Origin of the sequence: Streptomyces sp. NPDC002176, from assembly GCF_044903645.1 — a bacterium.
GTDB lineage: Bacteria > Actinomycetota > Actinomycetes > Streptomycetales > Streptomycetaceae > Streptomyces.
In genome coordinates, this window is the sequence record NZ_JBJDQW010000006.1 from 217,744 (window position 1) to 447,132 (window position 229,389).

Genomic DNA, 229,389 nt, shown 5'->3' on the forward strand with positions numbered 1-229,389 from the left:
CACGCGACCCCACGCGACGACGAGGAGATCGTCCTGGTCGACTCCCGTCCCGCCCGCTGGGCCGAGGTGCTGGACGGCGTGCCGCCCGGCGTCGGCACCGTGGTCTGCGGCCACACCCACATGCCGTACGCCCGGCTCGCGCACGGCAGGCTGATCGTCAACCCGGGAAGCGTCGGCATGCCGTACGGCCGCCCCGGCGCCCACTGGTGCCTGCTCGGTCCGGGGGTCGACCTGAGAGCGAGCGCGTACGACATACCGGCGGCCGTCGCACGGCTGAAAGCCGAGTGCGCCTATCCGGACATCGCCGCCTGGGCCGACTGCTACCTGCGCGCACGGGTGACGGACACGGAGGCGTCGGCGGTGTTCGGACCCGGGGACGGGAGGGTCGGACCATAGTGACCGGGTCTGCCAGCGCGAAGGAGTCCGCCGTATGACCCTCACCCTGCGCCCCCTCAGCCGGGACGAGCATCTGGCCTTCGTGGGCTCGCGGCCCTCGGTCAGTCATATGCAGGTGCCGTCGTGGGGGGAGGTGAAGCCCGACTGGAAGGCGGAGAGCCTGGGCTGGTTCGAGGAGGACGGACGGCTCGTGGGCGCGGGGCTGGTGCTGCTGCGGCCGCTGCCGAAGGTGAAGCGGTATCTGGCCTACCTGCCCGAGGGCCCGGTCATCGACTGGCACGCCGACGACCTGGCGCGCTGGCTCGACCCGCTGCTGGCCCACCTCAAGGCGCGCGGCGCGTTCTCGGTGAAGATGGGGCCGCCCGTGGCCGCCCGGCGCTGGAACCCCGAGGCGGTCAAGGCCGCCATCGCCGACCCCGCCGCGCACCGGCTGAGCGACGCCGAGCCGACCTGGCAGGACCCGCGCGCCCGGGCCCTCGCCGACCGGCTGCACGGCATGGGCTGGCGACGACGCGAACCGGACGCCGAGGAGGGCTTCGCGGCGGGGCAGCCCCGGTACGTGTGCCAGGTGCCGTTCGCCGGGCGGTCGCTGGAGGAGATCCACGGCGGTCTCAACCAGCAGTGGCGGCGCAACATCAAGAAGGCCGAGAAGGCGGGCGTGAAGGTGGTGCGCGGCGGGGCCGACGACCTGCCCGCGTTCTACGAGCTGTACACCGAGACCGCCGAGCGCGACCGCTTCCTCCCGCGCCCGCTGCCGTACTTCCAGCGGATGTGGACCGCGCTCACCGCCGAGGACCCCGACCGGATGCGGCTGTACCTCGCGCACCACGACGGGGAGGTGCTGGCGGCGGCGACGATGCTGACCGTCGGCGGTCACGTCTGGTACTCCTACGGCGCCTCCACCGCCCGCAAGCGCGAGGTCCAGCCCAACAACGCCATGCAGTGGCGGATGATGGCCGACGCCCACGAGCTGGGCGCGCACGTCTACGACTTCCGGGGCATCACCGACACCCTGGAGGAGTCCAACCACCTGCTCGGCCTGCTCCGCTTCAAGGTCGGCGCGGGCGGCGAGGCGGTGGAGTACGTCGGGGAGTGGGACTTCCCGCTGAACAAGATGCTGCACAAGGCGTTCGACCTGTACATGGCCCGCCGCTGAGGGCCCCGGCCCGCTGAGGCCCGGTCCCGGCATCGTTGATCTCAGCATCCAAGACACCGGCTGCGTACAGTGGCATAAGGGTTCACACACCTGACGGAGGTCCATTATCGTGGACCTGGAAGTACATCGGGATGTACACGGCGCTCGCGCCGCCACCGATGCGCAGGAAGCCCACTCCCGCCGGCCCCCAGGACAGCCCGTGACCACCGTCCGCAGCTCCACCTCCACCTCCACCTCGACCTCGGCTCCGACGAGCACCTCCACCACCCCGGACTCCCCTGGCCGCTTCGGCTCACTGGGGCCGGTCGGCCTGGTGCTGGCGGGCGGGATATCGGTCCAGTTCGGCGGGGCGCTCGCGGTGACGCTGATGCCCCGCGCGGGCGCGCTCGGCGTGGTGACGCTGCGCCTGGTCGCGGCGGCCCTGGTGCTGCTGGTGGTGTGCCGACCCCGGCTGCGCGGGCACTCCCGCGCCGACTGGGGCACGGTGATCGTCTTCGGCCTCACCATGGCCGGGATGAACGGCCTCTTCTACCAGTCGGTCGCCCGTATCCCGCTCGGCCTCGCGGTCACCCTCGAGGTCCTCGGCCCGCTGGCCCTCTCCGTCCTCGCCTCCCGCCGCGCCATCAACGCCGTGTGGGCGGCCGTCGCCCTGGCGGGCGTCTTCCTGCTCGGCGGCGGGGGCTTCAGCGACCTGGACCCGCTGGGCGTCGGCTTCGCGCTGTCGGCGGGCGTCATGTGGGCGGCGTACATCATCTTCAGCGCCCGTACGGGCCGCCGCTTCCCCCAGGCCGACGGGCTGGCCCTCGCCATGGGGGTGGCCGCGCTGGTCTTCCTCCCGCTGGGCGTCGTCGACGCGGGCGACCGTCTGCTGAACCCCACCACCATCGCCCTGGGTTCGGCGGTGGCCCTGCTCTCCTCGGTCCTGCCCTACACCCTGGAACTCCTCGCGCTGCGCCGCCTCCCCGCCCCCACCTTCGCCATCCTGATGAGCCTCGAACCGGCTGTCGCCGCCACCGCGGGCTTCTTCGTGCTGCACCAGTCCCTCTCCCTCACCGAGGCCGCCGCCATCGCCCTGGTCATCACGGCCAGCATCGGCGCGGTCCGCACCCAGACCCGGCGCGTACCGCCTCCCGCTCCGGAGGCGTAGACACGGCTCGGACCACCTACTCGGGCACCACCAGTCGCAGCGCCTCCCGTGTGTTGTGCTCCGCGATGCCCCGCATGGCGTCGCGGTGCGGGAAGTCGCCGTCCAGCAGGCGCAGGGGGCCCGCCACCAGGGAGAGGTGGAGGGCGAGGGTGTGGAGGGCCAGGCGGGCGGGGTCCAGCGACGGGCGGGCGAGCGGGGCGTAGTGGGGGCCGAAGCGGAGGCGCAGGAAGGCGTGTTCGTGTTCGGGGTCGAAGTGGGTGAGGCTCTCGATGTCGATCAGCACGGGGTGGGCGTCGGGGGTGAGGAGGACGTGGTCGGGGCCCAGTTCGCCGTGGACCAGGGAGTACGTCGTGCGGGGGGTCACCGCCGCGTGTAGGGCGTGCAGGCGGTCGGACAGGGCGGAGTGGGCCTCGCTGACGCGCGGGTCGCGGGCCGCGGCTTCGGTCAGGTCGCTCAGGGCTCGGGTCAGGGTCAGCGCCTCGCTGGTCGCCGAGGGGGTGCGGGCGGGGTGCGGGGCGGTGTGGGCCGCCATGCGGTCCAAGGTGAGGGACAGTTCCGTCAGGGCCTTCGCCGCTCGGGGCGGGTCGATGGTGAAGGTCCGCTCCAGGGTGTCGCCGGGGACGTCCTCCACCAGGGCCAGGTCGGCGGGCTCGGACACGTGGAGGAGGTGTGGGGTGCGGGCACCGGCCGCGTTCAGGGTGTGGTGCGCGGCCAGGAAGGGGGCCAGGCCGGACGCGGGGGTCAGGGGGTCTGTCGGCACACTCGGCCAGAAGTTCTCCTGTGGGGCCCAGCTATAGGCGATCACGGTCGGCGGGGCGCCCGTCCCGGTCAGGGCGAGCCGGTAGACCCCCTTCTTCGAGCCGCCGCGCAGGCGTTCCACGCCGGTGACCCGGCAGCCTGATCCCAGCCCCTCCCGCACCAGTCGCCGCAGTTCCGAGGGCTCCGTGAAGTCGCGCATCCGGCGAACCTAGCCGGAGGCGAAGGGCCGTCGGCAGTGAATTTCCGCCACCCCGCCCCGACAAATTAATGCAAGCACGCTTGATTGTTTCTTGCCTCGCTGTCATGCTCCTGCCCATGTCCGACCCGACGCCCGTCTTCGACGACCTGCGTGAGGAGAGCCGGGAACTCGACCTGCTCGTGGCCGAGTTGACCGAGCAGGAGTGGGCACGCGCGACGCCCGCTCCCCGCTGGAGCATCGCTCACCAGATCGCCCATCTGCACTGGACCGACCGCGCCGCCCTGCTCGCCATGAGCGACGAGGCGGCCTTCCGGAAGTTCGCCGAGCAGGCGCTCACCTCGCCCGACTCCTTCGTGGACGACGGTGCCGACGAAGGCGCCCGGCTCGCCCCCGCCGAACTGCTCACCCGCTGGCGGGACGGGCGGCAGCAGCTCGACCGCGCCCTGCGGGAGGCCGCCGCACGGCACACCCGGTTCCCGTGGTTCGGGCCACCCATGTCCGCCGCCTCCATGGCCACCGGCCGACTCATGGAGACCTGGGCCCACGGCCAGGATGTGGCCGACGCCCTGGGTGTGGTGCGCACACCTACCGACCGGCTCCGGCATGTGGTCCACATCGGTGTGCGGGCCCGGAACTTCGCCTTCGCGGTACGGGGACTGCCCGCGCCGGAGGAGGAGTTCCGCGTCGAGGTCCGGGCGCCCTGGGGCGAGCTGTGGACACACGGCCCGGAGGGCGCCCCGCAACGGGTCACCGGCCCCGCGGTCGACTTCTGCCTGCTCGTCACCCAGCGCGCCCACCGCGCCGACCTCGCGCTGACCGCCGAGGGCCCGGACGCCGACCGCTGGCTGGACATCGCCCAGGCGTTCGCGGGCCTGCCCGGCACCGGGCGCGAACCCAAGGCGGCCGCGCCCGAGGAGCCCGGACGGTGACCCCGCTGCGCGTCGGCAACTTCTCCGGCTTCTACGGCGACCGGGCGAGCGCCCTGCGCGAGATGCTCACCGGCGGCGAGGTCGACGTACTCACCGGGGACTATCTCGCCGAGCTGACCATGCTCATCCTCGGCCGCGACCGGCTGAAGGACCCCGGCGCCGGATACGCCCGCACCTTCGCGCGCCAGTTCGAGGACTGCCTCGGGCTCGCCCACGAGCGCGGGGTGCGGATCGTCACCAACGCGGGCGGGCTGAACCCGGCCGGACTCGCCGACAAAGTCCGGGAGTTGGCGGACCGGCTCGGCATACCCGTACGGGTCGCGCATGTCGAGGGCGACGACCTCACCGCCGCGTACCCCGGCACCCTGGCCGCCCACGCCTACCTCGGCGGCTTCGGCATCGCGGAGTGTCTGCGGGCCGGGGCGGACGTGGTGATCACCGGGCGGGTGACCGACGCCGCCCTCGTCACCGGGCCCGCCGCCGCGCACTTCGGGTGGGGGCCGGGGGACCACGACCAGCTCGCCGGGGCCGTCGTCGCCGGGCATCTGCTGGAGTGCGGGACCCAGGTCACTGGCGGCAACTACGCCTTCTTCCAGGACGGCGACGTACGCCGTCCCGGGTTTCCGCTCGCCGAGATCCATGCCGACGGCAGCAGTGTCGTCACCAAGCATCCTGGTACCGGCGGGTTCGTGGACACCGGTACCGTCACGGCCCAGTTGTTGTACGAGACCGGGGGTGCCCGGTACGCCGGGCCCGATGTCACCGCCCGGCTGGACACCGTACGGCTGCGCCAGGACGGGCCGGACCGGGTGCGGATCGACGGGGTGCGCGGTGAGGCGCCCCCGCCCACGCTCAAGGTCGGCCTCAACCGGCTCGGCGGCTTCCGCAACGAGGTCGCCTTCGTCCTCACCGGTCTCGACATCGAGGCCAAGGCGGGGCTGGTGCGGGAGCAGATGGACGCCGCGCTGGCCAAGGCGGCGCCGGAGGAGGTGCGGTGGGAGTTGGCCCGCACCGACCGGGCCGATGCGGACACGGAGGAGACGGCCAGTGCGTTGCTGCGGCTCGTCGTGCGGGACTCCGATCCCGAGGTGGTCGGGCGGGGGCTGAGCGGGGCCGCGATCGAGTTGGCGCTTGCCAGTTACCCCGGCTTCCATGTGCTGGCGCCACCGGGGAAGGGCGCGCCCTATGGGGTGTTCGACCATGTGGCCGTACCCCATGGTGCCGTCGACCATGTGGCCGTCCTCCACGATGGGCGTCGAATCGATGTGGGTGCGCCGCAGCAGACGCTCCCGCTCAGCGAGGTACCCGTACCCGAACTGCCCGAGCCCCTCCATGTGGGCCGCACCCGCCGCGCCCCCCTCGGTCATGTGGCCGGAGCCCGTAGCGGCGACAAGGGCGGCAACGCCAACGTCGGCGTCTGGGCCCGCTCCGCCGACGCCTGGCGCTGGCTCGCGCACGAGCTGACCGTCGAGCGGTTCCGGGAGCTGATCCCCGAGGCCCGCGACCTCCCGGTCACCCGGCACATCCTGCCCGACCTCCGCGCGCTGAACTTCGTCGTCACCGGCATCCTCGGCGCCGGTGTGGCCGCCCAGCACCGCTACGACCCCCAGGCCAAGGCCCTCGGCGAATGGCTCCGCTCCCGGCACGTGGACATCCCGGAGGAACTCCTGTGACCACCCCGCCCACACGGCCCTCCGGCACCCCCACCCCCCACCCCGGAGGCACCCCATGACCCTCCTCCCCACCACCCTCGACCCCACCGCACCCGACCACCTGGCCAACCGCGACACCATGCTCGCCAAGCTCGCCGACCTGGAGGCCGAGCACGCGAAAGCACTCGCGGGTGGCGGCGAGAAATATGTGGCCCGGCACCGTAAGCGGGGCAAGCTGCTCGCCCGTGAGCGGATCGAGTTGCTGGTCGACCCCGACACCCCGTTCCTCGAACTGTCCCCCCTCGCGGCCTGGGGCAGCGAGTACACCGTCGGCGCCTCCCTCGTCACCGGCATCGGGGTGGTCGAGGGAACCGAGTGCCTGATCACCGCCAATGACGCGACCGTGCGCGGCGGCGCGAGCAACCCGTGGAGCCTGAAGAAGGCGCTGCGGGCCAACGAGATCGCGCGGGCCAACCGGCTCCCCGTCATCAGCCTGGTCGAGTCCGGCGGAGCCGACCTCCCCTCGCAGAAGGAGATCTTCATCCCCGGCGGGGCGATCTTCCGGGACCTGACCCGGCTGTCGGCCGCGGGCATCCCGACCGTGGCCGTGGTGTTCGGCAACTCCACGGCGGGCGGCGCGTACGTCCCCGGCATGTCCGACCACGTGATCATGGTCAAGGAGCGCGCGAAGGTGTTCCTCGGCGGCCCGCCGCTGGTCAAGATGGCGACCGGTGAGGAGAGCGACGACGAGTCGCTGGGCGGCGCCGAGATGCACGCCCGTACCTCCGGCCTGGCCGACCACTTCGCGGTGGACGAGCGGGACGCGATCCGGCAGGCGCGCCGGGTGGTCGCGCGGCTCAACCACCGCAAGGCGTACGCCGATCCGGCCTTCGCCGAGCCGCCCAAGCACGACCCCGAGGAACTGCTCGGCATCGTCCCCGGCGACCTGCGCACCCCCTTCGACCCGCGCGAGGTCATCGCCCGCCTGGTCGACGGCTCCGACTTCGACGAGTTCAAGCCGCTGTACGGCACGAGCCTGGTCACCGGCTGGGCCGAGCTGCACGGCTATCCGGTCGGCATCCTGGCCAACGCGCGCGGGGTGCTGTTCAGCGAGGAGTCGCAGAAGGCGGCGCAGTTCATCCAGCTCGCCAACCAGCGCGACATCCCGCTGCTGTTCCTGCACAACACCACCGGCTACATGGTCGGCAAGGAGTACGAGCAGGGCGGCATCGTGAAGCACGGCTCGATGATGATCAACGCGGTCAGCAACTCCAAGGTGCCGCACCTCTCCGTCCTCATGGGCGCGTCCTACGGCGCCGGCCACTACGGCATGTGCGGCCGCGCCTACGACCCCCGCTTCCTCTTCGCCTGGCCCAGCGCCAAGTCGGCCGTCATGGGCCCGCAGCAGCTCGCGGGCGTGCTGTCGATCGTGGCCCGCCAGTCGGCCCTGGCCAAGGGACAGCCGTACGACGAGGAGGGCGACGCCGCCCTGCGCGCGATGGTCGAGGGGCAGATCGAGTCGGAGTCGCTGCCCATGTTCCTGTCCGGGCGGCTCTACGACGACGGCGTCATCGACCCCCGCGACACCCGAACCGTCCTCGGTATGTGCCTGTCCGCCATACACACCGCTCCCTACGAGGGCGCCCGTGGCGGCTTCGGCGTCTTCCGGATGTGAGGCCCATGATTTCCACCCTGCTCGTCGCCAACCGGGGCGAGATCGCCTGCCGTATCTTCCGCACCTGCGCCGACCTGGGCATACGTACCGTCGCCCTACACTCCGACGCGGATGAGGGTGCGCTGCACACACGTGTGGCCGACACAGCGGTCCGGCTGCCGGGTGCGGCGCCCGCCGAGACGTATCTGCGCGGCGACCTCATCGTGAAGGCCGCCCTCGCGGCCGGTGCGGACGCCGTGCACCCCGGCTACGGCTTCCTCTCCGAGAACGCCGACTTCGCCCGCGCCGTACGGGACGCCGGGCTCGTCTGGATCGGGCCGCCGCCCGAGGCGATCGAGGCGATGGCGTCCAAGACCCGCGCCAAGGAACTGATGGGCCTCGCCCCGCTGGACGCACAGAACGTCTCCGCGGCCGACCTGCCCGTCCTGGTCAAGGCGGCCGCGGGCGGCGGCGGACGCGGCATGCGCGTCGTACGCGACCTCGCCGCCCTGCCCGGCGCGCTGGAGGACGCTCGCGCGGAGGCGGCGAGCGCGTTCGGGGACGGCGAGGTGTTCGTGGAGCCGTACCTCGAGAACGGTCGCCACATCGAGGTGCAGGTCCTCGCCGACACCCACGGCACGGTGTGGATACTCGGCACCCGCGACTGCTCGCTCCAGCGCAGGCACCAGAAGGTGATCGAGGAGGCCCCGGCGCCCGGCCTGCCGCCCGCGCTCACCGAGCAGTTGTACGCGCTCGCCGAGCGGGCGACGCGTGCCGTGTCCTACGAGGGCGCGGGCACCGTGGAGTTCCTGGTGGCCGACGGCCGCGCCCACTTCCTGGAGATGAACACCCGGCTCCAGGTCGAACACCCCGTCACTGAGGCGGTGTTCGGCGTCGACCTGGTCGCCGAGCAGATCCGTGTCGCCGAGGGCCGCGCCCTCCCCACCGAGCAGCCGACCCCGCGCGGCCACGCCGTCGAGGCCCGGCTGTACGCGGAGGACCCGGCGCGCGGCTGGGCCCCGCAGACCGGCACCCTGCACCGCTTCACCGTGCCGGACGGCGTACGGCTGGACACCGGCTGCGCGGACGGCGACACCATCGGCGTGCACTACGACCCGATGCTCGCCAAGGTCATCGCGTACGCCCCCACCCGCACGGAAGCCGTCCGCAAGCTCTCCGGCGCCCTGGAACGCACCGCGCTGCACGGCCCGGTCACCAACCGCGACCTGCTGGTCCGCTCGCTCAGGCACCCCGAGTTCACCGAAGCCCGCATGGACACCGGCTTCTACGACCGCCACCTCACCCCCCTCACCGAGTCCGCCCTCGACCCCTACGCCCCGCTCGCCGCCGCCCTCGCCGATGCCCACGGCCGTTCCCGCTTCGGCGGCTGGCGCAACGTGCCCTCGGGCCCGCAGGTGAAGCGGTACGAGATGGCCGGGGAGGAGCACGAGGCCGCCTACCGCCACACCCGCACCGGCCTGGCGGCGGACGGCGTCCGCGTGGTCCACGCCGAACCACACCTCGTCGTCCTCGAAGTGGACGGCGTACGAAGGAAGTTCGACATCGCCCGCTACGGCGACCAGGTCCACGTGAACGCCACCACCCTCACCGCCCTGCCCCGCTTCCCCGACCCCACCACCGAACACGCCCCCGGCTCCCTCCTGGCCCCCATGCCCGGCACGGTCGTCCGCCTGGCGGAGGGCCTCACCGAGGGCACCGAGGTGCAGGCAGGCCAGCCCCTGATCTGGCTGGAGGCGATGAAGATGGAACACCGCATCACGGCCCCCACGGACGGCACCCTCACCGCCCTCCCGACGGCAGTGGGCCGCCAGGTGGAGATGGGCGCCCTCTTGGCAGTCGTCGAGTCGAAGTAACCCAGGGGCGCGGGGAACTGCGCGAGCAACCACCGATCAGCCGCACCCGAAGGAGCAAAAGATGACCACCCTCATCGAGTCCGAAGAACACCAGGCCCTCCGCAAAGCAGTCTCCGCCCTAGGCAAACGCTACGGCCGCGACTACATCACCCGAGTGATAGCCGAGAGCCGCTACCCCACCGAACTCTGGCAAGAAGCAGCCAAGTTGGGATACCTCGGCGTCAACCTCCCGGAGGAATACGGCGGCGGAGGCGGCGGCATAGCCGAACTCTCCATCGTCCTCGAAGAGCTGGGCGCATCCGGAGCCCCCCTCCTCATGCTCGTCGTCTCCCCGGCCATCTGCGGCACAGTGATCGCCCGCTTCGGCACCGAGGAGCAGAAGCGCACCTGGCTCCCCGGACTCGCCGACGGCACCAAGCTGATGGCGTTCGGCATCACCGAGCCCGACGCCGGTTCCAACTCGCACCGCATCACCACGACCGCCCGTCGGGACGGCGACGACTGGCTGCTCACCGGCCGGAAGGTCTTCATCTCCGGGGTGGACCACGCCGACGCCGTCCTGATCGTCGGCCGCACCGAGGACGCCCGTACCGGCAAGCTCAAGCCCTGCCTGTTCATCGTCCCGCGCGACGCCGAGGGCTTCTCCCGCAGCCCCGTCGACATGGAGTTCAGCGCCGCGGAGAAGCAGTGGGAGCTGGTGCTGGACGACGTACGGCTACCCGCCGAAGCCCTGGTGGGTGACGAGGACGCCGGGCTGCTCCAGCTGTTCGCCGGGCTGAACCCGGAGCGCGTCATGACGGCCGCGTTCGCCATCGGGATGGGCCGGTACGCCGTCGGCAAGGCGCTGGAGTACGCCCGTGAGCGCACCGTCTGGAAGACCCCGATCGGCGCCCACCAGGCCATCGCGCACCCCCTCGCGCAGGCCCACATCGACCTGGAACTGGCCAAGTTGATGATGCAGAAGGCGGCCCTCCTCTACGACGCCGGGGACGACATCGGCGCGGGCGAGGCGGCCAACATGGCGAAGTACGCGGCGGGGGAGGCGTGCGTACGGGCCGTCGACCAGGCCGTGCACACCCTCGGCGGCAACGGCCTGACCCGCGAGTTCGGGCTCGCCTCACTGATCATCGGCGCGCGGGTGGCCCGGATCGCCCCGGTGAGCCGGGAGATGATCCTCAACTACGTCTCCCACCAGACCCTCGGCCTGCCCAAGTCCTACTAGAGCGACCGCCGTTCGGAGGAACCATGTTCCACAGCCCGTACGCCGAGGTCCCACCGGTCGAAGAGCCCATCCACGACGCCGTCCTGGGCGGAGCCGCCGCCCACGGGGACCGACCCGCGCTGATCGACGGCGTGGACGGCACCACCGTCACCTACGCCCAACTCGACTTCCTCCACCGGAGACTGAGCGCCGCCCTCGCGGAGGCCGGGGTGCGCAAGGGTGACGTACTCGCCCTGCACAGCCCCAACACCATCGCGTTCCCGCTCGCCTTCTACGCGGCCACCCGTGCGGGCGCGACCGTCACCACCGCGCACCCGCTGCACACCCCGGAGGAGCTGGCCAAGCAGCTCGCGGACAGCTCGGCCCGCTGGCTGATCACCGTCTCCCCGCTGCTGCCGACGGCCCGAAGAGCCGCCGAACTCGCGGGCGGGGTACGGGAGATCTTCGTCTGCGACCAGGCGCCCGGCCACCGCTCGCTGACCGAGCTGCTCGCCACCACCGCCCCCGCGCCGGACGTCACGGTCGACCCCGCCGAGGACGTCGCCGTGCTGCCGTACTCCTCCGGGACCACCGGCACCCCCAAGGGCGTGATGCTCACCCACCGGCAGATCGCCACCAACCTCGCCCAACTGGAGCCCGCCATCACGGTGGAGCCCGGTGAGCGCATCCTCGCAATACTCCCGTTTTTCCACATTTACGGTTTGACGGCACTGATGAACGCGCCCCTGCGCAAGGGCGCCACCGTGGTCGTGCTGCCCCGCTTCGAGCTGGACACCTTCCTCGCGGCGATCGAGACCCACCGCATCACCGGCCTGTACGTCGCTCCGCCGATCGTGCTCGCCCTCGCCAAGCACCCCTCGGTCGCCCGGTACGACCTCTCCTCGCTGAAGTACGTACTCAGTGCCGCCGCCCCGCTGGACGCGACCCTCGCCGCGGCCTGCGCCGACCGGCTCGGGCTGCCGCCGCTGGGGCAGGCGTACGGCATGACGGAGCTGTCGCCCGGCACCCATGTCGTCCCGCTCGCCCAGCTGCGTGCGGCGCCACCCGGCACGGTCGGCAGGCTGATCGCCGGGACCGAGATGCGGATCGTCTCCCTGGACGACCCCGGCAAGGACCTCGGGCCCGGCGAGCGGGGCGAGATCCTCATCCGGGGTCCGCAGATCATGAAGGGCTACCTGGGCCGCCCCGACGCCACCACCGCGCTGATCGACGCAGACGGCTGGCTGCACACCGGAGACGTCGGCCAAGTGGACTACGACGGCTGGCTGTTCGTGGTGGACCGGGTGAAGGAACTCATCAAGTACAAGGGGTTCCAGGTGGCCCCCGCGGAACTGGAGGCCCTGCTGCTCACCCATCCCGGCATCGCGGACGCGGCCGTCATCGGCGTCGTCAACGACGAGGGCAACGAGGCCCCGCACGCCTTCGTCGTCCGCCAGCCCACCGCGCCCGAACTCAGCGCCAACGAAGTGATGCTGTACGTGGGCGAGCGCGTCGCACCGTACAAACGGGTGCGCGGCGTCACCTTCACGGACGGCGTCCCCCGTGCCGCGTCCGGCAAGATCCTGCGCCGGGAGCTGCGCCCATGACCCTCGTCGGACGCACCCGCGACCGTGCCGTGGAGACCCTCAGCCTGGACTCCCCGGACACCCGCAACGCCCTCTCCGCACCGCTGGTCGCCGAACTCGCCGAGGCTCTGGCCGACTGTGGCAAAGACCCCGGTGTCCGGGCGGTCGTGCTCACCCACACCGGCAACACCTTCTGCGCCGGGGCCGACCTGCGCGATCCGCCCCACCCGGACGCCCTGGTGGGCCTGTTGCGGCAGCTGGTGGAGCTGCCCAAGCCGGTGATCGCCCGGATCACCGGGCACGTCCGCGCGGGAGGGCTCGGGCTGGTCGGCGCCTGCGACATCGCGGCCTCCTCGGCCGAGGGCACGTTCGCCTTCACCGAGGTCCGCATCGGGGTCGCCCCGGCCGTGATCTCCCTGCCGCTGCTCCCGCGCGCCGACCCGCGCGAGCTGGCCCGCTACTACCTCACCGGCGAGCGGTTCGGCCCGGCCGAGGCGGTACGGCTCGGCCTGCTCACGCTCACCGGCGACGACGTGGACGAGGCCCTCGCCCCGGTCCTGGACGGCCTGCGCCGCTCCTCGCCCGAGGCCCTCGCCGCGACGAAGAACCTGCTCACGGCTAGGGTGCTGGAGACGTTCGACCGGGACGCGGCCCAGCTGACCGCGCTCTCGGCCCGGCTGTTCTCCGCCCCCGATGCCAGGGAGGGGATGACGGCCTTCCTGGAAAGACGGGATGCGGCATGGGTGGTGTGAGTACGGCGGAACGCGACCGCGTACCCAAGCAGGACCGCAGCCGGGCCACCCGGCTGCGGCTGCTGGAGGCCGCCGTGGCCTGCCTCGCCGAACACGGCTGGGCGGGCTCCACGGTCTCGGTCGTCGCCGAGCGCGCGGGCGTCTCGCGGGGCGCGGCCCAGCACCACTTCCCCACCCGCGAGGACCTGTTCACCGCCGCCGTCGAGTACGTCGCCGAACGCCGCTCCAGCGCCCTGCGCGACCTCTTCCCGGACGGCCCCGGCGACCGCCCCGCCGTGGTCTCCGCCCTGGTCGGCCTGTACACCGGCCCGCTCTTCCGGGCCGCGCTCCAGCTGTGGGTGGCCGCCGCCAACGAGGAGCAGCTGCGCGGCCGGGTAACCGAGCTGGAGGCCCGCGTCGGCCGCGAGAGCCACCGGATCGCCGTCGAGCTGCTCGGCGCCGACGAGTCCCGGCCCGGTGTGCGCGAGTGCGTGCAGGGGCTGCTCGACATGGCCCGCGGCCTCGGCCTCGCCACCCTGCTCACCGACGACACCGCCCGCCGCGAGCGGGTCGTGGCCCAGTGGGCGGCCTTGCTGGACGACGCCCTCGACTGAAGCCGGTGATCCAGGTCACACGCGAAATCGAAGGCCCGCAGTACTCTGGGCCCATGCTTCCGATGCTCGTCCGACGCCGCCACGTGGACTACGTGCGCGTCACGAGCATGGGCTGTCGGCGCTCCGCCTGATCCAGCCCCCTCTTTCTCGAGTCTCTCGAGTTCTCTCTCTTCGTCCGGCACCAGGGGGCCGCCACACCCCTCGCGGCTGCCCGTGCCCCGTACACCTCGCGGACGCACCATGACGACTCATGCGACGGACCCGTCGTACGCCCAGCTCCCGATCATCGACCTCTCGGCCGCCGACCGCGGCCCGGAGGAGCGGGCCCTCTTCCACGCCCGGCTGCACAGTGCCGCCCATGACGTGGGCTTCTTCCAGCTCACCGGGCACGGCGTGACCCAGGCCGAGACCGACGCCCTGACCTCCGCCATGCGGGCCTTCTTCGCGCTGCCCGAGGCCGACCGGCTCGCCCTGGACAACGTCAACTCCCCTCACTTCAGGGGCTACACCCGTACCGGCGACGAGCGCACCGGCGGCTCCCGCGACTGGCGCGACCAGCTCGACATCGGCGCCGAGCGCCCGGCCCGCGTGCCCGGCCCCGGCGAGCCGCCGTACTGGTGGCTGCAGGGCCCCAACCAGTGGCCCGCCGCCCTGCCCGAGCTGCGCACCGCCGCGCTCGCCTGGGTCGAGAAGCTCAGCGCGGTCGCCCAGCGCCTGCTGCGCGAACTGCTCACCGCCATCGGCGCCCCGGCCGGTTTCTACGACCCGGTCTTCGGCGCCCACGCCCACCCGCACCTCAAGCTGGTCCGCTACCCCGGCAGCGCGGGCGACGGCACCGACCAGGGCGTCGGCGCCCACAAGGACTACGGCTTCCTCACCCTGCTCCTCCAGGACACGGTCGGCGGCCTCCAGGTCCAGCGCGCCGACGGCAACTTCCACGAAGTCCCGCCCCTGGACGGCGCGTTCGTGGTCAACCTCGGCGAACTCCTGGAGGTCGCCACGAACGGCTACCTGGTGGCGACCAACCACCGCGTGGTGAGCCCACCCGCAGCCACGGAACGCTTCTCGGTCCCCTTCTTCTACAACCCGAGCCTGGACGCGAAAATAGCCCCGGTGCCTTTCCCGCACGCGGAGAAGGCCCGAGGCGTATCGACGGACCCGTCGAACCCACTTTTCGCGGAATACGGCTACAACGAGTTGAAAGGCAAGCTCCGCGCCCACCCGCTGGTAGCGGAAAGACACCACGCGAATCTACTGACGCCCGCGTAGAAGCCTTTTTGCTTTTAGGGGCGCGGGGAACTGCGCGACCAGCCCCAACGGCGGGTCAGCCGCCCCCGCGCCCCAACCACCCCACTCAATGGGCGATATTCTCAAACCCGGAAATATCAGAAGGCTTCCGAGTCCCAGGCCCCACATACTCCGCAGAAGGCCGCACCAAGCGACCGGTCCGCTTCTGCTCAAGAATATGCGCCGACCACCCAGCAGTACGCGCACACGTGAACATGGACGTGAACATGTGCGAGGGAACTTCAGCGAAGTCGAGCATAATTGCCGCCCAGAACTCCACGTTAGTGGCCAGCACACGATCCGGCCGCCGATTGTGCAATTCCTCCAGCGCCGCCTTCTCCAACGCCTCGGCGATCTCGAACCGCGGCGCCCCCAGCTCACGCGCCGTCCGCCGCAGCACCCGCGCCCGAGGGTCCTCGGCCCGGTACACCCGGTGCCCGAACCCCATCAGCCGCTCACCCCGGTCCAGCGCCTTCTTCACGTACCCGACGGCGTCACCCGTGCGCTCGATCTCCTCGATCATGCCGAGCACACGCGAGGGGGCGCCGCCGTGCAGCGGCCCGGACATCGCGCCCACCGCCCCCGACAGCGCGGCAGCGACATCCGCGCCGGTGGAGGCGATCACCCGCGCGGTGAAGGTGGAGGCGTTCATGCCGTGCTCGGCGGCGGAGGTCCAGTACGCGTCGACGGCCGCGACATGCTTCGGGTCGGGCTCCCCGCGCCAGCGGATCATGAACCGCTCGACGACCGTGCGGGCCTTGTCGATCTCCCGCTGCGGCACCATCGGCAGCCCCTGGCCGCGCGCGGACTGGGCGACGTAGGACAGGGCCATGACGGCGGCGCGGGCGAGGTCGTCGCGGGCCTGCTCGGCGTCGATGTCCAGCAGCGGCCTGAGGCCCCACACCGGTGCCAGCATGGCGAGCGCGGACTGCACGTCCACCCGGATGTCACCGGAGTGCACGGGGATCGGGAACGGCTCGGCGGCGGGCAGGCCCGGCGCGAAGGCGCCGTCCACCAGCAGCCCCCACACGTTCCCGAAGGAGACGTGCCCGACGAGGTCCTCGATGTCGACGCCCCGGTAGCGGAGCGACCCGCCCTCCTTGTCCGGTTCGGCGATCTCGGTCTCGAAAGCGACGACTCCCTCTAGTCCGGGTACGAACGCGGACATAAGGCGGCTCCTCGGTCTGGGTCGGTGGCGGTCATCACCGGTACTGCCCCACACGCCCGGGGGTCACCCGTGACGGGAGGCGGGAACAGCACGATAGCCCTGAGTGCCACTCTTGGGGAGCCCCTGCGGCACTCAGTGCCACGTTCGTGCGATGCGGCAGGATGACCGCGTGACCGATCGCGATCTCACCCCGAAGCCCGACCCGGCCGTGGACCCCGCGTTCATGCGCGAGCAGTACCGGGCGCACGGTCTCGACCGGGAGGCTCTCGCCGCGCACCCGATGGACCAGTTCGCCCACTGGTTCCAGGACGCCGCCCGCGCCGCCGTCTTGGGCACGCTCTACGAACCCAACGCCATGGTCGTCTCCACCGTCGACCCCACCGGCCGCCCCAGCTCCCGCACGGTCCTGATGAAGGGCTACGACGCCGACGGCTTCGTCTTCTACACCAACTACGGCTCCCGCAAGGCCCGCGACCTCGCCGGGGACCCGTACATCTCGCTGCTCTTCCCCTGGCACCCCATCGCCCGTCAGGTGATCGTCGGCGGGGTCGCCCGGCGCACCAGCCGCGAGGAGACCGCCGCCTACTTCCGCAGCCGCCCGCACGGCTCGCAGCTCGGCGCCTGGGCCAGCGCCCAGTCCACGGTGATCGGCTCGCGCGAGGTCCTGGACGACGCCTACGCGGAACTCGCCGCCCGCTACCCCGAGGGCGAGGAGGTGCCGGTGCCGGAGAACTGGGGCGGGTTCCGGGTCGCGCCGGAGACGGTGGAGTTCTGGCAGGGCCGGGAGAACAGGCTGCACGACCGGCTTCGGTACACCGCCACCCCGGACGGCTCCTGGACGACCGAACGGCTGAGCCCTTAAGAGGGCAACCGCCTTAAGACGGCGACAGCCCGTAAACACGGAACGACCCGCGAGTTCTGGTTCCTCCGCCGTGCGGCGGGGGAGCCGGCCGGACGGTACCGGCGAACTCGCGGGTCGGGTGACTGCTGGGATTGGGCCGGCCGCACGCTTGGATCACGCGCCGGTCCGGCACCGCACTCGGTGTGGTGACGGGCCGCTAGCCCGCAGCCACCTCACGCGTCCGGTTTCCATACATCTGCCGAACCACCTCCCTTCCGTGTACCGCCAGCCTAAAAAACGGGGCACCCGCGGTTCAAGTGATTTTCACCGGCGCAATCTGGCGGAACCGGGTGTGGGCTGGGTCACGGTCGAGTTGAATGACCATCGACGCCGTCAGCCGGACGGATCGTGCAAGGGGGACCAGGTGAGTGCTTCCCGGCGCAGTGGGACCACCGACGAGCTGGGACCGGAGGAACCGGGCGGCGCCGACCTGCTCAACGCCCTGCTGGACGGCATGGACGCCGCCCTGTGCGCCTTCGACGCCGACGGCACCGTCACCCACTGGAACCGTGAGGCGACCCGCATCCTGGGCTGGAGCGCCGCCGAGGCGGTCGGCCGCCCCGGCTTCGCGGGCTGGGCGGTGCGCAGCGCCGACGACGCGGAGGTGCGCGAGCGGCTGCGGTCCGCGATGCGCGCCCCCGGCCGTCAGGTCCACGAGTTCGCCCTCGTCACCAAGGACGGCCGCCGGGTCCTCGTCCGTACCCAAACGGCCGCCGTACGGGGGCCGGACGGCCGCCCTGCGGGCCTGTACTGCGCCTTCAGCGAGGTGCACACCCAGATCGACCTGGAGCGGTCCATCGCGCTGAGCGAGGCCCTGTTCGAGGACGCGTCCTGGGGCGTCGTCCTCATCGACGCCGACCTGCGCCCGGCCGTCGTCAACGCGCACGCCGCCCGCGCCCTGGGCGTCGGCCGCACCGGCGCGCTCGGGCGGCCGCTCGGCGAACTCCTCGCACAGGGCACGGAGGAACTGGAGAGCGCGCTCACCCATGTGCTGGCCGAGGGCGCCCCGCCCGGCCCGGTCGAGCTGTGGCTGACCGTGCGTACGGCGGAGGGGGAGCGGCGGCGCTGCTGGCGCAGCGGGTTCGTACGGCTGGCCTCGCCACTGGGCCAGGAGCCGGTGCCGCTCGGGGTGGGCTGGCTCTTCCAGGACGTCACCGAGGCCCGGCAGGGCGAGCGGGAGGCGTCCCTGCTGCGGTTCCGCGCCAACCAGCTGCACCGCGCGGCCCGCGCCGCCGCCGAGTGCGAGGACCCCGCTGAAGCGGCCGTCGTCCACCTGGAGTTCGCCCTCGCCGGGTTCGCCGACCACGCCCTGCTGGACCGGCTGACCGACACGCGCGGGGAGACCGTACGGCTGGAGCGGCTCGCCGCCACGCCCGCCGGGACACCGGGCGCCGACGCGCTCACCGGCCTGCCCGTGCGCTACGCCCCGGACCACCCGGCACCCCGGTGCGCCGAGCGCGGCGGCACCGTACGCGCCGACGTGGGGGGCGTGGCGCCCGGGCGGGCGAGGGAGTGGGCTCGCACCCGGCACTGGCCCGCCGACACCGCGCACGCGCTGTGCACCCCGCTGCGCAGCCGGGGCCGGACCCTGGGCGTGCTGACCTTCCTGCGCGGGCCGTCCCGCGACGGCTTCGACCGCTCGGACACGACGTACGGGGAAGAGGTGGCGGCCCGCATCGCCGCCGCGCTCGACCTGGCGGACGCGGTACGGGGGACCAAGCAGGTGTGAACCGCCGACGGCGACAGAAGAACGGGGGCCGGGCGGGTGTCCTCAGTGGTGGTAGAAGATCCGGTCGCCGTACTTCTCCATGATCCGGGCGTTCCACTCGTGCCCGCCGTCCACGTTCCCCGACCGCAGCAGCGGGGGCTCGACGCCCCGGTCGGCCAGGGTGGCGGCGGCCGTCGCCAGCACGGACTGCATCAGCGCCGAGGTGACCACCGTGGAGGCGGGCGCGAAGGGCGCCTGGACGGTGTCCAGGGTCAGCTCCGCGTCCCCGACCGCGATCTTGGAGTCCAGTACGACGTCGCAGTGGTCCTTCAGGAACGTGCCCGAGGAGTGCCGGGAAGCGGTCTCGGTGGCGTAGGCGACCGAGGTGACGCCGATGACCTTGATGCCGAGGGCGCGCGCGTGCTGGGCCATCTCCACCGGCAGGGCGTTGCGGCCGGACAGGGAAATGATCACCAGGGCGTCGCCGTCGCGCAGCGGCGAGCTGTCCAGCACGGCGGAGGCGAGGCCGTCGACGCGCTCCAGGGCGGAGCCGAGGACGGCCGGGGTGACGTCGACGCCGACCACGCCGGGCACGGCGAGCAGGTTCATCAGGGCGAGGCCGCCCGCGCGGTAGACGACGTCCTGGGCGGCGAGCGAGGAGTGCCCGGCGCCGAAGGCGAAGAGCCGTCCGCCCGACTCGACCGTGTCCGCGAGCAGGGTCCCGGCGGCGGCGATGGCCCCGCTCTCCTCCGCGCGCACCCGCCGCAGCAGGCCGATCGCGGCGTCGAGGAACAGGTCGGCCGGCGTGCCGTCACTCATGCGGTGCCCCTTCGCGCCTCGGTGTCGCGGATCACCGTGCGGTCTGGACCAGCGCGGTGTCAATACGGCCCGCGGTTCCCGGCCGAAGGCGGCTGGTTCCCGCTGTTTCCCCGGCGAGGCACGATTGTCGGTGGTATCCGGCAGAATTGATTCTGGGCCAGCGCACGCGCCGGGAGCGGTGAGCTTTTCGGCAGAGGTAATCGAGGGGCACGTATGTCCGGACTGATCGACACCACGGAGATGTATCTCCGCACCATCCTCGAACTGGAAGAGGAAGGCGTCGTCCCCATGCGCGCCCGCATCGCGGAACGGCTCGACCAGAGCGGGCCGACCGTCAGCCAGACGGTGGCGCGCATGGAGCGGGACGGACTGGTGTCCGTGGCCAGCGACCGTCACCTGGAGCTGACCGAGGAGGGCCGCAGGCTGGCCACGCGCGTGATGCGCAAGCACCGGCTCGCCGAGTGTCTGCTCGTGGACGTGATCGGGCTGGAGTGGGAGCAGGTGCACGCGGAGGCGTGCCGCTGGGAGCACGTCATGAGCGAGGCGGTGGAGCGCCGCGTGCTGGAACTGCTGCGCCACCCCACCGAATCGCCGTACGGCAACCCGATCCCGGGTCTGGAGGAGCTGGGCGAGAAGGACGGCGCCGATCCGTTCCTCGACGAGGGCATGGTCTCGCTCGCGGAGCTGGACCCGGGCTCGGACGGCAAGACGGTCGTGGTGCGCCGGATCGGGGAGCCGATCCAGACGGACGCCCAGCTGATGTACACGCTGCGGCGGGCGGGCGTGCAGCCCGGCTCGGTGGTGAGCGTGACCGAGTCGGCGGGTGGCGTGCTGGTGGGCAGCGGCGGCGAGGCGGCCGAGCTGGCCTCCGACGTCGCGTCCCACGTGTTCGTCGCCAAGCGCTGAACGGAGAAGGCCCTGACGCCGCCGCGGCGCCAGGGCCTCGCCTCCCCGGTACCGACCCGGAGCCCCGAGCTCCCAGGGTCGGTCCCCACGGACCGTTTTTCCCCGAGCGGTCCGCCCCCCACGCCAGAGAAGATCCCCTTGGCGGTGGCGATCATTCCTCTTCCGGTGTCACTCGAACGAGGGGTGTTGGCGGAGCGAACGCCCGTGTCGAATGAGTTTTCGATAATCTGCGACGGCAGCACCAGGGCGACAGCACGACAGCGACAGCGGCGGTACAACGGTACGAAGCAGGCGGAGCTGGGGGGTGCCAGGTCTATGGCACGGCGTATCGAGGTCACAGGGGCGGGCGGGGTGCGGCTGGCCGCGTGGGAGTTCGCGGAGCCGCCCAAGGAGGAGGCCGGGCCCGGCGTGCTCCTCCTCCACGGCCTGATGGGGCGCGCCGCGCACTGGGCGCCCACCGTCCGGGGTCTCGCCGGGCGGCACCGCGCGCTCGCGCTCGACCAGCGCGGGCACGGCCAGAGCACCCAGCCCCCGGAGGCGGCCTGCACCCGCGAGGCGTACGTCGAGGACGCCGAGGCCGCGCTGGAACAGCTCGCCCTCGCCCCCGCGGTCCTCGTCGGCCACGCGATGGGCGCGCTCACCGCCTGGCAGCTGGCCGCCCGCCGTCCGGACCTGGTGCGGGGCCTCGTCATCTGCGACATGCGGGCCTCCGCGCTGGGCGCCGCCTCGCAGGCCGAGTGGGCCGACTGGTTCCGCTCCTGGCCGCTGCCGTTCGCCACCCTCGCCGACGTCCGGCGCTGGTTCGCCGAGGACGACCCCCGCCTGGAGCGCCCCGACCCCGCGCGCGGTGCCTTCTACGCCGAGGTCATGCACGAGTCCGCCGACGGCTGGCGCCCCCTCTTCGACCCCGACCGCATGCTCCGCACCCGCGAGTCCTGGGTCCACGACGCCCACTGGGACGAACTCACCCAGGTCCGCTGCCCCACCCTCGTCGTCCGCGGCCTCGACGGCGAACTCGGCCGCGCCGAGGCCCAGGAAATGGTCCGCGTCCTCCCCGACGGCCACTACGCCGAGATCCCCGACGCGGGCCACGTCCCCCACTACGACCAGCCGGGCGCCTGGCAGGGGGTGCTGGACCAGTTCCTGGGCGAGCTGGGGACACCCTGAGGGGAACCGCTGGTCAGGAGCCCTGTCAGACTCCTCCGCATGGAGATATCCGATGTCCTGGCCCGGATGGTGAAGACGGGGCGGCTCGGCCCGGTGTTCGTCGGAGCCGACTGGCACGACGTGACTGAGGCCCTGGGCGAGCCGTGGCTCATGCTCACCGGACGCCGGAGGTGGAGGTGGCCGAGGCTCTATGGCCACGGGGACCTCGAAATGAGCGTCTGCCGCTGCCGCAAGGTCTCCCTCGTCTCCCTCCAGACCGGGCGGGAAGTCGTCCAACTCTCCCCGGCCCTCACCGGGGGGACCGGCACCTTCCCGGCAGGGCCCGGGTACGCGGACGTCGTGGCCGCCCTGGACCGGGCCGACTGCCCCTGGGAGCCGTACGCTTCGCTGGCCTTCGCCGACCAGTGCACACTCGTGGCGACCCCGTCCGGAGCGCACCTCACCTTCGAGATCCCCGAGGGTGAGGAACCAGTACTGAACTGCGTGGACCTGCTCGGCGACGGCCACGTCTGCCCACAGCCGGACGCCGGCCAAAGCGGCGCCGCCTAGCCCTTGCTCACCGCCGTGAGGATCTCCGGGAGTCGGGCCGCTGTCTTCGGGGCTGCCAGGTGGAGGCCGGTCAGGGCCAGGGTGGCTCCGTAGGCCAGGCCGATGGGGAGCAGGAGCCAGGACCAGCCCGGGGCCTGGTCGCTGACGTTCAGCCAGATCGTTGCCGCGATGACCGGGGAACAGAGCAGGGCGGCCGCGACCATGCCGCCGAAGATGGAGATCCAGGCGAGGCCCGCCTGACCGGGCGCCACGTTCTTGTGGCCCTCCTGCGGTATCGAGTACGGGGAGCGGGCCGAGGTCCAGGCGCCGGTGGCGAGCATGGCGCCCAGCAGCGCCAGGGAGAGGCCCAGTACCTCGGGGAGGCGGGACCAGTCGCCCAGCAGCGCGGTGGTGACCACGGTGACGAGGGTGGCGTACGGCAGCGTGATCAGCAGCAGGGCCAGCGCCCGGCCGCGCAGCTCGGCGTAGGCGTCGCGCGGGGAGGAGATGGTCATGGCCACCATCCAGAACGCGGAGCTGTCCTGCCCGAACTGGTTGTACATCTGGATGCCGAGCATCCCGGAGGCGAAGCACGCGAAGTACAGCGAACCGGTGCCCTGGATCGCGTTGAACACCGGCACGATCAGGCCGATCGCCAGCGAGGTCACCCACGCCGCCTTGGTCTTCGGATCGCGCCAGATGTAGCGCAGGGTCCGCTCCATCACCGCGCCCGTACGCCCGGTCGGCAGCAGCCGGGCCAGTCCGGCCGAGGCACGGTCGCGGCCGCGGTCGTCGGCCACCTGGAGCGTGGAGCCGTCCGGCGAAGTCATCAGCCGGGTCAGGTTCCGCGCCCACCCGCCGATCAGCAGCACCAGAAGCAGCACGCACAGCGCGAGTTGGGCCAGCGCCGTGCCGTACGCCCCCTCGCTCGCCGAGCGGACCGCGCCCAGCGCCGAGGCGGGCGGCACCCAGGCCAGCACGTCCGCGACCGGCCGCAGCTGACCGAGCCCGCCCGAACCGAGCTGCTGCGCGCCGAAGTTGACCAGCTGGGCGCCGATGGCGACGACCAGCCCGCTCAGCACCGCGAGGTCGCGGCCCTTGCGGCTGGTCAGCAGGCGGACGTTGGCCGCGGCGACCGCCCGCGCCAGCGCCACGCAGGTCAGCAGCGCCAGGGCGACTCCGACGACCGCGAAGGCCCAGCCCGCGCCGTGCGCCAGGGACAGCCCGCAGCCCGCCAGCACCAGCAGCGTGAACGCCGGTCCGATGCCGACCAGCGAGGCCACCAGCAGCCCGCGTACCAGCGGCTGGGGGCGCAGGGGCAGCATCACCAGCCGGGTCGGGTCCAGCGTCTCGTCGCCGCCGGGGAAGAACAGCGGCATCACCGCCCAGCCCAGCGCCAGCACCGCGACCCCGGGCACGGCGACGGACTCCGGGTGGGACTGGAAGCGCAGGGCGACGAAGCCGAGCAGTTGCAGCACCGCGAACAGCAGGGTGAGCAGCGCCGAGGCGACGAACGCGGCCCGTCGGCCGGTGGACTGCCGCAGCCCGTTGCGCAGCAGGGACAGCTTCAGCCGGACCAGTACCGAGGTCACCGAAGGGTGCGTCGCGGTCGTCATCGGACCGCCCCGCCGCCGAGCCAGTCCAGATCGGACCCGGCGTCCCGGCCGCTCGCGCCCACCAGCTCCAGGAACGCGGCCTGGAGGGTCGGATGCTCCCCGCGCACCTCGGCCAGCGTCCCGGTCGCCCGGATGCGCCCGGCGGCCAGCACCGCGACCCAGTCGCACAGCGACTCCACCAGCTCCATCACGTGCGAGGAGAACACCACGGTCGCGCCGGACGCGGTGTACCGCTCCAGCACGCCCCGGATGGTCTGCGCGGAGACCGGGTCGACGCCCTCGAACGGCTCGTCCAGGAACAGCACTTCGGGGTTGTGCAGCAGGGCGGCGGCGAGCCCGATCTTCTTGCGCATCCCGGTCGAGTAGTCGACGACGAGCTTGTGCTGCGACCCGGCGAGGTCCAGCACGTCCAGCAGCTGGGTCGCCCGCTTGTCCACCTCGGCGCCCGGCAGCCCGCGCAACCGGCCGCTGTAGGCCAGCAGTTCACGCCCGGACAGGCGCTCGAACAGCCGCAGCCCCTCCGGCAGCACCCCGATCCGGGACTTCACCGCCACCGGGTCCTGCCACACGTCGTGCCCGACGATCTCGACGGACCCCTGATCGGGCCGGAGCAGGCCGGTCACCATCGACAGGGTGGTCGTCTTGCCTGCCCCGTTCGGGCCCACCAGCCCGATGAACTTCCCGGCCGGCAGATCGAGATCGACACCACCGACCGCGACATGCTGTCCGAACTGCTTCCAGAGTCCCCGTACCCGCACCGCTGCCTCTGTCATGACGGAAACCCTACGGTGGCGGCCCTGTCCGGGGCACCCGTGCGGCGGAACCCCCGGCTCCGGGTGCGGCTCAGAAGTCCCGGCCGCAGGCGTACGCGAGCGGCGGGACCACTTCCTCCGCGTCCGGCAGCCACCGGTTGGCGGGCGTGGGACGGCACGCCCACTGCACCGCGCCCCGCGTGCCCACCCGGGTCGGCGGCGCGGCCACGTACCGCCCCGCGCCCAGCGGCACCAGGTCCTGGGCGAACGTCGTCCAGCCCAGCTGCCGCACCAGTTCCGGTGTCTTCGCCGCGCCGCCCGGCAGTACGAAGAACTGCATCCGGCGGTCCGGGGTGAGCGTCACCGGGCCGATGTTCAGCTCCATGCGCCGCATCCGGGCCAGCGCCAGGAACCCGGCGCTCTCGGGGACGGACAGCGCGTCGAAGGTGCGGCCCGTCGGCAGCAGGATCGACGCGCCGGGCTGCGCCTGCCACATCTGCCGGACGACCTCCGTGCTGCCGGTCGCGCGCGTCGCCCAGTCGGGGCGCGTGGGGTGTGCGCCCGGCGCGGGGCAGACGGTGTCGCCGCAGGAGCAGTACCGCACCCCGCCGAAGTCCTCCAGCCAGCTGCCCGCCAGCACGTCCCAGTGCCGCTCCTCGGCGTAGGCAACGGCGGCCTCCAGCAGCGGTTCCCCGCGCTGGGGCGGAATCCGGGCCGTCTCCGGGCCCGCGGTCGTCTCGTCCACGCTCCACTCAACTCCCGCACCCACCTGGAGTTACGGCCCGGCCGCGCGCCGGGGCGGCACACCGGTCCGGCGGCCGGGGCGCATGGGAGCACGGGCGGGGGCGCGTGGGGGGAACCCGTGGGCGGCGCGGGTAACCAGGAAGGGCACGGGGCGCGCGAGGAGACGGCTTTACCCCGGCAAACCGCACAAGTCGCGCATTGACGCTATGTCGACTGGGAAGTGATCTGCAGACCGGAACGACCAGTGATCTTCACGCTCCAGGGGTTCGCAGGGGGTAGCGCATGGCCGCGAGGCCGCTAGTGGCGAGGCAGCCGAATGAACGGCTGCAGGCACTCATCCAGGAAGCGGGGTGCTCGAACGCGGGGCTGGCCCGGCGCGTCAACATGTGCGGCGCCGAGCACGGACTCGATCTGCGCTACGACAAGACGTCCGTGGCCCGCTGGCTGCGCGGCCAGCAGCCGCGCGGGCGCGCCCCCGCCATCATCGCGGAGGCGCTCGGCCGCAAGCTCGGCCGTACGGTCACGATCGACGAGATCGGCATGGCCAACGGCAAGAACCTCGCCTCCGGCGTGGGCCTGCAGTTCTCGCCGACGGTGCTGGGCGCCATCGAGCAGGTCTGCGAGCTGTGGCGCAGCGACGTGGGGCGGCGGGACTTCCTGACCGGCTCCTCGGTCGCCGCCTCCGCGCTGGTCGAGCCCAGCCGGGACTGGCTGATCTCGGCGCCGGACGCCCAGGTGGCCCGGCAGGCGGGCCCGCGCGTGGGCCAGGCCGACGTGGCGGCGGTGCGCTCGATGACCCAGGCGCTGGTCGACCTCGACCACCAGTACGGCAGCGGGCATGTCCGCCCGGTCGTCGTGCACTACCTCAACAGCGTGGTCTCCGGGCTGCTCGCGGGCTCGTACCGGGAGGCGGTCGGCCGTGAACTCTTCGCCGCCGTCGCCCGGTTGACCGAGCTGGCCGGGTACATGGCGGTGGACACCGGCCAACCGGGCCTGGCCCAGCGGTACTACATCCAGTCGCTGCGCCTGGCGCAGGCGGCCGGGGACCGGGCCTACGGCGGCTATGTACTGGCCGCCTCCATGAGCCACCTGGCCGCCGAACTCGGAAACCCGCGCGAGATCGCCCAGTTGGCGCGCGCCGCGCAGGAGGGTGCCCGGGGCCGGGTCACCCCGCGCGCGGAGTCGATGTTCCACGCGGCCGAGGCGCGCGGGCACGCCGTACTGGGCGATGTGCGGGCCGCGCAGGCGTCGGCCGGGCGGGCCATCTCGGCGCTGGAGCGGGCCGACGCGGCCGACGGCGACGACCCGGTGTGGATCGCCCACTTCGACGAGGCGTATCTCGCCGACGAGTTGGCGCACTGCCACCGCGACCTGGGGCAGGCCGAGGCCGCCGCCAGATACGCCCGGCAGGCGCTGGAGCGGCACCCCGCCTCCCGTGCCCGGCGCCGGGCCATCGGCTATGTGCTCCTCGCCACGGCCCAGGTGCAGCAGCGGGAGATCGAGCAGGCGTGCGGCACCGGCATGAAGGCGGTGGAACTGCTGGAGACACTCCGCTCCGAGCGGGGCGCCGAGTATCTGGAGGACCTCCAGCAGCGGTTGCAGCCCTTCCGGGACGAGGCGGTGGTGCGGGAGTTCGGGGCGCGGCTCGACGTCCGGCAGGCGGCCTGAGGAGGGGCCCTGAGGAGGGCGTCGCGTCCGAGTGGCCTTGTGAGACTGGGCACTCGGGCGCGACGGCGCCCAAATACAGCGTGCGGGGCGGTGGTTCTGTTACCGCTGTCACAGGTGGGGCGTCTGGGCGCTGAGCTGCGTGGCACCGGGCTCGGCGGACCCGGTAGCGTGAGCCGACGATTCCGAACGTCCTTCAATCGTAGGAGTCCCGGTGACGCAGAGTGGACAGGGCGATGAGCCCTCGGCGCGACCCGCGCACGAAGGCATCGTGCTGCCCTCCGACGGAGGGGAGCCCCTGCTGCCGGGCATGACGGGAGCACCCGCGGTGCCGCCCGGCGGTCAGGCGTGGGGCGGCACCTGGGGCCCCGGCCAGGACCAGCAGCCGCAGCAGCAGCCCCAGCAGGGCCAGGGCTGGCCCCCGGCCGCCGCCCAGCAGTGGCAGACCCCGGAGCAGCCGGCCGGCCCCGGCCCGATGCCGCCCGAGGGCCCCGCGTACCCCGAGGCCCCGAGCTACGACGCGCAGGGCTACGGCGGCGCCCAGCCCTACCCGCAGCAGCAGCAGCACCAGGGCTACGGCAACGACGGCTATCCGCAGCAGGCCGCGCCGCTGCCGCCGATGGACGAGGCGGCCACGCAGTTCATGCCGCCGGTGGGCCCCGGCCCCGGCCACGGGCCCGAGGGCGCGACCCAGTACCTTCCGCCGGTCCCCTCGGGCGGCGCCGACCAGGCCGCTACCCAGTACATCCCGCCGGTCCCGTCGGGCGGTGCCGATCAGGCCGCCACCCAGTACATACCCCCGGTGGCGTCGGGCGCGCTGCCGCCCGAGGCCACCGGCGACCACGGCCGCCAGGGCTACCCGCAGCGGCCCATGGACGAGGCGGCCACCCAGTACATCCCGCCGTACCAGGCCGGTGCCGACGGCGCCGACCGGCAGCCGCCCGCCGAGTTCGACAACCTCTTCCGGGGCGCCCCGTACGGTGGGGACGCCGCGCAGGGCTCGACCCAGCAGATGCCGCGCGTCCCGGCGGGCGACCCGCGTACGGCGCCGGTCGTCTCGGGACAGCCCGCCTACCGGCCGCCGATGGACCACGACGACGACGGACGGCGCGGCGGCCGCACCGGTTCGCGCGTGCCGATGATCGCGGCCATCGGCGTCGGCATCGTCGTCCTCGGCATCGGCGCGGGCGCCCTGCTCAGCGGCGGCGGTGACGACAGCGACGACAGCAAGCCGATCGCCTCCTCCACCCCGGCCAGCGAGCAGCCCTCGCCGTCCGCGTCGGCCGCCGACGACCCGGCCCAGCCGCAGGCGGCGGAGCTGGACAAGCTGCTCGCCGACAGCGGCAGCAGCCGCAGCACCGTGATCCAGTCGGTGGAGCGCATCAAGGAGTGCCAGAACCTGGACCAGGCCGCCGCCGACCTGCGCGGCGCCGCCAAGCAGCGCACCGACCTGGTCGCCCGGCTCGGCAAGCTGTCCGTGGACAAGCTGCCGAACAACGGCGAGCTGAACGCCGCGCTGACCGCCGCCTGGCAGGCGTCGGCCGCCGCCGACAACCACTACGCGGTCTGGGCCCGGCAGGCCAAGAGCAAGAAGGTCTGCGTCAAGGGCCACGCCCGCTCGACCAACCACACCTCGGCGGGCAACGCGCAGAGCGGCACCGCCAGCGCCCAGAAGGCGAAGGCGGCGCAGCTCTGGAACGCCATCGCCGGAAAGTACGGGCTCACCACCCGCCAGCCGACCCAGCTCTGAGGTCCGGGCGCGGACGGGGGTCAGTCCACGTCCGCGCTCTCCAGCGTCCTGGTCATGTCGCCGTCCGCGGCGGCCCCCGTGCCGCCCGGCCGGACGGCGGTCAGCTTGCCCTCCCGGACCACCTGGAGGGTGACGTCGGCGTTGACCAGGCGCGGGAAGCCGACCGAGGCGAGCCGGGTCTCGTCCGGCCAGCGCAGGGTCGGGGTCAGTCCGCCGGTGGACACCTTCAGACCGCCGTCGAGGGTGTGGCGCACCGTGTCCGGGGTCACGTCGCCGTCGCCGATCCGCTCCAGCACGGCCCGCAGCACGGTGTAGGCGATCCAGGTGGTCTGCACCCCGGCGTCGGCCGGGTCGATGCTGTTGTCGCCGAACGCCTCCTCGTTGATCACCTGCTTCATCGGGTTCCACCGCGGATCGGACGCCACCGGGTACCAGCCGGTGATGTACGCCCCCTCGTACGGGCCCGACGCCCCGCCGGTCGCGTTGATCTCCGTCTGGTCGACGCTGCCCAGCACGGTCGCCGTGCGCACCGGGGCGTGCTCGGCGCGGGCGCGGCGGAAGGAGTCCATGAAGGTGTCGGTGCGGTCCCCGAGGGCGGGCACCACGCATCCCTTGCGCGCCGGGTCCGCGGTCGCGCTCCGCAGCGCCCGTTCGGCCTCCCTGCCGTACGCGGTGGCGTCGTCGGCGGCGAGCTGGTCGGTGGCCGCCGGATGGCCGCCCGCCTTCAGGCCCGAGTCGAGCAGCGCGGGCAGCTCGTCCCCGGCGATGCTGTCCGGCCGCACCAGCGCGACCGGGCCGCACCCGGCCGCCAGCGCCTGCCCGAGCCCCGCCAGCAGCGCGGGCTGGCCGCCGTTGACCGGGTAGGAGTACGGGCCGGTGAACTCGTCGCTGGTGACGCCGTAGCCGCCGATGTAGGGGATGCCGGTGCTCTCCAGCGGGGCGAGGAAGGAGTCGCCGAACTGGCTGTAGGAGCCGACGACCGCGACGACGCCCTCCGCCGCCGCGCGCCGGGCGCACTTGGCGGCGCCCACGCTGTCGTTGTGATCGTCGCAGGTCAGCACGGTGAGCGTGCGGCCGCCGATACCGCCGTGCTTGTTGATCCACTTCGCGTAGGCGCGGGCCATCGCGGGCATGCCGGGCTTGTTGGTGGCGCCCGTGTTCTGCGGCGCCCAGGTCATCACCCGGACCGTGCCGTCCGTGGCGCCGCCGCCCGTGCCGGGCACGGCCCCGCACCCGGCGGTCAGCACGGCACAGACGGCCAGCGCGCCCGCGTACCGGGCGGCCCGCGGCCGGGGGGAGGAAGGGGAGCTGTCGGGGGTGCGTCGCCTGCCGGTCATGGGCCGCCACGATTCCCGCACATCGCCAACCGGGGAGTGACAGCCGGTCGACCATGGGTGACACGAGGGTGAACACCGGGGGCGGATGTGGCTCATGTCGCGCGGAACGTACGATCGATGACCGTGCAAGGTTCGGAGAACTCTTCCCGTCGCGGCCGTCGCTCCTCCACCATGGGCGGCATGCCGCATAACGACATGCCGTGGTGGCGCTGGCGCAGCAACGTGCGCTCCGCGCTGCACATGCTTTCCGACCCGGCCTTCCAGCGCGACGTCTGGCTCGCGGGCGTGGAGGGGTACGGGGACGTCACCGACGCGGTGTACCGGCTGGTGGAGGACACCTGGCTGGACAACTGGTCCGCGGAGAAATACGTCGGCACCATCTTCCGGGACTCCCAGGAGGCGGCGCTCGTGGACACCGCCGTGCTGCGGGTGCTGCGGATCGTCCACCAGGTCGGCCCGGACGCCCCGGTCGCCGTCTACCTCCAGCACCCCCAGTGGCCGGAGGCGGTACGGGCCGCGCAGGACGCCCATCTGCGGCTGGCCGCCAGCGACGGCGACGACCCGGCGGCGGTCCCGCGCAGCCTGGAGGCGCTGCGCGTCCTGACGACGGCGGTCTGAGGTCCGTCCGGTCCGAGGTCCGCCCGCCGTCCGGCTGACGGACACGGGCCCCGGGCGGGCGGCCCGGCGTGAGATCGTGTAATGCATGAACGAGCAGCCCAGCCGAGCCGCCGCCGCTGTCGACACCCCGGCGGACCAGTACGTCCTCACCCTTTCCTGCCCGGACAAGAAGGGCATCGTGCACGCCGTGTCGAGCTACCTCTTCATGACCGGCTGCAACATCGAGGACAGTCAGCAGTTCGGCGACCACGACACGGGCCTGTTCTTCATGCGCGTCCACTTCTCGGCGGACGCCCCCGTCACGCTGGACAAGCTGCGGGCGAGCTTCGCCGCGATCGGTGACTCCTTCCACATGGACTGGCAGATCAGCCGGGGCGACCAGAAGATGCGGATCGTGCTGATGGTCAGCAAGTTCGGGCACTGCCTGAACGACCTGCTGTTCCGGGCCAGCATCGGGGCGCTGCCGGTGGAGATCGCCGCTGTGGTGTCCAACCACACGGACTTCGAAGAGCTGGTGGGGTCGTACAACATCCCCTTCCACCACATCCCGGTGACCAGGGACACCAAGGCCCAGGCCGAGGCGCGGGTGCTGGAGCTGGTGCGCGAGGAGCAGGTCGAGCTGGTCGTGCTCGCGCGGTACATGCAGGTGCTCTCGGACGACCTGTGCAAGGCGCTGAGCGGGCGGATCATCAACATCCACCACTCGTTCCTGCCGAGCTTCAAGGGCGCCAAGCCCTATCACCAGGCGCATGACCGGGGGGTCAAGCTGATCGGGGCCACGGCGCATTATGTGACCGCGGATCTTGATGAGGGGCCGATCATCGAGCAGGAGGTCGAGCGGGTGGGGCATGACCTTCGGCCGGATCAGCTGGTCGCCATCGGGCGGGACGTGGAGTGTCAGGCGTTGGCGCGGGCCGTGAAGTGGCATGCGGAGCGGAGGATTCTGCTCAATGGGCGCCGGACCGTGGTGTTCGCCTAGCCGAGTTGGCGGGTGCGGGTTCGTCGTGGCTTGTCGCGCAGTTCCCCGCGCCCCTGGGTTTCTTACATCCGACTCAGTGACGCTGTTGCCGTCAGTACGTCTCTGATCGCCTCCCTGTCGCCCCGCTGGCCCGCCGTCGTTTCCTCCGGGGTCAGGTGGCCTGCTGCCAGGCGGCAGAACTCGACGCCGTCCAGGGCGACATGGGCCACCTCGCGCTCGGGGACGGGGTCTGCCGGGGAGTCCAGGGGGATCAGCCACTGGCCGCCCGCGGCGCCCTCGATCTCCAGGCGCAGGCTGCGGCCGGGGGTGCCCGCCGGGGTTGCGCCGCGGTGTGCGGCGACCGCCAGCGGCAGCATCCGGGCCGCCAGCTCGATCATGCGGCTCAAGTGCCGTGGGGCGGGCGGGTCGTACGGGTAGTGCACCGCCTTGGCGATGTCGTCCGCGTGCACCCAGCACTCGAAGGCGCGGTCCACCATCGCGTCCCGCAGCGGCAGCGTGAAGTCGCCGTAGCCCACCGGGAAGCCGCCCGCGCCGCCGGTGAAGGACACCGTCCGCAGCAGCTGGTGGCTCTGGTCCCGCCAGCGTCCGCGCACCGCGCGGGTCTGCGGGAAGTGCGAGGCCCGCCAGAACGCCTCGGTCCGCCCGGCGGGCCCGGCCGCGCCTCGTACGTCCGGTCCGGCCTTGGCGACGGCGTCCGTCAGCGGGTCCTCCAGGCCGAGCGCGGTCGCCACCATGCCGTCGACCGACAGCAGGTGCGCGATCACTCCGGCCACCGTCGTCCGGCGGGTCGCGGGCACCCCCGCCTCGAACCAGCGCAGCCGCACCGGGGTGTGCCACTCCGCGTCCCCGAAGTCCCGCAGCAGCGCGTCGAGCCGGGCGGTCTCCGCGTCGTACGAGGCGGCCCACTCGGGGACCGGGATGCGCGGCGGGCGGCGGCGCAGGCAGTTCTCCAGGACCCGGTTGCGCAGGGTGGGGTCCACCTCCAGGCTCTCCGGGCGGTGCAGCAGCTCGACCGCCTCGCGCAGCCGCCGCGCCTCGTCCGCGCAGGCCCCGCACTCGCCGAGGTGCTCCTCCACCGCCTCGGTCTCCGCCGTCGAGCAGGCGGCCAGCGCCCAGGCGCCGAGCAGGGAGCGCAGCACCTCGTGCGGGAGTCCGGGCCGCTCGGGTCCGGCGGGGGAGCGGGGCAGGGGCACGCGGGCGGCCGTGTCGTCCAGCCGCCCGTCCGGCGCCCCGGAGTGGTCCGGGCCGTTCATCGGGCACCCCCGAGTTCCGGTGGCGCCCCGGCGTCGTGGGCGGTCGAGAGCAGTTGCAGGCCGAGGCGGAGCCGACGGCGGGCCTCGTCCTCGGTGACGCCGAGGTCGGCGGCGGCCTGGCGGTAGTCGCGGCGCTGGAAGTAGGCCAGTTCCAGCGCGGCCCGCAGCGGGTGCGGCATCGAGTGGACGATGTAGTCGGCGCGGGCGGCGACGGCGGCGTGCCGGACCCGGCCCTCCAGGGCCGCCAGCTCCTCCGGGGAGTCACCGCCGAGCGCGGCCTTCTCGGACGCGCGCAGCCGCTCGACGGCCAGCCGCTGGGTCGTCGTGGCGATCCAGGTGCGCAGCGGGCCCTGCCGGTGGTCGTAGGTGTCGGGGTGCTCCCAGACATGGGCGAAGACCTCGCGGGTCACGGCGTCGGCGGCCGACTCGTCGCCCAGTACGCGGTGCGCGAGGGCCTGCACCAGGGAGGCGAACCGGTCGTACAGCTCGCCCAGGGCGGCCGCCTCACCGCGCGCGAGCCGCTGCTGCATCGTGCGGTCCCAGCGGGGCGGTGCGTCCTTGGCCGCCATGCGGTTCCTCCCCTCGCCGTGTCCAGGGTGTCCCCGGCCACCCCTCGAATGTAGTCGGCACGCCTGACCGTGCACGCCCCTTTGTGTCAATGCGCGCCCCCGACGACACCGCAGGTGGTACAGGGTCCTTCACACCACCTTCACTTATCTCGAGCCCATCTCCGATCGAAGTACGATCGAACACGATCGACAGTGACCGAAACAAGCCCTATGTCGATCTCCCGCGGTTTGCGGTTCCGCGTTTCAGGGAAACGCCCGCTGGGCAGCCGCGCGGAAAGAACCGAAGGAACTGCTTCCATTTCCGGGTGGTTCCGCAAGATCCGCCGAGCGGAGAGGTGTGGCCGTGGCTTTCGAAGTGACCGGCACCGAACGGGGCGAGTGGGCGGTGCTCCTGGTGGCCGGCGAACTGGACCTGGTGACCTCGCCCGTGCTGCGGCAGCGGGTGCACGACGTGGTCGCCGAGGGGAACCACAGCCTGGTCCTCGATCTCTCCGAGGTCTTCTTCTGCGACTCCAGCGGCGTCGGCGTGCTCATCGCCGCCCGCCGCCTGATCCGCTCCTGCCAGGGCAGGCTGCGGCTGATCCTGCCCGACCGGGGCGCGGAGGACGGCTCGCACGTGAACCGGGTCCTCGGTGCGCTCGGGGTGCGCCGCCTCTTCGACGTGCGCCCGGACGTGGAGTCCGCCACCGCCGACGAGGCGGGATCGCTGTCGGCCTGAGCACCGTCATCCCCGAGGTGAGCGTCCTCGGTGCCACGATCCATGGCCTTGGATGTCGCGGATCGTGGCGGAAACAGGTCACGCAGCGTGGAGATGATTCCCGTACTCCGACGGTGACTCGTCACGGCCCGGAGTCGGACGACCCCTCGGGTACCTTGGGTGGGATGCGAGTGACCGCGACCGCGAGTGCCACCGGTGAGGCCCCGCGTCCCGCATGTTCGACTCCCCGGCAAGTGCGTCGCACAGTATGCCGCACGAGTACTCCTTCGCGCGGGAATATGCCCGAAGCGCTTGTTGGCGTGACTGTACGTCAACCATGCTGTCTCGTAAGGGAATCACGTTCCGTGACGCTTGCTCTGGCCGTTGTTCTGGCCATGCAGAAAATGGCTACGATCGTGGCCCTCGTCGTGCGGTTCGTCGCGGTTCGCGCCGCGGCGGCGGGTCGTCGTGCGGTCATGTGTCCGCCGGTTCGGATGGTGTGAGCGGTGCAGGTGCTTCAAGTGCAGCTGGAGATCCGGCCCGACCCCGAAGAAGTGGGGCGGGCGAGGAAGTGGGCCCGGTCACGGCTCGCCGGGCTGGGGATAGCGGCCGACGAGCCGCTGGCCGAGACGTTGATCCTGCTCGTCTCCGAGCTGGTGACCAACGCGGTGGTGCACACCGGCCGCCCGGCGCTGCTGCGGCTGTCGCTGCCCGGCGGCGCCCCGCCCCCGGTGCCCGCCGGTGCGGAGCCGGTGGCCTCGGTGACCGTGCGGCTGGAGGTGGCCGACGCCAGCTCCCGCGCGCCCGTGCCGCGCTGTGCCGGGCGCGATGCCACCGGCGGCCGGGGTCTCGCCCTCGTCGACTGTCTCGCCGACCGCTGGGGCTGGAGTCCCGAGGGGGCGGGCAAGAGCATCTGGTGCGAGCTGGACCGCTGTTCGCAGCCCCGTGAGGGCGCGGCCCCGGCGTACGAGGTCCAGCCCGCCGCCTACGAGGATCTCCTCTTCGAAGCCTTCTAGCCGTCCTTGGGGAGGCGTGCGCCGGGTGTGCTTCCGTGCGCGCCCGGCGTGAAGAGGGCATAGGGCATGAATCGCCGTACCGGTGTTGACGGTTGGTGCGCGCGTTGCGGAGGCTGGGGGACGGCGATTCCGCCGCGAGGGGACGGCGAGGGCATGCGGGGGTAGGTCCTTGTCGAGTGTGGGTCGCACCGGTCGGCGGTGGCGGGGGACACGAGGGGGGTGCGCCGTCGGCCGGTCCGCCACCCGCGCTCCACAGGGTGTGGACGCCCGCGCCCGATCTCACCCGACGGCGGCGCCCGCGCGGAAGGTGCGCCGGTAGGCCGTCGGCGTCACACCCAGCGCCTGCTGGAGATGCTGGCGCATCGACTGCGCCGTGCCGAACCCCGCGTCCCGCGCGACCTGGTCGACCGAGAGATCCGTCGCCTCCAGCAACTGCCGTGCCAGCTGGACCCGTTGCGCCGCGAGCCACTGGCCCGGACTCACCCCGACCTCCTCGCGGAAACGCCGGGTGAAGGTCCGTACCGACATCGCCTCCCGCTCGGCCAGGTCCCGCAGCTGGAGCGGTTCGTGCAGCCGGGCGAGCGCCCAGGCGCGGGCCGCGGTGGTGGTCGCCAACTGCGGGTCGGGCACCGGCCGGTGGATGTACTGCGCCTGACCGCCGTCGCGGTGCGGGGGTACGACCATGCGCCGGGCCACGTCGTTGGCGACCGCCGTGCCGTGGTCGCGGCGCACCATGTGCAGGCACAGGTCGATCCCGGCCGCGACCCCCGCCGAGGTCAGCACGTCCCCGTCGTCGATGAACAGCACGTCGGCGTCCACCCGGACCCGCGGGAACAGCTCCTGGAAGCGGTCGGCGTCGGCCCAGTGGGTGGTCGCCGGGCGGCCGTCGAGCAGACCCGCGGCGGCGAGGACGTACACGCCGACGCAGATCGAGGCGAAGCGGGTGCCGGGGCGGACGCGGGCCAGGGCGGCGGCCAGCTCGGGGGTGAGCCGTCCCTCCTCGAAGACCGGGCCGAGTTCGTAGGACGCCGGGACGATCACCGTGTCCGCCGTGGCCAGCGCCTCCGGGCCGTGCGGTACGTCCACCGCGAAGTCGGCACTGGTCTCGACCGGGCCCGGCGGCCGGACCGAGCAGGTCACCACCTCGTACAGCGGGCGGCCCTGGGCGTCGACAGGGCGGCCGAAGATGCGGTGGGGGATGCCGAGTTCGAAGGGTATGAGGCCGTCCAGGGCGAGGACGGCGACGCGGTGCGGGCGGAACTCGCCGTCCACCGGCGGGATCTCAGCGGTCATGGCCCGATCCTAGCGAACACTGTCTTCCGGGCCACTCGTTGCGCGCGGCCGGTGCCGGGACGCTGGAGCACGTGACTCAGACCCGTCCCGCTCCCGCCCCCGTCCAGGACGCACCGCGCCGTCGCGTGCACCGCGCCTGGTTCGTCGCCGCCGTCACCTTCGTCACGATCATCGGCGCGGCCGCCTTCCGGTCGCTGCCCGGCCTGCTGATCGAGCCGCTGCACGGGGAGTTCGGCTGGTCGCGCGGCACCATCAGCGCGGCCGTCTCCGTCAACCTCGCGCTCTACGGGCTCACCGCGCCGTTCGCCGCCGCGCTGATGGACCGCTTCGGCATCCGCCGGGTCGTCGCGGTCGCGCTGACCGTGATCGCGCTCGGCGCCGGGCTGACCGTGTGGATGACGGCGCCCTGGCAACTGATGCTCTGCTGGGGCCTGTTGGTCGGTATCGGCTCGGGCTCGATGGCCCTGGCGTTCGCCGCGACCGTCACCGGGCGCTGGTTCACCGACCGGCGCGGGCTGGTCAGCGGCATCCTGACCGCCGCGTCCGCCTCCGGCCAGCTGATCTTCCTGCCGCTGCTGGCCTGGATCGTGGAGCACCACCGCTGGCGCCCGGCCGCCGTCACGGTCGCGCTGGCCGCGCTCGCCGTCGTCCCGTTCGTCTGGCTGTTCCTGCGCGACCACCCGGCCGACGTGGGCCTGAAGCCGTACGGGGCGAAGGAGTTCGTGCCCAAGCCGCCCCCGGTGACCGGGGCCGCGCGGCGCGCGCTCACCGTGCTGGCCTCCGCCGTGCGCACGGGCCAGTTCTGGCTGCTCGCGGGCAGCTTCGCCATCTGCGGGGCGTCCACCAACGGGCTGATCCAGACCCACTTCGTGCCCGCCGCCCACGACCACGGGATGCCCGCACCGGCGGCGGCCTCGCTGCTCGCGGTGATCGGGGTGTTCGACGTGCTCGGCACCATCGCCTCCGGCTGGTTCACCGACCGCTTCGACTCCCGGCGGCTGCTGGCCGTCTACTACGCGCTGCGCGGCGTCTCGCTGCTCTTCCTGCCGATGCTGCTGGGCCCGGCCGTGCAGGTGCCGATGGTGTTCTTCATCGTCTTCTACGGCCTGGACTGGGTGGCCACCGTCCCGCCCACCCTGGCGCTGTGCCGGGAGCGGTTCGGGGACGACAGCGCCATCGTCTTCGGCTGGGTGCTGGCCGCGCACCAGATCGGCGCGGCCCTCGTCGCCTGGCTCGGCGGCTTCGCCCGCGACGTCTTCGGCAGCTACGACATGGTCTGGTACGCGTCCGGCTCGCTGTGCGCGGCGGCGGCGCTGATGTCGCTGGTGATCCGGCGCCGCCCGGCGGTGGTGGCCGTCGCCTAACGCAGGCGCCGGGCCACCGACTTGGCGATCTTCTCCGCGTCGATCGCCAGCTCGCGGAACATGCCGCTGATGGGGTTGGTGAAGCCGGTGAAGTACAGGCCGGGGGCGCCCTCGGGGGTGCGGGCGCCGTGGACCGTGGGCCGTCCCCGCTCGTCCAGCACGCCCAGGTGGCCCACCAGGGAGTCCAGCCCCCGGCTGTACCCGGTCGCCGCGATCACCGCGTCCGGTGCGATCCGGGTGCCGTCGGCCAGGGCCACCTTGCCGTCCTCGAACCCCTCGACGGCGGCCACGACCTCCACCTCGCCGGTGCGCAGGGCGTCGATCAGGCCGACGTCCTGCACGGGGATCGCGCCCTGCCGGACCCTGCTGTACAGCCCGGCCTCCGGTCGCGGCAGCCCGTGCTCGGCGAGGTCCGGGGTGCTGACGCGGGCCAGGGGCCGGGCGAGCCGGTCCACCAGCCGCACCGGCAGCCGCCGCACCACGATCCCGGTGTACTGGGCCGCCCAGCCTGCCGTGGAGCGGCGCACGATGTGCGGCGCCGTCCGCACCGCCAGCCGCACCCGCGAGGCCCCGCCCGTCACCAGGTCCACGGCGATCTCCGCACCGGTGTTGCCGACCCCGACCACCAGCACGTCCCGGCCCGCGTACGGCCCCGGGTTCCGGTAGGCGGAGGCGTGCAGCAGCTCGCCCTCGTACCCCTCCGTGCCGGACCACTCCGGCAGCCGCGGGGTGTGGTTGTGCCCGGTGGCGACCACCACGGCGGCGCCGGTCAGCTCGCGCCCGCCGGAGGCGTGCAGCAGCCAGCCCGCGCCGTCCCCGGCCTTCTCGACCCGGAACACCTCGACACCGGTGACGATCTCCAGCTCATGGTGCTCGGCGTACTTCTCCAGGTACCGGACCACGTCGTCCCGCGCCACCCACCGCCCGAACCGGCGCGGTATCGCCAGCCCCGGCAGCGCCGACAGCCGCCGCGTGGTGTGCAGCCGCAGCCGGTCGTAGTGCCGCCGCCAGGACGCCCCCACCCGGTCGCTCTTCTCCAGCACCACCGCCCGCACCCCGCGCGCCCGCAGCGCGTACGCGACCGCCAGCCCGCCCGGCCCCGCCCCGATGACGTAGACGGGACGGTCGGCGGGGGTCGCGGAGAGGTCCGTGAACGAGGGACGCGAGTCGGCCATAGCGCGAGCGTATGCACCCACCCGATTGATGGGTCTCGGTCAAGACCGGAATCGGTTGCGGATTGATCACGGCTCGGCGCACGGCCCGGACAGACCGCCCAGGAGCGCCAATTCCGCGCCCCCGCAAGGCTTTACGGCCACAGCAGCCGCCGCTCCCAGCCGAACTCCGTGCGCCGGTACTCCAGGCGGACGTGGCGGCGGTCGGGGTCGCCCTGGAAGAACTCCACCGAGCGGGGGTGGAGGCGGTACAGGGTCCAGGTGGGGGCCGGGGTCGAGGGGGTCTCGCGGGCCTGGGACCAGGCGGCCTCGGAGGCTTGGCGCAGTTCGTCCAGCGAGCCCAGGTCGTCGCTCTGGCGGCCGGTGAGGGCGGCGGCGAGGGCGCCGGTGGAGCGGGCCTGGAGGTCGGCCCGGGCCGCCTCGGCGGAGGCGGCCGTCACCGGGCCGCGCACCCGGACCTGGCGGCCCAGCAGTGGCCAGTAGAAGGCCAGGGCGGCGTACGGGTGGGCGGCCAGGTCGCGGCCCTTGCGGCTGGTGGCGTGGGTGCCGAAGGTCCAGGCGTCGGCGTCGGCGCCGTGCAGCAGCAGGACGCGTACGTCCGGGCGGCCCTCCTCGTCCACCGTCGCCAGCGACATGGCGTGCGGCTCCGGCTGGGCCGCCCGCGCCGCCTCGGCCAGCCAGGCGGTGAACAGGGGCAGCGGGGTCGGGGGAGCGGTGTCCGGGTCGAAGGGCCGCAGCTCGGTGGTGTCCGGGGACCAGACCTTCAGGGAGCGCAGCAGTCCGTCGAGTTCGCCGGGTGTTTCGGATGCCTCGTGTGCCATGGGCCGAGTATCCGTCCCCGGACACGGCGACAGGCGGTGGTCCACGCCGAGGTGGACCACCGCCTGCCAGACAGGACTTGGGGCCGGTGCGGGTGCCGGTCGCTACTTGGTGGGCTTCTTGCCGGTCACTCCCAGGTACATCAGCAGCGCCAGGTTCGGCTTGATCTCGGCCTGCTTCACGCCCCAGGCGGTGAAGCCCTTCTGGTGGGCCGCGACCGAGGCCAGCATGGTGACGAGGGACCCGGCGATCGCCGCCGGATTCACGTCCTTGTCCACCCGTCCCTTGGACTGCAGCTCGGCGATCGCCTCGGTGAGGGAACCGTTCACCGCGTTGAGGATCTTCATCCGCAGCTTGTTGAACCGCTTGTCGCCCTCGGCCGCCGCCAGGTCGACCACGCGGAGGATCGCGTCGTGGCGCCGGTAGAAGTCCAGGAAGCCGTCCACCAGGTCCTGCGCGGTCTGCCACCCCGCCTTCCCGGTCCAGCTGCGCCCCGCGAGCAGCTCGGTCAGGTCGGCGCTCTCGGCGGCCATCGAGTCGGCGATCTCCAGGACGGCACCCTCGACGTCCGGGAAGTACTGGTAGAAGGTCGCGGGCGAGGTGCCCGCCTTCCGCGCGACATCGATGACCTTGACATCTCGGTACGGGGAGGAGCTGAGCATCTCGCTGAGGCAGTCGAGCAGCTTCTGCCGGGTCGCCTGCCCACGCCTACCGGCCACCCGGCCGTCGACGGTACGCACTTGTCCTGTCATGCCGTCAGCTTACCGACGGGGGGCAGGAGCGCGATTCGGCCGACTGCAAATGGGGTGCGGACCCGGTGGAGGCAAGCTTTCGCTGGTCCTGCGGGGTGCGCGGGTCCCGGTTACTTTGACGATATGGCCGAAAACAGTGCACCGATCGAGGGGGGCTACGCGGAGGGCACCCCCTGCTGGGCGGACGCCCAGCTCCCCGACGTCGAGGCGGGCAAGCGGTTCTACGGCGAGCTGTTCGGGTGGACCTTCGACGGCGAGGACGCCCCCGGCGGCTCCGTCTGGGCCCGGCTGGACGGCGAACCGGTCGCCTCGCTCGCGCCCAAGACCGACGGCCGGATGCCCACGGTCTGGACGGTGTACTTCGCCACCCCCGACGCCCGCGCCCTGACGCGGAAGATCACCGACGCCGGGGGCCGCCTGATCTCGGGCCCCTTCGCGGTGGCCGACCTCGGCGCCGCCGCCCTGGTCACCGACCCCGAGGGCGCGGTGTTCGGGCTCTGGCAGTCCGACGGCCACCCCGGCTTCGGGCGCCGCCGCGAACCCGGCGCGTTCGTCTGGACCGAGCTGTACACCCCCGAACCCCGTGCCGCGAACACCTTCTACGGCGACCTCTTCCACGAGGCCCTCTTCGGCTCCGGCGCCGAGCCCGACTTCGGCCGCGCGCTCATCACCGACGTCTTCCCGGCCGAGATGCCCGCGCACTTCCTCGTGCACTTCCGCGTCGACGACCTCGACACCGCCGTCGCCACCGTGCGGCGGCTCGGCGGCCGGGTCCAGGTGCCGCCCTTCGACGCGTCGTACGGACGGGTGGCGGTCGTCACGGACAATCAAGGGGCGTCCTTCGCGCTGCTGACCCGGTGACGGGACGCCGCGGGGGCGGTGAAATGACGGGATAGGGCACGAGACACCCCGATTCGCCACCGGGTTCGCAACCGGCCGCCCGGCCAGGAAGAATCGGGGTGCGTGCCGCCAGGGCGGTGCGGTGGTGAGACGCTGCACTTCGGTCGCGTCCAAAGGCGGAAGACGCGGCTCGTACGGGGAGGTGGCAGGCAAGTGGTGGATCAGCTGACACAGCACGATCCGCGGCGGATCGGGCCGTTCGAGGTGCTGGGCCGGCTGGGGGCCGGCGGCATGGGGCTGGTCTATCTGGCGCGCTCGGCGTCGGGGCGGCGGGTGGCCATCAAGACGGTCCGCACGGAGCTGGCCGAGGACCAGCTCTTCCGGGTCCGCTTCACCCGCGAGGTGGAAGCGGCCCGCGCGGTCTCCGGCTTCTACACGGCCGCCGTGGTCGACGCCGACCCGCGCGCGGCGGTGCCCTGGCTGGCCACCGCGTACGTCCCCGCGCCCTCGCTCGAGGAGATAGTGAACGAGTGCGGGCCGCTCCCGGCCCAGGCGGTGCGCTGGCTCGCGGCGGGCGTGGCCGAGGCCCTGCAGTCCATCCACGGCGCCGGGCTCGTCCACCGCGACATGAAGCCGTCCAACGTGCTGGTGGTCGAGGACGGCCCCCGCGTCATCGACTTCGGCATCGCCTCCGGGGTGTCCAACACCCGGCTGACGATGACCAACGTCGCCGTGGGCACCCCCGCCTACATGTCGCCCGAGCAGGCCAAGGACTCCCGCAGCGTCACCGGCGCCAGCGACGTGTTCTCGCTCGGCTCCACCCTGGTCTTCGCCGCCACCGGCCACCCGCCCTTCCACGGCGCCAACCCGGTCGAGACGGTGTTCATGCTGCTGCGGGAGGGCCCGGACATCACCGGGCTGCCCGACGAGCTGCGCCCGCTGATCGACGCCTGCATGAAGATGGAGGCACCCGGCAGACCCTCCCCGGCCGACCTCCAGGCCCAGCTGGCCCCGCATCTGTTCGGCTCCGGCTCCGACGACTCCGGTACCGCCTCCGCCTGGCTGCCGGAGAAGGCCGTCGCCCTCATCGAGTCCCGCCGGGGCAGCCGTCCGCCCGCCAAGCCCGCCCCGCTGCCGCCGGGCCCGCGCAGCGCGGGCCGCCCGGCGCTGCCCCCGCCGCCGTCCTACGACCCGGTCGTCCCGGCCCCCGCGCCGTCCGGCGGCCCCGACACCGGGCCGGTCCGGCTGGCCGGGCTGAAGGTGCCCATCGGGCCCGGCCCGCGCGTCGCCGACGCCCGCGCGGCCGCCGTGAAGGCGCCGCCGCCGGAGGCCGGACTCGTCGCTAACTGGTCCCGGCCGCGCCCCGGCGTCAACGGCGCCGACCCGGCCGTACCCCCGCTGCCGCCGCAGCTGCCGGAGACGGCGGCGGGCTGGCGGCCCTGGCGGTTCCGGATGTCCAACGACGTGTGGGGCACCCCGTCCGTCGACGGGGACCTCGTCTACGTCACCTCCTTCGAGGTGCACGCCCTGGACGTGGCCACCGGCCGCCGCCGCTTCAAGACGCGGGACGTGGCCTGGTCCATGGCGGTCGCGGACGGCCGTATCCACGCCTCCGACGGGCCCACCCTGTTCGCGCTGGACGCCCGCGAGGGCACCGACCTGTGGCGGCTGTCCACGGACGCCTGGGTGTACTCGCTGCACGCCGACCACGGCACGGTCGTCACCGGCACGCGCGGCGGCGGGGTGCAGGCGTGGGAGGCGGCGGCCGGGCACAAGCTGTGGGAGATCTCCGGCTGCCAGACCGACTTCGAGTCGCCCGAGGCCGGGCCCGCCGTGCACGACGGCACCGTCTACGTCTGGCAGGACGCCCGGCTGCGCGCCCTGGAGGCCCGCACGGGCGACGAGCGCTGGTCGTACCCGATCGGCGACGCGGCCTCCTGCGGCGGGGTGCCGGTCCGGGTCACCCCGGCGCCGGACGGCCATGTGTACGTCAGCGCGGGCAGCCGGGTCCTCGCCATCGAGGTGTCGACCGGCCGGGTGCGCTGGCACTTCGAGGCCCCCGCGGTGTTCCTGTCCCCGCCCGCCTTCGTACCGGGCCCGGCGGTCACCGGCGGCGGGGTCTACCTCGCCGACTACCTCGGCACGGTGTACGCCCTGGACGCCGCCGACGGCCGCGACCGCTGGCGCATCGCCACCGAGGCCCGCTCCTCGGTGGAACCGGTGCTGGTCGCGGCCGGGCATGTGCACGTCGGCAGCGGCAAGGGCCTGTACACGCTGGACGCGGTCACCGGCACGCCCAAGTGGCGCTTCCAGGCGGGCGGCGACGTGGTGGGCGCCCCCTCGGTCGCCGAGGGACGCATCCACTTCGGCTCCACCGACCACCTGCTGTACACCCTCAAGGCCGACGACGGCCGACTGCGCTGGAAGCTCGCCACCGGCGGCGAGATCACCGGCTCACCGGTCGTCAAGGACGGCGTGGTGTACGCGTGCAGCAAGGACCGCTGCGTGTACGCGCTGGACGCGGAGAAGGGCACCGGGACGGCCCGGACCACCTGAGGGGCAGCAGGAGACCATCAGCAGACACGGAAACGGCCGGGTCCCCCGACCCGGCCGTTCCGTGTTCCCCCGCGAGAGCCGCGGCGGCTCCCCTCCACTCCGCCGCGACCCCGCGCCCCCCGTCTGTCCGGCTCCGCTAGCGCGGGTCGCCGACGGTGATGTGGCTCTCCAGCGTGGTGACGTCGTCCAGCTCGCCCTTGGCCTGCTTCTCGCCGGTGATGTGGCTCTCCTGCGGAGCGGCCACCGGGGCGGCCGCCGCCTTGGCGCCCTCGCCGGTGATGTGGCTCTCCTGCGTGGTGACTTCGTCGGACTTCTTGGCGTCGCTCATCGACGGACTCCGTTGCTCTGAGGTGTGCTTGTTGGCCGGGCCGCCCGGCCACTCCCCCGAGGGCTTCCGGACGGACCCGGTCACGGCCGGTCACCGCTTGGGCAGCCGACGGCACTACCGATCCGCCCGCCCCCGTGACGACGAATCGACTGCTTGAAGACTGCACCGGCACGATAAACGAACGATGAACGCCGGGGCCCGCGCTTTTCCGCGGGCCCCGCTCACCCGGTCGCCGCGGGTGACAGCAGTTCCCGCAGGGAGGCCGCCTCCGCCGAGCCCAGCCGGTCGTAGACGCCCAGCGCGTCCGCCCAGCAGGCGCGGGCCCGGTCCGACTCGCCCAGCGCGTCCAGGGACTTGCCCAGCACGGTGAGGACACCCGCCCGGCGCCAGTCGCCGCCCACGTGCAGCAGGACCGACAGCGACTGCTCGGCCAAGGCCGCAGCCGCTGCCGGGCGTTCGCCGAGCCGGAGTTCGGCGAGCCGGAACAGGGTCATGCCCTCCCAGAGCCGCTGCCTGCTGTCCCGGAAGAGGGTCAGCGCCTCGGAGAGCCGCGCCTCCGCCTCCTCCGTGCGCCCCGACTCGGCCAGCGCGAGACCGAGCGCGTAACTCCCGTTCGCCACCCGGACGGTGAGGCCGAAGTGCCGGAAGATGGTGACGCCCTCCCCGGCCAGCTCCACCGCGCTGTCCACCCGGCCCATCGACAGGTGCACCCGCGACAGATTGCACAGCGCGCTCGCCTCGCCCGGCAGGTTGCCGTCGGCGCGGTAGGCGGTCAGGGTGCGCTGGAGGTAGGTCTCGGCCTCGGCGTGCCGACCGCGGTACGCGGCCACGATGCCGCGCTCGCTGGGCGCGTTGCAGTCGATCCACGGGTCCCCGGCCGCCCCGGCCAGCTCCACGGCCCGCTCGGCCTCCGCCTCCGCCTCGTCGAACCGGCCCGCGTTGAGGTGCACCTGGGCCAGCGTGGTCCGGGCCCGGCCCTCCACCAGCGCGTCCCCGGCCTCCGCAGCCGCGTCCCGGACGACGGTGGCCGCCGCCCCGAACTGGTGGGCGTTGGCGCCCGATTCGGCGAGGTCCTTGGCGACGAGCAGCAGATCCACCGCCCGCCGCAGACTGCCCTGCGCCACCGACTGCCGTACGCAGGCCAGCAGGCAGTCGGCCTCCGCGTACAGCCAGTCCAGCGCGTCCTGGTGCCCGGCGAAGGACAGCCCCTCGTGGTCGTGGGGGTGCAGGTGCTCCACGGTCCGGTCGCCGGGGCGCTCGATGGCGTACACCCGCGCGGCCGTGGCCAGGTAGAAGTCCAGCAGCCGGGAGAGCGCGGCGGCCCGCTCACCGGGCTCGCGCTCGTCCCGCTCGGCACACGCACGCGCGTAGAGCCGTACGAGGTCGTGGAAGCGGTAGCGGCCCGGCGCGGCCGACTCCAGCAGCGAGGTGTCGACCAGCGACTCCAGCAGGTCCTCGGTGTCCTCCGGGCCGAGGTCCAGCAGCGCGGCGGCGGCCGCCAGCGACAGGTCGGGGCCGTAGGCGAGGCCCAGCAGCCGGAACGCCCGCGCCTGGGCCGGTTCGAGCTGGCCGTAGCCCAGTTCGAAGGTGGCCTTCACCGCGAGGTCACCGGCCTGCAGCTCGTCCAGGCGGCGCCGCTCGTCCGCCAGCTTGGCCGCGAGGACCGACGTGGTCCAGGTGCGGCGGGCGGCGAGCCGGGAGGCGGCGATCCTGATGGCCAGCGGCAGGAACCCGCACGCGGCCACCACGTCCAGCGCGGCCTTCTTCTCGGCCGCGACCCGCTCCTCGCCCACGATCTTGGTGAACAGTGACAGCGCCTCCTCGGGCGACATCACGTCCAGGTCCACCAGATGCGCTCCGGCCAGCCCCACCATCCGCACCCGCGAGGTCACCAGCGCCGCGCACCCCTCGGTGCCGGGCAGCAGGGGTCTGACCTGCGCCGCGTCCTTGGCGTTGTCCAGCAGCACCAGCACCCGGCGCCCGTCCAGCACCGACCGGTACAGCGCGGCCCGCTCCTCCAGCGACTCCGGCACCGCCGAGTCCGCCGTGCCGAGCGCCCGCAGGAACGAGCCGAGCACGGTCTGCGGCTCCGCCGGGCGGGGGCCCGCCCCCTGGAGGTCGACGTACAGCTGGCCGTCGGGGAAGGCGGCCCTGGCCCGGTGGGCGACGTGCACCGCGAGGGTGGTCTTGCCGACGCCGCCGATCCCGGCCAGCGCGGACACCGCCATCACCCGGCCCTCCGCCTCCGAGGCCGACGCCAGCACGTCGCTCAGCTCGGTCACGAACGCCGACCGACCGGTGAAGTCCGGCACGGAAGCGGGCAGTTGGGCGGGGCGTACGAGGACCACGGCGGGTTCGGCGGCCGGTGCCGAGGGCTCCGCGAGCGCCGGGTCGGCCCGCAGGATGCGCTGCTGGAGGTCGCTGAGCCCCGCACGCGGGTCCACGCCCAGCTCCTCGGCGAGCAGCCGCCGGGTGTCCGCGTACACCGCCAGCGCCTCCGCCTGACGGCCGCTGCGGTACAGCGCCAGCATCAGCAGTTCGCGGAAGCTCTCGCGCAGCGGGTGCTCGGCGGTCAGCGCGGTCAGCTCCGAGACGGCCTCGGCGTGACTGCCCTGCTCCAGGTCCATGTCCAGCCGGGATTCGAGGAGTTGGAGCCGCCATTCCTCCAGCCGGACCCGCTGGGCCTCCGCGTACGGTCCGGGTACGCCCGCCAGGGGCTCGCCGTCCCAGAGCGCCAGCGCCCGGTTCAGCGTCTCCCGCGCCTCACCCAACTCCCCGCCGCCGCGCGCCTTCTCGGCCTGTGCGGCGAGTTCCTGGGCGACGACGAGGTCCAGCGGGGCGAGCGTCCGGATGGCATAGCCGCTGGACTCGCTGACCAGGACGCCGGGTTCGAGCACCTTGCGCAGCCGGGACGCGTAGGTCCGGACGGCCGCGAGCGCCCTGGGGGGCGGTTCGGACCCCCAGAGCGCGTCGATCAGTTCGGCCGCCGTGGCGGTACGGCCCTCGCGCAGCAACAGGGCCGCGAGCAGGGCCCGTTGCTGCGGAGAGCCGGTGGGGACCGGCGCTTCACCGCGCCAGGCCCGCACCGGCCCGAGTACCCCGAACCGCAGCATGGCGGAACCGGAGACCCGCTGCTCAGGCACCCGCGGCCCACCGTCCATGCGTTCGCCCCCAGGGGGTGTCTTAGGCATTCCGACTTCCGTAGCCAGTTTGCCTTCTTCACGGCACTTGCGTCAGCCGTGCGAGACGCCGATCACAAGGCGGCGCGGGGGACTTCACGGAGTTTTCACACGCGCGGGCTCAGCGCTTGGTCGTGCTGTTGAACAGCGAGCGGGACCAGAGGTGGCCGACCAGGGCGATCCCCGCGCACCAGGCGAGCGAGATCCAGCCGTCGTTCCCGATGGCGGAGCCGGTGAGCAGACCGCGCAGGGTCTCGATCATCGGGGTGAACGGCTGGTGCTCGGCGAACCAGCGCAGCCCCGGCGACATCGACCCGGCCGGGACGAACGCGGAGCCCAGGAAGGGCAGGAGCTGGATCAGCAGCGGCTTGTTGCTCGCCGACTCCACGGTCTTGGAGATCAGCCCGAGCGCCACCGACAGCCAGGTCACCGCGAACGCGATGGCCGCGAGGAACCCGGCCGCCGCCAGCCACTCCAGCGGTGTCGCGTCCGGCCGGAACCCGAGCGCGAGTGCCACCGCGAACACCAGGACCAGGCTCACCATCGTCTGGAGGACGCTGCCGATGACATGCCCCGTCATGAACGAGGAGCGGGTGATGTTCATGGTGCGGAAGCGGTTGATGATGCCCTCGGTCATGTCCGAACACACCGCGATCGAGGTCGACATGGCCCCAGCCGCCACCCCCATGATGACGACACCGGGGACCAGGTACTCCAGGTAGGCGTCCCGGCCGCCGCCCATCCCGCCGCCGATCGCGCCCCCGAAGGCGTACACGAACAGCAGCAGCATCAGGATCGGCATCATCGAGCTGCCGAGCGAGACGGCCGGATAGCGGACGGCGTGCTTGACGTTGCGCCGCAGCATCGTCATCGAGTCGTGCACGGCGTAGCTGAGGGTGCTCATCGCTGGGTCTCCTTGGCGTGGCTGTCGGCGGTGACGTGGAGCGGGGTGCCGGTGGTGCCCTGGCCGGTCAGGGCGAGGAACACGTCGTCCAGGTCGGGGGTGTGCACGGAGAACCCGGCCGCCTGGACCCCGGCCGCGTCGAGCCGGTCCAGCAGGGCGCGCAGCGCGTCCAGGCCGCCGTCGCCCGCCACCCGGAGGGCGAGGTTCTCGTCGTCCCGCGCGGCGCCGGGGAAGGCCGCCGCCGCGCGCTCGTACTCCTCGGGGCCGGTGAACCGCAGCCGGACATGGGCGCCGGGGATGCGGGCCTTCAGCTCGTCGGCGGTGCCCTCGGCGACGATCCGGCCGCCGTCGAGCACGGCGATCCGGTCGGCCAACTGGTCGGCCTCCTCCAGGTATTGGGTGGTGAGGAAGACCGTGGTGCCGCCCGCGACCAGCGTGCGCACGGTGTCCCACATGGTGCGGCGGCTGCGCGGGTCGAGCCCGGTCGTCGGCTCGTCCAGGAAGATCACCTGGGGGTCGCCGACCAGGGTCATGGCGAGGTCGAGCCTGCGCCGCATGCCGCCGGAGAAGGTCGCGGCCCGCTTGCCCGCCACGTCCGCGATGTCGAACCGCTCCAGCAACTCCCGCGTACGGGAACGCCCTTCGCGCTTGCCGAGGCGGAGCAGGTCGGCCATGAGGAGGAGGTTCTCCTCGGCGGTGAGCAGGTCGTCCAGCGCGGCGAACTGGCCGGTGACACCGATCGCGCCGCGCACCCCGTCCGGTGCGGCGGCGATGTCGTGGCCCGCGATCCGGGCCTCGCCGCCGTCGGCCGCGATGAGGGTGGAGAGGATCTGGACGGTGGTGGTCTTCCCGGCGCCGTTCGGCCCGAGCAGGGCGAAGACGGTCCCGGCGGGGATGTGCAGGTCGATGCCGTCCAGCACGGTCTTGTCGCCGTACGACTTGCGCAGGCCGGTGACGGAGACGGCGGGCGTCTCGTCGAGTGCTGTTCTAGGCGTGGGCATGACAGATGAAGGCATGGGGCCCTCCTGAGGGCTGAAGTGGGAGGAGAGAGGGTGCTCAGGCGCGGGCGCGGAGGATGTCGATGTTGCCCCAGTTGGTGCGGGCGTGGATCTTCACGGTGTCCTCGGTGTGCTCCGGCGCCCCGGCGGAGGCGAGCGCGTTGCGCACCTGGCCGTGACTGGAGCTGACGTCGAGCCAGGCGGCGGTGCCCTCGCGGACGCCGATCTCGATGGAGCCGATGGAGGACTCCAACTGGACCTCGCCGCGCGCCACTTCGGCGACCCGCAGCGGACCGTTGGCCGTGGTGCCGGTGACGGACCCCTCGGCGCTCCCGATGTCGATGCCGCCGTTGGCGCCGCTCACGCGCAGGTCGCCGGTGACGGCGGCGAGGACCGTGGTGCCGTTGGAATTCTTCAGGACGGCCGGGCCGTCGATGGTGCCGACGCGGATGCTGCCGCTGCTGCTGGTGATCTCGGCGGCGCCGTCGACCCGGTCCACGGTGACCGAGCCGTGCGACACGGTCAGCTTCAGCGGGCCGGTGGCGTCGAGGCGGACGTCACCCATGGACGTCTTCACCCGGACCTCGCCCAGGCGCCCCTCCCCGAGCACCTGGGTCAGGGAACCGGTGACCTCGGCGGAGGAGCCCGCGGGCAGGTACACCGTCACGTCGACCAGGCCGGAGGGGCCGATCAGCAGGCGCTCCCGCGTCCGGACGGTCAGGGCACCGGAGGCGAAGCCGACGTCGGTCTGCTCGGCGGCCCGTACGTCCTTGTCGCGCTTCGGGTCGCGGGGCGCGACCTCGACCACGGTGTCCGTGCGGTCGCCCGCGGCGAACCGGACGGAACCGGCGCCGATGTGCGCGGTGACCGCGATGGGCTCAGGGGTGTCGAAAGTAGGCATGGCTGTCCCGTCCTCTTGGCTCGTCAGGTCGTCCCCGCAGGTCGGGGGCGTGAAAGGGGTGAGAAGTGGAGCGGTGGCGCGGGTGCGGCCAGCGGTGTGGCCAGCGGTGTGGCTAGCGCACCCAGCCCGTGAAGCTCTGGCCGATCGTGCGGGTCTTCTCCGCCGGGCGCGGCCGGGTGCCGCCGTCGACCGCGGCCGAGACGGCGCGCACCAGCCAGGCATTGACCGACAGGCCCTCGCGGCCCGCGGCCTCCTCGGCGCGCGCCTTGAGGTGCGCCGGGAGCCGGAGGTTCACGCGGGCGGTGCCGCCCTCGTCGGCCTCGGGGACCGGCTGGGGTGCGACCGGCTCGGCCGCTTCCGCCGGGGCGGGCTCGGCCGGTGGCGTGGTGACGACGAACTCGGGGTCCAGACCGCGCAGTCGTACGTCGACCGAGCCGGGGGCCAGCTCGCGGGTGATCTCGTCCATCGCGGCGGAGAGCACGTGGAGCATGGTCAGGCGGGTCGCCGACTCCAGCGGTGCGGTCAGCCGCTCGGCCAGCTCGCGCGCCTCCTCGCCACCGGCCTCGGCGGCCACCGCGAGTTCCCGGCGGAGGGTGTCGACATACGGGGTGAGGTCCATGGCATTAGCTTGGCACCATTGTGGCGCCATGGCAACCCCTATTGGCACCACATGGCACCGAGTGGCGTCATGTGGCGCCAAGCGCGATGCCGCGAGGGTGCCGCCGGGATGCCGTCGGGCCGTCGCGGGGCCCGCCCGAAAAGCACCCGTAGCTGTGGATCACGCCGAACGTATGCTCTGGGAATGACGACTTCCGCGACCCCCGGAACCGGCCCCACCGAGAACTCCATGCGTCGCGCCCTCAAACGTGCCCGTGACGGTGTCGCGCTCGACGTCTCCGAGGCGGCGGTGCTGCTCCAGGCCCGCGGCGAGGCCCTCGCGGACCTCACCTCCTCCGCGGCACGGGTACGGGACGCGGGGCTCGACGCGGCGGGGCGGCCCGGAGTCATCACGTACTCGAAAAGCGTCTTCATCCCGCTGACCCGGCTGTGCCGCGACAAGTGCCACTACTGCACCTTCGTCACCGTCCCCGGCAAGCTGCGCCGCGCGGGACACGGGATGTTCATGTCGCCGGACGAGGTGCTGGACATCGCCCGCAAGGGTGCCGCGCTCGGCTGCAAGGAAGCCCTCATCACCCTCGGCGACAAGCCCGAGGACCGCTGGCCCGAGGCGCGCGAGTGGCTGGACGCGCACGGCTACGACGACACGATCGCCTACGTACGCGCCATCTCCATCCGCATCCTGGAGGAGACCGGCCTGCTGCCCCACCTCAACCCCGGCGTCATGAGCTGGACCGACTTCCAGCGGCTCAAGCCGGTCGCGCCGAGCATGGGCATGATGCTGGAGACCACCGCCGAGCGCCTCTGGTCCGAGCCCGGCGGCCCGCACTACGGCTCCCCGGACAAGGAACCGGCCGTACGGCTGCGGGTGTTGGAGGACGCCGGGCGTTCCTCCGTCCCCTTCACCTCCGGACTCCTCATCGGCATCGGGGAGACCTACGAGGAGCGCGCGGAGTCCCTGTTCGCTCTCCGGAAGGTCTCCCGCGCCTACCACGGCGTCCAGGAGCTGATCATCCAGAACTTCCGCGCCAAGCCGGACACCGCGATGCGCGGCATGCCGGACGCCGAACTGGACGAGCTGATCGCCACCGTCGCCGTAGCCCGGCACATCATGGGTCCGTCCGCCTGCCTCCAGGCCCCGCCCAACCTCGTCGACAGCGAGTACGAGCGGCTGATCGGCGCGGGCATCGACGACTGGGGCGGGGTCTCGCCGCTCACCATCGACCACGTCAACCCCGAGCGCCCCTGGCCGCAGATCGAGGAGCTGACCGAGCGGTCGCGTACGGCGGGCTTCGAGCTGCGTGAACGGCTTTGCGTGTACCCGGAGTTCGTCCGTAGGGGAGAACCCTGGCTCGACCCCCGGCTGCGCCCGCACGTCGCCGCCCTGGCCGACCCGGAGACCGGCCTCGCCCGGCCCGGCGTACTCCCGAAGGGCCTGCCCTGGCAGGAGCCGGAGGAGGTCTTCACCGCCACCGGCCGCACCGACCTGCACGCCTCCATCGACACCGAGGGCCGCACCTCCGACCGGCGCGACGACTTCGACGAGGTGTACGGCGACTGGGCCGAACTCCGCGAGGCCGCCGCCCCCGGCATGGTCCCCGAGCGCATCGACACCGACGTCCGCGAAGCCCTGCGCACGGCGGCCGACGACCCGACGAAGCTCACGGACGCCGAGGCTCTGGCGCTGTTCCACGCGGACGGCCGCGCACTGGACGCGCTGTGCCAAGTGGCCGACGACGTACGCAAGTCGGTGGTCGGCGACGACGTGACGTACATCGTCACGCGCAACATCAACTTCACCAACGTCTGCTACACCGGCTGCCGTTTCTGCGCCTTCGCCCAGCGGCGCACCGACGCCGACGCCTACACCCTCTCCCTGGACCAGGTCGCGGACCGGGCCCAGCAGGCCTGGGACGTGGGCGCGGTGGAGGTCTGCATGCAGGGCGGCATCCACCCGGACCTGCCCGGCACGGCGTACTTCGACATCGCGAAGGCGGTCAAGGAACGCGTCCCCGGCATGCATGTGCACGCCTTCTCCCCGATGGAGGTCGTCAACGGGGCTACCCGTACCGGCATGTCCATCCGGGAGTGGCTGACGGCGGCCAAGGAGGCGGGCCTCGACTCCATCCCCGGCACGGCGGCGGAGATCCTGGACGACGAGGTCCGCTGGGTGCTGACCAAGGGCAAGCTGCCGACGGCGACGTGGACCGAGGTGATCACCACGGCGCACGAGCTGGGCATCCGCTCGTCCTCCACGATGATGTACGGCCATGTGGACCAGCCCCGGCACTGGCTCGGCCACCTGCGCACGCTGGCCGGAATCCAGGAACGGACGGGCGGCTTCACGGAGTTCGTGACCCTCCCCTTCATCCACACCAACGCCCCGGTGTACTTGGCGGGTATCGCGCGCCCGGGTCCTTCCATGCGGGACAACCGAGCGGTGACGGCGATGGCGAGGCTCCTGCTCCACGGCCTGATCCCCAACATCCAGACCAGCTGGGTCAAGCTCGGCACCGAGGGCGCGGCCGAGATGCTGCGCTCCGGCGCGAACGACGTCGGCGGCACGCTGATGGAGGAGACGATCTCCCGGATGGCGGGCTCGTCGTACGGCTCGTACAAGTCGGTGCGCGACCTGGAGGCGGTCGCGGAGGCGGCGGGACGGCCCGCGAAACCGCGCACCACCCTCTACGGCGAGGTGCCCGAGGAGCGGGTCTCGGCGGCCCACGCCTCGGACGGGCACCTGCCGGAGCTGCTGCCCCTCGTGGACTGAGTACGATGATCCGACCCCGGATCTGAGAAGGGGCCCCACAGCGGAGGAGATGCGTACCCGTGGCTGCCCTACTGCCCTCGTGGGCCTGGGTCTCCGGACTGACGGTCGCGGCGACCGCCGCAGTCGTCGCCCTCGCCGTCCAGGCCGACCACGGCCCGCGCCCCGCGGCCCAGGCGGCCCACGCCCGCCCCACGGCCTCGGCCTCCCCGACCCCGTCCACCGCCCCGACCCCCTCCGGCCCACCCGCCCTGCCGGAGGCGTCGGGCGTGGGCCGGAGGATCGTCTACTCGGTCGGGACGCACCGGGTGTGGCTGGTGGACGCGACGGGGCAGTCGTCCCGGACGTTCCTGGTGTGGCCGGGGACGCTGGACCCGCAGCCGGGCCGCTACTCGATCATCAAGCGGAGGGAAGCCACGACCGGCTCGGACGGCGTGCAGGTGGAGCACATCGTGTACTTCACGGCCGTCTCCGGCGTGAACATAGGCTTCTCCAACGCCCTCGACGGCTCCTCCCCACCCCCCGCGAACGGCGCCCAAACCGGCGGCATCCGCCTCCACAAGGAGGACGGAGCGGCAGTGTGGTCCTTCGGGGACCTGGGGACCAAGGTGTCGGTGGTCGAGTAGCGGGGCATGGAACCCTGCCTGGGCGGAGCCGAGATCGTCTTCTGACCTGAGGAACTCCTGATCCCGCCCACCCCGCATGGTGCCCGTGCTCAGGGAGGCATGTGATGTCGCAGACCGACTCGGCGTTCACTGACCTGCTCGCCGACACACACCACTCGGCTGTCCATCTGGAGATGCGCGACTCCTACGGGATCGGGGAGGAGGCGGCCGAGTTCGAGAGGTGGCGGTCAGGGTGGCGGCCCGACCCGGACCGGGCCACCTGGTGGAACGACTTCCACACCTGGGTCCGCGACGCCACGGGACGGGGCGTCGTGTTCCGCCGGGCCCGCATCGTGTCCGAGCCGGTGAGCCCGTACATCCACTACGAACACGGCTGCACCTTCCAGAACGTGGCGGCCGGAGAGCTGATCCGGTGGCTCCCGCGCCGCCGGGCATCGGACATCGCACTTCCCGGGAACGACTTCTGGCTCTTCGACGGCACTCTGGTCATGTGGAACCACTTCACCGGCGAGGGGGGTTCCGCCGGGCCGGAGCTGGACGCACGCCCCGAGGTGGCCGAGCTGTGCGGGGCCGCGTTCGAAGCCGTTTGGGAGCGGGCGACACCGCACGAGGACTACGAGATCCAGTAAGCCTGTCTGCCCACGCCCCGCGTCCTCGTCCTCAAGCGACGAACAGGCTCCGTTCGGGCAATCAGTGGCTGCTAGGTGGTGTACTCCAACTCGCTTCTTGCCGCCTCGCGCAGGGCGGGGGCGAGGTCGTCCAGGTTGAGCTTGTCGAGGTGTTGGTGCAGGGCTTGGCGGGCCTCGGACAGCTGGTCGGTCAGGGTGGGCCCGGTGATGTCGCCGGGCAGGATGACGCGCCGGAACGCGGGGTTCTTGATGGCCTCCGCGACCAGCTTCTCCGCCAGCCACAGGAGCGTGCGCTCGCGGATCGCGAACGTCAAATGGACGCTGTTCCCGGTCTCGTCGGGGACGTGCGGGTTGTGCACCCACCCCCTCGGCAGAAGGAGGGACTGTCCGGCCCGGAGGTCGATCACCACTTCCGGCCCGGCGGCCTCCCAGGCGGGGACGTACTGCGGCTGCCAGACACGCCACGATTCGCCGTACTCCCGCATGGGCGCCTCGACCGCAGGACGCCAGAGCGGCCACCGCTTCGTGCCGGCGATCTGCACGATCACGGCCAGCTGCTGATCCCAGTGATGACGCAGACCCTGCTCGCCCGCAGGCGTGAGGAAGGCGTGTACGTAGTTCGAGAATCCGGTCTCCTGCTGGATTCCCTGCGACAGAGCGGCCATGTACGGGATGACGCGTTGGAGGTTCCCGAGCCGGATCGTGTGGCCGGTGCCGTACAGCTCGCGCAGCCTGGCGGCATCCACTCGGCCGTCGGTCAGGTACGAGTTCTGGTTCAGCGAGGGGCCGGGCGCCTTCATGACCGCGATCTCCGGGGCGGGCACGCAACCCGCGAAGGCGTAGTCCCCGAGGAAGGCTTCGGTGACCGTCTCGTCGAACACCGTCTGATCGCGGTCGTAGACGCGCGGCTCGTCCGGCTAGTCGCGCAGGAGGTCGGTCACGCCGTCGTCGGGCAGTAGGAGACGCAGCGACACGGTGGGTGTCCTCTCGTACTACGTGGGCGGGAGGGGGCAGGGAATTTCGGGGTGGAAGTGGTTCGGGCAGCACACCACGGACAGCGAGAAGACGGCCCCGGCGGGCGTGTAGTACACCCAGGACACGTCGACACCACGAGGCAGTACGTCGGCGGCGTACTCCAGCTTGAAGTCGAGGCCCCCGTAGGCCCGACTGCCGTCAGGGTGGGTGAAGGGCGGGTCCGCCGCGTAGTGCTTGGTCATCCAGGCCAGGACGATGCCGACGTCGGTCCATGTGCGGTCGGCCACGGTCTGGTCCCGCTTCAGGAACCAGTGACCGGACATCAGAGGCGGCACGCTGCCACCGGCGAACTCGGCGGCGGCCTCACGGTACCGGTCGAGAGCCGCCTGCTCCTTCTTGTCCTCCGGATTCGCGATCAGGGGCGGGCCGTTGGGGTGGGCCGGTCTCCGGCCGCCTTCCTTCGCGTACACAGCCGGAGATCCGATCCAGGGGCCGTACCCGTGCCAATGCCCTGACCAGCTCATGTGCGCCCTTCTGGAGGGTGGGCCGCCCCGCGGCGCGGGACGGCCCGCCTTGTACGTGGTGGGGAGAGCGGGGACGGATCAGAGCGTGAGTCCGCGCCGGGCGGCGTAGCCGAGGACGAACGCGTCCAGCTCCGCCCCGGTGAAGCGGACCTCCTTGCCCGCGCCCTCCGGCTTGGAGTCCGCCAGCACGAACGCCGACTCCTCACCGGGGAGCTGCGCGAGCTCGACGCACGTCTCGTTCTCGCCGCCGAGGTTGCCGCCGCAGAACTTCTGGAACTCGGCGCCCTCGGTGGGGAGGGCGTAGAGGTTACGGTCCATGGGAGTGGTCCTCCTCGTGCGACTGCTGTGCGGGGATTCGGTCTCCGCGCCGTGACGCACCTCGGTCGCATTCCGTGGTGGTCCGATGACGCTACGGACAGGAGGAGTTCGAGGGCCACGATGTTGCACGCTTTTGCAGATTCTCACCCGGAGTGAGGACGGGCGGAGAGGATGAGCCGCCGGGCCCCAGGGCCGTAGACGGCCATTCCGGCGAGCCGTTCGAACGCGCGAAGGTAGGTGCTGATCTCGCTCGGCCGCGAGATGGCGAGGTCCGCGGAGAGCGTCTCGACCTGCACTTCCTCGGCCCCGAAAATCAGGAACCCTTCGAGGGTCCACATCGTGCGGGGTGTGCCGCGCGGGATGATCCCGATCGACACGTTCGGCAGGGACATCGCGGCCAGGATGGCGTCGAGCTGGCCGGTCATGACCTCCGCCCCGCCCCAGGGGTGGTGCAGCACGTCTTCCTCGAAGAGGAAGGCGAAGCGTCGGCTCCCGTCGTAGAGAACGCGAGACCGCTCGACGCGGGCTGCGGCGGCCTCTGAGGCGTCGTTGCACACGTCCTCGAAGTCCGCGATGGCCGACATGAGGGCCTCGGCGTACGGCTGCGTCTGGAGCAGGCCGGGGACGACGTTCGAGACGTAGACGCGCGTGTGCCGGGTCCGCTGGTAGAGCGGTACGTCATCCCTCTGTCGGCGCTTGAGGCCGTCGCGGTGAACGCGCCTCCACTCCCGGTACATCGAGTCCGCGGTGCGCGAGGCAGCGATCAGGTCGGCGACCTCGGTCTGTGCGTCGCATGCCCGGCACCAGGCATGAATGTCGGTGTCGGACGGGCGGGTCAGATTCCGCTCGATCCGGGACGCCTTCGACGTGCTCCAGCCGCAGAGCTGCGCCAGGGCTGTGGCCGTCAGTCCGGCGTCCCGGCGGAGTTCTCCAAGTCGGTCGGCTATGGCTTTGCGGGCAGCCTGCTCGCTGGACAGCTGGGGCCGGGGCATCGTTCTACGTCCACTGAGGCGCTCGGTCAGACCTTGAACTCGTGGTGTTCGAGTCCTCGCCTCCACACGTCATCGAAGGCTGAGGCACACAGGTGCGCGATGGCAGGATCGTCGCTCATCTCCGGCTCGACCGCGTCGCCGTCGCCCGCGAAGTGGTTGAAGCGCACGACGCGGCCGTCGATCAGCCAGAAGTCATTCGCTGGCACCGCGATACCGAGGGCCTGGCGGCGCGGGAGCCAGCGAACGCCTTCCCCTGCTTCGAGGTTCAGGGGAGTGAGCGCGTGCTCGTACCGGATGTACTCGGTGACGGGCTCGGACACGATGCGGGCGCGACGCACGATCACGCCCCGCGCCACGGTGCGTCGGACGAGGTCGAGCCAGTCGGCGAGGGTGCGGCGGCCGTCCTCCAGGTCCCACGCTCCGGAGCGCCAGAGGGCCACGTCTTCAGCCTCCTCGGCCACGGCGTACGTGTCCCGCATCTCCAGGTGAAGAGCTGACGAGGCGGCGGAGTCGAGCAGTTCCTCGAAGCTAGGAAGCTTCGGCGTCATCGAGTGCCCTCCTGATGATCTCGGCCATGCGGTACGGGAGGCGGACGATACCCTCCGTGTCCGGCCGGGGGCTGTCCTGGGCGCAGCGCTCCGCCGTCACCTCGTCCGGGAGCCACCCTTGGACGAGGATTTCCTGCTTCTCGTCATCGACCCACACGGCCGGGCAGTTGCCGCCACCCGTGTTGGGGTCGATACCGACGAACCGTAGGGCCATGAGCGTGGCTCCTTCGAGACGCTTGCACGGTTTGCGCGGAAACGCGCAGGGAGAGCTTCCCATCACGGCCAACGCCCCTCAACCGATTCACGGAAGAAGGGCGTTGGCTGAGCCGCATCGGCCGACGCGGGTTACCGCGTCCACGCCGTTCCACAAGCGCCGGGTCATCCAGGCCAGGGTGACGCCGACACCGGTCCATGTCCGGTCAGCCGCAGCCGGGTTATTCGGCCAGACGGAATTGAGTGTGAGACGTCGCCCGCTGCCACACCGCCTCGAAGGCCGCCCCGCAAAGCTTTGCCAGCTCGGGTTCCTCGATGGCCTCCATGTCCATGGTCTCGCCCTCGCCGTCGAAGTGATTGACGACGACGAGACGGGAGTCGAACAGCCAGAAGTCGTTGCCGGGAAGGCTGATGTCCGTCGCCATGCGCCGTGAAAGCCAGCGCACTTCCTCCCCGGCCGCGATGTTCAGGCCATCCGTGACGGCGTGCTCGAAGCGGACGTACTCGCTCACCGGCGTGGACACGATCCGAGCCCGGCGCACCCTGACGCCGCGCTCGGTCGCGCTCGTGACGATGGCGTGCCAGTCGGCCCAACGCTCAGCCGGGTCGAGATCCACGCCCGCCTGCCAGTCGGTGAAGGCAGGGTCAGCCTTCATGTAGGCGTCACGCATCTCCAGGTGGACGGCAGTCCGCCGACAGTCGCGGAACAGCTCCTTGAACGTCGGGCACTCCGGCACGCTTCTCCACCTCCAAGAAGTCGGTTCTTACCGCTCGTTGCGGTCCGGCAAGTGGTTGATGATCAGGGCGATTCCGCTGAGCAGGAAGACGCGGGTTGCCGCGTCCACGCCGTTCCAGGTCTTCGACTGCCACATGGCGAACCACTCGCCGCCTATGGCGATGAACCCGGCCCCGAAGAGCAGGATCAGCATCAGCAGGCCGTACGTGGAGAAGCGGCGGGCGCGGGCGTTGTCGCGGCGGGTCCACAGCCAGGTGCCCCAGACTAGTACGGCGGCTGCCACCGTCTCCCACGCGATGATCGCCACGTACGCGGTGTCCTGGAGCGTGGTGCTGGTGATCGCCCGCCACATCAGGTGGTCGTCCTTGAACGTGGTGTCCATCGCCAGCACATGCCTCACGTACTGCTGGTTCGTCCCGAAGTCGGTGATGTTGCCTACGGCGACGAGGGCGATGTACAGCGCGAGCACGCCGGTGAGCACGGTGGCGGCAAGCGCCAGCCCCGAGCGGGCGGCACGGGTGGAGTCGGCGGGGGCCGCAGATTCGGTCATGGTCATGACCCAAATACTTCCCGACCCACGCCGAGGAGGAACGCCTTTCAGACGCGGGGCACCGCGTGGCTCAGGAAGGAGGTCCACGTGTCGGTGGAGACGGTCAGTTGGACGCCGTCGGTGGTTTTGGAGTCCCGGATGTGGATGTGGTCGGGGGTGAGGGCGACTTCGACGCAGTCCGGTCCGTCGTTGCTGCTGTAGCTGCTCTTGAACCAGCTCAGGGAGACCTCGACGCAGTCGGGCTCGTTCGACCCGCTGTAGCTGCTCTTGAACCACACCAAGCCAGTCATGTCACGCTCCGTGGAGTGAGTGGATGAACTCCGTCCAGGTGGTGGCCGGGACGGCGAGCTGAGGGCCGTTCTGGGTCTTGGAGTCACGGATGTGGATCTCAGTGGGGGTCAGGGCGACTTCGACGCAAGAGGGCCCGTCGTTGCTGCTGTAGCTGCTCTTGAACCACGTCAGCGCGGAAGTCATGTTTGGTCTCCCAGTAGTTTTTCGATGCGGGCTCGCGACTCCATGGGTGGGAGGGCCTGCGCCCGGATCATGCCATAGCGCATCTCCAAGATGTGCACCTCTTTCGGGTCGCTGATCAGACGGCTGAGCAGCTGGACCTCAAGGTGGCCGAGCGTTTTGCCGTCCCTGAGCTTCAACAGGCGGAACTGCCCAGCCATGCCCGCGTGTTCCTGCTTGTCGGTAGGCATCATCTGGATCGTGACGTGCCGCAGCTTGCTCATCTCCAGGAGGTGTTCCAACTGTCGGCGTAGCACCGCCCCTCCGCCGATCGGTCGCTCCAGCGCGGCCTGCTCCAGCACGAAGGTGATCTCCGGATGGGGCATCCGCTCGAATACCGACTTCCTCGCCATGCGGGCCGCGACCAGCCGTTCGATCTCCTCCTCCGTGTAGGTGGGCCGCCGCATGGCGTACAGCGCGTGGGCGTACTCCGGCGTCTGCAAGAGGCCGTCGATGTACAGGGCGGTGTAGGACCCCAACTCCGTGGACTCGTCCTCGATCTTCTTCAGGTCTCGTACGTTCTTCGGGTACCGAGCCCGCTCCACGTCCGCCTTCATCGCGGACACCTTGCCGCCCGCCCCCACGACCTCGTCCGTGCGGTCCAGGAAGTCCGGCTTGGGGACGCGGCGGCCGCGTTCGACCGAGGACACCATCTCCTCCCCGTAGCCGATGGCCGCGCCCAACTCCACTTGGCGTAGACCCGCCGCTTCCCGCCACGCCTTGATCTGCCGACCGACCGCCCTGAGTACGGCCTCGGCCTCCTCGTCCTCCACCCGTGCCCCTCTCCGCCTCGTACCAGCCGTACCGCTGCTTCGGCCACCCGTACAGTCACCCTGCGTACCGTGGCTGTAACTGTTCAGGGTAGGGACAGGCGGCCACGCTGGGTGACATGAATCCGAAATCACAGTTGCGGGTGCAGCTGTCCGCGACCAGGCGGGGTGCCCGGCTCGCCCGGCTGCTCACCGAGCGCCAACTGGACGAGTGGGGCCTGCCCTTCGAGGCGGTGACGCAGGTCGTGGCGGAGCTGGCGGCCAATGCCGTGCTGCACGGCAGGGTCCCCGGGCGGGACTTCCGGCTGGAGTTGCGGCGGGAGGACGATGGCACGCTCCGTGTCGAGGTGACGGACGCGCGGGGGGAGCGGCGCCCCCGGATGCCGGAAGCGTCCACCGAACTGACCGAACAGGGGCGGGGGTTGTGCATCGTCTCCGCCTACGCCCACCGCTGGGGCGTGGTCGACGCGCCCGCCGGAGCCAAGACCGTGTGGGCGGAGTTCGTGACCGGAATTGGTCCGGAGGAGATCGTTCGGCGCGCCGATCAGACCGTTCCGGGTCCATTACAGTGCTGACCGTCGTGCGGGCGGGCGGGTGGTGCGAGGAGGGCTGGATGGGTGCGGCGAGCGGCGCCGTCTGGGGTCGTGCCGAGCAGCAGGACTTCCGCGGCCGGGTGCGCGGGACCCTGCTGGGCGCCGCGATCGGGGACGCCCTCGGCGCACCGGTCGACTCGCTGGACCTGGACGCGATCCGTACCGCGCACGGCCCCGAGGGCCTCACCGACCTCGCGCCCGGCCAGGGCAGACGCGGCACCGTCTCCCACCACACCCAGCTCACCCTCTTCACCGTGGACGGCCTGATCCGCGCCCAGGTCCGCCGCGACACCGGCGCCTGGCACCCGCCGACCGATCTGCACCGGGCGTACCTGCGCTGGGCGGCCACCCAGCGGGACTGGGGCCCGGACGAGCGCCGCGCGGAGGACGGCTGGCTCGCCCGCGAGGAGTGGCTGTACGCCCGCCGGAGCCCCACCCGGGCCCTGCTGCTGGGGCTCGGCAACGACGTGATGGGCACGCTGGAACGCCCCAAGAACCCCGGCGAGGCGGGCCCGGAGGCCGTCGCCCGCTCGGCACCCTTCGGCCTGCTGGTCGGCTGGGAGCCCCAACTCGTCGTCCAACTGGCGCTGGAGTGCGCCGCCCAGACCCACGGCCACCCGGTGGCGGTCCTCTCGGCGGGGGCGTACGCCGTCATCGTGCACGCCCTCGCGCGCGGCGAGAGCCTGGACGGCGCCGTACAGACCACCCTCGCCCTGCTGGCCGCCCGCCCCGGCCACGAACCCGTCACCGGAGCCCTCCAGCGCGCGCTGGGCGCCGTACGACAGGGGCTGCCGAGCCCGGCGCGGGTCGCGGAACTGGTGGGCGAGGGCACGGCGGACGGGCTGCTCTCCGCCGCCGTGTACTGCGCGCTGGTCGGCGAGGACGTACGCCACGGCCTCTGCCTCGCCGTCAACCAGCCCGGCCCCTCCGCCGCCGCGGGCGCCCTCACCGGCGGCCTCCTCGGCGCCCTGCACGGCGAGACGTCCCTGCCCCCGGCCTGGCTCCCGGAGCTGGAGGGCCGCCCCACCATCCTCGAACTCGCCGACGACTTCGCCATGGAGATGACCCAGGGCCCGTCCCTCCACAGCCCGGCCGGCTCCGCACCCGGCTGGCTGGCCCGCTACCCGCGCGCCTGAGGACCGGGCCGCCCCACCACGTCGTCCCCCGCGGGCCCCGGCGCCGGTACCACCCCCACACCCCCGCCGTCCGAGTTGACCCGGTCGATGACCGCCAGCCGCTCCGGGGTGTCCTCCGGCTTGATCCAGCCGACGGCGATGTACAGCACCAGGGACACCGCGAGCGGGACCGACACCTGGTACTGGAGGGGGACCCCTCCGGACACCTGCCAGTTCAGCGGGTAGTTGACCAGCCAGAAGGACAGTAGGCCCGCCGCCCACGCGGTCAGCGCCGCCGTCGGGCCCGAGCGGCGGAACGGGCGGAGCAGGCCCAGCATCATCGGGATGGCGATCGGGCCCATCAGCCCGGCCACCCACTTGATGACCACCGTGATGATGTCCTTGAACGCGGGGGAGTCCACCTGGGTCGCCACCGCCATCGACAGGCCGAGGAAGACCACCGTCGTCACCCGCGCCGCCAGCAGCCCGGCCCGCTCGCCCCACCCCCGCGCCCGCCGCGACAGCACCGGCGCCACGTCCCGCGTGAACACCGCCGCGATGGCGTTCGCGTCGGACGAGCACATCGCCATGGTGTGGGAGAAGAAGCCGACGACGACCAGGCCCAACAGGCCGTGGGGGAGGAGCTGTTCGGTCATCAGGGCGTACGCGTCCGAGCCGTCCGGCTTCTGCGCGTGGACCAGCAGCGGGGCCATCCACATCGGGAAGAACAGCACCACCGGCCACACCAGCCACAGCAGCGCCGAGAGCCGGGCCGACCGCTCGGCCTCGCGGGGCGAACGAGTCGCCATGTACCGCTGCGCCTGGTTGAGCATCCCGCCGTTGTACTCGAACAGCTTGATGAACAGGAACGCCAGCAGGAACACCGTCCCGTACGGCCCCGCCAGCGGCTCCCCATGACCGCGCAGCGCGGGCTCGTCGAAGGCGCCGAACACCCCGATGTGCCGGTCACCCAGCTTCAGCACCACTGCGACGAACATCGCCACCCCGGCCAGCAACTGGATGACGAACTGCCCGAGTTCGGTCAGCGCGTCCGCCCACAGCCCGCCGATCGTGCAGTACACGGCGGTCACCGCGCCGGTGATCAGGATGCCCTGGTTCAGCGAGGCCCCGGTGAAGACCGACAGCAGCGTGGCGATCGCCGCCCACTTCGCGCCCACGTCCACGATCTTCAGCAGCATCCCGGACCAGGCCAGCGCCTGCTGGGTGGTGAGGTCGTACCGGTTCTTCAGGTACTCCAGCGGCGAGGAGACCCCCAGCCGCGACCGCAGCCGGTTGATGCGCGGCGCGAACAGCCTGGAGCCGATGGCGATGCCCAGCGCGATCGGGAACGACCAGGTCACGTACGAGGTGACCCCGTAGGTGTAGGCGATGCCCGCGTACCCGGTGAACATCACCGCGCTGTAGCCCGACATGTGGTGCGAGATGCCGGACAGCCACCACGGCATCCGGCCCCCGGCGGTGAAGAAGTCCCCCACGTCGTCCACGCGCCGGTGCGACCAGAAGCCGATCGCCACCATCACGCCGAAGTAGCCGATCAGCACCGCCCAGTCGAGACCGTTCATGTCTGCCCTCCCAGGGTCCGGCCACCGGCGTCAGCCAGTCAGGCATGTGAACTCTGGGTTTGAACATGGACGCGCGGCAAGGAACCGTCGAGTCAAGGGGAGGTAAAATCGTTCGGTTCTCTGACTCTGGTTCAGATACGTGAACGGATGCGACGACTACTTCAGCTCGTCCGGGCAGGGCGTCCCGCGCGGCAGCTGGTAGGGCGCCGCCAGGTGGTACGTGCCCGCCTTCGGCGCCAGCAGCACCGTCCAGCGGTCGCCCGCCGCGTCCACCGGGGTCTCCCGCAGACAGCCGTTGACGTTGACGAACGACTTCGGGGAACCCTCCGGGCGCTGCTTCGACTCGTCGGTCTCCTGCGGCGCCGACAGGCTCTTGCCTCGCTCGTCCACCACGCTCAGCCACGGCGAGTACGGCACCCGGACCAGAATCCGCCCCGGCTCCCGCACGTCCAGCGTCATCTCGCCCTGCTCCGCCCGCCGGACGACCGCGTTCGGCTCGGCCAGCGGCGCCGGGTCCGTCACCCGGTACAGCTGCCAGTTGGAGTCGCTCCAGATCCGGTCCAGGTACGGCATCCCGCGCAGCACCAGCTCCCGCTCGCGCACCCCGCCGTCGCCGTCCGGGTCGTCCACCCTCGGCAGCACCACGTACCGGATGGCCCACCGCTGGAGCCACTCGTGATAGTTCGCCGAGTTGAGCGTGTCGTCGTAGAAGAGCGGGTTGCGCTCCATGTCGGCCTGGCGGTTCCAGCCGCGCGCCAGGTTCACGTACGGCGCCAGCGCGGACGCCTCCCGGTGGGAGCGGACCGGGATGACCTCCACCCGGCCCTTCTCCGCGTCCGCCCGCTGCAACTGGTGCACCAGCGGCGCCAGCTCACGCGCCCAGGACGCGGCCGGGGTCGTGTGCACCACGTCGTCCACCGACTTGAAGCCGATCCAGCCCACGAACCCGGCCAGCGCCAGCACCGTCACGTACCAGCGGCGCGAACGAGGGGCCGTGAACGGCAGCGCGGCCACCAGGGCCACCCCCGCGAACAGCATCGGCAACCGCGAGATGTTCGAGCCGATCTGTGAACTGATCAGCCACACCAGGACCACGCTCAGGCTGTACACACCCGCCGTGAGCCGGACCGTGACCCACTCCTTGGGCACCAGGAACAGGCACAGCAGCCCGTACAGCAGCGGCATGATCACCGAGCCGAACGTCATCGGCTGCGTGCCGGAGAACGGGAACAGCCACGCCGACGCGGCCACCACCACCGCGGGCGCCAGCCCCAGCGCGTACGCGCCCGGCCGCCGCTTCTGCAGGAACAGCGCGACCGCGACCAGCCCCACGAAGAGCCCCGCCACCGGCGACCCCATCGTGGCCAGCGCGGCCAGCGGCGCCGCCGTCAGCGCCTTCGCCCAGCGCTTGTACCGCCCCCGGTACGGCCAGCGGAACCCCACCGCCACCGCGCCCGCCGCGAACAGCCCCGCGAGCGCGTACGCCACCCACCCGACGGCCCCGCCGAGCAGCGCGAAGATCCCGGCGAGCGCGGCCAGGGGCGCGGCGGCCACCGGCGTCGCCCAGCGCGCGTACCGGCCCTCGTAGGGCCAGCAGAACACCGTCGCCACCGCGCACAGCGCGAACAGCATGCCGAGCCCGAACGTCACCCGGCCCGACACCGCGTTGCCGAACAGCGCGAACACCCCGGCCAGCGCCGCCATCAGCGGATTGCGCACCACCCGGCTGCGCACCAGGATCAGGGTCAGCAGGGCCGCCGAGCCGGTACCGGCGATCATCATCGTGGTCCGCACCCCGAGCACGGACATCAGATACGGCGAGACCACGCTGTACGACACCGGGTGCATGCCGCCGTACCAGGCCAGGTTGTACGCCGAGTCCGGGTGCCGTCCGACGAACTCCGCCCACGCGTCCTGCGCCGCGAGGTCGCCGCCGCTGTTGGCGAACGTGAAGAACCAGATGATGTGCAGGACGCCCGCGAGCAGGGTCACCGAGAGCACGGGGTGCTCGCGCACGCGGGCGCGCAGGGTGCTCAGGCCGCTCTCGTGGGGCGGGCCGGGTATCCGGGGGTCGGACGCCGGGTCCGGCTCGGCGTTCTCGGCGCGCTTCGGCTCGGTTGTCGCCACGTCAGGCACTCCCCGTGTCCCGTCTTCCGTTCTCGGCCCCCTGCGCGGCCGGGGTGCGGTCACCGGTGACCTGCCCCGTTTCGTGACGCTAGCACGCACCCCGCCGCCCGGCTCCCGTGGTGGGAGCGCGGACGGCGGGGTGCGGATACGGCGGGTGGGGCCGGGGTCGGTACGGGGGTCAGCCGAGGCGGGTCAGCTTGGCTCCGAGGCCCGGCTCGGCCAGGTCCGCGCGGAGCGCTACCGGCACCTTCACGGCACCGGCCGAGGAGCCGTCACCCACGGTCAGCGAGCCGACCTCGGTACCGGCCTTCGCGGTGTGCGGGATCGTGCCCGAGGTGAAGGACAGCTTGACCTTCAGGCCCGCCCAGCCGGCCGCCTTCACGTCCTCGGTGACCTCGACCGGGGTCTCGCCGCCCAGGCCGTCGTCCACGTACCCGACGACCGTGCCCTTCTTCAGCACCGTCTCCTGCTTCAGCGCGCCCTGCCCGGCCCGGATCAGCGCGTCGCTGCTGTCCATGGCGGCACTGAGGATGCTGTTGTCCCGCTTGCTCGGCGGCTGCCGCAGCACCGCGCCGATGATCATCCGGGTCTCGCCGCCGACGTCCTGCTTCGCGGCGAAGACCAGGTTGCCGAGCGCGGAGGTGGTGGTGCCGGTCTTGATGCCGACGACGTTGTTGTGCCCGACGAGCTGGTTCCAGTTGGAGTGGTACGTGCCCTTGTAGTCGGTGTACGACATCATCGCCGCGACCTCACGGAACGCGGGCTGCGTCATCGCCGCCTTGGCCAGCTTCACCTGGTCCACGGCCGTGCTCACGGTGGAGTTCGTCAGACCCGAGGGGTCGGTGTACGTCGTCCCGCTCATGCCGAGGCCCTTGGCGGCGGCGTTCATCTTCGCCACGAACGCCTTCTCCGACCCTGCGTCCCAGCGGGCGAGCAGGCGCGCCACGTTGTTCGCGGACGCGATCAGCACACCCTCCAGCGCCTCCCGCTGGGTGATCTTGTCACCCTCGGTCACGTCGACGGTCGACTCCTGGCCCGCCTTCGACTGGGCCTGCGCGGCCTTGTCGATCTTGATCTCCGGGCCCTCGGCGCCGCTCTTCAGCGGGTGGTCGCGCAGGATCAGGTACGCGGTCATCACCTTCGCCACACTGGCGATCGGCACGGGCTTGCCCGAGCCCGACGAGCCGAACGAGCCGATGCCCTGCACGTCCATCGCGCCCTGGCCGTCGGCCGGCCACGGGATGTCCGGCTTGCCGCCCTCGAAGGTGTAGCTGTCCTTCGCGGTCAGGGCCAGCGTGGGCTGCGGCAGCGTGCGCAGCGCCTGGACCACGCCCAGGATCACCACCAGCAGGAGCACCAGCGGCGTCCAGATCTTCACCCGGCGCACCAGCGTGCGTACGTGCGTCTCCGGCGGCGGAGGCGTGTTCGTCAGCTCCGCCAGCAGGTCCAGCGGGGGCCGCGGCGGCAGCGGCTGCTGCGTCGTCCGCTCCGGCCCGACCTGCGGCACCGCCCGCGTCTCCTCGACGCGTGCCTGCGACGCCTTGAGGTCGGGCTTCAACGCCACGAACTTGCTGGTCCGCTCCGCCTCTTGCTCGGCGGGAGCGGGCTTGGCCTTGCCGCCGACCTTGAGCATCGTCGTCGGCTGGTCCACCTCCGGCTTCTTGGCGGTGGGCGCCTTGAGAGCGGTGGTGGGGGTGTCCACGGGCTTCTTGGCGTCGGCCTCGGGGGCCTTGGCGTCGGGCGCGGGGGCGTCGTCGGGCTTGGCGTCGGCCTTGGGGGCGGTGTCCTCGTCGGCGTCCTCGGTGTTGTCCTCGGCGTCCGGGAGGGGGGTGGCCTTGGGTGCGGCCTTGTCCTCGTCCTCGTCCTCGGGCGCGGGCTCGGAGTCGTCCTCGGCGGCGGGCGCGGGTGCGTCCGTCTCGGCGTCCTCGGTCTCGTCCGCCGCATCCGGGAGGGCGGTGGCCTTGGGAGCGGCCTCGTCCTCGTCCTCGGGCGCGGACTTGGAGTCGTCCTCGTCCTCAGCCTCGGCGTCGTCCTCCCCGGCGCCCGTAGCGGGCTCGGAGGCGCCCTCAGGGGCGTCCTCGTCGTCCTCGGCCGGGTCGGCCTCCTCCGGGGCCTCGGACGCGCCGTCAGCGGCGTCCGTGGCGTCGTCCTCGCGCGAGTCCTTGAACGTGTCGTCAGGTACGTCGGCGGCGCTCTTGGCGTCCTCCGCGTCCTCGGAGCCGTCCTCGGAGCCGTCCTCGGTGTCGTCCTCGGCGGTGCCGGAACCTTCCTCCGCCGCGTCCTCCGCGTCCTCCGCGTCCGAACCCTCCGACGACTCCCCGGCCTTGGCCGTATCGGCCCCCTTGCCGGAACCCGCAGAGCCGTCCTTCGCCGGGTCGCCGGAGGTGCGGACCCACGCCGAGACGGCCTCGCGGAGTTCCTCGTCCTCCACGGGACCCGTCGGGTCAGCGGCAGAGGTCACCCCGGCTGAACCCACGGACTCGGATTCTCGGGCGGCCGGCACCGAACTCCCGCTCCCCGACGTCGGTTCCACTGACGCCTCGTGCTGCTTCGACCTGTCGGGGGACTCGCCCGCCACCGATGCCTCCTCCATGCGCCGCACGCGCACTCGCGCGCCCTGTCCGAACCATGTACCAGTGTCCTGTGTGGGAGTTCGCCCTTAGTGGCAGACGAGAACGACATACCTGCCGGTTCCCCCATGAACCGGGCACGCGCTCTCGACAGATGAATGTGAGAGGCGTCACCCTGTCATTCATCCACGCGGGGAGGCATGGATGGCCAGGAGCCGCAGAACACTTCCGGAAGAGCTTCTGATGCTCGCACTGGACCCGGCCACGGGTACCACTGCGCAGCCGCAGTCGCTCGACCTCGGTCTGGCCGGTGCGCAGCTAGTGGAGCTGGCGCTGGCCGGACGGATAGCCCCAGACGGGGATCGTATCGCCGTGGTGGTGCCACGGCCGACAGGAGATCCAACTCTGGACTGCGCGTTGGAGCTGCTGCGAAGGCGCGGCGCTCCGGTACGGGCCGTCCATTGGATAGGCGGGCCCCGGCTGGGCCTGCGCCAGACCTATCTGTCGCACCTGGAGAGGTGCGGCATGGTGGCCGCCGTACCGGGCCAGATGTGCGGCGTACTGCCGACCACGCGGTACCAGGCGACGGACACCAGCATCAGCCGGGAGATCCGCGGGAGGCTCGACTCCGCGATCCGCACCGGCGTACCACCGGACCCACGGACCGCCGCGCTCGCCGCGCTGGCCCACGCGGTCGGCCTGGGCAAGCACCTGTACCCGGGGAACGAGGGACGCTCGTCCCGCTCCCGGCTCAGGGACCTGATCCGGCACGACCCGATGGGCGGCCTGGTCGCGCACGCCGTGATGGACGTGCAGAACGGTGTGGGCGCCCAGTCGCGGCGCGGTCAGGCCCCCGCCGGGCGGCAGCCCGGACCGGGCGCCGGGGAACCCGCGCGCGGGGTCCCGATGCAGCCGCATCACGGCTCGATGGCCCGCGCGGCGGCACACTGAGCGGCCCGGCCGGGGGCGATCCCCCTGAGCCGCGGAGGAGTTGACGGGCGGGACGGGCGGACCACGAGGTCCCCCGCCCCGCTCCGCCGCTTGTGCCTATACCAGGCCGCCGACCGGTCCGTACCCCGAACTACCGGGTAGGCGCCGCATATCCGACGTTTCCCAGCGGTAGAAACCCCCTTGGTGGCAGTCTGCTCAACAGCAGATACACAAAGTGTCAGATACAGGCAGCCAGCCGGAGGTGCGCGTCCCGTGGCGTCCAATGTCAATCCCACCGTCAGGCGGCGCCGACTGGGCCAGGAGCTGCGCAAGCTCCGTGAGCTCAAGGGCATGACGGCCGAAGAGGTCGCCGACCGCCTGCTGGTGTCGCAGTCGAAGATCAGCAGGCTCGAGAACGGCCGCCGCAGCATCAGCCAGCGCGACGTCCGCGATCTGTGCGGGGTGTACGAGGTCGAGGATCAGAGGGTGGTCGACTCACTGATGGAGATGGCCCGCGACTCCCGCCAGCAGGGCTGGTGGCACACGTTCGGCGACATCCCGTACAGCGTCTACATCGGCCTGGAGTCGGCCGCGCAGTCGCTGCGCGTGTACGAACCCCAGTTGGTGACCGGCCTGTTGCAGACCCACGCGTACGCGGAGGCGCTGGTGCGGGGCGCGCTGCCGGAGACCTCGACCGCCGAGATCGACAAGCGCGTCAAGGTCCGGATGCGCAGGCAGGACCGGGTCACCGACGAGAGCAACCCGCTGCGCCTGTGGGTGGTCCTGGACGAGGCCGCGCTGCACCGGGTCGTCGGCAGCAAGCTCATCATGCGCGAGCAGCTGGAGCATCTGATCGAGCTGTCCCAGCTCCCGCACGTCACCGTGCAGGTGCTCCCCTTCGAGGTCGGCGCGCATCCGGGGCTCAACGGCCAGTACGCCATCCTGGAGTTCGCCGACGCGGCCGACTCCAGCGTGGTCTACCTGGAAGGCGTCACCAGCGACCTCTACCTGGAAAAGGGGCCGGACGTGCAGCAGTACGCCGTGATGTACGAGCACCTGCGGGCCCAGGCGCTCCCGGTGGAGCAGTCCCAGCGGTTCATCCAGGACGCGGCCAAGAAGTTCGCCCAGTAGGGCCCCGACAGGTGGGGCGAGGGATCGTACACCGTCGCCCCACCCCCGTGACGGCTCGCTTGGAATATGCCACCCGCTTGAGTGAACGGCCCCTGCGAGCAGAGCGGTTGGGCGCTAGCGTCGATCACGCCAATCGCTCGCATGGGTTGGCGCGAACCGCACCACCGCAACTCGCAACAGGAGTGGACATGGCACTGATTCAGGGCGCTACGGAGACGTGGATGAAGTCCTCCTATTCCGCGGGCAACGGCGCCTGCGTCGAGGTCAAGTCGCCGACCGTCGCCGAACTCGCCGTACGCGACTCCAAGGACCTCGAGGGTCCCGTCCTGGCCTTCCCCGCCACGGCGTGGACCGCCTTCGTGACCTCGGTCAAGGCGTAGGGCTCCGGCCCCGGTCCCACCGCGTAGAAGCACGTGACCGCTGCTTCGACGATCACAACAGCACACGCATCACCCGTGAAGCCCCCTCGACCGGTCGCCGTCCTTGCCGAGGGGGCTTCATCCATGCCGGTCGGGTGGCGTCAGCCGAGCTGCGCCTCGATGGCCGTCACGACCTCCGCCGACTCCGGCTCGGTCTGCGGGGCGAAGCGGGCGACCACCTGGCCGTCGCGGCCGATCAGGAACTTCTCGAAGTTCCAGCGGATGTCGCCGGTGTGGCCCTCGGCGTCGGCGAAGCCGGTGAGGCGCTCGTAGAGGGGGTGGCGGGCGTCGCCGTTCACGTCGACCTTCTCGGTGAGCGGGAAGGTCACGCCGTACGTCGCCGAGCAGAACTCCGCGATCTCGTCGGCGGAGCCGGGCTCCTGGCCCATGAACTGGTTGCACGGCACGCCGAGCACGGTGAAGCCCTGCCCGCCGAACCGCTCCTGGAGCCGCTCCAGGCCGGTGTACTGCGGGGTCAGCCCGCACTTGGAGGCCACGTTCACGACGAGCACGGCCTGCCCGGCGTACCGGGCCAGCTCGGCGGAACCACCCTGGAGGGCGCCGATCTCGGTGTCGAGGGGAGAAGAGGTGTTGTCGCTGGTCGTCATGCGGGCAGCCTAGGCCCCGGCCGCCCGGCCTCCACCAGGACCTCCCCGGCCGCTGTGCGCGAGTACAGCACCGAGCGGCCCGCGCGGCGGCGGGTGATCAGGCCGGACTCGCGCAGCACCTTCAGATGGCGGCCGACCGAGCCGAGCGTCTGGCCGGTCAGCGCGGTGAGCTGGGTGGTGCTCAAGGGGGACTCCAGCAGGGTGAGCACGCTCGCGCGGGCCGGGCCCAGCAGCGCGCCCAGACTCGCGGACACCGGACGCTCGGGCTGCCCGGCGAGGGCCCCGGCGCACGGGTAGACCAGCGCGTACCGCTCCCGCTCCTCCCACGCCACCCAGCCCTGCCGCTGCGGGGTCACCGGGACGAGGACGAGTTCGGCGCCGGAGATCTCGCGGGGCGGGTAGGTCTGCCGGTTGACCTGGAACCGGCTCTCCCCGAGCCACCGCGTCCCCGGCCGCAGCGAGTCCAGCACCCCGGCCCAGCCGCCGCGCCCCATCCGCGCGGTCCGCGCCAGCACGTCCGCCTCCAGCACCCGTCTCCGCCGCTCCCAGTACGGCCGTACCGTCTCCTCCCACACCCACTCCAGCAGCACGGCCGCCCGCTCGGGCAGGTCGTCCCGCTCCAGCACGGGGGGCAGCGGGCCCGTGAGGGAGAGCAGCAGGTGGGCGCGGGCGTCGGCGGGGCGGGCGGCCCGGACCCGGCCCACCTCCTCGGCGAAGGTCTCGCCGTCACGCGGGGCGGGGGTGAGGAAGTCGGCGATCCAGTCCCGGCCGAGCCCGGCGCGGATCAGGCGCGCGGTGACCGGGTCCTCCGCCAACCGGGCCTGATAGGCGGGGAGATGGGCGCGCAGCCACTCCCGCTCGCCGGGGTGCGTGGGTGTGGCGGCGTGCAGCAGCTTGAGGCCGGCGAAGGTCTCGGCGAGCGGGGAGATCACGAACCGGCTGCGGGCCAGCGTGTCCGCGTCGAGCAGCCACCACCCCATGCCCCACCCCACCTTTCGCCGCCCGGCGAAACAATAACGAGCACCTGGCTGCGCGGCCGAGACTCCCCGCATGCCCAGCTATCGATCCCTGTTCCGCACACCGGAGTTCACCCCTCTCTTCCTCGCCTCCTCCGCGCAGACCGCCGCCCAGACGATGGGCGGACTCGCGCTCGGCACCCTCGTCTACCGGGCCACCGGCTCCCCGCTGCTCTCCGCGCTCAGCATGTTCGGCCCCGCCCTGGCCCAGGTCGTCGGCGCGACCCTCCTGCTCTCCGGCTCCGACCGGCTGCCCCCGCGTACGGCGCTGTCCGCCATCGCGGCGGCCTTCGCGGCGGGCACGGCCTTCCAGGCGGTACCGGGCCTGCCGCCCGGCGTACTCCTCGCCGTGGTCCTCCTGTTGGGCCTGGTGGCCGCGCTGGGCGGCGGCGTCCGCTGGGGTCTGCTGAACGAGATCCTCACCAAGGACGGCTATCTGCCCGGGCGTTCCCTCTTCAACATCATGAACGGCCTGACGCAGACGGCCGGTTACGCCACCGGTGGGCTGCTCCTGACGGTGATTTCCCCACGCGTGTGCCTGCTGCTCGCGGCCGCCCTGTACCTGACCGCCGCCCTGACCCTCCGCCTCGGCCTCACCGCCCGCCCGCCCCGCAGTACCGGCCGCCCCGCCGTGGCGGCGACCTGGCACACCAACGCCGTCCTGTGGTCCGCCCGCCCCCGCCGCCTCACCTACCTGGGCCTGTGGGTGCCCAACGGCCTGGTCGTCGGCTGCGAGTCGCTGTTCGTGTCATACGCCCCCGGCTCGGCGGGCACGCTGTTCGCCTGCGCGGCGGTGGGGATGCTGGTGGGAGACGTGACGGTGGGCCGCCTCCTGCCCCCGGCGGTCCGGGCCCACCTGGCGACACCGCTGCTGCTGGTCCTCGCGGTGCCCTACCTCGCCTTCGCGGCGCACCCTCCGCTGCCGGTGGCCGTCGTGTGCGTGACGGTGGCCTCCGTGGGGTTCGGGGCGAGTCTGGTGCAGCAGGAGCGGCTGATGTCCCTGACCCCGGACGCGCTGTCCGGGCACGCCCTGGGGCTGCACTCGGCGGGCATGCTGACCCTGCAGGGGGTGAGTGCGGGGGTGGCCGGTTCGCTGGCCCAGGTCACCTCTCCGGCGACGGGGATGACGGTGATGGCGGGGGCGTCGGTGGCGGTGACCTGGGGACTGGCGCTGGCGGGGCGGGTACCGGCCCGGAATACGGTCGCCCCGGTGGACGCTGAAGCATGAATGACCGATTCGCCAGAGAATGCCCCGAAGGCGACCGAGATCCGGGCCCGCCTGCAGGCGGAGCGCGCGGCGACCGAGACCCAGATCGATGCCCTGAACAGGGATTTCACCGCGATCGTGGAGGCCAACGCGCTGGTCGCCGTCGATGACGAACACGACCCGGACGGCTCCAGCACCGCATTCGAACGAGCCCACGTCGCCTCCCTCCTCACCCGGGCCCGCACCCACCTGGAGCACCTGGACGACGCCCTGACCCGCCTGGCGGACGGCGGCTACGGCATCTGCGAGATCTGCGGCGCGACGATCCCGGCGGAACGGCTGGAGGTGCGCCCGGCGACGACACGGTGTGTGGGGTGTGCGGGGGCGGCGGGGCCGCGATAGGTGGGGCCTACACGGAAGGGCGCGGGTCTGACACGATCGGCGGGCGTGCGGCTTGCGTGCGCGAGGACAGGGTGGCGGCGGACGCGGGAGCGGTAAGTGCAGGACTCAGAGAGCCGGGTCGTTCCGGCCGAGGTGACAACTGACGTGACCGGTACGGCGGATGCCGACCGTACGGCGAAGCGGGCCGTGACCGTCTTCCCCCTGCTGGTGCTGGCCGCGGGCGCCCTCGGGATGCTGCTGCCGTCGACGTTCGCCGAGGGCAAGGCGGCGGTGCCGTACCTGCTCGGTGTCGTGATGTTCTGCATGGGCCTGACGATGACGTCGGAGGACTTCCAGGGCGTGGTCAAGCGTCCCTGGGCCGTCGCGCTCGGTCTGGTGGCCCATTACGTGATCATGCCGGGCCTCGGCTGGGCGATCGCCGAGCTGCTGGACCTGCCCCCGGCGCTGGCCGTGGGCGTCATCCTGGTCGGCTGCACGCCGAGCGGTACGGCGTCCAACGTGGTGACGTTCCTGGCCAGGGGTGACGTGGCCCTGTCCATGTCGGTGGCGACGGTCTCCACGCTGCTCGCCCCGCTGGTCACCCCGTACCTGGTGCTGCTGCTCGCGGGGCACATGCTGGACGTCGAGGCGGGCCCGATGGTCGTCGACATCCTGAAGACGGTCCTGGTCCCGGTGGTGGCCGGACTCCTGGTCCGGCGCCTGGCCGCGCCCGTGGTCCGCCGCTGCCTCCCCGCCCTGCCCTGGCTGTCGGCCGGGACGGTGGCCGTGATCGTGCTGATCGTGGTGGCCGCGAGCGCCTCCGCCCTGCGGGACGCGGCAGCGATCGTCCTCCTGGCGGTGATCCTCCACAACGCCTTCGGCCTGGCTCTCGGCTATGGAGCCGCCCGCGCCGCCCGGCTGGACCGCCCCGCGAGCCGCGCCATGGCCTTTGAGGTCGGCATGCAGAACTCGGGTCTGGCGGCGTCGCTGGCGGCCTCGTACTTCACGCCGCTGACGGCTCTCCCGGCGGCGGTCTTCTCCGTCTGGCACAACCTGTCGGGCGCGGTGGTGGCGGCCTGGATGAACCGCCGTGCCGGGCTGGACGGTTGACCACCGCCCAGCCCACGGGGGGCTACTTCTTCACCGGGTCCAGGCAGAGCACGAACTTCTCGGCGTCCCACTCCTGCGCGAGAGCGGCCTCGCCGACGGTGCAGGCGTTGACGTCGAAGGTGTCCTTGACGACCTTGAGCACCTTGTAGTTGGCGTCCTTGTCGGTGCAGTCCGTGGTGTCGACCTCGGGGTTGTTCTCGGAGCCGGTGACCCGGACGCAGTCACCCGCCTCCGCGTGCACGGGGGAGTTGAAGACGTACGCGATGCCGAACTTCACGGCCACCGCGGCTATGAGCATGACCACGATGCCGAGGAACTTCTTCAACTTGCCCTGCTTGGCGGGCGCGGCGGGCACAGGCGCGGGCGCCTCCCCGTATGCGGGCTGCTCCTGCGGGAACTGGGGGTCCTTCGGGGCAGCGGGGGGCGTCGGAGCGCTCATCGGCGTTCTTTCTAGGAAAAGTTGAACGAAAGATCGAACGCGCGCACGTTACACGAAAGATAAGAGTCAGATAAGTCTCAGCGGTTGAGCCAGCGGGTCAGCCTGCCCGAGCGGTTGGCCTCCTCCAGCATGAGCGCGTGCTCGTCCATACCGTCCTCGCGCAGGATCTCCGCCGTGGCCGCGACCTCCCAGGCCCGGGAGCGACGGACCGCCGCGCGCACCAGTTGACGGGCGAGATCATCGAGCCGGTATCCGCCCAACACCGTCAGTACGGCGGGCAGCCAGTCCTCCAAGGGCTCGCGCTCGACCGCTGCCGTGATGACCCAGGTCAGCTCCTCCTGCTTGCCTCTTTCACGCAACCCGGTCAGCAGATCGGCCAGGTCCCGGGGCTTCAGGGTCTTGGCCGCGCGGTGCAGGGCAGCCGCGCCACTATTGACCAAGCCGGCTCTGGTCCACTCGAACTCACCGGCCAAGCCTTCCTCCAGAGCCATTTCGACCTCCGCACTCGGCGAACGTCGCCGGGGAGTGGCCGCCTGCATCCGCATCGCGTCCCCCGGCCGAAGGCCCGCGTGTTGGAGCGAGGGGAGCATGGAGGGCAGGTCGTCGCGTGCACTGAGGCCCGCCAGGACGAGCGGGTGGGACGCATGGCCTTTCTCGGACAGCAGCCGGTAGACGGCCAACGCGTGCTCGGACCGCCCGGTTCTCATGAGCGTGCGCAGTTCCGCCCAGAGGAGTTCGCCGCTCCCCTCGGCGTCCAGCAGCGCGGCGAGCAGCGACGACGCGTCCCCGCGCCGACTCAGCGTCACGCCCAGCATCCAGACCGCGGGGGGTTTCGACACGTGCCGGTCCGATGCCATCAGCCGCACCGCGGCCAGCCACTCGAGCAGCTCGGGCAGGGGAACACCGGTCAGGCTGTCGGAGACGATGGCGTCCAGACCCGTCCGGTCCGGCTCGAAGGCGGCGTGGGCGACCGCCCGGCTCCGGACGACATCGCCCGTACGCGGGAGCGCCTCGGTGAGAGGCGCGGCGGTATCCCGGCGCGAGCCGGGCCACTCCAGTGACGCGGGGTTGTATCTCCGTGACGACCCTTCCGTGAGCGCGGTCAGGGTCTCCTCCAGGAGGGGCGACGGACGCTCCGCGATCAGATCCAGCAGCCGGACCACGTCATCGCCGCGCCCCAGTGACCAGTAGGCGCGCACCGCTGCCGCCGTATCGTCACCCCGGGCTTCCGGTGCCAGGTGGTCGTACAGCGTCTCGACATCGACTTCACCGGCCAACAGGGCCAGCGCGGGGAGAAGTTCACTCAGGGGACTTTCCAGAATCCCGGCGAGCACGTGAGCGGCATCCCGCTTCGCGCCGTGCGCGCGCAGTGCGGCGACCAGCATCGTCCGGGTCCGCACCGGACCGGTGTCGGCCCGCGCCAGCAGCCGGGTGGCCTCTTCCCGCCCTTCCGCACGCAGCGCCGCGACGAGCGCGGCGGCCTGCTCGGGCCCACTGTCCACGCGTTCGGTGAGCAGCCGTAGGGCGTCCAGCGGAAGGCCGAACTGGCGCAGCGCGGCCGCGAAGCGCACCACGTCGTTCGCATCCCGGTGCTCGGCACTCGCCCAGCGGGCGACCGTGAGCAGATCGGCGGGACGGCTGCGGCGGATCGCCGACATGACCCGCAGGACGTCATCGGCGCCCGCGGAACCGAGCAGCTTCCCGGCGCTCTCGTCGGCCCAGTCGAGCCCCGCGGCTCTCAACGTGAGGGCCCACCGGACCCGTTCGCCGGCTCGGGTCGCGCGGAGCAGCGATTTCAGCAGCCGTCTCGCCTGGTCGCCCGCTCCGGACTCCGCCATCGTGCGGAGCAGTGCGGCCGCGGCCTCCGGTGAGCGGGACGCGGCGAACTCCTTCGGGAGAGCGAGGTACAGCGCGTAGGCCGTCGCCGCGAAGCCGCCCTCCAGCAGTGCGTCCGCGACCGGTACGTAAGCGGGATCGGGATTCTCCGTGACCAGCGCGCGCAGCACGGGCAGCGCTTCGTCGTCCAGTCCGCGTTCGTGCAGGGCCCGCAGCAGAGCCACGGTGTGTTCCGGTCCGCGGTCGGCGAGACAGGAGTGCATCAGCCGGACCGCGATCGGCGCGCGCCCCTGATCGCACAGGTGCCGGGCAGCGCCTGCCGCCACGGCGGGAGGAGCCGTCGCGCATGCGGTGAGCAGGAGATCCACGACCGGCCGGACGTCCAGCTCCTCCAGGATGCTCAGGCACGCCGCCACTTCCGCGGCGGACCGTCGGGCTACGGCCCCGCAGCCGAGGGCCGCCTCGCGGACCAGCCCTGCTTCGTGGAGTTCGCTGAGCAGCGCGGCCGCCTGCTGGTCGGGCCAGCGCGCGGCGACGGCGGTGAGTACGGAGTCGGCTTCCCCGCCGCGGCCCTTCCGGACCATCCCGGCCAGTTCCTCCAACAGGTCCGGCACGGTCTTGTGCAGCAGATGCTCCTGCCCCTTCGGCAGGGCTGCCGACGCCACCGTGGCCGCGGACTTGGTGGCCTGGGAACGGGCGCGGTTGCGGATGAAGGCGATGCTCGAGCCACCGTTGCGGGCCCGCTGCTGGGGCAGCGGGCCGCCACCGGCCAGCAGGGCCCGGTACACGGCCCGGTAGATGGTCTCCATGTCCAGCAGAGCGTCCGCGCCGGAGTCGCCCTGGTCCAGGACCTTCAGCAGTTCACCGGTGAAGAGGGTGAACTCCTTGTCGTCGGGGGCCAGTGACCGCTTGTTCTCCGCCGAGGACGTCATCAGGAAGGTGCCGTCCACCTCCGCGAAGTCCGCGACACTCACGTCCGCGCTCATGGTTCCCTTGAGCGCGCGCCCACTGAAACAGGTGTCCAGGATGACTACTTTGTGCTGTGCGTCGCAGTAGTCGAGGATCATGTTGCGCACGCGGTCGAACGACGCCGCCCGGAAGAACTCGCCGTTCCCGGTGCGGGGCAGCGCCAGATGCAGTCCGTCGCGGTGCTCGGCGAGCCCGTGCCCGGCGTAGTACAGCAGGAAGGTCCCGGTCGCCTGTGACGCGGCCTCGTGCACGGCCTCCAGGATCTCGCCCTCCGTCGCCGGATCGAGGAGGACCCGGCAGTGTTCCTCCGGCAGTCCCCACAGTTCGGGGTCGCACAGCAACTCGGCCATGCGCCTTACGTTGTTGGCGACCGTCGGGAGGGCGGGCAGGGCGGTGTAGGCGCCCACGCCGATGATGACGGCCCGTGCGGTGGCGGGATCAGCGTGCGCCATCGCCGTCACCGTCTTCGGGCCGGGCGGCGGCTCCGGAGGCGTCGGCCCGGCCCGGCAGGCGGGGTTGGCCGGTGCCGCCGGGCTCCTGGGTACCGGGCTCGTGGCGCAGCACCTCCAGAATCCGTGCCAGCGCTTCCGGGCTGTCGTCCGTCACGGTGACCGTGCCTCCCGGGAGCGTGACGACGATGCCGGGCGGGCGGGGGCGGGTGGACCTCCATGTCGCGTACGCGATGGCCAGGTTGAGCGCCGCGATGCCCTGGCCGACCACCACCTCGACGACGTCGGTGACGCCCATCGTTCCGGTCGTGCCACGGCTGATCCGCGAGATCCGTGCCGTACGGCGCAGATCGGCGTCCCCCATCAGCCATTCATGCAGCTCGTCCACGACGAACTGCGCATCGTCCATCTGCTCCGGCGCAGCGAAAACGGCCCGCACGCGTCCCCCTTGGGCTCCCCCAGATGTGGTTGCGTGGAGTCTAGGGTCGCCAGCGCGCCGAAAACCGCTGTTCGGCCACATTCCGGGCGCGGGATCGGATGGTGGGCGGTCACGCCGGTCCGAGGCCGGACAGAAGCCTTCCCTGAGATGAAAACCCCAGGTCAGGCCGGTAATAATCTGTGCCCCCGGCAGGATTCGAACCTGCGACACCCGCTTTAGGAGAGCGGTGCTCTATCCCCTGAGCTACGAAGGCGGGGTGTGGCGGCCACCCGGTGGCTGCCCCTGACAGGGTAGCGGATCAGGGGTGGGGCGGGGGTCAGCCGTGAGTGGGGCGGACCGGGCCCGCCGCTGCCGTCGTGCCCTTGGCCGCGTGGGTGCGGGTGACCCGGACCCGGTACTTGCCGTCCAGGCCCGCGCTGGCGACGTGGATCGTGATGCCCGCCTTCGGGTCCTTGAAGGTTTCTCCGGGGGAGAAAGGGGCGTCGGAGAGTTCGGCGTGGACGTTGGGGCTGCGGGTGCAGCCGCCGCTGTCGCGGTGGGCGTCGTAGACGGTGATGGGGCCGCGGCCGGTGTCGACGGAGGCGTCGACCTTGTAGACGAGGATGCCGGGCTTGCAGATCGCCTCGTCGTTGCCGCCCTCCGTGCGCAGTTCGAGGGCGTATGCGGTGCGGTTGTCCAGCGGGACCATGACCAGCTTGCCGCCGGACTTCTGGGAGAGCGGGGAGAGGGTGTAGTCCGCGCTGCCCGCGGCCGTCGCGCAGCTGACCTGGGACGCGGGCAGCCAGCCCAGCTTCCACTTGTGCCAGCCCAGAAGGTCGTTGTTGGCCCCCCAGTCCTCGCTCATGATGTCCCAGTGCCCGACCGCGCTGCCCCCCTCCTGCGTGTACAGGTCCGGCAGCCCGAAGGTGTGCCCGTTCTCGTGCGGCAGTACCCGGTACCCCGTGTCCGCGTACGCGCCGGAGCCGTCGTCCTGGCGGGAGTAGACGAAGGAGGCGTTGGCGACCGGGGTGCCGTCGGCGATCGGGGCCTCGCCGTTGCCCGCGAAGGTCACGGAGAGGACCGTGTCCAGGGCGGAGGGGCCCGCGTTGGGGGTGACCAGCACGTTCAGCAGGTCGTACGAGCGGAAGTCCACGTCCGGGTCGGCGGCGGAGACGATGTCGCGGACCAGGTCCCGGTAGCCGGGGTCGAAGGGGGCGCCGCGCTCTATGCCGTAGTCCTTGAACGGCTTCGGCATCCGCAGCCAGGAGGTGATCGGGGTCTCGGGGCGGTAGTCGAGCCTGCCGTACGACGCCTTGGCGAACCATTCCTGGGTCTTCGGGAAGAACTCATGGAAGCGGTCCATCGCCTTGCCCTCGCCGGGGGTGTCCGGGAAGTCGACCATCAGGGTCAGGGCGTGGACGGTGCCGGTGGAGCGGGAGTAGCCGGTGGAGGTGGGGAAGCCCTCGGTCATCTGGACCTCGGACGCTCCCTGGATCATGCAGGGGGCCAGGGCGGCCGTGCGTATCAGGCCGATCGGCCCTGCGGCGGTGTGCGCCGTGAGCTGTCCGGACCCGGCCGAGGTGCTGACCGCGAAGGTCAGCGCGGTCACCGAGGCGAGGGCGGCAGCGCGGCGCGGGCGTATCCGGCGGCGTATGCGGCGGCGGGGCGACTGCGGCTGCATGCATGGACCTCCCGCTCCACGGCAGCCCCCGTGACCCGGCTGCGCCCTTGGGCTCACCCTGTGTCGCCGGGGCCGGGCTCGCGCGCTGGGGGAGACCGATCGTGGGATTTCGGCAGGAGTGGGTGTGAATCGCTTACCGTTGAGGTGATTCGCCGGGCCGGGGGCGGAAGAGCGCCGCGCCGGACCATGTGTGACCCAGGTCACAGGCAATTCTTCCGGGGCGGGAAATAAGCGGGGAGGGTCTCCCCGTTTAGACCTGTGTCCGCGTGAAACGGGGAGCATCTCCCCGGATCGCCGGACGCGAACAGTCCACTCGTCCCGACCCGTACAGATGGGGAGCCCGCCGTGTCCGCCGTGCGCACCGCACCCTCCGCCCGCAGGGCGTCGCCCCGGCCCCGTGCCGACGCGCTCCGCAACCGGGAGCGGATCATCACCGCCGCACGGGAGATGTTCGTCGAGCACGGCCCCCAGGTGCCGCTGGACGAGATCGCCCGCCGCGCGGGCGTCGGCAACGCCACCCTGTACCGCAACTTTCCCGACCGGGACGCCCTGGTCCGGGAGGTCCTGTGCTCCGTCATGGACCGCACGGCCGAGGCCGCGAAGTGCGCCCTGGCCGAGACCGGCGACGCCTTCGCCGCACTGGAGCGCTTCGCGCACGCCGCCGCCGAGGAGCGGATCAGCGCGCTGTGTCCGATGGTCTCCAGCACCTTCGACCGCAACCACCCCGACCTGGAGGCGGCGCGGGAGCGGGTGGAGGGGCTGATCGCCGAGGTCATGGACCGCGCCAAGGCGGCCGGACAGCTCCGTACCGACGTCGGTGTCGGTGACCTGATGGTCGCCGCCGCCCAGCTCAGCCGGCCCCCGGCCGGTACCGCCTGCTTCGACGCCGACCGGTTCGTCCACCGCCACCTGCAACTCTTCCTCGACGGGCTGCGGGCCCCGGCCCGCTCCGTCCTGCCCGGTACGGCCGTGACCATGGAGGATCTCCGCCAGTCCTGACCTGACCGACCGAACCCCACTCACGAGTCCGCCGGGCCCGCGCCCCGGAATCACCTGAAAGCCACCCGGCCGCCGACGAGGGCGAGCCGGTGGGGCCTCGCACGCCCTGTGCGCGTACGCGACGCCGTACGACCGTGCCCCGCATGTCCGACACGTCCGACCGAAGTCCCGAACGGGGTACCCCCATGTCCGAAACAGTCACCAGGCCGCCCGCGGCCGCCGCGCCCGGCGGCGACGCCAACCGCTGGAAGGCGCTCGTCTTCATCGCGCTGGCCCAGCTGATGGTCGTCCTCGACGCCACCATCGTGAACATCGCGCTGCCCTCCGCCCAGCAGGACCTGGGCATATCCGACGGCAACCGGCAGTGGGTCGTCACCGCCTACGCCCTCGCCTTCGGCGGTCTGCTGCTCTTCGGCGGCCGCATCGCCGACCTGTGGGGCCGCAAGCGCGCCTTCCTGCTCGGCCTGGCCGGTTTCGCCGCCGCCTCCGCGCTCGGCGGCGCCGCGACCACCGGTGTGATGATGTTCGGCGCCCGCGCCCTCCAGGGTGTCTTCGGCGCCCTGCTCGCCCCGGCCGCGCTCTCCCTGCTGGCCGTGATGTTCACCGACGCCAAGGAGCGCGCCAAGGCGTTCGGCATCTACGGCGCCATCGCGGGCGGCGGCGGTGCCGTCGGCCTGATCCTCGGCGGCTTCCTCACCGAGTACCTCGACTGGCGCTGGACCTTCTTCGTCAACGTGCCGTTCGCCATCGTCGCCGCGGCCGGTGCCTGGTTCGTGATCCGGGAGCCCGAGGGCGGCCGCAACCGCTCCCCGCTCGACATCCCCGGCGTGTTCCTGTCCACGCTCGGCCTGGTCGCCCTGGTGTACGGCTTCACCCGCGCCGAGTCCGACGGCTGGAGCGACGCGGTCACCATCTCGATGTTCGTCGCCTCCGTGGTGCTGCTGCTGGCGTTCGTGCTGGTCGAGCAGCGGGTCAAGGCTCCGCTGCTGCCGCTGCGCGTGGTCGCCGACCGCAGCCGGGGCGGTATCTACCTCTCCCTGGGCCTCGCCATCATCGGCATGTTCGGCCTGTTCCTCTTCCTGACCTACTACCTCCAGATCGTGAAGGGCTACTCCCCGGTCAAGACCGGCTTCGCGTTCCTGCCGATGGTCGCGGGCATGATCACCGGCTCCACCCAGATCGGCGCCCGCCTGATGATCCGGGTCCCGGCCCGGCTGCTGATGGGCCCCGGCTTCGCACTCGCCGCGCTCGGCATGCTGCTCCTGACCCAGCTGGAGGTCGGCTCCTCCTACGCGGCGCTGCTGCTGCCCGCGATGGTGCTGCTCGGCCTCGGCATGGGTACGGCCTTCATGCCCGCGATGTCGCTGGCGACCCAGGGCGTCGAGCCCCGGGACGCGGGTGTCGCCTCCGCGATGGTCAACACCTCGCAGCAGGTCGGCGGCGCGATCGGCACGGCCCTGCTGAACACCATCGCCGCGTCCGCGACCACCTCGTACGTCAAGGACCACATCGCGTCCGCGACCGCGGTGCCCCAGCAGCAGCTGGTCAAGCTGCAGGCCATGGTGCACGGGTACAGCACGGCCATCTGGTTCGCCGTCGGCATCCTGGCGGTCGCCTCGCTGATCGCGTTCACCATGGTCAACGCCGGTAAGCCGGGCGCCGTGAAGATGGCCTCCGGTGACGGCGCCGAGGACGAGATCCCGGTGCCGGTGGTGGCCCACTGACCCCCTAGGGGTTCAGCGGAGCCAGGGCAGGTCCGCACCCGCCTCACTCGGCTGAAGGCCCTCGGCGACGATCTCCATGATCTCGCCGAGGGCCTTCTGCTGTGCGGGGCTCAGCCGGTCGAACAGCGCCTGCCGTACGGCGGTGACATGGCCCGGCGCGGTACGGCGCAGCACCTCGGCGCCCTCCTCGGTGAGCACCGCGAACTGGCCGCGCTTGTCCGAGGGGCAGTCCTCGCGGCGCACCCAGCCGCTCTTCTCCAGCCGGGCGATCGCGTGCGAGAGCCGGGAGCGGGTGATCTTCGACTTCCGGGCCAGCTCGGTCATCCGCAGTCTGCGGCGCGGTGCCTCGGCGAGGCCGACGAGCAGGCCGTAGTAGATGTGCGGCATGCCCGCGTCGCGCTGGAGCTGCCGGTCGAGATGGTCCTCCAGCAGCGTGGTCGCGTGCAGGTACGCCCGCCAGACCCGCTGCTCCTCGTCGGTGAGCCAGCGGTGTCCGGGTTCCGGCGCCGTTGCCGGGGTGGATGCCGAGTTCATGTCTCCCACTGTACGAGCCACCTTCTTGAAACTTGAACTAGTCGGGCGTAATCTGACCGAGTAATGCTTGAGAGTTAAAGCAAAGCTGCGTACCCCGTCGTGGAAGGAGCCGTCATGACCGACACCGCCGAGCACTCCGCTCCCGACCGCATGCCCGCCCTCTATCTCAGTCATGGCGCCCCGCCGCTCGCCGACGACCCCGTCTGGCCCGGCCAGCTCGCCGCCTGGTCCGCCGAACTGCCCCGCCCGAAGGCGATCCTGATGGTCTCCGCCCACTGGGAAGAGGCCCCCCTCGCGCTCGGCGCCACCCACACCGCCCCCCTGGTCTACGACTTCTGGGGCTTCCCCGAGCACTACTACCGGGTACGGTACGACGCCCCCGGCGCCCCCGGACTGGCCGAATCCGTACGCAAGCTGCTGCGCGCCCCCGGCACCCCGGTCCAGGACATCCCGGACCGAGGGCTCGACCACGGCGCCTACGTCCCGCTCGTCGAGATGTTCCCCGAGGCCGACATCCCGGTCCTCCAGATCTCCCTGCCCACCCTGGACCCGACGCGCCTGCTGGACCTCGGCCGCAGGCTCGCGCCGCTGCGTGACGAGGGTGTGCTGATCGTCGGCTCCGGCTTCTTCACCCACAACCTGGCCGCGCTCCGGCACCGCGAGGGCGTGCCGGGCTGGTCCGCCGAGTTCGACGACTGGGGCCGGGCCGCGCTGGACGCAGGTGACTGGGACGCGCTGCTGGACTTCGAGACCAAGGCCCCGGCCGGGAAGCTCGCCCACCCGCGCACCGAACATTTCGCGCCACTGTTCGTCACGCTCGGCGCGGCCGGTGCGGACGCGCACCGGTCGGTCATCGACGGCTTCTGGATGGGGCTGGCCAAGCGGTCGGTCCAGTTCGGCTGAAACCGGCCCCGCGGCTCAGTCGACCGTGAGGTCCTTCTGGTACCAGGCCACGTCCCAGTACCGGCCGAACTTGCGGCCGACCTCGCCGAACGTGCCCAGGTGCCGGAAGCCGAACCGCTCGTGCAGCCGGGTCGACGCCTCGTTGGGCTGGGTGATGCCCGCGTAGGCGCGGTGCACGTCCTCCTCGGCCAGCGCGGCGAAGAGGGCCTCGTAGAGCAGGCTGCCCACGCCCCGGCCGGTCGCGTCCGGGGCCAGGTAGACCGAGGTCTCCACCGAGGTGGCGTACGCGGCCTTCGGCCGGTGCGGGCCGGAGGTGGCGTACCCCAGGATCTCCGCCGTCCCGGCGTCCGTGGCAACCAACAGGCGGTGCGGGCCGTCTTCCGGGTGGGAGAGCAGCCATGGGCGGCGCTCCATCGGGGTGAGAACCGCCGTGTCGAATGTGATGGCCGTCTCACGGACGTAGTGGTTGTACAGCGTCGTGAGGGCGTCCAGATCGGCCTCGGAACCCGGCCTGACCTGCACCTCTGTACGGCTGGACGGCATCGCACCTCCCTGCGTGGCCCGACAGGGTACTGCATGATCAGAAAAATCGGGGGGTGGGTTGGGAATTCTGTCCGGATTCCAGTCGTTGTTTCCCACGGATGCAGGGCACCCGAGGAGAGTCCCGAGGGAGGGTCCGGAGTGCCGAGCGTTCGCCAGGACCACCTGCCAGCCACCACCGCAAGGGAGCACGCATGGCAACCCGCGCCGTCGCCCGTCGTAAGTCCGCCAATGGGGGCACCTCCCAGGCTCCGGGCTCTGGGGGACAGACGGCCGACTCGACAAGCAGCGTCCGCGTGCGCGGCGGCGAGATCGCCGACCGCGACCTGGTCGGCATGTACCTCGAAGAGATCGCGCGTACGCCCCTGCTCGACGCCGCCAAGGAGGTCGAGCTGTCCCAGACGATCGAGGCGGGCGTGTTCGCGCGCCAGGTCCTCGACGGCCAGGAGGAGACCGCCGCCGAGGCTTCCCGCGAGGAGCTTCAGGTGCTGTTCGACGAGAGCGAGCGGGCCAAGGACGTCTTCATCCGCTCCAACCTCCGTCTGGTCGTGGCCGTGGCCCGGCGCTACCCGCGCAGCGGCCTGCCCCTGCTCGACCTCATCCAGGAGGGGAACGCGGGCCTGGTGCGCGCGGTCGAGAAGTTCGACTACCGCAAGGGCTTCAAGTTCTCCACGTACGCGACCTGGTGGATTCGCCAGGCCATCACCCGCTCCATAGCCGACCAGTCCCGCACCATCCGGCTCCCCGTCCACCTGGTGGAGGAGCTGGGCCGTATCCGCCGTGTCCAGCGCGAGTTCAACCGGGAGCACGGCCGGGACCCGGAGCCCACGGAGATCGCCGCCGAGCTGGCCTCCACCCCGGAGCGGGTGACGGACGTGCTCGACTGGTCCCGTGACCCGGTCTCGCTGAACATGCCGGTGGACGACGAGGGCGAGACCCAGTTCGGCGACCTGCTGGAGGACACCTCCGCGGTCTCCCCCGAGCAGTCGGTGCTGAGCCTGCTGCGCCGCGAGGAGCTGGACGACCTGATCGGCCGCCTGGACGAGCGCACCGCCTCGATCATCAAGATGCGGTACGGCATCGAGGACGGCCGCGAGCGGACCCTCACCGAGGTCGGCAAGGAGCACGGGCTGACCCGCGAGCGCATCCGGCAGATAGAGAAGCACGCGCTGCTGGAGCTGAAGAAGCTCGCCCGCGACACGGGGTTCGACGCGGCGGCGTAGGACCCCGGGGGGTGGGGCACGCGCGGTGGCGGAATGCGGTGCCAACATGGCGCGGTCCCGTCGCTTCAACGCCTCCGGGCGCGGGAACAACCCTTGCGGGCACCGGAGTCAAGGCTCCGGGGGCCGCACTCCCACCGAATGCCGCGCGGCGTCCCCACCGCCACGTGCGGCCCGCCCCTCCTCAGGGGCGGGCCAACGGACCAGTTCCGACGTCATCCCCCCCGGCGTCGGGACTTCCCGCCGGGCTCCGGCGCCACCCCCCCGGCGCCGGAGCCCGGCTTTTTCATGTCTGCGCGAGCAGGGTCCGGGCATGGCACAGCGGGCCACCCCGCACCTGAACCGCGGGGTGACCCGCCGAATGGCAGATTCTGCCACAGGGGCATAGCCTGCCGAGGTGAGCACCCCCCGTACCACCCGTAACACCGGCAACACCGGCACCACCGCCCGAAGGCGTTCGTACCCGGCCTCTCCGGCGGCCTCCCTGACCGAACGCCGCAAGGCCGAGACCCGCATGGAGATCGCCCGCGCCGCCGCGACCCTCTTCGTCCGGCAGGGCCTGCGGGCCACCCGCGCCGAGGACATCGCCCACGCGGCGGGCATCGCACCGCGCACCTTCTACCGCTACTTCGCCTCCAAGGAGGAGGCGGTGGCCCCGCTGTACGCGACCGGCGCGCAGCTCTGGACCGAGGCCGTGCGCGCGGCCCCGGCCCACCTCACCCTCCCCGAGGCCCTCCGACACGCCGTCGACCGCACCCTCGCCCCCGGTGTCGGCGTCTCCGCGTCCGCCTGGGAATGGGCCCGCACCCTCATCCGCATGGCCCACACCAGCCCGGCCCTGCGCAAGGTCTGGGCGGAGGTCTGCCAGGCGTCGGAGACGGAACTCGCGGAGGCCCTGGCGGCGCGGCTGACGCCCGCGGAGGACGACGCCGACAACGTTGCCGAGGCGGCCACCCCCCACCTGCGCTTCGCCGCCGCGGTCGCGGGCGCGGCCGTACGCGTCGCCGTGGAGACCTGGGCGCTCACCGAGGCGCCGCCCACCGGCCCGGCGGGCCCCGCCGCACTGGCCGTCGGCAACCTGGTGGCCCTGGGCGACTTCGCCTGGGAGGCCCCTCAGGGCTGAGGGACCGCCCGGAGCAGCCGCGCCCCCAACTCCCTTACGGTCTCGGCCAGTACATCGGGACCCCGCACCATGAACTCGTGCCCCGTCATCGCCAGCCGGACCGCCAGCCACTCCACCGGGTCGCCGGTGGAGCCGTGCAGCAGGCAGTGGCCGGGGCCGTCCGGTGCGGGGGTGCCGAACCAGTGGGGGAGGCGGGCGGCGACCTGGTCGGCCGGGGCCGCGAAGCGGACGGTGAACTCCCAGGTCTCGCTGCGCCGTTGGATCGAGCGGCGCAGGTATTCCGCCGCGTCGCCGGAGGGCAGTTCGCGCGGGGTGAAGCGGGCGCCGGTGGCGAAGGGCTCGCCGACCCGGTCCACCCGGAAGGTGCGCCAGTCCTCGCGGTCGAGGTCGTACGCGACGAGGTACCAGCGCCGCCCGGTGGACACCAGCCGGTACGGCTCGGTCAGGCGGCGCGACTCGCTGCCGTCCCCGGCCCGGTAGGCGAACCGGAGCCGCTCCTGACCGGCGATGGTGGACGCCATCACGGTCAGCGTCTCCGGTGCGATGGTCGGGCCGTCGCCGCTGGTCAGCGGGGTGGTCGCGGCCTGGAGGGTGGCCACCTGGCGGCGCAGCCGGGCCGGGAGCACCTGCTCCAGCTTGGCCAGCGCCCGCACCGACGCCTCGTCCACCCCCTCCACCGCGTGCCCGGCGCCCGCGCGCAGGCCGACCGCGATGGCGACGGCCTCCTCGTCGTCCAGCACCAGCGGCGGCATCGCCTTGCCCGCGACCAGCCGGTACCCGCCCTCCGCGCCCTTGCTGGCCTGCACCGGGTAGCCCAGCTCGCGCAGCCGGTCGATGTCGCGCCGGACCGTACGGCGGGAGACCCCGAGCCGGCCGGCCAGTTCGCCGCCGGGCCATTCGCGCGGGGTCTGGAGGAGGGACAGGAGCGTCAGCAGCCGAGCCGGGGTGTCCGTCGTCATGGGGCCGAGCATGGCGCACATCTAGGACACGTTCTGTCCTACTGGGTCACTAGCGTGGAGTACATGACCTCAACGGAACAGACCTCCGGCGCGGACCGGCGCCGCTGGATCGCGCTCGCCATCGTGATGACCGCGGCCTTCATGGACCTCGTCGACGTGACGATCGTGAACATAGCCATCCCCTCCATCCAGCGGGACGAGGGCGCCTCGTTCGGCCAGATCCAGTGGATCACCGCGGGGTACGCGCTGGCGTTCGCGGCCGGTCTGATCACCGGCGGGCGGCTCGGCGACATCCACGGCCGCAGGCGGCTGTTCCTGCTCGGCGTCGGCGGCTTCACCCTCGCGTCGGCGCTGTGCGGCTTCGCGGTCGACCCGGCGATGCTGGTCGCGGCCCGCGTCCTTCAGGGCGGCATGGCCGCGATGATGGTCCCGCAGGTGCTTTCCATCGTGCACGCCACCTTCCCGGCCCATGAACGCGGCAAGGTCTTCGGGCTGTTCGGCGGGGTCGTCGGCCTTGGCGCGGTCTCCGGCCCGCTGCTCGGCGCCCTGCTCACCGAGTGGAACCTGTTCGGCCTGGAGTGGCGGCCCATCTTCCTGATCAACCTGCCCGTCGGCATCGCCGCCGTGCTGCTCGGCCGCCGCTTCATCACCGAGTCCCGCGCACCCCGCGCCCTCAAGCTGGACCTCGTCGGCGTCGCCCTGGTCACCCTGGGCCTGTTGATGCTGCTCTACCCGCTCACCCGGGGCCGCGAGCTGGGCTGGCCGCTGTGGGGTCACCTGATGATGGCGGGCTCGCTCCCGGTCTTCGCCGCGCTGGTCTGGTACGAGCGGCGCAAGGCGGCCCGCGACGGCTCACCGCTGGTCGAGCTGTCCCTGTTCCGGGTGCGCAGCTTCGCCGCCGGGATCGCCGTACAGACCGTGTTCGGGGTCGCGCTCGGTGTCTTCTTCCTGGTCTGGACGCTGTACATGCAGATCGGCCTCGGCTGGAGCGTGCTGCGCGCCGGGCTGACCGGGGTGCCCTTCTCGCTCGCGGTGTCGACGGCCGCCGCGCTGTCGGTGCAGTTCCTGGTGCCGCGCTTCGGCCGCAAGGTGCTCCAGGCCGGGGCCCTGACGATGGGGCTCGGCGTGCTGCTCTACATCTGGGAGTCGGACCGGTACGGCCTGGCCATCGCCTCCTGGCAGATGGCGCTCCCGCTGGTCGTGATGGGCCTCGGCATGGGCCTGATCGTGGCCCCGCTGACCGACGCGATCCTGTCCGAGGTGCCGCGCGAGCACGCCGGATCGGCCTCCGGTCTGCTCAACACCGTGCAGCAGATGGGCAACGCGCTCGGGCTCGGGCTGGTTTCCGTCGTCTTCTTCGGGCAGATCGCGGACCGGCTGACCCCGATGCAGGTCGGCCCGGCCTTCGTCGGCGCCTTCCAGCACGCGCTGTGGTGGGTGGCCGGGGTCATGGGCGTGATCTTCCTGCTGATGGCGGCGCTGCCGAAGCGGCCCGCACAGCATGTGGAGGGCGGGGGCGAGCCGGTGGAGGAGCGGGAGCTGCTGCCCGTCTGAGGGTGTTGAGGGTGCCGGTGTCGGTGCCGCCTGCTGAAGGTCCGTTCATGTCCGAATGAAGCCCGAACCCGTTTACTTTCCGGAAACTCGGGCGTAGCCTCGCAGTGAAACCACACGTTCGGGCATGAGCCGGGGCGGTGGACGAAGGCTGCGGAGGCAGGCGGACATGTACGGACCGGAGCGCCAGCAGGAGATCCTCCGGCTCGCCCGTGACGGCGGCCGGGTGGACGTGCTGTCGCTGGCCGAGGTGTTCCAGGTGACGGCGGAGACCATCCGCCGCGACCTGAAGGCCCTCGACCGCGCGGGCCTGCTCCGCCGGGTGCACGGCGGCGCCATCCCGGCCGGCCGCCTCGACTTCGAACCCGACCTCAGCGAGCGCGAGTCCACCGCCGCCGACGAGAAGGACCGCATCGCCAAGGCGGCCCTCGCGGAACTCCCCGTCGACGGCACGGTCATCCTCGACGCGGGCACCACCGTGGCCCGGCTGGCCGCCGCGATCCCGCTGGAGGCGACGCTCACCGCCGTCACCCACAGCCTGCCGATCGCCGCCCGCCTCGCCGACCACCCCGGCCTCCAGCTCCACCTGGTCGGCGGCCGCGTCCGCACCCGCACCCGCGCCGCCGTCGACGCCTGGGCCCTGCGCGCCTACGGCGAGATCCGCGCCGACGTCGCCTTCGTCGCCGCCAACGGCTTCTCCGTCGAGCACGGCCTGACCACCCCCGACCTGGCCGAGGCCGCCGTCAAGCGCGCGGCCGTCGCCGCCGCCCGCCGGGTCGTCCTGCTCGCCGACTCCGCCAAGCACGGCCAGGAGCACTTCGCCCGCTTCGGCGACCTCGGCGACGTGGACGTGCTGATCACCGACAGCGGGCTCAGCCCCGAAGACGCGGCCGCCATCGAGCGCGGCGGCACGGAAGTAGTACGCGCATGATCCTCACCGTCACCCCCAACCCGTCCCTGGACCGCACCTACGAGGTCCCCGCCCTGGAGCGCGGCGAGGTCATCCGCGCCTCCGGCGAGCGCATGGACCCCGGTGGCAAGGGCGTCAACGTCTCCCGCGCGGTCGCCGCGGCGGGCCGACGGACTCTGGCGGTCCTGCCGCTGGGCGGCGCGCCCGGCGCCCTCATCGCCGAACTGCTCGACGCGCAGGGCATCGAGGTCGCCCCCGTCCCCGTGGCCGGGGCCACCCGCTCCAACATCGCGCTCGCGGAGGCGGACGGCGTCCTGACGAAGATCAACGCGCCGGGGCCAGAACTGACCGCCGCCGAGGAGGAGTCGCTCCTCGACACGGTGCGCACCCACTCGGCCGACGCCGACTGGATCGCCTGCTGCGGCAGCCTCCCGCTGGGCCTCGCCCCGTCCTGGTACGCCGACGTCGTCGCCCGCGCCCACTCCGGCGGCGCCCGGATCGCCCTGGACACCTCGGGACCGGCCCTGCTCCAGGCGCTGCGCGCCCGGCCCGACGTGGTCAAGCCCAACGCCGAGGAACTGTCCGCCGCCGTCGGCCGCCCGCTGTCCACCGTGGGCGACGCGGTGAAGGCCGCCGAGGAACTGCGGGCGATGGGCGCCCGCGCGGTGCTGGCCAGCCTGGGCGCCGACGGGCAGCTGCTGGTGGAGGACGACGGCGCCTGGTTCGGCACCGCCCGCGTGGCCGCCGTCCGCAGCAACGTCGGCGCGGGGGACTCCTCCCTCGCCGGGTTCCTGATCGCCGGGGGCAGCGGGCCCGAGGCCCTCGCCTCCGCCCTGGCACACGGTGCCGCGGCGGTGCAGTTGCCGGGCAGCGTGATGCCGACGCCCGCCGATCTGGACCCCGCCTCCGTCACGGTCACCTCCGACGTGCCGGTCGACCGGGTGCTGACGGAGCCGGTGTCATGAACGGCCCGTACCGGTGGCCGGCTCTTGTTTCCCACCCCCACGTCCCCAACACCCCTATTCATGGTGCGCCCACCCCACACAGCAGGGCGATACGCGAGCAAAGGAGCCCGCGATGAGCGAGATGATCACCGCGGACCTGGTCGACCTCGACCTGTCCGCCGAGAGCAAGGAAGCGGCGGCGCGTGCCCTCGCCGAGCGCATGGTCGCCCAGGGGCGGGTGACCGACCTGGACGGCTTCCTCGCCGACGTGGCCGCCCGTGAGGCCCAGATGCCGACCGGTCTCGACGGCGGCATCGGCATCCCGCACTGCCGCAGCGAGCACGTCACCGAGCCGACGCTCGCCTTCGGGCGCAGCGCGGCCGGGATCGACTTCGGCGCGCCGGACGGCCCGGCCGACCTGATATTCCTGATCGCCGCCCCGGCCGGGGCGGACGACGCCCACCTGACGATCCTCTCCTCGCTGGCCCGGCAGCTGATGAACACCGAGTTCACCGACGCGCTGCGGGCGGTCTCCGACGCCGACACGGCAGCGGCGCTGGTCCGGGGGGACGTGACCCCGGCGGAGGCCGCCGAGGGCGCGACGGCCGGGGAGACCACGGACACCGCCACGGCGCCTGCGGCGGCCTCCGCAGGCGCCGCGGCGGGCAGTACGACTCCGGAGGCACCTGAGGCCGAGGCCCCTGCGGAGCGACCGTTCCGCATCGTCGCCGTCACCTCCTGCCCCACCGGCATCGCCCACACGTACATGGCCGCCGAGTCACTGGAGAAGGCGGGCCGGGAGGCGGGCGTCGAGGTGACCGTCGAGACGCAGGGCTCGGCGGGCTTCACCCGGCTCGACCCGGCGGTGATCGAGGCGGCGGACGGCGTGGTCTTCGCGCACGACGTGCCGGTGCGCGAGAAGGACCGCTTCGCGGGCAAGCCCACCGTGGACGTCGGCGTGAAGGCGGGCATCAACCGCCCCGCCGCACTCATCTCCGAGGTCCGCGCCAAGGCGGAACGCGGCGAGAGCACCGCCCCGGCGGGCGCGGCCGCCACCCCCGTGGACCGCGCGGGCGACTCCACCGAGGGCTACGGCACCAAGCTCCGCAAGTGGCTGATGTCCGGCGTCAGTTACATGGTGCCGTTCGTCGCCGCAGGCGGTCTGCTCATCGCGGTGGGCTTCGCCATCGGCGGCTGGACGGTGAACAAGGCGCCCTCCGTCATGGACCACTTCGTGTGGACCCAGGCGGACAGCTGGGGCGCGCTGCTGTTCCAGATCGGCGGCATGGCGTTCAACTTCCTCGTCCCGGTGCTCGCCGGGTACATCGCCTACGGCATGGCCGACCGGCCCGGCCTCGTGCCCGGCTTCGTCGGCGGCGCGATCTCGCTCAGCATCAACGCGGGCTTCCTCGGCGGCCTCGCGGCCGGTCTGATCGCCGGTGGTGTGGTGCTGGCGATCCAGCGGGTGAACATACCGGCGGCGATGCGCGGCATCATGCCGGTGGTGGTGATCCCGCTGATCTCCTCGGCGGTCGTCGGCTTCCTGATGTTCGTGGTGATCGGCAAGCCCATCGCCGCCGCGCAGAAGGGCATGACCGACTGGCTGAACGGCCTCACCGGCACCAACGCCGTCCTGCTCGGCGCGCTCCTCGGCCTGATGATGTGCTTCGACCTGGGCGGCCCGGTCAACAAGGTCGCGTACACCTTCGCCACCGCCGGTATCGCCGTCGCCAGCCCCAGTGACTCCGCGATGAAGATCATGGCCGCGGTGATGGCCGCCGGTATGGTCCCGCCGCTGGCGATGGCCCTGGCCACGACCGTGCGCGGCAAGCTCTTCACCCCGGCCGAGCGGGAGAACGGCAAGGCCGCCTGGGTGCTGGGCGCCTCCTTCATCTCCGAGGGCGCCATCCCGTTCGCCGCGGCCGACCCGCTGCGGGTCATCCCGTCCGCGATGGTCGGCGGCGCGGTCACCGGTTCGCTGTCGATGATGTTCGACGCCACCCTGCGCGCCCCGCACGGCGGCATCTTCGTGGTGCCGCTGATCGGCAACCCGTTCCTCTACCTCGTCGCCATCGCCGCGGGCGTCTGCGTCAGCACCGCCCTGGTGGTCGTCCTCAAGGGCATGCGCAAGCCCGCCCAGGGCACCCCGGCCGCCGACTCGGCGGAGAGCGCGGCGGGGGAGAAGGGGAGCAAGCAGCCGGTCGCCGCCTGACCCGCACGGGACCGATTTAGGTGTCCCCCCGGCGAACCCCGCCGGGGGGACGCGGTGTGTCAGGGGCCGTCAGCCGTGCCGGGCCGCGCGGTGCTCCATGGCGTCGCGGGCCGCGTCCGCGGTGGTGTACACCTCGCACATGTGGCGGCCGTCGGGGGTGGCGGTGTGCTCGACCTCCCACAGGGAGATCTCCCGGCCGTCCCGCAGCAGGAACGCGTGCTCGTACAGCGCGAAGCTCACCCCGGCCCGCGCGGTCCGGCCGGGGCGGCCGAACGCCTGGGTGATCTCGTGCCCCGCCGCCGTCGCCAGCAGGGCCGCCAGCTCCGCGCCGGGGCCGTCCGGGTTCTCCGCCCGGCGCAGCAACCTGCGGGCATGGTCGGGGGAGTTGTCCTCCACGTACGCGTGCCGGGGCTCGGGCACCGCCCCCAGCTCGGTCAGCACCGGCAGCTCGAAGTCCGAGGTGTCGTACGGCAGCGCCAGCCGGGTCGAGGCGGTGTGCAGCTCCTCCTCGTCGAGGTACACCTCGTGCTGCGCCTCCGCGCCCGGCGCGGTGTTGTGCGCCAGCTCCCACAGGGTGACCGCCGAGCCGTCCGCGAGCAGCCAGGTGTGCCGGTACGTCTCCCGGTGCAGGCCCGCGCTGTGGTGCGCGGAGTGCAGCGAACTGTCGTGCGCCAGCGCGCAGTCCAGCTCTCTGAGCACCTCGTCGGGCAGCTCGAACGAGTTCAGGGCACGGCCGAGGAGTCGCGCGAGGTGCTCCTCCGGAGACTCGGGCGACTCGGCGGACTCGTACTCCGCCGTCTCGTACGGAACGCTCAAGGTGTCTCCCGGCGTCGCTGCATGTCACCTGGTGGGTGCATACCGTAGCCCCTCGGTCGGACATCGTGTCCGGGAACCGAGAAACGTACTGGAGTAAACGCGGGGCGTGGCCGGAGAGTTCCCGATCGGCGGCCGAAATACCCTGGCAGTCAAGGCTTTTCCACCCCCGTACGCCTCTTCTTCCCCTACCTCCCCTCTTTCCTCGCCCCGTACAACTCCTCGTAGGACGGCCACGCCCCGCCGCCCGGCATCGACACCGGGTGGGCGGCGCGTACGGCGCGGGTGACGGCGCGGGTCACCAGGTCCGCGCCGACGGCCAGGATCTCGTTCAGCGCGGTCGGCGCGGGGTCCAGCGGGCGGGCCCCGGTGGCCAGGGCGAACACCGTGTCGCCGTCGTGCAGCAGGTGCACGGGGCGGACGGCGCGCGCGATGCCGTCGTGCGAGGTGCCGGCCAGCTTCTGCGCCTGCGCCTTGGAGAGGTCCGCGTCGGTGGCCACCACCGCGAGCGTGGTGTTCAGCGGGGGCGGCGCGTTCCGCGCGGCGACCTCGTCCAGCCGACGCCGGGCGGCCTCCCGCACCTCCGGCGCCGGATACGTCACCGGCCCGTCGAACAACTCCCCGTACAGCACGCCCGTTTCGGCGTCCAGCACGGACCCGGCGGAGTTCACGACCACGAGCGCGCCCACGGTGACCCCCGAGTCGAGCACCGCGCTCGCCGTACCCACCCCGCCCTTGAGGCACCCCGCGACCGCCCCGGTCCCGGCCCCCACGGACCCCTCACCGACCGGCGCCCCCGGTGCGCTCGCGGCGGCCGCCTCCACCGCGGCTCGCCCCATCTCCGCGCCGGGACGGGCCCGGAAGTCGCCACCCCGCCCCAGATCGAAGAGACAGGCCGCCGGAACGACCGGCACCACATGCCCCGCCTCGGGCCCCACCCGCACCCCTCGTCCCCGTTCCTCCAGCCACGCCATCACCCCGGACGCCGCGTCCAGCCCGTACGCGCTGCCCCCGGCGAGCACGACCGCGTCCACCCTCCGCACCACATTGCGCGGGTCCAGCGCGTCGGTCTCCTTGGTACCGGGGCCCCCGCCCCGCACATCCACGGCGGCCACGGCCCCGCCCTCCGGCGCGAGCACCACGCTCACCCCGCTGAGCCACCCGTCGCCCCACCGCCCCGCATGCCCGACCCGAACTCCACCGACATCCGTCAACGCCCCAGCCGTCGTCATACGTGCAGTCTCACCCACCGCGCCGGTCACCCGACGGCGGCCGTGCGCGGTGTCTCCGTCCGGTAGGAGCTGCCCAGTTCCGGGCCCAGGCCGAAGTAGTGGCGGAAGTTGTAGATCAACGGACTCCAGGCGGTGGGGTCTATGTGGTGGGTGCCGGGGATCACCAGGTCGGAGGCGGCGTGGATCTTCAGGACCGTCGTCTCGACGATGACGCAGTCGCCGGAGAGGTCGGGGCGGACGCGTTCGGCGCGGGCCTCCAGCTGGAGGGGGCACTCGGTGACGCGGGGTGGGCGGACCAGGTGGGAGGGGGTCCGGTGCAGGTCCGCCGCGGCGAACTTGTCCGGTTCGAAGCGGCAGCCCTCCGCCTTGGTCGGCGGGACCGGGTCGCGGCCGGTCAGGGGGGCCAGGCGTTCCACCGCGGGCCACTGGTGCGGGGCGGGGAGGTTGATGACCAGGTCGGGGCGGGCCCGGAGGTTGCGCGCGGTCTGGCCCTCGCGGCCCAGGCCGAGGACGACCGTGCGGCCCAGTGCCCACGCCGACGACATCGGGGCGAGGTTGAAGGTGCCGTCCTCGTTCTCCGTGGACAGCAGCACCACCGGGGTGCCGAAGTAGAGGATGCTGGGCTCGATCGTCGTGTGGCTGCTCATGGGGGCGAGCCTAGGAACGGGTCCGTTCGGCGGGCGCCGAACTGTGCTCGTCGGCGGACCGTACCCTGGAGGCATGAGTGACGCCCCCGCATCCGAGCCGCGCGAGCCCAAGGCCGCGCTCGTCTTCGACGATCCGCTGAACCAGCAGTCCTCGGACGACACCGACCGGGGGTGGGGCGAGCGTCCGGCCGGGGACAGCGCGGCGGACCTCAGGCGCTTCCTCGACGAGAAGCCGCCCCACCACCTCTGAACGGTACGTAGGGCGCCTAGCGCAGGTCCGGCCCGGCCGGGCGCTGCTGCTTGACCACACCGTCCACGGTGCCCGTGCGCTGGGCGACCAGCAGGTCGCGGATGTCCTGGAGGACCTCCAGCTCGGTGACCGGGATCGGCTCCGGCTCGGTCTTGCCCGTGCGGGCCTGCTTGCGGGCCTCCTGACGGGCCAGGTACTTCGACATCGGCATCACCATGAGGAAGTACACGACGGCGGCGGTGATTACGAAGTTCAATGCGGCACCGGCCACCGAGCCCCAGAGAATCTCGACGCCGTCCGCCCCCGGCTTGCAGGAACCCTTCACACAGACGCTGTAGTGATCCAGGTTCTTCGTGCCGATACCGCCGACCAGCGGGTTGATGACACCCTTCACCACCGCGGTCACGATGCTGGTGAAGGCGGCACCGATGACCACGGCGACCGCCAAGTCGATGACGTTGCCACGCATCAGGAAGGCTTTGAAGCCGTCCAGGATGCTCGCCGCTTCCTTCTTCGCGTTCACCTCGGTGAGTCTCCTCGTCATGTACACAGGCTGGGGAACAGAGCGCTCCGCAACCTACGTCAAGGTGCGGCCATCGTGTCCAATCCCGTCGCTCGATCGAGCGACTTGACCGCATGTCTCCGGACATCCGGCCGATAGCGCTCACCACAGCGTCACCGCCAGCCTGGCCATGGGATTCGCGCCCACCAGCCGCGCCGCCGTGGCCCGCGGTACCGCCAGGACGACCAGTGCCCCGTCAGTGACGCTTCCCTCACCCGCGCCCGCCGCCGAACCGTCCCCCCGGGCCCGCTCCAGCGGCTCCGGCAGCCGGACCACCCGCGCCCCGCGCGCCAGCACCCGAGCCGCGCCGCCGCCCGCCGACCGTTCCTCGGCCGCGACCACGTCCACCCGGTCGCCGGGGCGCAGCAGCCGCACCGCGGCCGCGTCGGCGATACGGACCGGGGCCCGGACCAGCTCACCCGGCCCGTGCCTCCGTACCGGATCGGCGGCCGGGTGCCCTCGGGGCCGCTCGGCGGGCGGGGTGTCGCCGGACAGGGAGCGGGGACCGGCCGCGACCAGCGCCGCCGCCGTCACCGCCAGCCCCGCCGCGACCGCCCGGCCCCGGTGCCGCGCCAGTCGCCCCGCCTGACGGCCGCCGCCCCGCACCCGCACGGGTGGGAAGGAGGGGACCTCACGGGTCGCCGGGGCATCGGTCCCCAGCGGACGTGGCACACGGAAAGCGGGGACGGTGTTCGGGTTCACGGACATGTGGATCACCACCTGCGACGAGGGGAACGGCTTGCGGTCCCCACGATGAACCGTCCCGCCCGACCCCGCCTGAGCCCGTGGACCACCGGCCGATTGTGGAAAACTCCGTCACCCGAACGAGGAAATCCACATCACGGGCCCTGGCTACACCTGCCCCACCCGCCGCACCCGCCACACCCGCCTCACGGCAGCGCGATCCCCGGCTCCATCCCCCCGAGCGCGTCCACGCACAGACAGTCCCGCTCTCCCGTCGCGGGCAGCGCCGCCACCGCGTCGAACAGCACCCCCCGCAGCCGGTCCACGTTGGCCGCGAAGACCCGCAGCACCTCGTCGTGGGACACGCCCTCGCCGGTCTCCGCGCCCGCGTCGAGGTCGGTGACCAGGGTCAGCGAGGTGTAGCAGAGCTCCAGCTCACGGGCGAGCGCCGCCTCGGGATGCCCGGTCATGCCCACCACCGACCAGCCCTGCGCCTGATGCCACAGCGACTCGGCGCGGGTGGAGAAGCGCGGCCCCTCCACCACGACCAGCGTGCCGCCGTCGACCGGGGTCCAGTCCCCCGCACGGGCCGCCTTCAGCGCGATGCTCCGCCCGGTCGGGCAGTACGGGTCGGCCAGCGACACATGCACCACGTTGGGCATCGTGCCGTCCGGCAGCGGGAGTCCGTCGAAGAAGGTCTGCTGGCGTGTCTTGGTGCGGTCGACCAGCTGGTCCGGCACCAGCAGCGTGCCCGGCCCGTACTCCGGCCGCAGCCCGCCCACCGCGCACGGCCCGAGAACCTGGCGGACGCCCAGCGAACGCAGCGCCCACAGGTTGGCCCGGTAGTTGATGCGGTGCGGCGGAAGGTGGTGACCGCGCCCGTGCCGGGGCAGGAAAGCCACCCGGCGGCCCGCGACCTCGCCCACGAAGACGGAGTCGGAGGGCGCTCCGTAAGGGGTGTCCACCCGGACCTCGGTCACGTCGTCCAGGAACGAGTAGAAGCCCGAGCCGCCGATTACGCCGATCTCTGCGTTCGCCATGCCCAGCACCCTAACGGCCCACCGGAACCGGTCACCAGGAACGCCCGCACCCACCCATGCCGAAGACCCCGCCGTCACATGACGGCAGGGTCCGGGAAAGCAGGGGTCTCAGGCGGCGGAGCCGGCCGAGGACGACGGCGTCGAGGAGGACGACGAAGACGAGGAAGCCGACGATGACGTCGAGGACGACTTCGAGTCCGAGGACGACGAGCCGGACGACTTCGCGGCCGGGCTGCTGCTCGACGACGCACCGCGCGAATCGTTGCGGTAGAAGCCGGAGCCCTTGAAGACAATGCCGACCGCGGAGAACACCTTCTTCAAGGGGCCACCGCAGCTGGGGCACTCGGTCAGGGCGTCGTCGGTGAACTTCTGCACCGCCTCGAGGCCCTCGCCGCAGTCCTTGCACTGGTACTGGTAGGTCGGCACTGTCTTCCTCCTGGCACTCTCACTCAGTGAGTGCTAACGATGCTCCATAGTGACGCATTCCCGTGGATCAGTCCACCGTGACCGGCTCGCGGTGACCGACGCCACGCGCCACGGTGCGGTTCCGGCCCCGCGCCACCAGCAGGGAACGCAGGGCGACGATCGTCGCCAGCGCGGGCACGGTCCCGGCCATCGGGACCAGGAACCCGGCGCCGTCCCACAGCCGGTCCTCCCATTGTCCCGCGACCGTGACGGCGGCCGCCTGCCCCAGCGCGACCGCGCCGGTCAGCCAGGTGAACGCCTCCGTCCGGGCGCCCGCCGGAACCAGGTCCTCGACCAGGGTGTACCCGGTGATCAGCGCGGGCGCGACACACATGCCGACCAGCAGGCCCAGTCCGGCCAGCAGCGGCAGCGAGTGCACCGTCCACAGCGCGGACGTGGTCAGCGCGAGCGCCGCGTAGCCCACCACGAGCCTGCGCCGGGGCGACGACTTCCAGGCGACCGCGCCGCAGACCACCCCGGAGAGCATGTTTCCGGCGGCGAAGACGCCATAGAGGACGCCGTTCAGACCGGGCTCGCCGATCGACTCGGTGAACGCGGCCAGCGAGACCTGCATCCCGCCGAAGACCGCGCCGATGCCGAGGAACGTCACGATCAGCACCCGTACGCCGGGCACCCGGAGGGCGGACACGCGCGCGTGCGCCTCCTCGCCGGGCTCCGCGGCATGCCCGACGGTCGGCTGCGAACCCCGCTGGGCGGCGAACAGCAGACCGCCGACCAGGGTCAGCGCGGCCTCCGTGACCAGTCCGGCCCAGGGGGTGACGGCGGTGCACAGGGCGGTCGCCAGCAGGGGGCCGACGACGAAGGTCAGCTCGTCCGTGACCGACTCGAAGGCCGCCGCCGTGCTCATCAGCGGTGACCCCTTCAGCCGCGCGCCCCAGCGGGCCCGCACCATCGGCCCGACCTGCGGGACCGAGGCGCCGGTCGGCACGGCCGCCGCGAACAGCGCCCACAGGGGCGCGTGCGCCAGCGCGAGAGCGGTCAGGGTGAGCCCCGCCGCCGCGTGCACGACGACACCGGGAACCAGCACGGTCCGCTGGCCGTAGCGGTCCGCGAGACGGCCGCTGTAGGGCGCGAACAGGGCCATGGAGACCCCGGTGACGGCCGCGGCGGCACCGGCGGCGCCGTACGAGCCGGTGGTGTGCCGCACCAGCAGCACTATGGAGATGGTGAGCATGGCGAACGGCTGGCGTGCCGCGAAGCCGGGGACCAGGAAGGTCCACGCGCCCTTGGTGCGCAGCAGTTGCCCGTAACCCGGGCGGGACGGCGCCGACTGCTCGGTGGTGACCGTGGATGCCACGGCCCGTGCCTCTCTTCCGCCTGGTAGCGCGCCCGTGCGGGGGGCACCGAGAGCCGTCCTCTTGCGCGCGGAACTGCGGTAGATACCGGTGGAAGTGCTTGAGGTCCGGCCGCCATACGGTCGCGCCAGCTCTGCGTCAGACGAATCGGACAGAGTTGGTTCGATCAGATGCCTTGATCGTACAGGCGGCCCCCGCCGCCGGACCTGTGAGAACCAGCACCCTCAGTGCCGGTGCTCCTTACCGCCCGTTCCCAGCCAGTCGGCCAGCTTGCCGCCCTGGGTGATGGCGCGCAGGCGGCGTTCGGCCTGGTCGCGGACCGGGTCGGTGGCGACCACCAGCAGTTCGTCCCCGTGCCGCAGCACGGTCGTGGGGGAGGGGACGAAGGACTTGCCGTCCCGTACGACGAGGGTGACGGCGGCGCCCGGCGGCAGCCGCAGCTCGCCCACCTCCACACCGTGCATCCGGGAGTCGTCCGGGATGGTGAGCGAGAGCAGATGGCCGCGCAGCCGCTCCAGCGGCGCCGACTCGATGCCGAGGTCGGACGCCGCGCCCTCCTCGCCGAGCCGCAGCTTGCGGGCCAGCCAGGGCAGGGTCGGGCCCTGGACCAGGGTGTAGACGACGACCAGGACGAAGACGATGTTGAAGATGCGGCGGCTGCCATCGATGCCGCTCACCATCGGAATGGTCGCCAGGATGATGGGGACCGCGCCGCGCAGCCCGGCCCAGGACATCAGTGCCTGCTCCTGCCAGGGCACCCGGAACGGGGTCAGGCTCAGTACCACGCTCAGCGGACGGGCCGCCATGGTCAGCACCAGTCCGATGATCAGCGCGGGCACCACGTCGTCGCCCAGTTCGTGCGGGGTCACCAGCAGGCCGAGCAGGACGAACATGCCGATCTGCGCGATCCAGCCCAGCCCCTCCGCGAACCCGCGGGTGGCCGGCCAGTGCGGCAGCTTGGCGTTGCCCAGCACCATCGACGCCAGATAGACGGCGAGGAAGCCGCTGCCGTGGGCCAGGGCGCCCGCCGCGTACGCGGTGACGGCGATGGCCATGACGGCGATGGGGTAGAGACCGGAGGCCGGAAGGGCGACGTGCCGGAGCCCCCAGGAGCCGATGAAGCCCACCGCGAGACCCAGGGCGGCACCGATGGCCAGCTCCAGCACGATCTCGGCCAGCAGGATGTACCAGTGCTCCACCGGACCGGCCTGGCAGAAGGCGACGACCAGGATGACCACCGGGGCGTCGTTGAAGCCGGACTCCGCCTCCAGCGTGCCCGTCACCCGCGAGGGGAGCGGAATCCTGCGCAGCACGGAGAACACGGCCGCCGCGTCGGTCGAGGAGACCACCGCGCCGACGATGAACGCCTGCCGCCACTCCAGCCCGACCAGATAGTGCGCGCCCGCGGCCGTCGCGCCGACGCTGACCGCGACGCCCACCGTCGCCAGCACGGAGGCGGACGGCAACGCGGGCCGTACCTCCTTCCACTTCGTGCCGAGACCGCCCTCGGCGAGGATCACGACCAGGGCCGCGTACCCGATGACCTGCGTCATCTCGGCGTTGTCGAAGTGGATGTTCCCGATGCCGTCGGAGCCCATGAGGACGCCGATCCCCAGGTAGACGAGCAGGCTGGGGAGCCCGCTGCGCGAGGAGATCCGCACGGCCGCGACCGCGACCAGGAGGACCAGCGAGCAGGCGAACAGGAGCTGGTTGAGGTGGTGGACAGTCAGCGGCGCATCCCTTCATTGGCCCGCGCGGGGCGCACGTGGGCTCGCGTACACAAGACACCGAGGGGGCGGCGGACCGCACCCGACTACTTCGTTACCTTACCTAACTCTTGACGTTTCCTTGACGCTCGGGTTGGCAAGATCGAACGCCCGTCCGCGCTGGTTCCCGACTCCGCGTCAAGTGGTTCGGGGGCCTGCGCCTATGGTTGCTCCAGCGCTCATTCAAAGTCACAGCCCCGCCTGCCGCTCGCGTGAGGACAGCAAGGACAGCGATGCCCCCCAACACCACCGCCACATCGGGCGACAAGCCCGGCACGTCCGGCAGGAAGAAGGGGCGCAAAGCCCGCCTTGTCGTGATTCTGCTGGTCCTGGCCCTCATCGGAGGCATAGCCTTCGGGGCGTTCTGGTCCATCAGCACCGTGCGGGCCTCCTTCCCGCAGACCAAGGGATCGGTCTCGCTCGCGGGCCTCTCCGGCCCGGTCGACGTCAAGCGCGACGGCTACGGCATCCCGCAGATCTACGCCTCCTCCGACGCCGACCTGTTCATGGCCCAGGGCTACGTCCAGGCGCAGGACCGGTTCTACGAGATGGACGTGCGCCGCCATCTCACCTCCGGGCGCCTGTCGGAGATGTTCGGCAAGAGCCAGGTCAAGAACGACGCCTTCCTGCGCACCCTGGGCTGGGACCGGGTGGCGAAGCAGGAGTACGACACCAAGCTGTCGCCGTCGGCGAAGAAGTACCTCCAGGCGTACGCCAAGGGTGTCAACGCCTACCTCAAGGGCAAGGACGGCAAGGACCTCTCCCTGGAGTACGCGGCCCTGGGGCTCACCAACGACTACAAGCCCGCCGAGTGGACCCCGGTCGACTCCGTCGCGTGGCTCAAGGCGATGGCGTGGGACCTGCGCGGCAACATGCGCGACGAGACCGACCGCGCCCTGATGACCAGCCGCCTCACCCCGCAGCAGATCCGCGAGCTGTACCCGGACTACCCCTACGACCGGAACAAGCCGATCGTGCGCGAGGGCCAGTACAGCGCGCTGAGCAAGACCTTCCAGCAGGACGGCGCCCCCTCGGGCACTGGCACCGGCACCGGCACGCAGGGCACGGCGGGCGGCACGGGCACGGGCACCGGCGCGACCGGCACCGCGGGCGGCACCGGCACCGGCCTCACCGGCCAGCTCACCGGCCTCACCAAGGTCCTCGACGACCTCCCCACCGCCGTCGGCGTCAACGGCCAGGGCATCGGCTCCAACTCCTGGGTCGTCTCCGGCGCGCACACCATCACCGGCAAGCCGCTCCTCGCCAACGACCCGCACCTCTCGGCGTCGCTGCCCTCGGTCTGGTACCAGATGGGCCTGCACTGCCGGAACGTCTCCAGCAAGTGCCAGTTCGACGTCGCGGGCTACACCTTCGCGGGCATGCCCGGCGTGGTCATCGGCCACAACGGCAGCATCGCCTGGGGCATGACCAACTCTGGCGTCGACGTCAGCGACCTCTACCTGGAGAAGCTGTCCGGCGACGGCTACCTCTACGACGGCAAGGTCCGCCCCTTCCGCACCCGCGAGGAGACCATCAAGGTCGCCGGGGGCGCCTCCAAGAAGATCGTCGTACGGCAGACCGCCGACGGCATGCCGCTGCTCTCCGACCGCGACGACGAGCTGGTGGAGGTCGGCCGCAAGGCCGACGTCGACACCGCAGCCCCCGACCGCGGCGACGGCTACGGCATCGCGCTGCGCTGGACCGCGCTCGACCCCGGCACCTCCATGGACGCCGTGTTCGCGATGGACAAGGCGTCCGACTGGACCGGCTTCCGCAAGGCCGCCGCGCTGTTCGACGTGCCGTCGCAGAACCTGATCTACGCCGACTCCCGGCACATCGGCTACACCCTGCCCGGCAAGATCCCGACCCGCTCCGCGGGCGACGACGGCTCCGTACCGGCGCCGGGCTGGGACTCCAAGTACCGCTGGACCGGCTTCCTGGACCAGGACGAGCTGCCCTACGAGTACGACCCGGAGCGTGGCTACATCGTCACCGCCAACCAGGCCGTGGTCGACAAGGACAAGTACCCCTACACGCTGACCACCGACTGGGGCTACGGCACCCGCAGCCAGCGCATCGCCGACCTGATCGAGTCCAAGATCAGGGACGGCGGCAAGATCTCCACCGACGACATGCGCCAGATGCAGGTGGACAACAGCAGCGAGATCGCCAAGCTGCTGGTGCCCAAGCTGCTGAAGCTGGACCTGAAGGACCCCGAGGTACGCCAGGCGCAGAAGCTGCTGGAGGGCTGGGACTACACCCAGGACGCCGACTCGGCCGCCACCGCCTACTTCAACGCCGTGTGGCGCAACATCCTCAAGCTCGGCTTCGGCGACAAGCTCCCCCAGGAGCTGCGCGCCAAGGGCCAGTGCCTGTGGGTGGAGAAGGCCGGCAGCACCGGTCCGCTGGACGACCGGAGCAAGGTCCGCGAGTGCGGCGACCGCGACGCCGACCAGGCGCAGCCGGACGGCGGCGACCGCTGGTTCGAGGTCGTGCGCACGCTCATGGACAAGCCGGACAGCCCGTGGTGGCAGGCGCCCAAGTCGGGCAACCGCCCGGCCGCGCACAACCGCGACGAGCTGTTCACCCGCGCCATGATCGACGCCCGCTGGGAGCTGACCGCCAAGCTCGGCAAGGACATCGACACCTGGAGCTGGGGCCGCCTGCACCGGCTGTTCCTGAAGAACCAGACCCTCGGCGTCGAGGGCCCGGAGCTGCTCCAGTACGCGCTCAACCGCGGCCCCTGGAAGCTCAGCGGCGGCGAGGCCACCGTCAACGCGACCGGCTGGAACGCGGCCGGGGGCTACGGCGTGGTGTGGGTGCCGTCCATGCGGATGGTGATCAACATGGCGGACCTCGACAAGTCCCGCTGGATCAACCTCAGCGGCGCCTCCGGGCACGCCTTCAGCGCCCACTACACCGACCAGACCGACAAGTGGGCCGACGGCGATCTGCTGCCCTGGTCCTTCTCCGCCAAGTCGGTCGACGGCAGCACGAAGGACACGCTGAACCTGCGGCCGTGATCCGCTGACGGCGTCACCCGTACGAAGGCCCTCGCGCGCACGCGTGAGGACCTTCACCCGTTCTCGGGCTCCTCAGGGGCGCGCGAACCGGCGTACACCGGTCGGGGTCACCACGGCGTGCACCGGGTGGTCGTGCGCCTCGGCGGGCACCCGTGCCACCACCTCGGTGTCGTACAGCAGCACGACGAGCGCCGGTCGCGCGCCCGCGCGCTCCAGGCGCGCGAGCACCCGGTCGTACGACCCCCCGCCCCGGCCCAGCCGCGTCCCGCGCCCGTCCACCGCGAGGCCGGGCAGCAGCACCACGTCCGCCGAGGCCACCGCGTCGGGGCCGAGGCGCGTGCCGGTGGGCTCGGCCAGCTCCATCCGCCCGCCGTGCCGGACCGCCGCCAGCGAACCGGGGCCGGTGTACGCGCCCCAGTCGAGATCGTCGTCGGGCAGCAGCACCGGGAGCAGGACGCGGGTGCCCCGGCGGCGGAGTGCCTCCAGCAGCTCGGTGGTGCCGGGTTCGGTGCCCATCGAGACGTACGCGGCGACCGTGCGCGCGGTGGCGAGTTCGGGCAGCCGGAGGGCGTGCACGGCCAGCGCGGCGCCCGCCTCCGTGCGTTCCTCCGGCGTCAACGCCCTTCTGTTCGCGAGGAGTTCACGGCGCAGATTCCGCTTTTCGAGGTCGGCCGGGTGTTCGTCGTATTTCACAAACCGTCTCGGTTTTCTCTCGATCCGCCTCTATCACGTCCACCTAAGCGGAGCAGCGGATTCTCTGCAAAGGACACCGGTTAGAGTGGCGCGCATGACTCAGTCGCACCCCAGGATCAGCAAGGCTGTCATCCCGGCAGCCGGGCTCGGCACCCGCTTTCTGCCCGCCACCAAGGCCACTCCCAAGGAGATGCTGCCGGTCGTGGACAAGCCGGCGATCCAGTACGTGGTCGAGGAAGCCGTCTCGGCCGGCCTCGAGGACGTCCTCATGGTCACCGGCCGCAACAAGCGGCCGCTGGAGGACCACTTCGACCGCAATTACGAGCTGGAGTCGGCCCTGCAGAAGAAGGGCGACGCCGACCGGCTTTCCAGGGTGCAGGAGTCCAGCGACCTGGCCACGATGCACTACGTCCGCCAGGGCGACCCCCGGGGCCTCGGCCACGCCGTGCTGTGCGCCGCCCCGCACGTCGGCCACGAGCCCTTCGCGGTCCTCCTCGGCGACGACCTGATCGACCCCCGCGACCCCCTGCTGCAGCGCATGGTCGAGGTGCAGGAGCAGCACGGCGGCAGCGTGATCGCCCTCATGGAGGTCGCCCCCGAGCAGATCCACCTCTACGGCTGCGCGGCCGTCGAGGCCACCGAGGACGGCGACGTCGTCAAGGTGACCGGCCTGGTCGAGAAGCCGGACCCGGCGGACGCCCCGTCGAACTACGCGATCATCGGCCGCTACGTCCTCGACCCGCACATCTTCGACATACTGCGCAAGACCGAGCCCGGCCGGGGCGGCGAGATCCAGCTCACCGACGCCCTCCAGCAGCTCGCGGAGGACGAGAAGGTCGGCGGCCCGGTGCACGGCGTCGTCTTCAAGGGCCGCCGCTATGACACCGGCGACCGCGCCGACTACCTGCGTGCCATTGTCCGTCTCGCGTGCGAACGTGAGGACCTGGGCCCGGACTTCAGGACCTGGCTGCGCAGTTTCGTCGCCGAGGAGATGCAGGAACGTTGAGCACCGCCGCGAACCGTCCCGTCGGACCGGACCACGTGTGGTCGGTGGACGAGCACCTGGAGGACATTCTCAGCACCGTCCGCCCGCTCGACCCCATCGAGCTCCAGCTCCCCGACGCGCAGGGCTGTGCGCTGGTCGACGACGTCATGGTGCCGGTGTCCCTGCCGCCCTTCGACAACAGCTCCATGGACGGTTACGCGGTACGGGTCGCGGACGTGACCGGGGCCTCCGAGGAATTCCCGGCGGTCCTGGACGTCGTCGGTGACGTCGCGGCGGGCGACGCCGCCCCGGTCCAGGTCGGCCCCGGCCAGGCGGCGCGCATCATGACCGGCGCGCCGCTGCCGCCCGGCGCCGAGGCCGTCGTCCCCGTCGAGTGGACGGACGCCGGGCTCGGCGGCGGCCCCGCGAGCGGCATGCGGGCCCGCGCCCAGGCGCCCGAGGGCGCCGAGGGCCAGGTCCGGATCTTCCGGCCCGCCGAGACCGGGGCGCACGTCCGGCCCAGCGGCAGCGACGTGCGCGCCGGTGACCGGGCGCTCGCCGCGGGCACGGTCCTCGGGCCGTCCCAGATCGCCCTGCTGGCCGCGATCGGCCGGGGCACCGTACGGGTGCGCCCGCGCCCGCGCGTCGTCGTGATGTCGACGGGCAGTGAACTCGTCCAGCCGGGCGAGCCGTTGGCGCACGGCCAGATCTTCGACTCCAACAGCTTCGCCCTCGCCGCCGCCGCCCGGGACGCGGGCGCCATCGCCTACCGGGTCGGCGCCGTCGCGGACGACGCGGACGTGCTGCGCTCCACCATCGAGGACCAGCTGGTCCGCGCCGACCTGTTGGTCACCACCGGCGGGGTCAGCGTCGGCGCGTACGACGTGGTCAAGGAGGCGCTCACCGAGGTCGGCGAGGAGGAGGGCGGCGGGGTCGACTTCCGCAAGCTCGCCATGCAGCCCGGCAAGCCCCAGGGCTTCGGCGCGGTGGGCCCCGACCACACCCCGCTGCTGGCGCTGCCCGGCAACCCGGTGTCGTCGTACGTCTCCTTCGAGCTGTTCGTCCGGCCCGCCATCCGCACCCTGATGGGCCTGCCGGACATCCAGCGGCCGCGCACGCGGGCCACCCTCAAGGTGGACGAGCCGCTGCGCTCGCCGGAGGGCCGCCGCCAGTTCCTGCGCGGCAACCACGAGGACGGCGAGGTCACCCCGGTGGGTGGCAGCGGCTCCCATCTGATCGCCGCGCTGGCCCACGCCAACGCGCTGATCGTGCTCCCCGAGGACATGTCGACGGCCGAGCCCGGCACCGAGGTCGAGGTCGTCCTGCTCGGCTGACCGGACGGCACCCGCGCGGGTCCCCGACGGGTCCGCGCGGGGTCCCGGCCCGGTGTCCGAGCCGACTTGGCGGTACCGTGGCGCGCACAAGAGCCCGCACACAGCAGGCGCCGGCGGGCCGCGAACGGGAAGCACCGCACACGATGAGTACGCACGACCGACTGACGCACATCGACGAGGCGGGCGCGGCCCGCATGGTCGACGTATCCGGGAAGGAAGTGACCGCGCGCACCGCCCGTGCCAGCGGCCGGGTGCTCGTGTCACCGCGCGTGGTCGAGCTGCTGCGCGGCGAGGGGGTACCGAAGGGCGACGCCCTGGCCACCGCCCGGATCGCGGGCATCATGGGGGCCAAGCGCACCCCGGACCTGATCCCGCTGTGCCACCCGCTGTCGGTGTCCGGTGTGACGCTGGACCTCGCGGTCACGGACGAGGGCGTGGAGATCCTGGCCACGGTGAAGACCACCGACCGCACCGGTGTGGAGATGGAGGCGCTCACGGCGGTCTCCGTCGCCGCGCTGACCGTGGTCGACATGGTCAAGGCGGTCGACAAGGGCGCCGTCATCACCGACGTGCGGGTGGAGGAGAAGACCGGCGGCAAGTCCGGCCACTGGAGCCGGGCGTGAGCGGCACCTCCTACCGCGCGCTGGTCGTCACCGCCTCCAACCGCGCCGCCGCCGGTGTCTACGCCGACAAGGGCGGACCCGCGGTGGCCGAGGGGCTCACCCGCCTCGGCTTCACCGTGGACGGCCCGACGGTGGTCCCGGACGGCGACCCGGTCGAGGCCGCCCTGCGCGCGGCCGTGGCGGCCGGGTACGACGCGGTCGTCACCACCGGCGGCACCGGCATCTCGCCCACCGACCGCACCCCCGAGGCCACCCGCGCGGTCCTGGACTACGAGGTGCCGGGCATCGCCGAGGCGATCCGGGCGTACGGGCGCGAGAAGGTGCCCACCGCCGCCCTCTCCCGGGGCCTGGCCGGGGTCGCGGGCACCACGGTGATCGTGAACCTGCCGGGTTCGAGCGGGGGAGTGCGGGACGGGCTCGCCGTGCTGGAGCCGCTGCTGACGCACGCCGTCGACCAGATCCGCGGCGGCGACCACCCCCGGCCCGACGCACCGGGCCACACGGGCGCCGGGGGTGCGAGCTGACCGGCAGATCCTGGCCCGTGGTGCTGGTCGACGGGGATGTCGTACTGCGGCCGATAAGGGTGCGCGACCAGCGCGCCTGGCGCGAGGTGAACCGGCGCAACCGGGACTGGCTGCGCCCCTGGGAGGCGACCATCCCGCCGCCCACCCCGAGCGGGCCGGTCACCCACCGGCCCACCTACCGCCAGATGATCCGGCATCTGCGCTCGGAGGCGACGGCGGGCCGGATGCTGCCGTTCGTCATCGAGTACCAGGGCCGCCTGGTCGGGCAGCTGACGGTCGCCGGGATCACCTGGGGCTCGATGTGCTCCGGGCACATCGGCTACTGGGTGGACGAGTCCGTCGCCGGGCGCGGGGTGATGCCGACCGCGGTCGCGCTCGTGTCCGACCACTGCTTCCGCGCGGTGGGATTGCACCGGCTGGAGGTCTGCATCCGCCCGGAGAACCGGCCCAGCCGCCGGGTGGTGGAGAAGCTCGGCTTCCGCGAGGAGGGGCTGCGGCCGCGCTATCTGCACATCGACGGCGCCTGGCGCGACCATCTGGTCTACGCGCTGACGGCGGAGGAGATCCCCGACGGCCTGGTCGACCGCTGGCGGCGTACGCGTGCCGGACGGCCGGGACAGCCCGGGAATGCGAACAGCACCGGAAATTGAATATCTGTTCGAATTAATGCGCGGAGCGACCGTCTTGGACGGGTCTCCGGGCATTCAATTCCCCCCTTCGACGGTCCGCTGATCGCATCGGTCGCAAAAAAAGCTGGAAATATCAGCCAGATCGTGCGACACACCGGCTCAATTGGCGGATGGCCTCAGGGAAACCCCTCTACCGTGTGAGTCGTGAGCAGCAGCGGCCTCATCTACGCAGTCATCGTCGGGGCCTGGGCCGCCTACTTGGTGCCGATGTGGCTCCGTAGGCAGGACGAGCTGAACGAGGCCCGTCCGACGGAACGCTTCAGCACCGCCATCCGGCTGCTGTCCGGAAGGGCGGGAATGGAGCGCCGGTACGCCAAGGACCTGCGGGCGCGCTCCACCCAGGAGGGGGAGCCGGACGCCGGTGACCCGGACGTCACCACCGACTCGGTGGACGTCCGGGCCTTCGCCATGCCTCCGACGCGCCGTCAGGTCCGGGCGGACGTCGAGCCGGAGTGGCAGGCGCGGGCGGAAGCCCCGCGCGACCAGGTGGCCGTACCGGCCCCCAAGTCCCCTTCCGCGCAGGCGCATCCGTCCCGTTCCGCCCAGGCACCCGAACCCGGACACGACCCCGCGCCCGCCCGGCGCGCGCCCTCGGCGCAGACCGCGGCGGCGCGCGCCCAGCGCACGAAGGCGCTCGCCCGCAGGCGGCGCACCACCGTGCTCCTCTTCCTCGCCTTCACCATCGGCGCGATCGCCGCCGCGGTGGGGGGCCTGGCCCTCCTCTGGGTGCCCGCGGTCCCGGCCGTGCTGCTCAGCGCGTACATCGGCTATCTGCGTCAGCAGGAACGGCGCCGGTTCGCCTTCCAGATGGACCGCAGGAGCGCCGAGGACGCGGCGGCGCGGCTGCGCGAGCGCGCCCGCCAGCCGCGCCGCCGCGCGGCCGCCGAGGCGGCCGTCGTCGCCGAAGAGCCGGAGGAGGGGACGGGGCCGCACACCGACCCCGCCCTGTCCGCCGCCCTCGCCGCCGACCGGCGCGCGCTGGTCGAGCAGACCGACCACGCCGAGTGGGTCGACCAGCAGCGTGAGCGGCAGCGCCGTCCGGGCCACGGCGACAGCTGGGACCCGGTCCCGGTGCCGCTGCCCACGTACGTGACCGCGCCGGTCGCCCCGCGTGCCACCGCCGACGTCGATCTGGGCGCCCCCGGCACCTGGAGCTCGGCCCGCTCCAGCGCCGTCACCCCGGACCAGCGCCCCGAGGCCCCGGCGGCCGATCCGGCACCGGCCGAGGAGCGCCCGGAGGACGGCCGGGGCGACGCCCGGCGCAGCGCCTCCGCCCGCCGGTCCCGGGAGCGCGGCCGCACCCCGCTGTTCGACCAGTACGAGGACGGCGACCGCCCCCGCGCCGCCAACGAGTGACCCGCGCGCTGACCAGACAGGGAGCGGATTTCCGAGCACCCCGATCGGGATGCTAGAGTTTCACTCGTTGCAAGGGCCTGTGGCGCAGTCTGGTAGCGCACCTCGTTCGCATCGAGGGGGTCTGGGGTTCAAATCCCCACAGGTCCACACAACATGAAGCCCCAGTCGGCGTAAGTCGACTGGGGCTTCGCCGTGTTCAGAGCGGCTTCGCGTAGCAGAGGCTGTTCTCGTGGTGGCGGTAGTAGCCGAACTTGGTGCACGGGGTGTAGCCGCTGGAGGTGTACAGGGCGATGGCCTCGGGCTGTTCGGTGCCGGTCTCCAGGACCATGCGGGTGCGGCCGGCCGCGCGGGCGTCCGCCTCCAGTTCCGCGAGGATGCGGCGGGCCAGGCCGTGGCCGCGCATCTGCTCGATGACGAACATGCGCTTCAGCTCGGCGTCGCCGTCCTGGTTACCCTCTCCGTTCAGGTCCTGGCTGCGCCAGCCGCCGGTGGCGACCGGGCGGTCCCGCTCGTCGTAGGCGATCAGGTAGGCGCCTCGGGGCGGGTCGAAGTGGGCCGGGTCGAGCGAGGTGGCGTCGCCGCCGTCGCCGTAGCGGACGTGGTACTCGGCCTGGACCTCGTCGTTGAGCTTCACGGCATCGGGGTGGTCGAAGCGAACGCGGCGTATAATCATGCTGGGCATCGTACTTCTATGCGGTGAGTGGGCGTCGGACTCCACCAGTGTGCCGGTATCGTGCCGGGGTGCTGACTGTGACCTCGGTGAATGTGAACGGACTGCGGGCCGCCGCCAAGAAGGGCTTCGTGGAGTGGCTGGACCAGACTGAAGCGGACGTGGTCTGCCTGCAGGAGGTGCGCGCGGAGCCGCAGCAGCTCCCTGAGCAGGTGCGGCAGCCCGAGGGCTGGCACGTGGTGCACGCGCCCGCCGCCGCCAAGGGCCGTGCGGGGGTCTCCCTCTATACGCGCCGTGAGCCCGACCGTGTCCGCGTCGGCTTCGGCTCGGCGGAGTTCGACGGCTCGGGGCGCTATGTCGAGGCCGATCTCCCCGGTGTGACGATCGCCTCGCTGTATCTGCCCTCGGGCGAGGTCGGCACCGAGCGGCAGGACGAGAAGGTCCGCTTCATGGGCGAGTTCCTGGGGCACCTGAAGGGGCTGCGCGAGCGGGCCGCCGCCGACGGGCGCGAGGTGCTGGTCTGCGGCGACTGGAACATCGCCCACCAGCAGGCCGACCTCAAGAACTGGCGCGGCAACACCAAGAACTCCGGGTTCCTGCCCGAGGAGCGGGAGTGGCTGAGCCAGGTGCTCGCCCCGGAGGACGGCGGGTACGTGGACGTCGTCCGCGCCCTGCATCCCGGCGTCGAGGGCCCGTACAGCTGGTGGTCCTACCGGGGGCGCGCCTTCGACAACGACTCCGGCTGGCGCATCGACTACCACCTGGCCACCCCGGGCCTCGCCGCGAAGGCGGTCAAGGGGTACGTCGAGCGCGCGGCCACCCACACCGAGCGCTGGTCCGACCACGCGCCGGTCACCGTGGTGTACGAGCGCTAGTCCTGCTTGCTCAGTCGCCGGTCCAGGGCCAGCGAGAGTTCCGCCTCCACCACGCTGCGGGCCAGCGGGCGCAGGCGTTGCAGGGAGTCCTCGGGGGCGTGGCGGCCGATCACGTCGGCGAAGAGGGCCGCGAGGGCGTCCGCGTGCTCACGGACCCGGGCCGCGGCCGTCAGGACCTCCGCCAGCGGGATGCCCTCGCGGACCAGCGCCGAGGAGACGTCCAGCAGGCGGCGGCTGATGTGCACGATCTCGTCGCCGTCGGTGCCGACGTAGCCGAGGGTCATCGCGGCCGCCAGGTTCTCCGGGGTGACGTCGCCCTCGAAGCGGGCCGCCAGCTCCTCCGGGGTCAGCCGGACCGGCTCCTCCTCGGTGGGCGGGGCGACGCCCAGCAGGTCGGCCACGTCCCGGCCGTGGTCCAGCGCCTCCGCCAGCTCCGCTATGCCGTTCAGGGTGTGCCCGCGCTCCAGCAGCGCCGCGATGGTGCGCAGTCGGGCCAGGTGATGGTCGTCGTACCAGGCGATACGGCCCTCGCGGCGGGGCGGCGGGATCAGTCTGCGCTCGCGGTAGAAGCGCAGGGTGCGCACGGTGATCCCGGCGATGTGCGCCAGCTCCTCCATGCGGTACTCGCGCCCGCCGGGCTGCCCGTCGCTGTGTCCGCCGTCTTCTGCCACGCCCGCAGCCTATGGCGTACCGCCGGTAACTTTCCTTCCCGCGCCCCCTACCGCTCAGTACGGAGCTGCTCTACAGTCCCATTGCGCCAGTGTTCACTGGCAGAGTCCGAGGATGCGTGGAGGCGTCGGGATGGCCGAGCACGAGCATGTACGGGTGGCGGTGATCGGGTCCGGGTTCGGCGGACTGGGGGCCGCCGTGCGGCTGCGGCAGGAGGGGATCACCGACTTCGTCGTCCTGGAGCGGGCCGGGAGCGTCGGCGGGACCTGGCGGGACAACAGCTATCCCGGCTGCGCCTGCGACGTGCCGTCGCACCTGTACTCCTTCTCCTTCGCCCCCAACCCCGACTGGCCGCGCACCTTCTCCGGGCAGGAGCACATCCGCGCCTACCTGGAGCGCGTCGCCGACGACTTCGGTCTCCGCCCGCACCTGCGCTTCGACTCCGAGGTCAAGCTGATGACCTGGGACGAGGGCGAGCTGCGCTGGCACATCGAGACCGCGAGCGGCTCCCTCACCGCCGACGTGGTCGTCTCCGCCACCGGCCCGCTGTCCGACCCGAAGATCCCCGCGATCCCGGGGCTGGACTCGTTCCCCGGCCGGGTGTTCCACTCCGCCCGCTGGGACCACGACTACGACCTGCGCGGCAAGCGCGTCGCCATGGTCGGCACCGGCGCCTCCGCGATCCAGATCGTCCCCTCGATCCAGCCCGAGGTCGCCCAGCTCACCGTCTTCCAGCGCACCCCGCCCTGGGTGATGCCCCGCATGGACCGGGCCATCGGCACCGCCGAGCGCAGGCTGCACCAGGCGCTCCCCTTCACCGCACGGCTGCGGCGCGGGCTGCTCTGGGGCATCCGGGAACTCCAGGTGCAGGCGTTCACCAAGCGCCCCGACGAACTCGGCCTGGTCGAGCAGATCGCCAAGCGCAACATGGCCCGCGCCATCAAGGACCCGGCCCTGCGCGCCAAGCTCACCCCGGACTACCGCATCGGCTGCAAGCGCATCCTGCTGTCCAGCGCGTACTACCCGGCGCTCGCCCAGCCGAATGTGGACGTGGTGGCCAGCGGGGTCACCGAGGTCCGGGGCTCCACCGTGGTCGCCGCCGACGGCACCGAGACCGAGGTCGACGCGATCGTCTTCGGCACCGGCTTCCATGTCACCGACATGCCCATCGCCGAGCGCGTGGTCGGCGTCGGGGGCGTCACGCTCGCCGAGGCGTGGAAGGGCGGGATGGAGGCGCTGCGCGGTGGTTCGGCGGCCGGGTTCCCGAACTGGCTGAGCGTGATCGGGCCCAACACCGGCCTGGGCAACTCCTCGATGATCCTGATGATCGAGTCCCAGCTGAACTACCTGGCGGACTACCTGTGCCAGCTCGACACCCTCGGTGGCCGCACCGCGCTCGACGCCCGCCCCGCCGCCGTCGACCGCTGGAACCGCCGGGTGCAGGAGCGGATGAAGCGTACCGTCTGGAACACCGGCGGCTGCACCAGCTGGTACCTGGACGCCAGCGGGCGCAACACCACCGTCTGGCCCGGCACCACCACCGAGTTCCGCCAGGCCACCCGCCGCGTCGACCTCACCGAGTACGAGGTGCTGCGCAAGCCCGCCACACCCGAGCCGACCGCCGTCCCGAGCGAGGCCACCGCATGAGCCGCATCCTGGAGGTCGCCTCCACCAACGGCGCCCGCCTGCACGTGGAGGTGCACGGCCCCGAGGACGCGCCCCCGGTCGTCCTCTCCCACGGCTGGACCTGCTCGACCGCCTTCTGGGCCGCGCAGATCGAGGAGCTGGCCCGCGACCACCGGGTCATCGCCTACGACCAGCGCGGCCACGGCCTGAGCCCGTACAGCCCGGTCTGCTCCACCGACGCGCTCGCCGACGACCTCGAAGCGGTGCTCGCGGCCACCCTGGCGCCCGGCGAACGGGCCCTGATCGTCGGCCACTCCATGGGCGGCATGACGATCATGTCCGCCTCGGGCCGCCCCCGCTTCCAGGAGCACGCGGCCGCCGCGCTGCTGTGCAGCACCGGCAGCGGACGGCTCACCGCCGAGGCACGCGTGGTGCCGCTGCGCGCCGGACGCGTCCGCACCTGGCTCACCGGCCGCATCCTCGGCTCGTCCCTGCCGCTCGGACCGGTCACGCCGCTGGCGAAGAAGATCCTCAAGTACGCGACCATGGGCCCCGGTTCGGCCCCGCACCTGGTCGACGCCTGCGCCCGGATCGTGCACGCCTGCCCCCGCGCCGCCCGGCACGCCTGGGGCGGGGTGCTGGACCGGCTCGATCTCGACCACGGCGTACGGCAGTTGACCGTGCCCACCGAAGTGCTGCACGGCACCGCCGACCGGCTCACCCCCTCGTCGCACGCTCGCATGCTCGTGGCCGAGCTGCCCAACTGCGCCGGTTTCACCGAGCTGTTCGGCGTCGGACACATGACCCCGGTGGAGGCGCCGGAAGCGGTGACCGGCCGGATACGGGAACTCGTCACCACGTACGTCACGGGGAGCATCCCCGTCCGCCTGGAGGAGGGCGCATGAGCAAGGTCGGTCTCGAAGGACAGGTGGCCGTCGTCACCGGTGCGGCACGCGGTGTCGGCGAGCTGCTCGCCCGCAAACTCTCCGCGCGCGGCGCCAAGGTGGCCCTGGTCGGGCTGGAGGAGGACGAGCTGAAGGCCGTCTCCGAGCGGCTGTACGGCGAGAGCGCGTACTGGTACGCCGATGTCACCGACCATGAGGCGATGGGCCGGGTCGCCGCCGAGGTGAAGGAGCGGTTCGGCAAGGTCGACATCGTGGTGGCCAACGCCGGTGTGGCGAGCGGTGGTCCGTTCGCCGACTCCGACCCGGTGGCCTGGCGGCGGGTGATCGAGGTCAACCTCATCGGCTCGGCCGTCACCGCTCGCGCCTTCCTCCCGGTGCTCACCGAGAGCCGCGGCTATCTGCTCCAGATCGCCTCCCTCGCCGCGATCACCCCGGCGCCGATGATGACGGCGTACTGCGCCTCCAAGTCCGGCGTGGAGGCGTACGCGCACAGCCTGCGCGGCGAAGTCGGCTACCTGGGCGTGCGGGTGGGCGTCGCCTACCTGTCCTGGACCGACACCGACATGGTGCGTGGCGCCGACCAGGACGACGTCATGCGGGAGTTGAGGCAGCGGCTGCCCTGGCCGTCGAACAAGACGTACCCGCTGGGCCCGGCCGTCGACCGGCTGGTGGACGGCATCGAGCGCCGGTCGCCGCACGTGTACGGGCAGTGGTGGCTGCGCGGCATGCAGGGCGTGCGCGGCTACCTCCCGGCCCTCATCGGCACCGTCGGACAGCGCGAGATGCGCCGGTACGCGGACCGGCTGACCGGCATGCGCTCGGGGCTGGTCGGCGCGGGCGGCGCGGCCGACGAACAGGCCCGCGCTACGCAGCGTAACTGATCGACATGCGGAGGGTGTTCGCCCGTGTGAATCTGGTCGAGGCCCCACCGGGGCCGCAACCGTTCTCACCAGGGATGTGAACCCACATGGGTATGAAGGACCAGTTCCAGGAGAAGTCCCGCAAGATGCAGGACCAGGCCAGGGAGAAGGCCGGCCAGGCCCGCGAGAAGGCCGGTCAGCGCGGCCCGCAGGGGCGCGACCACCAGGAGCGCGCCCACCAGCCCCAGCGCGACCGCGCCGAGGGCGGCATGCGTGACACGGAGGACCGCTTCGACCCGGACCACACCGCCTGACGCGGCAGGTCCGGCTGAAGCAGCCACGCGGCGGGGCACCCGGCACGTCCGGGTGCCCCGCCCCGGCGCACGGTCAGGCGCCCAGCACCACGAGCCGCTGGGTGGCGCGGGTCATCGCCACATAGCGGTCCACCGCGCCCTCGATGCCCTCGCCGAAGGCGCCCGGGTCCACCAGCACGACCAGGTCGAACTCCAGCCCCTTCGCCAGCTCCGGGGTCAGCGACCGGACGCGGGGGCGCTCATCGAACGCGGGCGCGCCGATGACGCAGGCGGTGCCCTCGGCGTTCTCGGCCAGCCAGTCGTCGAGGACCGGTTCCAGGTCCGCCACCGGGCCGTAGGTGACCGGGATGCCGTTCGCGCGGACCGAGACCGGCACGTTGGCGTCCGGGAGGGCGGCGAGGATCACCGGCTCCGCCTCCGCCATCACCTCTTCCGGCGTGCGGTAGTTGATGCTCAGCGAGGCCACCTCCACCCGGCCGAGGCCGACCCGCGCGAGCCGCTCCCGCCACGACTCGGTGAAGCCGTGCCGGGCTTGCGCGCGGTCGCCCACGATGGTGAAGCTCCGGGACGGGCAGCGCAGCAGCAGCATCTGCCACTCGGCGTCGGTCAGCTCCTGCGCCTCGTCCACCACGATGTGCGCGAACGGCCCGGCGAGCGCGTCCGCCTCGATGGCGGCCAGCGCGCCCTCGTCGACCAGGCTGTCCCTGAGGTCCTGCCCGTGCAGCATGGTCACCGCGCCCTCGCCGTCGGGGTCGGCCGCGATCACGCTGTCGATGACGGCGGACATCCGCTCCCGCTCGACGGCCACCGTGACGGCCTGGCGGCGCTTCTTCCGGGACGTCTCGGGGTCACCGAGCCGCTGCCGGGCCGCGTCCAGCAGGGGCAGGTCGGACACCGTCCACGCCTGCGGGTCGGCGCGGCGCAGCAGGCGCACCTCGTCGGGGGTGAGCCAGGGGGCGCACATCCGCAGATAGGCCGGGACCGTCCACAGGTCGCCCACCACGTCGGCGGCCTCCAGCAGCGGCCAGGCGCGCCGGAGGGTGCCGGTCAGCTCGCTGTCGGAGGCGAGCGCCCGGCGGAACAGCCTGGGCGGGACCTCTTCCTTCAGCTGGTCCTGGAGGATCGTGACGAGCGCCTCCCAGATCAGGTCGCGGGCGTCGTTGTGCGGTACGCCCGTCTCCGCGGCCTCGAACGCCTCGGCCCAGTCGGCGGCGGTCAGGTGCAGGTCGCCCCAGGGGGTGGTGATGATCAGGGGCTCGGTGGGCGGGGTCTCGTAGAAGCGGACCGCCTTCTCGATGCCCTTCACCAGCTTCGCCGACGTCTTCAGCCGGGCCACCTCCGGGTCGGCCTCGACGCCCGCCGTGGCGCCCTCGGTGACCAGGTCCCGCACGGTGCAGGTGCGGACCCCCTCCTCGCCGAGGCTCGGCAGCACGTCGGCGACGTAGTTCAGGTACGGCTGGTGCGGGCCGACGAACAGCACGCCGCCCCGGCGGTGCCCGAGGCGCGGGTCGGAGTGGAGCAGGTAGGCGGAGCGGTGCAGGGCGACGACGGTCTTGCCGGTGCCGGGGCCGCCGTCCACCACGAGGGCGCCGCGCGAGGAGGCCCGGATGATGGCGTCCTGGTCGGACTGGATGGTGGCCAGCACGTCCCGCATCCGCTCCGAACGGGTGCCGCCCAGGGTGGCGATGAACGCGGACTGGTCGTCCAGCGCCGCGTGGTTCTCCAGCCCGTCGGCGGTGAACACCTCGTCCCAGTAGTCGCTGATCCGGCCGCGCGTCCAGCGGTAGCGGCGGCGACTGGCCAGGCCCATCGGGTGGGCGTGGGTCGCGGCGAAGAAGGGTTCGGCGGCGGGGGAGCGCCAGTCGATCAGCAGCCTGCGGCCGGTGTCGTCGGTGAGGCCGAGGCGGCCGATGTAGACCGGCTCGGGATCGCCCTCGTGCACGATGTGGCCGAGACACAGGTCGATCCCGAAGCGCCGCAGGGCGCGCAGCCGGGCGGTGAGCCGGTGGATCTCCAGGTCGCGTTCCAGCACCTCGCGGCCCACGCCTCCGGGTGTCCGGCGGAGTTCGTCCAGGGTCGCGGACAGCTCGGCGACGGTCCGCTCCAGGCTCTCGGCGATGTCCGCGAAGTGCCGCTCGTCGGCGGCGATCAGTGCCGGGTCGGCCTTCGCGGCGAGCCGGTCGGGCAGCTCGAACGCGCGGGACTCGGGTGTGGACTCACGCTCGGACAGCAGCGCACACATGTAGTGGATCACTCATTTCCGCAGGTTCTGGGCTCGGCGAGCGATTCTGCGGCATGAGGGGGGCCTTGCCGCAAGGCCCCCCTTGCGCTATACGTTGTGAGTGGCGGGACGTCCCGCCCTCTTTTTTTGCGCTCCTTTTCTGCCCGCGCTCACCCCGCTTCGCGCGGCGGCAGCTTGGGCCGCGAGCGGTCCGGTACGTCGCTGTAGTCGGGCGGCACCGCGGCCGGGGCCGTCCCCAGCATCTCCAGCGCGAGCCGCACCGCGTCGTCGAGCTGGGCGTAGCGGCCCTCGGCCCAGTCCAGCGGGGTGCGCAGGGCCTCCAGGTCGGGGGTGACGCCCTGGTTCTCCACCGACCAGCCGTACGCGTCGAACCAGGCCGCGTTCATCGGCACCGTGATCACCGTGTTGTCCCCCAGCCGGTGCCGCCCGGTCATGCCGACGACCCCGCCCCAGGTGCGCTGCCCGACCACCGGGCCGAGACCGAGCAGCTTGAACGCGGCGGTGATCATGTCGCCGTCGGAGGACGTCGCCTCGTCCGCGAGCGCCACGACCGGCCCGCGCGGCGCGTTGGAGGCGTACGACACCGGCTGCTCGTTCCGGGTGAGGTCCCAGCCGAGGATGGTCCGGGTCAGCTTCTCTATCACCAGCTCGCTGATGTGGCCGCCCGCGTTGCCCCGCACGTCCACGATCAGCGCGGGCCGGGACACCTCGAGCCGCAGGTCGCGGTTGAACTGCGCCCACCCGGAGCCGCCCAGATCGGGGATGTGCAGATAGCCGCACTGGCCGCCGCTCAACTCCCGTACCACCTCGCGCCGTTTGGCCACCCAGTCCTGGTAGCGCAGCGGCCGCTCGTCGATCAGCGGGACCACGGCGACCCGGCGGGGGGCGCCCGGCTCGCCCGGCGGCGGGGCGAAGGTGAGGTCGACGGTGGTGCCGCCGGAGCCCGCGAGCAGCGGGTACGGCCCGGTCACCGGGTCCACCGGACGCCCATTCACATGGGTCAGTACACAGCCCTCGCGGATGCCCATGCCGGCCAGCGGGGAGCGGGCGCGGGAGTCGGAGGAGTCGCCGTCCAGGATGCGGGCGACCATCCAGGAACCGTCCCGGCACACGAAGTTGGCGCCCAGCAGGCCCTGGCGGCGCTGGTAGTGCGGCGGGCCCTCGTTGCGCCGGGCCGGGGTGACGTAGGCGTGCGACGTGCCCAGCTCGCCGAGGACTTCGCGCAGCAGGTCGGCGAACTCGTCGGGGGAGGTGACCCGTTCGACCAGCGGGCGGTACTGCTCCAGGATCGCGGTCCAGTCGATGCCGCACATGCCGGGGTCCCAGAAGTAGTCCCGGATGATCCGCCCGGCCTCGGCGTAGGCACCCCGCCACTCGGCGGCCGGGTCGACCTCGTGCAGGATGCGGCGCAGGTCTATCCAGACCGTGCTGTCGCTGTCGCCGGGCTCGGTGGCGGGCACCGCGCGCAGGTCGCCCTCGTCCACCACGACCAGCCGGGTGCCGTCGCCGCTCACCTCGAACCAGTCGAGGTGGCCGACCAGTTCGGACTTCTTCGCCTTGCTGATGTTGAAGTGCTCCAGGGTGGGCCTGCCGCTGATGTCGGCCGGGTTGACGAAGGTCTCGCCGAGCGCGCCGGAGATCGGCCAGCGCAGCCAGACCAGCCCGCCGCCCGCGACCGGGCGCAGCGCCGAGTACTTGGAGGACATCACCGGGAACGGCGTGACCCGGTTCTCCAGCCCCTCCACCTCCACGGTCACCGTGCTCCCCTCGCCGGACCCCGCCTCCAGCGGATCGAGCCCGCCCGCCGCCGGACGGCCCTCGGGGTTGAGCGCGAACGGGGAGGGCGTGGCCGAGTTCAGCGGGACCAGGTAGGGGCGGCAGCCGAGCGGGAAGGACAGGTCGCCGGTGTGCACGTCGTACACCGGGTCGAAGCCGCGCCAGGACAGGAAGGCGAGGTAGCGGCCGTCGCTGGTGAAGACGGGGTTCTCGTCCTCGAAGCGGCCGTTGGTGACGTCGACGATCATGCGGTCCTTGATCCGGGCCAGCTTGATCTGGCGCAGGGAGCGGCCGATGCCGGGGTGGGACCAGGTGAGCCAGGCGCCGTCGGGGGAGAAGGCGAGGTCGCGGACGGGGCCGTTGTCGGAGCGGATCAGCTCGGTGACGGTGCCGGGCGCGCGGCCCTCCGTACCTTCTTCGTCCTCCGCCACGTCGATCAGCAGCAGGCGGCCGTCGTTCGAGGCGACCGCCAGCCGTTCGCCCTCCGCGTCGGAGACCAGCTCCAGCACCCGGCCGAGCCTGCCCTCGCCGAGCAGCCGGGGCTCGCGGCCGCCGGTGGCGCGGGGGAGCTGGGCGATGGCCACCGCGTCGTCGCCCTCGGCGTCGGTGACGTAGGCGAGCTGGCCGGTCGAGCCCAGCATCTCCGGCAGGCGGACCCGGACGCCGGGGGTGTCGGCGATGGTGCGGGCGGGGCCGTCGCGGTGGGTGAGCCAGTACAGGCTGCCCCGGACGGTGACCGCGCTGGCCCGGCCGGTCTCGTCCACGGAGAGGCCGTCCACGTTGTGCGCGGCGGGCACCTGGTAGGGACGGCGGCCGGGGGCCGAGCCGCCCAGGTCGATGTCGAGCCTGCGCGGGGTGCCGGTGGGGGAGAGGTCGTCCACGATCCAGATGTCACCGGCGCACTGATAGACCACCCGCTCGCCGTCGGTCGCGGCGTGCCGGGCGTAGAAGGCGTCGTGGTCGGTGTGGCGGCGCAGGTCGGTGCCGTCGGGGGCGACGGAGTAGAGGTTGCCGATGCCCTCGTGGTCGGAGAGGAAGGCGATGCGTCCGGCGACGAACATCGGGGAGGAGAGCTGGCCGTCGATGTGCTCCAGCAGCCGCCGTCCCTGGAGCCACAGCCGCCCCATGGCGCCGCCCCGGTACCGCTTCCAGGACGCCGGTTCGTGCGGGGGCGTGCCGGTGAGCAGCAGGGTCTGGTGCTCACCGGCCGTGTCCGCGACCTGGATGTCACCGACCGGGCCCCAGGGCAGCCGCCCGCCGGGGCCGCCGTCGGTGCCGATCTTGTGGGCCCAGGTGAAGTAGGAGAAGGGCTGCCCGTGCGAGGCGACGGCCAGGATGTCGCTGTTCCCGTGCTGGTCCGGGGGCGTCCAGCCGCACACCTGGGTGTCGGCGCTGCCCCAGTGGGTCAGCTGCCGCGCGGGCCCGCCTGCCACGTCCACGAGGTGGATCTCGGGCACCAGGCTGCGCCAGCTCGTGAAGGCGATCTGCTTGCCGTCGGGCGAGAAACGGGGGTGTCCGGCCTTGGTGCGGTCCGCGGTGAGCCGCCAGGGACGGCCCGGTTCGTCGAGCGGCGCCAGCCAGAGGTCGTCCTCGGCCACGAAGCACAGCAGATCGTCACTGATGTGGGGAAGCCGCAGATAGCTCACTCATCCATGCTTTTCCGGCACGGGAGGCACAGCAACTCGTGCGGCCCGGCACCCCGTGACGCAGGACACGCCCCGACCCCGTACGAAACGGTTTCGTTTCGTAGGTGGGCGGGGTACCTTCATCCCGTACGGAAGCCGTGTCAGTCGAAGTCAGTCGAAGTCAGTCGAAGCGGGAGAGGTGAGGCGGATGACCGATGCCGCCACCGCGCGTCGCAGCAGGATCACGCCCGAGCGCGCGGCCGAGCTGTACGAAGCGGTCCTCGACCTGCTCCGCGAGGTCGGCTACGACGCCCTCACCATGGACGCCGTCGCCGCCCGCACCCGCTCCAGCAAGGCCACGCTCTACCGCCAGTGGGGCGGCAAGGCCGAACTGGTCGCCCGCGCCATCCGGCACGGCAAACCGGGCCACATCTCCGACGTGGACACCGGCACGCTGCGCGGTGACTTCCTCGCGGTCGTGCACCGCGAGGACGACTGCGCCATGGAGCAGAACAGCGCCCTGATGCGGGGCCTGGCCATGGCCGTCCACAACAACCCCGACCTGCTCGCGGCCTTCCGGGAGCAGCTCATCGAGCCCGAGATGGCCGCGCTGCGCGCGATGGTCGCACGGGCCGTGGACCGGGGCGAGGTCGCTCCGGACAACCCGGCGCTGCCCTTCGTGGTGCACATGATGATCGGCGCGTTCGCCACCCGGGCGCTCATCGACGAGCAGCCTCCCACGCAGGAATTCCTGCGCTCCTACATCGACGCCGTGGTCCTCCCCGCCCTCGGCGTCCCCACCACCTGACCGACCCCCTCCCCAGCAAGCCCACCTCCTGACGTCTCCGCTCACGTCGCCGGGCTGACCACCCCTGCCCAGATGCCTGTCACGACCTGACCGGGAGTACGCCCTCGTGGCCACCTACCTGTACAAACTAGGCCGATTCGCCTTCCGGCGACGGCACTTCGTCGCCCTGCTGTGGGTCGCGCTGCTCACCCTCGCCGGGGTGGGCGCCGCGTCCGCGCCGCCCGCCGGGAACTCGTCCTTCTCCATCCCCGGCACCGAGGCACAGCGCGCCTTCGACCTGCTGGAACAGCGCTTCCCCGGCATGAGCGCCGACGGCGCCACCGCCCGCGTCGTCTTCCAGGCCCCCGAGGGCCAGAAGATGACCGACCCCGGCAACAAGGCGGCCGTGGAGAAGACCGTCAAGGAGCTGGGTTCCGGCTCCGAGGTCGCCTCCGTCGCCGACCCGTACACCGGCAAGGCGGTCAGCCGGGACGGGACCATCGCCTACGCCTCGGTGAAGTACAAGGTCTCCGGGATGGAGCTGGAGGACGCCTCCCGTGACGCCCTCAAGGAGAGCGCCGGGCACGCGCGGGACGCCGGGCTGACCGTCGAGATCGGCGGCGACGCGCTCACCACCGCGCCCGAGACCGGGTCCAGCGAGGTCATCGGCATCGCCATCGCGGCCGTCGTCCTCGTCATCACCTTCGGCTCGCTCATCGCGGCCGGGCTGCCGCTGCTCACCGCGATCATCGGCGTCGGCATCGGCGTCTCCACGATCGCCGCGCTCGCCAACCCGCTCGACCTGGGCTCCACCACCTCCACCCTGGCCACGATGATCGGCCTCGCGGTCGGCATCGACTACGCCCTCTTCATCGTCTCCCGCTACCGCGCCGAACTGGCCGAGGGCCGCGACCGCGAGGAGGCGGCGGGCCGGGCCGTGGGTACGGCGGGCTCGGCGGTGGTGTTCGCGGGCCTCACCGTCGTCATCGCGCTGGTCGGGCTCTCCGTCGTCAACATCCCGATGCTGACCAAGATGGGCGTGGCCGCCGCGGGCACGGTCGCCATCGCCGTGCTGATCGCGCTCACCCTGATCCCGGCGCTGCTCGGCTACGCGGGCCGTACGGTCAAGCCCGCGGGCGAGAAGAGCAGGCTGCTCGGCGGGGGACGCGCGGCGAAGAAGTCCGGGCGCCCCAACATGGGCACCCGCTGGGCGAGTTTCGTGGTCCGGCGCCCGGTCGCCGTGCTGCTGCTCGGTGTGGTCGGCCTCGGCGCCGCCGCCGTCCCGGCCGCCTCGCTCGAACTGGGCCTGCCCGACGACGGCTCCCAGCCCGTCTCCACCACCCAGCGCCGCGCCTACGACCTGCTCTCCGACGGCTTCGGCCCCGGCTTCAACGGCCCGCTGATGGTCGTGGTCGACGCCAAGGGCAGCGCCGACAAGAAGGCCGCGTTCGCCGAGGTCGGCGACGAGATCAAGGGCCTGAAGGACATCGTCACGGTCACCCCGCCCGCGCCGAACAAGGCGGGCGACACCGCGATCATCACCGTCGTACCGAAGTCCCAGCCGTCCTCGGCCACCACCGAGGACCTGGTGCACGCGATCCGGGACAAGAGCGCCTCGATCGCCTCCGCGACGGACGCGACGCTGCTGGTCACGGGCGCCACGGCGATGAACATCGACGTCTCCCAGAAGCTGAACGACGCGCTGCTGCCGTACCTCGCGCTGGTCGTCGGCCTCGCCTTCCTCCTCCTGATCGTCGTCTTCCGCTCGATCCTGGTCCCGCTGAAGGCGGCCCTCGGCTTCCTGCTCAGCGTGCTGGCCGCCCTCGGCGCGGTCGTCGCGGTCTTCCAGTGGGGCTGGCTGTCCGGCCTGATGAACGTCGAGCAGACTGGCCCGGTCATGTCGATGATGCCGATCTTCATGGTCGGCGTGGTCTTCGGACTCGCCATGGACTACGAGGTGTTCCTCGTGACCCGGATGCGTGAGGCGTACGTCCACGGGGAGAACCCGGGCCAGGCGGTCGTCACCGGCTTCCGCTACAGCGCCCGCGTCGTCACCGCCGCCGCCGTCATCATGATCGCCGTCTTCTCCGGCTTCATCGGCTCCAGCGAGTCGATGATCAAGATGATCGGCTTCGGCCTGGCCATCGCCGTCTTCTTCGACGCCTTCATCGTCCGCATGGCCATCGTCCCGGCCGTCCTGGCCCTGCTCGGCCGCCGCGCCTGGTGGCTCCCGGCGTGGCTGGACCGCGCGCTGCCGAACGTGGACGTCGAGGGCGAGGGCCTTCGTACGGAGTCGGACACGGACGGGGAGCGGGAGCTGGTCCGCGCTTGAGGGTTTGTGTCGACGGACGGCCGGTGGGGCAGGAGATGCCTCACCGGCCGTCCGCCGTCACGCCGTCTTCTCGAGCGCCTCGAAGATGTCCGCGACCGTCTCCCGGTGCCAGAGAGGCAGGTCGGGCCATTCGGCGAGCTCGGCGGGGTCGGGTTCGTCGAGCTGGTCGCTCACCTCGGTGGCCCAGCAGATGGCGACGAAGCGGCCCTTCTGCTCGCGGGAGAGCCGGGCGGCGTTGCCCTCACTGAGTTCCATCAGGCCCGTGATGCGCGACGCGACGATCCCGGAGACCTCCCGCTGCCACTCGGGTACGTCCTCCCACGGGGTGACGAATCCGGGCTCGGGCTCACCGGGGAAGTGGCGGCGGACCCCGGCGATCCAGGCTTCCCGGAACAGTCGAGCGCCCTCGGTCCCATTCATGCTCCGCAGCCTAGGGGTGTTCCCCGCCTCGGGTCAGTGACTCCGTGCAACTGGCCGGGTTTGTTCGGGTGATGACGGCCGCGTGACCCCGGTCAAACCCCGTGTACAGGCCACACAGTGATCGGTTAGCGTGCCGGGTATGACGACGACTGGTCCTGACCGGTGACGCCGCTCGTCACCGCCGCTGTCCTGCTGGCCGCCTTCACCCACGCCGGGTGGAACGCCATCGCGCATCAGATCACCGACAAGCTGACGGGGTTCACGCTCATCGCCGGGGGCGGGCTGATCGTCGGGCTGGTGATGGCACTGTTCGCGCCCTGGCCGGCCGGGCCCGCGTGGCCATATCTGCTCACCTCCGCCGGGGTGCATGTGGCGTACTACGCGCTGCTCATGACCTCCTTCCGGCTAGGGGACTTCGGGCAGGCGTACCCGATCGCACGCGGTACCGCGCCGCTGGTGGTCACCGTCCTGGCGGCCCTGTTCGCGCACGAGGTGCCCGGCGGGTGGGCGGCGGCCGGGGTCGCCGTGTCCTGCGTCGGACTGACCGGGGTGAGCCTGTGGGGGCTGCGGGGGCGCAGGCCCGACTGGAAGGCCATCGGCGCCGCCGTCGCGACCGGCCTCACCATCGCCGTGTACACCGTCCTCGACGGCATCGGCGTACGGCACGCGGACACCCCGCTCGGCTACATCGCCTGGCTGATGGCCGCCCAGGGGATCTTCATCCCCGCGTACATGTACTACCGGGTGCGCGGCGACATGGTCCGCAAGCTCAAGCCCTACGCCACCCTCGGCCTCCTCGGCGCGGTCCTCTCCGTCGCCGCGTACGCCCTCGTCCTCTGGGCCCAGACCCGCGCCCCCCTCGCCCCCGTCGCCGCCCTCCGCGAATCCTCGATCATCGTCGGCGCGGCCATCGGCGCCCTCTTCTTCAAGGAACGCTTCGGCGCTCCGCGCATCGCGGCGGCGGGGCTGTTGGTGGTGGGGATCGGGTTGATGCTGCACGCGGGGTGAGCCGAGGGGGCGCGGCCCCTGGTCAGCCCGCCGACTTCTCGACCGCCTCGAAGATGTCCGCGTCCGTCTCCTGCTGCCAGGTCGGGAGCTGCGGCCAGTCGGCCACGTAGGCGGGCTTGGGGTCGGTGAAGTGCTTGTACATCTGGGCGGTCCAGCAGAGGGCGACGAACCGTCCCTTCTGCTCGCGGGTCAGGCGCGCGGGGGCACCGTCACTGAGGCTCACGAACTGCCGCACCTGAGCGGCCACCGCCCCCGCCGCCTCCCGCTCCCACTGCGGGGTCTCGTCCCACGGGGCCACGTAACCGGGCTTGGGCTCACCGGGGAAGTGCCGGTGCACACCGGCGATCCATGCTTCCCGGAAAAGTCGTGCGCCCTCGGTGTCCGACATGGTTACCCCTCTCGTGACGGCGTGCCCAACGCGACGATCTCTGCCCCAAGCTCCGCCACGCGATGCGGCGCTGTCGGCCCGCTGTCGGGGCTGTCGGGGCGGTGTCGGTCGGGTGTCGGGGTGGGTTGGGAGGTTGGGGGCGTCGTCGGGTGGGTGCTCGGCGCGAGGTCTTCAGCGAGGAGAAACCATGTCCACTCACGTCACGATCATCGGTGCCGGGCTCGGTGGGCTGACGTTGGCTCGGGTGTTGCAGGTGCGCGGGATGGCGTCGACCGTGTACGAGGCGGAGGCTTCGGCGGCCGCGCGTATGCAGGGCGGAATGCTTGACATCCATGACTACAACGGGCAGCTGGCCGTCAAGGCGGCTGATCTGATGGACGAGTTCGAGGGCATCATCCTGGAGGGGCGCCAGGCGATGCGGTTCTTCCACCGGGACGGGACGCTGCTGTTCGACAAGGCCGACGACGGTACCGGCGGCCGTCCCGAGGTGCAGCGGGGGGAGCTGCGGCAGGTGCTGCTGGACGCGCTGCCCGAGGGGACCGTGCGCTGGGGGCACAAGGTCAGCGGTGCCCGGACCCTGGCCGACGGGCGCCACGAGGTGACCTTCGCCGACGGCGGCTCCGTCACCGCCGACCTCCTCGTCGGCGCGGACGGCGCCTGGTCGCGGGTGCGGCCGCTGCTGTCCGACGCGGTGCCGGAGTACGCGGGGGAGGCGTTCGTCGAGACGTACCTCTTCGACGTCGAGACCCGGCACCCGGCCGTCGCGAAGATGGTCGGCGGCGGGATGTTCGGCGCGGTCGACCCGGACGGGGACGGGCGGTGGATCGGGGCGCACCGGGAGAAGGGGGAGACCGTCCACGCCTACGTCACGCTCGCCCGGCCCCTGGAGTGGTTCGCGGACATCGACTTCACCGACCTCGCCGCGTCGACCGCCCGGATCGCGGCCGAGTTCGCGGACTGGGCCCCGGAGTTCGCCCCCCTCATCACCGCGTCCGACACCGCCCCGCTGCTGCGCCCCCACTACACACTGCCCATCGGCCACCGCTGGGATCGCGTACCCGGCGTGACCCTGCTCGGCGACGCCGCCCACATCTCCGTCCCCAACGGCGAGGGCGCCAACCTCGCCATGCTGGACGCCGCCGAACTCGGCGAGGCGCTCGCCGCGCACCCCGGCGACACCGAGGCCGCGCTCGCCGCGTACGAGCGAGCCCTGTTCCCGCGCAGCGCCGACGCCGCCGCCGACGCCCACCACAAGCCCACGTCCCAGGAACTGATCGATTTCTTCACGCAGGACGAGCAGGCCCGCTGAGCCACGGCGGGACGGGACGGGTTTGCGGGCAGGATGGGGGCGCGGGGCATGATCGACGACGCCTCGACGAGGACGACATCCCGATGAGAAGGAGCGCCACCGTATGACCCCCACCGACCGGCCGACCGTCGCCGTTCTGGGCACCGGCATCATGGGCGCCGCGATGGCCCGCAACCTCGCCGCCGCCGGGCTGCCCGTACGCGCCTGGAACCGCACCCGCGCCAAGGCCGAGCCGCTCGCCGAGGACGGCGTCCGGGTCACCGGCACGCCCGCCGAGGCGGTCGAGGGCGCGGACGTGGTGCTGACCATGCTGTACGACGGCGACACCGTGCTGGACGTGATGCGCGAGGCCGCGCCCGCGCTGCGCCCCGGCACGCTGTGGGTGCAGAGCACCACCGCCGGTACCGAACTCACCGGCCGCCTCGCCGCGTTCGCCCGCGAACACGGGCTGGAGTTCTACGACGCGCCCGTGCTCGGCACCCGCAAGCCCGCCGAGGACGGCCAGCTCACCGTGCTGGCCGCCGGACCCGAGGCGGGCCGGAGCACCCTCGCGCCGGTCCTCGACGCGGTCGGCTCCCGCACCGTGTGGACCGGCGAGGACGGCGCGGAGGGCAGCGCCAGCAGGCTCAAGCTGGTCGCCAACAACTGGGTGCTCGCGATCACCGCGGCCACCGGGGAGGTGCTGGCGCTCGCCCAGGCCCTTGGCGTCGACCCGCGCTCGTTCTTCGACCTGATCGAGGGCGGCCCGCTGGACATGGGCTACCTCCGCGCCAAGTCCGCCCTAGTGATGGAGGGCAAGCTCACCCCGGCCTCCTTCGCCGTGGCCACCGCCGAGAAGGACGCCCGGCTGATCGTGGCCGCCGCCGAGCGGGGCGGCGTCCGCCTCGACCTGGCCGAGGCGACTGCCGACCGCTTCGCCCGCGCGGCCGCCCAGGGGCACGGGGGCGAGGACATGGCGGCGGCCTACTTCGCGAGCTTCGAGGAGAAGACGGCGGACTGACGTCACCGGTCCGATGTGAACTTCGCCGGAGGCGAGCGCACCCTGGAAGCAGGGAAACGGTGGTTTTCGGAGGTGGTCGGGATGATGCACAACTCCGTGGGTTGGCACATCGAGCTGGAGTTCGAGGAGGACGACCAGCACACACGCGCGGTGGCACTGGTGCGGCTGCCGGACGGCAGTGAGGTACGGGCGCACGGGCACGCCACCCGGCACCGGGTCGACGCCAACCAGCCGAGGGTCGGCGAGGAGATCGCGGGCGCCCGCGCCCTGAACGAACTGGCCCTGAACCTGCTGACCAAGGCGCACGAGGAGATCGACGAGGACTCGGGGCGCATCTCGCACGCCATCCACGTGTGAGCGGGGTCAGCCCAGCGCACTCCGTACCGCCCGCACCAGCGCCTGTGCCCTCGGGTCCGCCGTCACTCCACCGCGGAAGCCGTTGGTGACGTAACCGAATGCGATGCCGGAGTCGGGGTCGGCGAAGGCCAGGGCGCCGCCGCGGCCGGGGTGGCCGAAGGAGCCCGGGGTGAGCAGCGGGGACGCCGGGCCGTGGAGCATGTAGCCGAGGCCGAACCGGGTGCCGACCACGAGCACCCGGTCCGGCCCCGCCGACGCCTCGGCCCGGGCCAGATCCCGCGTCTCCGGGGTGAACAGCCGCGTACCGCCGTCCACTTCACCGATCAGCGACGCGTACACGCGGGCCAGGCCGTCCGCCGTGGCGATGCCGTTGGAGGCGGGGAGGGCGGCCGAGCGGTAGGCGGGCGCGTTCTCGTCCGGCAGCGGGGTGATCGCGGCGAAGGCGCGGCGGGTCAGGGAGGCGGGGTCGGCGTAAGCGTCCGCTACGGACCGCTTGGGCCGTACCTTCAGCGCACCGGCCGTCTCGGGCTCCGCCAGCGGGCCCACCCGGCCCGCGCGTGCCTGCTCCGAGGAGGGCAGCCCCAGCCACACCTCCGCCCCGGCCGGGGCGGCGATCTCGGACGCGATGAACTCGCCGACCGGGCGCCCGGTGACCCGGCGGACCAGCTCTCCGGTGAGCCAGCTGTACGTCTGTGCGTGGTAGCCGTGGTCCGTGCCCGGCTCCCACACCGGCGCCTGCGCGGCGACGGCCGCCGCGCCGAGGTCCGGGTCGGCCGCCTCCGAGGGGGTCAGCGGCCGGTCCAGCACCGGCACGCCCGCCCGGTGGGCGAGCAGGTCGCGTACGAGGACGCGCTCCTTGCCCGCCGCCTTGAACTCGGGCCAGTACGCGCCCACCGGGGCGTCCAGGTCCAGCAGGCCCCGCTGGTGCAGCAGCAGGAGCGCGGCGGCGGCGACGCCCTTGGTGGCGGAGCGCACGATCTGCGCGGTGCCCCGCTCCCAGGAGGCGGAACCATCGACGTCCCGGGTGCCCGCCCACAGGTCGACCACCCGGTGCCCGTCCTGGTACACGGCCACGGCCGCGCCCCGCTCCCCGAGCCGGGCGAAGTTCGCCGCGAACGCCTCCGCCACCGGCTCGAAGCCCTCGGCCACCGTGCCGTTCACCCGCACATCCACGCCCGCATCCCTTTCCTCGCCCACGCTCACGAGTGAAACACGGCCGTACGCCCTTGGATTCCTCGGTACCGAGTCTCTACGCGTCCAGCGCCACCGTGCGCGGGTCGAACCCGAACGGCAGCTCCAGCCGGTGCGCCCGCATCAGCGCCTCGTCGGAGAGCAGCTTGCCCGTGGGACCGTCGGCGGCGATCACCCCGTCGCTGAGGATCAGCGCGCGCGGGCACAGTTCGAGGGCGTAGGGAAGATCGTGCGTGACCATGAGGACCGTGACGTCCAACGAGCGCAGGATGTCGGCCAGTTCGCGCCGCGAGGCCGGGTCCAGGTTGGAGGACGGCTCGTCCAGGACGAGGATCTCCGGCCGCATCGCCAGGACCGTCGCCACCGCGACCCGGCGCCGCTGCCCGAAGGAGAGATGGTGCGGGGGCCGGTCGGCGAACTCGGCCATGCCGACCTGCTCCAGCGCGGTCCGTACCCGCTCCGCCAGTTCGGCCCCCTTCAGCCCGGCCGCCGCCGGTCCGAACGCCACGTCCTCGCGCACGGTCGGCATGAAGAGCTGGTCGTCGGGGTCCTGGAAGACGATGCCGACCTTCTGCCGGATCTCGGCCATGTGCCGCTTGCCGACCGGGAGTCCGGCCACGGTGACCGTGCCGGTGCCGCCGGACAGGATGCCGTTCAGATGCAGCACGAGCGTGGTCTTGCCCGCGCCGTTCGGCCCGAGCAGCGCGACCCGTTCACCGCGCGGGACGGTGAAGTCGACGCCGAACAGGGCCTGGTGGCCGTCGGGGTAGGCGAAGGCGAGGCCGGAGACCTCCAGCGACAGCGGCAGCGATGCGGTACTCACAGGAACCATCCCAGCAGACAGACGACGAGGGCGGAGCAGGGCAGGGCCAGGGCGCGCAGCCACTGGTCACGGGTGGCGGTGACCTCGTCGATGACCGGCATCGACCCGGCGTAGCCCCGGCTCACCATGGCCAGATGGACCCGCTCGCCCCGTTCGTAGGAGCGGATGAACAGCGCGCCCGCCGACTTGGCGAGCACCCCCCACTGCCGTACCCCCCGCGCCTCGAAGCCGCGCGACTCGCGGGCGATCCGCATGCGGCGCATCTCGTCGGTGATGACGTCGCCGTAGCGGATCATGAAGGAGGCGATCTGCACCAGCAGCGGCGGCAGCTTCAGCCGCTGGAGTCCGAGCAGCAGCTCGCGCAGGTCGGTGGTGGCGGCGAGCAGCACCGAGGCGGCGACGCCCAGGGTGCCCTTGGCCAGCACGTTCCAGGCGCCCCACAGGCCGTTGACGCTCAGCGAGAGGCCGAGGACGTGCACCCGCTCGCCCTCCGCGACGAACGGCATGAGCACCGCGAACGCGACGAACGGCACCTCGATCAGCAGCCGCTTCAGCAGGAACCCGGCGGGCACCCGCGCCCGGTACGCGACACCGGCCAGCAGCAGCGCGTACACCCCGAACGCCCACATCGCCTCGCGCGGGGTGGAGACCACCACCACGACGAAGGCGAAGACGGCCGCCAGCTTGGTGTGCGGGGGCAGCCGGTGCACGGAGGAGTGCCCGTGCCGGTAGAGCTTGTGCGCGTGCCCGGCTCCCATGTCAGACGCTCGTGTTCGCGGGAGAGGTGTCGTGCTGGTGGCGCCTGCGCACCGCCCAGAACACCGTGGTGCCCGCCACGACGGTGACGCCGACGCCGATCACGCCCGCGAGGCCGCCGGAGAGCCGGGCGTTCGCCACGTCCTTGACGCCGTAGTCGGCCAGCGGGGAGTCCGAGGAGTGGTGCGGCTCGGTCTTCTTGTCGATGCCCTTGTCGTGGGCGACCTTCTCCAGGCCGTCCGGGTTGGCGGAGGCGTAGAAGCTGACGAACCCGGCGAGGACCAGGGAGGTGACCAGGCCGGTGATCCACAGGGTGCGCCGGGAGGTGCGGGCGGCGGCCGGGGCCGGGGTGGCGTCGGGGGCGTCGACCAGTTCGCCGTTCACCCGGAGCTGGAGCTTCTGCCGCAGTCCGCGGGCGCCGTACACCAGGTCGGGGCGGACCGCGACGACCGCGGCCACGGTGAGCGCGGTGATCACCGCCTCGCCGATGCCGATCAGGACATGGACGCCGATCATCGCGGTGGCCACCTTGGCGATGGACACGTCGGTGGTGCCGCCGATCGCGTAGATCAGCGTGAAGACGACGGCCGCGGCCGGTACGGAGAGCAGCGCGGCGACGAAGGAGGCGGCGGTGATCGAGCGCCGGGAGCGGGGCAGCACCGCGAGCAGGCCCTTGAAGACGGCGTACGCGACCACGGTCGTGACGATCGCCATGTCGGTGATGTTCACACCGAGCGCGGTCAGCCCGCCGTCCGCGAACAGCACGCCCTGCATGAGCAGCACGACCGACACGCACAGCACGGCCGTATAGGGGCCGACGAGTATCGCCGCCAGCGCTCCGCCCAGCAGGTGGCCGCTTGTTCCGGCCGCCACGGGGAAGTTGAGCATCTGTACGGCGAAGATGAACGCGGCGACCAGACCGGCCAGGGGTGCCGTGCGCTCGTCCAGTTCACGGCGGGCGCCGCGCAGGCTCACCGCGAGGGCGCCTGCGGCGACCACCCCGGTGACAGCGGAGGTGGGGGCGTCTATGAATCCGTCAGGTACATGCACCCTTCGATTTTAGGCGCTTGTTGCGAATGCCTTGCAAGAGCGAGACAGCCTCGCTCAGCTCCGCTCCTGAGGCGCAAACAGGAAAATATGCGACATTAGAGACGAAGCGGCTCTGCGGCCTCCCTGGAGGTCACCGAACGTGAGAGGGCGATCCAATGTCCGTAGTCGAGCAGTACACGCGCGCCCATATCGTCACGGACGCCGAGGACGACCCCGACGCGGTACGCGTGGTGCTGCGCTACGACCCCGACGCCGATCCCCTCTCCGTCCAGGTGGCCCTGCCCGGCCCCGCCGAGTGGACCTTCTCGCGCACCCTGCTGGAGGACGGCCTGCGGGCCCCCGCCGAGAGCGGGGACGTACGGGTCTGGCCGTGCGGGCGCGTCCAGGCGGTCCTGGAGCTCCACTCCCCGGAGGGCGTGGACGTGGTCCAGTTCGACATGAAGTCGCTGACCCGGTTCCTGCTGCGCACCTACACGGCCGAACCCGTCCGGAGCTGACCCGTACCGAGCCGACCCGTATGGGGCTGATCAGCCGCCGAGCTTCAGCAGGGTCGCGACGATCGGACCGGCCGTGTCGCCGCCGTGGCCGCCCGCCTGCACCACGCCCGCCGAGGCGAGGTCGCCGCGGTAGGCGGTGAACCAGCCGTTGGGCTTGTCCTGGTTGTCGACCTCCGCCGAACCGGTCTTGGCGCCGTAGTCCGGCCCGAGACCGGACATCGCCTCGGCCGCCGTGCCGTAGGCGGCGGTGAAGTTCATCAGCTCGCGGAGCTGCCCCAGCGTCTTCGGGGACAGCGTGCGGGACGCCGTCGCCAGCCGACGGTGGTCCACGGACGGGGCGACCAGGTACGGCTGGTGGAAGGTGCCGGTCTTCACCGTCGCCGCCACCGACGCCATGTTCAGCGGGTTCATCCGCACCCCGCCCTGCCCGATCAGCGAGGCCGCCATCTGCGCCGCCGATTGCACCGGCACCGAGCCGTCCAGCGTGGGCACGCCGATCGACCAGTTGTTCATGGAGAGCCCGAAGACCTGCTGGGCCTGCTTGGTCAGGTCGTCGTTCTTCAGCTTCTTCGCCTGGCTGATGAAAGCCGTGTTGCAGGAGCGGGCGAAGCTCGCCTTGAAGGTGCCGTCCTTGATCTCGAAGTCGTCGTCGTTGTGGAACTTCCAGCCGCCGAAGTCGAACGTCTTTGGGCAGGGGTGCTTCTTGTCCGCCTCCGCCAGGCCCTTGTCGATCAGCAGCGAGGAGGTGATCACCTTCATGGTGGAGCCGGGGGCCAGCGAGCCCTGGAAGCCGATGTTGAAGCCGTGCGCGCTGTTGGCGACGGCGAGGATCTCACCGGTCGAGGCGCGCAGCGCCACCACCGACGCCTGCTTCCGCTTCGTCACCTGCTGCTCGGCCGCCGCCTGGAACTTCGGGTCCAGCGTGGTCCTCACCGTGCCCGGCGTGCCCTCGCTCAGCTCCACCAGCGTCTTGTCCGACAGCCCGGCCTTCTCCGACGCCTTGCCGCGCACCACGCGCAGCTCCACGCCCGCCTTGCCGCCCGCCGTCTTGCCGTACTTCTCCCGCAGCCCGTCCAGCACCGAGCCGAGCGAGGGGTACGTGGCCACCGTCAGCTCGGCGCCGGTGCGGTCCAGCGCCTTGACCGGCGGGGTCCCGGACTCGCCGGTGACCAGGGTGTCGCCGTCCTTCAGCTCCGGGTGCACGACACCGGGCTGCCAGCCGATCAGAGCCACGCCGTCGCTCGCCCGCCGGACGACCGTGAGGGAACTGGTGTACGCCAGCGGCTTGCTGACGGCCTGGTAGGAGACCGTCGCCTTGACGGCGAACGGCACCTTGGCGCCTGCCGCCGTGCCCGGGGTGAGGGTGACGTCCTTCAGGCGGGCGTCCTTGGCGTAGCCGGTGAGCAGGGCGGTGGCGGCCGGGGCGTCGTCGGTGGCGGCGGCCGCCTCCGCGATCCGGCCCTGCTGCCAGGCGGTCAGGAAGCGGGCGGTGACCGTCTTCACCTCCAGCGCGCTGGGCGGCCCGGTCTTCACGCTCTTGTGGTCCGACAGGGTGGACGCCTCGTCGGCGGACGCCCCGCCGTAGAGCGCGTAGAGGCCGAACCCGGCGCCGCCGACGACGAGGGCGATCACACCGCCGAGTACGGCGGGTTTCGTCTTCGGCCGTCCGGTGGCACGCCTTCTCTTGCCCACAGTCCCAAGTCCTCCGCGCTCTCCCCAGGGTCCCCGCAGCCCTCACACGTCCCCAACGACCCCAACAGCCTAGAGTCCCCGCGGACTCGGCTGATCTCAGCCCTCACTCCGTAGCACTCTTGCGACAATCGGACCGGCCGCGTCGATGCCGTGGCCGCCGTCCTCGGTCATCGCGGCCGCGGCCATGTCGTTCCGGTAGCCGGTGAACCAGCTGTTGGACCGCGACTGCCCGTCGACCTCCGCCGAACCGGTCTTCGCGCCGACGTTCCCGCTCAGACCGGCCATCACGCCCGCCGCGGTGCCGCTGCGCGCGGTGCGGTTCATCATCGCCCGCAGCTGCTGGGACGTACCCGGCGCCAGGCCCCGCGCGGTGGCGGCCGCGCGGCCGTCCAGGCCCAGCGGCACGATCACCGGCTGCCGGAAGGCGCCGGTCTTCGCGGTCGCCGTCACCGACGCCATGTTCAGCGGGCTCATCTGCACCTGGCCCTGCCCGATCAGTCCGGCCGCCCGGTCGGGGCCGTCCGGGGAGGGCACCCGGCCGTCGAAGGAGGGCACGCCCACCTTCCAGTCGTTGCGCCCGATCCCGAACCGCTGCGCGGCCTCCGTGGCCAGCGAGTCCGCCTTCACCTCGTCGGCGAACTTCACGAACGCGGTGTTGCAGGAGCGGGCGAAGCTCTCGGAGAGGGTGGCGTTCTCGTTGGGCTGCAGGCCGGTGAGGTTGGTGAAGGTCTGGCTCTGCCACACGGCCGACGGCGGGCAGGGTGCCGGGCCGCTCGCCGAGGTGATGCCGGAGTCGATGAGGGTCGCGGCGCTGATGATCTTCATGGTGGAGCCGGGGGCCAGCTCCCCGAGGAAGGCCGCGTTGAAGCCGTCGTCGCGGTGGTTGGCGAACGCCAGGATCTCGCCCGTGCTGGGCTGGACGGCCGCCACGGAGGAGTTGGTGTAGTCGGTCACCGCCGCCTCGGCCGCCGCCTGGGCGCTCGCGCTGAGGGTGGTGCGCAGCTTGCCCGGCTTGCCCTTGACCAGGGTCATCAACGTGGTGTCCGCCGCGTCGCCCTCGTGCCGGATCACCAGCTCGACGCCCGCCTGCCCGCCGGACTTGGCGCCGTAGCGCTTGCGCAGCTCGTCCAGGACCGGGCCGAGGGAGGGGTACTTCTCCTGGGTGAGCACCTGGCCGTTCCGGTCCACGGCGTCGATCTGCGGGGTCGCGGACTCCTCGACGGTCAGCGAGTCGCCCTTGGCCAGCCTCGGGTGCACCAGCGCGGGGTTCCAGTCGACCAGCGGGCGGTGCGAGGTGACCCCGCGCACCACGGTCAGCTTGCTCGCGTAGTCCAGCGGCCGGGTCTGCTCCCCGTACAGCACCGTCGCCCGCACCCGGAACGGCACCGTCGCGCCGGTCGCCTTGCCGGGGGTGATGTGCACGCCGGTGATGTGCGCGGCCGAGCCGTACGCCGCGAGCACCGGCTCGGCGTCCTGGGGGAAGTTGGTGAGGCGGGCCGCCCGGTCCGGCTCGTTCTTCTCCCAGGCGGCGAAGAAGTCCGCGGTGGTCTCCTGGACCTCCTCGCGGCTGGGCGGCCCGGTCGGTACGGCCTTGGTGCCGGACGCGGTGGTGTTCAGCGCGGAGGCGATGTTGTACATGCCGTACCCGGCCCCGCCCAGCACCGTCACGCACACGCCGCTGATGACCGCGACTCTGACTCCCTTGCCCATAAGGCGATTCCTCCCCGTGAAGTCCCCGTTGCGCACCAGGTTCCTGAACGTGTTCAAAAGCTGGTGCGCACGGAACTGTATGTGCTCCACAGGCAGTTGGGGCGGCCGTTTCCGATACTTGTCCGAACGGAGACGTTGAACGGCGCACGCGCGAGGGGCGGGCCCGGACGACGTGCGTACGCCCGGACCCGCCCCGTCCCCGCCTGTCCACCCGGCTCCGGGGTGCGTGACCGGAGCCGGGCCCCACACGTACGGGGACCGTGAGGGAGGCTCTCCCCCTGGGGCCTCCGGGAACGAGAAAACCCCAAGTGGCCCCGCTCGCTCAAGCGGCCCGCACCCGGCCCCGGATGGGGGTTCGTCCGGATTTGCCGGTGGCGGGCGCGGTGGTGTTCGCCTGGCGTGTTCGGATGGCGAATCCCGAACCCCCAGGCAGCGCCCTCACGGGGGTGGCGAAACCTAGCGTGTCCCAACCCCCGGCCCGAACTACACCCAGGTGTCCAGCCACATCCGGCCCCGCCAGGAGGCGATCGGGATGGGCTGGCCGGTGTACAGGGGCCAGAAGTAGATGAAGTTCCAGGCGATCAGGAGGACCAGGACGCCCGCGGCGGTCGCGCCGACCACGCGGCGGGTGTCGGTGGAGTTCGGGGGGCCGATGATCGCGCCGACCAGCATCGCCACCGCCAGACACAGGAACGGCAGGAAGACGACCGCGTAGAACAGGAAGATCGTTCGCTCCTGGTACATGAACCAGGGGAGGTATCCGGCCGCGACGCCGCAGGCGATGGCACCGGCCCGCCAGTCGCGGCGGAAGGCCCAGCGCCACAGGACGTAGAGGATCGCCGCGCAGCCCGCCCACCACAGCATGGGGGTGCCGAGGGCGAGGACCTCGCGGGCGCACTTGTCGGTGGTGCCGATGGGGCAGCCCGCGGAGCCGGGGCCGGGGGACTCGTAGAAGAACGAGACCGGGCGGCCCAGCACGATCCAGCTCCACGGGTTGGACTGGTAGGTGTGCGGGGACGACAGGTGGACGTGGAAGTTGTAGACCTCGTGCTCGTAGTGCCACAGGCTGCGCAGCCAGTCCGGCAGGAAGGTCCAGGAACCGCCCCGGCCGTCGGTCGCGGCCCAGTTGCGGAAGTAGCCGCCGGTGCCGTCGGTGGGGGAGAGAATCCAGCCGATCCAGGAGGCGACGTACACCGCGATCGCCACCGGGACGGTCGCCAGGAACGCGAACCCGGTGTCGTACTTCAGCACCGCCTCGTACGGGTGCCGGGCACCGGCGACCTTGCGGGCGCCCACGTCCCAGAGCACGGCCATCAGGCAGAACGCGGCCAGGATGTACAGGCCGTTCCACTTGGTGGCGAAGGCCAGGCCCAGCATCACGCCCGCGCCCCAGCGCCAGGGCCGCCAGCCGAAGCGGAAGGTGTCGCCGACGCGGGCGTCCGGACGGGCGATGCCGTCCGGGCCGACCGGGAGCGCGGCGGCGAGCTTCTCCCGCGCCCGGTCCCGGTCCACCACCAGACAGCCGAAGGCGGCGACCACGAAGAACATCAGCACGCCGTCCAGCAGCGCGGTCCGGCTCATCACGAAGTGCAGGCCGTCCACCGCCATCAGCCCGCCCGCCAGGCAGCCGAGGAACGTCGAGCGGAACATCCGGCGCCCGATCCGGCACAGCAGCAGCACACTCAGCGTGCCGAGCAGCGCGGTCATGAACCGCCAGCCGAACGGGTCGAACCCGAAGACCAGCTCACCGAGGCCGATCACGAACTTGCCGACCGGCGGATGCACCACGTACGCCGCGTCCGTGGGGATGGCGAGATGGCCGTGGGAGGCGAGAACGGCGTCGTTGGCGTTCTTGTCCCAGTTGACCTCGAAGCCCCGGTGGACCAGCGCCCAGGCGTCCTTGGCGTAGTACGTCTCGTCGAATATCACCGCGCGCGGGCTGCCCAGGTGCCAGAACCGCAGCAGGCCCGCGAACAGCGTCACCAGCAGCGGCCCGCCCCAGCCCGACCACCGGGTGATCCGGTCCGCCAGGTGCGGCGGGCAGCCCAGCAGCTGCCACACCCGCGGTGCGGGCTGCGCGTAGGGCGGCACGAGCCGGTCCCGTACATCGGCCGCGGGAGCGCCCGCGGGAGGTACGTAGCCGAATCGGCGCAGCCGCCGCTGCCAGGACGGCCGCTCGTCGTCGGGCGGCGCCTGGCCCTGCCGGAGGTCCGTGGAGGACGCGGTACTGGTCACCGCGCCATGGTAGGGAAACGTGCCGTGTGAGTCCCGTGCAAGCGCGGTACCGATTGGGACGCGATCGGTTTCCGCCCCGCCCGGCACCCCTGGGAGGATGGTCCCCGTGACTGGAACCCTTGTCCTCGCAGGTACCCCCATCGGCGACGTCGCGGACGCCCCGCCCCGGCTGTCGAAGGAGCTGGCGGAGGCCGACGTCATCGCCGCCGAGGACACCCGGCGGCTGCGCCGCCTCACCCAGGCCCTCGGGGTGACGCCGGGCGGCCGCGTGGTGTCGTACTTCGAGGGCAACGAGTCCGCGCGCACCCCCGAGCTGGTCGAGGCGCTGCGCGGCGGCGACCGTGTGCTCCTCGTCACGGACGCCGGGATGCCGTCGGTCTCCGACCCCGGCTACCGGCTGGTCGCGGCCGCCGTCGAGCACGACATCAAGGTCACCGCCGTACCCGGCCCGTCCGCCGTGCTCACCGCGCTCGCGCTGTCCGGGCTGCCGGTGGACCGGTTCTGCTTCGAGGGCTTCCTGCCCCGCAAGGGCGGCGAGCGGCTGTCCCGGCTGCGCGAGGTCGCCGAGGAGCGGCGCACCCTCGTCTACTTCGAGGCCCCGCACCGGCTGGACGACACCCTCGCCGCGATGGCCGAGGTCTTCGGCGCCGACCGCCGCGCCGCCGTCTGCCGCGAGCTGACCAAGACGTACGAGGAGGTCAAGCGCGGCCCCCTCGCCGACCTGGCCGCCTGGGCCGCCGAGGGCGTACGCGGCGAGATCACCGTCGTCGTGGAGGGAGCCCCCGAGTCCGGCCCCGAGGAACTGGACGCCGAGGAACTCGTCCGCCGCGTCCGCATCCGCGAGGAGGCCGGTGAACGCCGCAAGGAGGCCATCGCGGCCGTCGCGGTGGAGGCGGGGCTGCCCAAGCGGGTGGTGTTCGACGCGGTGGTGGCGTCGAAGCGCACGGCGGGCTGAGGGGACCCCTCCAGCCGGATCAGCCGGATCAGCCGGAGCCCCGCGCCGCCCGCGCGCCGCGTATGCGGGGGTGCGCCCCATGGGTGGGCAAACGGGGGGTCGGCCGGGCAAAGGGATCGGCCCCCTGGGCGGAGCGGTTCGGCAAGGAACGTCCAAGGCGCGTCCAACAGTCGACAGGTCGCGTGCGTTCGCGGCGGCGCGGGCGTCCACTGGTCGAAGGGGCGGAACCGTCCCCGCCCTCCGTACCGGGGGGCACCTGTGGACCGCAGGAGCTGGCATGAGTGAGGTCGCCGGGCAGATCGCCGCCGTTCACGAGTCGTACGCGTTCGCCTGCATGCGCTGCGGGCACGGCTGGGAGCAGTCGTACGCGATAGAGCACCACACCGACACCGAGGGCCATGAGCGTGTGCGGTACGTCACCGAGGGCCGCGTGGTGCCGTCCCCGCTGAGCCGACCGGTGTGCCAGAACTGCGACGGGCACGTCGTGCGGATCATGCGCGCCGGACAGGTGTCCTCCGTGCGCGGCCCGGTGCCGGTCCCGGAGCCGGAGGCGGAGGCCCACCACTGGCACCTCTCCGACCTGCTGCATCCCTTCCAGCGCCGGGCGGGCTAGCGGAGCCCTTCCGTAGGATCGGGGCATGCCTTCGAACGCCGGCGACAAGAACGCGCCGCCCCCGCCCCCCGCGCCCCTGGGTGTCGAGGTCGCCGACTCCCACACCCACCTCGACATGCAGTCCGGCACCGTCGAGGAGGGGCTCGCGAAGGCCGCCTCGGTCGGCGTGACCACGGTCGTGCAGGTCGGCTGCGACCTCGCGGGCTCCCGCTGGGCCGCCGAGACGGCCGCCGCGTACGACAGCGTCCACGCGACGGTCGCCCTGCACCCGAACGAGGCACCGCGCATCGTGCACGGCGACCCCGACGGCTGGTCCCGGCAGGGCGCTCGGCAGCCGGGCGGGGACGCCGCGCTGGACGAGGCGCTCGCCGAGATCGACCGGCTCGCCGCGCTCCCGCAGGTCAAGGGCGTCGGCGAGACCGGCCTCGACTTCTTCCGCACCGGCCCCGAGGGCAAGGAGGCGCAGGAGCGGTCCTTCCGCGCCCACATCGAGATCGCCAAGCGGCACGGCAAGACCCTGGTCATCCACGACCGCGACGCCCACGCCGACGTGCTGCGCGTGCTGAAGGAGGAGGGCGCCCCCGAGCGCACCGTCTTCCACTGCTACTCCGGCGACGCCGACATGGCCGAGATCTGCGCCCGCGAGGGCTACTACATGTCCTTCGCCGGGAACGTCACCTTCAAGAACGCCCAGAACCTCCGGGACGCCCTGGTGGTGGCCCCGCTGGAGCTGGTCCTCGTGGAGACCGACGCGCCCTTCCTCACCCCGGCGCCCTACCGCGGCCGCCCCAACGCCCCGTACCTGATCCCGGTCACCGTCCGCGCCATGGCCGCCGTACGCGGCACCGACGAGGACACCCTCGCCGCCGCCCTCGGCACCAACACCGCGCACGCCTTCGGGTACTGAGCCGCCAGTTCGAGGCGTGACCCTGCGTGGCCGCGCCGCTTTGGAGAGTGACGGCCGCTCCGCTAGGTTCTGGGGGCCCGATCGGCCGACGCCCCTGGAGCGTGTCGCGGTGAGCAAGCAGTACGAGCGGTACGGCCCCCACGGCACCCTCGGCGACGAACCGGCGGTGCCGTCGGTGCACAGCGCGCTGACCCTGCCGTACGGCGTGCCCGGCGACACCTACCGGCCCGCCTACGAGGCCGTACCCCCACCCCGCAAGGCGCCGGAGGCGCCGAGACCGGCGGGACGCGGACGGCGGGCCGCCGCCCGGCCCGAGTCACCGGTGCGGCTGCTGCTGCCCCAGGCGCTGGTCGTCGCCTTCCTCGCCGGGGGCACCGCCGCCTTCGTCGCCGAGGACAAGGCGGTCGAGCTGACCGTCGACGGCCACCCCCGCACCCTGCACACCTTCGCCGACGACGTCACCGGACTCCTCGCCGACGAGGGCGTCCGGACCGGCCCGCACGACGTGATCGCGCCCGCCCCCGGCACCCCGCTCACCGACGGCGACGAGATCACCGTCCGCCACGGCCGCCCCGTCCGGCTCACCATCGACGGCGAACGCCGCGTGGTGTGGACCACCGCCGACACCGTCGACGGCGCCCTGCGCCAGCTCGGGGTGCGCGCGGAGGGCGCCTACCTGTCCGCCTCGCGCTCGCTGCCCATCGGCCGCGCCGGACTCGCCCTCGACGTCCGCACCGAGCGCAGCGTCACGATCATGGCCGACGGCCGCACCCGCACCGTCCGCACCAACGCCGCCACCGTCACCGAGGCCCTCGACGAGGCCGGGATCACCCTGCACGGCCAGGACACCACCTCCGTGCCCGGCACCAGCTTCCCGCGCGACGGCCAGACCGTCACCGTGCTGCGGATCACCGGCACCCACGAGACGCACGACGAGGAGATCCCGTACGCCGTGCGCCGCACCGAGGACCCCACCCTGCTGGAAGGCACCGAGGTCGTCGACCAGGCCGGGCGGCCGGGACTGCGCCGCACCACCTACCTGCTGCGCACCGTCAACGGCGTCCGGCAGCGCCCCCGCCGGACCCACACCGAGGTGGTCCGGGAGCCGCGCCGCCAGACCGTCCGCGTCGGCACCAAGCCCCGCCCCGCCACCGCGTCCGGCGGCGACCACCTGAACTGGCACGCCCTGGCCGTCTGCGAGTCCGGCGGCCGCCCCGACGCCGTCGACCCCTCCGGCACCTACGGCGGGCTCTACCAGTTCGACACCGCCACCTGGCACGCCCTCGGCGGCAGCGGACGCCCCCAGGACGCGCCGCCCGGGGAGCAGACCCAGCGGGCCAAGACCCTGTACCTGCGGCACGGCACCTCCCCCTGGCCGCACTGCGGGTCCCGGCTGCGCGGCTGAGCCGGGGCACCGGGGCCCTCCCCGCCCCGTACCCTTGTCCCGTGAGCAGCCCCACCCCCGACGCCCTCCTCGGTCCCGCCGACATCCGCGAACTGGCGGCCGTGCTCGGCGTACGGCCGACCAAGCAGCGCGGCCAGAACTTCGTGATCGACGCCAACACGGTCCGCCGCATCGTGCGCACCGCCGGGGTGCGCCCCGACGACGTGGTGGTGGAGGTCGGGCCGGGACTCGGCTCCCTCACCCTGGCCCTGCTGGAGGCCGCCGACCGGGTCACCGCCGTCGAGATCGACGACGTACTGGCCGCGGCCCTCCCCGCGACCGTCGCCGCCCGGATGCCCGACCGCGCCGACCGGTTCGCGCTGGTGCACTCCGACGCGATGCTCGTCGGTGAACTGCCCGGCCCGCCGCCGACCGCGCTCGTCGCCAACCTGCCCTACAACGTCGCCGTCCCCGTGCTGCTGCACATGCTCGCCACCTTCCCGAGCATCGAACGCACCCTGGTGATGGTCCAGTCCGAGGTCGCCGACCGGCTCGCCGCCGCGCCCGGCTCCAAGGTGTACGGCGTGCCCTCGGTCAAGGCCAACTGGTACGCCGAGGTCAAGCGCGCCGGGGCGATCGGGCGGAACGTGTTCTGGCCCGCGCCCAACGTCGACAGCGGCCTGGTCTCGCTGGTCCGGCGCACCGAGCCGGTCAAGACGTCGGCCACCCGCGCGGAGGTCTTCGCCGTGGTCGACGCCGCCTTCGCCCAGCGCCGCAAGACCCTGCGCGCCGCGCTCTCCGGCTGGGCCGGGTCGGCCGCCGCCGCCGAGGCCGCGCTGGTCGCCGCCGGGGTCTCCCCGCAGGCACGCGGCGAGGCGCTCACGGTCGAGGAGTTCGCGCGGATCGCCGAGCACAAGGGAGCGGGCGTTTGAGCGTCACGGTACGGGTCCCCGCCAAGGTCAACGTCCAGCTCGGCGTGGCCGCCGCCCGCCCCGACGGCTTCCACGACCTGGCCAACGTCTTCCTCGCGGTCGGGCTGTACGACGAGGTCACCGTGACCCCGGCCGACGAACTCCGGGTCACCTGCTCCGCGCCGGACGCCGCGCAGGTCCCCCTGGACCGCACCAACCTGGCCGCCCGCGCCGCGCTCGCCCTCGCCGGACGCCGGGGCATCGAGCCCGCCGTCCACCTCCACATCGCCAAGGACATCCCGGTCGCGGGCGGAATGGCGGGCGGCAGCGCCGACTGTGCGGGCGCGCTGGTGGCCTGCGACGCGCTGTGGGGTACGGGCGCCACGCGCGCCGAGCTGCTCGACATCTGCGCCGAGCTGGGCAGCGACGTCCCCTTCAGCCTGGTCGGCGGCGCGGCACTCGGCACCGGACGCGGCGAGAAGCTGACCCCGCTGGAGGTCGGCGGCATGTTTCACTGGGTGTTCGCGATGGCGGAGCGGGGCCTGTCGACCCCGGCGGTGTTCCGCGAGTTCGACCGGCTGACGGAGGGCCACGCGATCCCGGCCCCGGAGGCCGACCCGGCCCTCCTGACGGCCCTGGCGAAGGGCGACGCGGAAGCCCTGGCGGCAGCCCTCACCAACGACCTTCAGCAGGCCGCCCTCTCCCTCTACCCGGAGCTGGCAGCCACTCTGAAGACCGGCGAACAGGCAGGCGCCCTGGCCACCCTGGTCTCCGGCTCGGGCCCGACGACCGCCTTCCTGGTCCCCGACGCAGCCACCGCCACGAAGGTGGCGGCGGCCCTCCACGCCTCCGGCACCTGCCGCACCACCCGCACGGCGGCGGGCCCGGTGCCGGGGGCGACGGTTCTCTGAGCCTCAGAGACGGTCGATCTCGGTCAGGTCGATGTCGATCCCGTAGGGCGCGGTCAGCTTGACCTGTGCGTGGTGGATGCCGGTCAGGGCGTAGGTCCCGGTCGCCTCGCCGCGCTCGTACACCTGCACCACGGGGTGGTCGTCCTCGCCCGCCATCTCCACCAGCCAGAAGTGGGGGATGCCCGCCGCGGCGTACTTGTGCGGCTTGGTGTCACGGTCCCTGGCCTCGGAGTCCGGGGAGACCACCTCCACGGCGAGCAGGACGTCGGCCGCCTCGAAGCGCGTCTGGCGGCGATCGACGACGGACTCGGCGCGAACGACGCAGAGGTCGGGCTCGGGGCCGTTGCGCCGGTCGAGGACCACGGTCATTTCCCTGTGCACCCGGAGCTCGGGCGGCACGGTACTCCTGAGGCCGGCGGCGAGCAGATCGATGACAACACTGTGAAAATTCTGCTGGGGACTTACAAAAACCAGGCTCCCGTCGATCAGCTCTGTGTGCGGCGGGAGATCCGGCAGTGTGAACAGGTCGTCCACGGTGTAGCCGTCCTTGGGTGGCACCGGCCAGTGCGGACGGTGCTCGATGGACTCGGCGGTCATAGTGCCTCCCATGGACGGAGATCCTGCTGCCTGCGGTCAACGGTAGCCGCCGAACGTCGATCACGTCATCACAAAGAGTGACCGCACCCGCGCGCCCCGCCCCCCGCCCCGCAGGGCCTACGCTTGAAGGCTGATCGATCCCCCTGCACAGGAGTGAAATGGCCGTCAATCTGGTCAATGTCGAGAACGTCAGCAAGGTCTACGGCACGCGGGCCCTGCTGGACGGCGTCTCGCTCGGTGTGTCGGAAGGGGACCGGATCGGGGTCGTCGGGCGCAACGGCGACGGGAAGACCACGCTGATCCGGATGCTCGCCAAGGTGGAGGACGCCGACAGCGGGCGGGTCACGCACTCCGGGGGGCTGCGGCTCGGGGTGCTGACGCAGCACGACTCGCTCGACCCCGAGGCCACCGTCCGGCACGAGGTCATCGGTGACCTGGCCGACCACGAGTGGGCGGGCAACGCCAAGGTCAGGGACGTACTGACCGGCCTGTTCGGCGGGCTCGACCTGGCCGGTTTCCCCAAGGGGCTCGACACCGTCATCGGCCCGCTTTCCGGCGGCGAGCGGCGGCGGATCGCGCTCGCCAAGCTGCTCATCGAGGAGCAGGACCTGCTCGTCCTGGACGAGCCCACCAACCACCTCGACGTCGAGGGCATCGCCTGGCTCGCCCGGCACCTGCGCGAGCGCCGCTCGGCACTCGTCTGCGTCACCCACGACCGCTGGTTCCTGGACCAGATCTGCACCCGCATGTGGGACGTCCAGCGCGGTGACGTCTACGAGTACGAGGGCGGCTACTCCGACTACGTCTTCGCCCGTGCCGAGCGCGAGCGCATCGCCGCCACCGAGGAGACCAAGCGGCAGAACCTCGTCCGCAAGGAGCTGGCCTGGCTGCGCCGGGGCGCCCCCGCCCGCACCTCCAAGCCCCGCTTCCGCGTCGAGGCCGCCAACGAGCTGATCAAGGACGTGCCGCCGCCCCGCGACAGCAGCGAGCTGATGAAGTTCGCCTCCTCCCGGCTCGGCAAGACCGTCTTCGACCTGGAGAACGTCAGCGTCACCGCCGGACCCAAGGAGCTGCTCAAGCACGTCACCTGGCAGCTCGGCCCCGGCGACCGCGTCGGCCTGGTCGGCGTCAACGGCGCGGGCAAGACCTCCCTGCTGCGGGCCATGGCGGAAGCGGCGCGCACCGAGGGCGAGACGCAGCCCGCGGGCGGCCGGGTCGCCGTCGGCAAGACCGTCAAGCTCGCCTACCTCTCCCAGGAGGTCGCCGAACTCGACCCGGCCACCCGGGTGCTGGAGGCCGTGCAGCAGGTCCGCGAGCGCGTCGACCTCGGCAAGGGCCGCGAGATGACGGCGGGCCAGCTGTGCGAGACCTTCGGCTTCACCAAGGAGAAGCAGTGGACGCCCGTCGGCGACCTCTCCGGCGGTGAGCGCCGCAGGCTCCAGCTGCTGCGCCTCCTCATGGACGAGCCCAACGTCCTCTTCCTCGACGAGCCCACCAACGACCTGGACATCGAGACCCTGACCCAGCTGGAGGACGTCCTCGACGGCTGGCCCGGCTCGATGGTCGTCATCTCCCACGACCGCTTCTTCGTCGAGCGCACCACCGACAAGGTGTTCGCCCTCCTCGGCGACGGCGCCCTGCGCATGCTGCCGCGCGGCATCGACGAGTACCTGGAGCGCCGCCTGCGCATGGAGGAGGCCGTCGCCCAGCGGTCGGCCGCCGCCGCGCCCGCCCCCGCCGTCGCGGAGAAGAGCGCCGCCGACCAGCGGGCCGCGAAGAAGGAACTCCAGAAGATCGAGCGCCAGTTGGACAAGATCTCCGACAAGGAGTCCACGCTGCACACCCGGATCGCGGACAACGCCACCGACTTCGCCAAGGTCGCCGAACTCGACGCCGAACTGCGCGAACTCGTCGGCGAGCGTGAGGAACTGGAGCTGCGCTGGCTGGAGCTGGCCGAGGACGCGTAGCGCGTACAGCGGAATCCGGCCATACCGGCGGGTGCGTAACGGGCGCATCACGGGGTGGTTCGTCCTTGGGCACAGGGGCTCGCACGGGCCCCTGTGCTGTCGGTGGTGGGTGATAGAAAGGCTGTCCGAGGGCTAAGAATCAGTGAACGAGGGGGAGCGCGCTGATGAGCCAGCCGCCCGGTCAGCCGCCGCAGGGCGGGTTCGGCCCACCGCAGAACCAGCCACCGCGGGATCAGCCGCCGCAGGGTGGCTTCGGCGCGCCTCAACAGCCCCCGGTCCAGGGCGGCTTCGGTGCCCCGCAGGGCCCGCCGCAGCCTGGTTACGGCTACCCCCAGCAGCCCCCCGGCCCGTACGGGCAGCCCGGCCCCTACGGGCCCCCGCCCGGCCCCCCGTACGGGACGTATCCGCAGCCCCCCGGCGCCCCCGGCAAGCCGCCCGGCCGGAAGCGCACCGCGCTGATCGCCGGTGCCGTCGTGGCCGCGCTGCTGCTCGTCGGCGGCACCGTGTACGCGGTCACCGGCGGCGGCGGGCATGACGACAAGCCCGTCGCCCACCCGACCGGCGACACCAAGAACTCGGCCACCGCGTCCCCCTCCGTCGACGAGGGCGACGGCAAGGGCGACGGCCGTACGGACACCGGGGACCTCAACGCGGGCCGCAAGCCCGGCGATTCGAAGGTGCTCTGGTACCGGTCCGCCCCCGACGCTCCGGCCAACGGCGCGGACGCGCCCGGCCTCTGGGTCACCGGGAAGACCGCGGTGAAGGCCGCGTACAAGGAGCTCATCGGCCTCCGCGTCGCCGACGGCAAGCCCGCCTGGGCGCCGATCACCCTGCCGCACGAGGTCTGCGCGGTCACCCGCGACGCCGACGCCGACGGCAGGATCGTCATCGCGTACATGAACGGCGTCAGCGACCGCGCCGACTGCAACCAGCTCCAGCAGCTCGACCTCGACACCGGCAAGAAGGGCTGGCACGCCCAAGTCGCGGACGGCACCGGCCTGTTCGACAGCACCCGCAGTATCGAGCTGACCCTCAGCGGCAAGACCCTGATGGTGACCCGCTCGAGCTCCGGCACCGCGTACGACGCGGCGACCGGCCGCAAGCTGTACGACACGAAGAAGTACGACGACTGCTACCCCGCCGCGTACGCCGGTGACAGCAAGCGGCTGATCGAGGTGACCTCCTGCGGCGCGGGCGGCGCCAAGGAGCGCGAGGAGATCCGCGAACTCGACCCGGCCACCGGCAAGGCCAAGTGGACCCGGCCCGGCACCAAGGGCTGGAAGGTCGAGCGCGTCTTCTCCGTGAACCCGCTCGTGGTCTACCTGACCAACCGCGACAAGAAGGCGTGGAACATCTCCGTCCTCGGCAGCGGCGGCCGCATCAGCTCCGAGGTCAAGGTCGACAAGAAGTTCGCCCCCGACTGCGGCTGGTCCTCGCTGATGCGCGGCCTGCAGAACTGCCGGGGTGTCGCCGTCGACGCCAAGAACCTCTACCTGCCCACCGAGACCACCGACGCGGCGAACGAGATCTACGCCATCGGCCTCGCCGACGGCAAGGAGAAGTGGCGGGTCACGTCACCGGTCGCCCGCCCGATGGTCCCCGTCGGACTCCAGGGCGGCAACCTCGTCGCGTACGCCGACGCTTCCTACGGCCAGGGCGGCCGGGTGCTGTCCATCCCGACCGGCTCCGGCGCGCACCGGCCCGCCACGCTGCTGCGGAACCCCGACAGCGTGGCGCAGATCGAGAGCGGCTTCCTCGACAGCGTCATGGTCTGGTCCGGCGGGCGCTTCGTCATCTCCTCCGGTCGGCTGAGCGGCGAGGACGGGGCCGCGGAGAAGCTGATGATGGCCTTCGGCAAGTAACCGCCCTCCCCGCGCCCGCCGTTCCCACCAGCCCGCTTCGAGGTACCCCACCATGACCGACCAGCCGCCGCAGGACCAGCAGCCCCCCACGCCACCCGTGCCACCGCACAGCCCGCCGCCCGGCTACGGGTACCCGCAGGCACCCCCGCCCCCGCCGCAGCCCGGCTACGGCTACCCGGCCCAGCCGGGGTACGGGTATCCCGCCCAGCCGCCCACGGTGGTGGCGGGCGACGACACCCGTGCCCGACAGAACCGCACCATCGCCCTGATCATCCTCGCGGCCGTCGTCGCCATCGGCCTCATCATCGGCTCCGGCGTCTGGTACGCCCGCTCCTCCGGAGAAGGGGACGGCGGCAAGCCCACCGGCAGCGGCAAGAACGGCACCGCCACCGTGACCCCCGGCAAGGAGAAGGCGCCGGACGACCCCGTCGCCCACCTCCTGTTCAAGGTCCCGCAGCCCGCCGTCGGGGACGACGTCGTCACCACCGACGGCGCCTGGCTGACCGACACGGTCTACGCCAACACCGGCGTCTCCGAGGTCGTCGGTTACGACCCGGACGACGGCACGAAGCGCTGGACGATCAAGCTCCCGGGCCCGGTCTGCGCGGGCAGCGAGCATGTCACCGCCGACGGCCGCACCGCGATCGTCTTCCGGCCCGCCATGCCGAGCAGGACCAAGCTCGCCCGCTGCAGCCAGATCGCCGCGCTCGACCTGGTCAAGGGCACCCGGCTGTGGACCAGGGCGATCGGCGCGGGCGATTTCGCCACGACGTACGACAACATCACGGTCGCCGGGAACACCGTCGCGGCAGGCGGCACCGGGGGCGGCGTCGCCTACGACATGGCGACCGGCAAGGTCCTGTGGCAGCCCAAGCCCGGCGACTCCTGCGCGGACAGGGGATACGGCGGCGGCACCAGGCTCGTCGCGGTGCGCAAGTGCGGCGAGTTCGACAACGAGACCCTCAGCATCCAGACTCTCGAACCCACTTCGGGGAAGGTGCTCTCCGAGTACAAGTTGGGCGCAGGCATCACGTACGCGGGCATCGTCTCCACCGACCCGCTGGTGATCGGCGCCGAGGCCGGTGGCAGCGCGAGCGGCGGCAGCGGCGTCTCGGACTACTTCTCCATCGACGGCCGGACCGGCAAGCTGCTGGCCCGCATCCCGGTGCCGGGCGACACCTACGACGGCAAGTGCGACACCATCCAACACGTGGAGGACTGCCGGGGAGTCGTGGCAGGCGAGGGCAGGCTGTACCTGGCGACCAAGGAACACGAGGACACGGGCAAGCTCGGCGACACCAACGAGATCGTCGCCTTCGACCTCACCACCGGCAAGCAGACCGGCCGGCGCGCCCCGGCAGGCAAGGGCCGCTCGATCTACCCGCTCCGCATGGACGGCGGCAACCTGCTCGCCTGGAAGGAGGCGGAGTACGGCCAGAACGGCCAGCTCGTCAGCATCGACGGCGCCGACTTCAAGGCCACGACGCTGCTGGAGATCCCCGGTGACAAGGCCAGTCACGACCTGTCGGTCGGCATGGGGGTGGAGTACGTCAAGTACCGCTTCGGGCGCGGCAAGCTCTTCATGTCGCAGGCGAGCGTGGCCAAGCCCCTCGGTATCGGCCCCGCGGAACCCCTGATCGTCGCCTTCGGCACCCGCGACTGACCGAAGCCCGCACGGCAGGCGCCCCGAGCGTGTAACTTCCGGGACATCACAGGGGGACTGGGGGGTTTGCTCTATGGGAGTGCGGCTCATGGTCGTCGACGACCACCGCCTGCTGGCGGAGGCGTTGGCGTCGGCGCTGAAGCTGCGCGGGCACCGGGTGCTCGCGGCGGCGGCGCCGGCCGCGGGCGCGGCCGAGCTGGTGATATCGCGCGCCCCCGAGGTGTGCCTGCTGGGCACGGCGGCACCCGCCGAGCCGGGCGCGTTCGACCCGGTGGCCCGCATCAAGCGGGAGCGCCCGCAGGTGGCCGTACTGGTCCTCGGCCCGGTGCCCTCCCCGCGCGGTATCGCGGCCGCCTTCGCGGCGGGCGCCGCCGGGTACGTACGGCATGACGAGCGCATCGAGGGTGTCGAGCGGGCCATCATGAAGGCCAGGGCCGGTGAGGCGGCCATAGCCCCCCAGCTGCTCCAGGGCGCCTTCGCGGAACTGCTGAACCCGGCCGTCCAGCCCGACGACGAGGGCCAGCGGCTGCTGAGGCTGCTCACCCCGCGCGAGGTGGAGGTGCTGGTCCGGGTCGCCGACGGCGAGGACACCCGGCTGATCGCGGCGGGCATGGGGATCGCGCCGAGCACCGCCCGGACCCATGTGCAGCGGGTGCTGATGAAGCTGGGCGTCGGCTCCCGGCTGGAGGCGGCCGCCCTCGCGGCCCGCACCGGTCTGCTGGACCGCGCCGGTGCCGCCCCGCACACGACGGAGCCGGAGCTGTAGGACACAGCTCCGGCTCCGGCTCGGTCCCGCGCGGCTAGTGCACGGGCTCCTCGTCGTCCGCGCCCTCGGCGGGCAGCGGCGGCGGGGTCGGCCGCAGCTTCAGCCAGGCCAGGAAGAACACCCCGAGGATCAGCATGCCGATGCCGGTCCACAGGTTGATGTTGACGCCCTCGGCCTTGTCGATCGCGGCCTGGGAGTCGGTGATGCCGGTGATGGTGACGATGACGCCGTACAGCACGAACAGGCCGCCGATGATGCGCCGCAGGTCGAAGATGCGGGCCGCGGTGGCGGACTTGCCCTCCAGCTCGGTGACCTCGCGGTTCACGTCGTGCTCGGTGGCGCCGCGCTCGGGGCGGGGGGATTCGTCGGTCATGGTTTCCTCATCCTCCCGCGATCAGAACGAGAACGGGATGTAGCAGGCGGCGGCCAGGACGACCGCGCCCCAGCCGAGCAGGGCGGGCTTGCGGTACCAGGCGTCGTCGCCCTCGGCCGGTGCCTCGGACATGCCCGGCGACGAGGTGCCGTAGACCAGGCCCTGGAGTTCCTCGGCCGGCTTGGGCTTGGTGAACAGCGACACCGCGACCATCACGACCGCGCCCGCGACGAAGCCCGCGATGGCGGAGACGAAGTTGGCGCCCTGGTCGGAGGGGATCGAGATGATGCCCTCCTTGTAGAACACGAAGTAGTTGACCATCGCGGTGGCGGTACCGGCGAGCAGGCCCCAGAAGCCGGACTTGGCCGAGGCGCGCTTCCAGAACATGCCGACGATGAAGACCACGAACATCGGGACGTTGAAGAAGGAGAACAGCGTCTGGAGGTAGCTCATGATGTTCGAGAACGACGACGCCAGGAACGCCGTGCCGACCGACGCGGCGACACCGATCACGGTGATCCAGCGGCCGAAGCGGACGTAGTAGGCGTCCTCCTGGTCCGGCTTCACGTAGCGGGCCCAGATGTCGGTGGTGAACACCGTGTTGAAGGACGACACGTTGGCCGCCATGCCCGCCATGAAGGCGGCGAGCAGACCGGTGACCGCGATGCCGAGCACACCGTTGGGCAGCAGCTCCTGCATCAGGTACGGGATCGCGTCGTTGTACTGGAGCCCGGAGCCGGGCTGGCCGATCTTCGGGACCAGGGCGGCGGCGACCAGGCCGGGGATCATCACCAGGAAGACGATGAAGATCTTCGGGTAGGCCGCGATCAGCGGGGTGCGCTTGGAGGCGGAGAGGTTCTTCGCGGACAGCGCGCGCTGCACCTCGGCGAAGTTGGTCGTCCAGTAGCCGAAGGACAGCACGAAGCCGAGACCGAGCACGATGGTCAGCCAGTTGGCGCCCAGCGGGTTGGCGCTGCCGATGCCGGTGCCGCCCCACGCGGTGGTGAAGTTGGCGCCGTGGGCCGCGTCCAGCTTGTGGGTGAGGCCGTCCCAGCCGCCGGCCTTCTTCAGGCCGAGGATGGTGATCGGGATGAGGGCGGCCAGGATCACGAAGAACTGGAGCACCTCGTTGTAGATCGCCGAGGACAGGCCGCCCAGCGTGATGTAGCCGAGCACGAAGGCGCCCGCCACCACGATGGCCACCCACTGCGGCCAGCCGAGCAGGGCCTCCACCACGATCGCCAGCGCGTACAGGTTCACGCCCGCGATGAGGATGGCGGCGAAGGCGAACAGGATCGAACTGAGCAGGTGGGCTGCCTTGTCGAAGCGCAGCAGCAGGAACTCGGGGACCGAGCGGACCTTGCTGCCGTAGTAGAAGGGCATCATCACCAGGCCCAGGAAGACCATGGCCGGGATGGCGCCGATCCAGTACCAGTGCACGGTGTACGCGCCGTACTGGGCGCTGTTGGCCGCCATGCCCAGGATCTCGGTGGCCGCCAGGTTCGCCGAGATGAAGGCGAGGCCGGTGATCCAGGCGGGCAGCGAGCGTCCGGAGAGGAAGAAGTCCAGGCTGGTCTTCACCGAGCGGCGGGCCGCGAAGCCGATGCCGAGAACCACGACGAAGTAGATGGCCAGGATCGTGTAGTCGAGCCAGTTGGTGGGGAGCCGTAGCTCCGCCGCCAGATAGCTGGGGCCCGCCGCCAGGGGCGCGGGTCCGGTCGGGGGGGTCTGCATGAGAACTCGCTTCGTTGCGCGAACTGATCCAGAGCGGAACCTACGCCGCGGCGTTCATTATTTGAACAGTTCTGTTGGTGTTCTTTGTTCGATTGTGATCGTACGACCTGTTGTCGAGTTGTGGTTTGTTATGTTTGATTGTGTTGAGTGAGAGCGAGGAGTCCGGCGTGAAGAAGACCCCGACCCGGCTGGCCGACGGGCGTGAGCTGGTCTACTACGACCTGGCGGACGACACCGTCCGCGACGCCGTGGACCGGCGGCCGCTGGACCCCACGGTCACCGCCTCCGAGATCCGCCGGGACCCGCTGCTCGGCGACTCGGTGGCCATCGCCTCCCACCGCCAGGGCCGCACCTACCACCCCCCGGCCGACGAGTGCCCGCTCTGCCCCAGCCGGGACGGGCGGCTCAGCGAGATCCCGGACGCGACCTACGACGTGGTCGTCTTCGAGAACCGCTTCCCCTCCCTCGCCGGTGACTCCGGCCGCTGCGAGGTCGTCTGCTTCACCTCCGACCACGACGCGTCCTTCGCCTCCCTCACCGACGAGCAGGCCCGGCTGGTGCTGGAGGCGTGGACCGACCGCACCGCCGAGCTGTCGCATCTGCCCTCCGTCAAGCAGGTCTTCTGTTTCGAGAACCGGGGCGCCGAGATCGGGGTGACGCTGGGTCATCCCCACGGCCAGATCTACGCCTACCCGTTCATCACCCCGCGCACCGCGCTGATGCTCCGCTCGCTCGCCGACCACCGGGCCGAGACCGGCGGGGAGAACCTCTTCGACGCCGTCCTGGAGCGGGAACTCGCCGGTGACCGGGTCGTCCTGGAGGGTGAACACTGGGTGGCCTTCGTCCCGTTCGCCGCGCACTGGCCCTACGAGGTCCACCTCTACCCCAAGCGCCGGGTGCCCGACCTGCTCGCCCTGGACGAGGCCGCGCGCACAGAGTTTCCCCAGGTCTATCTGGAACTCTTGAGGCGCTTCGACCGGATCTTCGGGCGGCCGGAGGGTGAGGGGAGTGACGAGGCCGAGGCGCCGACGCCGTACATCGCGGCCTGGCACCAGGCGCCGTTCGGCGACCTCCCCGGCTTCGACGGGGTGACGCGGGACGACTTCGCACTCCACCTGGAGCTTTTCACCATCCGCCGCACTTCCGGCAAGCTGAAGTTCCTCGCGGGCTCCGAATCCGGCATGAACGTCTTCATCAACGACGTGCCACCGGAGCGCGCGGCCGAGCGACTGCGAGAGGTAGCGAGTACATGAAGTACCTGGTGACGGGTGGCGCGGGCTATGTGGGCAGTGTCGTCGCCCAGCATCTGCTGGAGGCGGGGCACGAGGTCACCGTCCTCGACAATCTCTCCACCGGCTTCCGCGCGGGCGTGCCCGCCGGTGCCGCCTTCGTCGAGGGCGACATCCGCGACGCCGCGAAGTGGCTCGACCCGTCCTACGACGGGGTGCTGCACTTCGCGGCCTTCTCGCAGGTCGGCGAGTCGGTGGTGAAGCCCGAGAAGTACTGGGAGAACAACGTCGGCGGCACCATGGCCCTGCTGGCCGCCATGCGCGAGGCGGGCGTGCACCGGCTGGTCTTCTCCTCCACCGCCGCGACCTACGGCGAGCCCGAGGAGGTCCCGATCCCGGAGTCCGCCCCGACCCGGCCCACCAACCCCTACGGCGCCTCCAAGCTGGCCGTCGACCACATGATCACCAGCGAGGCGCACGCCCACGGCCTGGCCGCCGTCTCCCTGCGCTACTTCAACGTGGCCGGTGCCTACGGCCCCTACGGCGAGCGCCACGACCCCGAGTCCCACCTCATCCCGCTCGTCCTCCAGGTCGCCCAGGGCCGCCGCGACGCCATCTCCGTCTACGGCGACGACTACCCGACCCCCGACGGCACCTGCGTCCGCGACTACATCCACGTCGCCGACCTCGCCGACGCCCACCTGCTCGCCCTCGGCGCCGCCCGCTCCGGCGAGCACCTGATCTGCAACCTCGGCAACGGCAACGGCTTCTCCGTCCGCGAGGTCGTGGAGACCGCCCGCGAGGTCACCGGCCACCCCATCCCCGAGGTCACCGCCCCGCGCCGGGCCGGTGATCCGGCGGTCCTGGTGGCGTCGGCCGACACCGCACGCGCCACACTGGGGTGGAACCCGTCCCGCGCGGACCTCGCCGGGATCATCGCGGACGCCTGGGAGTTCGCGCGCGACACGCAGAGGGAGCACTAGTGGGGGCACAGCAGGTCCGGGAACGCTTCACCGAGCTGTACGGGGCCGCACCGGAGGGGGTGTGGGCGGCGCCGGGCCGGGTCAACCTGATCGGCGAACACACCGACTACAACGACGGCTTCGTCATGCCGTTCGCCCTGCCGCACCAGGTCACCGCGGCCGTCTCCCGCCGCACCGACGGGGTACTGCGGCTGCACTCGGCCGACATCGAGGGCGAGGTCGTCGAACTCGCCCTGGACGGACTTGCGCCGGGCACCGACGACGACTGGACCGCGTACCCGGCGGGCGTCGTCTGGGCGCTGCGCGAGGCCGGGCACCCGGTCACCGGCGCCGACGTCCACCTCGCCTCCACCGTGCCGACCGGCGCCGGACTGTCGTCCTCGGCCGCGCTGGAGGTCGTCATCGCGCTCGCGCTGGACGACCTGTTCGGCCTGGAGCTGCCGCGCTGGAAGCTGGCCCGGCTGTGCCAGCGCGCGGAGAACGTCTACGTCGGCGCGCCCACCGGCATCATGGACCAGACCGCGTCAGCCTGCTGCGAGGAGGGCCACGCGCTCTTCCTCGACACCCGTGACCTGTCCCAGCGGCAGATCCCGTTCGACCTGGCCGCCGAGGGCCTGCGCCTGCTGGTGGTCGACACCCAGGTCAAGCACGCCCACAGCGGCGGCGAGTACGGCAAGCGCCGGGCGGGCTGCGAGAAGGGCGCCGCCCTGCTCGGCGTCGACGCGCTGCGCGACGTGGCGTACGACGGGCTGGACGCGGCGCTGGAGCAGCTCGGTGACGAGGATGAGGTGCGCCGTCTGGTGCGGCACATCGTCACCGAGAACCGGCGTGTCGAGCGGGTGGTGGAGCTGCTGACCTCCGGTGACGTCCGGGCCATCGGGCCGGTCCTCACCGACGGGCACGCCTCGCTGCGCGACGACTTCCGCATCTCCTGCCCGGAGCTGGACCTCGTGGTCGACACCGCGCTCACGGCGGGCGCGCTGGGCGCCCGGATGACCGGCGGCGGCTTCGGCGGCTCCGCGATCGCGCTGGTCGAGGTGGCCGCGGTGGACACCCTCACCAAGGCGGTCGAGGAGGCGTTCGCGGCGGCCGGGTACACCGCCCCGCGCGTGTTCGAGGCGGTGCCCTCGCCCGGCGCCCGCCGTCTCGGCTGAGCCCTGGGGCTCCGTCAGCCGAGCGGCTTGGTCAGGGTGAACTCCGTGATCCCCGGCGGATAGTCGGGGATCACGGACACCACGTCGTAGCCCTGGGCCCGGTAGAAGTGCGGGGCCTGGAAGTCCCAGGTCTCCACCCGGGCCCGCGCGCAGCCGCGGTCGGCGTGCGCGATCCGCTCGGCCTCGTTCAGCAGCCGGGACCCCATCCCGGCACCCCGGTGGCGGTCGTCCACCCACAGATAGGTGACGTGCAGCCAGCCCGCCCAGGTGTGCCCGACCAGCCCCCCGGCGAGAGAGCCCGCCGCGTCCAGCGCCCACACATGCAGCGGCGTCTGCCGTTCACCCGGCGTACCGCGCAGCGCGGCCAGCACCGGGGAGGCCGCCGTGTTGGTCTCCCGCAGCCTGGCGCGCAGCTGATCCCGTCGGCCCTTGTCCACTTCCGTCTCGATCCGAAACATGCGGCACACCATAAACGCGACGGCCGGTCAGTTCCGTCAATCGGCTCCCCCCGGCCAGGGCCGCCCGTACGCTGAAGAGCGGTACCGGTGGGGGCCGGTGACCGATCAGGGGGCGGGACGGGCGGGTACGGCGACCGCGCCGGGGGTAGCACTTTCCGCGACGACGGCCGCCGCGTCGTCGCCGGGCCTGGGGTGACCCCTGCTCCGTGCGGAGCCTGGGGATAGGGGGTTTCGTGGTTCGCATCCGAGTGCTGGTCGTGGACGACCACCGCATCTTCGCCGAGTCGCTGGCGGCGGCGCTCGCCGCCGAGCCCGATGTGGAGGTGTCCGCCGCGGGCAGCGGCCCGGCCGCGCTGCGCTGCCTGGAGCGCGCCGCCGCGGAGGGCCGCCGTTACGACGTCCTGCTCGTCGACGCCGACCTCGGCCACGTACTGCCCGGCGGCCGGGCGGCCGTACCGGTGCAGGCGGGCGACGCGGAGGGCCTGGTCGACGGGATCTCGCTGGTCGCCGGGGTGCGCTCGGCGCAGGCCGGGGTGCGCACGGTGGTCCTCGCGGAGAAGGACGACCCCCGCCGGGCCGCCCTCGCGCTCCAGGCCGGGGCCAGCGGCTGGGTCGCCAAGGACTGCTCGCTGTCCCGGCTGCTGACCGTGATCCGGGGCGTGCTGCGGGACGAGACGCATCTGCCTGCCGCGCTGCTCACCGGCGTGCTCAAGGAGCTGACGGCGGCGCGCAGGCACCGCAGCGAGAGCGAGCGGCTGGTGCAGTCGCTGACCCCGCGCGAGCGGGAGGTGCTGCGCTGCATGGTCGCGGGGCTCGGCCGGAAGGCGGTCGCTGAGCGGCTGTTCCTCTCCCCGCACACCGTGCGCACCCATATGCAGAACGTGCTGGGCAAGCTCGGTGTGCACTCCACGCTGGCCGCCGTGGCGCTGGCCCGGCGGGCCGGGGTGGGCCCGGTCGACCTAACCGGGGACGTTGTCGAACGGGGCGGTCAACTGGCGTAGCAGCCCGGCGAGTTCGCCGCGCTGGGCGCGGGACAGCTCGCCGAGGATGGCCCGCTCCTGGGCCAGCAGGCCCGCCAGTGCCTCGTCCGCGCGGTCCCGGCCGGTGTCGGTCAGTCGCACCAGCACACCGCGCCGGTCGCTGGGGTCGGGCAGCCGCTCGACGAGGCCCTTCTTGGCGAGCCGGTCGATCCGGTTGGTCATCGTGCCCGAGGTGACCAGCGTCTGGGTCAGCAGCTGTCCGGGGGAGAGCTGGTACGGGGTCCCGGCGCGGCGCAGCGCGGTCAGCACGTCGAACTCCCAGGGCTCCAGCTGGTGCTCGGAGAAGGCGAGCCGACGGGCGCGGTCCAGGTGCCGGGCCAGCCTGCTCACCCGGCTCAGCACTTCCAGTGGTTCCACGTCGAGGTCCGGGCGCTCCCGGCGCCATGCTGCGACCAGCCGATCGACCTCGTCCTCCATGGAGATCAGTGTAGTGGTTGTGTCGACGTGAAGTCTCTTGAGGCTGAGTATCTTGACATCGAGATACTTGGTCGGGAAGGTGGGGCCCATGACGACGACACCCTCCTGGGACCCCGCCCAGTACCTCCGTCACTCCGGCCACCGGCTGCGCCCGTTCATGGACCTCCTGGCCCGCGTCCCCGGCCTGCCGTCCGAACGGCCCCGGATCGCCGACCTCGGCTGCGGCCCCGGCAACGCCACCGCCCTGCTCGCCGAGCGCTGGTCCGGCGCGAGCGTCACCGGCTACGACAACTCGCCCGAGATGCTGGAGCGCGCCCGCGCCGAGCACACGGGGCTGGACTTCGCCTTCGCCGACGCCCGCACCTGGACGCCCGAGGGCCCGCACGACCTGCTCTTCTCCAACGCCACCCTGCAGTGGGTGCCGGGCCACCTCGACCGGTTCGCGGAGTGGACCGACGCGCTGAAGCCGGGCGGGGTGTTCGCCTTCCAGGTGCCGGACAACACCGACGCCCCGCTGCACGCCCTGATGCGCGAACTGGCCGCCACGCCCCGCTGGGCACCCCGCCTGGCCGACATCCTGCGCGCCCCCGACTCCGTCCACGCCCCCGGCGTCTACCTGGACCGCCTGGCCCGCCTCGGCTGCGCCACCGACGTCTGGCAGACCACGTACCAGCACGTCCTCCCCGGCGAGGACCCGGTCCTGGACTGGGTCAAGGGCACCGGCCTCCGCCCCGCCCTGACCACCCTCGCGGACGACCCGGAGGCCCGGGACGCCTTCGTGACCGAGTACCGCGACCTGCTCCGCGAGGCATACCCGACCGCCCCCTACGGCACGGTCCTCCCCTTCCGCCGCCTGTTCGCGGTCGCGGTGAAGGGGGTCTAGCTCTTGCGGTGCCCTATCAATCGGGGCTTCTGCTCCAGGCCGTCCAGGCCGTGCCAGGCGAGGTTGACCAGGTGGGCGGCCACCTCGGCCTTCTTGGGGCGGCGGACGTCCAGCCACCACTGGCCGGTCAGGGCGACCATGCCGACCAGGGCCTGGGCGTAGAGCGGGGCGAGCTTGGAGTCGAAGCCGCGGCTCTTGAACTCGCGGCCCAGGATGTCCTCCACCTGGGTGGCGATGTCCGAGATCAGCGAGGCGAAGGAACCCGTGGACTGCGGGATGGGGGAGTCGCGGACGAGGATGCGGAAACCGTCCGTGTACTCCTCGATGTAGTCCAGCAGCGCGAACGCGGCCTGCTCGCACAGCTCACGGGGGTGACCGGCGGTGAGCGAGCCGGTGACCATGTCGAGCAGGCACCGCATCTCCCGGTCCACCACGACCGCGTACAGCCCCTCCTTGCCGCCGAAGTGCTCGTACACCACCGGCTTGGAGACCCCGGCCTTGGCCGCGATCTCCTCCACCGACGTGCCTTCGAAGCCCTTCGCCGCGAACAGGGTCCGGCCGATCTCCAGCAGCTGCTGGCGGCGCTCCGCACCGGTCATACGGGTCCGGCGGGTCCGCCGCGTCTTGTCGTTGCTCGAGGTGCTGCTGGAGTCGGTGGCCACGGCGTCAATCATGCCGCCTTCGCGGCGGCCTTCCCGCGCCGGGCGGAACCGTCGCCGTCGGTACGGCGCGCGTCGATGCGCGAGCGGGACGGCCAGCGCACGTCATACGCCCAGCCGAGCTTCTCGAACCAGCGGATGATCCGGGCCGAGGAATCGATCTGCCCGCGCTCCACACCGTGCCGCGCCGAGGTCGGGTCGGCGTGGTGCAGGTTGTGCCAGGACTCGCCGCAGGACAGCACCGCCAGCCACCACACGTTGCCCGAGCGGTCGCGCGACTTGAACGGGCGCTTGCCCACCGCGTGGCAGATCGAGTTGATCGACCAGGTCACATGGTGCAGCAGCGCCACCCGGACGAGCGAGCCCCAGAAGAACCCGGTGAAGGCGCCCCACCAGGACATCGTCGCCAGCCCGCCGATCAGCGGGGGCAGCAACAGCGACACGAGGGTCCACAGCGCGAACTGGCGGGAGATCGCCCGCATGTCCGGGTCCTTGACCAGGTCCGGCGCGTACTTCTCCTGCGGGGTCTGCTCCTCGTCGAACATCCAGGCGATGTGGGCCCACCACAGGCCCTTCATCAGCGCGGGGAGCGTCTCCCCGAACCGCCACGGCGAGTGGGGGTCGCCCTCGGCGTCGGAGAACTTGTGGTGCCTGCGGTGGTCGGCCACCCAGCGCACCAGCGGACCCTCCACCGCCATCGACCCCATGATCGCCAGCGCGATCCTGAGCGGCCGCTTGGCCTTGAAGGAGCCGTGGGTGAAGTAGCGGTGGAAGCCGATCGTGATGCCGTGGCAGCCGAGGAAGTAGAAGAACACCAGCAGGCCCAGATCGAGCCAGCTCACCCCCCAGCCCCACACCAGCGGCACCGCCGCCAGCAGGGCCAGGAACGGCACGACGATGAACACGAGCAGCGCGATCTGCTCGATCGAACGCTTCTGTTCGCCGCCCAGCGTGGCGGAGGCGCCCTCGCTGGGGGCTTCGTCGATCACATCGGAACTTCGGGTGGTCATGCGCGTCCCCTGTGGGGTCGAGGGCGGGGGGTCGAGACGAGTGCCGGACGGGTTCGGACAGGTTCGGACAGGTGGAGAACGGACGGGACGTCCCTACGGTTCCGTAACCTACGGCGTCGTAAGTATGTCAGCGGTCAGGTCGGCGGCAAGAGCCCGAGATCCTGCGCGTCCGCCGGGACACCTATCCTGGGAAGCGGTCGGACAGCGCGGTCCGCTCTGTTTACTTCCCGGACGTTCCGGCCGGTATGCGGCGATTTGCCGTGTGATGGATGGGTGTCCGGGTTCCCTCCCGGATGAGCTTCAACACCGCAAGGAGCCGCACCTGTGAGCAGTGTCGACGACCAGACCCCCACCAACGGCCAAGCGCTGCGCGCCGACATCCGGCGCCTCGGCGACCTACTGGGCGAGACCCTCGTCCGCCAGGAGGGCCCCGAGCTGCTGGAGCTGGTCGAGAAGGTCCGCCGTCTCACCCGCGAGGACGGCGAGGCCGCGGCCGAGCTGCTGCGCGGCACCGAGCTGGAGACCGCCGCCAAGCTGGTGCGCGCCTTCTCCACCTACTTCCACCTCGCCAACGTCACCGAACAGGTGCACCGCGGCCGCGAGCTGCGCGCCCGCCGGGCCGCCGAGGGCGGCCTGCTCTCCCGCACCGCCGACCGGCTCAAGGACGCCGACCCCGAGCACCTGCGCGAGACGGTGCGCAACCTCAACGTGCGCCCGGTGTTCACCGCCCACCCCACCGAGGCCGCCCGCCGCTCGGTCCTCAACAAGCTCCGGCGTGTCGCCGAGCTCCTGGACACCCCCGTCCTCGACTCCGACCGCCGCCGCCACGACGTCCGGCTCGCCGAGAACATCGACCTCGTCTGGCAGACCGACGAACTGCGCGTGGTCCGCCCCGAGCCCACCGACGAGGCCCGCAACGCCATCTACTACCTGGACGAGCTGCACGCCGACGCCGTCGGCGACGTCCTGGAGGACCTCACCGCCGAGCTGGAGCGGGTCGGCGTCACCCTGCCGCCCGACACCCGCCCGCTGACCTTCGGCACCTGGATCGGCGGCGACCGCGACGGCAACCCCAACGTCACCCCCCAGGTCACCTGGGACGTGCTGATCCTCCAGCACGAGCACGGCATCAACGACGCGCTGGAGATGATCGACCAGCTGCGCGGCCTGCTCTCCAACTCCATCCGCTACGCCGGTGCCACCCAGGAACTCCTCACGTCCCTGGAAGCCGACCTGGAGCGCCTGCCGGAGATCAGCCCCCGCTACAAGCGGCTCAACGCCGAGGAGCCCTATCGGCTCAAGGCCACCGCGATCCGGCAGAAGCTGGAGAACACCAAGCAGCGCCTGGCCCGCAACACCCAGCACGAGGACGGCCGGGACTACCTCGGCACCGCCGAACTCCTCGCCGACCTGCGGATCATCCAGACCTCCCTGCGCGAGCACCGCGGCGCCCTCTTCGCCGACGGCCGCATCGACCGCGTCATCCGCACCCTGGCCGCCTTCGGCCTCCAGCTCGCCACCATGGACGTCCGCGAGCACGCCGACGCCCACCACCACGCCCTCGGCCAGCTCTTCGACCGGCTCGGCGAGGAGTCCTGGCGCTACGCGGACATGCCCCGCGAGTACCGCGCCAAGCTGCTCGCCAAGGAACTGCGCTCCCGCCGCCCGCTCGCCCCCAGCCCGGCCCCGGTCGACGAGGCCGCCGCCAAGACCCTCGGCGTCTTCCAGACCGTCAAGCGCGCCCTGGAGGTCTTCGGACCCGAGGTCATCGAGTCGTACATCATCTCCATGTGCCAGGGCGCCGACGACGTCTTCGCCGCCACCGTGCTGGCCCGCGAGGCCGGACTGCTCGACCTGCACGCGGGCTGGGCCAAGATCGGCATCGTGCCGCTGCTGGAGACCACCGACGAGCTGAAGGCCGCCGACACCATCCTGGAGGACATGCTCTCCGACCCGTCCTACCGGCGCCTGGTCGCGCTGCGCGGGGACGTCCAGGAGGTCATGCTCGGCTACTCCGACTCCTCCAAGTTCGGCGGCATCACCACCAGCCAGTGGGAGATCCACCGCGCCCAGCGCCGACTGCGCGACGTCGCCCACCGCTACGGCGTCCGGCTGCGCCTCTTCCACGGCCGCGGCGGCACCGTCGGCCGCGGCGGCGGCCCCTCGCACGACGCGATCCTCGCCCAGCCCTGGGGCACCCTGGAGGGCGAGATCAAGGTGACCGAGCAGGGCGAGGTCATCTCCGACAAGTACCTGATCCCCTCCCTCGCCCGGGAGAACCTGGAACTGACGGTCGCCGCCACCCTCCAGGCGTCCGCCCTGCACACCGCCCCCCGCCAGTCCGACGAGGCCCTCGCCCGCTGGGACGCGGCCATGGACGTCGTCTCCGAAGCCGCCCACACCGCCTACCGCCGCCTGGTCGAGGACCCCGACCTGCCGACGTACTTCCTCGCCTCCACCCCCGTCGACCAGCTCGCCGAACTCCACCTGGGCTCGCGGCCCTCCCGCCGCCCCGGCTCCGGTGTCTCGCTCGACGGACTGCGCGCCATCCCGTGGGTGTTCGGCTGGACCCAGTCCCGGCAGATCGTGCCCGGCTGGTTCGGCGTCGGCTCCGGCCTCAAGGCCCTGCGCGAGGCGGGCCTGCGGCAGGAAGGGGACACCGTGCTCGGCGAGATGCACGAACAGTGGCACTTCTTCCGGAACTTCATCTCCAACGTCGAGATGACCCTCGCCAAGACCGACCTGCGCATCGCCCAGCACTACGTCGACACCCTCGTCCCCGACGAGCTGAAGCACGTCTTCGACACCATCAAGGCCGAGCACGAGCTGACCGTCGCCGAGGTGCTGCGCATCACCGGCGAGCAGGAACTCCTCGACGCCCAGCCCGAGTTGCGGCAGACCTTCGCCATCCGCGACGCCTACCTGGACCCGATCTCCTACCTCCAGGTCGCCCTGCTCAAGCGCCAGCGCGACGAGGCCGCCGCCGACCAGGAACCCGACCCCACTCTCGGCCGCGCCCTGCTGCTCACCGTCAACGGTGTCGCGGCCGGACTGCGCAACACCGGCTGACCGACACGCGCGTACGACGGTGCCCCCGGACCATGTCAGGTCCGGGGGCACCGGCGTGTCAGGAGAGTACGAAGGCCGCCGTCAGCAGGCCCGCGCCCGCCAGACCCAGCACCCAGGCCAGCCGGGGCATCCGCATCCCGCCCGCCACCACCACCGAGGCCAGCAGCAGCGCCCCGCCCAGCGGCAGCCAGGCCAGCAGCACACCCGCCACACCCGCGCGCACGGCGACATCCGTACCGGGCTCCAGGACGACGTCGTAGCCGTGCCCCTCGCGCACCATCACCGACCGCTCGATCCGGACCGAGGGCCGCGCCGTGGCGCCCGGCGACAGCGGCTCGAACGTGCCCTCGCAGCGCTCCGGCAGACAGTCCGTCACCGTCAGCGTGCCGCGCTCGCGCCCCTTGGGCAGCATCGCGTGCTGCGCGGTCCCCCAGGACCCCCACGCCCCGGCGAACACGATCAACGCGGCGAACATCCCCGCGACCACGACCCGGCCCCACCGGACGACGGACCCCGAACGCGCGGAACTGGCGGAGGCAGCAGGCATGGCCGGGATCATTGGCCATACCCCTACTGCGGGTCAACTCGGCGGCGCCGGACGCTACGCGTTGTACGCCGACTGCGCCCGCTCCAGCCCCTCCACCACCAGGCACTCCACCGCGTCCGCCGCCCGGTCCACGAAGTAGCCCAGCTCCTTGCGCTCCGCCGACGCGAAGTCCTTCAGCACGAAGTCCGCCACCTGCATCCGCCCCGGCGGCCTGCCGATCCCGAACCGCACCCGGTGATAGTCCGCGCCCATCGCCTTCGTCATCGACTTCAGACCGTTGTGCCCGTTGTCACCGCCGCCCAGCTTCAGCCGCAGCGCCCCGTAGTCGATGTCCAGCTCGTCATGGACCGCCACCACCTGGGAGAGCGGCACCTTGTAGAAGTCCCGCAGCGCGTTCACCGGACCGCCCGACAGGTTCATGTACGACATCGGCTTCGCCAGGATCACCCGCCGGTTCGCCGGACCCACCGGACCGATCCGGCCCTCCAGCACCTGCGCCTGCGCCTTGCCCGACCGCTTGAACTTCCCGCCGATCCGCTCCGCGAGCAGATCCACCGCCATGAAACCGACGTTGTGCCGGTTCATCGCGTACTCCGGCCCCGGATTACCGAGCCCGACCACCAGCCAAGGGGCGTTTTCGGGGGTGCTCACGACCCACTCTCCTCGATATGCGCCAGCCGCCGCCCCCGCTGGACGGGGACGGCGGCTGACGGATGACTCAAGCCGGTGCGGCTCAGACCTCGGCGGACTCTTCGCCCTCGGCGGCGGCCTCGTCCTCGGCCGGCTCCTCGATCTGGGCGGCCAGGACCTGCAGGACGACGGCGTCGTCCTCGACGGCCAGGGAGACACCCTTGGGAAGCTTGATGTCCTTGGCGTGGATGGAGGCGCCGGCCTCCAGGCCCTCGACGGAGACCGTCAGCGACTCGGGGATGTGGGTGGCCTCGGCCTCGACCGGCAGCGCGTTCAGCACGTGCTCGAGCAGGTTGCCGCCCGGCGCCAGCTCGCCCTCGGCGACGACCGGGACCTCGACGGTGACCTTCTCGCCACGCTTGACCAGCAGCAGGTCGACGTGCTCCAGGAAGCCCTTCAGCGGGTCGCGCTGCACGGACTTCGGGATCGCCAGCTCGTTGGTCTTGCCGTCGATGTCCAGGGCGATCAGGACGTTCGGCGTACGCAGGGCGAGCAGCAGCTCGTGGCCCGGCAGGGAGATGTGCAGCGGCTCGGAACCGTGGCCGTAGAGCACACCGGGAACCTTGTTGTCACGGCGGATGCGACGGGCGGCACCCTTGCCGAACTCGGTGCGGGTCTCGGCGGCGAGCTTGACCTCGGACATACGGATCACTCCTCGTACAGGTAGGTGTGGAGGTGGTCACCCGGCCACGAACGGCCTGCTACGAAGAGCGCGTCGATAACGGACAACCGGCACCCGTGGAACACACGAGCGCGGCCTCCCTCGCCGAGCAACTGTCGCAGTCTACTCGGCAAGGGGGCCGCGCCCAAAAGGATCTTCCCAGGCCGCCTCAGCAGGCCCGCAGAAACCTCACTGCTCGTCGAAGAGGCTCGTCACCGAGCCGTCCTCGAACACCTCACGCACCGCGCTGGCGATCGTCCCGGCGATCGACAGCACCGTGATCTTGTCCAGGTCCGCCGCCAGCTCACCCGGCGTCGGCAGCGTGTCGGTGAACACGAACTCGCTCACCCGCGAGTTCTTCAGCCGGTCCGCCGCCGGACCCGACAGCACACCGTGCGTCGCCGTCACGATGACGTCCTCCGCCCCGTGCGCGAACAGCGCGTCCGCCGCGGCACAGATCGTGCCACCCGTGTCGATCATGTCGTCGACCAGGACACACACCCGGCCCTCGACCTCACCCACGACCTCGTGGACCGTGACCTGGTTCGCCACGTCCTTGTCCCGGCGCTTGTGCACGATCGCCAGCGGCGCACCGAGACGGTCGCACCAGCGGTCGGCCACCCGCACCCGGCCCGCGTCCGGGGACACCACGGTCAGCTTCGACCGGTCCACCTTCGCGCCCACGTAGTCCGCCAGCAGCGGCAGCGCGAACAGGTGGTCCACCGGACCGTCGAAGAAGCCCTGGATCTGGTCCGTGTGCAGATCCACGGTCAGGATGCGGTCCGCACCCGCCGTCTTCATCAGGTCCGCGATCAGCCGCGCCGAGATCGGCTCACGGCCACGGTGCTTCTTGTCCTGCCGGGCGTACCCGTAGAACGGCACGATCACCGTGATGGAGCGCGCCGACGCCCGCTTCAGCGCGTCGATCATGATCAACTGCTCCATGATCCACTTGTTGATCGGCGCCGTGTGGCTCTGGATCAGGAAACAGTCCGCTCCTCGCGCCGACTCCTGATAACGCACATAGATCTCACCGTTGGCGAAGTCGAACGCCTTGGTCGGGACGACCCCCACACCGAGCTTGTGAGCGACCTCCTCGGCAAGTTCGGGGTGGGCGCGGCCGGAGAAGAACATCATCTTCTTCTCGCCGGTCGTCTTGATCCCGGTCACAGCACTGTCTCCTCAGAGGTTCTCAGCCAGCCGCCGGCCAAGCGTCCTCTCGACGGGGCACGAGAGGGCCGAATCGGCTGGTAGGGGTGCGGTTGTGCACTTATCACGGTACGCCGTGTTTGACGCAGCCGTTTCCGACGAGCCTTCCCTCAGCCCTCGTCCACGCCCGGCCGGGACGCCGCCTCCGCCGCCTTCGCGGCCGCGCTCCCCGGACGCTTACGAGCCACCCAGCCCTCGATATTCCGCTGCTGACCACGGGCCACGGCCAGGGAACCGGGCGGCACATCCTTCGTGATCACGGACCCCGCACCGGTGTACGCGCCGTCCCCGACCGTGACAGGAGCCACAAACATGTTGTCCGAACCGGTCTTGCAATGCGACCCCACCGTGGTGTGGTGCTTGCTCTCACCGTCATAGTTCACGAACACGCTCGCCGCGCCGATGTTGGTGAAGTCACCGATCGTCGCGTCCCCCACGTACGACAGATGCGGAACCTTCGTCCCCTCACCGATCGACGCGTTCTTCGTCTCCACGTACGTACCGATCTTCGCCTTCACCCCCAGCCGCGTACCCGGCCGCAGATACGCGTACGGACCCACCGTCGCGCCCTCACCGACCACCGCGCCGTCCGCCACCGTGTTGTCCACCCGCGCGCCCGCGCCCACCACGGTGTCGTTCAGACGGCTGTTCGGGCCGACCTCCGCGTCCTGGTCGATCCGCGTGGCACCGGTCAGCTGCGTACCCGGGTGCACCACCACGTCACGGCCGAAACCGACCGTCACGTCCACCCACGTCGTCGCCGGGTCCACCACGGTCACACCGCCCAGCATCGCGGCCGTCAGCAGACGGTCGTTCAGCGTCCGGCGCGCCTCCGCCAGCTGCACCCGGTTGTTGATCCCGGCGATCTCCCGGTGGTCACCGGCCACCGACGCGCCGACCCGGTGCCCGGCCGCCCGCAGGATGCCCAGCACATCGGTCAGATACTCCTCACCCTGACTGTTGTCCGTACGCACCTCCTTCAGCGCCTGGGCCAGCAACCGGCCGTCGAACGCGAACACACCGCTGTTGATCTCACGGATCGCCCGCTGCTCGTCAGTCGCGTCCTTGTGCTCCACGATCGCCGTCACCGCGCCGCTCGCGCCGTCCCGCACGATCCGGCCGTAACCGGTCGCGTCCGGGACCTCGGCGGTCAGCACGGTCACCGCGTTGCCGTCGGTGTCGTGGGTGCCGGTGAGGGCGGCCAGGGTGTCCGCGGTCAGCAGGGGGGTGTCGCCGCAGACCACCACGACGGTGCCGTCCACCGGGCCGCCCAGCTCCTCCAGCGCCCTGCGCACCGCGTGCCCGGTGCCGTTCTGCTGCTCCTGCACGGCCGTGCGGACGCCGGGGTCGATCTCCGCGAGGTGCGCGGCGACCTGCTCACGGGCGTGACCGACGACGACCACCAGCTCGGCGGGGTCCAGTTCACGGGAGGCGGCCAGTACATGACCGACCAGGGAGCGGCCGCAGATCTGGTGCAGGACCTTCGGTGTGGCCGACTTCATACGGGTGCCCTCACCCGCTGCGAGAACGACGACGGCTGCCGGGCGAATGGCGCTCACGGGGTTGCCTTTCGGCTCTGGGAAGAGGTGGTGACTGGCGGCAGAATACCGGGGGGTACTTCGGCGGACATGAGAGCGGGTCCCGCCGGGGGGTGTACCGGTCAGGACCCGAACTGAGGATGAGTGTGTTGTGGCTCCCGGGAGAGGATTCGAACCCCTATGAGTGGTACCAAAAACCACCGTCTTGCCCTTAGACGACCCGGGATTACCGCTATGTCCGATTTGCTAGATCGACTGCGGAGCCAGCACCTACTATGCCGTACCAGGCGCCTTCCATGCGACGGTACAGGTCTGCGCTTTGTCGGACGTAGACCACTAGGCAACCCCGGTAGGTGTCGCCGGTGTTCTTCCGGACCGTCCGCGGATTGTGCTTCTTCAGAGTGGCCCTGCTGAACGCCGCCACGTCGACTCCGACGACATCGGCCCAGAACTTCTCAGCGCTTCCGACATCCGCCGTCTCGTGGATGCTCACTCGCAGTGTCAGGCGGCTGCGCGGGACTTCCAGCAGGTCCAGCCAGCACAGGAACAGTCTGATCACATTGGGGTCGCTGTTGATGAACTGAAGCACTTCCGAGCGGCGGTGAGGCTTGTCCTTGGCCCCCTCGGCCCAATACAGGGCCACGCCCGCGATGAAGAGTTCACGCTTCGTGAGAGCCCCGATGGCGTCAGCCGCCGCCTGTTTGGTCGCCGCCCTGTCCTGATCCTGTGCGGCCCGCAGCCTTGCCAGACCCGCATTCATGCGGGCGCGCTGCTCCTCCGGACTGCACTTCGGCTCGGGTCGGGGTAGATCCCGCACCCACAGCGACACTGAACTCTTGGAACAGTCGAGCTGGGCTTGGATCTCGCTGTACGTCCACCCTTGTAGCCGGAGTTTCCGCGCCTGTTCCCGGAGGTCGTCCTTGGCGTTGGGGCGTTTGGTCCAGGCGGGGGCCGGTTCGCCGTGGACGAGGCGGTTGAGGAGGTCGTTGTTGTGGACCTTGAGGTGGTCGCGGATCTGGCGGAGGCTCATGCCCTGGCGGCGGAGGGCGATCGCCTGGGCCCGGAGGTTCTCGAAGTCGGCGTACTTGCCGGGCTTGCCTGCTGAATGTGCCATTTGCATATCGTTCGGGCGGAATATGGCGCTCCGGGAGCCCGTGCGGCGGAGTTCAGTAGTTCGAGTGACGGACGGGACGTGGTCCGGACGGGTAGGCGAAAGTCACCGGAAAAGCCGCCCTGGGCGCCCGTAGGCTGGAGGGCATGACCACGACGGGGGAAGACCACACCAGGGCGCCGACCGGCCCGTGGTGGTGGGAGAGACGGCGCGGTGCGGTGCTGGACGTCGGCCTCGCGCTGGCGTCGGCGGCGGAGTGCGGCGCGGAGGGTGTCCCGTTCGCGCGGGACGCGGGCCTGCCGCTGTGGCTCGGTGTCGCGTTCGGGGTGCTGGCGGGCTCGGTGCTGCTGGTGCGCCGGAAGTGGCCGGTCGCGGTGGTGCTGGTGGCGGTCGCGGTGACGCCCGCCGAGATGGGCCTCCTGATGGGCGTCGTCGGCCTGTACACGCTGGCGGCGTGCGAGCTGCCGCGCCGGGTGATCGTGGCGCTGGCGGGCATGTCGCTGGTGGGCACGATGATCGTGACGTTCGTGCGGGTGCGCCAGGACATGGCGCGCGGGGACCTGACGCTGGGCGACTGGTTCGTGCCGTTCGCGGCGGTGGCCACCTCGCTGGGTGTGACGGCGCCTCCGCTGCTGCTCGGGCTGTACGTGGGTGCGCGGCGCCGCCTGATGGAGAGCCTGCGGGAGCGGGCGGACAGTCTGGAGCGGGAGCTCCAGCTGCTCGCGGAGCGGGCGGAGGAGCGTGCGGAGTGGGCGCGGAGCGAGGAGCGTACGCGGATCGCGCGGGAGATGCATGACGTGGTGGCGCACCGGGTGAGTCTGATGGTGGTGCACGCGGCGGCGTTGCAGGCGGTGGCGCGTAAGGACCCGGAGAAGGCGGTGCGGAACGCGGCGCTGGTGGGGGACATGGGTCGGCAGGCGCTGACGGAGTTGCGGGAGATGCTCGGGGTGCTGCGGTCGGGGGGCGTGCGGCCGGACCCGGTGTCGGTGCCGTTGGTGGCGGTGGGGGTCGCGGCGGCGGAGGCGGCGTCGAAGGCGGCGGCCGAGGTGGTCGTGGTGGACGGGCCGTGGCTGTCGGAGCTGGAGGAGTTGGTGGGGCAGTCGGCGGCGGCCGGGATGGTGGTGGCGCTGTCGGTGGAGGGTGAGCTGCGGTCGTATCCGGCGGAGGTGGAGCAGACGGCGTACCGGGTGGTGCAGGAGGCGTTGACGAACGTCCACAAGCATGCGGCGGGTGCGAAGACGTATGTGCGGCTCGCGCATCGTTCGGCGGAGATCGCGATGCAGGTGGAGAACGATTCGCCGCCGGAGCCGGGGTCGGCGTCGGCGGGGTTGCCGTCGGGTGGCAATGGTCTGGTGGGGATGCGGGAGCGGGTCGTGTCGTTGGGGGGCGTGTTCGTGTCGGGTCCGACGGACGCGGGGGGTTTTCGGGTGTCGGCGGTGATTCCAGCGGCCTAGGAGCCCGGTTTTCCGGTGGCCCGCGGGCCGCGTTTTCCGGTGGCCGCTTCTGTCGTGTCCGGCGCTCAACCCTCGGTGTGTGGTGAATCCACCCATTGGATGAACGTGCCGGTCCGGTGGCATGGGTGGGGCTTCTGAGACGCAGTGTGTCGGTGCGTGCCGAGGGGATCGGGGCGAGTCGACGGAAGGGTCTGGGGAGTCATGCGTACTGAGGCCATCGACCGGGTGACGCTGGTGTTCTCGCTGTTCGACGCGAACGGCAACGGTCATCTGGACCCGGAGGACTTCGAGCTGATGGCGTCGCGGGTGACGGCGGCGGCCGAGGGTTCGGGGGAGGGTGCGCGGGCGCGGATGTCGGCGGCGTTCCAGCGGTACTGGGAGACGCTGGAGGCGGAGCTGGACGCGGACGGGGACGGGCGGATCACGCTGGAGGAGTTCCGGGCGTGTGTGCTGGCGCCGGAGCGGTTCGCGGGGACGGTGCGGGAGTTCGCGGAGTCGTTGGCGACGCTGGGTGATCCGGCCGGGGACGGGGTGATCGGGCGTCCGTTGTTCACGGGGTTGATGCGGGCGATCGGTTTCGCGGGTCCGAACATCGACGCGCTGTTCGACGCGTTCGGTCCGGACGGGGAGGACCGGATCGCGGTGGCGACGTGGGTGGCGGGGATCGAGGACTTCTACGCGCCGGACAAGGCGGGAATTCCGGGGGACCACCTGGTGAGTGCGGTGGTCTGAGGGAGGGGGGGGCGGGGTGAGGGGCGGTCCGGGGTGACGGTCGTGGGGCTCGCCGTGGGGCGGGGTACGGGCGCCGAGGTGGCGGCGGTCTTCGAGCGGGTGCTGGGGGTGCTGGCGGGGGCGTACGGGGTGCCGGTGCGGGTGGAGCGCGCGGGGCGGGTCTACCACTCGTACGTGTCGCTGCGGGGTGAGGCGCCGGAGCGGGTCGCGGCGCTGACGGCGGAGGACGCGGCGCATTACGAGGGGTTCTGCCGGGGGCTGGCGGGCCGGGGGGTCTCGGCGGTGTTCCGTACGGCGATCAACGCGCAGTCGTTGTATCTGGTGCGGCAGCGCCTTCGTGCGGTGAAGGTGGACGGGCTGGGGGGTCCGCCGGGTGGGGTGGCGCCGGAGCTGCTGTTGGTGCGGGACCAGGCGCAGGGGTTCTACACGGGGGAGAACCGTCATGGTCCGGGCCGGGTGGTGCGGACGATGGAGTTCACCCAGGAGATCACGAACGAGGTGATCGACTGCGCGTTGGCGCGGGCGCGGCTGGTGTGGCCGGAGGGTGGGGCCGCGCGGGTGGTGATGGCGTACAAGTTCCATCTTTTGGACGGGGCGCTGGACGACTGGGTGCGCGGGGCGGCGGCGCGGCATGGGGTGGAGGTCCGGTTGTGCCAGCCGGACACGGTGAACCGGGATCTGATCGCGCACGGGCTGCCGTCGAGGACGGTGGTGGTGGCGGGGAACGAGTGGGCGGACATCATGCATGTGGTGCTGCTGGACCGGTTCGGGGGTGAGCGGCAGGAGAGCCGGTTCACGGAGAACGTGCATCTGCTGCCGGAGGTGGCGGGGCTGGTGGAGTTCCAGACGGTGCACGGCTCGGCGGACGATCTTGAGGGCCGTGACCTGGTGAATCCGGTGGCGACGATCCGGGCGGCGGCGGCCGTGGCGGAGCGGCATGTGGGGTGTCCGGGGGCGGTGGCGGCGGTGGAGGGCGCGCTGGCGGGGCTGGCGGCGCGGGGGGTGGGGACGCCCGATGTGGGTGGGTCGGCGTCGACCGGTGGGGTGGTGGCGGGGGTGCTGGCGGGGCTGGGGGTGCCGGGTCCGGGGGCGGACGCGCTGGTGGCGGGGGCGTGAGCGGGGCGGGGGGTGTGGTGCTGGTGGTGGTCGATCTGCAGAACGACTTCTGCGACGCGCCGGCCGCCGCCCGCCACGGGAGCGATCCGGGGGTGCTGGCGGCTGCGGCGGGGGCCGCGGCCGGGGTGGTGGAACAGGCGCGGGCGGCCGGGGTGGAGGTGGTGTTCGTCCGGTTCCTGGGGGATGTGGAGCATCAGGGGCCTAGTTGGCGGCGGCGTGACCGGGTGCTGGGCAAGCGGGCGAAGTGCGTGTCGGGGAGTGGGGGCGCGGAGTTCCACGGGGTGGTGCCGGTCGCGGGGGAGGCGGTGTTCACCAAGTACGCGTGTTTCGACGCGTTCTTGGTGGATGGGTTCGAGCGGCATTTGCGGGAGCGGGGGGTGGTGCGGCTGGTGTTCGCGGGGGTGTTCACCGATGTGTGTGTGGATTCGACGGCCCGGACGGCGTTCCAGAAGGGGTTCGAGGTGTCGGTGCTAACGGACTGCACGACACCGCTGCATCTGCCGGAGCCGCTGGTGCTGTCGTTCATGGAGCGCGTGTACGGGGCCCGGCTGACGACGCGTGCGGACCCGGAGCTGTGGGCCGCGCGTCCCTCGACCGAGGAGGAATCATCGCGACCGTCGGTACGGCGGACCGGCCCGGTGCCGGTGACTTCGGAGTGGACGCGGGAGTAGGGGTGACCGCGCTGCTGGTCGCGGCGGCGCGGGCGATCGAGGCGCGCCGTCCGGACGCGCTGGCGCGTGATCCGTGGGCGGAGTGTTTCGTACGGGCGGCGCCGGTGTCGGCCGGGTGGCCGGTGTCTCCGGAGGAGGTGCCGCGTGGGGAGGCCGATCCGGTGTGGGGGCGCCTCGCCCGGTACTTCGGGCTGCGGACGCGGGTGCTGGACGACGCGCTGCGCTCGGCGGCGCGTGCCGGGACCCGGCAGTTCGTGCTGCTGGGGGCGGGCCTGGACACGCGGGCGTTCCGGCTGGACTGGCCGTCGGGCAGCACGGTGTGGGAGGTGGACCGGCCCGGTGTGCTGGGCTTCAAGGAGGGGGTGCTGGCGGGGGCGGGTGCGGTGCCGTCGGCCGGGCGGGTGCCGGTGCCGGTGGACCTGCGCGGCGACTGGGCGGCGGCGCTGCTCGGCGCCGGTCTGGAGCCGGGGCTGCCGACGGCGTGGGTGGCGGAGGGGCTGTTGCTGTACCTCCCGGCGGACGCCGAGCGCCGACTCGTCGCGGTCGTCGACGAGTTGAGCGCGCCGGGCAGCATGCTGGGCTACGAGGTGAAGCTGCTGGAGGAGGCCCGCGCGGTGCGGGACAGCCCGGTGTACGTGGAGGCGCGCGAGCGGCTCGGGGTGGATCTGCTGGCCCTGTTCGACGGTGATCCGCGTCCGGATTCGGCGGCGGATCTGGCGGGCCGGGGCTGGCGGACTCAGCTGGGTACGCCGTACGACCACGCCCGCAGGTACGGCCGGGGGCCGCGGCCGGAGCCGGACGACGCGCTGGCGGCCAACCGCTGGGTGTGCGCGGTGAAGGGCGCGGCGGGGGTCAGCCGGTGGTGAGGCGGACGGGCTGGGTTCCGGCGATGAGCGCGGTCAGCGCGTGGTCGATGCCGGGGCCGAGGTACCAGTCGCCGGTGTGGTCGAGGGTGTAGACGCGGCCCTGGGTGTCGATGGCGAGGAGGGCGGCGGTGTCGGTCTCCTCGCCCAGCGGGCTGAGTTCGGTGCCGAGGGCACAGCCGAGGTCGCCGAGGGTGCGGGCGAGGTGCAGGCCCTGGAGCGGGTCGAGGTGGAGGGCGGCGGGGGCGATCTGGCGTCCGGTGCCGGTGGGGGTGACGCGCAGTCCGCCGAACTCGGCCCAGGCTTCGACTGCGGCGGGGAAGACGGCGTGCCGGTGTCCGGCGGGGGAGAGGTGTTCGCGCAGGGTGTCGGCCCAGATCTCGGCCTGCTTTATGTCCCAGCGGCCGGGGTGCCAGCCCGCGGTGCGCAGCGCGTTGTCGACGGCGCCGGGGAAGCGGGGTGCGGTGCCGTCCGGCCCGTGGGGTGCGGCGAGCCTGGGGGATGAGGTGCGGTCGGGGTGCATCTGCCCTATCGATATCGATCGTCGTGCTGGTGAGCTGAGTACGTGGCCCGGCGGGGGCGGGTTCAGTCGCCGGTGGTGGCCGGGTCGACGACGCGGACGCCGAAGTGGGCGCTGAGGGCGGCGCAGGCGCGGCAGGGGGTGGCGAAGCTGCCGTGCAGCGGGTCGCCGTCCTCGCGTATGCGGCGGGCGGTGAGCTTGGCGTGCTTCAGGGACTTGCGGGCCTCGCCGTTGGTCATGGGGCGGCGGGCGGAGCGCCTGCTGCGGGTGGCGTCGGCGGCGGTGAGGTGCCGGGAGATGAGGATCGTCTCGGCGCAGCGTCCGGTGAAGCGGTCGCGCTGGCCGCTGGTGAGGGTGTCGAGGAAGTCCTGCACGAGGTGGTGCAGGGGGGCGGGCTGGTCGCCGCGGGCGGCGGTGCCGGTGAGGGTGGCGCCGCGTACGGAGAGGGCGGCGGCGACGGCGGGCAGGATGCCGTCGCGGCGGTGCAGCAGGGCGGGGGCGGGAGGCTCGTTGCTGTCGCTCCAGCCGATGCGAGGGTCGCCGGCCCGCACGTCGGTACCTCCGGTCGGCATCGTGTTCATGATCGTCTTCCCTCCCCCGGGCCCGCGCCCGAGGGACACAGAGTGCCAAATGCCGTGGCGGCTGCGGAAGCTGGGGCGGTGCGACACGCTGGGGCGGGGCTCCGCCGTCACGTGCGGTGACGGTTGATCACACAACTGACGGGCTCTCGCGGGGGTGTTCGAGAGGGTGGGGCGGAGGACCGGGGTCCGGTGGGCCGGTGACCGGCACACGTGTACCGCATAGGCTGTCGGCACCGCGCCGGGGCGCGGCCTTTAGGCGTCGGTGACGTTGAAGACAGTCGGATACGGGTCGGGGCGTACCGGAGAGGGTGCGGTGCCCGGCTCGTACAGAGTGCCGCAGGGGGCAACCGCCATGACGACAGGTCGGCTCGGGCAGGAAGCCGCGCCGCCGAACGCGGCCTATGCCGGGCAGGTCGTGCACTTCCCGGACCCGGTGCGGGCGGCCCGCCATCCGCGCGGGGTGCGGATCGACGAGCACGGTCATCCCGACTTCGCGCCGTACGCGCGCGCGGCGGCCGAGATCGCGGAGCCCCCGGAGGGGTTCGGCGTCGACGAACTGCGGCTGACGGACTACGTGTCGGCCAACGCGGTGCTGGCGGCGTCGGGGCACGAGCTGTGGGACACGGTGCCCGAGGTGGCGACGCCGCACGGCTGGACGTGGCACCACGTGGCGGGTTCGCGGCGCCTCGAGCTGGTCCCGGTCGAGGTGAAGGCGCTGCTGCGGCACCACGGCGGGGTGGCGACGGCGGTGGTGGACCACGCCAAGCGCGGCACCCGCCCGCTGAACGAGACGCGTCCGGTGCACTTCGCGCTCCCCAAGTCGGGGATCGCGGTGACGGAGTCGCAGGTGCAGGGCGTCGAGGAGGACCTCGGCTACCGGCTGCCCGGCGCCTACCGCTCGTTCCTGAAGGCGGCCGGCGGCTGCGCGCCGGTGGGCGCCGCGCTCGACGCCGAGCTGGGCCTGCTGCTGGACCAGCCGTTCTTCACGGTCCGGGACGAGGCCGCGGTCAACGACCTGGTGTACGTGAACAAGTGCCTGCGCGACCATCTGACCAAGGACTACCTGGGCGTCTCGTTCGTCCAGGGCGGTCTGGTCGCGGTGAAGGTGAAGGGCGAGCGGGCGGGCTCGGTGTGGTTCTGCGCCTACGACGACGTGCGGGACACCGACCCGTCGTGGTCGGCGGCGGAGCGCGTCGAGCGGCTGCTGCTGCCCTGCGGCGACGACTTCGACGCGTTCCTGTCCCGGCTGGCCGGTGATCCGCCGGAGCTGGACACGGTGGCGAGTCTGATGGTGGACGGCGGCTTCGCGCGGGCCGTCCCGGTGTCTCCGGCGTCCTCGGCGCCGGCGGGGGAGTGAGGTCCCGGTCATGGTGACGTTTGCGCGCGCGCAGGAGCGCGGCGAGGAATGGATCAACGGGGACGTCCCGGCGTACCAGCACCGTGAGGTGCGGGTGCGGGAGTTCGACCTCGGGTTCGTGGTGTGGGGCGAGGACCGTGCGGACGGCCCGCGTTCCGACGCGGGCGGCCAGCGGCTGGTCATCGCGCGGGACAGCGGCGAGGCCACGCTGTGGCCCGCGCTGCCGGTCGGCGAGGTGATCCGCCGGTACGAGGAGACGTACGGCCGCCCCGACGACGTCGAGGACGCGGCACCGGTGCCGCCCGCCGCACGGGTGGACCTCAACCAGACGTCGTTCCTGCTGAGTCCTCCGGAGTGGCTGCAGGAGGCGGCGGACAAGCTGGGCATCCCGGACCGGCGTCAGGGTTCGGGTACGGGGGCTGGCCAGGCTTCGGGCACGGGGTCCGGTCAGGGTCTGGGCACGGGGGCTAGCCAGGGTTCGGACACAGGGGCCGGTCAGGGTTCGCCCTCCGTGCCTGCTCAGGGTTCTTCCGCGGGGCTCGCCCGGACGCAGGCCGGGCTGCCCGTCGCCGCTCCGGACAGCGGGGCCGCCTGGCCCGCCGCCAAGGGGGAGGCGGAGGAGGTCCGTGACGGGGACACTCCGTGGGCCGGTACGGACACCAACGCCGAGGGCGGCGAGGACCGTTCGGTGCCGCTGCCCGCGACGGTGTTCGCGCCGCCGCTGAACGACGGCACCCCGCCCCCGCCCGCCGCCGCGCCGGACGCGAAGACGGCCCTGATGTCGGGCGGCAGCCAGCTCCCGCCCACCGCCGTCGCGCCCGCGGTGGACGACACCGAGGCGCCCGCCCAGGGCACCGGCACCGACACCCCGCCCGCTCCGGCACGGCCGCTGCCGCCGCACGCCGGGGACATCGCCGACGCCGCGACCAGCAAGGCCCCGCCGCCGCCCCGCAAGCGCGGCCCCGGTCTGCCCCCGCACCCGCCGGGCGCCCCCGGCGCACCGGGCGCGCAGCCGGGCGCCGAGGGCTACGTACCGACGCAACTGGTGTCCTCGCTCGGCCCCGAGAACCCCTCCGGGCCCGGCGGTACGCCGCAGCCGCCGGCCGCTCCGGGCACCCCGGCGCCGCCCCGGCCCGCCGGAGCGCCCGGTGCCGTGCACCACGCGGAGACCGTGCTGTCCCCGCCGTCGCCCGGCGGCCCCGGCGTACCCCCGCCGTCCGCCCCCGGCACGCCCCCCGCGCCCGGCACCCAGCCGACGGCCGGGATGCCGCCCGTACCCGGTATGCCGCCGGGTCCGCCGCCCGCGCCGCGGCCGATGCCGCAGGGTGCGCCCATGCCCCCGCCCGGCGCGATGCCGCCACCGGGAGCGATGCCGCCTCCGGCCGGTGCCATGCCGCCGCCCGGTGCGATGCCGCCCCCGGCCGCGCCGATGCCGGGGCAGCCGGGCGCGTACGGGTATCCGCCGCAGGGGCAGCCCATGGTGGGCCCCGGCTACCAGGCGGTGCTGCGCTACCGCGCCCACGACGGCTCGGAGCAGCAGCTCATCCGGCGTTCCGCGCCGGGCACCCCGCACCCGGAGTGGCAGATCTTCCACGAGCTGCGCGCGATGAACGTGCCGCCGGACCAGGTGCTGGAGCTGCACACCGAGCTGGAGTCCTGTGAGCTGCCGGGCGCGTACTGCGCGCGGATGATCCGGGAGCAGTGGCCGCAGGCACGGATCGCGTCGATCGCGCCGTACGGCACGGATCACGCGAGCCGTCAGGAGGGCATGCAGGAGCTGCTGGCCCATCAGGGCGAGCTGCACCAGGTCGCGGACGGTCCCGCGCGGCCCGCGCCGGTGCGGGCGCCGCTGCCGCCGGTGCCGCCCGCGCCGCCGATCCCGCCGGAGGGCGTCGCGCAGGAGCTGGCGGCGGTGTTCGGGCCTGGCGTCTACCGGTTCGAGCAGCAGGCGGTGGCCCGGCAGGGCGTGCCGCCGGTCGTGGCGCACACCCTGGTGGTGGCCGGACTGCCGCTGGACATGGGCCCGTTCTTCTGGGCGCAGGCCCAGCCGGGCCGTCCGGTGCCGACGCTGGCGGAGCTGGCGGCCGAGCGCGGGGTGGCCCCGGCCTCGGACGCGGGGTCCTACCTGGTGATGGGTACGGACTTCGGCAGGGCGATCTGCGTCCAGTACGGCACGGCGAACATCGTGGCCGTGCCGGTGGAGAGCGGGCCGGGCGGTGCGCCGGTGCCGCCGCAGTTCGTCAACTCCGGGCTGCCCGAGTTCGCCCGCTGCCTGGCCCTGCTGGGCCGGATGTGGCGGCTGCGGTACGGCCTGAACCAGGAGCAGGCGGCCCGCTGGACCGTCGACTTCCAGGCCCAGCTGGCGGCCCTGGACCCGGCCGCGCTGGCGTCGCCGGAGAGCTGGTGGTCGGTGCTGCTGGAGCAGATGTGGGACGGGCTGCTTTAGCGCGCGCGTCCGCTGAAACGTGGGGCCCTTCACCGGTTCGGGTGAAGGGCCCCACGGCGTTTCCCGCCCGTTCCTGACCCGATGTCATCGGCGGAGTGTCGCGTGATGAACACCTATGACCCACCCGGCAGGATATGCCGGAAATCATCATGTCGGGTATGTCCGACGGAGAGGGGTCCCGGTGAGCGGCACAGCGAGGACACCGCGCGGTTACCGCCCCGACCAGGTCGACACGTTCCTGGCGGCGCTCTCCCGCGACCGGGACGCGGCCTGGGAGCGCGTGGCCCGGCTGACCGTGCTGGCCAGGCGGATGGAGGCCGAGGCCGCGCGGCTCGGGGAGACGGCCGCGGGGCTCGCCCCGCAGGAGTACGACGCCCTCGGCGAGCGGGCCCGGCACGCGTTCCGGCTGCTGCGCGAGGAGGCGGCCGCCGTGCGCGAGGCGGCCCACGAGGAGGCACGGCACCAGGTCGCGCGGGCCGAGCGGGAGGCGGCCGGTGTGGTGCGGGCCGCGCGGGAGGCGGCCGACGCGCTGTGCGCCGAGGCCGAGGAGGAGGCCGGTCGGCTGCTGCTGGCGGCGCGCACCGAGGCGGACCGGGTACGCGTGGACGCCCGGCGCGAGGTACGGGAGCTGCGCGGGCAGGCCCTCGCGGCGCTGCGTGAGGCGCGCGCCCACACCGCCACGATGCCCGCCGCGCAGGAGGCCGAGCGTACGGAGCGCCGGGCGGCGGCCGAACGCGCGGACGCGGAGCGGGCGGTGACCGCCGAGGCCCGCCTCGCCGAGCGGACGGCCCGCGCGGAGGCCGGACTCGCGGCGGCCGGGCGGGCCCTGGAAGAGGCGACGCACTGGGCCCGCCACCGCCAGGACGAGGCGCACGCGCGTGCCGCCGAGATCGTCGCCGCGGCCCGCCTCCACGAGGAGCGCACCGCCCGCGAGACGGAACACGTACTGCGCGAACACAGCGACACGTGGGACGACGTACAGGCCCAGACGAGCCGCGTACGCGACCACCTCACGGAGCTGACGGGCCAGGTCGCCGCCGCGCGGTGATGCCGGGTCATGGAGCGCCCTCGGGGACGGGTTGACCCTGACGCGGCGTAAGGGTGGAGGCTGAGCCGGTCCGGGGTGGAGACGACCCTGAGAAGGGCTCCACCCGGCGGTGGAGTACCCCTAGGGGTATCTCCGTACGCGGGCTCGGGGAGGGTTCGTCCCCGCGGAGGACGAGGGCGGCCCCACCCCGTCCTTAGTCTGGTCTTATGCCGCCAGGGGGGCGGCTGGCCGAACCCCGGGGGGTAGGGATTTCCCCCGGGGAGACGGGGGTCCGCACCAGCGTGCGGCACCCCCCGCTCCGGCCAGACTTCAGGCGTAGCGCACGGACGTACCGGCCCGCACCACTCCACTCCCGCATCGCACCGCGATCCAGGGTGCCCGCGATCGACCCGCATAGGAGACATACCGTGACATCGGCTGTGACCATTCCCAGGCACGGGGGCACTGGAGGGCCTACGGCCGTGGCCGCGCGGGCGCGGCAGGTCGTGAAGGCGTACGGGGCCGGGGAGACCCGCGTCGTCGCCCTCGACCACGTCGACGTGGACATCGCCCGCGGCCAGTTCACCGCGATCATGGGCCCCTCCGGGTCCGGCAAGTCCACCCTGATGCACTGCCTCGCCGGTCTGGATACCGTGACCAGCGGTCAGATCTATCTGGACGACACCGAGATCACCGGCCTGAAGGACAAGAAGCTCACCCGGCTGCGCCGTGACCGGATCGGGTTCATCTTCCAGGCGTTCAACCTGCTGCCGACGCTGAACGCGCTGGAGAACATCACGCTGCCCATGGACATCGCGGGCCGCAAGCCGGACAAGGCGTGGCTGGACCGGGTCGTGGAGACCGTCGGGCTCGTGGACCGGCTCAGGCACCGGCCCACCCAGCTCTCCGGCGGCCAGCAGCAGCGCGTCGCCGTGGCCCGCGCGCTCGCCGCCCGGCCGGAGATCATCTTCGGTGACGAGCCGACCGGAAACCTCGACTCCCGCGCCGGTGCCGAGATCCTCGGCTTCCTGCGCCGCTCGGTGGACGAGCTGGGCCAGACCATCGTCATGGTCACCCACGACCCCGTCGCCGCCTCCTACGCGGACCGCGTGCTCTACCTCGCCGACGGCCGGATCGTGGACGAGATGCTGAAGCCCACGGCCGAGCAGGTCCTGGACCGCATGAAGGACTTCGACGCGCGGGGGCGTACCTCATGACCGTCCTGAAGACCTCGCTGCGCAACTTCCTCGCGCACAAGGGCAGGATGGCGCTCTCCGCGATCGCGGTCCTGCTGTCGGTGGCGTTCGTCTGCGGCACCCTGGTGTTCACCGACACCATGAACACCACCTTCGACAAGCTCTTCCAGGCGACGTCCTCCGACGTCACCGTGAGCGCCAAGGGCGCCTCCGACACCGGGGAGACCACCTCCGACACCGGCAAGCCGCCGATACTGCCCGCCGCCGTCGTCGGTGAGATCGAGCGGGCGCCGGGCGTGAAGTCGGCCCAGGGCACGGTGTTCTCCACCTCGGTCACCGTGGTCGACGGCGACAAGAACAAGCTGTCGCCCACCAGCGGCGCGCCGACCATCGTCGGCAACTGGAACGGCAACGACGCCCGCACCATGAAGGTCACCACAGGCGCCGCGCCCAAGGACTCCGGCCAGATCATGGTCGACGCCGACACCGCGAAGAAGCACCACCTGAGGCTCGGCGACGACATCGGCGTCATCACCGCCGTCGGCACGCACCACGCGCGCGTGTCCGGCATCGCCACCTTCACCGTCACCAACCCCGGCGCGGCGATCTTCTACCTGGACACCAGGACCGCCCAGCAGGCCCTGGTCGGCCGCACCGGCGTCTACACCAACGTCAACGTCACCGCCGCCCAGGGCGTCACCGACGCCCGCCTGAAGCAGGACGTGAGCGCCGCCCTCGGCGCCGGATACAAGGTGCAGACCGCCAAGGAGGTGGCCGACGCCAACCAGCAGGACGTGAAGGGCTTCCTCGACGTCATGCGGTACGCGATGCTCGGCTTCGCCGGGATCGCCTTCCTGGTCGGCATCTTCCTGATCATCAACACCTTCTCGATGCTGGTCGCCCAGCGGACCCGCGAGATCGGCCTGATGCGGGCCATCGGCTCCTCCCGCCGCCAGGTCAACCGCTCGGTGCTGATCGAGGCCCTCCTCCTCGGCTTCATCGGCTCCCTGCTCGGCGTGGGCGCCGGGGTCGGCATCGCCGTCGGCCTGATGAAGCTCATGGGCCAGATGGGCATGCACCTGTCCACCGACGATCTGACGGTCGCCTGGACCACCCCGGTCGCCGGTGTGGTGCTCGGCGTCGTCGTCACCGTCCTCGCCGCCTACCTCCCGGCCCGCCGCGCGGGCAAGGTCTCCCCGATGGCCGCCCTGCGTGACGCGGGCGCCCCGGCCGACGCCAGGGCCGGGGTGATCCGCGCGGTGATCGGCCTGGTCCTCACCGGCGCGGGCACGGCGGGCCTGTTCGCGGCCGCCGCCGCCGACAAGGCCGGGGTCGGCTCCGCCTGGCTGGGCCTCGGCGTGGTGCTCACCCTGATCGGCTTCGTGGTGATCGGCCCGCTGCTCGCCTCCGGCGTGGTGCGCGTCCTCGGCGCGATCGTCCTCCGGGTCTTCGGCCCGGTCGGCCGCATGGCCGAGCGCAACGCGCTGCGTAACCCGCGCCGCACCGGTGCGACCGGCGCCGCCCTGATGATCGGCCTCGCCCTGGTGGCCTGCCTGTCCGTGGTCGGCTCGTCCATGGTGGCCTCCGCCACCGACCAGCTCGACAAGACGGTGGGCGCCGACTTCATCGTCCAGAGCGACAACGGCTCCGTCATCACCCCGCAGGCCGTCGAAGCGCTCAAGAAGACCCCGGACCTGGAGCGGGTCACCGAGTACAAGCTCCTGCCCGCCGCGCTGACCACACCGGACGGCAAGGTCGCCAAGAAAGAGACGATCAACGCGGCCGACCCCTCCTACGCGCAGGACCTGCGCTCCGAGACCGTCGCGGGCGACCTCGCCGACGCCTACCGCCCCGACTCCATGTCCGTCTTCGAGGGCTTCGCCGAGGAACACGGCCTGAAGATCGGCTCCAAGGTCGACGTCGCCTTCAAGGGCGGCCGCACGGCCGCACTGACGGTCCGCGCGATCACCAGCGACGACGCCGCGATCGACCGGGGCGCGATGTACGTCTCCATCGCCACCGTGAAGAAGTACGTGCCCGCCGACAAGATGCCGCTCGACATGCTGTTCTTCGCCACCGCCAAGGACGGAAAGCAGGACGCCGCGTACACGTCGCTCAAGGCGGCCCTGCACGACTACCCGCAGTACACCGTGCGCGACCAGACCGACTACAAGGAGGCCCTCAAGGACCAGATCGGCCAGCTGCTCAACCTGGTCTACGGACTCCTCGCGCTGGCGATCATCGTCGCCGTCCTCGGCGTGGTGAACACCCTCGCCCTGTCGGTGGTCGAGCGGACCCGCGAGATCGGCCTGATGCGCGCGATCGGCCTCTCCCGCAGGCAGCTGCGCCGCATGATCCGCCTGGAGTCCGTGGTCATCGCCCTCTTCGGCGCCCTCCTCGGCCTCGGCCTCGGCATGGGCTGGGGCGCCTCCGCCCAGAAACTCCTGGCCCTCCAGGGCCTCATGGTGCTGGACATCCCCTGGCCCACGATCCTCACCGTCTTCCTCGCCTCCGCCTTCGTGGGCCTGTTCGCGGCCCTGATCCCGGCGTTCAGGGCGGGGCGGATGAATGTGCTGAGCGCGATCGCTACGGAGTAGGGGGAGTGAGGGGGCTGGTGCCGGGGGCTGGGGGCTCCCGGCACCGGCGTGTCTGGGGAGGGGCGCTGCGGGGTGTTTGCTTTCCAAGTCGCCCTTTTCCGCCAACCGAGACGGGCGGGCTGGGTGGGAAACCGGGGGGTCCAGGGGGCAGAGCCCCCTGGTACACGAGCTGCAGCACAGGGCACCAGAGCAACAGAGGTTATCCACAGCCCCCGCCAAGCCCGACCGCAGCGTCGTACGCTGGAAGACCCCCGGCCCGTAACACGAGTCGGGCGATTCGCGTTCCCACCCCCAGGACGGAAAGCCCCCTCCATGAGCCTGCACGGTCTGCTCGACGCCGTCGTCAAGGACCCCGCCCTCGCGGAAGCGATCACCGCGGCCACGGACGGCAACCGCCCCCACATCGACCTCGTGGGTCCCCCCGCGGCCCGCCCCCTGGCGATCGCCGCCCTGGCCCGCGAGACCACCCGCCCGGTGCTCGCGGTCACCGCCACCGGCCGCGAGGCCGAGGACCTGGCGGCAGCCCTGCGCTCACTGCTGCCGTCCGAGGGCGTCGTGGAGTACCCCTCCTGGGAAACCCTCCCGCACGAACGCCTCAGCCCGCGCAGCGACACCGTCGGCCGCCGCCTGGCCGTCCTGCGCCGCCTGGCCCACCCCCGCCCGGACGACCCCGAGACCGGCCCCGTCTCCGTCGTCGTCGCCCCCGTACGCTCCGTGCTCCAGCCGCAGGTCAAGGGCCTGGGCGACCTGGAGCCCGTCTCCCTGCGGACCGGCGAGACCGCCGACCTGAACGAGACCGTGGAAGCCCTCGCAGCCGCCGCGTACGCGCGCGTGGAGCTGGTCGAGAAGCGCGGCGAGTTCGCCGTACGCGGCGGCATCCTGGACGTGTTCCCGCCCACCGAGGAACACCCCCTGCGCATCGAGTTCTGGGGCGACGACGTAGAGGAGATCCGCTACTTCAAGGTCGCCGACCAGCGCTCCCTGGAGGTCGCCGAACACGGCCTGTGGGCGCCGCCTTGCCGCGAACTGCTCCTCACCGACGACGTACGAGCCCGCGCGCGTGCCCTCGCCGAGGAACACCCCGAGCTGGGCGAACTGCTCGGCAAGATCGCCGAGGGCATCGCGGTGGAGGGCATGGAATCCCTCGCCCCCGTCCTGGTCGACGACATGGAGCTGCTCCTCGACGTGCTCCCCAAGGGCGCGATGGCCGTGGTCTGCGACCCTGAGCGGGTCCGTACCCGCGCCTCCGACCTCGTCGCCACCTCCCAGGAGTTCCTCCAGGCGTCCTGGGCGGCCAGCGCGGGCGGCGGCGAGGCACCCATCGACGTTGGCGCGGCCTCCCTGTGGTCCATCGCGGACGTGCGGGACCGCGCGCGCGAGCTGGACATGATGTGGTGGTCCGTCTCGCCGTTCGCCGCCGACGAGGAGTTCGACGGCGACACCCTCAAACTCGGCATGCGCGCCCCCGAGACCTACCGCGGCGACACCGCGCGGGCGCTCGCCGACACCAAGGGCTGGCTCTCCGAGGGCTGGCGCACGGTGTACGTCACCGAGGGCCACGGCCCGGCCGCCCGCACCGTCGAGGTCCTCGGCGGCGAGGGCATCGCGGCCCGGCTGGACGCCGACCTCGCCGAGCTGAGCCCCTCCGTGGTGCACGTCTCCTGCGGCTCGATCGACCACGGCTTCGTGGACGCGGCGCTCAAGCTGGCCGTCCTCACCGAGACCGACCTGACCGGGCAGAAGGCCGCCGGACGCGAGGGCGCCCGGATGCCCGCCCGGCGCCGCAAGGCCATCGACCCGCTCACCCTGGAATCCGGCGACTACATCGTCCACGAGCAGCACGGCGTCGGCCGCTACATCGAGATGGTGCAGCGCACCGTCCAGGGCGCCACCCGCGAGTACCTGGTCGTGGAGTACGCGCCTGCCAAGCGCGGCCAGCCCGGCGACCGGCTGTACATCCCCACCGACCAGCTGGAGCAGATCACCAAGTACGTCGGCGGCGAGGCGCCCACCCTGCACCGCCTGGGCGGCGCCGACTGGACGAAGACCAAGGCGCGCGCCAAGAAGGCCGTCAAGGAGATCGCCGCCGACCTGATCAGGCTCTACAGCGCTCGCATGGCCGCCCCCGGCCACGCCTTCGGCGGCGACACCCCCTGGCAGCGCGAGCTGGAGGACGCCTTCCCGTACGCGGAGACCCCCGACCAGCTCACCACCATCGCCGAGGTCAAGGAGGACATGGAGAAGTCGGTCCCGATGGACCGCCTGATCTGCGGCGACGTCGGCTACGGCAAGACCGAGATCGCGGTCCGCGCCGCCTTCAAGGCCGTCCAGGACGGCAAGCAGGTCGCCGTCCTGGTGCCCACCACGCTGCTGGTGCAGCAGCACTTCGGCACGTTCTCCGAGCGGTACTCGCAGTTCCCGGTCAACGTGCGCGCCCTGTCCCGCTTCCAGACCGAGACCGAGGCGAAGGCGGTACTGGAGGGGCTCAAGGACGGCTCGGTGGACATCGTCATCGGCACCCACCGCCTGTTCTCCTCCGAGACCAAGTTCAAGGACCTCGGCCTGGTCATCGTCGACGAGGAGCAGCGCTTCGGTGTCGAGCACAAGGAGCAGCTGAAGAAGCTGCGCGCCAACGTGGACGTCCTCACCATGTCCGCCACGCCCATCCCGCGCACCCTGGAGATGGCGGTCACCGGCATCCGCGAGATGTCCACGATCACCACCCCGCCCGAGGAGCGCCACCCAGTCCTCACCTTCGTCGGCCCGTACGAGGAACGGCAGATCGGCGCCGCCATCCGCCGTGAACTGCTGCGCGAGGGCCAGGTCTTCTACATCCACAACCGGGTCGAGTCCATCGACCGCGCGGCCGCCCGGCTCCGCGAGATCGTCCCCGAGGCGCGGATCGCCACGGCCCACGGCCAGATGTCCGAACAGGCGCTGGAACAGGTCGTGGTGGACTTCTGGGAGAAGAAGTTCGACGTCCTGGTCTCCACGACGATCGTCGAGTCCGGCATCGACATCTCCAACGCCAACACCCTGATCGTGGAGCGCGGCGACAACTTCGGCCTCTCCCAGCTGCACCAGCTGCGCGGCCGCGTCGGCCGTGGCCGCGAGCGCGGGTACGCCTACTTCCTGTACCCGCCGGAGAAGCCGCTCACCGAGACCGCGCACGAACGGCTCGCCACCATCGCCCAGCACACCGAGATGGGCGCCGGTATGTACGTGGCGATGAAGGACCTGGAGATCCGCGGCGCGGGCAACCTGCTCGGCGGCGAACAGTCCGGCCACATCGCGGGCGTCGGCTTCGACCTTTATATGCGCATGGTGGGCGAGGCCGTGGCCGACTATCGGCGCCAGTTGGAGACCGGCGAGATCGAGGAGGAAGCGCCGCTCGAGGTCAAGATCGAGCTGCCGGTCGACGCGCATGTCCCGCACGACTACGCGCCCGGCGAGCGGCTGCGCCTCCAGGCGTACCGGTCCATCGCCTCCGCCAACTCGGAGGACGACATCAAGGCCGTCCGCGAGGAACTCACCGACCGCTACGGCAAGCTGCCCGAGCCGGTGGAGAACCTGCTGCTGGTCGCCGGTCTGCGCATGCTCGCGCGGGCCTGCGGCATCGGCGAGATCGTCCTCCAGGGCAACAACATCCGCTTCGCGCCGGTGGAGTTGCGCGAGTCGCAGGAGCTGCGGCTGCAGCGGCTGTACCCCGGCTCGGTCATCAAGGCGACCGCGCACCAGGTGCTGGTGCCGCGCCCCAAGACGGCGAAGGTCGGCGGCAAGCCGCTGGTCGGCCGTGAACTCCTGGGCTGGGTAGGGGAGTTCCTGGCGTCGATCCTCGGGTCTTGAGGTCTTGGGGTCCTGAGGCAGTCGGCTGAGAGGGCCGGGGGAGCGGGCATTCCTCCGGCCCTTTCCGCTGCCCTTTTCGATGCCCGGCCCTGGTGTCAGTCGGCCGCCGAGTGGAACAGCATCGCCGTGAGCGCGCGGAACATGTCCTCCGGGTCCTCCTCTCCCACCTGGCCGTCGAGGTTGTGGCCGAGGAGCAGCGTGGCGTAGCCGTGGGCGAGGGACCAGGCGGCGATCCCGGCCAGCCGGGCGTCGGGGCCCCGGTCGCCGGGGTCGACGGTGGTGACGGCCTGGCCCAGGGCGTCGGCGGCCAGCGCCCGGGCCGTGGTCAGTTCGAGATCCTCGGCGCGCAGCAGCTCGGGGCTGAACATCACCTGGAAGTGCGCGGGGTGCTCGCGGGCGAAGCGGACGTAGCGCACGCCCGCCTCGCGCAGTCCGGGCGCCTCCCGCAGGGCGTCCGCGAGCAGGCCGAACCCCTCGGCGGCTATCGCGGTGAGCAGCCCGGTCCGGTCCTTGAAGTGGTGCGCGGGCGCCGCGTGCGAGACGCCCGCCCGGCGGGCGAGGTCGCGCAGGCTGAGCGCGCCGGGGCCGTCGGCGGCGATGACGTCGAGCGCGGCGGACAGCACGGCGCGCCGCAGGTCGCCGTGGTGGTACGACCGCCCATTTGCGGACGCGGACTTGGAGGGGCTCATGGACACCAGAATACGCAGAATCTAGTCATTGACAAGTTATCCCCAGCCGGGCAATCTAGTCAGTGTCAAGTCGAAGGCGGCCGACCAGCGGTCGCATCCGGGGGAGGAGACCGGCATGTCCGAGAAGACGCAGGAAATGGTGGAGACAGCTCGCGTTCGCCAGCTCTGGCACCTGCTGGAGCCGTTCCACGCACTGCTCTATTTCGCACCCGAGGTCGAGCAGGAGATGGCCGCGCTCGGGTACGGGACGCGGGATCGCTGGCCCGTCTACTTCCCCTTGCGCGCGGCTCCGTTGGGCGAGGTCGGCGCCGAGCGGGTGACCTCCGCCTTCTACAGCTTCAGCCCGCGCATGGTCACCGAACACATGAAGCGGGCGTGGGACATCTCCGACCCTCGAGAGGTCCTGGCGGCCCGCCTGCGCGGCATTGACCGCGCCTACCGCGCCATCCTCGGAGACCGTGTGGACGGCCCCGGGCTGGCCGAGGCCGCCGCCCTGGCCCGCCGCGCGGCGGAGTCGGCGGGCACCGAGGGCCGTCCGCTCGCGGCGGCCAATGCCGAACTGCCCTGGCCCGAGGCGCCGCACCTCCAGCTGTGGCACGCGGCCACCATCCTCCGGGAGCACCGGGGCGACGGCCATCTGGCCGCCCTGCTCGTCGAGGGGCTCGATCCGGTGGAGTCCCTGGTGTCCTTCGCGGCGATAGGCGCCGCGTCCGTGGAGCGCTTCGAAAGCCGCGGCTGGAACCGTGCGGAGTGGGCGGACGCCCGTGAACGCCTCGCCGCGCGCGGCCTGGTGGAGCCGGACGGTACGGCCACCCAGGAGGGTCGCGCCCTGCGCCGCCGCGTCGAGGACCACACCGACCGCCTGGCCGCGGGCCCTTGGCAGTCCCTCGGCCGAGCGGACGCCGACCGCCTGGCCGACCTCCTCGGCGACCACTGGGTCGCGGTCCTCTCCTCCGGCCTCCTGCCTTCCGAATCCACCCTGGGAATAGGCAAGGTCTGAGCGAGGCGCGCGAACCGGCAGGGTCTCAGAGCCCCTAATGACCCTGTACGCCCCTTTGGCTCCTATCCACCAAGCGCCGCCCGGCGGTTACGGTGGAGGGCGGATCTCTCCGCCCGCGTCCGCGGACGGACCAGGGCGAGCGAGGGGGACGTGCCGTGAAGCGTCTGTGGGGCGGGGCGGTCACCGCCATGGCCGTGATGACCGCAGTGACGGGCTGCAAGGCCGAAGAGGTCAACGGCTCTTCCGGCGCGGAGCCGACGGGCGCCAAGGGGGCCGCCCTGGCCGCCGCCGACACCCTCGAGGTCAAGGGCCGCGCACCGAAGACCGGTTACTCGCGCGAACGCTTCGGCAGCGCCTGGGCCGACACCGACTCCAACTCCTGCGACACCCGCGACGACATCCTCAAGCGCGACCTGACGGAGGTGAAGTTCAGCGACGGCAAGTGCAAGGTGACCTTCGGGGTATTGGAATCCGACCCCTACTCCGGCAAGAAGGTCACCTACCGGCGAGGCCGCAGCCTGGTCGACATCGACCATGTCGTCGCCCTCTCGGACGCCTGGCAGAAGGGCGCCAAGTACTGGGACGCGGGCAAGCGCATAGCCCTCGCCAACGACCCCCTGAACCTCCTGGCGGTCGACGCGAGCACCAACCGAGGCAAGGGCGACGGCGACACCGCCACCTGGGTCCCCCCGGAGAAGAAGTACCGCTGCACCTACGTCGCCGCCCAGGTCGCCGTGAAGAAGAAGTACCAACTCTGGGTCACCTCTGCGGAGAAGTCCGCGATGAAGAAGATCCTCGCCGACTGCCCCACCCAGAAACTCCCCACCGGCGGCAACCCCACCAACGCCCCGTCCCGCTTCCGGGCCCGCTGACCCGACCGGTCGGCACGCCCGACGGCACCTTCCGGTCGTCCATGCATCGCATCGGTGTGCACTTGCTCATGGGACGGCAAAGATGTTCACAAGCTGCAAAGGGGTGTTTATCGACAAAATGACCGGTTGAGCAAGCGGCGTTCAAGAGTTGCGCAAGATCGTCTCTCGTGGCTGTCCACAGGGTGTTCACAACGGCAAGATCAATAGGCTTATCTGTCCTTTATTGATCGCTGGAGTCGAACCCGTGCCTATAAGGCCACTCAGTCGACCTAGACCCGCACGACGTGCTCAACGTCTGCGGCGTTCGGTCGCCGTTGTCGTACTCACCGCGCTCGCGTTGATGTTCACGACCGATCAGGCCCTTGCCGAGGGCCTGGAACTCGGTCGCGTCAAGTTGCCGAGCGCGAGCCTGTCCTCGTGGGCCTCCTGGTTCACGGACCCCCACTGGGGCAAGCTGCCCCACCAGCAGTCCGGCACCGCGGCCGGCAAGCGGCACCATGTATCGGCCGCCGCGACCCGCGCCCATCGGGGTGCGGGCCACAAGCCGGGTCACGGCCGCGGCGAACTCGGCGCGTACAAGGCGCACAAGTCCTCGGCGAAGGCCGGGATGAGTGCCTCGTTCCGTGGGTTCAACCCCCGCACCAGCAAGCGGGTGTCGAACCGGTCGACGCAGAAGTCGACGTACTACCACAACACGGACGGCTCGTTCAGTCGGAAGGTATCCCCCTTCCCCCTGAACTACAAGGACAAGAAGGGAACATGGCAGCAGATCGACACCGCTGTCGCCCGTGGTCCTGACGGCCGATGGGACGAGAAGTCCAATGCGGTGGATGTCGGTTTCGCGCCGAAGGCCGCCGATGAGGATCTCGCGTCGTTCGGCAAGGACGGTAAGAGCGTCGGGTTCGCCCTCGAAGGCGCCGCGAAGGTCGCGGGTGTGGCCAAGGGGTCAACGGTCGCGTATCCGGGGGTTCTTCCGGACACGGACCTGGAGTTGACGTCCACGTCGGTGGGTCTGCGGCAGGCGCTGGTGCTGCACTCAGCGGACGCGGCGAACTCGTGGGTCTTCCCTCTTCATCTGAAGGGGCTGACGGCGGAGCTGAACAAGGCTGGCGGGGTTGATCTGCGGGACGCCAGTGGCAAGGGTGTCGCCTCGATCCCGTCGGCCTACGCGTTCGACTCGAAGATCGACAAGGTCTCGGGTGAGCGGGCGACGACGCACGCGGTGTCGTACGAGCTGGTCACCTCGCATGGTGAGTCGGCATTGCGGATGACGCTGAATCCGGCGTGGCTGCATGCGAAGGCGCGGCGGTTCCCGGTGACGGTGGACCCGGACACCTCGGTGTGGGACTACGTGCACAGCACGTACACGGAGTCGGGTTATCCGGTGGCGGACCGGTCGCAGGAGCAGACCCTGAAGATCGGCTCCTACGACTCCGGTGCGCACTCGGCGGTCTCGTTCGTGCAGGACTGGCGGGACAGCTTCGACGGTTCGGGTGTCTCGCTGGTCTCGGCGAATCTGCACCTGTATGACATCTGGGCGTCGACGTGTACGCCGGAGGCGTTCAATGTCGCGCAGGTGTCGGCGGCATGGGATCCGACCGACTCGATGACCTATCCCGGTCCGGCGCATGGTGCGTCGATCGGCAGCGTCACTCCGTCGGTGCCCAACGCGTGTGCGAACACCACGGGTGACCAGTCGGGTGGTGACTGGGTGACCGTGCCGCTGGACACGGCGGCGATGCAGAAGTGGGCCAGCGGCACCACCGCGGACCACGGTCTGGCGGTGTACGCGGCGACGACGGACGCGCTGCACTGGAAGCAGTTCGGTTCGATGGCTTTCCCGGGTGATGAGCCGTACATCGTGTACGACTACACCGGTGATGTGGCGCCGATGGTGGAGGCGACGTTCCCGGCGAACAACTCGTCGGTGTCCACGCTGACTCCGGAGCTCCAGGCGTTCGCGGACTTCCAGCAGAACCCGGCGGCGCAGAAGTACGACTTCAAGGTCTACAACGCCTCGGGCACCCTGGTCGTGGACTCCGGTCTGGTGACCACACCGAACTGGACCGTTCCGAGCAGCAAGCTGGCCTGGAACACCTCTTACACCTGGACCGCGCAGGCGTATGACGGCACCAAGTACTCAACGGTCTCTCCCTCGTCCGCGCTGACGACGGAGGTGCCGCAGCCCTTCCTGACGTCGGAGCTGTCGCAGAACAGCAGCGACCACGGCTACGACGCGACCATCGGCAACTACACCACCTCCGACACGGACGCGTCGATCTCCACGGTCGGCCCCAGTCTCGATGTCGAGCGTGACTACAACTCCCGCGACTTCCGGATATCCGGCGCGTTCGGTGCCGGGTGGTCGAGCATCTTCGATGCCAAGGTCACCGAGCAGAAGAACGCGTCCGGCACGCTGACCGGGGTCACCGTCACCTACCCGGACGGTTCCGAGGTCGGTTTCGGCAAGAACTCCGACGGCACCTTCTCGGCGCCCTCGGGTCGTTTCGCGATGCTGCGTTCGCAGGCGTCGCCGGTCGGTTACACGCTGACCGACAAGGACGACACCGTCTACACCTTCACCAAGCTTCTGAGCACGGGTGTGTACGGCATCGCGGCGGTGGCGGACGCCAACAAGCGTCAGGTGGACTTCACCTGGACCTCCGGACATGTCACGAAGATGAAGTCCGCTGTCTCCGGCCGGTCGCTGAACCTGACCTGGTCCACGCCCACCGGCGCGACCGCGGCCCATGTGGCGACGGTCGTCACCGACCTGGTCGATTCAGGCAACTCCAACAGTGCCCAGACCTGGACCTACGGTTACACCAACGACCAGCTGAGCAAGGTCTGTTCGCCGCTGTCGACGACCAAGTGCACGACATACGGCTACACCAACGGCTCGCAGTTCCGCACCGAGGTCGAAAACGCCGGAGCGTCGCAGCTGTGGCAGTTCAACGAGGCGAGCGGGACCACCGCCGCCAGCTCGGTCGGTGACAGCGAGGGCACGGACAACGCCACGTACAGCGGTGTCACCCTCGGCCAGGCCGGTCCGCTGGCCGGGTCCACCGCGACCGCCGCGAAGTTCAACGGCTCCTCCTCCTACGCGGAGCTGCCGCCGAGCCTGGTCTCCAGCTCCAACCAGCAGACGATGTCGATGTGGTTCAAGACCACGACGGCGCCGGGTGTGCTGTTCTCCTACTCCACTCTGCCGCTGAGCTATGCGATGTCGCAGGGGCAGTACACGCCGGGCATCTATGTCGGCACGGACGGCAAGCTGAACGCCGAGTTCTGGAACAGCAGCGGTGTCTCGCCGATCGTGAGTTCCTCCGCCGTGAACGACGGCGCGTGGCACGAGGTCGTGCTCTCGGGGGCCGGTTCGCTGCAGACGCTGTACCTCGACGGTGCCAAGGTCGGCACGCGTTCGGGCATGATCTCCTACAGCAACGGCTATCACAGCGCGCTGCAGAACCACACCTACATCGGTGCCGGTTTCCTGGGCGGTACCTGGCCGGACGAGCCCCACTACTCGACCACGAGCGACCAGGGCTACCCGACCTACTTCAACGGCACCATCGCCGACGTCGCCCTGTACCCGGACGCGCTGACCGCCGACCAGGTGTCACGCATCCACACCGCGGCCACCAAGGCATCGCCCCTGCTGACCACCGTCACCCGTCCCTCGGGCAAGGCGTTCGCAGGCATCGCCTACGACACCAACGCCGCTCGCGTCACCCAGTTGACCGACGAGAACGGCGGCGTGTGGAAGCTGAACCCGGCCACCATCACCGGCTCCAGCAACACCTACCGCGGCGCGGTCCTCGGCGGCGCCCCCAGCCAGTACTACCGTTTCGGTGAGTCGGCGGGTGCCACCACGGCCCTCGATGAGGTGCGGGGCGGGACGGGCACGTACTCGTCGGTGACGCTGGGCTCGGCCGGTCCGTTCAGTGACCACACCACCGGTGCGTTCAACGGCACGTCCTCGAAGGTGACGCTGCCGAGCGGCACGATTCCGGGTTCGGGTCCGGAGTCGGTGGACCTGTGGTTCAAGACGGCCACCGCGGGCGGTGTCCTGGTCGGCGCGTCCAAGGACCCGCTGGGCACCACCACCCCGACCGCCTACACGCCCCTCCTCTACGTGGGCAGCAGCGGCAAGCTGTACGGGGAGTTCTACTTCTCCGGCGGCTCGACCAAGCCCCTGGGCTCCGGGTCGGCGGTGACCGACAACAAGTGGCACCACGTGGTGCTGTCCTCGTCGGCGACCAGCCAGTCCCTCTACCTGGACGGCAACCTCGTCGGCACCCAGACCGGCACCGCCGCGATGACCGGCCAGAACTACACCTACGTGGGCGCGGGCTACCTCGGCGGCTACTGGCCCGACGAGCCCCACACCAGCACCACAGACAACACCGGCTACGCCAGCTACTTCAAGGGCTCCATCGCCGAGGCCGCCATCTACCGTTCGCAGCTCTCCGCAGACGACGTCGATGCACAGTACGACGCGGCACTGAACTCCACCGGCCTGCTCCCGGTGAAGACGGTGACGGTGACGACGCCGACCAACGCGACGCTCAGCTACAAGTACGACGTCACGCACGGCAACCGTCTGCTGAGCGAGACCGACGCCCTGGGCAACACGACCAGCTTCGGCTACGACACGTCCGGTTTCGAGCACACGGTGACCGATCCGAACGGTTCGATGACCGTCACCGGTCATGACGTGCGCGGCAACATCGTCTCCTCCACGTCCTGCCAGGACCAGGCGGCGAACAAGTGCAACACGGAGTACTACACGTACTACCCGGACGACACGACCGCGCAGCTCACCACCGCCGACCCCCGCAACGACCAGCTGCTGACCGAGCGGGACGGGCGTTCCGCGTCGGCGGGTGACAACACGTACCTGACGACGTACACCTACGACTCGGCCGGCAACCAGACCGCGATCACCGGCCCCGCCGTTCCGGGCTTCCCGAACGGCCGCACGACCTCGACCGTCTACAGCGACGGCACCGCCACCTACCCGGCCGCGGACGGAGGTGTGGTGCCCGCGGGCCTGCCGGTGAAGACCGTCAGCCCCGGCGGTGCGGTCAACCAGGTCTCGTACAACCAGAACGGCGACGTGGCCTCCACCACGGACGCCATCGGTCTGGCGACGTCCTACACCTATGACGGTGTCGGCCAGGTCAGCACCCAGAAGGTCGTCTCCGACACCTATCCGGCCGGTCTGGCCACGACCTACAAGTACGACACGGCCGGTCAGGTGACCGAGGAGGACGACCCGCAGATCACCGACCGCGTCAGCGGCGCCACGCACCGGGCCCGGACCACCACGGTCTACGACGAGGACGGCAACACCACCTCGCAGACCGTGGCCGACGCGAGCGGCGGCGACCAGTCGCGCACCCAGACGTGGACGTACGACCCGTACGACCACGTGGCGACCGAGGCGGACGCCAACGTGGCCGCGGGCGCGAGCTACGGCAACACCACGACGTACAGCTACGACACCTCGGGCAACAAGACCAAGGAGGTCACCAGCGCGGGCAACGAGACCCGGTACACGTACGACGCGGAGGGCAACCTGCTCACGCAGGGCCTGATGTACACCGGCGACCCGGTGAACCCGCAGCCCGCCACGCTGCTGACCGAGTCCTCGCGGGCGTACGACCCCTCGGGCCGTCTCGCGTCGATCACCGACGCGATGGGCAACGTCACCTCGTACACGTACACCGACGACGGTCTGACCGCGACGGTGACGAAGAAGAGCGGCGACGGCCAGAGCACCTACGTGCTGGAGTCGGACGCCTACGACGCGGCCGGGAACCTGCTCCAGTCCACCTCGGAGAACGGCGAGACGGTCACCAAGTACACCGTCGACGCCGCGTCCCGGACCACCGCCACGGAGCTGGACCCGACCGGCGTGGACCGGGTGAGCACCGTCTCCTACACGCCGGACGACCAGGTCGCCAGCGAGACCGACCGCGACTCCACCGGCTACGACCGCACCACCACCAGCACCTACGACGACATGGGCAACCTGCTCAGCGAGACGCTGTACGGGGACGCTTCGGGTCATCCGGCGGGCTGGTGGAAGCTGGACCAGGGTTCGGGTACGTCGGTGACGGACTCCTCGGGTACCGGTAACACCGGTCAGGCGAGCAATGTGACCTGGACGGACTCGTCCGCGAGTCTTGCGGGGTCGCCTGTGGCGCAGGGTGTGGCGACGAACGGTCCGGTGCTGGACACCACCGCGTCGTACACCGTGTCGGCGTGGGTGAAGATGAGCTCGCTGCCGGCGCACAACGCGAGCATCGTGGCGCAGACCGGCACCACCAACAGCGCGTTCATGCTCGAGTACAACTACGCGCACGCCAGCACTCCGCTGTGGGGCCTGGTCCACACGAGCAAGGACGCGAGCGGGACGACGTTCCCGGCGGCGTACTCCACCGCGGTCCCGGCCGTCGGTGCCTGGACCCATGTGGTCGGCGTGTACGACGCCTCCAACGGCGCGATGAAGCTGTACGTCAACGGCGCCCAGTCGGGTGCCACGGCCACCAACTCCGCCCCCTGGGCGGCGACCGGCCCGCTGACCATCGGCCGCGACAAGTACGCGGGCGCCGCCGACGACGCCCTGCCCGCCGGTGTCTCCAACGTGCAGGTCTACCAGCGCGCCCTGTCCGCCACCGAGATCTCCTCGCTCTACGGCAAGGGCCGCTCCGGCGGCACCGTCGGCTCCTCCACCGCACAGACCACCAAGTACGCCTATGACAAGCGTGGCCTCCCGTCGTCTATGACGGACGCGGAGAACCACACCACCGACTACAGCTACGACGAGGCCGGCAACCTCGCGCTCACCACCGCCCCGGCGGTCCAGGCGGAGAAGGACGGTGCCGACCTGGGCAGCGTCCGTCCGGTCACCGCATCCGGGTTCAACACCTTCGGCGAGGCGGTCGAGGAGAGGGACCCCAACCTCCAGGTCACCAACACGGCGTACGACGCGGAGGGCAACAAGGTCTCCGAGACCCTGCCGTCGTACACCCCGACGGGCGCGTCGCAGCCCAACGCGGGCACGACCGTGTGGACCTACGACAGCGAGGGGAACCAGACCTCCGTCACCTCACCGGGCGGCAAGACCACGTCGAACCTGTTCGACCAGCTCGGCGACGTCGTCCAGACCACCGCGCCCGACGGCACCAAGACCCACGCCGTCTACGACACGGCCGGTGACCAGCTCTCGACGACCGACCCGACCGGTGCCCAGTTCCAGGCGACGTACGACTTCATGGGCCGTCCGCTGACGCAGACGACCCTGGAGCGCTACCCGTCGACCCGGACGCTGACCTCGACCAGCTCCTACGCGGTCACCACCGGCAACCCCTACGGCGCGCACGTCTCCTCGGCCACCAGCCCCGGCGGTGTGTCGTCGACGTACGCCTACAACCGCGCGGGTGACATCACCTCGGTCACCGACGCGGCCGGCAACGCCACCAAGTACGCCTACGACTTCGAGGGCAACCCGTCGAAGACGACCCTGGCGGACGGCACCTACACGACGACCGACTACAACGCGTCCGGCGACCCGACGGCCACGCACTCCTACGACGCCGGAGGCACCCAGCTCTGGAGCACGTCGCAGCAGTACGACGGTGTCGGCAACCTGACCGCCGCCACCGATGCCAACGGTCACACCAGCCAGTTCACCTATGACGCGGCCGGGACGATCACCCAGGAGACGCAGCCGGTCGACGCGACGACGTCGATCACCACGACCTTCGGCTACGACCAGGCGGGCAACCGCACCCGGTTCACCGACGGCCGCGGCAACTCCTGGCGCTACACGTACACCCCGTGGGGCCAGCAGGAGAAGGTGATCGAGCCGACCACGTCGAAGTTCACCTCGGCGGCCGACTCGACCACGACCTTCGCCTACGACGCGGACGGCCAGGCGACGACGGCCACCCTGCCGGGCGGCACCACGACGTCGATGACGTACGACGGCAACGGCCAGCTCAAGACGATGTCCGGCTCCGGCGCGGACGCGGTCACGGCCACCCGCAGCTTCTCCTACGACAACGACGGCCGCGTGCTGTCGGCGGACACGGCGGAAGCGGGCACGGTCGGAGCGGTCGACCACCAGAGCGCGACACACGACGCGTTCACCTACGACGACCGCGGTGACACCCTCACCACGTCGGGCTCGGCCGGTTCGTCCAGCTTCGCCTACAACAACGACGGCGCGATGACCTCGCGCACGGACGCCGCGGGCACCACGTCCTACGGCTACGACACCGCGGGCCGCCTGTCCTCGCTCAACGACGCGGCGACCGGCACCCAGCTCACCTACTCCTACGACCAGCTCAACCAGGTCAAGTCCGTCAAGTACGGTGCGACCGGCCAGACCCGCACCTTCGGCTACAACACCGCGCACGAACTCACCACCGATACCCTGGTGCAGGGCGCGTCGACCCTGGCGAGCTTCGCCTACGGCTACGACAAGAACGGCAACCTGACGTCGAAGACGACGACAGGCGTGTCGGGCGCGTCCAGCAACACCTACGGCTACGACTGGGCGAACCGCCTCACGTCGTGGAACAACGGCTCCACCAACACGACGTACGCGTACGACGCCTCGGGCAACCGCATTCGCAAGGGCTCGGACGTCTACACGTACGACCAGCGCGACCAGCTGACGTCGGACGGTGTCCACACCTACGACTACTCGGCGCGCGGCGCGATGACCCAGGAGTCGTCGTCGTCCGGCACGATGGCGTACAAGACGGACGCGTTCGGCGCCCAGATCGTCGCGGGTGACCAGGCGTACAACCTGGACGCGCTGGGCCGCAACATCACCGACCGGGACACCTCGGCGGGCGGACTCACGCGGACCTTCGCCTACTCGGGCGGGGACAACACCATCGCCTCGGACGGCGACTTCACCTACACCCACGACACGGGCGGCGGTCTGGTCGGCGTGAAGCCGGTCGGCGGCGGCGCCGGAGTGCTGGCCCTGACCGACCAGCACAACGACGTGGTCGGCACCTTCGCCTCCGGCGCGACCGCGCTGGCCGGCTCGGCCTCCTACGACCCGCTGGGCAAGGTGGTCTCGCCGACCGACACGGTCACCGGTCACCTGGGCTTCCAGTCCGGTTGGACCGAGCCCGGCACGGGTGACGTGGGCACGGCCTCGCGCTGGTACAACCCGGACACCGGGCAGTTCCTCAACAAGGACAGCATGTCCTTGGACGCGGTGCCGAACTCGGTGGCGGCGAACCCGTTCGCCTACGTCGACGACAACCCGCTGGCCGGTACCGACGAGTCGGGCAACTGCTCCTGGTACGACGTGGTCTGCGGGGCGAAGAAGGCCGTGCACCACGCGGCCCACGCGGTCAGGCACGCGGCGCACAAGGTCTACCACGCGGCCAAGCACGTGGCCCGCAAGGTGGTCCACGCCGTCAGGCACGTGGCGCACAAGGTCGCGCACCGGGTGCGGGACGTCTACCACGCCACGGTCCGCGCCGTGCGCCGCGTCTACCACTACGCGGCCCGGCACGTCAGACGCGCGTATCACCAAGTGGTCCATGCGGTGCACTCGGCGTACCACGCGGTACGGAAGGCCGCGCACCGGGTGGTCCACGCGGTGAAGAAGGCCGCGAAGAAGGTCGCCCACGCGGTGAAGAAGGCCGCGCACGCGGTGGCCCATGCCGCCCGCACGGCCTACCACGCCACGGTCAAGGCGGCGAAGACGGCGACGAAGTTCGTCAAGAACCACGCCGCCGCGATCACGTCGCTGGTGGTCTCCACCGCGGTCTTCGCGGGCTGTGAGGCATTCACGGCAGGCATCGGCTCCATCGGCTGCGCGGCCGTCGCCGGTGCCGCGGGCGCCCTGGTCGAACAGGGCTTCAAGTGCGCCGACAACGGTGGCTCCGACTGCAGCATGGGCGCGTTCGCGGGCTCGGCGGTCGAGGGCGCGGTGACCGGTGCTCTCGGCGGAGCGCTCGGCTCACTCGGCGGCAAGATCCTCGCCAAGGCGGCCCCCAAGGCCATGGAGGTCGCGGGCGGCCTCTTCGGCAAGGGAGCGACAGAAGCAGGCGAATCAGCCACCGCCGACGCGACGGACGAGGCCGCCGCAGCGGCGAAGTCCGAGGCATCCGGCACCAGGTCCCAGTCCCACTCGGACGAGGCACCGGCGGAGGACCAGTGCCACAGCTTCACGGCCGGTACACGGGTGTTGATGTCCGACGGGGCGACCAAGGCTATCGACCACATTCAGGTCGGTGACACGATCGCCAACTCGGTTCCCGGCGTGAAGGACACGGAGGCGCACAAGGTCACCGCAGTGATCGTCACGCACACGGACCACGACTTCGTGGACCTGGCGATCAAGAAGACCGGTGGCAAGCGCTCGGTGAAGTCCGGTGCCAAGTCCCTGGCCAAGAAGGCGGCCCGCAAGGCGGCCTTCGGTCTGGCGGCGTCGGCCGCGGTCCTGGGCGCGTTGTCGGCCGGTCACGGCCATGGTGACACCCACCCGGCGACGGCACCGGTGGCAGCGGTCACCAAGGTGTCCTCGACACAGGTGACCGAGCCGAAGCCCGCACACCTGACGACGACCTTCCACCACCCCTTCTACGACGAGACCCAGTCAGCCTTCGTCGAAGCCAAGGACCTCACCCCCGGCGACGTCCTCCAGACGCCGACCGGCACGGCCCAGGTCACCGGTGTTCGCCTGTACCACGCGAACACCACCACCTACGACCTCACCATCGGCAGTCTCCACACGTATTATGTGCAGGCTGGCAACACGTCAGTCCTTGTTCACAACTGCGATGTGGAGGAAATCGCAGCAAAGGCCAAACAGTTGGCCGATGACATCCACAGCAAGATTCCGAGCCCGTTCGCGCGTGACGTATTCAGGACGACGGCGGTGACAACCGCCCGGAAGGCCGACGGTTCGTTGGTGCATGTGGTGACTGGTGCGGGACGTGGACTTGAAAAGCCGCAGATCGACTACATCCAATCACTGGGACGTGATGACATCGTGATCGCGGACAATTTGAATGTAGCCCATGCGGAGGAAACGGCCGTCCACTACATGGCATCGAATGATCTGACGCCGGTGGCTGGTGGCGTATCGCGGAATGCCTGTGCTCCGGATGGCTGTGAAGACTTCCTTGGCCAGGTAGGTGCAGAAATGGTGGGGCCTGCCACCAACGGCACCAAGGCGAAGATACCTGGCCAGTCCATGTACGTCTGGAGAAATCATGAAGCATGGACGAACTTCTTGGCGACTATGGGTTATCGGTGAGCAGAATGGCGGTGAGTCAGTCGAACTGGCGTGAAGACGAAACGTTGTCAGCTCAGATCAATGTCATGAGCCGGCGGCAGCGTTATCAAGCTGCGTACTTCGCTCTGCGCAGATTGCAGATGCCTTTGGTCGACATCGAGATGCCGACAGACTGGGGAGTAGATCCCGTAGCGCTCAACTCTCTGCTGCGTGAGGGAGTTGAGCGGCTGGACGGCGAGGCCAACGAGGGTATCGAACGTGCGATTGCCGAACTCTGTTCTGCGCCCCTCTTCGAGTCTCAGGTCGATCCTGAGTTCGCTGAGAGCTTTCAGCTTGAGGCCATCAATGGCTGGCTGATGCTCGGTGAAGCGTTGGGCGAGATGAGCGTGATTCAAACCGAAAGAATCATCAGTCTTGCTCGGGAGATGGCCGACTACCTCGACTCGTGCATGGACAGTTCGCTCACGGTGGTCGATGGAGGAGCGCGCCGCGAAAGCTATCTCGCTGACGTCAATAGTCGTCTCAGTGCCTACGGACTGGGCTATTTCGGTACGAGAAACCTTCAGGTCGAACGGGACTGCCATGAGTCCATTCTTGCTGCTCCATCTGGTGAGGACTTGCTCAGTTCGAATGCGGGTCATCGACTAGTGACCGCCTGTGATGAGTATAGTGGCGAGCTCTCATCCGCCCTTCGGGCTTTCATTGTCGAATAAAGACAAGTCATAGTGGTCGCACAAGGCGATGGAAAACTCATCGCGTGAGCAATCGAATGTGGCAGCTGAAGATTGTGGTGTTCTCTCGCCTTAGGTGAGAAGAATCCATCATGATCATCTTCTTTTGTGGCAGTGAAGAGGACAAGTCGGAAGCCCCGCTGGATTCAATTTCCAGCGGGGCTTCTGATGCGTTTACGGTAACACTGTTTTGAGCGAGTGCCTCGCGCCCAGAAGGTGGCGAAGGAGGTCGCCCACGCGGTGAAGAAGGCCGAGTCGGTCCCCGCGACCGGGCCAGTTGTGACGCCGGGGCAGAGCGCTGCAATGCAAGGAAGGGTTTGCCACTCATGCGGTGGAACGAGCCCGACAATGACCGGAGATCACCAGCCGTCCACTCGATCAAAATGTTGACACGATAGTGTCGTTTGAGGCGGCAAACTTGAGCCCCGCCGGAAGATGGTCCGGCGGGGCTCAGTGACGGATGGCGGCCACAGTGACGCCAACGTCAGCGGACGGCGGTGGTGGGCGGGTCGGTCGGGAGGCTTATTGCATAATTTCACGACCAGCGAGGGTCGCAAGATGATCCAGATCGGATCCTTCGACAATGATTTCTACTTCTGCGTTTATGTCGCTTGAGGCCACGTTCTATTCGGCTGGTGAGCCGAAGAGGTTACGCGAGCAGCGGGCCGAGAACTCGAAGCGGGAATTGAGATCGCTGATCCTGCGTCCTGGGGAAGAGGTGACTTGCACGCTGCTCACCTACTCGAGGAATTTCTGGGAATCGCCAGAGATTCTCATCGACCTGGTTCGTCAGGTCGTGAAAGAGTTCGTGCTTTCCGGAGGCGTTCGGCCTGCATGCATCGAGTGGCCGGAAGAGCCCTACTGATAGGGGAGGTAACCGACGTGTATCGAATCGGTAAGAGGAGCGATTGAAGTGATCATGGCGGCGTAAGCTACGACCGCCGTGATGGCGCATGGGGAGTAGGGGAGTCGGGCGGCGAGGCTTGAGGTCGGTCTCGTCGAGGACGCGATGCCGGGCCCAGGAGGCTGATCGCTCGGGACCCGCAGCTCGTCCGCTTCCATGCCGACCAACTCCAGCCTTACTTGTTTCTCCCTCCCTCTAGGACGCCCCATGAACCCCTTCATAGCCACAGTCGGCATCGGCGCCCTCGGTTACGCCGCCGTCACCATCCCCCGTAACGCGCGCAAGGCTCGGGCCCAGCGGGCCGAGCAGGCGGCCAGGGCGAAGCGGGTCGTCATTGATCCCGTCGAGTTCGGGCTCGTGCCGGGAGATCAGCTCGATGCGCGGTATGCCGGGCCCGATCCGGAGGCGGATGCCGTTGCCGCGGCGGCTGTCGCCGGGGACTGGCGGGGCGCGGCCGGCTATCTGGCGGGGGCCGGGCGGGACTGGGATCTGCGGTGGTACCGGCTCGGCATCCTCGTGCACGCGGCCGTGGAGGACGACGGTTGGCTGCTGGAGTGGCGCAGGGAGTACCCGCACGACCCCGCCGCCGCCCTCGTCCACGCCGACGCGCTGATCGCGTTCGCCGGGGAGGCCCGCGGCGCGAAGGGCGCGAAGCACACCACCGCCGAACAGTTCGACAACTTCCACGAGTTGCTCGCCCAGGCGCTCCCCGCGTGCGAGGAAGCGGCCCGGATGGCCCCCGACGACCCGAGCCCCTGGGTCGCCCAGATCACCATCGCCCTCGGCCTGGGCTGGTCGCACGACCACTTCCGGGCGCTGTGGGCCGAGATCACCGCACGGGACCCGCACCACTTCGGCGCCCATGTGTCGGCCCTCCAGTACTGGTGCGCCAAGTGGCGCGGCTCCGACGAGCTGATGTTCACCTTCGCCGAAGAGGCCGTCGCCTCCGCGCCCCAAGGGAGCCTGCTCCCCGTACTGCGCCTGTACGCCGCGTTCGAGCACCAGTACCGGGTGAACGACCTGTCCGTCTACCAGAAGCCGTTCATGACCACGGCCATCGACGCCACCCTGGACGCGGTCGACCAGGTACCGGCCGACCACCACCGTCTCCCTACCGTCCGCCACCTGCTGGCCAACGCGCTGTTCCGCACCGAGCGGTTCGCGGAGGGCGTCGAGCAGTTCCGGGCCGTCGGCGCCTACGTCGGCGGCGTGCCGTGGAGCTACTCCGGCAACTCGGTCAAGTCGTTCGTCCATGCCCGCACCAACACCTTCATCGGGTGGGACAAGGCGGGCCGCCCAGCACCCCCGGCCCGTGCCGCCCGCTGACGTGAACCTGGTTGTCAGACCTCTCGCCTAGGATCCGCGCATGTCGCTCGCCTCCCCGCTCCCTCCCCCGGACTTCGAGATCACGTCCGCCTATCCCGAAGTCGCCTGGCTGCGGCAGGCGGTGGCCGCGTGGGACTGGGCGGGGGTGCGCCAGTACCTCGCCGGACTGCCGCAGGGGAGCGACACCTCCCAGGTCTTCGGCACGGTGGCCGGGACGGAGGGCGTCGAGCGGGCCCTGCGCGACCTGGTGGCGGCCGCCCCCGACGACGTGTTCGCGCTGACCCTCCTCGGCGCCCGCGAGGTCGCGATCGGCTGGGAGATCCGTACGGCGGCCCCCGCCGAGAGTGTGACCCGCGAGCAGTTCGCCACCTTCCACGCGCACCTGCGCACCGCCGAACAACTGCTCATACGCGCCACCGCCCTCGACCCGTCCTACGTCCCCGCCTGGGCCGAGCGGCTCAACACCGCCCGAGGGCTCGGGCTCGGCCAGAACGAGGCGCGTCGCCGCTATGACCGGCTGGCGAAGTCCCACCCGCACCACTTCACGGCCCAGACCCGGCTGCTCCAGCAACTCTGTCCCAAATGGGGCGGGAGCTGGGAGGCCGCCCACTCCTTCGCCCGTGACCGCATGCTCGGCGCCCCCGACGGCTTCCTGAGCGCGGGACTGGTTGCGGAGGCGCACCTCGAGCACTGGCTGGACCTGGACGCGGGCGAGGAACGGCACGCGTACCTGCGGCAGTCCCATGTCCACGGGGAACTGGTCGAGGCCGCCGGACGGTCGGTGCTCCACCCGGAGTTCCGGCGCGATCCCGGCTGGGTCACCGTCGCGGGCTGTCTCGCAGCCCTGTTCTCCCTGATCGGCGACACCGCCCGCGCCGCCGCCCACTTCCGCGCGCTGGGCAACCTGGCGTCGAAGCTCCCGTGGAGCTACCTCGGCGATCCCACCGAGGCGTACGTACGGCACCGGGACGCGGCCCTCGCACCGGCGTCCCCCACCTTCCCGCCTGCCGCGCACCACGCCGAACCGAGGCCGTAGATGAACCCGCAGTCCGCCGTCCACCACACCGAGGTCGACGGCATACCCACCCTCTTCACGTACGCTGCCGGGCCGATGCGCGCCGGGCTCGTCTTCCGGGTCGGAGTCGCCGACGAGACCCTCGGCCGGGCCGGGCTCACCCATCTGACCGAGCATCTCGCGCTGTACCGGCAGGGCGTGGCGGACTACCACTACAACGGCACGACCAAGGCCGCGTTCACCCACTTCCACGTGGAGGGCACCGAGCACGAGGTCGTCGCCTACCTCACCGGTGTCTGCGCCTCCCTCACCGACCTGCCCATGGACCGGCTGGAGACGGAGAAGGAGGTCCTGCGCACCGAGGAGTCCCGCCGCGACACGAGTTCGCTCCCGCTGTGGCGGTACGGCGCCCAGGGGTACGGCCTGGTCAGCTACCCGGAGTGGGGTGTGCGCAACGCGAGCGCGCAGGATGTGTGGCAGTGGGCGGAAAGCTGGTTCACGTCGGACAACGCCGTGCTGTGGATCGCCGGTGAGCGCATCCCGGCCGGCCTCTCCCTCAAGCTGTCCGCGGGCGACCGGCGACCGATGCCCACGGTGACCTCGGCCCTGCCGGTCACCCCGGCGTACTTCTCGAACGGCAGCGGCGGCGTCCTGCTGGATTCCGTGGTCGCCGACACGGCTGCCGCCCGGCTGTACTCGGCGGTCCTGGAGCGCGAACTGACCCGAGCCCTGCGCCAGGAGGGCGGCTACTCGTACACGACCGCGAGCGACCTCACGTCCCGGCGGGACGGTTTCGCTGTCGTGACGGCGTTCGCGGACGCGCTGCCCGCCAAGCAGGACGCGGTGCTCGGCGGCTTCGTGGACGTGCTCGCCGGGTTCCAGGCGGGCCGGATCGCCCAGGCCGACCTGGACGCGGTGCGCGGCCGCGCCGACGCCGCCCTGACCGCGCCCGACGCGGCGGCGCGACGGCTGCCCGGCATGGCGGAGGACCTGCTCGCGGGGCGGACGCCGCGCGATGCCGGTGAACTGCGGGCCGAACTGTGGACGGTGACGCCCGCACAGCTGCACGAGGTGGCCCTGGAGGCCGCGGGAACGGCCCTCATGCAGGTGCCCGCCGGGCACTCGGCGGACTGGGCCGGGTACACGGCGGCCCCGACCTCCTCCGACGACGCGGTCACCGGTCGGCGCTTCATCACGGGACGCGCGGGCGACGCCGAGCTGACCGTGGGCGACGACGGCGTCAGCCTGACGGAACGGTCGGCCCCCGGACCCGACGGGACGCGGGTGGCGACCGTCCGCTACCGCTCCTGCGCCGCCATGCTGAGCTGGCCCGACGGCGGCCGTCGGCTCATCGGTACCGACGGCCTGACCGTCGACGTGGAGCCCGCGGTGTACGGCGTCGAGGCGAGCACCATGGCGGTCATCGATGCCGCGGTACCGCCGGACGCGGTGGTGCTGTTGCCGCCCCGGCCGAATCCACCGCGCCTGGACAGGGCACCGGCGACCGGCACCACCACGGCCGCACGTGCCAAGTTGACCCCACCCACCGTCGGCACCGCCGCGGCCGACCGGCCCCGGCGCACCGCGGGCCAGACGGTGGCGATGGTCCTGCTCGGAATCCTGGGCGGCTGCTTCGCCCTGCTCGCCCTCATGCTCACCGTCTTCGGCGCGGACGACCCGGACACAAGTACCGGCGAGTGGCTCGCCATCTCGGGGTTCCTGTGGGGGGTCACCGTCCTGCTGGTGTGGCCCGCCGCACGGATCGCACGCCGCACCAGCCGAACGTGACGGAGCCGGTTCGCCCAGGTTTTGCCTGGTGCTTAAGCGAATCTTGTGATTTTCATGGCGGGATCTTTTATGGCCTTCAGACCGGCGTGGGCTACGGTGCCATCCGGTTTCGACATCGTGGATACGTGTCAGCAGCCGTAGACCCGTGTCGGCCCGTAGCAGGAGAGCAGGTAGTTCGTGACCAAGCAGGTCCGGCAGGTGACGCAGTCGCGTCCGGCGGCGGCGCGGCGGCCGGAGGGGGGGATCGCCCGCTTCGGCCAGGCTCTCGTCTCCTGGCTGCGCTCCCTCAGCAGGCGCACGATCATGCTCGCCGCGGGTGCCCTGGCCGTTATCGCCGCGGTCGTCGTGGTGTGCGCGTTCCTCTTCGGCGGTGACGAACGGCCGGCCGTACCCGACACCCGTGCGCGGCACTACACCGAGATCGACGCCTGCCTGCTGACCGGCAAGGACGGCATCACGGCCGGCGCCCCCGCCGCGGCCGTCTGGCAGGGCATGCAGGACGCCTCCCTCAAGACGCACGCGCGGGTGAACTACCAGCAGGTGATGGGGGAGCAGAGCGCGGGCAACGCGCGGCCGTACCTCAACGGCATGCTCCAGGGTGCCTGCGAGGTCGTCGTGGCGGTCGGCGGACCCGAGGTCTCCGTCGCGGCGGAGGCGGCGCCGAAGTACGGCAAGACCGACTTCGTACTGGTCGGCGGCGGGCACTCCGGGGACAACGTCTCGGTGGTCCGCACCGGCGCCGGGCTGCGGGCCGACGTGGCCGACGCGATCGAGCGGGCGGTCGACGCGAAGAGCTAGGGGCGTCTCGGCGATTACGCCGGTGCGCGACGCGGGAATCACCGGCGGCGGTGCCCGAACTCGTGGTGAATCGTTGGTCCAATGGGTTGGCCGGAGCAGTACGGCTGCCTAACATCGATCACCGCAAGACTTTGTGCACCGTCGCACAATCTCCTCAGGAGGTTCCCCTTGCTCCGCCGCCGTCGCACCACGCTGGTCCTCACCGCCGCGATCGCCGCCGCGGCCCCGCTCCTGACCGCCTGCGGCAACGACGCGCATCCCGGCGCCGCGGCCGTCGTCGGCGGGCAGCGGATCACCGTGTCGCAGCTGGAGGACCGGGTGAAGGAGGTGCGGGCGGCGCAGCGGGCCGAGGTGTCCGACCAGGCCCAGTACCAGCAGGTCCTGGCCTCCACCGGCAGCCTCACCCGCGACACCCTGCACAACATGGTCCTGGACCGGGTACTGCACCGCGCCGCACGCGACCAGGGCGTCACGGTCACCCGCAAGGAGGTCCAGCGGATGCGCGCCGACCTGCAGAAGCAGGCGGGCGGCAGCAAGCAGCTCCAGGCCGCCTGGCTGCAGAAGTACGGCATCGCCCCCGAGCGCCTCGACGACAACCTCGGCCTCCAGATCGAGGCGCAGAAGCTCGCCGCCAAGCTGGGCACCGACACCAGCCAGCCCCCGTTCTGGGACGCCCTGTCCCAGGCGTCGAAGAAGCTCCACATCGACGTGAACCCGCGCTACGGCGCCTGGGACGTGGCCAAGAGCAGCCGGGTCGACGCCCGTACGCCCTGGCTGCGGGACGGCTCGGCGACCCAGAGCGCCTGACCGGACGCGTACGCCCGGCGCGGGCCGTGTGACCTGCTGGTTCCCGGCCCGCGCGGCGCGTCGGGCATACGATCACAGGACTCTCCCCTCCCTGTGGATAACTTGACCCGTCCTTCCGCGTCCTGGGTTACGTTCGGATCGTGAACGCAATCAGCCCCGAAACCGCCCCTGGCCGCATCGTCCTGCTCACCACCAGCCACCGCGTCGCCCCCGGCCTGCTGTCCTGGCCCGCCTGGCAGGCGCTGCGTACCGCCGACGCCGTGCTGTGCGCGGACGGCGCCCATCCGCAGGTGCCGTATCTGCGTGAGGCCGGCATAGCGGTGTCGGAGGCGTCCCCCACCGCCGAGGAGCTGGTCGACGCCTGCGCGGGCGACCGGACCGTGGTCGTCGTCGCCACCGGCGAGGGGGAGCCCGCCCTCACCGACGGCCTCGCCCGGCTCGCCGGGTCCGGTCGGGTGCGGATGCCCGAACTGGAGCTGCTCCCCGCCTCCTACGACCTGCCCGGCGCCCGCCTCCTCGACCTCGTCCAGGTCATGGACCGCATCCGCGCCGAATGCCCCTGGTCCTCCCGGCAGACCCACGAGGGCCTCGCCAAGTACGGCATCGAGGAGGCGTACGAACTGATCGAGGCGATCGAGGCCGGAGACCGGGAGGAGCTGCGGGAGGAGCTGGGCGATGTGCTGCTCCAGGTCGTCTTCCACTCCCGCATCGCCGAGGAGGACCCGGACGCGCCCTTCTCCATCGACGACGTCGCCGGGGGCATCGTCCGCAAGCTGATCCACCGCCACCCCCATGTCTTCGGCGAGGAGGAGGCCGAGACACCCGAGGACGTCAAGGTCCACTGGCTGCGCACCAAGGCCGAGGAGAAGCAGCGCAGCTCGGTGACGGAAGGCGTTCCCCTCGGGCAGCCCGGCCTCGCCCTCGCCGCCAAGCTGGCCTCCCGCGTCCGCACCGCCGACCTTGACGTCCCCCTGCCCCAGGGCGACGGCATCGGGTACGAGTTGCTGGACCTGGCCGCCCGCGCCGAGGAAGCGGGCGTCGACCCGGAAGCGGCCCTGCGAGCGGCGGCCCGCGTCTACCGGGACGCGATACGCACAGCCGAGGGCGCACCCGCGCCGGAGGACGACACCGAGTAGCCCGGACAGGAGACCCAGGAGAAAGGACGACACCGAGTAGCCCGGACAGGAGACCCAGGAGAAAGGAGCCGACCCGCCCTCACCCCGGCCCGCCGGATACCGTCGGGGAGTGACCCACCCGCACCGCCCCACCCCCGACGACCCCACCCCCGGAGCCCCCGCCGGACCACCCACCGAGGCCCCCGCCCCGGACCTCTTCACCTGGGAGTTCGCCGCCGACCCCTACCCCGCCTACGCCTGGCTCCGGGAGCACGCTCCCGTGCGCTGGACCAAGCTGCCCAGCGGGGTGGACGCGTGGCTGGTCACCCGGTACGCGGACGCCAAGCAGGCCCTGGCCGACCAGCGGCTCAGCAAGAACCCGGCCCACCACGCCGAGACCGCGCAGGCCAAGGGCAAGACCGGCATCCCCGGTGAGCGCAAGGCCGACCTGATGACCCACCTGCTGAACATCGACCCGCCGGACCACACCCGGCTGCGCCGCCTGGTCAGCAAGGCGTTCACCCCGCGCCGGGTCGCCGAGTTCGCGGGCCGGGTGCAGGAGCTGACGGACGACCTCATCGACCGGTTCGCCGAGCAGGGCTCGGCCGACCTCATCCACGAGTTCGCCTTCCCGCTCCCCATCTACGCCATCTGCGACCTGCTCGGCGTCCCCCGCGAGGACCAGGACGACTTCCGGGACTGGGCGGGCATGATGATCCGGCACGGCGGCGGGCCGAGGGGCGGGGTGGCGCGTTCGGTGAAGAAGATGCGCGGCTATCTCGCGGACCTCATCCACCGCAAGCGCCAGGCACTCCCCGCCGAGCCCGCGCCCGGCGAGGACCTGATCTCGGCGCTCATCCGAGCCTCCGACCACGGCGAGCACCTCACCGAGAACGAGGCCGCCGCGATGGCCTTCATCCTGCTCTTCGCGGGCTTCGAGACCACCGTCAACCTCATCGGCAACGGCACCTACGCCCTGCTCACCCACCCCGAGGAGCGCCGCAGGCTCGAGCTCTCGCTGGCGGCGGGGGAGACCGGACTGCTCCAGACCGGAGTGGAGGAACTGCTCCGCTACGACGGCCCGGTGGAGCTGGCGACCTGGCGTTATGCCACCGAGCCGCTCACCATCGGCGGCCAGGACATCGCGGCCGGGGACCCGGTGCTGGTGGTCCTCGCGGCGGCGGACCGCGACCCGGAGCGGTTCGCCGACCCTGACCTGCTGGACCTCGGCCGCCGCGACAACCAGCACCTGGGGTACGGGCACGGCATCCACTACTGCGTGGGCGCCCCGCTCGCCCGGCTGGAAGGCCAGACCGCGCTGGCCACCCTGCTCACCCGGCTCCCGGATCTGCGGCTGGCGGCCGATCCGGCCGAACTCCGCTGGCGCGGCGGGCTGATCATGCGTGGACTGCGCACGCTGCCGGTGGAGTTCACACCGGTTGGTCCCAGTCGTGAAAACACACATGACGGACGTTCAACTATGTGATCTTCACGTGATCTGTGCGGCATGAACTTGTGACAAGCGATCGTCTGCCGCTACGTTCACCCATCAGTGTGGCGCCGAGCACCAGTTGCCACGCCGTACTGCTGTCGCACGAAAGGCAACCGCATGCTCTCCGGGAACGGTAGGCACCGTCGACCCCGCCAGGCTCCGGCGCTCCTCGTCGCGGCCGGCGTGACCACGTCCGCCATCGCCATCCCGCTCCTCGGGGCGGCGAGCGCGAACGCGGCCGACGGCACCACCTGGGACAAGGTCGCCGAGTGCGAGAGCGGTGGCTCCTGGAGCGCCGACACCGGCAACGGTTACTACGGCGGCCTCCAGATATCCCAGGACGACTGGGACAAGTACGGCGGCACGCAGTACGCGGCCAGCGCCGACCAGGCCAGCCGTTCGCAGCAGATCTCGGTGGCCGAGAAGATCCTCGCCGAGCAGGGCACCACCCACTGGGCCACCTGCGCCCTGCTCGCCGGACTGACCTCCGACTCCGCCTCGGTGGACGTCGACACGGGCGTCAGCGAGTCCCCGTCCGCCGACCAGGGCGGCTCGGACAGCGGTGCCGACCAGTCGAGCGAGGCTCCCGAAGCGGGCGCTTCGTCCGATGGTTCCGACTCGTCCGGACTGGGGGATTCGTCCCCGTCGTCCGACTCCTCCGCCAAGGAGACCGGCAAGCCGTCCGCGAGCGCCGACGAGACGGCCGGTTCCGGCCACTCCGGCAAGGACACCGACACCTCCCGCTCCGGCGGCTCCGCGCCCGCCGCGTCCGACGGCGGCTACAAGGGCGGCGGTTCGGCCCCCAGTGCCCCGGCCGCCAAGGAGTCGGACGACTCGTGGGAGACCGGCGGCTCCTGGAGCCTGGTCGACACCGGCGACCTCGGCGGCGGTGGCCGTCACCGGGGTGGTAGCGCCGAGGAGAGCGTGACGGAAGGTCAGCACGCGGCCGCCACGGGCCGCCACGCCACCGCCTCCCCGAGCGGCTACACCGTCCGCGACGGTGACACGCTCGGCTCCATCGCCGACTCCCTTGACGTGGCGGGCGGCTGGGAGGCCCTGTACGCCGCGAACAAGCAGGCCATCGGCTCGGACCCGAACCATGTCGACCCGGGGCAGACCCTGAAGCTGCCGGGCGAATAGGGCCAACAGGCTTCATGTAGCGGCATTTGACGCCCCGCTATCCTCTTATATGTCCTATTTGGCGAAAGTGTGGGATGACTCTCAGAAGACCTGATCGTTTTTGAAATTCGCCGCGAGGCGTGTCTACGGTCGGGACCGCTCGTCACCACGAGCACCCGTGGCCGCAACGCCGAATCCTGCCAGCGGCCGTCGGGGACAATCGTCGCGTCAAGCGCCGTAGGCAGGAGCGGGGGACCCAAGGTAGGTGCCCGAACCGGTGATTGACGCCGGGACGGGCTTGGGGTGGAGCCACGCCTTCCGGAAGTACCAGGGAGGGGTGGCCGGGCAACTCAACCGGCCCGAACCCGACAGCTCACCTCGCAGGCGTCGGTGAGGGGATCGATCCATGCTGTTCTCCAGCAAGGGCAAGCGCCGTCGCCCGTCCAAGACCGTCCGTGTCCTCGCGCTCGCCGGTGTCGCCGGTGCGGCCGTCGCGGGCCCGGTGATGGCGTCGGGCAGCGCGTCCGCCGCCACCGGTTCCGAGTGGGACGCCGTCGCCCAGTGCGAGTCGGGCGGCAACTGGTCCATCAACACCGGCAACGGGTACTACGGCGGTCTGCAGTTCTCCGCCTCCACGTGGGCCGCGTACGGCGGTACGCAGTACGCCGCCACCGCCGACAAGGCGAGCAAGGAACAGCAGATCACCGTCGCCGAGAAGGTGCTCTCCGCCCAGGGCAAGGGTGCCTGGCCGGTTTGCGGCACGGGCCTGTCCAGCACGCCGTACAGCGGCTCGGCCGCCCCGGCTCCCTCCACGGACACCAAGACGGAGGACAAGGCCGCGGCCGACACCTCCGACCGCACCTCCGACGACCAGGCCGCGTCCCGCTCCACCGAGCGCCCGGACGCGAGCAAGACCGTCACCACCCCGACCGGTGACAAGGTCAAGAAGGGCGATGGCGAGTACAAGGTGGTCAAGGGCGACACGCTCAGCTCCATCGCCACGAAGCACAAGGTCGACGGCGGCTGGAAGAAGCTGTACGACCTGAACAAGGACATCGTCGAGAAGGCCGACTTCATCTTCCCCGGCCAGATGCTGCACCTGAAGTAACCGCGACCCGCTCACGGGGTCGGCCCCCAGCCCGATCGGCCCCTGAGCTTCCGGTCCTTCCACGGACCCCCGCCCCGGCGCGCTTCCCCCGCGCGCCGGGGCGGTGCGCGTTCCGCCCCCGGCCCGCCTGTTGCCCAGAACCCTTTGTTCCGGGCCTGAACAATAGGTACGGTCTCCCTGCACCACCCCGTCCACGAGGCGGTCGGTCGATGGCCGGCACCCCTGGGACGGTTAGGCTCTAGACGCAAGGCATGCCATCCGGCGCGCCCCGCACTCATCGCGTCACATCCACGAAGGAGATGCTCGTGCCGTCCATCGACGTTGTTGTAGCTCGGGAAATCCTGGACTCCCGAGGCAACCCCACGGTCGAGGTCGAGGTCGGCCTCGACGACGGCAGCACGGGTCGTGCCGCCGTCCCGTCCGGCGCCTCCACCGGTGCCTTCGAGGCCATCGAGCTGCGTGACGGTGACCCGAACCGCTACCAGGGCAAGGGTGTCGAGAAGGCCGTCCTCGCCGTCATCGAGCAGATCGGCCCGGAGCTGGTCGGCTACGACGCCACCGAGCAGCGCCTGATCGACCAGGCCATGTTCGACCTGGACGCCACCGACAACAAGGGCTCGCTCGGCGCCAACGCCATCCTCGGCGTCTCCCTCGCCGTCGCCCACGCCGCCTCCGAGGCCAGCGACCTGCCGCTGTTCCGCTACCTGGGCGGCCCCAACGCGCACCTGCTCCCGGTGCCGATGATGAACATCCTGAACGGCGGCTCGCACGCCGACTCCAACGTGGACATCCAGGAGTTCATGATCGCCCCGATCGGCGCGGAGTCCTTCTCCGAGGCCGTCCGCTGGGGCGCCGAGGTCTACCACACCCTCAAGAAGGTCCTGAAGAACAAGGGCCTCGCCACCGGCCTCGGCGACGAGGGCGGCTTCGCCCCGAACCTCGGCTCCAACCGTGAGGCCCTCGACCTCATCCTCGAGGCCATCAAGGAAGCCGGTTACACCCCCGGCGAGCAGATCGCCCTCGCGCTCGACGTCGCCGCCTCCGAGTTCTACAAGGACGGCAAGTACCTCTTCGAGGGCAAGGAGCGCTCCGCCGCCGAGATGACGGAGTACTACGAGGAGCTGGTCGCGGCCTACCCGCTGGTCTCCATCGAGGACCCGCTGTTCGAGGACGACTGGGCGGGCTGGAAGGTCCTCACCGACCGCATCGGCGACAAGGTGCAGATCGTCGGCGACGACCTCTTCGTCACCAACCCCGAGCGCCTCGCCCGCGGCATCGAGGAGGGCATCGCCAACGCCCTGCTGGTCAAGGTCAACCAGATCGGCTCGCTGACCGAGACCCTGGACGCCGTCGAGATGGCCCAGCGCAACGGCTACAAGTGCATGATGTCCCACCGCTCCGGCGAGACCGAGGACGTCACCATCGCCGACCTGGCCGTCGCCACCAACTGCGGCCAGATCAAGACCGGTGCCCCGGCCCGCTCCGAGCGCGTCGCCAAGTACAACCAGCTGCTGCGCATCGAGGAGATCCTCGACGACGCCGCGGTCTACGCGGGCCGCAGCGCCTTCCCGCGCTTCAAGGGCTGATACCCCGGCGCGGGTCGGCGCGGGGCCGCCCCCGCCCGTCGTACGTACGTCCCCGGACCCGGTCCCGTACCGTGTCCGGGGACGTACGCGCGTCAGCGCACAGCAGGAACCCCCAGCACAAGAGGCACAGCGGAGGCGGAGGGCCAGATGGCCGCGAGGGACCGGGACCGTTTCTCCACCACGACCAGGCTGCGGCTGCTCGGTGAGCAGACGGCGGCCCGCGTCTACCGGTCCCAGACCAAGCGGCAGGCCCGCCGCCCCTCGCGCCTCACCGGACGCGCCGCCCTGCTGGCCCTGGTGCTGTGCTCGATGATCGTGGCGCTCGCCTACCCGATGCGGCAGTACGTCTCCCAGCGCGCCGAGATCGCGGACCTGAAGAACCGCCAGGAACAGGCCCGTGCCCGGGTGGAGCAGCTCAGGGACGTCAAGGCCCGCTGGCAGGACGACGCCTACGCCGAGCAGCAGATCCGGCGCAGGCTGCACTACGTCATGCCCGGCGAGACCGGGTTCGTCGTCATCGACCCGGGCGCCGCCAAGCAGTCCCGCACCGACCGGGGGGCCGCCCACCGGCCCTGGTACGCGAACGTCTGGGACGGCGTCGACAAGTCCGACGCCTCAGACCAGTGACCGGCACCCGCCGGTGACCGACACAAGCCACTTACGGAAGCAGTCATGGAAACGCCCCCGCCCCACACTCCGCGTACCGAGCCCACCGAGGCGGACATCGCCGCCTTCGAGCTCCAGCTCGGCCGCCCGCCGCGCGGCCTGCGGGCCATCGCCCACCGCTGCCCGTGCGGTCAGCCGGACGTCGTGGAGACGGCGCCCCGGCTGCCCGACGGCACGCCCTTCCCGACGACGTACTACCTGACGTGCCCGCGCGCCAACTCGGCCATCGGCACGCTCGAGGCCAACGGCGTCATGAAGGAGATGACCGACCGGCTGCAGACCGACCCGGAGCTGGCCGCCGCCTACCGGGCCGCGCACGAGGACTACATCCGGCGCCGCGACGAGATCGAGGTGCTGGCGGGCTTCCCCAGCGCGGGCGGCATGCCCGACCGGGTGAAGTGCCTGCACGTCCTGGTCGCCCACTCGCTGGCCGCCGGTCCGGGCGTGAACCCGCTGGGCGACGAGGCCATCGCCATGCTGCCCGAGTGGTGGGCGAAGGGCCCGTGCGTGGTGCCCGGCGCCTGCGCGTCCGGTGCGGAGGAGCAGCGATGACCCGCGTCGCCGCCGTGGACTGCGGCACCAACTCGATCCGGCTGCTGGTCGCCGACGCGGACCCGGAGACGGGTGAACTGACCGATCTGGACCGCCGGATGACGATCGTGCGGCTCGGCCAGGGCGTGGACCGCACCGGCCGTCTCGCCCCCGAGGCGCTGGAGCGCACCTTCGCCGCGTGCCGCGAGTACGCCCAGGTCATCCGCGAACTCGGCGCGACGAAGGTGCGGTTCGTCGCCACCTCCGCCTCGCGCGACGCGGAGAACCGGGACGAGTTCGTGCGCGGGGTCGTGGACATCCTCGGCGTGGAGCCGGAGGTCATCACCGGCGACCAGGAGGCCGAGTTCTCCTTCACCGGTGCGACCAGGGAGCTGTCCGGCGGCGACCACCTGGAGAAGCCGTATCTGGTGGTGGACATCGGCGGCGGCTCCACCGAGTTCGTCGTCGGGGACGACCACGTGGGCGCCGCGCGGTCCGTGGACATCGGCTGTGTGCGGCTGACCGAGCGGCACCTGGTGCACGACGGCAAGGTCACCGACCCGCCCGCGCACGAGCAGGTCGCCGCCATGCGGGCCGACATCGAGGCCGCGCTCGACCTCGCGGCCGAGACCGTGCCGCTCGCCGAGGCGCGCACCCTGGTCGGGCTCGCGGGCTCGGTCACCACGGTGTCCGCCATCGCCCTGGAGCTGCCGGAGTACGACTCCGCACGCATCCACCACTCCCGGATCTCCCGCGCCCGGGTCCGTCAGATCACCGAGTGGCTCCTCAGCTCCTCGCACGCCGAGCGCGCGGAGGTCCCCTCCATGCACCCCGGCCGGGTCGACGTGATCGGCGCTGGCGCCCTCGTACTGCTCGCGATCATGGAGCGCACCGGCGCCGAGGAGGTCGTCGTCAGCGAACACGACATCCTCGACGGCATCGCGTGGTCCGTGGCGTAACCGAGCCCGACGGCCTTGGAAGAACGGCTCGTTACCGTCCAGTAGCGTGCGGCTGAGCAGCCTGGACGTCGTTTGAGCGCCCTCGCGGGGCGGCCGGCACGCCGCTTCGCGGGGCTCGCGTCAGAACCTTCGTGAAGTTCTTCACAAGGAAATCGGCCCCGGTGGGGGACGCAAGGGTCCGCATTGACCCGTTCGGGGCCCGGACGGCCCCTGGAGCATGATCACGACCGTATTGCGACGGGGTTTCGCCGAGGTGTCCGGAGTGCCTGCGCGGGGGGTCGCGCGAGGGGTCACAGGGGTCGGAAAGCCAGCTCAAGCGGCATTGACAACGGGTCGGGTGCACCGGGGGTTCCCCCTGGTGAACATGACCTGCGTCACGCGGGTGGCGGAGGATAACACACCCCCTCTCCAAGCTTGTGAAGGGGCGCACGAGCTACCCCCTCGGGGCGGGTGGATACTCGATGGCATGAGCACCACGGAGCGTCCCAGGATCCTCGTAGTAGGCGGTGGGTACGTCGGCCTGTACGCGGCCCGGCGCATCCTCAAGAAGATGCGGTTCGGCGAGGCGACCGTCACGGTCGTCGACCCCCGGTCGTACATGACGTACCAGCCCTTCCTCCCCGAAACCGCCGCCGGCAACATCTCCCCTCGCCACGTCGTCGTACCGCTGCGACGCGTGCTGCCGAAGGCGGAGGTCCTCACCGGCCGGGTCACCACCATCGACCAGGACCGCAAGGTCGCCACGATCGCCCCCCTCGTGGGCGAGGCGTACGAGCTGCCGTTCGACTACCTGGTCATCGCCATGGGCGCGGTCTCCCGCACCTTCCCGATCCCCGGCCTCGCCGAGCAGGGCATCGGCATGAAGGGCATCGAGGAGGCCATCGGCCTGCGCAACCACGTCCTGGAGCAGCTGGACAAGGCCGACTCCACGACCGACGAGGAGATCCGCCGCAAGGCGCTCACCTTCGTCTTCATCGGCGGTGGCTTCGCGGGCGCGGAGACCATCGGCGAGGTCGAGGACATGGCCCGCGACGCCGCCAAGTACTACAAGAACGTGTCCCGTGAGGACATGCGCTTCGTCCTGGTCGACGCCGCCGACAAGATCCTCCCCGAGGTCGGCCCCAAGCTCGGCCAGTACGGCAAGGAGCACCTGGAGAGCCGCGGCGTGGAGATCTACCTCTCCACCTCGATGGACTCCTGCGTCGACGGCCACGTCGTGCTGAAGAACGGCCTCGAGGTCGACTCCGCCACGATCGTCTGGACCGCGGGCGTCAAGCCCAACCCGGCCCTGACCCGCTTCGGTCTGCCCCTCGGCCCGCGCGGCCACGTGGACTGCGCCCCGACCCTCCAGGTCCAGGGCACCGACTACATCTGGGCCGCCGGTGACAACGCCCAGGTCCCCGACCTCGTCGGCCGCAAGGCGGGCAACGAGAACGCCTGGTGCCCGCCGAACGCCCAGCACGCGCTGCGCCAGGCCCGGGTCCTCGGCGACAACGTGGTCTCCGGCATGCGGGGCTTCCCGCAGAAGGACTACGAGCACGCCAACAAGGGCGCCGTCGCGGGTCTCGGCCTGCACAAGGGCGTGGCGATGATCGTCATGGGCAAGATGAAGATCAAGCTCAAGGGCCGTCTCGCCTGGTACATGCACCGCGGTTACCACGGTCTGGCCATGCCGACCTTCAACCGCAAGATCCGCGTCTTCGCGGACTGGACCCTCGGCATGTTCCTCAAGCGCGAGGTCGTCGCCCTCGGCGCCATGGAGCACCCGCGCGAGGAGTTCTACGAGGCCGCCAAGCCCGCCCCGGTCGCCGCCGCGCCGAAGACCGAGGAGAAGGCGAAGGCTTCCTGACCTCAGGTCAGCCTCCGTACGAAGCCTCACCCGAGGACCTCCCGCCATCCGTGGTGCGGGAGGTCCTTCGGCGTTCCCGGCCACGCCCCCTGTTTTGCCCTGTCGTAACCCCAATGCGGGACTGTGCCGGGTACGTCGGGGTGTTTACGTGGTAACGGACATCCGGGATCGTCGTCTTGGAGGTGTGCGTCATGGCCGACGCCGCGTCGCGCTTGGTGAGTGTTGCCGAACAGCTGCTGGGAGCCCCGCTCCCGCTGCGGGTCCGGGCCTGGGACGGTTCCCAGGCGGGTCCGCCGGGTGCCCCCGTGATCGTGGTGCGCAACCGGCGCGCCCTGCGCCGCATGCTGTTCAAGCCGGGCGAACTGGGCATGGCCCGCGCCTGGGTGGCCGGTGACCTGGACATCGAGGGCGATCTGTACACCGCCCTCGGCGCGATGGCGGGCCTGCTCTGGGAGCACGACGACGACAGCGAGGGCCGTTCCCTGCTCGACACGGTGCGCGACCCCGCCGCGCGGGCCGCCGTGCGCGAGCTGATCCGGCTCGTCGGACCGCCGCTGCCGCCCGCACCCCCGCGCGAGGAGGTCCGCAGACGGCGCCATCTGCACACCCGCCGCACCGACAAGCGGGCCATCAGCCACCACTACGACGTCGGCAACGACTTCTACGCGCTGGTCCTCGGCCCGTCCATGGTCTACTCCTGCGCCTACTGGGAGGCCCCGGAAACAGGCGCTTCGCTGGAGAGCGCCCAGCGCGACAAGCTCGAACTCGTCAGCCTCAAGCTCGGCCTGAAGCCCGGTCAACGGCTGCTGGACGTCGGCTGCGGCTGGGGCTCGATGGCCATGCACGCCGCCCGCGAGCACGGCGTGCACGTCGTCGGCATCACCCTCTCCCAGGAGCAGGCCGCCTTCGCCCGCAAGCGCGTCGCCGACGAGGGCCTCACCGACCGGGTCGAGATCCGCGTCCAGGACTACCGCGACGTCCGCGACGGCCCCTACGACGCGATCTCCTCCATCGGCATGGCCGAGCACGTCGGCGCCGACGGCTACCTGGACTACGCGCGCGACCTGTACGGCCTGCTGAAGCCCGGCGGACGGCTCCTCAACCACCAGATCGCCCGCCGCCCGCAGCGGGACGAGACGGCGTACGAGGTCGACGCGTTCATCGACTCCTACGTCTTCCCCGACGGCGAACTCGCCCCGCTCGGCACCACCGTCACCCAGCTGGAGCGCGCCGGATTCGAGGTGCGGGACGTGGAGTCGCTGCGCGAGCACTACGCCCGCACCCTGCGCGCCTGGGTGACCAACCTGGAGGGCGACTGGGAGCGCGCGACCCGGCTCGCCGGGTTCGGCCGCGCCCGCGTCTGGCGGCTGTACATGGCCGCCTCCGCGCTCGCCTTCGAGCGCGCCCAGATCGGCGTCAACCAGGTCCTCGCGGTCCGCACCCCGGAGTCCGGCACCTCGGGACTCCCGGCCCGCACCCGCACCTGGAACGCCTGACGAACGACAGTGGGGCCCCGCTCCGCTACCGGAACAGGGCCCCACGACTGCCTGAGCGCTACTCGGCCTTGATCGCGCCGAGCACGTTCAGCTTGGCCGCGCGCCGGGCGGGCCAGAGCGCCGCCAGCACGCCCACCAGGGCGGCCAGCAGCAGGAACAGCACCAGCCGGGACCAGGGCAGCACCAGCTCGTACGTCGCCATCTTCGTGCCCAGCAGCTCACCGGCCGCCCAGCCGAAGAACACGCCGAGTCCGATGCCCAGCACCCCGCCGAACAGCGAGATCACCAGGGACTCCAGCCGGACCATCCGCTTCACCGACCGGCGCTCCAGGCCGATCGCGCGCAGCATCCCGATCTCCTGGGAGCGCTCGAACACCGACATGGCCAGCGTGTTGATGACACCGAGCACCGCGACCACCACGGCCATGCCGAGCAGGCCGTAGACCAGGTTCAGCATCAGCGTGAAGATCTTGGCGATGCCGTCGGTGATGTCCTGCTTGTCCTGCACCTGGATGGCCGGGTTGGAGCCGAGGGCCTTGGCCAGCCGGTCCTTGGTCGCGTCCGAGGCGCCGTCCGCCGTGCGGACCAGGACCTGCATGTCGGCCGGGGCGCGCAGGTGCGGGGTGAGCGTCTTGTCGTCGATCATGATCCCGCGGATCATCTCGTTGCCCTCGTACACCCCGGCGACGGTCAGCGTGGCCTGCTTGCCGTCCTCGAAGTGCGCGGTGAGCCTCGAACCGGCCTTCCAGCCGTGCTCCTTCGCCCGCTCGGCGTCCACCACGATCCGGTTGCCGGACACGTCGAACGTGCCCTGCTTCACCGTCAGGTCGGTCAGCTCGCCGATCGCGGAACCGGTGACACCGGTCAGGAACTCGGTCTCGCCGCCGATCCGGGAGGCGCCGTTGCGCAGCGGGCTGGACGCGGCGACCCCGTCGGTGGCGGCCAGCCTGGTGGCCACGTCGGGGGAGAGCGGGGTGTGGTTGGCCATCGAGACGACGTAGTCCGCGCGGATCGAGGAGGCGGCCATCTTGTCGATCGACTTCTGCAGGCTGCCCGCCATCACCGTCATGCCGGTGATCAGGGTCAGGCCGATCATCAGCGCGGACGCGGTGGCCGCCGTGCGGCGCGGGTTGCGCACCGCGTTCTGCCGGGCCAGGAGGCCCGCGACGCCGAACAGGCGCAGCAGCGGGGCGACCGCCGCGATCAGCGGGCGGGACAGCAGTGGGGTCAGCACGAACACGCCGATGATCAGCAGCACCGCGCCGAGGCCCATCGCGCCCTGGCCCTTGTCGGTGTCCATGGTGGTGGCCGCGAGGACCACGGCCGCCCCGGCCGCCGCGAACAGCGTGCCGATGGTGTTGCGCACCACCAGCGAGCGGGTGGTGGCGGTCGCGTGCACACTGCTCATCGCCGCGACCGGCGGGATCTTCGCGGCCCGGCGGCCGGGCAGCCAGGCGGCGAGCACGGTGATGACGATGCCGACGGCGAGCGCGGCGACCACCGTGCCCGGCGTGACCACCAGCGGCCCGTCCGGCATGCTCGCGCCGAAGGAGTTCAGCATGGCGCGCAGTCCGGCGCCGATGCCCACACCGGCGGCGAGTCCGGCCACGCCCGCGACCGTGCCGACCGCGAACGCCTCGGCCAGCACCGAGCGGGTGACCTGGCCGCGCGAGGCACCGACGGCCCGCAGCAGGGCGAGTTCCTTGGTGCGCTGGGCGACCAGCATGGTGAAGGTGTTGGCGATGATGAACGTGCCGACGAACAGGGCGATGCCCGCGAACACCAGCAGCACCTGGCGCAGCCCGCTCATCGACGAGGAGATCTGCTCGGCCTGGTCGGCGGCGAGCTTCTCCCCGGTGGTGGTGCTGACCTGCCCGGCCGGGAGCGCCTTGTCCAGCGCGGCCTTCAGCGCGCTCTGGCTGGTGCCGGGCGCTGCGGTCACGTCGATCTCGTCGTACGCGCCCTGCTTGCCGAGCAGGGTCTGCGCGGTGGGGGTGTCGAAGAGGGTGAGGCTGCCGCCCGCGGCCACGTTGCCGTCGTCGGTGGTGAAGATGCCCGCGACGCGCGGGGTGAGGACCGGGCCGTCGACCGAGAGGCGGACGGTGTCGCCCACGCCGTAGCCGGTGCGGCGGGCGGTCTCGGAGTCGATCAGCAACTCGCCCTTGCCGTGCGGGGCGTGGCCGGAGACGAGCTTGTACCGGTGGTCCTGGGCGCCCCAGTAGTTGCCGCCCATGGACTGCCAGCCGTCGCCGACCAGCTTGCCGTGCTTGTCGGCCAGCGCGGTGAAGCCGCTGACCACACCGGTGGCGGAGGCGGCGCCGGGCACCTTCTCGGCCTGGGCGAGCAGCGCCGGGGTCAGGTCCGGGGTGGAGCCGACCCGGTCGCCGCTGGCTTCCTGGTGCTTGGCCCGTACGGCCACGTCGACGCCGTCGAAGCCCTGGGCTGAGCTGTTCTCGAAGGCGCGGGAGAGGGTGTTGGTGAAGACCAGCGTCCCGGACACGAAGGCGACGCCGAGCATGACGGCGAGCACCGTCATCATCAGCCGGGCCTTGTGCGCGAGGACGTTGCGCAGCGCGGTGCGGAACATCAGCTCGTACGGCCCTTCGCGTCGAAGCGCTTCATCAGGTCGAGGACCGAGTCGGCCGTCGGGTCCTGGATCTCGTCCACGATCCGGCCGTCGGCGAGGAAGACCACCCGGTCCGCGTAGGCGGCGGCGACCGGGTCGTGGGTCACCATGACCACGGTCTGGCCCAGCTCGCGCACCGAGTTGCGCAGGAAGCCCAGCACCTCGGCGCCGGAGCGGGAGTCGAGGTTTCCGGTCGGCTCGTCACCGAAGATGATCTCCGGCTTGGAGGCCAGAGCGCGGGCCACGGCGACGCGCTGCTGCTGGCCGCCGGAGAGCTGGGAGGGCCGGTGCGAGAGCCGCCCGGACAGGCCGACCATCTCGATCACCCGGTCCAGCCACTCCTTGTCGGGCTTGCGGCCCGCGATGTCCATCGGCAGCGTGATGTTCTCCAGCGCGGTCAGCGTCGGCAGCAGGTTGAACGCCTGGAAGATGAAGCCGATCTTGTCCCGGCGCAGCCGCGTGAGCTGCTTGTCCTTCAGCGAGCCCAGCTCGGTCTCGCCGATGCGCACCGAGCCGGAGGAGAAGGAGTCCAGCCCGGCCACGCAGTGCATCAGCGTGGACTTGCCGGAGCCGGAGGGGCCCATGATCGCGGTGAACTCGGCCTGCCGGAACTCGACGGAGACCCGGTCCAGGGCGACCACTCGGGTCTCACCCTGCCCGTAGATCTTCGACAGTTCCGCGGCGCGCGCGGCCACGGCGGTGGTCCTGCCGGTGGTGGGTGTGGTGGTCACGGGGTGGGGCTCCTGTCGGACGGGTCTCGGGGTCTTCCCCCATCGTCCCCGTTCCCGGAGGCCGTCCGGTCAGCCGCTGTTCCCGTTCCCTACCGCGACTCCGGTCGGACGGAGCCGCTCCGTGTCATACCTGGGGAGGACGGCCGACCCTGAGAGGGCGTACCACCCGGAACAGGGGGACCGCCCTTGTTCGGTAGGTGAAATTCCGTCATTCCGCGTACGGGTACGCGGGTGTCCCGGCAGGCTGTTGGCATGTGCGGATGGCTCGTTCCGTGGTCTGATGCACCCTCAGACATCAATAAAATAAGACAACGTCGGTCCGTTCTTTCCGCTGTCCGAGTGAGCCCTCCCGATAGGCTCTGGATCTCGAATGCGGAGCCCACGGCCTGCCCGGATGGTGGAATGCAGACACGGCGAGCTTAAACCTCGCTGCCCCTTCGCGGGCGTGCCGGTTCGAGTCCGGCTCCGGGCACATTCCCTTGTCGTGACGGGCCGGCCGAAGCCGACCGCCATCTCTCGTCTCAGCCCTCGTACACCGTCAGCACCGCGCCGTCGACCTCGATGCTGCGGCCCGCTCGCATGCCGTTGCGGCGCAGGGTGTCCAGGCAGGTGT

Annotated in this window: 196 protein-coding genes, 4 tRNA genes, 2 pseudogenes and 1 riboswitch (2 of these 203 cut by a window edge); of the genes and pseudogenes, 116 read left to right on the top strand and 86 right to left on the bottom strand. The window is 71.7% G+C overall.

Translation table 11 applies throughout. The features are described 5' to 3' along the window. The 3 genes from ACI2LY_RS26670 to ACI2LY_RS26680 all read left to right on the top strand — a co-directional run. Nucleotides 1–396: the 3' portion of a metallophosphoesterase family protein gene (locus ACI2LY_RS26670; RefSeq protein WP_404709362.1), read on the top strand. 372 nt of this gene lie to the left of the window's left edge; only the last 396 of its 768 coding nucleotides appear in the window; its start codon lies off the left edge, out of view; it ends in the stop codon at nt 394–396. Between the two features lie 34 nt (nt 397–430). Beyond that, the gene (locus ACI2LY_RS26675; protein ID WP_404709363.1) at nt 431–1,552 is read left to right on the top strand and encodes a lipid II:glycine glycyltransferase FemX; all 1,122 of its coding nucleotides are present in this window, start codon (nt 431–433) and stop codon (nt 1,550–1,552) included. Between the two features lie 199 nt (nt 1,553–1,751). After that, nucleotides 1,752–2,699, top strand: a complete 948-nt coding sequence (locus tag ACI2LY_RS26680) for an EamA family transporter (RefSeq protein ID WP_404709364.1) — start codon at nt 1,752–1,754, stop codon at nt 2,697–2,699. 16 nt (nt 2,700–2,715) lie between these two features. On the opposite strand, the gene ACI2LY_RS26685 is transcribed toward ACI2LY_RS26680, so the two are convergent. Beyond that, nucleotides 2,716–3,657 carry an aminoglycoside phosphotransferase family protein gene (locus ACI2LY_RS26685; RefSeq protein ID WP_404709365.1) on the bottom strand — a complete coding sequence of 314 codons (942 nt, stop codon included), beginning with the start codon at nt 3,655–3,657 and terminating at the stop codon, nt 2,716–2,718. Nucleotides 3,658–3,773: 116 nt separating this feature from the next. On the opposite strand from ACI2LY_RS26685, the gene ACI2LY_RS26690 reads away from it, so the two are divergent. The 9 genes from ACI2LY_RS26690 to ACI2LY_RS26730 all read left to right on the top strand — a co-directional run bounded on the left by ACI2LY_RS26690 (nt 3,774) and on the right by ACI2LY_RS26730 (nt 15,167). Next, complete coding sequence (locus ACI2LY_RS26690; protein ID WP_404709366.1) at nt 3,774–4,586, top strand: TIGR03084 family metal-binding protein; 813 nt, start codon at nt 3,774–3,776, stop codon at nt 4,584–4,586. Beyond that, nucleotides 4,583–6,259 carry an acyclic terpene utilization AtuA family protein gene (locus ACI2LY_RS26695; protein WP_404709367.1) on the top strand — a complete coding sequence of 559 codons (1,677 nt, stop codon included), beginning with the start codon at nt 4,583–4,585 and terminating at the stop codon, nt 6,257–6,259. The genes ACI2LY_RS26690 and ACI2LY_RS26695 overlap by 4 nt, the downstream gene beginning before the upstream one ends. 55 nt (nt 6,260–6,314) lie before the next feature. Beyond that, complete coding sequence (locus tag ACI2LY_RS26700) at nt 6,315–7,913, top strand: acyl-CoA carboxylase subunit beta (protein WP_404709368.1); 1,599 nt, start codon at nt 6,315–6,317, stop codon at nt 7,911–7,913. 5 nt (nt 7,914–7,918) lie between these two features. Then, nucleotides 7,919–9,766: a biotin carboxylase N-terminal domain-containing protein gene (locus ACI2LY_RS26705; RefSeq protein WP_404709369.1), complete on the top strand. Its 1,848-nt coding sequence runs from the start codon at nt 7,919–7,921 to the stop codon at nt 9,764–9,766. A gap of 61 nt (nt 9,767–9,827) precedes the next feature. Beyond that, nucleotides 9,828–10,988 carry an acyl-CoA dehydrogenase family protein gene (locus ACI2LY_RS26710; RefSeq protein ID WP_404709370.1) on the top strand — a complete coding sequence of 387 codons (1,161 nt, stop codon included), beginning with the start codon at nt 9,828–9,830 and terminating at the stop codon, nt 10,986–10,988. 23 nt (nt 10,989–11,011) lie between these two features. Further along, nucleotides 11,012–12,574 (top strand): 4-coumarate--CoA ligase family protein, encoded by a 1,563-nt coding sequence (locus ACI2LY_RS26715; RefSeq protein WP_404709371.1) that lies wholly within the window; start codon nt 11,012–11,014, stop codon nt 12,572–12,574. Beyond that, the gene (locus ACI2LY_RS26720) at nt 12,571–13,305 is read left to right on the top strand and encodes an enoyl-CoA hydratase family protein (protein ID WP_404709372.1); all 735 of its coding nucleotides are present in this window, start codon (nt 12,571–12,573) and stop codon (nt 13,303–13,305) included. Before ACI2LY_RS26715 ends, ACI2LY_RS26720 begins: the two co-directional genes overlap by 4 nt. Continuing rightward, complete coding sequence (locus ACI2LY_RS26725) at nt 13,293–13,898, top strand: TetR/AcrR family transcriptional regulator (RefSeq protein ID WP_389005040.1); 606 nt, start codon at nt 13,293–13,295, stop codon at nt 13,896–13,898. Before ACI2LY_RS26720 ends, ACI2LY_RS26725 begins: the two co-directional genes overlap by 13 nt. A gap of 240 nt (nt 13,899–14,138) precedes the next feature. Further along, nucleotides 14,139–15,167, top strand: coding sequence for an isopenicillin N synthase family dioxygenase (locus ACI2LY_RS26730; protein ID WP_404709373.1), 1,029 nt, complete (start codon nt 14,139–14,141; stop codon nt 15,165–15,167). A gap of 85 nt (nt 15,168–15,252) precedes the next feature. Here the strand turns inward: ACI2LY_RS26730 and ACI2LY_RS26735 are convergent, their stop codons facing one another. After that, nucleotides 15,253–16,353, bottom strand: coding sequence for a citrate synthase 2 (locus ACI2LY_RS26735; RefSeq protein ID WP_135787766.1), 1,101 nt, complete (start codon nt 16,351–16,353; stop codon nt 15,253–15,255). 151 nt (nt 16,354–16,504) lie between these two features. On the opposite strand from ACI2LY_RS26735, the gene pdxH reads away from it, so the two are divergent. Both pdxH and ACI2LY_RS26745 read left to right on the top strand, forming a co-directional pair. Further along, the gene (gene pdxH / locus ACI2LY_RS26740; RefSeq protein WP_404709374.1) at nt 16,505–17,215 is read left to right on the top strand and encodes a pyridoxamine 5'-phosphate oxidase; all 711 of its coding nucleotides are present in this window, start codon (nt 16,505–16,507) and stop codon (nt 17,213–17,215) included. A gap of 403 nt (nt 17,216–17,618) precedes the next feature. Continuing rightward, a complete protein-coding gene (locus ACI2LY_RS26745; protein ID WP_404709375.1) occupies nt 17,619–18,983 on the top strand; it encodes a PAS domain-containing protein in 1,365 nt (454 codons plus the stop codon). 42 nt (nt 18,984–19,025) lie between these two features. On the opposite strand, the gene ACI2LY_RS26750 is transcribed toward ACI2LY_RS26745, so the two are convergent. Further along, complete coding sequence (locus ACI2LY_RS26750; protein ID WP_404709376.1) at nt 19,026–19,781, bottom strand: SIS domain-containing protein; 756 nt, start codon at nt 19,779–19,781, stop codon at nt 19,026–19,028. A gap of 213 nt (nt 19,782–19,994) precedes the next feature. Here ACI2LY_RS26750 and ACI2LY_RS26755 point away from each other — a divergent pair, with 213 nt between their 5' ends. From ACI2LY_RS26755 to ACI2LY_RS26765, 3 genes are all read left to right on the top strand, one after another. Continuing rightward, nucleotides 19,995–20,687, top strand: coding sequence for a metal-dependent transcriptional regulator (locus ACI2LY_RS26755; protein WP_389005034.1), 693 nt, complete (start codon nt 19,995–19,997; stop codon nt 20,685–20,687). A 315-nt stretch (nt 20,688–21,002) separates the two neighbouring features. Continuing rightward, nucleotides 21,003–21,854: an alpha/beta fold hydrolase gene (locus tag ACI2LY_RS26760; RefSeq protein ID WP_404709377.1), complete on the top strand. Its 852-nt coding sequence runs from the start codon at nt 21,003–21,005 to the stop codon at nt 21,852–21,854. Between the two features lie 39 nt (nt 21,855–21,893). Continuing rightward, on the top strand, nt 21,894–22,403 hold the full coding sequence (locus ACI2LY_RS26765) for a hypothetical protein (protein WP_404709378.1): 510 nt from the start codon (nt 21,894–21,896) through the stop codon (nt 22,401–22,403). Here ACI2LY_RS26765 and ACI2LY_RS26770 read toward each other — a convergent pair. From ACI2LY_RS26770 to ACI2LY_RS26780, 3 genes are all read right to left on the bottom strand, one after another. Then, entirely contained in the window at nt 22,400–23,998 is a 1,599-nt protein-coding gene (locus ACI2LY_RS26770) for a transporter (protein WP_404709379.1), read from the bottom strand. The two genes, ACI2LY_RS26765 and ACI2LY_RS26770, sit on opposite strands and share 4 nt — an antisense overlap. Then, nucleotides 23,995–24,771: an ABC transporter ATP-binding protein gene (locus tag ACI2LY_RS26775; protein ID WP_031184110.1), complete on the bottom strand. Its 777-nt coding sequence runs from the start codon at nt 24,769–24,771 to the stop codon at nt 23,995–23,997. Before ACI2LY_RS26775 ends, ACI2LY_RS26770 begins: the two co-directional genes overlap by 4 nt. A 70-nt stretch (nt 24,772–24,841) precedes the next feature. Further along, nucleotides 24,842–25,495 carry a bifunctional DNA primase/polymerase gene (locus tag ACI2LY_RS26780; RefSeq protein ID WP_404709380.1) on the bottom strand — a complete coding sequence of 218 codons (654 nt, stop codon included), beginning with the start codon at nt 25,493–25,495 and terminating at the stop codon, nt 24,842–24,844. A 281-nt stretch (nt 25,496–25,776) separates the two neighbouring features. On the opposite strand from ACI2LY_RS26780, the gene ACI2LY_RS26785 reads away from it, so the two are divergent. Together ACI2LY_RS26785 and ACI2LY_RS26790 are read left to right on the top strand one after the other, a co-directional pair. Next, on the top strand, nt 25,777–27,162 hold the full coding sequence (locus tag ACI2LY_RS26785; protein ID WP_393914044.1) for a transcriptional regulator: 1,386 nt from the start codon (nt 25,777–25,779) through the stop codon (nt 27,160–27,162). 211 nt (nt 27,163–27,373) lie between these two features. Then, nucleotides 27,374–28,909 (top strand): hypothetical protein, encoded by a 1,536-nt coding sequence (locus ACI2LY_RS26790; protein WP_404709381.1) that lies wholly within the window; start codon nt 27,374–27,376, stop codon nt 28,907–28,909. 20 nt (nt 28,910–28,929) lie between these two features. Here ACI2LY_RS26790 and ACI2LY_RS26795 read toward each other — a convergent pair whose 3' ends face one another. Beyond that, nucleotides 28,930–30,246: an ABC transporter substrate-binding protein gene (locus ACI2LY_RS26795; RefSeq protein WP_404709382.1), complete on the bottom strand. Its 1,317-nt coding sequence runs from the start codon at nt 30,244–30,246 to the stop codon at nt 28,930–28,932. A gap of 117 nt (nt 30,247–30,363) precedes the next feature. On the opposite strand from ACI2LY_RS26795, the gene ACI2LY_RS26800 reads away from it, so the two are divergent. Continuing rightward, nucleotides 30,364–30,864 (top strand): hypothetical protein, encoded by a 501-nt coding sequence (locus ACI2LY_RS26800; protein WP_404709383.1) that lies wholly within the window; start codon nt 30,364–30,366, stop codon nt 30,862–30,864. A gap of 85 nt (nt 30,865–30,949) precedes the next feature. Further along, on the top strand, nt 30,950–31,843 hold the full coding sequence (gene purU, locus ACI2LY_RS26805) for a formyltetrahydrofolate deformylase (RefSeq protein ID WP_393914040.1): 894 nt from the start codon (nt 30,950–30,952) through the stop codon (nt 31,841–31,843). A 62-nt stretch (nt 31,844–31,905) separates the two neighbouring features. On the opposite strand, the gene ACI2LY_RS26810 is transcribed toward purU, so the two are convergent. Next, a complete protein-coding gene (locus tag ACI2LY_RS26810) occupies nt 31,906–33,096 on the bottom strand; it encodes a maleylpyruvate isomerase N-terminal domain-containing protein (RefSeq protein ID WP_404709384.1) in 1,191 nt (396 codons plus the stop codon). Next, nucleotides 33,093–33,665: an RNA polymerase sigma factor gene (locus tag ACI2LY_RS26815; protein ID WP_404709385.1), complete on the bottom strand. Its 573-nt coding sequence runs from the start codon at nt 33,663–33,665 to the stop codon at nt 33,093–33,095. The genes ACI2LY_RS26810 and ACI2LY_RS26815 overlap by 4 nt, the downstream gene beginning before the upstream one ends. 337 nt (nt 33,666–34,002) lie before the next feature. Here ACI2LY_RS26815 and ACI2LY_RS26820 point away from each other — a divergent pair, with 337 nt between their 5' ends. The 3 genes from ACI2LY_RS26820 to ACI2LY_RS26830 all read left to right on the top strand — a co-directional run bounded on the left by ACI2LY_RS26820 (nt 34,003) and on the right by ACI2LY_RS26830 (nt 35,378). Continuing rightward, a complete protein-coding gene (locus ACI2LY_RS26820) occupies nt 34,003–34,383 on the top strand; it encodes an STAS domain-containing protein (protein WP_389005022.1) in 381 nt (126 codons plus the stop codon). 344 nt (nt 34,384–34,727) lie between these two features. Beyond that, a complete protein-coding gene (locus tag ACI2LY_RS26825; protein WP_389005021.1) occupies nt 34,728–34,865 on the top strand; it encodes a hypothetical protein in 138 nt (45 codons plus the stop codon). 18 nt (nt 34,866–34,883) lie between these two features. Beyond that, a complete protein-coding gene (locus tag ACI2LY_RS26830) occupies nt 34,884–35,378 on the top strand; it encodes an ATP-binding protein (RefSeq protein WP_404709566.1) in 495 nt (164 codons plus the stop codon). Between the two features lie 279 nt (nt 35,379–35,657). Here ACI2LY_RS26830 and ACI2LY_RS26835 read toward each other — a convergent pair whose 3' ends face one another. Beyond that, nucleotides 35,658–36,671: a GlxA family transcriptional regulator gene (locus tag ACI2LY_RS26835; RefSeq protein ID WP_404709386.1), complete on the bottom strand. Its 1,014-nt coding sequence runs from the start codon at nt 36,669–36,671 to the stop codon at nt 35,658–35,660. Nucleotides 36,672–36,742: 71 nt separating this feature from the next. Here ACI2LY_RS26835 and ACI2LY_RS26840 point away from each other — a divergent pair, with 71 nt between their 5' ends. Then, nucleotides 36,743–38,035: an MFS transporter gene (locus ACI2LY_RS26840; RefSeq protein WP_404709387.1), complete on the top strand. Its 1,293-nt coding sequence runs from the start codon at nt 36,743–36,745 to the stop codon at nt 38,033–38,035. Here ACI2LY_RS26840 and ACI2LY_RS26845 read toward each other — a convergent pair. From ACI2LY_RS26845 to ACI2LY_RS26855, 3 genes are all read right to left on the bottom strand, one after another. Next, entirely contained in the window at nt 38,032–39,210 is a 1,179-nt protein-coding gene (locus ACI2LY_RS26845) for a flavin-containing monooxygenase (RefSeq protein WP_404709388.1), read from the bottom strand. The genes ACI2LY_RS26840 and ACI2LY_RS26845 overlap by 4 nt on opposite strands. Before the next feature lie 131 nt (nt 39,211–39,341). Continuing rightward, nucleotides 39,342–40,028, bottom strand: a complete 687-nt coding sequence (locus ACI2LY_RS26850; RefSeq protein WP_404709389.1) for a pyridoxal 5'-phosphate synthase — start codon at nt 40,026–40,028, stop codon at nt 39,342–39,344. 102 nt (nt 40,029–40,130) lie between these two features. Then, entirely contained in the window at nt 40,131–40,766 is a 636-nt protein-coding gene (locus ACI2LY_RS26855; RefSeq protein WP_404709567.1) for a TetR family transcriptional regulator, read from the bottom strand. 135 nt (nt 40,767–40,901) lie between these two features. Between ACI2LY_RS26855 and ACI2LY_RS26860 the strand changes: the two genes are divergently transcribed. Together ACI2LY_RS26860 and ACI2LY_RS26865 are read left to right on the top strand one after the other, a co-directional pair. Next, nucleotides 40,902–41,639, top strand: a complete 738-nt coding sequence (locus ACI2LY_RS26860; RefSeq protein ID WP_404709390.1) for a VOC family protein — start codon at nt 40,902–40,904, stop codon at nt 41,637–41,639. A 192-nt stretch (nt 41,640–41,831) separates the two neighbouring features. After that, nucleotides 41,832–44,174 carry a PQQ-binding-like beta-propeller repeat protein gene (locus ACI2LY_RS26865; protein WP_404709391.1) on the top strand — a complete coding sequence of 781 codons (2,343 nt, stop codon included), beginning with the start codon at nt 41,832–41,834 and terminating at the stop codon, nt 44,172–44,174. A 136-nt stretch (nt 44,175–44,310) separates the two neighbouring features. On the opposite strand, the gene ACI2LY_RS26870 is transcribed toward ACI2LY_RS26865, so the two are convergent. From ACI2LY_RS26870 to ACI2LY_RS26895, 6 genes are all read right to left on the bottom strand, one after another. Next, nucleotides 44,311–44,502 (bottom strand): hypothetical protein, encoded by a 192-nt coding sequence (locus ACI2LY_RS26870; protein ID WP_389005013.1) that lies wholly within the window; start codon nt 44,500–44,502, stop codon nt 44,311–44,313. A 221-nt stretch (nt 44,503–44,723) separates the two neighbouring features. Next, nucleotides 44,724–47,663, bottom strand: coding sequence for an AfsR/SARP family transcriptional regulator (locus ACI2LY_RS26875; protein ID WP_404709392.1), 2,940 nt, complete (start codon nt 47,661–47,663; stop codon nt 44,724–44,726). 139 nt (nt 47,664–47,802) lie between these two features. Continuing rightward, nucleotides 47,803–48,585 (bottom strand): ABC transporter permease, encoded by a 783-nt coding sequence (locus tag ACI2LY_RS26880; RefSeq protein WP_404709393.1) that lies wholly within the window; start codon nt 48,583–48,585, stop codon nt 47,803–47,805. Next, nucleotides 48,582–49,601, bottom strand: coding sequence for an ATP-binding cassette domain-containing protein (locus ACI2LY_RS26885; protein ID WP_404709394.1), 1,020 nt, complete (start codon nt 49,599–49,601; stop codon nt 48,582–48,584). Before ACI2LY_RS26885 ends, ACI2LY_RS26880 begins: the two co-directional genes overlap by 4 nt. A gap of 40 nt (nt 49,602–49,641) precedes the next feature. Then, a complete protein-coding gene (locus ACI2LY_RS26890; RefSeq protein ID WP_404709395.1) occupies nt 49,642–50,484 on the bottom strand; it encodes a DUF4097 family beta strand repeat-containing protein in 843 nt (280 codons plus the stop codon). Nucleotides 50,485–50,596: 112 nt separating this feature from the next. Next, on the bottom strand, nt 50,597–51,103 hold the full coding sequence (locus ACI2LY_RS26895; RefSeq protein WP_404709396.1) for a toxin-antitoxin system HicB family antitoxin: 507 nt from the start codon (nt 51,101–51,103) through the stop codon (nt 50,597–50,599). Nucleotides 51,104–51,286: 183 nt separating this feature from the next. Between ACI2LY_RS26895 and ACI2LY_RS26900 the strand changes: the two genes are divergently transcribed. From ACI2LY_RS26900 to ACI2LY_RS26910, 3 genes are all read left to right on the top strand, one after another. Then, on the top strand, nt 51,287–53,872 hold the full coding sequence (locus ACI2LY_RS26900) for a bifunctional FO biosynthesis protein CofGH (RefSeq protein WP_404709397.1): 2,586 nt from the start codon (nt 51,287–51,289) through the stop codon (nt 53,870–53,872). 59 nt (nt 53,873–53,931) lie between these two features. Further along, nucleotides 53,932–54,495 (top strand): hypothetical protein, encoded by a 564-nt coding sequence (locus ACI2LY_RS26905; protein ID WP_404709398.1) that lies wholly within the window; start codon nt 53,932–53,934, stop codon nt 54,493–54,495. 104 nt (nt 54,496–54,599) lie between these two features. Further along, complete coding sequence (locus ACI2LY_RS26910) at nt 54,600–55,124, top strand: DUF6879 family protein (protein ID WP_404709399.1); 525 nt, start codon at nt 54,600–54,602, stop codon at nt 55,122–55,124. Between the two features lie 71 nt (nt 55,125–55,195). Here ACI2LY_RS26910 and ACI2LY_RS26915 read toward each other — a convergent pair whose 3' ends face one another. The 11 genes from ACI2LY_RS26915 to ACI2LY_RS26965 all read right to left on the bottom strand — a co-directional run bounded on the left by ACI2LY_RS26915 (nt 55,196) and on the right by ACI2LY_RS26965 (nt 61,263). Further along, nucleotides 55,196–56,005, bottom strand: coding sequence for a JmjC domain-containing protein (locus ACI2LY_RS26915; RefSeq protein ID WP_404709400.1), 810 nt, complete (start codon nt 56,003–56,005; stop codon nt 55,196–55,198). A gap of 111 nt (nt 56,006–56,116) precedes the next feature. Further along, a complete protein-coding gene (locus ACI2LY_RS26920) occupies nt 56,117–56,569 on the bottom strand; it encodes a hypothetical protein (protein ID WP_404709401.1) in 453 nt (150 codons plus the stop codon). Nucleotides 56,570–56,701: 132 nt separating this feature from the next. Continuing rightward, nucleotides 56,702–56,941 carry a DUF397 domain-containing protein gene (locus tag ACI2LY_RS26925; protein ID WP_404709402.1) on the bottom strand — a complete coding sequence of 80 codons (240 nt, stop codon included), beginning with the start codon at nt 56,939–56,941 and terminating at the stop codon, nt 56,702–56,704. A 143-nt stretch (nt 56,942–57,084) separates the two neighbouring features. Beyond that, a complete protein-coding gene (locus ACI2LY_RS26930; protein ID WP_404709403.1) occupies nt 57,085–57,933 on the bottom strand; it encodes a helix-turn-helix domain-containing protein in 849 nt (282 codons plus the stop codon). Nucleotides 57,934–57,959: 26 nt separating this feature from the next. Continuing rightward, the gene (locus tag ACI2LY_RS26935) at nt 57,960–58,481 is read right to left on the bottom strand and encodes a DUF6879 family protein (protein ID WP_404709404.1); all 522 of its coding nucleotides are present in this window, start codon (nt 58,479–58,481) and stop codon (nt 57,960–57,962) included. After that, nucleotides 58,462–58,695: a hypothetical protein gene (locus ACI2LY_RS26940; RefSeq protein ID WP_399717910.1), complete on the bottom strand. Its 234-nt coding sequence runs from the start codon at nt 58,693–58,695 to the stop codon at nt 58,462–58,464. Before ACI2LY_RS26940 ends, ACI2LY_RS26935 begins: the two co-directional genes overlap by 20 nt. 220 nt (nt 58,696–58,915) lie before the next feature. Further along, nucleotides 58,916–59,431, bottom strand: coding sequence for a DUF6879 family protein (locus ACI2LY_RS26945; RefSeq protein ID WP_404709405.1), 516 nt, complete (start codon nt 59,429–59,431; stop codon nt 58,916–58,918). Nucleotides 59,432–59,458: 27 nt separating this feature from the next. Further along, nucleotides 59,459–59,986: a DUF2165 domain-containing protein gene (locus tag ACI2LY_RS26950; RefSeq protein ID WP_404709406.1), complete on the bottom strand. Its 528-nt coding sequence runs from the start codon at nt 59,984–59,986 to the stop codon at nt 59,459–59,461. A 41-nt stretch (nt 59,987–60,027) separates the two neighbouring features. After that, nucleotides 60,028–60,270, bottom strand: a complete 243-nt coding sequence (locus tag ACI2LY_RS26955; RefSeq protein ID WP_404709407.1) for a DUF397 domain-containing protein — start codon at nt 60,268–60,270, stop codon at nt 60,028–60,030. A gap of 1 nt (nt 60,271) precedes the next feature. Next, the gene (locus ACI2LY_RS26960) at nt 60,272–60,454 is read right to left on the bottom strand and encodes a DUF397 domain-containing protein (RefSeq protein WP_404709408.1); all 183 of its coding nucleotides are present in this window, start codon (nt 60,452–60,454) and stop codon (nt 60,272–60,274) included. Further along, nucleotides 60,451–61,263 carry a helix-turn-helix domain-containing protein gene (locus tag ACI2LY_RS26965; protein WP_404709409.1) on the bottom strand — a complete coding sequence of 271 codons (813 nt, stop codon included), beginning with the start codon at nt 61,261–61,263 and terminating at the stop codon, nt 60,451–60,453. The genes ACI2LY_RS26960 and ACI2LY_RS26965 overlap by 4 nt, the downstream gene beginning before the upstream one ends. 116 nt (nt 61,264–61,379) lie before the next feature. On the opposite strand from ACI2LY_RS26965, the gene ACI2LY_RS26970 reads away from it, so the two are divergent. Both ACI2LY_RS26970 and ACI2LY_RS26975 read left to right on the top strand, forming a co-directional pair. Beyond that, nucleotides 61,380–61,835, top strand: coding sequence for an ATP-binding protein (locus tag ACI2LY_RS26970; RefSeq protein WP_404709410.1), 456 nt, complete (start codon nt 61,380–61,382; stop codon nt 61,833–61,835). Nucleotides 61,836–61,873: 38 nt separating this feature from the next. After that, nucleotides 61,874–62,989 (top strand): ADP-ribosylglycohydrolase family protein, encoded by a 1,116-nt coding sequence (locus tag ACI2LY_RS26975; RefSeq protein ID WP_404709411.1) that lies wholly within the window; start codon nt 61,874–61,876, stop codon nt 62,987–62,989. On the opposite strand, the gene ACI2LY_RS26980 is transcribed toward ACI2LY_RS26975, so the two are convergent. From ACI2LY_RS26980 to ACI2LY_RS26990, 3 genes are all read right to left on the bottom strand, one after another. Then, nucleotides 62,974–64,551, bottom strand: coding sequence for a sodium:solute symporter family protein (locus ACI2LY_RS26980; protein ID WP_404709412.1), 1,578 nt, complete (start codon nt 64,549–64,551; stop codon nt 62,974–62,976). The two genes, ACI2LY_RS26975 and ACI2LY_RS26980, sit on opposite strands and share 16 nt — an antisense overlap. Before the next feature lie 156 nt (nt 64,552–64,707). Continuing rightward, nucleotides 64,708–66,678 carry an MFS transporter gene (locus ACI2LY_RS26985; protein WP_404709413.1) on the bottom strand — a complete coding sequence of 657 codons (1,971 nt, stop codon included), beginning with the start codon at nt 66,676–66,678 and terminating at the stop codon, nt 64,708–64,710. Nucleotides 66,679–66,856: 178 nt separating this feature from the next. Further along, on the bottom strand, nt 66,857–69,271 hold the full coding sequence (locus ACI2LY_RS26990; protein WP_404709414.1) for a D-alanyl-D-alanine carboxypeptidase: 2,415 nt from the start codon (nt 69,269–69,271) through the stop codon (nt 66,857–66,859). A 181-nt stretch (nt 69,272–69,452) separates the two neighbouring features. Between ACI2LY_RS26990 and ACI2LY_RS26995 the strand changes: the two genes are divergently transcribed. The 3 genes from ACI2LY_RS26995 (at nt 69,453) to ACI2LY_RS27005 (ending at nt 71,689) form a co-directional block, all read left to right on the top strand. After that, nucleotides 69,453–70,199 carry a GPP34 family phosphoprotein gene (locus tag ACI2LY_RS26995; protein ID WP_389004993.1) on the top strand — a complete coding sequence of 249 codons (747 nt, stop codon included), beginning with the start codon at nt 69,453–69,455 and terminating at the stop codon, nt 70,197–70,199. Between the two features lie 252 nt (nt 70,200–70,451). After that, a complete protein-coding gene (locus tag ACI2LY_RS27000) occupies nt 70,452–71,309 on the top strand; it encodes a helix-turn-helix domain-containing protein (RefSeq protein ID WP_404709415.1) in 858 nt (285 codons plus the stop codon). Nucleotides 71,310–71,497: 188 nt separating this feature from the next. After that, the gene (locus ACI2LY_RS27005) at nt 71,498–71,689 is read left to right on the top strand and encodes a DUF397 domain-containing protein (RefSeq protein WP_393914010.1); all 192 of its coding nucleotides are present in this window, start codon (nt 71,498–71,500) and stop codon (nt 71,687–71,689) included. A gap of 140 nt (nt 71,690–71,829) precedes the next feature. On the opposite strand, the gene ACI2LY_RS27010 is transcribed toward ACI2LY_RS27005, so the two are convergent. Continuing rightward, entirely contained in the window at nt 71,830–72,336 is a 507-nt protein-coding gene (locus ACI2LY_RS27010; RefSeq protein ID WP_404709416.1) for a glutathione peroxidase, read from the bottom strand. Beyond that, nucleotides 72,333–73,316, bottom strand: a complete 984-nt coding sequence (locus ACI2LY_RS27015) for a helix-turn-helix domain-containing protein (RefSeq protein WP_404709417.1) — start codon at nt 73,314–73,316, stop codon at nt 72,333–72,335. Before ACI2LY_RS27015 ends, ACI2LY_RS27010 begins: the two co-directional genes overlap by 4 nt. Nucleotides 73,317–73,386: 70 nt before the next feature. Between ACI2LY_RS27015 and ACI2LY_RS27020 the strand changes: the two genes are divergently transcribed. The 3 genes from ACI2LY_RS27020 (at nt 73,387) to ACI2LY_RS27030 (ending at nt 76,050) form a co-directional block, all read left to right on the top strand. Then, entirely contained in the window at nt 73,387–74,580 is a 1,194-nt protein-coding gene (locus tag ACI2LY_RS27020) for an MFS transporter (protein ID WP_404709418.1), read from the top strand. Further along, nucleotides 74,581–74,961, top strand: a complete 381-nt coding sequence (locus tag ACI2LY_RS27025) for a TraR/DksA family transcriptional regulator (protein ID WP_404709419.1) — start codon at nt 74,581–74,583, stop codon at nt 74,959–74,961. It begins immediately after the preceding gene. A gap of 144 nt (nt 74,962–75,105) precedes the next feature. Continuing rightward, a complete protein-coding gene (locus ACI2LY_RS27030; RefSeq protein WP_404709420.1) occupies nt 75,106–76,050 on the top strand; it encodes a bile acid:sodium symporter family protein in 945 nt (314 codons plus the stop codon). A gap of 22 nt (nt 76,051–76,072) precedes the next feature. Here the strand turns inward: ACI2LY_RS27030 and ACI2LY_RS27035 are convergent, their stop codons facing one another. The 5 genes from ACI2LY_RS27035 to ACI2LY_RS27055 form a co-directional block, all read right to left on the bottom strand. Beyond that, nucleotides 76,073–76,489 carry a hypothetical protein gene (locus ACI2LY_RS27035; RefSeq protein ID WP_404709421.1) on the bottom strand — a complete coding sequence of 139 codons (417 nt, stop codon included), beginning with the start codon at nt 76,487–76,489 and terminating at the stop codon, nt 76,073–76,075. A gap of 77 nt (nt 76,490–76,566) precedes the next feature. Then, on the bottom strand, nt 76,567–79,746 hold the full coding sequence (locus ACI2LY_RS27040) for a caspase family protein (protein ID WP_404709422.1): 3,180 nt from the start codon (nt 79,744–79,746) through the stop codon (nt 76,567–76,569). After that, complete coding sequence (locus ACI2LY_RS27045; RefSeq protein WP_404709423.1) at nt 79,733–80,152, bottom strand: hypothetical protein; 420 nt, start codon at nt 80,150–80,152, stop codon at nt 79,733–79,735. The genes ACI2LY_RS27040 and ACI2LY_RS27045 overlap by 14 nt, the downstream gene beginning before the upstream one ends. Nucleotides 80,153–80,362: 210 nt before the next feature. Next, nucleotides 80,363–80,435, bottom strand: a tRNA-Arg gene (locus tag ACI2LY_RS27050). A gap of 63 nt (nt 80,436–80,498) precedes the next feature. Further along, complete coding sequence (locus ACI2LY_RS27055; protein ID WP_404709424.1) at nt 80,499–81,842, bottom strand: M6 family metalloprotease domain-containing protein; 1,344 nt, start codon at nt 81,840–81,842, stop codon at nt 80,499–80,501. 354 nt (nt 81,843–82,196) lie between these two features. Here ACI2LY_RS27055 and ACI2LY_RS27060 point away from each other — a divergent pair, with 354 nt between their 5' ends. Together ACI2LY_RS27060 and ACI2LY_RS27065 are read left to right on the top strand one after the other, a co-directional pair. Then, nucleotides 82,197–82,841 carry a TetR/AcrR family transcriptional regulator gene (locus tag ACI2LY_RS27060; protein ID WP_135787718.1) on the top strand — a complete coding sequence of 215 codons (645 nt, stop codon included), beginning with the start codon at nt 82,197–82,199 and terminating at the stop codon, nt 82,839–82,841. A gap of 185 nt (nt 82,842–83,026) precedes the next feature. Further along, nucleotides 83,027–84,565, top strand: coding sequence for an MFS transporter (locus tag ACI2LY_RS27065; protein ID WP_404709425.1), 1,539 nt, complete (start codon nt 83,027–83,029; stop codon nt 84,563–84,565). A gap of 12 nt (nt 84,566–84,577) precedes the next feature. On the opposite strand, the gene ACI2LY_RS27070 is transcribed toward ACI2LY_RS27065, so the two are convergent. Further along, nucleotides 84,578–85,099, bottom strand: a complete 522-nt coding sequence (locus ACI2LY_RS27070; RefSeq protein ID WP_389004980.1) for a MarR family winged helix-turn-helix transcriptional regulator — start codon at nt 85,097–85,099, stop codon at nt 84,578–84,580. A 114-nt stretch (nt 85,100–85,213) separates the two neighbouring features. Between ACI2LY_RS27070 and ACI2LY_RS27075 the strand changes: the two genes are divergently transcribed. After that, entirely contained in the window at nt 85,214–86,002 is a 789-nt protein-coding gene (locus ACI2LY_RS27075; RefSeq protein WP_404709426.1) for a dioxygenase, read from the top strand. Nucleotides 86,003–86,017: 15 nt separating this feature from the next. On the opposite strand, the gene ACI2LY_RS27080 is transcribed toward ACI2LY_RS27075, so the two are convergent. Then, nucleotides 86,018–86,545 (bottom strand): GNAT family N-acetyltransferase, encoded by a 528-nt coding sequence (locus tag ACI2LY_RS27080; protein ID WP_404709427.1) that lies wholly within the window; start codon nt 86,543–86,545, stop codon nt 86,018–86,020. A gap of 191 nt (nt 86,546–86,736) precedes the next feature. Here ACI2LY_RS27080 and ACI2LY_RS27085 point away from each other — a divergent pair, with 191 nt between their 5' ends. Together ACI2LY_RS27085 and ACI2LY_RS27090 are read left to right on the top strand one after the other, a co-directional pair. Further along, entirely contained in the window at nt 86,737–87,765 is a 1,029-nt protein-coding gene (locus ACI2LY_RS27085) for an RNA polymerase sigma factor RpoD/SigA (RefSeq protein ID WP_401636851.1), read from the top strand. Between the two features lie 511 nt (nt 87,766–88,276). Continuing rightward, entirely contained in the window at nt 88,277–88,885 is a 609-nt protein-coding gene (locus ACI2LY_RS27090) for a TetR/AcrR family transcriptional regulator (protein WP_404709568.1), read from the top strand. On the opposite strand, the gene ACI2LY_RS27095 is transcribed toward ACI2LY_RS27090, so the two are convergent. Beyond that, entirely contained in the window at nt 88,876–89,844 is a 969-nt protein-coding gene (locus tag ACI2LY_RS27095; RefSeq protein ID WP_404709428.1) for a helix-turn-helix transcriptional regulator, read from the bottom strand. The genes ACI2LY_RS27090 and ACI2LY_RS27095 overlap by 10 nt on opposite strands. Before the next feature lie 63 nt (nt 89,845–89,907). On the opposite strand from ACI2LY_RS27095, the gene ACI2LY_RS27100 reads away from it, so the two are divergent. The 4 genes from ACI2LY_RS27100 to ACI2LY_RS27115 all read left to right on the top strand — a co-directional run bounded on the left by ACI2LY_RS27100 (nt 89,908) and on the right by ACI2LY_RS27115 (nt 95,461). Next, the gene (locus ACI2LY_RS27100; RefSeq protein WP_404709429.1) at nt 89,908–91,398 is read left to right on the top strand and encodes an MFS transporter; all 1,491 of its coding nucleotides are present in this window, start codon (nt 89,908–89,910) and stop codon (nt 91,396–91,398) included. A 166-nt stretch (nt 91,399–91,564) separates the two neighbouring features. Further along, the gene (locus ACI2LY_RS27105) at nt 91,565–92,326 is read left to right on the top strand and encodes a DeoR/GlpR family DNA-binding transcription regulator (RefSeq protein WP_389004974.1); all 762 of its coding nucleotides are present in this window, start codon (nt 91,565–91,567) and stop codon (nt 92,324–92,326) included. Beyond that, complete coding sequence (pfkB, locus tag ACI2LY_RS27110; RefSeq protein ID WP_404709430.1) at nt 92,323–93,270, top strand: 1-phosphofructokinase; 948 nt, start codon at nt 92,323–92,325, stop codon at nt 93,268–93,270. The genes ACI2LY_RS27105 and pfkB overlap by 4 nt, the downstream gene beginning before the upstream one ends. 112 nt (nt 93,271–93,382) lie before the next feature. Continuing rightward, a complete protein-coding gene (locus ACI2LY_RS27115; protein ID WP_404709431.1) occupies nt 93,383–95,461 on the top strand; it encodes a fructose-specific PTS transporter subunit EIIC in 2,079 nt (692 codons plus the stop codon). A gap of 69 nt (nt 95,462–95,530) precedes the next feature. Here ACI2LY_RS27115 and ACI2LY_RS27120 read toward each other — a convergent pair whose 3' ends face one another. The 3 genes from ACI2LY_RS27120 to ACI2LY_RS27130 all read right to left on the bottom strand — a co-directional run bounded on the left by ACI2LY_RS27120 (nt 95,531) and on the right by ACI2LY_RS27130 (nt 98,153). After that, nucleotides 95,531–96,277 (bottom strand): DUF6227 family protein, encoded by a 747-nt coding sequence (locus tag ACI2LY_RS27120; protein ID WP_404709432.1) that lies wholly within the window; start codon nt 96,275–96,277, stop codon nt 95,531–95,533. Nucleotides 96,278–96,462: 185 nt separating this feature from the next. After that, nucleotides 96,463–97,506: a P1 family peptidase gene (locus tag ACI2LY_RS27125; RefSeq protein WP_404709433.1), complete on the bottom strand. Its 1,044-nt coding sequence runs from the start codon at nt 97,504–97,506 to the stop codon at nt 96,463–96,465. Between the two features lie 26 nt (nt 97,507–97,532). Beyond that, nucleotides 97,533–98,153, bottom strand: coding sequence for a flavin reductase family protein (locus ACI2LY_RS27130; RefSeq protein ID WP_404709434.1), 621 nt, complete (start codon nt 98,151–98,153; stop codon nt 97,533–97,535). Nucleotides 98,154–98,226: 73 nt separating this feature from the next. Here ACI2LY_RS27130 and ACI2LY_RS27135 point away from each other — a divergent pair, with 73 nt between their 5' ends. Then, entirely contained in the window at nt 98,227–98,403 is a 177-nt protein-coding gene (locus ACI2LY_RS27135) for a hypothetical protein (RefSeq protein WP_404709435.1), read from the top strand. A gap of 16 nt (nt 98,404–98,419) precedes the next feature. On the opposite strand, the gene mscL is transcribed toward ACI2LY_RS27135, so the two are convergent. From mscL to ACI2LY_RS27165, 6 genes and pseudogenes are all read right to left on the bottom strand, one after another. Next, entirely contained in the window at nt 98,420–98,947 is a 528-nt protein-coding gene (gene mscL / locus ACI2LY_RS27140) for a large conductance mechanosensitive channel protein MscL (protein ID WP_404709436.1), read from the bottom strand. A gap of 120 nt (nt 98,948–99,067) precedes the next feature. Continuing rightward, complete coding sequence (locus tag ACI2LY_RS27145) at nt 99,068–99,673, bottom strand: RcpC/CpaB family pilus assembly protein (RefSeq protein ID WP_404709437.1); 606 nt, start codon at nt 99,671–99,673, stop codon at nt 99,068–99,070. 182 nt (nt 99,674–99,855) lie between these two features. Beyond that, nucleotides 99,856–100,689, bottom strand: a complete 834-nt coding sequence (locus ACI2LY_RS27150) for an S-methyl-5'-thioadenosine phosphorylase (protein WP_404709438.1) — start codon at nt 100,687–100,689, stop codon at nt 99,856–99,858. Between the two features lie 108 nt (nt 100,690–100,797). After that, nucleotides 100,798–101,115 carry an FmdB family zinc ribbon protein gene (locus tag ACI2LY_RS27155; protein ID WP_404709439.1) on the bottom strand — a complete coding sequence of 106 codons (318 nt, stop codon included), beginning with the start codon at nt 101,113–101,115 and terminating at the stop codon, nt 100,798–100,800. A 67-nt stretch (nt 101,116–101,182) separates the two neighbouring features. Beyond that, the gene (locus ACI2LY_RS27160) at nt 101,183–102,472 is read right to left on the bottom strand and encodes an MFS transporter (protein ID WP_404709440.1); all 1,290 of its coding nucleotides are present in this window, start codon (nt 102,470–102,472) and stop codon (nt 101,183–101,185) included. 164 nt (nt 102,473–102,636) lie between these two features. Next, nucleotides 102,637–104,200: pseudogene (locus tag ACI2LY_RS27165) on the bottom strand (potassium/proton antiporter). A gap of 269 nt (nt 104,201–104,469) precedes the next feature. On the opposite strand from ACI2LY_RS27165, the gene ACI2LY_RS27170 reads away from it, so the two are divergent. After that, nucleotides 104,470–107,259: a penicillin acylase family protein gene (locus ACI2LY_RS27170; protein WP_404709441.1), complete on the top strand. Its 2,790-nt coding sequence runs from the start codon at nt 104,470–104,472 to the stop codon at nt 107,257–107,259. Nucleotides 107,260–107,331: 72 nt separating this feature from the next. Here the strand turns inward: ACI2LY_RS27170 and ACI2LY_RS27175 are convergent, their stop codons facing one another. Beyond that, nucleotides 107,332–107,910 (bottom strand): 5-formyltetrahydrofolate cyclo-ligase, encoded by a 579-nt coding sequence (locus ACI2LY_RS27175; RefSeq protein WP_404709569.1) that lies wholly within the window; start codon nt 107,908–107,910, stop codon nt 107,332–107,334. 136 nt (nt 107,911–108,046) lie between these two features. Between ACI2LY_RS27175 and galU the strand changes: the two genes are divergently transcribed. From galU to ACI2LY_RS27210, 7 genes are all read left to right on the top strand, one after another. Then, the gene (gene galU / locus ACI2LY_RS27180; protein WP_404709442.1) at nt 108,047–108,958 is read left to right on the top strand and encodes a UTP--glucose-1-phosphate uridylyltransferase GalU; all 912 of its coding nucleotides are present in this window, start codon (nt 108,047–108,049) and stop codon (nt 108,956–108,958) included. Continuing rightward, the gene (gene glp / locus ACI2LY_RS27185) at nt 108,955–110,271 is read left to right on the top strand and encodes a gephyrin-like molybdotransferase Glp (RefSeq protein WP_404709443.1); all 1,317 of its coding nucleotides are present in this window, start codon (nt 108,955–108,957) and stop codon (nt 110,269–110,271) included. The genes galU and glp overlap by 4 nt, the downstream gene beginning before the upstream one ends. Nucleotides 110,272–110,414: 143 nt before the next feature. Next, on the top strand, nt 110,415–110,894 hold the full coding sequence (gene moaC / locus ACI2LY_RS27190; protein ID WP_030814523.1) for a cyclic pyranopterin monophosphate synthase MoaC: 480 nt from the start codon (nt 110,415–110,417) through the stop codon (nt 110,892–110,894). Then, nucleotides 110,891–111,418: a molybdenum cofactor biosynthesis protein B gene (locus ACI2LY_RS27195; protein ID WP_404709444.1), complete on the top strand. Its 528-nt coding sequence runs from the start codon at nt 110,891–110,893 to the stop codon at nt 111,416–111,418. The genes moaC and ACI2LY_RS27195 overlap by 4 nt, the downstream gene beginning before the upstream one ends. Before the next feature lie 17 nt (nt 111,419–111,435). Next, nucleotides 111,436–112,068, top strand: a complete 633-nt coding sequence (locus ACI2LY_RS27200) for a GNAT family N-acetyltransferase (RefSeq protein ID WP_389004958.1) — start codon at nt 111,436–111,438, stop codon at nt 112,066–112,068. A 183-nt stretch (nt 112,069–112,251) separates the two neighbouring features. After that, the gene (gene glpR, locus ACI2LY_RS27205) at nt 112,252–113,463 is read left to right on the top strand and encodes a gephyrin-like molybdotransferase receptor GlpR (protein ID WP_404709445.1); all 1,212 of its coding nucleotides are present in this window, start codon (nt 112,252–112,254) and stop codon (nt 113,461–113,463) included. 73 nt (nt 113,464–113,536) lie between these two features. Further along, nucleotides 113,537–113,610, top strand: a tRNA-Ala gene (locus ACI2LY_RS27210). 49 nt (nt 113,611–113,659) lie between these two features. On the opposite strand, the gene ACI2LY_RS27215 is transcribed toward ACI2LY_RS27210, so the two are convergent. Beyond that, entirely contained in the window at nt 113,660–114,136 is a 477-nt protein-coding gene (locus ACI2LY_RS27215; RefSeq protein ID WP_404709446.1) for a GNAT family N-acetyltransferase, read from the bottom strand. Between the two features lie 68 nt (nt 114,137–114,204). On the opposite strand from ACI2LY_RS27215, the gene ACI2LY_RS27220 reads away from it, so the two are divergent. After that, the gene (locus ACI2LY_RS27220; RefSeq protein ID WP_404709447.1) at nt 114,205–115,008 is read left to right on the top strand and encodes an exodeoxyribonuclease III; all 804 of its coding nucleotides are present in this window, start codon (nt 114,205–114,207) and stop codon (nt 115,006–115,008) included. Here the strand turns inward: ACI2LY_RS27220 and ACI2LY_RS27225 are convergent. Next, on the bottom strand, nt 115,005–115,625 hold the full coding sequence (locus ACI2LY_RS27225) for a MerR family transcriptional regulator (RefSeq protein WP_404709570.1): 621 nt from the start codon (nt 115,623–115,625) through the stop codon (nt 115,005–115,007). The genes ACI2LY_RS27220 and ACI2LY_RS27225 overlap by 4 nt on opposite strands. Nucleotides 115,626–115,809: 184 nt before the next feature. Here ACI2LY_RS27225 and ACI2LY_RS27230 point away from each other — a divergent pair, with 184 nt between their 5' ends. From ACI2LY_RS27230 to ACI2LY_RS27245, 4 genes are all read left to right on the top strand, one after another. Further along, nucleotides 115,810–117,324, top strand: a complete 1,515-nt coding sequence (locus ACI2LY_RS27230; protein WP_404709448.1) for a flavin-containing monooxygenase — start codon at nt 115,810–115,812, stop codon at nt 117,322–117,324. After that, entirely contained in the window at nt 117,321–118,208 is an 888-nt protein-coding gene (locus ACI2LY_RS27235; protein WP_404709449.1) for an alpha/beta fold hydrolase, read from the top strand. The genes ACI2LY_RS27230 and ACI2LY_RS27235 overlap by 4 nt, the downstream gene beginning before the upstream one ends. Next, nucleotides 118,205–119,089 (top strand): SDR family oxidoreductase, encoded by an 885-nt coding sequence (locus ACI2LY_RS27240; RefSeq protein ID WP_404709450.1) that lies wholly within the window; start codon nt 118,205–118,207, stop codon nt 119,087–119,089. Before ACI2LY_RS27235 ends, ACI2LY_RS27240 begins: the two co-directional genes overlap by 4 nt. Before the next feature lie 86 nt (nt 119,090–119,175). Continuing rightward, a complete protein-coding gene (locus tag ACI2LY_RS27245; protein WP_404709451.1) occupies nt 119,176–119,382 on the top strand; it encodes a hypothetical protein in 207 nt (68 codons plus the stop codon). Nucleotides 119,383–119,455: 73 nt separating this feature from the next. On the opposite strand, the gene helR is transcribed toward ACI2LY_RS27245, so the two are convergent. Then, on the bottom strand, nt 119,456–121,624 hold the full coding sequence (gene helR, locus ACI2LY_RS27250) for an RNA polymerase recycling motor ATPase HelR (RefSeq protein WP_404709571.1): 2,169 nt from the start codon (nt 121,622–121,624) through the stop codon (nt 119,456–119,458). 149 nt (nt 121,625–121,773) lie between these two features. Then, the gene (locus tag ACI2LY_RS27255; RefSeq protein ID WP_404709452.1) at nt 121,774–125,046 is read right to left on the bottom strand and encodes a S41 family peptidase; all 3,273 of its coding nucleotides are present in this window, start codon (nt 125,044–125,046) and stop codon (nt 121,774–121,776) included. A 187-nt stretch (nt 125,047–125,233) separates the two neighbouring features. On the opposite strand from ACI2LY_RS27255, the gene ACI2LY_RS27260 reads away from it, so the two are divergent. Together ACI2LY_RS27260 and ACI2LY_RS27265 are read left to right on the top strand one after the other, a co-directional pair. Further along, entirely contained in the window at nt 125,234–125,833 is a 600-nt protein-coding gene (locus ACI2LY_RS27260) for a TetR/AcrR family transcriptional regulator (RefSeq protein WP_389004949.1), read from the top strand. Nucleotides 125,834–125,939: 106 nt separating this feature from the next. Continuing rightward, nucleotides 125,940–128,144, top strand: a complete 2,205-nt coding sequence (locus ACI2LY_RS27265; protein ID WP_404709453.1) for an MMPL family transporter — start codon at nt 125,940–125,942, stop codon at nt 128,142–128,144. 57 nt (nt 128,145–128,201) lie between these two features. Here ACI2LY_RS27265 and ACI2LY_RS27270 read toward each other — a convergent pair whose 3' ends face one another. Beyond that, entirely contained in the window at nt 128,202–128,564 is a 363-nt protein-coding gene (locus ACI2LY_RS27270) for a hypothetical protein (protein WP_404709454.1), read from the bottom strand. 162 nt (nt 128,565–128,726) lie between these two features. Here ACI2LY_RS27270 and ACI2LY_RS27275 point away from each other — a divergent pair, with 162 nt between their 5' ends. Next, on the top strand, nt 128,727–129,572 hold the full coding sequence (locus tag ACI2LY_RS27275; protein ID WP_404709455.1) for an EamA family transporter: 846 nt from the start codon (nt 128,727–128,729) through the stop codon (nt 129,570–129,572). A 22-nt stretch (nt 129,573–129,594) separates the two neighbouring features. Here ACI2LY_RS27275 and ACI2LY_RS27280 read toward each other — a convergent pair whose 3' ends face one another. Continuing rightward, entirely contained in the window at nt 129,595–129,960 is a 366-nt protein-coding gene (locus tag ACI2LY_RS27280) for a hypothetical protein (RefSeq protein ID WP_404709456.1), read from the bottom strand. Nucleotides 129,961–130,147: 187 nt separating this feature from the next. On the opposite strand from ACI2LY_RS27280, the gene ACI2LY_RS27285 reads away from it, so the two are divergent. The 3 genes and pseudogenes from ACI2LY_RS27285 to ACI2LY_RS27295 all read left to right on the top strand — a co-directional run bounded on the left by ACI2LY_RS27285 (nt 130,148) and on the right by ACI2LY_RS27295 (nt 132,626). Continuing rightward, nucleotides 130,148–131,269: an FAD-dependent oxidoreductase gene (locus tag ACI2LY_RS27285; protein WP_404709457.1), complete on the top strand. Its 1,122-nt coding sequence runs from the start codon at nt 130,148–130,150 to the stop codon at nt 131,267–131,269. A 94-nt stretch (nt 131,270–131,363) separates the two neighbouring features. Then, nucleotides 131,364–132,269: pseudogene (locus tag ACI2LY_RS27290) on the top strand (NAD(P)-dependent oxidoreductase); the annotation flags it as partial. An 81-nt stretch (nt 132,270–132,350) separates the two neighbouring features. Further along, nucleotides 132,351–132,626 carry a dsRBD fold-containing protein gene (locus tag ACI2LY_RS27295; protein ID WP_389004942.1) on the top strand — a complete coding sequence of 92 codons (276 nt, stop codon included), beginning with the start codon at nt 132,351–132,353 and terminating at the stop codon, nt 132,624–132,626. 6 nt (nt 132,627–132,632) lie between these two features. Here the strand turns inward: ACI2LY_RS27295 and ACI2LY_RS27300 are convergent, their stop codons facing one another. The 4 genes from ACI2LY_RS27300 to ACI2LY_RS27315 form a co-directional block, all read right to left on the bottom strand. After that, entirely contained in the window at nt 132,633–133,793 is a 1,161-nt protein-coding gene (locus ACI2LY_RS27300) for a serine hydrolase domain-containing protein (RefSeq protein ID WP_404709572.1), read from the bottom strand. Nucleotides 133,794–133,875: 82 nt separating this feature from the next. Then, nucleotides 133,876–134,649 carry an energy-coupling factor ABC transporter ATP-binding protein gene (locus tag ACI2LY_RS27305; RefSeq protein WP_404709458.1) on the bottom strand — a complete coding sequence of 258 codons (774 nt, stop codon included), beginning with the start codon at nt 134,647–134,649 and terminating at the stop codon, nt 133,876–133,878. Further along, entirely contained in the window at nt 134,637–135,398 is a 762-nt protein-coding gene (gene cbiQ / locus ACI2LY_RS27310; protein ID WP_404709459.1) for a cobalt ECF transporter T component CbiQ, read from the bottom strand. Before cbiQ ends, ACI2LY_RS27305 begins: the two co-directional genes overlap by 13 nt. A gap of 1 nt (nt 135,399) precedes the next feature. Further along, nucleotides 135,400–136,446 carry an energy-coupling factor ABC transporter permease gene (locus ACI2LY_RS27315; RefSeq protein WP_404709460.1) on the bottom strand — a complete coding sequence of 349 codons (1,047 nt, stop codon included), beginning with the start codon at nt 136,444–136,446 and terminating at the stop codon, nt 135,400–135,402. 155 nt (nt 136,447–136,601) lie between these two features. Between ACI2LY_RS27315 and ACI2LY_RS27320 the strand changes: the two genes are divergently transcribed. Then, nucleotides 136,602–136,943, top strand: a complete 342-nt coding sequence (locus ACI2LY_RS27320) for an SsgA family sporulation/cell division regulator (RefSeq protein WP_404709461.1) — start codon at nt 136,602–136,604, stop codon at nt 136,941–136,943. A 30-nt stretch (nt 136,944–136,973) separates the two neighbouring features. On the opposite strand, the gene ACI2LY_RS27325 is transcribed toward ACI2LY_RS27320, so the two are convergent. The 3 genes from ACI2LY_RS27325 to ACI2LY_RS27335 form a co-directional block, all read right to left on the bottom strand. Then, complete coding sequence (locus tag ACI2LY_RS27325; RefSeq protein ID WP_404709462.1) at nt 136,974–138,635, bottom strand: penicillin-binding transpeptidase domain-containing protein; 1,662 nt, start codon at nt 138,633–138,635, stop codon at nt 136,974–136,976. A gap of 96 nt (nt 138,636–138,731) precedes the next feature. Continuing rightward, nucleotides 138,732–140,345 carry a penicillin-binding transpeptidase domain-containing protein gene (locus ACI2LY_RS27330; protein ID WP_404709463.1) on the bottom strand — a complete coding sequence of 538 codons (1,614 nt, stop codon included), beginning with the start codon at nt 140,343–140,345 and terminating at the stop codon, nt 138,732–138,734. Nucleotides 140,346–140,828: 483 nt separating this feature from the next. Continuing rightward, nucleotides 140,829–142,580, bottom strand: coding sequence for a dolichyl-phosphate-mannose--protein mannosyltransferase (locus tag ACI2LY_RS27335; protein WP_404709464.1), 1,752 nt, complete (start codon nt 142,578–142,580; stop codon nt 140,829–140,831). Nucleotides 142,581–142,686: 106 nt separating this feature from the next. Here ACI2LY_RS27335 and rsmI point away from each other — a divergent pair, with 106 nt between their 5' ends. The 6 genes from rsmI (at nt 142,687) to ACI2LY_RS27365 (ending at nt 148,261) form a co-directional block, all read left to right on the top strand. Beyond that, nucleotides 142,687–143,535, top strand: a complete 849-nt coding sequence (rsmI, locus tag ACI2LY_RS27340; protein WP_404709465.1) for a 16S rRNA (cytidine(1402)-2'-O)-methyltransferase — start codon at nt 142,687–142,689, stop codon at nt 143,533–143,535. A 277-nt stretch (nt 143,536–143,812) separates the two neighbouring features. Then, nucleotides 143,813–144,148: a hypothetical protein gene (locus ACI2LY_RS27345; protein ID WP_404709466.1), complete on the top strand. Its 336-nt coding sequence runs from the start codon at nt 143,813–143,815 to the stop codon at nt 144,146–144,148. 25 nt (nt 144,149–144,173) lie between these two features. Beyond that, nucleotides 144,174–145,055, top strand: coding sequence for a TatD family hydrolase (locus ACI2LY_RS27350; protein WP_404709467.1), 882 nt, complete (start codon nt 144,174–144,176; stop codon nt 145,053–145,055). A gap of 109 nt (nt 145,056–145,164) precedes the next feature. Then, entirely contained in the window at nt 145,165–146,460 is a 1,296-nt protein-coding gene (locus ACI2LY_RS27355; protein ID WP_404709468.1) for a ubiquitin-like domain-containing protein, read from the top strand. Between the two features lie 41 nt (nt 146,461–146,501). After that, nucleotides 146,502–147,371, top strand: coding sequence for a 16S rRNA (adenine(1518)-N(6)/adenine(1519)-N(6))-dimethyltransferase RsmA (gene rsmA, locus ACI2LY_RS27360; RefSeq protein WP_404709469.1), 870 nt, complete (start codon nt 146,502–146,504; stop codon nt 147,369–147,371). Next, nucleotides 147,368–148,261, top strand: coding sequence for a 4-(cytidine 5'-diphospho)-2-C-methyl-D-erythritol kinase (locus ACI2LY_RS27365; RefSeq protein ID WP_404709470.1), 894 nt, complete (start codon nt 147,368–147,370; stop codon nt 148,259–148,261). Before rsmA ends, ACI2LY_RS27365 begins: the two co-directional genes overlap by 4 nt. Before the next feature lie 3 nt (nt 148,262–148,264). Here the strand turns inward: ACI2LY_RS27365 and ACI2LY_RS27370 are convergent, their stop codons facing one another. Further along, the gene (locus ACI2LY_RS27370; RefSeq protein WP_404709573.1) at nt 148,265–148,858 is read right to left on the bottom strand and encodes a Uma2 family endonuclease; all 594 of its coding nucleotides are present in this window, start codon (nt 148,856–148,858) and stop codon (nt 148,265–148,267) included. Between the two features lie 158 nt (nt 148,859–149,016). On the opposite strand from ACI2LY_RS27370, the gene ACI2LY_RS27375 reads away from it, so the two are divergent. From ACI2LY_RS27375 to ACI2LY_RS27390, 4 genes are all read left to right on the top strand, one after another. Next, nucleotides 149,017–150,825 carry an ABC-F family ATP-binding cassette domain-containing protein gene (locus tag ACI2LY_RS27375; protein ID WP_404709471.1) on the top strand — a complete coding sequence of 603 codons (1,809 nt, stop codon included), beginning with the start codon at nt 149,017–149,019 and terminating at the stop codon, nt 150,823–150,825. A 164-nt stretch (nt 150,826–150,989) separates the two neighbouring features. Then, a complete protein-coding gene (locus tag ACI2LY_RS27380) occupies nt 150,990–152,687 on the top strand; it encodes a PQQ-binding-like beta-propeller repeat protein (RefSeq protein ID WP_404709472.1) in 1,698 nt (565 codons plus the stop codon). Between the two features lie 52 nt (nt 152,688–152,739). Continuing rightward, entirely contained in the window at nt 152,740–154,350 is a 1,611-nt protein-coding gene (locus tag ACI2LY_RS27385) for a PQQ-binding-like beta-propeller repeat protein (protein ID WP_404709473.1), read from the top strand. A 73-nt stretch (nt 154,351–154,423) separates the two neighbouring features. Then, nucleotides 154,424–155,116: a response regulator transcription factor gene (locus ACI2LY_RS27390; protein ID WP_389004924.1), complete on the top strand. Its 693-nt coding sequence runs from the start codon at nt 154,424–154,426 to the stop codon at nt 155,114–155,116. Nucleotides 155,117–155,150: 34 nt separating this feature from the next. Here the strand turns inward: ACI2LY_RS27390 and ACI2LY_RS27395 are convergent, their stop codons facing one another. Together ACI2LY_RS27395 and ACI2LY_RS27400 are read right to left on the bottom strand one after the other, a co-directional pair. Continuing rightward, nucleotides 155,151–155,489 carry a hypothetical protein gene (locus ACI2LY_RS27395; RefSeq protein WP_404709474.1) on the bottom strand — a complete coding sequence of 113 codons (339 nt, stop codon included), beginning with the start codon at nt 155,487–155,489 and terminating at the stop codon, nt 155,151–155,153. A gap of 21 nt (nt 155,490–155,510) precedes the next feature. Continuing rightward, on the bottom strand, nt 155,511–157,223 hold the full coding sequence (locus tag ACI2LY_RS27400; RefSeq protein ID WP_031184249.1) for a sodium:solute symporter family protein: 1,713 nt from the start codon (nt 157,221–157,223) through the stop codon (nt 155,511–155,513). A gap of 167 nt (nt 157,224–157,390) precedes the next feature. Here ACI2LY_RS27400 and galT point away from each other — a divergent pair, with 167 nt between their 5' ends. From galT to galK, 3 genes are read left to right on the top strand one after another with little or no spacing between them, the layout of a single operon-like run. Then, entirely contained in the window at nt 157,391–158,476 is a 1,086-nt protein-coding gene (gene galT / locus ACI2LY_RS27405; RefSeq protein WP_404709475.1) for a galactose-1-phosphate uridylyltransferase, read from the top strand. Next, nucleotides 158,473–159,435, top strand: coding sequence for a UDP-glucose 4-epimerase GalE (gene galE, locus ACI2LY_RS27410; RefSeq protein ID WP_404709476.1), 963 nt, complete (start codon nt 158,473–158,475; stop codon nt 159,433–159,435). Before galT ends, galE begins: the two co-directional genes overlap by 4 nt. Continuing rightward, nucleotides 159,435–160,589 (top strand): galactokinase, encoded by a 1,155-nt coding sequence (gene galK / locus ACI2LY_RS27415; RefSeq protein WP_404709477.1) that lies wholly within the window; start codon nt 159,435–159,437, stop codon nt 160,587–160,589. The genes galE and galK overlap by 1 nt, the downstream gene beginning before the upstream one ends. A gap of 14 nt (nt 160,590–160,603) precedes the next feature. Here galK and ACI2LY_RS27420 read toward each other — a convergent pair whose 3' ends face one another. After that, on the bottom strand, nt 160,604–161,059 hold the full coding sequence (locus tag ACI2LY_RS27420; RefSeq protein ID WP_404709478.1) for a GNAT family N-acetyltransferase: 456 nt from the start codon (nt 161,057–161,059) through the stop codon (nt 160,604–160,606). A gap of 221 nt (nt 161,060–161,280) precedes the next feature. Between ACI2LY_RS27420 and ACI2LY_RS27425 the strand changes: the two genes are divergently transcribed. Beyond that, nucleotides 161,281–162,048, top strand: a complete 768-nt coding sequence (locus ACI2LY_RS27425) for a LuxR C-terminal-related transcriptional regulator (protein WP_404709479.1) — start codon at nt 161,281–161,283, stop codon at nt 162,046–162,048. Here the strand turns inward: ACI2LY_RS27425 and tamR are convergent. Then, complete coding sequence (tamR, locus tag ACI2LY_RS27430; RefSeq protein WP_030814668.1) at nt 162,007–162,504, bottom strand: MarR family transcriptional regulator TamR; 498 nt, start codon at nt 162,502–162,504, stop codon at nt 162,007–162,009. The genes ACI2LY_RS27425 and tamR overlap by 42 nt on opposite strands. A gap of 88 nt (nt 162,505–162,592) precedes the next feature. Between tamR and ACI2LY_RS27435 the strand changes: the two genes are divergently transcribed. Beyond that, nucleotides 162,593–163,387, top strand: coding sequence for a trans-aconitate 2-methyltransferase (locus ACI2LY_RS27435; protein WP_404709480.1), 795 nt, complete (start codon nt 162,593–162,595; stop codon nt 163,385–163,387). On the opposite strand, the gene ACI2LY_RS27440 is transcribed toward ACI2LY_RS27435, so the two are convergent. Next, entirely contained in the window at nt 163,384–164,061 is a 678-nt protein-coding gene (locus ACI2LY_RS27440; RefSeq protein ID WP_399717698.1) for a TetR family transcriptional regulator, read from the bottom strand. The genes ACI2LY_RS27435 and ACI2LY_RS27440 overlap by 4 nt on opposite strands. Continuing rightward, the gene (locus tag ACI2LY_RS27445; RefSeq protein WP_404709481.1) at nt 164,058–165,056 is read right to left on the bottom strand and encodes an acyl-CoA desaturase; all 999 of its coding nucleotides are present in this window, start codon (nt 165,054–165,056) and stop codon (nt 164,058–164,060) included. Before ACI2LY_RS27445 ends, ACI2LY_RS27440 begins: the two co-directional genes overlap by 4 nt. A 324-nt stretch (nt 165,057–165,380) precedes the next feature. Here ACI2LY_RS27445 and ppc point away from each other — a divergent pair, with 324 nt between their 5' ends. Continuing rightward, the gene (gene ppc, locus ACI2LY_RS27450) at nt 165,381–168,125 is read left to right on the top strand and encodes a phosphoenolpyruvate carboxylase (protein WP_404709482.1); all 2,745 of its coding nucleotides are present in this window, start codon (nt 165,381–165,383) and stop codon (nt 168,123–168,125) included. Nucleotides 168,126–168,183: 58 nt separating this feature from the next. Here the strand turns inward: ppc and ACI2LY_RS27455 are convergent, their stop codons facing one another. The 7 genes from ACI2LY_RS27455 to ACI2LY_RS27485 all read right to left on the bottom strand — a co-directional run bounded on the left by ACI2LY_RS27455 (nt 168,184) and on the right by ACI2LY_RS27485 (nt 173,884). Next, nucleotides 168,184–168,672: a hypothetical protein gene (locus tag ACI2LY_RS27455; RefSeq protein ID WP_404709483.1), complete on the bottom strand. Its 489-nt coding sequence runs from the start codon at nt 168,670–168,672 to the stop codon at nt 168,184–168,186. Nucleotides 168,673–168,726: 54 nt separating this feature from the next. After that, nucleotides 168,727–169,323 carry an aminoacyl-tRNA hydrolase gene (gene pth, locus ACI2LY_RS27460; protein WP_404709484.1) on the bottom strand — a complete coding sequence of 199 codons (597 nt, stop codon included), beginning with the start codon at nt 169,321–169,323 and terminating at the stop codon, nt 168,727–168,729. Nucleotides 169,324–169,405: 82 nt separating this feature from the next. After that, the gene (locus tag ACI2LY_RS27465) at nt 169,406–170,005 is read right to left on the bottom strand and encodes a 50S ribosomal protein L25/general stress protein Ctc (protein ID WP_404709485.1); all 600 of its coding nucleotides are present in this window, start codon (nt 170,003–170,005) and stop codon (nt 169,406–169,408) included. A gap of 207 nt (nt 170,006–170,212) precedes the next feature. Further along, nucleotides 170,213–171,193: a ribose-phosphate diphosphokinase gene (locus ACI2LY_RS27470; RefSeq protein WP_389006642.1), complete on the bottom strand. Its 981-nt coding sequence runs from the start codon at nt 171,191–171,193 to the stop codon at nt 170,213–170,215. Between the two features lie 149 nt (nt 171,194–171,342). Continuing rightward, nucleotides 171,343–172,791, bottom strand: a complete 1,449-nt coding sequence (glmU, locus tag ACI2LY_RS27475) for a bifunctional UDP-N-acetylglucosamine diphosphorylase/glucosamine-1-phosphate N-acetyltransferase GlmU (RefSeq protein ID WP_404709486.1) — start codon at nt 172,789–172,791, stop codon at nt 171,343–171,345. A gap of 131 nt (nt 172,792–172,922) precedes the next feature. Further along, nucleotides 172,923–172,996 (bottom strand) — tRNA-Gln (locus ACI2LY_RS27480). A 6-nt stretch (nt 172,997–173,002) separates the two neighbouring features. Next, nucleotides 173,003–173,884, bottom strand: a complete 882-nt coding sequence (locus ACI2LY_RS27485) for a helix-turn-helix domain-containing protein (protein WP_404709487.1) — start codon at nt 173,882–173,884, stop codon at nt 173,003–173,005. 143 nt (nt 173,885–174,027) lie between these two features. On the opposite strand from ACI2LY_RS27485, the gene ACI2LY_RS27490 reads away from it, so the two are divergent. From ACI2LY_RS27490 to ACI2LY_RS27510, 5 genes are all read left to right on the top strand, one after another. Continuing rightward, a complete protein-coding gene (locus tag ACI2LY_RS27490; RefSeq protein WP_404709488.1) occupies nt 174,028–175,335 on the top strand; it encodes a sensor histidine kinase in 1,308 nt (435 codons plus the stop codon). Nucleotides 175,336–175,536: 201 nt separating this feature from the next. Next, nucleotides 175,537–176,067, top strand: a complete 531-nt coding sequence (locus ACI2LY_RS27495) for an EF-hand domain-containing protein (protein WP_404709489.1) — start codon at nt 175,537–175,539, stop codon at nt 176,065–176,067. 33 nt (nt 176,068–176,100) lie between these two features. Next, on the top strand, nt 176,101–177,183 hold the full coding sequence (locus tag ACI2LY_RS27500; RefSeq protein ID WP_404709490.1) for an isocitrate/isopropylmalate family dehydrogenase: 1,083 nt from the start codon (nt 176,101–176,103) through the stop codon (nt 177,181–177,183). Next, nucleotides 177,180–177,854: a cysteine hydrolase family protein gene (locus ACI2LY_RS27505; protein WP_404709491.1), complete on the top strand. Its 675-nt coding sequence runs from the start codon at nt 177,180–177,182 to the stop codon at nt 177,852–177,854. The genes ACI2LY_RS27500 and ACI2LY_RS27505 overlap by 4 nt, the downstream gene beginning before the upstream one ends. 2 nt (nt 177,855–177,856) lie before the next feature. After that, nucleotides 177,857–178,720, top strand: a complete 864-nt coding sequence (locus ACI2LY_RS27510) for an SAM-dependent methyltransferase (protein WP_404709492.1) — start codon at nt 177,857–177,859, stop codon at nt 178,718–178,720. Here the strand turns inward: ACI2LY_RS27510 and ACI2LY_RS27515 are convergent. Together ACI2LY_RS27515 and ACI2LY_RS27520 are read right to left on the bottom strand one after the other, a co-directional pair. Beyond that, on the bottom strand, nt 178,707–179,240 hold the full coding sequence (locus ACI2LY_RS27515) for an SUKH-3 domain-containing protein (protein ID WP_404709493.1): 534 nt from the start codon (nt 179,238–179,240) through the stop codon (nt 178,707–178,709). The two genes, ACI2LY_RS27510 and ACI2LY_RS27515, sit on opposite strands and share 14 nt — an antisense overlap. Nucleotides 179,241–179,302: 62 nt before the next feature. Beyond that, the gene (locus tag ACI2LY_RS27520) at nt 179,303–179,818 is read right to left on the bottom strand and encodes a YwqJ-related putative deaminase (RefSeq protein WP_366569066.1); all 516 of its coding nucleotides are present in this window, start codon (nt 179,816–179,818) and stop codon (nt 179,303–179,305) included. Between the two features lie 352 nt (nt 179,819–180,170). On the opposite strand from ACI2LY_RS27520, the gene ACI2LY_RS27525 reads away from it, so the two are divergent. The 6 genes from ACI2LY_RS27525 (at nt 180,171) to mfd (ending at nt 192,287) form a co-directional block, all read left to right on the top strand. Further along, nucleotides 180,171–181,175 carry an SMI1/KNR4 family protein gene (locus tag ACI2LY_RS27525; RefSeq protein ID WP_404709494.1) on the top strand — a complete coding sequence of 335 codons (1,005 nt, stop codon included), beginning with the start codon at nt 180,171–180,173 and terminating at the stop codon, nt 181,173–181,175. Between the two features lie 10 nt (nt 181,176–181,185). Continuing rightward, nucleotides 181,186–183,621, top strand: a complete 2,436-nt coding sequence (locus ACI2LY_RS27530) for an SUKH-4 family immunity protein (RefSeq protein WP_404709495.1) — start codon at nt 181,186–181,188, stop codon at nt 183,619–183,621. Between the two features lie 181 nt (nt 183,622–183,802). Further along, nucleotides 183,803–184,669 carry a cellulose-binding protein gene (locus ACI2LY_RS27535; protein ID WP_404709496.1) on the top strand — a complete coding sequence of 289 codons (867 nt, stop codon included), beginning with the start codon at nt 183,803–183,805 and terminating at the stop codon, nt 184,667–184,669. Nucleotides 184,670–185,076: 407 nt separating this feature from the next. Then, nucleotides 185,077–185,865: an ABC transporter ATP-binding protein gene (locus ACI2LY_RS27540; protein WP_393913931.1), complete on the top strand. Its 789-nt coding sequence runs from the start codon at nt 185,077–185,079 to the stop codon at nt 185,863–185,865. Further along, a complete protein-coding gene (locus ACI2LY_RS27545) occupies nt 185,862–188,441 on the top strand; it encodes an ABC transporter permease (RefSeq protein ID WP_404709497.1) in 2,580 nt (859 codons plus the stop codon). Before ACI2LY_RS27540 ends, ACI2LY_RS27545 begins: the two co-directional genes overlap by 4 nt. Nucleotides 188,442–188,753: 312 nt before the next feature. Next, the gene (mfd, locus tag ACI2LY_RS27550) at nt 188,754–192,287 is read left to right on the top strand and encodes a transcription-repair coupling factor (RefSeq protein ID WP_404709498.1); all 3,534 of its coding nucleotides are present in this window, start codon (nt 188,754–188,756) and stop codon (nt 192,285–192,287) included. Nucleotides 192,288–192,382: 95 nt separating this feature from the next. Here mfd and ACI2LY_RS27555 read toward each other — a convergent pair whose 3' ends face one another. Continuing rightward, complete coding sequence (locus ACI2LY_RS27555; RefSeq protein ID WP_404709499.1) at nt 192,383–192,976, bottom strand: TetR/AcrR family transcriptional regulator; 594 nt, start codon at nt 192,974–192,976, stop codon at nt 192,383–192,385. A gap of 115 nt (nt 192,977–193,091) precedes the next feature. Here ACI2LY_RS27555 and ACI2LY_RS27560 point away from each other — a divergent pair, with 115 nt between their 5' ends. The 20 genes from ACI2LY_RS27560 to ACI2LY_RS27655 all read left to right on the top strand — a co-directional run bounded on the left by ACI2LY_RS27560 (nt 193,092) and on the right by ACI2LY_RS27655 (nt 225,419). Continuing rightward, nucleotides 193,092–193,976, top strand: coding sequence for a hypothetical protein (locus ACI2LY_RS27560; RefSeq protein WP_404709500.1), 885 nt, complete (start codon nt 193,092–193,094; stop codon nt 193,974–193,976). A gap of 188 nt (nt 193,977–194,164) precedes the next feature. Beyond that, nucleotides 194,165–194,848 carry an HNH endonuclease family protein gene (locus ACI2LY_RS27565; protein ID WP_404709574.1) on the top strand — a complete coding sequence of 228 codons (684 nt, stop codon included), beginning with the start codon at nt 194,165–194,167 and terminating at the stop codon, nt 194,846–194,848. Between the two features lie 340 nt (nt 194,849–195,188). Next, on the top strand, nt 195,189–206,150 hold the full coding sequence (locus tag ACI2LY_RS27570) for a LamG-like jellyroll fold domain-containing protein (RefSeq protein WP_404709501.1): 10,962 nt from the start codon (nt 195,189–195,191) through the stop codon (nt 206,148–206,150). Then, a complete protein-coding gene (locus ACI2LY_RS27575; RefSeq protein ID WP_404709502.1) occupies nt 206,114–206,842 on the top strand; it encodes a hypothetical protein in 729 nt (242 codons plus the stop codon). The genes ACI2LY_RS27570 and ACI2LY_RS27575 overlap by 37 nt, the downstream gene beginning before the upstream one ends. Nucleotides 206,843–207,443: 601 nt before the next feature. Further along, nucleotides 207,444–207,725: an Imm1 family immunity protein gene (locus ACI2LY_RS27580; RefSeq protein ID WP_404709503.1), complete on the top strand. Its 282-nt coding sequence runs from the start codon at nt 207,444–207,446 to the stop codon at nt 207,723–207,725. 246 nt (nt 207,726–207,971) lie between these two features. Continuing rightward, on the top strand, nt 207,972–209,090 hold the full coding sequence (locus ACI2LY_RS27585; RefSeq protein WP_404709504.1) for a hypothetical protein: 1,119 nt from the start codon (nt 207,972–207,974) through the stop codon (nt 209,088–209,090). 40 nt (nt 209,091–209,130) lie between these two features. Continuing rightward, nucleotides 209,131–210,126: a hypothetical protein gene (locus ACI2LY_RS27590; protein WP_404709505.1), complete on the top strand. Its 996-nt coding sequence runs from the start codon at nt 209,131–209,133 to the stop codon at nt 210,124–210,126. Next, nucleotides 210,127–211,893: an insulinase family protein gene (locus tag ACI2LY_RS27595; protein ID WP_404709506.1), complete on the top strand. Its 1,767-nt coding sequence runs from the start codon at nt 210,127–210,129 to the stop codon at nt 211,891–211,893. Between the two features lie 177 nt (nt 211,894–212,070). Beyond that, nucleotides 212,071–212,691 (top strand): hypothetical protein, encoded by a 621-nt coding sequence (locus ACI2LY_RS27600; protein ID WP_404709507.1) that lies wholly within the window; start codon nt 212,071–212,073, stop codon nt 212,689–212,691. A 168-nt stretch (nt 212,692–212,859) separates the two neighbouring features. Further along, complete coding sequence (locus ACI2LY_RS27605; RefSeq protein WP_404709508.1) at nt 212,860–213,498, top strand: SurA N-terminal domain-containing protein; 639 nt, start codon at nt 212,860–212,862, stop codon at nt 213,496–213,498. Between the two features lie 140 nt (nt 213,499–213,638). Next, nucleotides 213,639–214,634 (top strand): nucleoside triphosphate pyrophosphohydrolase, encoded by a 996-nt coding sequence (locus ACI2LY_RS27610; protein WP_404709509.1) that lies wholly within the window; start codon nt 213,639–213,641, stop codon nt 214,632–214,634. 109 nt (nt 214,635–214,743) lie between these two features. Then, a complete protein-coding gene (locus ACI2LY_RS27615; protein WP_404709510.1) occupies nt 214,744–216,099 on the top strand; it encodes a cytochrome P450 in 1,356 nt (451 codons plus the stop codon). Nucleotides 216,100–216,222: 123 nt separating this feature from the next. Then, complete coding sequence (locus ACI2LY_RS27620; RefSeq protein WP_404709511.1) at nt 216,223–217,245, top strand: transglycosylase family protein; 1,023 nt, start codon at nt 216,223–216,225, stop codon at nt 217,243–217,245. A gap of 202 nt (nt 217,246–217,447) precedes the next feature. After that, a riboswitch (cyclic di-AMP (ydaO/yuaA leader) is annotated at nt 217,448–217,626 on the top strand. Nucleotides 217,627–217,630: 4 nt separating this feature from the next. After that, complete coding sequence (locus ACI2LY_RS27625) at nt 217,631–218,332, top strand: transglycosylase family protein (RefSeq protein ID WP_404709512.1); 702 nt, start codon at nt 217,631–217,633, stop codon at nt 218,330–218,332. A gap of 305 nt (nt 218,333–218,637) precedes the next feature. Further along, the gene (gene eno, locus ACI2LY_RS27630; protein WP_381120011.1) at nt 218,638–219,918 is read left to right on the top strand and encodes a phosphopyruvate hydratase; all 1,281 of its coding nucleotides are present in this window, start codon (nt 218,638–218,640) and stop codon (nt 219,916–219,918) included. A 147-nt stretch (nt 219,919–220,065) separates the two neighbouring features. Continuing rightward, nucleotides 220,066–220,545, top strand: a complete 480-nt coding sequence (locus tag ACI2LY_RS27635; protein WP_389006718.1) for a septum formation initiator family protein — start codon at nt 220,066–220,068, stop codon at nt 220,543–220,545. A 45-nt stretch (nt 220,546–220,590) separates the two neighbouring features. Further along, the gene (locus ACI2LY_RS27640) at nt 220,591–221,136 is read left to right on the top strand and encodes a DUF501 domain-containing protein (protein ID WP_404709513.1); all 546 of its coding nucleotides are present in this window, start codon (nt 220,591–220,593) and stop codon (nt 221,134–221,136) included. After that, complete coding sequence (locus tag ACI2LY_RS27645; RefSeq protein ID WP_393913913.1) at nt 221,133–222,074, top strand: exopolyphosphatase; 942 nt, start codon at nt 221,133–221,135, stop codon at nt 222,072–222,074. Before ACI2LY_RS27640 ends, ACI2LY_RS27645 begins: the two co-directional genes overlap by 4 nt. A gap of 466 nt (nt 222,075–222,540) precedes the next feature. After that, a complete protein-coding gene (locus ACI2LY_RS27650) occupies nt 222,541–223,923 on the top strand; it encodes an NAD(P)/FAD-dependent oxidoreductase (RefSeq protein WP_404709514.1) in 1,383 nt (460 codons plus the stop codon). 191 nt (nt 223,924–224,114) lie between these two features. Continuing rightward, the gene (locus ACI2LY_RS27655) at nt 224,115–225,419 is read left to right on the top strand and encodes a class I SAM-dependent methyltransferase (protein ID WP_404709515.1); all 1,305 of its coding nucleotides are present in this window, start codon (nt 224,115–224,117) and stop codon (nt 225,417–225,419) included. A gap of 58 nt (nt 225,420–225,477) precedes the next feature. On the opposite strand, the gene ACI2LY_RS27660 is transcribed toward ACI2LY_RS27655, so the two are convergent. Continuing rightward, entirely contained in the window at nt 225,478–228,006 is a 2,529-nt protein-coding gene (locus ACI2LY_RS27660) for an ABC transporter permease (RefSeq protein ID WP_404709516.1), read from the bottom strand. Next, the gene (locus tag ACI2LY_RS27665) at nt 228,006–228,776 is read right to left on the bottom strand and encodes an ABC transporter ATP-binding protein (protein ID WP_393595225.1); all 771 of its coding nucleotides are present in this window, start codon (nt 228,774–228,776) and stop codon (nt 228,006–228,008) included. Before ACI2LY_RS27665 ends, ACI2LY_RS27660 begins: the two co-directional genes overlap by 1 nt. A gap of 388 nt (nt 228,777–229,164) precedes the next feature. On the opposite strand from ACI2LY_RS27665, the gene ACI2LY_RS27670 reads away from it, so the two are divergent. Continuing rightward, nucleotides 229,165–229,248, top strand: a tRNA-Leu gene (locus ACI2LY_RS27670). Nucleotides 229,249–229,297: 49 nt separating this feature from the next. Here ACI2LY_RS27670 and ACI2LY_RS27675 read toward each other — a convergent pair. Further along, nucleotides 229,298–229,389, bottom strand: partial view of a hypothetical protein gene (locus ACI2LY_RS27675; RefSeq protein WP_393913907.1) — the end only. 160 nt of this gene lie beyond the right edge of the window; 92 of the gene's 252 nt are visible here — the last part of the coding sequence; its start codon lies off the right edge, out of view; the stop codon is at nt 229,298–229,300.

Coding starts and splice junctions, on each gene's coding strand:
- helR (WP_404709571.1), bottom strand. CDS start 121,624: ATGTGTGCGCTGCTGTCCGAGCGTGAGTCCACACCCGAGTCCCGCGCG.
- purU (WP_393914040.1), top strand. CDS start 30,950: ATGAACGAGCAGCCCAGCCGAGCCGCCGCCGCTGTCGACACCCCGGCG.
- ACI2LY_RS26710 (WP_404709370.1), top strand. CDS start 9,828: ATGACCACCCTCATCGAGTCCGAAGAACACCAGGCCCTCCGCAAAGCA.
- ACI2LY_RS27090 (WP_404709568.1), top strand. CDS start 88,277: ATGGAGATCGCCCGCGCCGCCGCGACCCTCTTCGTCCGGCAGGGCCTG.
- ACI2LY_RS26940 (WP_399717910.1), bottom strand. CDS start 58,695: ATGGCCCTACGGTTCGTCGGTATCGACCCCAACACGGGTGGCGGCAAC.
- ACI2LY_RS27565 (WP_404709574.1), top strand. CDS start 194,165: ATGGCCGTGATGACCGCAGTGACGGGCTGCAAGGCCGAAGAGGTCAAC.
- ACI2LY_RS27345 (WP_404709466.1), top strand. CDS start 143,813: ATGAGTGAGGTCGCCGGGCAGATCGCCGCCGTTCACGAGTCGTACGCG.
- ACI2LY_RS27400 (WP_031184249.1), bottom strand. CDS start 157,223: ATGCAGACCCCCCCGACCGGACCCGCGCCCCTGGCGGCGGGCCCCAGC.
- ACI2LY_RS27620 (WP_404709511.1), top strand. CDS start 216,223: ATGCTCTCCGGGAACGGTAGGCACCGTCGACCCCGCCAGGCTCCGGCG.
- ACI2LY_RS27650 (WP_404709514.1), top strand. CDS start 222,541: ATGAGCACCACGGAGCGTCCCAGGATCCTCGTAGTAGGCGGTGGGTAC.
- ACI2LY_RS27305 (WP_404709458.1), bottom strand. CDS start 134,649: ATGGTTCCTGTGAGTACCGCATCGCTGCCGCTGTCGCTGGAGGTCTCC.
- ACI2LY_RS27595 (WP_404709506.1), top strand. CDS start 210,127: ATGAACCCGCAGTCCGCCGTCCACCACACCGAGGTCGACGGCATACCC.
- ACI2LY_RS27075 (WP_404709426.1), top strand. CDS start 85,214: ATGACCGACACCGCCGAGCACTCCGCTCCCGACCGCATGCCCGCCCTC.
- ACI2LY_RS26990 (WP_404709414.1), bottom strand. CDS start 69,271: ATGGAGGAGGCATCGGTGGCGGGCGAGTCCCCCGACAGGTCGAAGCAG.
- ACI2LY_RS26735 (WP_135787766.1), bottom strand. CDS start 16,353: ATGTCCGCGTTCGTACCCGGACTAGAGGGAGTCGTCGCTTTCGAGACC.
- ACI2LY_RS27020 (WP_404709418.1), top strand. CDS start 73,387: ATGCCCAGCTATCGATCCCTGTTCCGCACACCGGAGTTCACCCCTCTC.
- mscL (WP_404709436.1), bottom strand. CDS start 98,947: ATGACGAGGAGACTCACCGAGGTGAACGCGAAGAAGGAAGCGGCGAGC.
- ACI2LY_RS27435 (WP_404709480.1), top strand. CDS start 162,593: ATGACGACGACACCCTCCTGGGACCCCGCCCAGTACCTCCGTCACTCC.
- ACI2LY_RS27105 (WP_389004974.1), top strand. CDS start 91,565: ATGTACGGACCGGAGCGCCAGCAGGAGATCCTCCGGCTCGCCCGTGAC.
- ACI2LY_RS27045 (WP_404709423.1), bottom strand. CDS start 80,152: ATGGACGATGCGCAGTTCGTCGTGGACGAGCTGCATGAATGGCTGATG.
- ACI2LY_RS27100 (WP_404709429.1), top strand. CDS start 89,908: ATGACCTCAACGGAACAGACCTCCGGCGCGGACCGGCGCCGCTGGATC.
- ACI2LY_RS27115 (WP_404709431.1), top strand. CDS start 93,383: ATGAGCGAGATGATCACCGCGGACCTGGTCGACCTCGACCTGTCCGCC.
- ACI2LY_RS27625 (WP_404709512.1), top strand. CDS start 217,631: ATGCTGTTCTCCAGCAAGGGCAAGCGCCGTCGCCCGTCCAAGACCGTC.
- ACI2LY_RS27570 (WP_404709501.1), top strand. CDS start 195,189: ATGTTCACGACCGATCAGGCCCTTGCCGAGGGCCTGGAACTCGGTCGC.
- ACI2LY_RS27530 (WP_404709495.1), top strand. CDS start 181,186: ATGGTGACGTTTGCGCGCGCGCAGGAGCGCGGCGAGGAATGGATCAAC.
- ACI2LY_RS26960 (WP_404709408.1), bottom strand. CDS start 60,454: ATGACTTCCGCGCTGACGTGGTTCAAGAGCAGCTACAGCAGCAACGAC.
- ACI2LY_RS26750 (WP_404709376.1), bottom strand. CDS start 19,781: ATGAGTGACGGCACGCCGGCCGACCTGTTCCTCGACGCCGCGATCGGC.
- ACI2LY_RS27055 (WP_404709424.1), bottom strand. CDS start 81,842: ATGCAGCCGCAGTCGCCCCGCCGCCGCATACGCCGCCGGATACGCCCG.
- ACI2LY_RS27465 (WP_404709485.1), bottom strand. CDS start 170,005: ATGTCCGAGGTCAAGCTCGCCGCCGAGACCCGCACCGAGTTCGGCAAG.
- ACI2LY_RS26970 (WP_404709410.1), top strand. CDS start 61,380: ATGAATCCGAAATCACAGTTGCGGGTGCAGCTGTCCGCGACCAGGCGG.
- ACI2LY_RS27035 (WP_404709421.1), bottom strand. CDS start 76,489: ATGAGCGCTCCGACGCCCCCCGCTGCCCCGAAGGACCCCCAGTTCCCG.
- pfkB (WP_404709430.1), top strand. CDS start 92,323: ATGATCCTCACCGTCACCCCCAACCCGTCCCTGGACCGCACCTACGAG.
- ACI2LY_RS27280 (WP_404709456.1), bottom strand. CDS start 129,960: ATGTCGGACACCGAGGGCGCACGACTTTTCCGGGAAGCATGGATCGCC.
- ACI2LY_RS27545 (WP_404709497.1), top strand. CDS start 185,862: ATGACCGTCCTGAAGACCTCGCTGCGCAACTTCCTCGCGCACAAGGGC.
- ACI2LY_RS26730 (WP_404709373.1), top strand. CDS start 14,139: ATGACGACTCATGCGACGGACCCGTCGTACGCCCAGCTCCCGATCATC.
- ACI2LY_RS26845 (WP_404709388.1), bottom strand. CDS start 39,210: ATGGCCGACTCGCGTCCCTCGTTCACGGACCTCTCCGCGACCCCCGCC.
- ACI2LY_RS27070 (WP_389004980.1), bottom strand. CDS start 85,099: ATGAACTCGGCATCCACCCCGGCAACGGCGCCGGAACCCGGACACCGC.
- ACI2LY_RS27240 (WP_404709450.1), top strand. CDS start 118,205: ATGAGCAAGGTCGGTCTCGAAGGACAGGTGGCCGTCGTCACCGGTGCG.
- ACI2LY_RS26890 (WP_404709395.1), bottom strand. CDS start 50,484: ATGCCTACTTTCGACACCCCTGAGCCCATCGCGGTCACCGCGCACATC.
- moaC (WP_030814523.1), top strand. CDS start 110,415: ATGAGTACGCACGACCGACTGACGCACATCGACGAGGCGGGCGCGGCC.
- ACI2LY_RS27230 (WP_404709448.1), top strand. CDS start 115,810: ATGGCCGAGCACGAGCATGTACGGGTGGCGGTGATCGGGTCCGGGTTC.
- galU (WP_404709442.1), top strand. CDS start 108,047: ATGACTCAGTCGCACCCCAGGATCAGCAAGGCTGTCATCCCGGCAGCC.
- ACI2LY_RS27225 (WP_404709570.1), bottom strand. CDS start 115,625: ATGGAGGAGCTGGCGCACATCGCCGGGATCACCGTGCGCACCCTGCGC.
- ACI2LY_RS27420 (WP_404709478.1), bottom strand. CDS start 161,059: ATGGTGTGCCGCATGTTTCGGATCGAGACGGAAGTGGACAAGGGCCGA.
- ACI2LY_RS27495 (WP_404709489.1), top strand. CDS start 175,537: ATGCGTACTGAGGCCATCGACCGGGTGACGCTGGTGTTCTCGCTGTTC.
- ACI2LY_RS27285 (WP_404709457.1), top strand. CDS start 130,148: ATGTCCACTCACGTCACGATCATCGGTGCCGGGCTCGGTGGGCTGACG.
- ACI2LY_RS27635 (WP_389006718.1), top strand. CDS start 220,066: ATGGCCGCGAGGGACCGGGACCGTTTCTCCACCACGACCAGGCTGCGG.
- ACI2LY_RS26760 (WP_404709377.1), top strand. CDS start 21,003: ATGGCACGGCGTATCGAGGTCACAGGGGCGGGCGGGGTGCGGCTGGCC.
- ACI2LY_RS26715 (WP_404709371.1), top strand. CDS start 11,012: ATGTTCCACAGCCCGTACGCCGAGGTCCCACCGGTCGAAGAGCCCATC.
- ACI2LY_RS27395 (WP_404709474.1), bottom strand. CDS start 155,489: ATGACCGACGAATCCCCCCGCCCCGAGCGCGGCGCCACCGAGCACGAC.
- ACI2LY_RS26925 (WP_404709402.1), bottom strand. CDS start 56,941: ATGGACCGTAACCTCTACGCCCTCCCCACCGAGGGCGCCGAGTTCCAG.
- ACI2LY_RS26875 (WP_404709392.1), bottom strand. CDS start 47,663: ATGGACGGTGGGCCGCGGGTGCCTGAGCAGCGGGTCTCCGGTTCCGCC.
- ACI2LY_RS27590 (WP_404709505.1), top strand. CDS start 209,131: ATGTCGCTCGCCTCCCCGCTCCCTCCCCCGGACTTCGAGATCACGTCC.
- ACI2LY_RS26775 (WP_031184110.1), bottom strand. CDS start 24,771: ATGACAGAGGCAGCGGTGCGGGTACGGGGACTCTGGAAGCAGTTCGGA.
- ACI2LY_RS27525 (WP_404709494.1), top strand. CDS start 180,171: ATGACGACAGGTCGGCTCGGGCAGGAAGCCGCGCCGCCGAACGCGGCC.
- ACI2LY_RS27040 (WP_404709422.1), bottom strand. CDS start 79,746: ATGGCGCACGCTGATCCCGCCACCGCACGGGCCGTCATCATCGGCGTG.
- ACI2LY_RS26980 (WP_404709412.1), bottom strand. CDS start 64,551: ATGAACGGTCTCGACTGGGCGGTGCTGATCGGCTACTTCGGCGTGATG.
- ACI2LY_RS26705 (WP_404709369.1), top strand. CDS start 7,919: ATGATTTCCACCCTGCTCGTCGCCAACCGGGGCGAGATCGCCTGCCGT.
- ACI2LY_RS27025 (WP_404709419.1), top strand. CDS start 74,581: ATGACCGATTCGCCAGAGAATGCCCCGAAGGCGACCGAGATCCGGGCC.
- ACI2LY_RS27455 (WP_404709483.1), bottom strand. CDS start 168,672: ATGCCTGCTGCCTCCGCCAGTTCCGCGCGTTCGGGGTCCGTCGTCCGG.
- ACI2LY_RS26795 (WP_404709382.1), bottom strand. CDS start 30,246: ATGACCGGCAGGCGACGCACCCCCGACAGCTCCCCTTCCTCCCCCCGG.
- ACI2LY_RS27645 (WP_393913913.1), top strand. CDS start 221,133: ATGACCCGCGTCGCCGCCGTGGACTGCGGCACCAACTCGATCCGGCTG.
- ACI2LY_RS26810 (WP_404709384.1), bottom strand. CDS start 33,096: ATGAACGGCCCGGACCACTCCGGGGCGCCGGACGGGCGGCTGGACGAC.
- ACI2LY_RS27330 (WP_404709463.1), bottom strand. CDS start 140,345: ATGGGCAAGGGAGTCAGAGTCGCGGTCATCAGCGGCGTGTGCGTGACG.
- ACI2LY_RS27440 (WP_399717698.1), bottom strand. CDS start 164,061: ATGATTGACGCCGTGGCCACCGACTCCAGCAGCACCTCGAGCAACGAC.
- ACI2LY_RS26770 (WP_404709379.1), bottom strand. CDS start 23,998: ATGACGACCGCGACGCACCCTTCGGTGACCTCGGTACTGGTCCGGCTG.
- ACI2LY_RS27515 (WP_404709493.1), bottom strand. CDS start 179,240: ATGCACCCCGACCGCACCTCATCCCCCAGGCTCGCCGCACCCCACGGG.
- ACI2LY_RS26800 (WP_404709383.1), top strand. CDS start 30,364: ATGACCGTGCAAGGTTCGGAGAACTCTTCCCGTCGCGGCCGTCGCTCC.
- ACI2LY_RS26950 (WP_404709406.1), bottom strand. CDS start 59,986: ATGACCATGACCGAATCTGCGGCCCCCGCCGACTCCACCCGTGCCGCC.
- ACI2LY_RS26975 (WP_404709411.1), top strand. CDS start 61,874: ATGGGTGCGGCGAGCGGCGCCGTCTGGGGTCGTGCCGAGCAGCAGGAC.
- ACI2LY_RS26685 (WP_404709365.1), bottom strand. CDS start 3,657: ATGCGCGACTTCACGGAGCCCTCGGAACTGCGGCGACTGGTGCGGGAG.
- ACI2LY_RS27320 (WP_404709461.1), top strand. CDS start 136,602: ATGTCCGTAGTCGAGCAGTACACGCGCGCCCATATCGTCACGGACGCC.
- ACI2LY_RS26835 (WP_404709386.1), bottom strand. CDS start 36,671: ATGACCGCTGAGATCCCGCCGGTGGACGGCGAGTTCCGCCCGCACCGC.
- ACI2LY_RS27660 (WP_404709516.1), bottom strand. CDS start 228,006: ATGTTCCGCACCGCGCTGCGCAACGTCCTCGCGCACAAGGCCCGGCTG.
- ACI2LY_RS27005 (WP_393914010.1), top strand. CDS start 71,498: ATGGCACTGATTCAGGGCGCTACGGAGACGTGGATGAAGTCCTCCTAT.
- cbiQ (WP_404709459.1), bottom strand. CDS start 135,398: ATGGGAGCCGGGCACGCGCACAAGCTCTACCGGCACGGGCACTCCTCC.
- ACI2LY_RS26910 (WP_404709399.1), top strand. CDS start 54,600: ATGTCGCAGACCGACTCGGCGTTCACTGACCTGCTCGCCGACACACAC.
- ACI2LY_RS27135 (WP_404709435.1), top strand. CDS start 98,227: ATGAGTGACGCCCCCGCATCCGAGCCGCGCGAGCCCAAGGCCGCGCTC.
- ACI2LY_RS27150 (WP_404709438.1), bottom strand. CDS start 100,689: ATGGCGAACGCAGAGATCGGCGTAATCGGCGGCTCGGGCTTCTACTCG.
- ACI2LY_RS27655 (WP_404709515.1), top strand. CDS start 224,115: ATGGCCGACGCCGCGTCGCGCTTGGTGAGTGTTGCCGAACAGCTGCTG.
- pdxH (WP_404709374.1), top strand. CDS start 16,505: ATGCGGCAGGATGACCGCGTGACCGATCGCGATCTCACCCCGAAGCCC.
- ACI2LY_RS26870 (WP_389005013.1), bottom strand. CDS start 44,502: ATGAGCGACGCCAAGAAGTCCGACGAAGTCACCACGCAGGAGAGCCAC.
- ACI2LY_RS26860 (WP_404709390.1), top strand. CDS start 40,902: ATGGCCGAAAACAGTGCACCGATCGAGGGGGGCTACGCGGAGGGCACC.
- ACI2LY_RS27640 (WP_404709513.1), top strand. CDS start 220,591: ATGGAAACGCCCCCGCCCCACACTCCGCGTACCGAGCCCACCGAGGCG.
- ACI2LY_RS27235 (WP_404709449.1), top strand. CDS start 117,321: ATGAGCCGCATCCTGGAGGTCGCCTCCACCAACGGCGCCCGCCTGCAC.
- ACI2LY_RS26995 (WP_389004993.1), top strand. CDS start 69,453: ATGGCCAGGAGCCGCAGAACACTTCCGGAAGAGCTTCTGATGCTCGCA.
- ACI2LY_RS27015 (WP_404709417.1), bottom strand. CDS start 73,316: ATGGGGTGGTGGCTGCTCGACGCGGACACGCTGGCCCGCAGCCGGTTC.
- ACI2LY_RS27575 (WP_404709502.1), top strand. CDS start 206,114: ATGGACGAACTTCTTGGCGACTATGGGTTATCGGTGAGCAGAATGGCG.
- ACI2LY_RS26885 (WP_404709394.1), bottom strand. CDS start 49,601: ATGCCTTCATCTGTCATGCCCACGCCTAGAACAGCACTCGACGAGACG.
- galE (WP_404709476.1), top strand. CDS start 158,473: ATGAAGTACCTGGTGACGGGTGGCGCGGGCTATGTGGGCAGTGTCGTC.
- ACI2LY_RS26930 (WP_404709403.1), bottom strand. CDS start 57,933: ATGCCCCGGCCCCAGCTGTCCAGCGAGCAGGCTGCCCGCAAAGCCATA.
- ACI2LY_RS27390 (WP_389004924.1), top strand. CDS start 154,424: ATGGGAGTGCGGCTCATGGTCGTCGACGACCACCGCCTGCTGGCGGAG.
- ACI2LY_RS27555 (WP_404709499.1), bottom strand. CDS start 192,976: ATGAGCCCCTCCAAGTCCGCGTCCGCAAATGGGCGGTCGTACCACCAC.
- ACI2LY_RS27385 (WP_404709473.1), top strand. CDS start 152,740: ATGACCGACCAGCCGCCGCAGGACCAGCAGCCCCCCACGCCACCCGTG.
- ACI2LY_RS27085 (WP_401636851.1), top strand. CDS start 86,737: ATGGCAACCCGCGCCGTCGCCCGTCGTAAGTCCGCCAATGGGGGCACC.
- ACI2LY_RS27490 (WP_404709488.1), top strand. CDS start 174,028: ATGACCACGACGGGGGAAGACCACACCAGGGCGCCGACCGGCCCGTGG.
- ACI2LY_RS26725 (WP_389005040.1), top strand. CDS start 13,293: ATGGGTGGTGTGAGTACGGCGGAACGCGACCGCGTACCCAAGCAGGAC.
- ACI2LY_RS27485 (WP_404709487.1), bottom strand. CDS start 173,884: ATGGCACATTCAGCAGGCAAGCCCGGCAAGTACGCCGACTTCGAGAAC.
- ACI2LY_RS27270 (WP_404709454.1), bottom strand. CDS start 128,564: ATGAATGGGACCGAGGGCGCTCGACTGTTCCGGGAAGCCTGGATCGCC.
- ACI2LY_RS27375 (WP_404709471.1), top strand. CDS start 149,017: ATGGCCGTCAATCTGGTCAATGTCGAGAACGTCAGCAAGGTCTACGGC.
- ACI2LY_RS26755 (WP_389005034.1), top strand. CDS start 19,995: ATGTCCGGACTGATCGACACCACGGAGATGTATCTCCGCACCATCCTC.
- ACI2LY_RS26690 (WP_404709366.1), top strand. CDS start 3,774: ATGTCCGACCCGACGCCCGTCTTCGACGACCTGCGTGAGGAGAGCCGG.
- ACI2LY_RS27095 (WP_404709428.1), bottom strand. CDS start 89,844: ATGACGACGGACACCCCGGCTCGGCTGCTGACGCTCCTGTCCCTCCTC.
- ACI2LY_RS26675 (WP_404709363.1), top strand. CDS start 431: ATGACCCTCACCCTGCGCCCCCTCAGCCGGGACGAGCATCTGGCCTTC.
- ACI2LY_RS26895 (WP_404709396.1), bottom strand. CDS start 51,103: ATGGACCTCACCCCGTATGTCGACACCCTCCGCCGGGAACTCGCGGTG.
- ACI2LY_RS27125 (WP_404709433.1), bottom strand. CDS start 97,506: ATGACGACGGCTGGGGCGTTGACGGATGTCGGTGGAGTTCGGGTCGGG.
- ACI2LY_RS26720 (WP_404709372.1), top strand. CDS start 12,571: ATGACCCTCGTCGGACGCACCCGCGACCGTGCCGTGGAGACCCTCAGC.
- ACI2LY_RS26700 (WP_404709368.1), top strand. CDS start 6,315: ATGACCCTCCTCCCCACCACCCTCGACCCCACCGCACCCGACCACCTG.
- ACI2LY_RS27145 (WP_404709437.1), bottom strand. CDS start 99,673: ATGTCCGTGAACCCGAACACCGTCCCCGCTTTCCGTGTGCCACGTCCG.
- ACI2LY_RS27080 (WP_404709427.1), bottom strand. CDS start 86,545: ATGCCGTCCAGCCGTACAGAGGTGCAGGTCAGGCCGGGTTCCGAGGCC.
- ACI2LY_RS27370 (WP_404709573.1), bottom strand. CDS start 148,858: ATGACCGCCGAGTCCATCGAGCACCGTCCGCACTGGCCGGTGCCACCC.
- ACI2LY_RS27295 (WP_389004942.1), top strand. CDS start 132,351: ATGATGCACAACTCCGTGGGTTGGCACATCGAGCTGGAGTTCGAGGAG.
- ACI2LY_RS27065 (WP_404709425.1), top strand. CDS start 83,027: ATGTCCGAAACAGTCACCAGGCCGCCCGCGGCCGCCGCGCCCGGCGGC.
- ACI2LY_RS27010 (WP_404709416.1), bottom strand. CDS start 72,336: ATGACGACCAGCGACAACACCTCTTCTCCCCTCGACACCGAGATCGGC.
- ACI2LY_RS27520 (WP_366569066.1), bottom strand. CDS start 179,818: ATGAACACGATGCCGACCGGAGGTACCGACGTGCGGGCCGGCGACCCT.
- ACI2LY_RS27170 (WP_404709441.1), top strand. CDS start 104,470: ATGCCCCCCAACACCACCGCCACATCGGGCGACAAGCCCGGCACGTCC.
- ACI2LY_RS27560 (WP_404709500.1), top strand. CDS start 193,092: ATGTCCGAGAAGACGCAGGAAATGGTGGAGACAGCTCGCGTTCGCCAG.
- ACI2LY_RS27585 (WP_404709504.1), top strand. CDS start 207,972: ATGAACCCCTTCATAGCCACAGTCGGCATCGGCGCCCTCGGTTACGCC.
- ACI2LY_RS26955 (WP_404709407.1), bottom strand. CDS start 60,270: ATGACTGGCTTGGTGTGGTTCAAGAGCAGCTACAGCGGGTCGAACGAG.
- ACI2LY_RS27580 (WP_404709503.1), top strand. CDS start 207,444: ATGATTTCTACTTCTGCGTTTATGTCGCTTGAGGCCACGTTCTATTCG.
- ACI2LY_RS27260 (WP_389004949.1), top strand. CDS start 125,234: ATGACCGATGCCGCCACCGCGCGTCGCAGCAGGATCACGCCCGAGCGC.
- ACI2LY_RS27350 (WP_404709467.1), top strand. CDS start 144,174: ATGCCTTCGAACGCCGGCGACAAGAACGCGCCGCCCCCGCCCCCCGCG.
- ACI2LY_RS27245 (WP_404709451.1), top strand. CDS start 119,176: ATGGGTATGAAGGACCAGTTCCAGGAGAAGTCCCGCAAGATGCAGGAC.
- ACI2LY_RS27380 (WP_404709472.1), top strand. CDS start 150,990: ATGAGCCAGCCGCCCGGTCAGCCGCCGCAGGGCGGGTTCGGCCCACCG.
- mfd (WP_404709498.1), top strand. CDS start 188,754: ATGAGCCTGCACGGTCTGCTCGACGCCGTCGTCAAGGACCCCGCCCTC.
- ACI2LY_RS26815 (WP_404709385.1), bottom strand. CDS start 33,665: ATGGCGGCCAAGGACGCACCGCCCCGCTGGGACCGCACGATGCAGCAG.
- ACI2LY_RS26935 (WP_404709404.1), bottom strand. CDS start 58,481: ATGACGCCGAAGCTTCCTAGCTTCGAGGAACTGCTCGACTCCGCCGCC.
- ACI2LY_RS27215 (WP_404709446.1), bottom strand. CDS start 114,136: ATGATTATACGCCGCGTTCGCTTCGACCACCCCGATGCCGTGAAGCTC.
- tamR (WP_030814668.1), bottom strand. CDS start 162,504: ATGGAGGACGAGGTCGATCGGCTGGTCGCAGCATGGCGCCGGGAGCGC.
- ACI2LY_RS26850 (WP_404709389.1), bottom strand. CDS start 40,028: ATGGCACACGAGGCATCCGAAACACCCGGCGAACTCGACGGACTGCTG.
- ACI2LY_RS26880 (WP_404709393.1), bottom strand. CDS start 48,585: ATGAGCACCCTCAGCTACGCCGTGCACGACTCGATGACGATGCTGCGG.
- ACI2LY_RS26900 (WP_404709397.1), top strand. CDS start 51,287: ATGACGACTTCCGCGACCCCCGGAACCGGCCCCACCGAGAACTCCATG.
- ACI2LY_RS27130 (WP_404709434.1), bottom strand. CDS start 98,153: ATGAGCAGCCACACGACGATCGAGCCCAGCATCCTCTACTTCGGCACC.
- ACI2LY_RS26765 (WP_404709378.1), top strand. CDS start 21,894: ATGGAGATATCCGATGTCCTGGCCCGGATGGTGAAGACGGGGCGGCTC.
- ACI2LY_RS26785 (WP_393914044.1), top strand. CDS start 25,777: ATGGCCGCGAGGCCGCTAGTGGCGAGGCAGCCGAATGAACGGCTGCAG.
- ACI2LY_RS27445 (WP_404709481.1), bottom strand. CDS start 165,056: ATGACCACCCGAAGTTCCGATGTGATCGACGAAGCCCCCAGCGAGGGC.